Genomic DNA, 185,520 nt, shown 5'->3' with positions numbered 1-185,520 from the left:
AAATCTTGCCCTACAAGCTGCTTGATAACTTAATAAATTAATGTGTCTAATTTTTCGGGGTCACTTCAGTATACACTTCGCTTTCCGTGGGCGGCTGATGAGCCTCCTCACGCTGGGTGTTCGTCGTGTTGCAAGCATTTTCGGTGATGCTGCACTCCTCACAACTCGTAGCTTATTCGGTGGATGTTTTGCTCGTCGCTCCGGGGTCTCACCGATGCCTCATCTCCCACAGGAGTCTCCGTGTATACGGGCTGCTAGTAGGAATGAATATGCTTTTTTTATTTCCTCATCCCCATAAAGTATGAAGTTATAAAATATCACATTAGTGTATTTCCAGAACGGTAGTCTACCGCATTACGTCGCAGTTTACGGATATTCTGATATTAAAAAGCAACAGACTTCTAAGAAAAGCTATTAAAAAAGCAGTGCCCCAATCCAGCCAAATAGAAATAATGGAATATTATAGTGCAAAAACGTTGGTACACATGTATCCCAAATGTGGTGGTGCCTTCCATCTGCATTCAAGCCAGAAGTCGGTCCGAGCGTACTATCTGAAGCAGGGGAGCCTGCATCACCTAATGCACCAGCAGTCCCAATCAAGGTTGCAGTCGCAATTGGCGAAAATCCCGCTGCTAAACAAATTGGTACGTATAGTGCTGCAATAATTGGAATCGTTCCAAATGACGAGCCAATTCCCATTGTAATAACTAAACCGACAAGCAACAAAATAAATGCAATAAGAGCTTTATTACCTCCTAAAAACCCTGATGAAACTTCAACCAGCGCATCTACCGCACCTGTTTCAGTTAATATATTTCCATATCCCGCGGCAACCAGCATTACAAATGCAATTGTTCCCATCATTGTTATACCATCTGTTACGATTTTATCGCCTTGATTAAATGGCACAGCAACAAATAAGAACATTAGTACAATACCGGTTAATGCACCAATAATCAGGTTATCCGTAATTAATTGCACAGCTAAAGCTGCAACAATAGCGATTAGTGTTAGCAGATGTTTGCGATTGAATTTCACTTCCTTTTGTTCTTGTTCTTCCTTAATTGTTGATCCTTCTATTGCTGCAGGTGCAACATGATCTTTTCGATACGTAATAAAAATGGCAACCAGGAGTCCAGCAATCATGCCTAATCCGGGAAGCAGCATGGACAATGTTACCTGGTCGAGCGAAATACTTACACCGCTATTCTCCATGTTTTCTTGTATAATACCTTGGAAAATAAGCCCAAACCCTGCAGGTATCATTATATAGGGAGCTGTCAAACCAAATGTTAATGCTGAAGCAACTCCACGTCGATCAAGCTTCATTTCATCAAACAATTTAAGCAACGGTGGAATTAATATAGGAATAAATGCAATATGCACCGGTATCAAGTTTTGTGATAATGAAGCAACACCCGCAATCACTAATAGCATCATTGTTTTCTTTCCAGTTAGTTTTTTAATTAGGAAATTTACTAAAATCGAAGTAATTCCCGTGTAGCTTATTGCAACTGCAAATGCCCCCAATAAGATATAGCTTAACGCAGTATTCGCACCTCCTCCTACTCCGCCTACAAGCATTTCTATTGATTCACTTATTGATAAACCAGCCATCACGCCAGCGGTAATTGACGCCGCAATGATGGCGATTATAACATTCACACGTAATAAACTAAGAATTGTCATAACTAAAACAGATACAACTACAACCCATTCCATTCCAGTTTCCCCTCTCTAACATCTCTCTTTATAACTTTAACACTTTACCATGATAAAGTAATGAAGTGAAAAAATCAACCCTCTTTTCCCTTCTATTTGCTGGAAAATTTGTTAATAATAAAAGCCCTGCACATATACAGGACTTTTTAGCTTCTATTTAAGATTGTACGAGAATGAAATATGATCCTGAATCGGAATCCAGGCACCAATACCTTGCTTTGTGACATTTTTTATTTCGATAGACTTCTTGTTTCCCTTCAGTTTAATGTATACTTCGCCAAACGTTACCTGTCCTTTTTCGTTAAGGGCTGGTGCATAAGCTTTCAGCGAGCCAAATTTTTTCATTGGAACGGCATAGGAGTTATCCTTTTTTGTATTTTTACCGATGACTGTATTATAGGAAAGCGGAAGATCTGTTTTATCCTTTGCTTTTAACAGCATCATTTTCTTAATATCATCCGGATTTGTTATTTTATTAGTTAGTGCTCCTTTAACTTCCCTTTGTTCCTTTTGAATATAATTCATTTCCAGATTGCTGTTCCCGCCAATATTATTTAGTTCATTTGTATTTATAAGCTGATATTCCCAATTAACCGTTGTTTCCAATGATTTATAATTTATTGGCCAGCGACCCAAATACACCATGCCCCGATAACCAATAGCTAAAAAAGATGGGTCTATCGATGTTTCATTTAACATTTTGATTAAATCAGGATTTTCGATTGGAATATCTACCCCGTCAATTAATTCTTGTGTAGACTCACTGGATTCAACCACCTCCTGATCCTCGGTTGAATTTGGAAATGTATTTTCTTTTGAAATTGTTAAGACATGATTTGGGATGGAGAAATCATCCTTAGATTCTTCCTTTTTCTCATCTCCAAGAATATTTATCGGGGATATTAAAGCTAAGACAGTAACAATTAATGCAATAAGGTAGCATCTTTTTCGATTCATGTGTCCCATTCCTTTCAATTTTATCTTAGTTTTTTCGGACACATAAATATTATACCTAATTAATTTATCTGCTTAACTCCATATATTCAAGACTTTCTTCTATTTTAATACTGTCTTCAACCGACCGTATCATGGAGCAATTCTTTCTTGATAAAGCTAAATTTTTGTAAAGTCTGTCAGGATTCAAATGATACCCTTTGATTGTATAATGCAAAGAAATTCGTTCAATTCGGCTAGCTTCTTCCGGGTTTCTTTCAACTTCTGCTGAAATGATAAGATCTTCTATTTCCGTTCGTTGTTTTTCAAGGATTTTTCGAAAAACAGATCCACTGCACCCTGCGATTGACGCTGCCATTAGTTGATACGGGCGGAATCCATATTCTTCATTCCCAGAAATAGATAAAGTTCCGTAGTCCAAATCGATCCGCATACCATTTTCCTTAAGATAAAATTCCATTTACCATCACTCCTTTAGTTACTATTTAACCTTTTCTACTCTTATCATAACCTTATTTTAACCTTTACATTAATTCAAGAAGATTGACCTTTTTAGCGAAAACGATTAGATTGAATTTTGTGGAGTTTTTTAAGGAGGGATTCAATGGCATCGGTGAGAACCAGATTTTGGATATTAATTTCGCTTGTAACCATTTCCGGATTTTCTCAAGGAATGCTTCTTCCTTTACTTGCAATTATATTAGAGAATAACGGTATATCATCATCAATTAATGGGTTACATGCTACTGGACTTTACATAGGTGTTCTGATCGCTTCACCATTTATGGAAAAACCAATGCAGAAATTTGGATTTAAACCTATTATTGTTATAGGTGGGTTACTCGTGTTCATTTCTATGGCGTTGTTTCCATTTTGGGAAGCTTTATGGTTTTGGTTCATCCTAAGGGTCACAATCGGAATAGGTGATCATATGCTGCACTTTGGAACACAAACATGGATTACAACAACATCAGAAAAAGCATCCCGAGGGAGAAATATTGCATTATACGGTTTGTTTTTCGGAGTTGGTTTTACGCTTGGCCCTTTAATGACCCGGCTTTTATCTATTAATGAATCATTGCCGTTTTTACTATCTGCCTTGTTCAGTATGATTGTCTGGTCAGGGATGTTCTTTGTTAGAAATAAATGGCCGGAAGATGAAGTTAATACGCAAAGCTCAACAACTTCATTAGGAAGGTTTATTCAAACTGGGAAAATTGCTTGGGTAGCGTTACTGCCCCCGTTTGGGTATGGTTTTTTGGAAGCAACACTGCATGGAATTTTTCCAATTTACGGGTTACGGATTGGTCATGATGTCGATACTTTAGCATTAATTATTCCTTGCTTTGCCTTTGGGAGTATCTTATCACAGCTCCCGCTTGGAATTTTAAGTGACCGAATAGGACGCAGGAAAATTCTTTTATATGTTCTAACAGCCGGGGTCATTTGTTTTACAGTTGCAGCCTTCTTTGAAACATCCGTTATCGCACTATTTATCTTTTTTACGTTATCAGGGGTATTCGTTGGTTCGCTATTTTCACTGGGGATATCTTACATGACCGATTTACTGCCCGGCCACTTATTACCAGCTGGGAATTTAATGACAGGAATCTTCTTTAGTTTAGGCAGTATTACTGGGCCATACCTTGGCGGATTATTTATACAGTACTTTCCAGAAGTTTCATTTTTTTACGTTATTGTTGGAATGCTGCTGCTTGTTTTGGCTGCTATATTTATTAAGAAGGACAGTGGGGTTAGTCAAGAGATGGTATAAAGTTATATATGGACTAGACTTTAAGTATTTGTAACCTGTATCAGCCCCAATATGGATTTTGAAAGTGATTGTGACAAAGAATAAATGAACCTCATGAAATCAAATTGATTTCATGAGGTTTTGATTTTGTGATTACTAAATCAATTAGTTCCCAACTCTTAAAAGTCGATATGGGAGAGAAAGCGATACCGATCCATCAAAACAGTATATTTTATAAAAATCTGCTATAACGGCTTTCCAATCGATCCTGCATAAATGAGATAATCATACAAACTGGCCAATATATAAATGCTACTAAAATATACATCGTCATAGCATCGAATTCCCTGCCTGCAACAATTTGTGTTTTTTGAAAAAGCTCTGGAACAGTGATTACTGCAGCAAGTGATGTAGCTTTTACAATATCCATAAATACGTTTGTTAATGGTGGTATAGCTATTCTAGTAGCTTGCGGCAGAATAATTTTTCGCAGTGTTTTCCAGTAACTTAAGTTAAGCGCCTTTGCCGATTCCCATTGACCGGCATCAATACTGTTTAATGATGCACGGTTAATTTCAGCGATATATGCCGCACTGTTTAATCCAAAACCCAAAAATGCAGCTGTAAACGCGGAAAATTCTATACCAACAACAGGTAAACCAAAATACAGGATAAAAAGAAATACTAGAATAGGCGTTCCGCGCATAAACGAAATATAGATACGTGCTGGCCAACGAAAAACTATTCTTTTAGACCCTCTTGCCAAGGCAATAAATAACCCTAAAATTAGTCCAAGCAGCATTCCAGAAAAAGATACTGCTAATGTCATAGGAAGCCCGCCTTTTATTATATAAGGCAGGCTTTCTAGAGCTAATTCCACATCAAATAATCCACCGAAATCAAAACCATTGAAATCCATCATTATTCTTTAAAGCTCTAATCCTTCAATTTTTTGGATGTCACCTTCTGGTTTTTTAGAAGCATCTTCTTTATAAAACTTTTCCGCAAGCTTAGTTAATGTTCCATCTTCACGCATTTCCTTCAAAGCCTGATTTACTTTTTCAGTTAGTTTAGCGGCGCCTTTTGGTAAGACCGCTGCTTGTTCAGTAGGATGGAATTTTAACTCTGGATGAAGCATTATATCAAATTCCGGAAATGCTGCGACACCGAACTTCGATAGATAATAGTCGTTTACAATAACATCTGTCCTGCCGTTATGCACATCACGTAAATATGCTTCATTAGGTGCATTCCCATATGTAACAACTTCTGCACCAAAATGTTCGGCAATTTGGCTATAAATTGTTGTCGCTCCTCCTCCAGCTTTTTTCCCTTTTAAATCTTCCAGTTTGTGAATGCCTGAATAATCATCTTTTCTCACAACCATTGTGGAATAAGAATATTTGTAAGGTGTACTGAAATTAAATTCCTCTTTCCTTTTATCTGTTGCTTCAATATCGTTTGCCGCTATATCTATTCTCCCGCTTTTGATTGCCGGGAGCATACCATCTATCCCCATAATTTCAAACGAAATGTCTAAATCAAGACGTTTTGCGACTTCTCGCATTACTTCTACATCATACCCAGTTAGCTGTTCTTCACTTTCATCATCACCATCATAATAAGAGGCAGCTATTAATGTCCCAGATGTACCTACAACTAGTTCCCCAGCTTCCTGAATCTCTGCCCATTTTCCATCCTCTTTTTCGTTATTACTATCACTTGCTTCTTCATTCTCCTTACCCCCGCAAGCTCCTAATACCAAAAGTAATGAAAAAACGAAAAAAGCCAAACCTTTCCACTTCATATCGGTCACCCCTCTTTAGTTGTTATACTCCAAAATTCTACTTGATTGTAACAGGTTAAATCAGTTAATTCAATAAATTTGCAAACTGTTATTAATTGATAACATCACTGTTATACCTACGGGACACGGGGTCTGACCCCGTGTCCCGATCTGTCAAATTTATTCTTGACTTTGTTTAGCATAGTGGTAATATAATAACAAATACTAAATTATAATTATTATAATTTAACTAATTGCAATAACTAGTTATAAATGATTATTATTCTCAATTAAACAGGAGGTATTGAAAATGTCTACAAGCTCTAAAGCAATTTTATCACCTAAAACAGTTCAAAATAATAACCCCTCTTTATTAGCGGGGTGGTGTCAACATATCTCGGAGCATATCGAATTAATCGCTGCCCTTTTTAGCGGATTTCTGATTCTTGTTGCATGGTCATTGGAGGATTATATGTCACACCCGCTTTGGATAATTCTTCACTTAACTGCATTTGCCATTGGGGGCTATGCCAAAGCAAAAGAAGGTATTGAAGAAACAATTGCCAACAAGGAATTAAATGTAGAAATGCTTATGGTTTTTGCTGCAATTGGTTCAGCTATTATTGGATATTGGACGGAAGGGGCAATACTAATCTTCATTTTTGCTTTGTCAGGGGCACTGGAGACATATACATTAAATAAAAGTCATAGGGAAATCTCATCGCTAATGAACCTTCAGCCAGAAACTGCATTGAAAATTACGGATGGCCAAGAACAAATTATCCCTGTATCGAATCTAGTAATGAATGACATAATTTTAATCAAAGCCAGTGAACGGATACCTGCCGATGGAATTATTGTTAAAGGCAATTCCTCTATAAACGAAAGTGCGATTACCGGGGAGTCCATTCCTGTTAACAAACAAACCAACCATGAGGTATTCGCTGGTACTGTTGCACTTGATGGAACAATTATCGTTAAGGTCACAAAGCAAGCAAATGAAACCCTTTTTCAAAAAATAATAGCCTTAGTTCAATCGGCACAGGATGAAAAATCACCTTCCCAGTTATTCATCGAAAAATTTGAAGGAACATATGTGAAGGTTGTTTTGACTGCTGTTGTTATTATGATGTTTTTACCTTACTTATTATTTGGCTGGTCCCTATCTGAAAGTATTTATCGCGCTATGATATTGCTTGTTGTTGCTTCACCCTGTGCACTTGTCGCATCGATCATGCCTGCTACTCTTTCAGCAATATCCAACAGTGCAAAAAACGGAATTCTTTTTAAGGGTGGTGTTCACGTTGAGAATTTAAGTTATATTAAAGCAATTGCTTTAGATAAAACTGGTACACTTACCAATGGAAAACCTATCGTTACGGATGCTTTTTTTAAATCAGAACATAGAAAAACAGCAGTATTATCTACCATCAAAGCCATCGAGAGTGAATCCACACACCCACTGGCACGGGCAATCACAGCTTTTTGTAATGATTATCTGGATAACACATGCAAAACAGATATACAAAAGATGACTACGATTAGCGGAAATGGTGTAACAGCCTATGTAGATGAAGAAAGATGGGAAATTGGGAATGCAGCCTTGGTCGGAGAAACGGATGCAATACATTTTCACGATGGTATTGCTGCAAAATTAGCGGAGCAAGGTAAAACGATTGTCTTTGCTAAAAACGACTCGGGTATTACAGCGCTTTTTGCTTTAAAGGATACCATTAGAAAAGAGGCAAAAGATGCAATCAAGGATTTGAAGAAGAGCGGGATTCATCCAGTCATGCTAACGGGCGATAATCAAATAACCGCAAGTACAATTGCAAAAGAGGCGGGAATTGATCACTTCATTGCCGAATGCCTGCCGGAAGAGAAAGTTAATCATGTTAAAAGATTGAGACAACACTATCAAAATGTAGCAATGGTCGGTGATGGTATTAATGATGCACCAGCATTGGCGAGTGCAAATGTAGGAATAGCAATGGGAGAAGGAACGGATGTCGCATTAGAAACTGCAGATGTCGTTCTAATGAAAAACGATTTACCAAAAATTATGAACGCAATTCGCCTATCCAATCGTATGAATACAATCGTCAAACAAAACGTGACCTTTTCGTTATGTATCATATTCGCACTTATCGCATCGAACTTTTTCCAAGTACTGGACCTTCCATTAGGTGTTATTGGCCATGAAGGCAGTACCATTTTGGTTATTTTAAATGGATTAAGATTATTGAAATAATAAATTATCCCATAAGAATCCCTGGCCTTATGGGATATCTTCATTTTCCAGCCTCATTTTTCTAATAACCGCATTCATAACTCCACCGGCAATGATAATGATTCCCGAAATATAAAACCAGATCATTAAAATAATGACTGTTCCTAAACTCCCATACATTGCCGAGTAGTTACCGATCGTATTTACATAAAAAGAAAATGCGAGTGAAACCAATTGCCAGAGAACCGTTGCAAATAACGCACCCCATATAGCATTTTTAAAATAAATTCGTTTGTTAGGTGCCAATTTATAAAGAGCCGTCAAAACAATAAAAAACACGACAGATGAAATGACCCAGCGAAAAGTTCCCCACAGATTGATAAAGTTATCGGACAATCCGAAAAAGGAGAAAAAATACTCTCCAATCATTTTTCCAAAGATCGGAAGCAAGAACGCCATACTAATTACAAGAACCATTGCAATCGTTAATACAATCGCAATCAATCTGGCTATGACAAAAGAACGATCTTCATCAACATCATAAGCTCTGTTAAATGCCCGCATGATTGCTTTGATCCCATTGGAGGCTGACCATAATGTCCCAATAATACTAATAGATAACAATCCGCCGTTTTGATTATTTAAAAGCTGTGGAATGTTATTATTGATTAATTTCGTAATATCAGACGGAGCATACGTTTCAATAAAATCCATAAATCCCTCAAACGCCAATTGGTCAACTGGTAAATAACCGATCAATGTAACTAAGAACAGTAAGAAGGGAAATAGCGAAAGCAGGAAAAAGTAAGCTAGTTGTGCTGCCAATCCAAAGACATCATCTTCTTCAAAGCGCTTATATAATTCTTTAAAAAAACTGGCCACATTTTCCACCGTCAGCTTCCCCCCTTTATTTAACCATTACATGGATGATTCCAGTTTCTTCGGCTCGTTCTTTTTTGAAATTTTGTTCAAGGTTTCCTCAACTTGCTCCAGTGCGTTTATTGCATTGCTGGCACCGCTGTTAAAGCTTTCATTGAATTGATTGCAAGCCCTTTGAGCATTTCGCACTGCCTCAGACGGATGCTTCAAATAATAACCAGCCTGATGCTTTCCACTGCGCATTTTATATTTTGTATAGGTTCTTGTTTCCCTGTCACATAGTGCTGTTAACCCACCGATTACAGCCCCGCCTAATATTCCAATGCATAATTTATATTTTCCCATTTTATATCTCTCCTTTTTTATAAGTTTTCTTGTTGTCTAATAGACTTCAGCAATTCTTTGCATCCTTCTGATACAAGTTCATATGTGTACTCAAAATCACCAGTAAAGTAAGGATCAGGAACATTAACCTCTTGCGGATTTGCAACAAAATCCATAAGTTTAGCAATAATAGGTCCCTCATTAAACTCGTTCACATTTTTCAGGTCCTTTATATTTTGATCATCCATCGCAATAATATAATCAAAATCATCCCAATCATTTTTATGTACTTGTCTGGCCAGCATTCCTTCGTAGGAAATTTGCTTGTTATCCAATATTTCCCTAGTGCCCTCATGTGGTTGATCACCCGCATGCCAATGACCGATACCCGCGGAGTCTACAGCTATTTTTCCAGTAAGGTCCTGTTTCGTTACTAAATCACGGAAAATCGCTTCAGCCATTGGTGATCGGCAAATGTTTCCTAAACAAATAAATAAAATACGTACCATATGTATTTCACCTGCCATCTACCAGTTTATTTCATTATAACAAAACTGGAAAAATCGCTCATTTGTTTATCCAATTCTTTCCCTTCCCGATAAGCCCTTAAACTTTCTTGAAAAAAAGCTTGACTTTTAAATCAATATTCGAAATATTTATTATAGGTACAATACTAAAAATACAAGGAGGGGGAAGAAAATGAACGACATTATCAGCAGTATTAGCGACTTTGTTTGGGGTCCGCCAACGTTAATTTTAATTGTAGGGACAGGTTTATATTTAACCTTTCGTTTAGGGTTTCTGCAAATCCGTTCGTTGCCTTATGCATTAAGACTTGCATTCAGCCCAAAACGGCAGGATAAAAAATCAAAAGGTGACATAAGCCATTACCAAGCATTAACAACCGCCATGGCTGCCACTATTGGAACAGGTAATATAGTTGGGGTGGCAACTGCCGTCGTATTAGGTGGACCTGGTGCCGTGTTATGGATGTGGCTTTCCGCGTTGTTAGGAATGGCAACAAAATATGCGGAAGCAATTTTGGCTGTTAAATACCGTGTTGAAAACAGCAAGGGAGAAATGTCCGGTGGTCCCATGTACTACTTAGAACGAGGGCTCAAGGCGAAATGGCTGGGTGTCATCTTTGCTATTTTTGGTGCAGTTGCAGCCTTTGGTATTGGTAACATGGTACAATCCAATTCAGTATCAGATGCGTTAGAACGCTCATTTAGTATTCCGACATGGGTTACAGGTGTTATTCTAACTGTTTTAACTGGTCTTGTTATCCTAGGCGGAATTAAGAGTATCGGAAAAGTTACAGCATTCTTTGTTCCGATTATGGCATTATTCTATGTAATCGGCGGACTTATTATTATGGTTATGAATTTGGATATTTTACCACAGGCAATAGGGTTAATCTTCAGTGATGCCTTTACTGGCAGTGCGATTGGCGGGGGAATATTAGGTACTGTTATCCGTTACGGTGTAGCGCGAGGGGTATTCTCCAATGAAGCGGGACTGGGTTCTGCTCCAATTGCCGCAGCCGCTGCTAAAACAGATTATCCTGGACGTCAGGCACTTGTATCCATGACACAGGTTTTCATCGATACAATTATCGTATGTTCCATAACGGGGATTACAATTGTAATGGCTGATATGTACACGAGCGGGCTAGAAGGCGGCGACCTGACAGCAGCGTCATTTGCTTTATTCCTTGGTGATACAGGAGGGTATATCGTTACAATTGGAATTGTGTTATTTGCATTTTCAACACTTGTTGGCTGGTCATACTATGGTGAAAAATGTTTTGCCTATTTGTTCAACGATAAAGCGGTGCCATATTACCGTGTTGCATTTGTTTTAATTGTTATGTATGGTGCTATTGAGAAGCTTGGTATCGTATGGGGTATAGCAGATATTATGAATGCACTAATGGCCGTACCGAACTTAATCGGTATATTAGGTCTCTCAGGTGTGGTTGTATACGAAACGAAGAAATTCCTAAAAGTGGCCAAAGAAGAAAAAGAACAAGAAAAGGCAGCATCACGAGCATCATAATTTATCAGAAAGAGAGAGATCGGCTATTCCATATGTGGATGCCGATCTCTTTTTTCTATTGCTCTAACAAATATCCTGCCAAATATAGTGCATCACACGCTTCATCCAGCTGCTTCTCTGTGTCTGCCTCAATCGTATGTAAGTGTACCCCTTCCGTAAGTTCGGAAAGTAATGATGCCTGTGTTTTCTTCAATTCATTTAAAAAGGCATCAACATCACGTCGATTTTTCACCATTAATGAACCAGTAATATCTCCATAAATCGGGTGCTCAACCATTACATTTTGAACCGTAACCCCGTGATCAACAAGTGTATATAATTCATCAGCTGTTTCCTCTGCCAGATGACATACTGCAATAATTCTAGTAAACTTTGAGCTGTTATTGTTTTCTTTAAAATAAACATACCCTCTCGAAGTAGCAATGATCGGTTCACCTTTTGCTTTCAATAAAGAAACATCCTGCACAATAACTTGACGGCTAACATTCGTTCGCTCTGCCAGAATTTTGCCTGACAGCGGATCACTGCCTTCCATTAACCAGGACAATATTAACTGTCTTCTTTCTTCACCAAATACCTTATTTTCATCATCTTTCATTTAGCACACCCCCAGTTTTTCCATCTTCCGTCAGGTGGTTCTATACTCTGCTTTTTAGTATACCAAACAGATTTCCACACGGCATCCATACGGCACTTAATAATTAAAAAAATGTTGCTTTTTCTCTCACTATATGTAAATATATGTGTAAAGACATATGTAATTAACCGGTTCATAATATGTTCAATAATTCACATTAAGGAGAAGAAATCGAATGAAAGCAAAAGTCTTATGGGGCGTACTAATCTTTTTTTTAATTTTGTTAGCTTACATTCTTCCCTATACCATTTTATCAGGTATTCAGACCTGGTACGGCAGTTTCCTGTTATGGGGAATTATCGGAATACTCATAATCATAGCCAATTTCATGGTAACAAAGGACTGGGGGAAGTAAATTGAATACGAATATGGTAATTTGGGGAATCGCAATATATATTATTCTGGCATTATTTGTAGCATTTTTGTCAAGACGTGGTGATAGAACCGATATGTCAGGTTATTTTCTCGGCGGACGGAAAATGAACGGCATCCTCTCCGCATTAAGCTATAGCGCTACAACGTACAGTGCATTTATGATGGTTGGCCTTGCTGGATTGACATACCAAGGTGGAGTTGGTGCCCTTGGCTTTGAAATTGTCTACTTTACAGGGGTATCCCTTGTAGCATTATTTGGACCGCGATTTTGGCTGGCTGGGAAAAAGTTTGGGTATGTGACACCTTCAGAAATGGTTGGTGATCGCTATGAAAGTAAAGCCGCAGCTTCGGCAATCGTGATTGTCAGCTGTTTGTTTCTAATCCCATATAGTGCTGTTCAGCTTGCAGGTGTCGGGTATCTCCTGCAGGGAATCACAAACAATGCTATTCCATTTACAACAGGTGTAATTATTGCAACTGTCATGGCAATTCTATTTTCCTACACGGCAGGCATCCGCTCTGTTGTATGGACAGATTCACTGCAGGCTGTTTTTATGATCATTACATCAACGATTGTTGTATTGCTGGTTATCCATGGATTAGGCGGATTCGGTCAATTCTTTGATAAATTACAAGCTAATCATTCGGACTCACTGTCGGTACCAGGCAACGGATATTTTGATTTCTTAACATTTCTTGGAATGACATTGCCGTGGTTTTTCTTTAGTTTGTCCAACCCACAGGTGAGCCAGCGCATGTTTATGCCATCATCATTAAAAGGATTAAGGCAAATGCTGCTCGGCTTCCTCATTTTCGGATTCATATATACGTTTGTATCCGTCTTATGGGGATTTTCGGCACTGCAAATGTTTCCAGACCTAACTACGGCAGACTTGGCAACTCCGAAATTGTTATCGTCTGACTTAATCCCGCCAGTTCTCGGGGTTATTGTAATGATCGGGATTATGGCAGCAGCTATCTCAACAATTGATTCGATCATGCTAACATTATCATCTATGTTTGCTCGTGATGTATACGGTAATTTAAAAAGCCGGCCAGACGATGCCAAGCAATTAAAAGTAGGAAAAGTTGTCATTCCGATTATTGCGATATTGGCATTCGCGTTTGCAGAATTAGAACTCAATTTAATTGCCGTCTTGTCTGTGGCTGCATCTGCAGGATTAATTGTTGCCGTCCCAGCATTTTTCGGTACATTTTTTTGGAAACGTGGAACCGCACCCGGCGTTATTTCAAGTGTTTCTCTTGGTGCCATTCTCGTATTTGCTCTGGAATTTACCGGTACGAAGCCGCTTGGACTGGCGGCTGGTATTTGGGGACTTATTGTTTCAGCCGTACTTTTTGTTGGTGTAAGCGTAATGACAACTGCTCCCAATCAAAAGGCTACTATATTCATTAATATTTTAAAATCAGAAAGGAAAATAAAAGAAGACTGACTTAAAAAATCAGTCTTCTTTTTATATCAACGGTGCAATACATGTTTCATCATTATTTTTGGCAGCATTTACATAGCTTGCAACGTCATATGCTGATAACTCCTCTGCTTCAACATTTTGAAGGAAATTATGCATGTCACGCGGCTTTTTCTCCTCAGGAAATATCCAGGCATCTTCCTTATCCTTTGGCAAAATTATTGGCATCCTATGGTGGATATCCTGCATAAAATCGTTTGCCGCCTTTGTCAGAATGGTACACGTAAACAATACTTTATCGTTCTGCTGCCACTTATCCCATAATCCTGCAAAAGCAAACAATTTCCGGTCAGTAAGGTGTATTCGTTTCGGCTGCTTTTTCTTATCCGTTTTCCTCCACTCATAGAAGCTATCTGCCACAATCAAACATCGTTTCCTGGCCACCAGCTTTTTAAAACTGGCTTTTTCATGTGCTGTTTCACTTCTGGCATTAATCATTTTATAGCCTATTTTCTCATCTTCCGCCCATGAAGGTACAAGTCCCCATCGCAAATATCCAGCACGTTTTTCTTTGCCATCATGGATAACAGCCAAAACATTTTGTCCAGGTGCAATATTATAGCTTATTTGGTAGGAATCAATTGATTGCTGAATCCCAAAGGCTTGCGCTATTTCTTCCTCACTTGCTAGTAATGTATACCTTCCACACATGATATCATCCCCTAGAAAATACTTAAATCCCACTGCTTAGCAATATGCCTTAATAGCCTTATTCCTGCAATACTATTTCCTTTGTCATCTAATGCCGGGCCATAAACACCAATCCCGCATCCATTGATAAATGGCAATTCCTCCTCACGAACCCTTGGAGGTGCAATAGCAATTATGCCGCCAGAGACTCCGCTTTTAGCTGGAATACCAACATATGTAGCAAATTTTCCAGATGCATCATACATACCGCACGTCAGCATCAATGCTTTCGCGATCCTTGTTACTTGCCGTGGTATGATTTCTTCTTTTGAGTCAGGATCTTCACCATCATTTGCTATAATCATACCAATCCTGGCTAGGTCGTCAACTGTTACTTCAATTGAACATTGCTTAAAATAGGTTTCCAATGTGATGTTTAAATCGGATTCCAAAAAGCCAATCTCTAATAAATAGTAACCAATCGCCCTATTTCTCATGGATGAATCCCGTTCAGACTCATATACATCAACATTAAGTGCTGGTCTGTAGCCGAGTATATGCTCCAGCAAATGAAAAATTGGTTCCAATTTCTCATCAGAGGTTCTCCCCTCCAACATCGAAGTGACTGTAATGGCGCCAGCATTAACTAGTGGATTAAACGGTTTTTCAGGCTTTTTCATTTCTAAATGCATAATAGAATTAAATGCTTCTCCGGTTGGTTCGACATCAACACGGTCAAGCATATATCCTACACCACGCTCCATACAGGCAACAATAAAACTGATCACTTTCGAAATACTTTGTATGGTAAATGGAATGCCAACATCACCTGAACGAATTGCCATACCATTTTTCCCAAGAATTGAAATTCCTAAATGGTCCTTATTAGCCTCTTTTAAGATAGGAATATAGGAAGCAACCTCTCCATCACTGGTATGTTTTCGATAAAAGGCCACCCAATCATCAACATAATTTTGCAGCCATTCCTGCGTTTGTTCTGTATTCCAATTTGCTGCACCTTGAACCATTTTGATCACCTCACAACTTCCATATTTTTTTAAATTTAATTTCAGAATCTTCCCTCTTATCAACTTTCCTATGCTACCATAAGAATAGACCTACATCATTTGATTTCTTTTATGTAAAATTCCAGTAAAGGAGAATTATTATGCAGGACTATTTGTATTACAAAAATGCTTTAAAAGAAGTAAGCAAGCCTTGTGCTTTTCTAGATATGGACATTCTAAATCAAAACATAAATGATATCGCTGAATATAGCAACTATAAGAATATTCGCATCGCAAGCAAGTCCATTCGCAGTGTTGCAGTTCTTAAAAAAATTTTAGGCTCTTCACCTATTTTCCAGGGAATTATGTGCTACACAGCCGATGAAGCACTCTATTTATTGGATAATGATTTTGATGATCTGCTGATCGCGTATCCCGTATGGAACAGTTTCCACCTAACGGAAATTTGTAAACGAGTAAAGAATGATCACATTATTACGTTAATGATTGATTCGGTCGAACACATTGATCGCCTTGAAAAGATTGCAAAACAAGAGAAAGGAATGTTCTTAGTATGTATCGATATTGACCTATCTAGTGATTTTTTTGGTCTTCATTTTGGGGTTCACCGTTCCCCTATTAAAAGCACTGAACGTTTCATGGCAATTGTAAACCGGGTAATTGACTCCAGCTATCTTCATCTGGATGGCGTAATGGGGTATGAAGCACAAATCGCCGGTGTCACAGATAATGATCCTAACCAGCATGTGAAAAGCAGGATTGTTCAATTGTTGAAACGACTATCATCAAATACACTTATCCAGAGAAGACAGAATATCATACAGGCATTAAAAACAAAAGGAGTTTCCTTGCGTTTTATAAATGGCGGAGGTACGGGAAGCCTGCACCAAACAACTCACGAGGAGCACATTACAGAGGTTACAGTAGGGTCGGGATTCTACTCCCCGCGATTATTCGATTACTACCAAGCTTTCCACCGTGCCCCCGCTGCAGGATTCGCCCTTGAAATCACACGCATTCCAGTACCCAACATTTATACATGTTACGGGGGCGGCTATATTGCTTCCGGCGCTGCTGGGGAAGACAAACTGCCACAAGTATATTTGCCAAAAGGGGCAGCCCTTATAAACAACGAAGGAGCTGGAGAAGTACAAACACCTATCCATTATAAAGGGAATATCCAGCTCCAGCACGGTGATCCAATCATAATGCGGCACAGTAAATCTGGTGAATTGTGTGAGCATTTTAACTGCCTTCATCTGATTCAAGATGGAAAAATTATCGGAAAGTATTCTACATATAGGGGGGACAATCAATGTTTTCTATAAAAAATAACAAGTGGAAAAATTGGTCTGAAACGGTTATGAGCATTTCCGAAACATTTTACCAGCCTAAAACACTTCAAGAAGTAATATCCATCGTCAAAAAATGCGGGGAAAACAGGAAAACGTTGCGGGTTGTTGGCGCTGGTCACTCGTTTACCCCATTAGCGGCAACAAGTGAATGTCTCATATCGCTTAACCATCTTTCAGGAATTGCTTCCATTGATCATGAACACGGGCTGGTCGATGTTTGGGCAGGTACAACACTAAAAGAACTTGGCGAATTACTGCATGAACAGGGCTATGCTATGGAGAATCTTGGTGATATTAATGTCCAAACGCTTGCGGGTGCTATTAGTACAGGGACACATGGAACGGGAATTCAATTTGGAAGTATCTCTACACAGGTCACAGGGTTAACGATTGTCACATCTTTTGGAGAAGTTCTGGAAGTGTCTGAACAGTATAATGGTGATTACTTTCAAGCCTTGCGTGTCTCTTTAGGAATGCTTGGAATAATTGTGAAAATAAAGCTTCGGGTCATACCTTCTCACCAATTATTAAGTGAAAGCTCACGCATGTCATTGGATGTGTGCTTAAATCAACTTAATGAATTTAACCAGAAAAATCGTCATTTTGAATTTTTCTGGTTTCCACATACAAAAACCGTTCAAGTAAAACGGATGAATGGTATACACGATGAACGGCTTTCGGGGAAGAAGTCAAATACGTTCAATGAAGTCGTCGTTGAAAATGGTGTGTTTTGGATTTTATCGGAAATGTGCCGCCTGCAGCCAAAACTAAGTAAACTAATCAGCACCATCTCTGCTAAAGGAATACCCACTGCTAAACAATTTGGAGATAGTTATTCATTGTATGCCACACCACGACTGGTGAAATTTCGCGAGATGGAATATAGTGTGCCTGCCGAATCTATGGGGGTCGTGCTGAAAGACATTCAGTTTGCTTTAGAGAAGGATAACTTCCAAGTACACTTTCCAATCGAATGCCGCTATGTCAAACAAGATAATATATGGCTAAGCCCCGCTTACAATCGCGACGCAGCTTATATTGCTGTCCATATGTATAAAGGGATGGATTTCCAGAAATATTTTGATGCCATTGAAGATATATTTCATTATCATAATGGCCGCCCGCATTGGGGAAAAATGCACACAATGCAGGCGGAAGAATTAGAAAAAGTTTATCCCAAATTTAATGATTTTTTACAAGTACGCGCTGAACTAGATCCAAATGGAATGTTTTTAAATGATTACGTAAGAAGATTGTTTGGTATATGAAAAAAGAGACTAACCGAAGCTAGTCCCTTTAAAAGTCATGATTTATTTTCCAATGAATTGTTGTGTCCAGTAGTTTCCACTCTCAACATATCCTACACCAATATGAGTGAACTCAGGGTTTAGGATATTTGCACGGTGGCCTTCACTGTTCATCCATGCATTTACTACCTCTTCTGGTGAACGTTGACCTTTTGCAATGTTTTCACCAGCAGTACGGTAATCAATGCCAAATTGTTTCATCATATCAAATGGAGAACCGTAAGTTGGACTATTGTGAGCAAAATATCCATTTGCTTGCATGTCACGAGATTTTTCGCGTGCTACTTTACTTAATTCTTCATCAATTTGAAGTGGCTCTAAACCTTGTTTCTCTCTTTCTTGGTTTGTTAATTCAACAACTTGCTGTTCAAATTGATTTAATTGCTGCGATTGTTCTTGTGCTTGATTTTGTTGTTGCTGCTGTTCATTGGATTGCTGTTGTGCTGGTGCCTGTGTTTTTTCAGGCTGTGCCTGCTGTTCTTGATTTGATTGATCTTGTTTTTGTTGATTTTGTTTTTGTTGTTCTTGTTGTCCTTGATCCTGCTGCTGTCCGTTATTTTTTTCTGGCTGTTTTACTTCTGTTTGCTGCTTTTGACCTGCATTGTTCCAATTACAGTTAATTTGATAGTTTTTAAGATATTTATTTAGTAGATTATTTACATTTTCCTTTGAAAGATTTTGAAAATCTCCACCGTTTACAGAGTAAAGAACTTTATATAATTTATCCTGTGGTTGATCAGCTTTTTCTGCTGCATCCACAGTGGATAATGATCCTCCGAATAATAATGCTGTTGATAATGCAGTAACTACACTTATTTTTTTGAACATCTTGTTTGCACTCTCCTTTGGTTTTTTGTCGCTTGCAGAATCATCATAGCACGGGTTTTAATGTAATAAAGATGGCAGGATTTTCCGAACTAGTTAAATAGACTCGGAATGAAGTAGTTTATAAGCCAAATTCCTTATATTATAAAGAAAACCCAGTTTGCCTGATATAAACTGTAAAGGAAAATGTTCAATTTGATGGAAAAATTTACAGTAAACTTCCTATTGACACACTATTCATAGCCTCTGTTATATTACAAAATAAGCTTTATTGTAATGGTATTGTTACTTGCTTTTTGCTAGATTTATTGGTTTATTTTAATGAGGATAAAAAAATATCCTTATATATCAACATTTCCCGGGTCATTCTAATTCAATTGTACCAATATATGTAAAGTAGTTACCCACCCCCAAAAATTGTGTTATGGTATAGAAATGCTATATATAGAAGAAAACTGTCATCACTGGAGGAACTTATATGTTATCTAATGCAGAAATCGGTATCGACTTAGGTACTGCTAATATTCTTGTATACTCAAAAACTAAAGGAATTGTTTTAAACGAGCCATCCGTAGTGGCTATCGATATTAATTCAAAAAACGTTGTCGCAGTTGGAGCAGAAGCGAAAGAAATGGTAGGAAAAACCCCGCAAAACATTGTTCCAATTCGCCCCTTAAAGGACGGCGTTATCGCGGACTATGATGTTACCGCACAAATGTTAAAGGAATTTTTGAAAAAAGTAAGCAAAAAAATGGGACTATCCATGCGTAAGCCAACAGTTGTTGTATGTACCCCTTCAGGAAGTACAACAGTTGAGCGCCGTGCCATTCACAATGCTGTATCAAGCTATGGTGCTAAGCATGTCCACCTAATTGAGGAACCTGTTGCAGCCGCAATTGGTGCCGATCTGCCAGTTGATGAACCGATTGCTAATGTAATTGTCGATATTGGCGGTGGGACTTCCGAAGTAGGAATTATTTCGTTTGGCGGGGTTGTTTCCTGTAATTCTGTCCGCATCGGTGGCGACAAACTTGATGAAGAAATAATTCAGCATATTCGAAAACAGTATAATATATTAATAGGCGAACGTACCGCTGAAAATATTAAAATTGAAATCGGCTATGCCCACCCAGATCATAAGGAAGAAACAATGGAAGTGCGCGGACGAGATATGGTTACTGGTTTACCTAAAACAATCAACGTATCCTCTTCGGAAATTTACAATGCATTAAAAGAATCGCTGCAGCAAATTTTAGAAGCTATCCGGGCAACACTTGAGAACTGTCCACCAGAATTAAGTGGGGATATTGTTGATCGTGGTATTGTTTTAACTGGCGGAGGAGCTTTATTAAATGGTATGAAGGATTGGCTTGCCCAAGAAATAATTGTTCCCGTTCATATCGCACCAAATCCGCTTGAATCTGTCGCAATTGGCACAGGCCGGGCATTGAAGATGATTTCAAAACTGCAAAAAGCTGCTAAGTAGAGCTTGATTAAGCCGTGCATCCGGGAAGATGCACGGCTTTTTTGTTTGATTTTTGCTTTTGGGTTGATGTTTTTGCTTTTGGGTTGATGTTTTTGCTTTTGGGTTGATGTTTTTGCTTTTGGGTTGATGTTTTTGCTTTTGGGTTGATGTTTTTGCTTTTGGGTTGATGTTTTTGCTTTTGGGTTGATGTCAATCGGTCGTATACTCCCGATCGACATCCCTCTCCAAATATATCCTCCTTCCAACAATTTCTTTTACTATTTTAGTTGAAAATAGAGGGTTTCGCCGTCAAAATATTGAATTAATAGTGTAAGCATAGCGAGGTGATAGTGTGTATACTGTTATTTATCTATACAGGGTTAAGAAAATACATGTGCAACAGTTCATTGATATTAATGAAAAAGCCGGAGAAATCTATATGGCTCATGGTGCATTAGAAGATCATACGTATTGTGCCGATGATTTGAATGGAATGCATGGCTGTACTGGCCTGCTTGATGTGATAAATGTAGATGATGACGAGGAACTTTTTTTCGGTCAAACCGTATTTCGCAATAAATCACATTATGAAGAAGTAATGAACAATGTTAACCATGATGAGAAAATCAAGCACCTATTTCAGGTTATGACAAACTATGTTGATCTATCAAAAGTGATTTCCGCCACATTTACTACTTAAAATTGAATAAATCATTTACAAATTTTTCTGAATAAACTAGAATAGAAATAGAGAATCATGTTAGAAACGTCTCCGCGTTCCATGCACATGATCCGAATTAAAATCATTTTTAAATTACACTGCCTAATCTGTTTACAGTCCTATTCCAGTTCTGTTCCAGCAGATAAAGCGCCAGTTCATATTGAATCACAGCGCGACTGTGGTCATTTTGAACTGGCTTTTTTAATTTAAATAAAAGAAAGGAGCGATGGTATGCCTTTAACACTTGGAAATATTAAAGTTCTTGATTTGTCCCGAGTATTAGCCGGGCCATTTTGTACAATGATACTCGGGGATCTTGGTGCAGAAGTGATTAAAGTGGAAGCACCTGGCGGGAGTGATGAAACCCGCAAATGGGGTCCCCCCTTCCGAAATGGTGTGAGCGCCTATTATTTATGTGCCAACCGCAACAAAAAAAGTATTACTGTTGACCTAAAGTCAGAAGAAGGCATTCAGATAATTAAGGAGCTGGTAAATGAAAGCGATGTCATTATTCATAATTTTAAATCCGGTACAATGGAACGGTTTGGCTTAGATTACGAAACACTAGCCAAAATCAACCCTGAACTTGTCTACTGTTCCATTACTGGCTTTGGTGAAACAGGACCTTATAAGAACATGCCCGGCTATGATTTTATTATTCAGGCAATGAGTGGATTGATGAGTATTACTGGTGATAAAGATTCAGGTCCTCAAAAGCTTGGCGTTGCGATAACTGATATTTTAACAGGACTATATGCATGTATTGGAATTCAAGGGGCATTACTCGAACGAACACAATCAGGAAAAGGACAGAAATTAGATTTATCCCTTTATGATTCTGCCGTTAGTGCTTTAGTAAATATCGGCAGCAATTATCTGTTATCAGGGAAAATTCCTGCACCACTGGGAAATCATCATGCAAATATCGTTCCCTACCAAACATTTCAAACGATGGATGGTGAAATGGTAATCGCTGTAGGAAACGATAATCAGTTTAAATCGTTATGCAATGTGTTGAAGAAACCTGAAATTGCTAAGGATGAGCGCTTTTTATCGAACCCAAGCCGTGTGGAACATCGGGATGAATTAGTTCCAATGCTGCAGGAAGCATTGTTAACAAAGCCCGCTTCGTATTGGCAGTCGGCCTGTCAGCAAAATAATATACCGTGCGGGCCAATCCAAAATATTGAGGAAGTTGCAAACGACCCGCAATTACATGCACGAAACATGTTTATTGATTATGAACATCCAACAGCAGGACCAATAAAAATGATTGGCAGTCCACTAAAATTTTCACGGACACCTGTTGATATTCACCACCATCCACCAGATGCTGGTGAACATACAAAGGAAGTTTTAGCAAGGTTAGGATTTACAAATACAACGAATTAAATAAGGAGATGACGATTATGAACTTTGAATATTCAGAGGAACAAATAATGCTGCGAAATACGGTAAGGAGCTTTGTCGACAAGGAAATTATGCCTTATATTGCGGAATGGGATCGTGAAGGTATATTTGACACATCTATTATGAAAAAATTAGCGGATCTTGGATTGATGGGGGTTTGTATCCCTGAAGAGTATGGTGGAAGCGGGATGGATTATAATGCATTAGCAATTGTTTGTGAAGAACTAGAGCGTGGCGACACAGCTTTCAGAACCGCCGTTTCCGTTCATACTGGTTTAAATAGTATGTCCCTGTTGCAATGGGGTAACGAAGAACAGAAGCAAAAATATTTAGCACCGCAAGCAAAAGGGGAAAAAGTCGGTGCATTTGGCTTAACAGAGCCTGCTGCTGGATCTGATGTCGCATCACTGCAGACAACAGCTGTTAAAGAAGGTGACCATTACATTTTAAATGGGCAAAAAACATGGATCTCTTTATGCGATACAGCTGACCACTTTTTAGTTTTTGCTTATACCGACAGATCGAAAAAGCATCACGGTATTTCTGCTTTCATCGTAGAAAGAACATGGGAAGGTTTTTCTTCTAAAGCAACAAAAGGTAAATTAGGAATTCGTGCTGGTAATACAGGAGAGCTATTTTTCGATAATGTAAAAGTTCCAGAAGAAAATCTGCTGGGAGAAGAGGGTGAAGGATTTAAAATAGCTATGGCGTCGTTAGATAACGGACGTTTCACGGTAGCAGCCGGTGCATGCGGTCAAATAATGGCCTGCTTAGAAGCGAGTGTGAAATATTGCCATGAACGCGAGACATTTGGAAAGGAAATTGGTCGTCACCAGCTCGTTCAGCAAATGATTGCAAAAATGGAGGCGGGATTACAAATGAGCCGCCTGCTCGTTTATCGTGCAGGGGAACTGAAAAATCAAGGTAAGCGTAATACGCGTGAGACATCGCTTGCAAAATGGCAGGCATGTGACTTTGCCAACCAGGCTGCCGATGATGCCGTTCAGGTTCATGGTGCATATGGCTATTCTGATGAATATCCTGTTGAGCGTTATTTACGTAATTCAAAGGCACCTGTTATCTATGAAGGAACACGTGAAATCCATACCATTATGCAGGCTGAATATGTTTTAGGCTATCGTGTTGATAAACCGCTTAATAAAATGCTCCCTGCCTGGAACAAAGAATTAGTTTCTAAATAATTGGTTTAGTAATTCTTATTCCAGCAAAGATAAATAACAAAAAATACTATACTACTAAGGCTACGGAAATTAAAGGCAATAAACTACGATAATAGCTAAATAGTTACATTGCTTTTTAGTAACGTGCGACAACTTTTAAGGAGGAATAAATAATGATAGAAACACTGGTTAAAAGTATTTTTATCGATGGAAAATGGCAAACCGCTGAATCGGATCAAACGGAAACAGTTTATAATCCCGCTACAATGGATGCTATTGCAGATGTTTCCTATGGTGGAAAAGCTGAAACAAAAAAAGCTATAGATGCTGCACACAAAGCGTTTTCCAGTTGGAGTGACTTGACCGGGCGTGAGCGATCCAAAATTTTATATAAGGCTCATGAAATAATGTTGGAAGAAACTGATCGACTTGCAAAAATTCTAACAACTGAACAAGGAAAACCACTAAAAGAGGCAGCAGGTGAGATTAAAAGTGCCGCCAGTTTTTTATTATGGTATGCAGAAGAGGCAAGCAGAAGCTATGGAGAATGGCTTCCGTCTTCTATAAAATCAAAACGGATGCTAGTTATTCCGCAACCGGTGGGAGTAGTCGGAGCCATAACACCTTGGAATTTCCCAGCGTCTATGATTACCCGAAAAATCGCCCCAGCCCTAGCAGCAGGATGTACGGTAGTTTTAAAGCCTGCACCGGAAACACCATTATCTGCAATTGAGATTATAAAAATACTAGAACGTGCCGGATTGCCCAATGGTGTTGTGAATTTGGTAACAGGAGATGCTGAAGCGATTGGTACTACACTGCTGACAAGTAAAAATGTTCGTCTAATAACATTTACTGGTTCCACAAAGGTCGGAAAGTATTTAATGCGGGAAAGTGCAAATCATGTGAAAAAATTATCACTTGAGCTTGGCGGGCACGCGCCAATCATCGTTTTTGACGATGCAGACCTGGAAAAAGCTGCCGCAATGTCGTTAGCAAGCAAATTTAGAAACAATGGGCAAACGTGTATTTGTGCAAATAGATTATATGTCCATGAATCAGTTCAGGAAAAGTTCACCAAATTACTTATAGAAAAAGTAAGGGAACTAAAGGTAGGATATGGCCTTGATGCGGATACAGATCTTGGTCCTCTCATCAATCAACAAGCATCACAAAAGGTACAGACACACCTCGATGATGCTGTAGAAAAAGGTGCCCGAATTGTCTATGGCGGGAAACGCTTGAATGGTGATTTAAATGGCTACTTTTATCATCCTACCGTCCTATCCGAAATCACGGACGATATGCTTGTCATGAATGAGGAAACGTTTGGACCAGTCATTCCAATCCAGCCATTTTCCGATGAAGATTCCGTAATTAATAAGGCTAACGATACGGATTATGGATTGGCCGCATATATTTTCACCGAAAACACTAGCCGCGCAATACGTGTTTCTGAAAAATTAGAATATGGAATAGTTGGTGTAAATGATGTGTTCCCTGCTGTTGCAGAAGCACCATTTGGCGGGATCAAGCAGTCTGGTATCGGTAAAGAAGGCGGACATTACGGAATGCATGAATTTCTTGAAATGAAGTTTGTTTCTATGGGAATTTAATTCTAAAAAGTAATCCCCACCGGAAAATACGCATGGTGGGGATTCAATATTTTTTTGAACTTGTGTATTGTTCATATTGTTTAAACAAATCTTTCAAGGCAGATTCGATCGCGTTTCCAGCCTTACCTAAATAATGCTCTTTTACTTCCTGAACCGGTTTTTCAATACCTTCCTGAAGACTGTGGCCACGGAGTAATTGCTGGACATATTCCCGCCCATGAACGGTTGCTAATGTGCAGCTTGCTGTTACAATTACGCCATACTTTTTATCAATTTCTGCAGTAATGGTTAATGTGTCGTAAATACTCTTTGCTGCCATTCCTGATGGTAATCTGGCATGTCCTGCTATAAAAACCGTATTCATTCTGTAATCCCCCCAAGAATTGCTTAAAGTTTAGCACCACGATACCCCAGTTTTTCAGAGACTGCACGTGCTGTATTTTTTGTTTCATTCTTAATGAATGTAAGGTTGTCGTCCTCAAAATGACTCGATAACCCACTAACAGTTAAGGCTGCGATTACACGACCCTGATAATCATAGATTGGATAAGAGATTCCAGTAGTATCGGCATCCTGTTCTCCTATACTATAAGCATATCCCTCTTGGCGAATTTTCGCTAGTTCTTTCTTTAAAGCCTTTTTATCTATTGGTCTATGATTACCAAGAAAATATAGCTCTCCATCACCTATAATAGCTTCTTGCTTGTCCCTGGGCATAAAAGCAAGAAGCATTTTAGGACCTGATCCAATATATAGTGGCGAGCTTTTACCAATTCTTGTATATAACCGAAGTGCTCTGCTGCTTTCAACTTTTTCGATGTACGTGGCTTCATCCTGATTTACAATAACTAAGTGGATCACTTCATTAATCTCTTGAGCCAAATCTTCCATAAACGGCAAGGCAATTCCTCTTAGCTCCAGCTGGTCTGAAACGATCTGTCCCAATTCCAATAATTTCAAACCAAGGCGATAGCGGCTATCATGCTCATTTTCCTTTGTTTTGTTCAAAAAAGCGGCTGATTCCAGTGCAGATAATAGCCTATATGCTGTTGGTTTAGGCAGATTGGCTCTTTGGGAAATTTCTTTTAATGTTAATTCCGGATTATCCTCCGTAAATAAATCTAGTAATTTTAGTGCCTTCATAACACTCTGATTCATGGTCGTGATAACTCCTTAAACTTAGGGCTAGATTATTGTTATACATAAGACGTAAACTGCGACGTAAATTTTGCATTTTACGTTGCTCATTGACCCCACAGCCCGTATACACTACGCTTTCCGTGGGCGGCTGATGAGCCTCCTCACGCTGACGCGCTCCGGGGTCTCACCGATGCCTCATCTCCCACAGGAGTCTCCGTGTATACGGGCTGCTAGCAGGTATGAATATGCTTTTTTATTTCCTCATCCCTATAAACGTATGAAGTTATAAAATATCACATTAGTGTATTTCCGAAACGGTAGTCTAAGCATTTCATTACGTCGCATTTTACGGAAAATGCGAATTAAAATGCTCCTAATTATACGAAAAGTGCTGTCTTAAAAAAAGCCTCCCTCTGCCAAACAGAGGGATGGCTAATTATATATTCACATGCGTTTTCGCTAGATTATTAGATTCAACTATTTTAACACCGCGTTTTTCCATTTCCGTTATATAGGTGTCTCCTTGAACAATTTGCTCAGGTGGATAAACACCCCTTTTTGTAATTGTACCATTTCCGATCATTTGCGCAACTACTGAAATCGTGTTGGCCGTTGCACGTGCCATTGCAGTAACATTTGTTCCCCTATCCTTATACGTTGTCATTTCATATTCGTATGTCACAGGTTTCCCATCTTTTTTACCAGATACCAGAATTCTAAGCAGTACAGCATCATCTTTATCCTTTAAATCGACAATAGGATCGAGTACCTTTAGAAATACCTCGCGCGGGTTAATCATTTGTCCATTTAATTCAACTTCATAATCCATTCGAGTCAGATTTAAATCTACTAGAAGCTTAAACTTTTCTGCGTGTCCTGGATATCGAATTGTCTTATACTCTAACGTTTCTAAATCTGGATATGAAATCGATAAGGTTGACGTACCTCCGGATGTATGAAATGCTTCCAATGGCCCAAACCTTTCAAAATAAATCGGCTCCACCTCTGATAAAGAAGGAATTTCCTGTTTTATTCCATTTCTAACAATTAACGAAGGATCTGTGTAATGGTCAAAAACACCTTCCATAGAAAAAACATGGTTATATTCAAATGGTGGATCTGGTCTGACCGGAATACCACCAACATACAATTTAATTGATTCTAATTTATCCAGTTTACGAGCACCATGGCCAGACAAAATATTAATCATGCCAGGTGCAACACCTAAATCAGGAATCAACGTAACACCAGCATTTTTTGCCTCTTCCTGCAATGCCAATACTTTATCTGTCATATGACCAATATGTCCACCTAAATCAACCGAATTCACACCAACCTTAATTGCGGTTTTAGCAACAACTTCATTAAAGGAATAAAACAATGCATTGATAATAACGTCGAATTGCATCATATAGTTTGCTAATTCATCTTCATCACTTGCATTTACTTGATAGGCTCTTAGTTTGGGAGAATTCAATTGATCACAAACTAATTGAGCCCGATCTATATCAATATCTGCTAATCCGACAGATGCAACTCCTTCACTCGCAACTAAATCGCGTGCAGCTTCTTTCCCCATTAATCCTGAGCCTAAAACACCAATTTTCATTCAATCCACTCCTTGTATGAAATTCGTATTTGTTTAACTATGCGTGGACAAGCAGTATTGGGAGCGAAAGCAACAGATGAACGCTAAACCCTTGCATTCTTCGGCCATTTGCTTACGCGTCCACCCCCAACCGGTCGCCTCCGCTTTTCTCTGTCTAGCTACGGCTCCCAGGGGTTACCGTCGTAAGCAATGGGCACTTCGAACGCTAAACCCTTGCGTTCTTCGGCCCCTTGCTTACGCGTCCACCCCCAACCGGTCGCCTCCGCTTTTCTTCATTATTCTACGTCGATTTGTGCGCGTTGGAGTTTTCCGCTGTAGTCTACATAAACTGCTTTCCATTCGGTAAATACATCAAGTGCGGCTACTCCGGAATCACGATGGCCATTACCTGTCCCTTTTGTTCCACCAAATGGCAGGTGTATTTCCGCACCTGATGTTCCTGCATTTACATAAACAATCCCTGTATCAAGATCACGCTGTGCTTTAAATACCCGATTTACATCACCAGTGAAAATGGAACTTGATAATCCGTACGTCACACCATTGTTTACCTCAATTGCTTCTTCAAAGCTTTTTACTGGAATAAGCGATACAACTGGTCCGAATATTTCCTCTTGACCAATTCTCATGTCTTCTGTCACATCAGTAAATAATGTTGGGGCAAAATAATTACCTTCTGCATGTGCACCTTCATCCATTACATAACCGCCTGCAAGCATTTTCGCACCTTCATTTTTTCCAATTTCGATATAAGACTTAATTTTTTCAAGCCCGGATTTATTAATAATTGGACCAACTTTAATCGTTTCATCCAATCCATTACCAATAGTCAACCCTTCCATTGCCACAAGTAAACGCTCTTCCAGCCTTTCCTTAACAGCTTCATGCACGATCACGCGGCTGCATGCTGTACAGCGCTGTCCACTAGTCCCAAATGCACTCCATAGGATACCTTCTACAGCCAAATCCAGATCAGCATCGTCCATTACAATAACAGCATTTTTACCACCCATTTCAAGGGAAACCTTTTTCAGCTGCTGGCCACACTTACCAGCGATATTCCGTCCAGTATCATTTGAACCTGTAAACGAAATAACTCGAATATCATCATGTTCTACCATTGCGTCACCAACCGTCGATCCAGAACCAAATACAACATTGATAACACCTTTAGGCAGGCCAGCCTCTTCGAAAATCTTCGCCAGCTCATAAGCCATGATTGGAGTTTCTGTTGCCGGCTTCCACACAACAGCATTTCCTGCAACAATTGCCGGGAATGACTTCCATGTAGCAATGGCAATTGGGAAATTCCATGGTGTAATAATACCAACTACTCCAACTGGTGCCCGGACACTCATCGCAAATTTATCTTTTAACTCTGATGGCGTTGTTTGACCGAATAAACGACGGCCCTCCCCTGCCATGTAAAAGGCCATATCAATACCTTCCTGAACTTCTCCGCGAGCTTCCTCGATGACTTTACCGTTTTCCATAGTCAATAGCTGAGAAAGCTTTTCTTTCCGTTCCTTCAACAGGGTCCCTACACGGAATAACACTTCAGCTCGTTGAGGCGCTGGTACTAATGCCCACTCCTTTTGTGCCCTCTTTGCAGCAGCTACAGCTTCGTTTACACTTTCAGCACCTGATAACGGAACCTCAACAACTGTTTCACCAGTCGCCGGATTTATCACTGCAGTTGTTTTACCGCCAGATTCACCCCATACTCCGTTAATAAAATTTGTAAGTTGTTTTACCTCAAGTAATGTTTCAGCCATCTAAATTACCTCCTAAAAATTTTTCTATTTAAAAGTGTTATACGCTATTTTTTAGAACGATTACGAATTTGCCCAATTGTAGATGAAACAGAAATTTGTTCCTTTTCTGTAATAATCTCAATTACAGTTGGCTTTTGACTTTCCAGAGCGTGATCAAGAGCATTCTCAAATTCACTCACTGTTTTTACAGCAAATCCATCTGCACCTAGACTATTTGCAAACTTGGCGAACGAAACAGTTCCTAAATCCGTCGCCATAACTTTCCCAGGATAGTGTATCTCCTGGTGCATTCGGATGGTTCCATACATGTTATTATTAAATACAAGACTTATGACAGGAATGTTATTTCTAACTGCAGTTTCAAGTTCCTGTGCGGTCATCATAAAGCCACCATCACCGGATAGCGAAACGACCTGCTTATCGGGAAAAGCAAGCTTTGCTCCAAGTGCTGCTGGCATACCGTAACCCATTGCACCCGAAGTTGGCCCTACATAAGTATGTGATTCAGTAAAAGGGTAAAATGCATGCAGCCAACCAGCGAAATTCCCAGCGTCGTTAGTTAATAATGCATTCTTCGGTAATTTACGTTCGAGCATTGCAATAATATGCTTATTAATAGCATCGTCATCTGTAACAGTCAGCCGGCTAATGGATTCATATACACTTCGGCGCTCCTTTACCCAAGCATTCCAGGATGGGGTTACATTAATATCAATTAAACTTTTTAATGCTTGATTAAGGTCAGCAACGATTCCGATTTCCGGTGCATATACTTTTCCAATTGACGCATAATCAATGTCAATGTGAACGAGTCTTTTGGCTGAATCAATAATGCTATAGTCTTGCGTTGTTACTTCTGACAACCTAGTACCAAAAGCTAAAATAACATCAGCTTCCCCAACCGTTTGTAATACTTTTTTATTTAATCCAAGACCAAGATGGCCAACATATAATGGATGGTCATTCGGGAACACATCATGCCTGCGAAAAGCGGCTGCTACTGGAATTCGGTATTTTTCGGCAAAGGCTAAAAGTGCATCCTCCGCCTCTGCGCTTTTCACTCCGCCTCCAGCAATAATTAACGGATGCTGTACTTCCATTAATACAGATTCTATTCTTTTTATTTCATCGTTTGACGGAGCAGGAGCTGGTTTAATTGTGTGAGGGCCAAAGTACATATTCGCTTCAACCGGAAGTACATCCTCAGGAAGCGATACAACCACAGGGCCCGGTCTACCGGTTTGAGCAATTCGGAATGCCCGTTGGACAATCTCAGGCATTCGTTCAGGATCTTTTACTTCAACTGCCCATTTTGCAATGTGCTGGAAATACCGTTCTAAATCAACTTCCTGAAATCCCTCTCTCCCCCTAAATTTGCTATGTACCTGACCTAAAAATACGACCATTGGCGTTGAATCCTGATAGGCTGTATGAACGCCAATCGAAAGGTTTGCAGCACCTACTCCCCTAGTTGCCAAAACAACTCCAGGCTTTAGCGAGGATTTCGCATAACCTTCTGCCATGAATGCAGCCCCACCTTCATGTCTAGCTGAGATAACAGTAATGGAATCCTCATCGTAAAGAGCATCTAAAACCGGTAAATAACTTTCACCCGGCACGCAAAAAACATTAGTTATTCCTTCTATTTTCATGCATTCAACAATTGCATGTGCACCCGTTAATATTCTAGTTTCAGAAGATAGTTTCATTTCCACTAGTTCGTCACCTCCTTCAAATCCATCGCTTTTATTCTTTTGGCTACCTCATCCAAGCGATCACTTTTTACAGATAAGGAAATACGAATGAACCCTTCCCCTGATTTGCCAAATGCAGAACCTGGCGTAACAATGATTCCAGCCTCATCTAACATTTTGTTGGAAAATGACAATGAAGAAAATCCTTTAGGAACACGTGCCCAAAGGAAAATAGTACCTTTTGGCTTCTCCGAATAAATACCAGCCTCATTTAAGGCAGTGTGCAGTTTTTCCATGCGCTCCTCGTATACTTTATTATTTGCCACAACTGCGGAGAAATCGCTTCTTAATGCAGCAGCAGCGGCTTTTTGAATAGGAAGAAATTGACTAGTATCAATATTGCTTTTTAACGTAGACAGCGCCCGGATTATTTCTTTGTTGCCAACAATATAGCCAATACGCCACCCAGTCATGTTGAAACTTTTGGACAAAGAACCGAATTCCACCGCTACATCTTTTGCATTTGGTGCCTGCATAACACTTGGAGCTTTATAGCCATCAAATGTAACAAGATCGTATGCAGCATCATGGGCAAGAACAATATTATATTGTTCCGCCATTGTAATCGCTTCCAAAAAAGTATTAAGATGAACTGTTGCCGATGTTGGATTGCTCGGATAGTTTAAAAACATTAGTTTAGCCTTTTCTAATGCCTCATCCGATACTTCATTGTAAAGCGGTATATATCCATTTTCAGTATCAAGCGGAAGACGAACACTTTCCCCACCAGCCAAATGAACGCCGTTGCGATACACTGGGTATCCTGGATCAGGCACAAGTACTGAATCCCCCGGGTTAATAACTGCCTGAATAAGATTGGCGATACCTTCTTTAGAGCCTATTAAGGTGAGTACCTCTGTATTTGGATCTAGATCAACATTATAGTGACTTTTATAAAATTCAGCTACTGCCTCCCTGAATTCCAGACATCCACTATAGTTTGAGTAGCGATGGTTTGCAGACTTTTTCGCCTCCTCCGCTAACTTTTCAATTACAAAATTCGGTGCTGGAAGATCAGGTGCCCCAATTCCGAGATCGATTACATCTACACCGTTTGCTTCAAGTGCCTTTTTCTTTTTCTGAAACTCAGCAAATAAATATGGCGGCAAGCTCTTAATCTTATCAGAAGCGAAAGTCATCTCCACACCCCATTTCATTTAATGAAACGCTATTTCATATATGTAATACTAGTGTAAATTACTATTTATAAATTTGCAACTGTTTATAATTTACAGATAATAAATAGTGAAAAATGCTCATTTAGCGGGCAAACCATTAATCAATTTAACCTCCATCTTATTTTACTGATATCCCAAACATACAAATTATTCCATAATCACATCGTACAATGTAAGTGTATTACTATCTATTCCAAGTATTCTATATCTATTTCAGAAATCCTTTTTATACAGAAAAACAGTATCGAATTCTGGAATAAATACTATTCTTCAACACTTTGACACTATTGAATTAGAATTATATAGTTTAGATAAACAAAAATTGCGAGGTGTTATTTCTATGAATACAGAAAAAACCTATGCTGCTTATTTAGATCAGCAAGATGACTTAAAAAGCTTTCGGGATGAATTTTATATACCTAATAATACTATTTATTTTGATGGGAATTCACTAGGATTGCTATCAAAAAGAGCTGAACAATCAGTAGAATCAATACTAAATTCATGGAAACGATATGCTATTGATGGCTGGTCTGAAGGTGCACAGCCGTGGTACTACCTCTCAGAAAAATTAGGATCCATGTCTTGTGAACTTGTTGGCGCTGAACCTGAAGAGGTAGTTGTGACGGGTTCAACCACAACCAACCTGCATCAGCTAGTCGCGAGTTTCTATAACCCTGAGGGCAGAAAAACGAAAATACTTGCGGATGAATTAAATTTCCCCTCGGATATTTATGCCTTAAAAAGCCAGCTAAAATTAAAAGGCTATGATACTAGTCATTTAATTCAAGTAAAAAGTCAAGACGGTAACACATTAAACACACAGTCTATCATAGCAGCAATGACGGACGATGTTGCATTGATTGTATTGCCAAGTGTGCTTTACCGCAGTGGACAGATATTAGATATGAAAACATTAACATATGAAGCACATAAACGCGGAATAATAATCGGATTTGATTTATGCCACTCCATCGGTTCCATTCCCCATCATCTATCCGAATGGGGCGTTGATTTCGCCTTTTGGTGCAATTACAAACACCTAAATGGAGGACCGGGAAGTGTGGCAAGTCTATATGTAAATAAAAAACATTTCGGAAATGAACCAGGACTTGCTGGATGGTTCAGTTCAGATAAAGAAAAACAATTTGATATGGAACATACATTAACACCAGCACAAAATGCCGGTGCATACCAAATAGGCACACCCCATCTTTTAAGTTCTGCACCACTGCTTGGGACACTGGAATTATTTCAAGAAGCTGGTATCAAACGGGTTCGTGAAAAATCACTTCGCTTAACGAATTATCTTATGGAATTAATAGAAGCTGAACTTTCCGGGTATGGATTTACTATTGCTAATCCTAAAGATGATGCAGCACGAGGCGGACATGTTTTTCTCGAACATAAGGAAGCGGCTAGAATTTGCAAAGCACTTAAAACAGATGGTGTCATTCCGGATTTCCGTACACCGAATGGCATTCGTTTAGCACCTGTAGCCTTATACAATACGTTTCGGGAAGTATGGCAAACAGTAAAGATTTTAAAAACCATTATGGTTGAAGAACGTTATAATAAATTTGAAAATAAGCGTGGTGTTATTGCATAATGTCTGAAAATAAATGGATTGATATTACACAACCACTTACGAACGATATTGCCCATTGGCCGGGAGACACACCATTTTCATTTGAATTAGCCTGTACGAAAAAAGAAACCGGATCGGTTAACATCGGACAAATCACATCAAGCGTTCATATGGGGACTCACGTTGATGCGCCCTTCCATTTTGATGATAACGGTACGACAATAGATCAATTGGATGTGAATATATACATTGGGAAAGCAGCTGTTATCGATGTAAGTCATGTCACTAATATCACACCTAAGCTATTAGAAGGCTACAAATGGGAAGATGATGTCACACGTATCTTGCTGCGTACTTCCCTGCCGAATAATCCTAAGCGCTTCCCAAAAGAATTGCCAGTGTTAGATCCTGCAATCGCACCTTTCCTGCAACAAAAAGAAATTAAATTATTAGGTGTAGACATGCCTTCCGTTGATGCACCTGACAGCAATGAATTAGCTACCCATCATGCACTGCATGACAATGGTATATACATTTTGGAAAATATCATGTTGGACCATATATCTGCTGGCCATTATGAACTTATCGCTTTGCCGCTTGCCATTCAGGGTGCAGATGGCAGTCCTGTAAGAGCGGTGATTAGACGTATTGAAAAATAATAATCCATAAATCTGTACCTACCCGACTACGCTTTACCTAAAAGGAGACTTAAGATGACAGAATCAAATAAAACATTCCAATCAGAAAAAGGGATTCATACAAATTTTTTAGAGAAAATGACTTATGGCGATTATCTGCAGCTTGATACATTATTAACAAGTCAAAAACGTTTATCAGATCATCATGATGAAATGCTGTTCATCATTATCCATCAAGTCAGTGAACTTTGGCTGAAATTAATCATCCATGAAACAAAAGCAGCAGTGTCGGCAATAAAGCGTGATGACCTGCAAGCATCGTTTAAAATGCTTGCGCGTTTATCAAAAATTCAATCGCAAATTATTCAGGCGTGGGACGTTCTTTCAACGATGACACCGGCTGAGTACATGGAATTCCGTGATAAACTGGGCAATGCGTCAGGTTTTCAATCGTATCAATACCGCTTGGTTGAATTTGTTCTTGGCTATAAAACACCATTTATTCTAAAAATATATCAGAAGAATCCGGAGGTACATGCCGTTTTACAAGAGGCATATTATGCTCCTGGCTTATACGATGTTGCAATTCAAGCGCTTGCCCGTAAAGGATTTGATATTAACGAAGATGTGCTGAATCGTGATTTTTCAAAAACATATGAAATGGATACTTCTGTTGAACAAGCATGGTTAGAAGTATACCAGGATGTTCATACCCACTGGGAGCTGTATCAGTTAGCGGAAAAACTTGTCGATATCGAAGACTGGTTCCAGCAGTGGCGCTTCCGCCATATGAAAACGGTGGAACGAATTATTGGACACAAAACTGGAACCGGCGGGTCATCAGGTGTCGGTTATTTGAAAAAAGTTCTGGATCATTATTTCTTTCCTGAATTATGGGAGATACGGACAAAACTGTAGTATCCATCTAAAGTGCACACTATACGTAATTATTTGTACTTCTGTAGTTTCGGTAAAAGGCGGCGTATTTATGATGCATCTCTGGCCCCAAGCCTCTTGAATAAAATGGAATTTATTAACCCAACATTCAATAGTAAATAGTTTTTACCATCATATGGTCCGGGACAGTATACCTGTCCCGGACTTGCACTGTATAGCTTAATAGTGGTATTTTTATAAATAAACCATTCACAACAACTAGGGAGGCAATTATGCAGAAAAAAACAGATCAATGGTCATCTAAGCTTGGTTTTATTTTATCTTCTGCCGGGGCCGCAATCGGTCTTGGGGCAATATGGAAGTTTCCATATATGACTGGAATGAATGGTGGAGGAGCCTTTTTCCTATTATTTATTGGATTTACCATTATAATCGGTTTACCTTTATTAATTGCAGAATTTATTATCGGGAGAGGTGCACAAAAGGAGGCTGTCAGTGCCTATAAAGCCTTGGCACCCAAGAGCAGCTGGCCAATCGTCGGACAATTAGGGGTCTTTGGTGCGTTTGTTCTAATGTCGTTTTATAGTGTTGTAGGTGGATGGGTACTTATTTACAGTGCCATGTCTATTCCCGGTTTAATTATCAAGGATTCAGCTAATTATGAACAGTTATTCGCTACAATTACTGGTAACCCGGGAATTACAATTTTAGGACACGCTTTATTTATGATAATTAATATAGTTGTTATTTCATTTGGAATTAAAAACGGGATTGAAAAAGCAAGTAAATTATTAATGCCATTATTATTTGTATTTTTTATCATTTTGGTTATCCGCTCTGTTACGTTTGATGGAGCAATGGAGGGTTTAGCTTTCTTTCTGCAGCCTGACTTCTCAAAAGTCACAGGAGAAAGTGTGCTTTATGCACTTGGACAGTCATTCTTTTCACTTGCTGTTGGAATATCCGTAATGGTCACGTATAGTTCCTATTTGAAAAAAGATGTTAGCCTGCCAATGTCTGCAGGATCCGTTTCAATCATGAACATTTTTGTATCACTATTAGCTGGGTTAGCAATTTTCCCAATCGTCTTTTCATTTGGGCTTGAACCTGCGGAGGGACCGGGATTATTATTCATGGTGTTGCCGGAAGCATTTGCACAAATGCCATTCGGCGAACTATTTTTAAGTCTATTTCTGCTGCTGTTTTTATTTGCAGTTTTAACATCATCATTTAGCATGCTGGAAATTATCACTTCTGCATTCACTGTTAAAAAGGATCGTTCACGTACTAAAATAGCATGGATTGCAGGGATAATTGTTTTTATAGCAGGAATACCTGCCGCATTATCATCAAGCTCTTTAGCAAATTTCAAGCTATTTGGGCTTACCGTTTTTGACGCAAGTGATTTTCTTGTCAGTAATATTATTCTTCCAGTTGGGTGCTTATTGATTGCAATCTTTATTGGATTTAGAATGGATAAAACACTTGTAAAACAGGAATTTTCGAATGGCCACAGCCTATCTAACGGAACATATCAATTATGGTTTCAATTAATACGCTGGCTAGTGCCCATTACGATTATAATTGTATTCCTAGGATCATTAGGAATTATTTAATTAAAAAAGATGCTGGAACTTAGTCAAAGAAAAATCCGAACCATGAATTCTTCAATTAGAATTTGTATTAGTTCGGATTTTTCTTTTTGGATTTTCGTAATCCTTACTGCCAATTATCAGTAAGTGACGTTCAAAACCTCCTATCCTGCAATCGTTCGTCTTTTTAGCCAAACGTCTTCATTTATGCACCAGCACCTTTTTAATTCGCTTATAATACGTTAAATAAGGGTAAAGTAATAGTATTGATTAAAACGAGGAGTGGAAATGATGCCTAAAAAAATTCTTATTGTTGGCGGAGTTGGTGGTGGTTCAACAGTCGCCTCACAAATTCGCAGACTTGATCAGGATTCCAAAATTATTCTATTTGAAAAGGGGGAACATATAGCTTTTTCCAATTGCGGTATGCCTTATTTTATAGGTAAAACTGTTAAAGAAAGAGAAGATTTATTACGAGACGCGGATAGTTTTGCAAAAAAATATCAAGTGGAAGTACGAATTAATACCAAAGTAACTGATATTGACCGAACAACGAAACATGTTACATATGAAACCGGGGCAGAAACACATCAAGAATCCTATGACACCCTAATCCTATCTCCAGGTGCATCTGCATTTGTTCCCGAGATAAAAGGGCGAAACGAAAATAATTCCTTTACATTACGGACAATACCAGATATGGATAGAATAAATGCATTTATAAAAGATAAGAAACCACGTTCATGTGCAATTGTTGGCGGCGGATTCGTCGGATTGGAAATGGCGGAAAATGTTAAAAAACTGAATATGGATTGTGCAATTATTGATCGTTCGGAACATGTCATGAAATTAGTTGATAAAGATATGGCAGCAATTATTCAAGAGCATTTAGAAGCTAAAGGAGTCAATCTATTATTAAAGAATTCCCTTGATGCTTTTACAGATAATGGGGAAACACTGCAACTAAGTGACAACAAAAGTCTGCAGGCTGATATGACCATTCTTGCAATAGGCATTAAACCGAATACTAAGCTTGCAGATCAAGCCGGTCTTACAATTGGGAAAACCGGGGCAATAGTTGTAAATGAATACATGCAGACATCTGATCCTGACATTTATGCGCTGGGAGATGCAGCGGAAACGGCAGATTATTTAATTGATACACCAAGTAATGTAGCACTAGCATGGCCAGCTCATCGGCAAGCCTATATTATAGCAAATCATTTGGCGGATACAGCTGCACCATATGCAGGTACACTTGGCTCTTCTATTTTAAAGGTTTTTGATTTGACAGTAGCAATGACCGGGCATAATAGTGCTTCACTTACCGAAAAAGGTATTCCATTTCAAGAGGTGAGGCATGATGCGCTATCAAATGCAGGATACTTTCCTGGTGCTGAAAAAATTTCGATCAAATTATTATTTAAACCAGGAGATGGAAAAATCCTAGGTGCACAGATTATTGGAGAAAAAGGTGCAGACAAACGACTTGCGGTTATAGCTACAGCAATCAAAGGAAACTTAAGTGTGGCAGATTTAGCTGAATTAGAACTTGCCTACGCTCCACCTTATTCTTCACCGAAAGACCCACTGAATATAATTGGGTATAAAGCAGAATCGATGATAGAAAAACAGTCATAAAAGGCAAATGCCCCCAAACGGTTTAAATACCATTTGGGGGCTCTTTCTTTTTGTTTTATAAATCCTCTTCTGCACGATAGACAAGTGCATATTTAGATTCATCAAATAGTTCACTGGCATGAATGCGAACACCATGACCAAAGATTACCTCTTCATCAGTCATTGCTACAATCATTGACTTTATTCTGCTGACATTTTCAATATAGATATCTCCGACAGCCGGTTTCATTAGACTATCAGAGGCTAGATGTTTAGGCGATTCATCCTCAGTTAACTGCGCTTCTGACACCAAACTTTTATCATAGTAAGCAATATCCTGACTGTTCTCATTTTTACCTGGAACCATTACGACATATTCACTATGTTTAACCCCGTTGTCCCGAGTTGTTACTACATTTCCATCTTCTACACTGTCAACCTTCTCAATTTCATTAAGTGAATAATGGTCAAGAAAGTCCGGGGCAGGTTTAATAATTAAAATATAATCGCCAGGTTCAGGCCGTTTATCCTTATCAATCGTGTATCGTTTCCCATAAAAAATAAATGAATCCATGTGCTTTGGTCGATAAAGGGTAATATCACTTGCCTTTGTAAGTATTTGCTGCATGTCCTTAAGACGGTATAAATGGACAGACTTCTTAAACATCGGTTTTACTGAATAAACTTTATGAAGTTCGTTTTTGTAAAAAACAAATTGTCCTTTTCTAACTTGAAAAAGCTTCATAATATTGCCTCCTATACAAATCATTCAAACGTACCATATTACATATCTTTCCCTACTATTTTTCCTAATTATGCCTTAGTTTAAACATAAAAAACCGGGAATGCAATATGTACCTTCACATAGTTTACCCCAACTTTTACAAATTTGTCGCCTTTTTTAATTCTCCCGCAGCTATTTCGCTATTTTGAACCTTGCTAATAGCTGATATAACTGCAATCCCGTCTGCACCTGCCTGGATAATTTGTCGAGCATTTTTATTATTAATTCCTCCAATTGCTACGATGGGAATAGTTACTTTTTCTATAATCGTGCCTAATCCATGCATTCCAATTGGTGTCAAAGCATCTTCTTTTGTTTTTGTTTTAAAGATGGGGCCAACACCAATGTAATCTGCACCTTGCTTTTCAGCTAGGATTGCTTCTTCAACAGTAGAAACGGAAACACCTGCACATAAATGCTTTGGAATTCGCTTTTTAATATCCTTAATCGACTCATCTTTTTGTCCAATGTGAATACCATCGGCTTTAAAGGCAACAGCTAAATCAGTATCATCATTAACAATAAACGGAATATTATTTTCTCTGCAGACACTTCTTAATTGGATGCCTAAATCAAATTTCTCTGCACCTGTTTTGGCTGATATACCCTTTTCTCGAAATTGAAAAACTGTAATCCCGCCATTGATTGCATCCTGTAAAACATGGACAGGATTTGCAGCTGTATTATTGCTTCCCATAATAAAATATAATTGGAGGTCCTTTTTATCTATCATTGCTACCGACTCCTTTACAATTATATTCATGAAGTTTAGCTGATTGTTGAACTGCAGCTTCCGTTAGTCTGTATAATTCATCCATAAATATCGACAAGAAAGAACCTGGACCATTTGATTTTTCCGAAGCTAATTGCGCTGCCACACCATAACTGCTTACCGCTTGGATTGAAGCTTCATAATAGTCTTCTGTGACACTGCAGAATGCTCCAACAACAGCAGTTAACAAACAGCCTGTACCGGTGATGTTCGGAAGCATTGATGAACCATTATTACACAGGGTATAGTTACTGCCATCCGTTATGATGTCCGTTTTTCCGGTTGCTGTGACAATCGAATTATATTTTTTTGCAGCATATACAGCTATTTCAGGTTCTACCTTATCCATCAATGCATCTGCACCCTTCATACGTGCATCTGTTTCTCCTAAAAATGCTATTTCGCCAATATTTCCCCGAATTACTGTGATGTCCAATTCAGTCAAAATCTGCATAACGGCATCCGTCCGAAATTTTGTAGCACCGATAGCTACCGGGTCTAATATAACAGGAATTCCTTTTTCATTGGCCGCCATTCCTGCAATAAGCATTGCCTTTACTTGATCCTCTGTACACGTACCAATATTTAAAACTAAAGCATCTGCGTGTGATGCCATTTCTGCTGCCTCTTCTGGTGCGTTGGCCATTGCTGGGGATGCACCAAGCGCTAATAGCCCATTCGCTGAAAAATTCGCGACGACTATATTGGTAATGTTATGAATCAGTGGCTTTTGCTCTCTAATTTTTGCAAGATAATTCATCTGTAACATCTCCCCGTTCATATTCTGGCAGCCCTTGCAGTCGATGACCCCAGTGATTTGTGGGTCCGTTTCCCTTCCCAAGCTGCAAACTAAATTGAATTGCATCTGTAATAAATTTTTTAGCAATAGAAACAGATTCTTGTATAGAATGGCCTTTTGCAAGTTCAGCAGCAATCACTGCCGAGTAAGTGCACCCAGTGCCATGTGTATGTTTTGTTGCATATCGAATGGATGAAAATTCATGAAGAGAATTACCGTCATACAAAACATCGATTGGTACTTCACTAAAATGACCACCTTTTACAACGGCCGCTTTAGCACCTAGCTCTGTTACTATTTGTCTGGCAGCATTTTCTGAATCCTCAACTGAATTTATTTTTGTCTGCAGCAACACTTCAGCCTCCGGAATATTCGGTGTTACAATAGCAGCTAATCGAATCAGTTTATCGACAAGTGTTTGCTTAGCATTAGCATCCATTAAATGATCACCGCTTTTGGCTACCATAACTGGATCAATAACATACGGAATCGAATGGTTTTTAATAACCTTAGCTATCAGTTCCATCATTTCAGATGTAGCAATCATACCTGTTTTGATCACATCTGGAACAATATCTGACATTACGCAGTTCAATTGATCTGAAATAAACGGAATTGGCAAATGTTCTACACTTTTCACCCCCAACGTATTCTGGGCTACAACAGATGTTATAACGCTCATGCCAAATACTTCTCGTTCTTGAAATGTTTTTAAATCTGCTTGGATACCGGCACCCCCTGTTGGATCTGTTCCGGCAATCGAAAGTGCTGTTGGAATGGAATGTTTCATAGATGAAGAACTCCTCTCATTTTCATGAAAATCCAAAAGGAGCAGTGGTGAGTTTTTTTGTTTTTTAAAAGACAAAAAAACCACACCAGAAATTTGGAGTGGTTTATGTAGTCATGTAATGCTATAAAATACAACCGGTCTCCACTTTCCTACGCTAGTATGAGCTAGATCAGGTTCAAAGGGATCAAGGTATTCCTTATCTCAGCCAAAATGGCACCCCTAGTGGACTTTCATATTTAATTATACCTTTACTTAAACACGCATTGTTACGATTGTCAAATTAAGATGCTGATGCTATTCTTTTATTTTTCCAATACCCCAAGTATAAGATCGCAGCAGTAAGAGCTGCAATAATTGCATACATCACCAGACCATCACGAAGATTAAGGGCTTCAATAACGAACTCGTCCCCTGTGATCATCTCACCAGCAGTCCATGCGAGAATTCCTGCCCCAATGTAAGCAATCCAAGCATATTTATCAAGCGCACGAACAATTAATTTTGAACCAAAGATCATTATTGGTATACTTACCGCGACCCCAAGTGCAATCATACCGATATGTCCGTGTGCTGCACCTGCAACTGCCACCACATTGTCGAGACTCATGACTGCATCAGCCATAATAATTGTCAACACGGCCTTGCCAACAGTACCAGATGATTTAATATTCGTTTCTTCCTGGTCGTCAACGAGCACATGATACGCAATCCATAATAACAGCAGCCCGCCAATTAGATGGACGAATGGAATTTGTAATAAATATACAATTACAATAGCAAACAAGATACGCAGAATAACTGCTCCGCCAGTGCCTATAAAAATGGCTTTATTTTGCTGATGTTTTGGTAACCCTCTAGTGGCCATCGCTATCACAACAGCATTATCACCTGAAAGTACGATATCAATTGCTATGATTTTTAATAAAGCTATTAATGATTCTTGTGTGAATTCAAGTCCCAGCAATTCAGTTGCCACCCTTCTCTATGAAACGACTTTTATTATACTATTTTCGAATCAAAAGTAAAGAATATGCGTTTCAAAAGAGGTAGAGGCAAAGCTGGGATTAGAGGTATTTTTGTAGTGTTCTATGAAGCTAAACGGGGATATGGGATGAATCTTTAATGGGTTAATTCATCCCCATCACATTTTTGATTCGTTGTATATCTGTTTTGTTTTTCCAGGTTTCATCACGAAGAACTTCAAAATTAGCAAAAAAATCATCCATACGTCCTTTTATTGCTCCAAATTCATTTGCATTTGAAACTTTCATTCCGTCTATCTCCGCTTTTAAATACTCTTGGCCAGTAAGTATAGCTGATAAGACTTGACCATGATCTTTTAATTGGGAGTCATGATTATCTAATTTTTGCGTATGTTCCCCCAATATTTTCGAGTGTTCATTCAATATATTAGAGTGTTCATTCAATATTTTAGAGTGTTCATTTAATATTTTCGAGTGTTCATTCAGCATCTCAGAGTGCCCATTCAGTATTTCAGAGTGGTCGTCCTGCTTACTCATAATCTGCTCAAGCATACCGATTATTTTTTCTTCCATTTGCATAGCCATCACCTCCTTTTGAATACCATTAGTATAGCACAGAAACTTACGAACAAAATGTGACAAATTATCTGTTCACTCCGCTTTTTCGGTTACAGTTACCGTGCATTTTTATCCATATGAACAAAAGGCAATTCTGTATCCACTTCACCTAATATTCGCTTTGTCGTGATTTTTTCACCCTGTAACCACTTGGCAAAATCAAAAATGATCGGTTCACGGTTCCCCCCTAAGGCAAACCAGGCGTTAAGCTGCTTTGGAAAATAACCGGATGTATGTATCGTACCGGACCAATTTTGATATTGATTGGAAAAAACACCCCTGTCTTTATCATTTAACATACGGAAGGCTTGATACGCATCTGTTATGGTATCTTGCTGAGCCTGAATAGATTCCATCCGTTTATAGGAGTCATCTAAATGGTGACGGTTTTCATGCTTCAACAATTCAAAATGATTTGTACAAACGTTTGATCTACGTACTTCCACACTTCTTGGTGTTGCTTCTACCACAAACGTTTCTTCACAGGTATCCAGTACAATATAACTAAACGAGTGCCTGTGCGGGATTTCTTTTAGCATAGTAATTGCTTCACCAACTGTTGCACAGCTCTCCAAGACAATACGACCTATCATATTACAAATGAAACCATCCCCAGGCTTTTTCCGATGCATAAAGTTGTAGCCCAGTACAAGCCCCTTTTCATTCATGCCATCCATACGACCGGTAATGCGCTGTGAGGGACCGATAATTGCAAATCCTTGATCAGACGGCTGAAAAACCGTATAGCGTCCTTCGTATGTTTTAGGGTGATAATCATAATTGCGAATCATATAATCGGTTCCAGTGAAAATGGAACAGCCACTGCGTTTATACTCCAAACGATATCCGCCAAAATCCTGAAGCACATCCTCCATTGACCACTCCAATGCATCCCGCAAACCAATCAACTCATTCCAGATCCCCGGGGCATATGCTGTGATTGCATTCTTCACTTCATTTATGTCAATCGAGAAGCGTGGTCTTCTTATCCGCCATTGCTTCTTCCTGTTTTTAATTGTTAATGAATCTTTTAAAAGTTTCCCCTGTTTATATCCAAAATCATAATGTGTCCCTCTGAATTGAACGACATCACTATATATTTTCTTCAAACGTAACTTCCCCTTCCCTTTTCTTGCTGATTCAATTAATATTTTATAGCACTATTTACAAAAAAATGCGACGTTAACCTGAACAAGAATCCGCCAAGCTCAAGTGAACTCATAAAAACAAGATCATCCAAGATAATGAATATTAACAAGAACTTACCTTTTTAATTACAATCTTAATTGAAATTTCCACATAGTGAAACCATTTAGATTTATGGTACGTATTAAGAATGAACATTACAATTTAGGAGCTGAATTTATGACAGGAATTATATTAACAACAATCCTAGCGTTTATACTGTATTTTGTTTTAGCAGCAATAATTATTGTCAAAACGAAAAATAGCAAATCCACTTTAAAAACAGCCGTTGCTATTTTTATATTGCTATTTATTGCAGGTGGGGTTGCCAACTATATTTTACTAATCCCTATCACTATTCCAAATATGATAATTGCTAATCTGGTTATCGCTTTACTCGGTATTCTTATGTTATACGGAATTACTGCAATGAATTTGGAAAAAAAGAAAATGCCTGGTAACTATGAGGCAGCATTAGGATTAATTATTCTTTTAGGCATAATAGCAATCCCGGGAGTATTCATTTTAGGAATTACTACATTGGATAATACCTATGAATCTATTAATAAACAAGAGGTTGAAGAGGCAAAACCATTAAATAAGGACGATACGCCAATAACTGTTTCACCTGAATATGCACGTAACAAAGTACAGAAATCAATGAGTGTTGTACCGAATACACAATTTTACGATTTAGGTAAATTACAGGTGCAAAAAATTGATGGTAATATTGTTTTTGTAGCACCTGTTGAATTCACCGGTTTTTGGAAATATTTCCGCGGTAAAGAAACAGAAGGATATTTCACCATTTCCGCAACGGATGTTAATGCGCAGCCTGAATTCGTCGAAAGTAAAATGAAATATACAAATTCCAGTTATTTTAATCACAATATCGAACGGACCATTTACACAAAATATCCTAATTATATTCAAAGTGGTGAACCGCAAATTGAGGTTGACGAAAATGGCAAGCCTTGGTATGTACAAACGTTATATCAACCGATTGGATTAACAAACAAACCAGATATGGAAAGTATGCGTGTCGCTGTTGTCGACCCCGTAACAAGTGATACCAAATTAGTTGATATCGATGAAGCACCTGATTTTATTGATGGTTCATTAAGCTCTGAAATGGCAACCGACCAAAACGAATATTATGGTAAATATGTTCATGGATGGCTTAATTCTCTGTTTGGTAAAAAAGATGTAAAAATCCCAAATGAGTCGGGAACAGAAAGCAGTGTTACTCCAATATTTGATGAAAATGGTGATATGTACTACTTTACTGATATGGCTTCACCGAAGGAAAATATTGATTCCGCACTTGGCTATACGTTAATTAATGCCAGAACAGGTGAGCTGACCTACTATAATAGTAAAAAGAACACAGGAATTATGGACAGTAAAGGTGCAAAAGAGATCGTCAATAAAGAATTTCCAGAGAAGAAATGGGAAGGCTCCATGCCAATCCTATACAATATTGACGGCAATCCTACATGGGTTGTAAACGTTCTTGACCCAAATGGATTGTTTAAGAAATATGCTTACATTAAAGCTTCAGATGCTGACTTCGTTGTATTTGGAGATTCAGCAAGAGAAACCCTTGAAGCATATCGTTTACAGCTTGCACAGGATCCAAGCAATGTATCGGCTACTGGAGAATCTGAACTGGAAAAGGTAACTGGTGAAGTTAATCGTGCATTAGTCACGACACAAAAAAATGGGCAAGTCATTCAATTTTTGTTAAAAGGTGACAAAACTATTTATACTATTAACGCTGGAAAAGCGCCATTAGCCCTCTTCCTGCAGCCAGGTGACAAGGTAGAACTCGAAGCAAATATACGTGATAATGGAACAGGAATCGTTGAATCAATCTCTATCAGTGGTTTAACCGAATAAGCAAAATCGCCCTAAAAAGGATTATCCTTTATTAGGGCGATATTTATTTTCCAGCTTCTATCTCATCAACCAAAATCGAAAGCTCTGTCCATCGATCCATTTTTGCTTCTAATTGTTCTTCTACCTGTTGCTGCTTTGTAAACATCTCCTGAACTTTGCTAATATCACTTCCAGCATTGGCAATTTCCATCTGAATTTCTTCCAGCTTTGTTTCCAGTTTTGTTATCTCATCTTCTATCCCATTCCATTCCTTTTGCTCATTATAGGATAGCTTTTTCTTTTTAGCAGTCTTGTCTTTCTCTATTGCCGGGGCTTTTTTCGGCTGCCCCTGTACGACGCTGGTTTCTAAGTAATCACTATAATCCCCATTAAAATGCTCTATCGTTCCGTTGCCTGAGAAAACAAACATATGCTCAATAACCCGATCCAAAAAATAACGATCATGCGAAACAGTGATGACAACACCAGGGAATTGAGCTAGATAATCCTCAAGTACACTTAATGTCTGTGTATCTAAATCATTCGTAGGCTCATCTAGAAATAATACGTTCGGTTCAGTCATTAAAACCTTTAACAAATACAAGCGACGCTTCTCGCCACCGGAAAGTCTGCCAATATATGTCCATTGTTCTGCACGGGAAAATAAAAATCGTTCCAGCATTTGTTCTGCAGTTATTGTTTCTCCATCTTTTGTATAAATCACCTGAGCAACTTCTTTAATATAATCGATAATCCTCTTATCGTCATCCAGTTCTTCGTCATCTTGTGTGTAATAGCCGATTTTTACAGTTACACCAATTTCAATAGATCCATTATCAGGTGTATGGCGTTTTGCCATGATATTTAATAATGTTGTTTTGCCAGAGCCATTCGGACCGATTATGCCAATCCGATCACCTGGTACAACTAAATAACTAAAATCATTAATCAGCTTCTTGTTTCCATATGACTTTTCAACATGTTGAAGTTCAATTACCTTTTTACCTAATCTAGCAGATCCAACTTGAAATTCTACATTCTCTTTTCTAGTATCAAAGCTTTTCTCTTTCATTTCATGAACACGATCGATTCTTGCTTTCTGCTTTGTGGATCGCGCTTTTGCCCCACGCTTTAACCATGCAAGTTCACGCTTCAATGTATTGTGATGTTTTTGTTCAAGACTTTCTTCCAAAGCTTCCCGTTCTGCCTTTTTCTCAAGAAATAATTCATAATTACCTTCATACGCATAAAGATTTCCTTTATCTAATTCAAAAATACGATTGGTTACTCTGTTTAGAAAATACCGGTCATGTGTAACGAGCAGCAAGGCACCTTTATACGTCGCTAAAAATTTCTCCAGCCATTCAACCGTTTCATTATCGAGATGGTTTGTTGGCTCATCTAAAATTAGCAAATCGGCAGGCTGAATTAATGCCTTTGCAATAGCCACACGCTTTTTCTGACCGCCAGAGAGTTCCGTTACTTTCTTATCAAAATCCATTATGCCGAGCTTTGTAAGTACTGTTTTCGCAGCAGTGTTTGCTTCCCATGCCTCATATTGATCCATTTGCTGCTGCATGTTGATGACATGATTCTGAGCACCTTCATCGTTCGGATTGTGCTGAAGGTTCTGAAGTGCATTCTCATAGTCACGCATCACTTTCATAATCGTTGCCTCGCCATAATAAATCTGCTCAATAACAGTTAGATTTGCATCAAGTACCGGTTCCTGTGCCAGATATTCAATTTGATAGTCTTTTGCATGTTTAATCATCCCTTTTTCTGCCGAATCAATTCCAGCAATGGTTTTTAGAAAGCTGGATTTCCCGGTTCCATTAACACCAATCAAGCCAATACGATCGTGCTGTGCAATCGCACATGACACATTATTGAACAATACTTTTTCACCATATGATTTATATAAATTTTCTACTGTAAGCATCTGCTTTCCTTCCTTACTATAAAGCTAATTATGTATCTATTATAAGGGAATATGGTTTGGGGAGAAAGTAGATAACTCGTGCGATTAGCAATATCTCACGAGTTACCTACTTTGGGTTATTTCGCTTATTGATGATCTGCTTCACAAAAATCACAATTAAAAACAATAGCCACGATGTTACAACATAAAATATTATTTTACTAAGCTCATCCATTTTAGAAAAAAAGAATGCCATTCCAGTCCAAATAACCGCAATAGCCAGTATCTGATATAATAGAAACTTAATTTCAATCTCCTCCAGCTGCAAATAATCTAGTAATAGTTTATCTTATCCGCAGATTATTTGCCATAAAAAAAGCAAGAGTAATTAGCCTCCATCTCAATACTTTTAGTTGCTAAATCAAGAGAATTTTTTTTCGGGTAATGCAACAATGCAATAAAATATTAATTACCCACTTCCTTTCTTCTTATCCGTCCATACGTTTCACAAGATTAGCCATTTCAACTGCAGCAACGGCCGCTTCAGCTCCTTTATTGCCTGCTTTTGTACCAGCTCTTTCGATGGCTTGTTCAATTGTCTCTGTTGTTAATACTCCAAAGATTACTGGTTTTCCAGTTTGAAGTGAAACGCTTGAAACCCCTTTGGCCGCTTCATTGCAAACATAATCAAAATGCGGTGTTGATCCCCGAATAACGGTTCCGAGCGCAATAACTGCATCATAGTCTTTCATTGCCATCTTTTGAGCAAGCAGTGGTATTTCAAATGCTCCCGGCACCCAGGCAACATCGATATTGTCATCATGAACCCCATGTCTCTTTAATGTATCTGCTGCACCGTCTAATAATTTGCTTGTGATAAATTCATTAAATCGTGCGACAACAATTCCTACCTTTAGTTCCGTTCCTAATAAATTTCCTTCAAATGTATTTACCATCTGTTCCATCTCCTTTTAGATCTCTATTTAATGGTGAAAGTTTAATAAATGACCCATCTTGTCTAGTTTCGTATGCATGTATTTTTCATTTTCTTTTCGCGTATTTGTTTGGAGTGGTAAACGTGCTTTAATTTTTATCCCATACGGCTCTAATCCTGTCATCTTTGCAGGATTATTCGTCAATAAATCAATCTTCCTTACACCTAGATCCAGCAAAATTTGTGCACTTAGATCATATTCACGCAAATCAGGAGCAAACCCCAACTGTTCATTCGCCTCAACGGTATCAAACCCGTCATCCTGCAGCTTATATGCCCGCAGCTTATTAAGCAAACCAATCCCGCGCCCTTCCTGCCGCATATAAACTAGCACACCATTTCCAGCTTCATTGATTTTTGCAAGTGCTTCATGTAATTGCGGTCCACAATCGCAGCGATAAGAACCAAAGACATCACCCGTTAAACATTCCGAGTGGATGCGGGTTAATATTGGTTTATCTGAATCAATATTACCTTTAACCAATGCAATATGTTCCTTGTCATCAAGATCATTTGAATAACCAATAACCTTAAAGTTACCGAATTGTGTAGGTAAAACCGTTTCAACCTCGCGCTTTACATGCTGTTCATGTTTTTTACGGAAATCAATTAATTCCTCAATTGTAATCATTTTAAGGTGGAATTCATCGGCCATTTTCGTTAAATCTGGTACACGGGCCATTGTTCCATCTTCCTTAATGATTTCACAAATGACACCAGATGGAAATGCCCCGCTTAATTTAGCTAAATCAACGGATGCCTCCGTATGCCCCGGACGAGTTAGGACACCTCCCGCTTTTGCAACTAATGGAAATACGTGTCCAGGCTGTTTGAAATCTCCAGCCTTCGCATCAGGATGTAATAATGCCCGGATAGTTTTCGATCGTTCCTCTGCACTAATTCCCGTACGTGTTCCTATATGATCAACACTAACGGTAAAAGCTGTTCCAAATGGGTCAGTACTTTGACTTGTCATCATTGGAAGGCCAATTTTTTTGGCTAAATCTTCTTGAATTGTCGTACAAACCAATCCTTTACCATGTGTAATCATAAAATTTATTACATCCGGAGCTGCCATTTCTGATAAAGCAACAAGGTCACCTTCATTCTCTCTATTTTCATCATCCACTACGATGATTGGTTTTCCTTGCTTTAAATCTGCAACTGCTTCCTCGATTGTATGAAACATCTTCTCCACTTCCTTTACAAAAATTCCTTTTATCTATAAAAATGCTTGATTAATACCATCTTTATGATGGGTTAGCTGGTGATTCAATATATTTTGGACATGTTTTGCAAGCATGTCACATTCGATGTTGACAATTTCCCCCTTGCCCTTTTCACCTAAAATAGTTTCCGAAACAGTATGCGGAATAAGGGATATTGTGAAGATGTTCTCATTTACATCAAAAATAGTTAGGCTAATTCCATCAACCGCAATAGAACCTTTTTCTAATAAATACGGGCTTAGCTCCTCGTCAATCTTAACCTCATAATAAATTGCATTTTCCAGGCTTTCTTTTGATACAATTTCTCCAGTTCCATCAACATGCCCGGAAACAAAATGACCGCCAAATCTCCCATTTGCAGGCATTGACCGTTCTAAATTCACCATTGATTCAGTTTTTAGTGATGCGAGTGAGGTTGATTTAATCGTTTCTGGCATAACATCTACCTGGAAATCTGCTGGTGTGAAATTTGTTACGGTTAAACAGATACCATTTACAGAAATGCTGTCACCGACCTTCATATCTTCTATAACCTTTGAAGCACCAATCACCAGTTGAATCGCTTGATCAGATGCTTTTCGCAATTCCTTAATCGTGCCTTTTTCTTCAATTATTCCTGTAAACATCCTTATCATCCTTTCGCGGTACCGCTATAATCCTGATATCTTCATTTATCAGTTCAACCTGTTTTATATCTAACGCAAATGCTTCAGCTATAGATTGTAATCCATTACCAGCAAAAGCAGTTGGTGCCCTTTTGCCGCCAATTAATTTTGGTGCCATATATAAAATCAGTTGGTTTATATGGTTTCCCTCCAAAAATGATCCATTAATTTCAGCACCACCTTCAACAAATAAAGACATAACCCCTTTATTTCCTAAAAATTTCAGTAGTTTATTTATATTCACTTGCTCATCGTCCAGTTGAATCACATTTACTTGATTTTTTCCCTTAAATGAGTCCATTCGTTGCTCAGTTACATTTTTCCCAACAAAAATCCATGTATCCGCTTCTTGATCTTGAATAACTTTTGCTTCCAAGGGTGTTCTTAAATTAGTATCTACAATTATACGTAACGGATTCTTACCGCCATTAGGAAGTCGTGTTGTAAGACTTGGATTATCCGCAATTACCGTATTGACACCAACAAGAATGGCATCATGTTTATGGCGATATTCATGGACATCCATTCGCGCCTCTTCACCAGTAATCCATTTGCTCTCACCATTTACTGTGGCTGTCTTTCCATCAAGGCTTACTGCTGATTTTATCGTTACATAAGGGGTTTTCGTTTTTGTATAATGAAAAAATACTTCATTTACTTGTTCTGCCTCAGATTGCAGAATACCTAATTCCACTTCAATTCCAGCATTTCGAAGCTTCTCAATTCCCTGTCCAGAAACTTTTTCATTTGGATCCGTGACAGCAATAACGGTACGCTTAATCCCCATTTCAATAATTAAATCTGCACACGGAGGCGTTTTCCCAAAATGACTGCATGGTTCAAGCGTTACGTAAATCGTTGCATCTTTTGCCTTTTCCCCAGCCATTTGTAAAGCGTGGACCTCAGCATGGGCTTCACCCGCTCTTAAATGGGCACCGAAGCCAATAATTTCCCCATTCTTAACGACAACAGCACCAACAGGCGGATTAGGACTTGTTTGACCAGAGACCTTATTTGCCAGGTTTAAGGCAAATCGCATGTAATATTCATCATTCAACTAAGATTCCTCCCTTTTATGAATAAAAAAACCTCTGAATTAGCTTCAGAGGTATAAGGACAGAAATTTTAATCAGCAAGCATATATACATAAATAAAGCCTATTGTAAAAAACGATAGCCAAATAACCATTTGTTTATCATTTTACAAACATGCCTGCTGCCAAAAATTCCTTCTCCCATCCAGACTGTAACTGTCGGCTCTGGAGTTGCACCAGATCCACCGTTTGGCATGAAAACCGCACGGGTCACGGACTAAGAGGCTCACACCTCATCACCGCCGATTGGGAATTTCACCCGACCCCGAAGGAAATTATTATATGAAATTGTATATTATTTATAACTTAAATAAAGGGATATCGCAACAATTAAGGCTTGAATGATTTTGTATAAATTCATCAAAAAAATAAGCAGCAAAGGCGGCTGCTTATTTTTTTGATTGAGCTATCTCTACAAAAAGACAACCTGTTCGGGTTATAACCATCTATAATTTAAATTATACAGCTACTTAAAAACATCTGTATTAAATTCCCATGAAAATCCTTTAAAATACCCTATCCAATCAGTCCCTGTAAGTTGACCGCTTATGATAAAGGTGCCAATAAACAAGAACATAAATAAACCTATATACATATAACACTCTAGTGATTCTTTCCAGTATGATTTATTATTTTGTTTCATTTACCATTCCCTCTTTCAACGTATTATTTTCCACGATAAATAAACCTTCTAATTGCTATAGAAAGCGAATTGAATCATGTTTATACTAATACGAATTAAGAGAGGTAATTCGATTGATATTTCTTTACATCTAAAAATCCCGCAGATTCTGTTGTATTTCGAACAAAACTAAACTGATACGGAATAGATGCAGTTAGGCAAACAACCTTTTTAACAGGGGGAATTATTGGATCAGATTTATGTTCGTCATGATTCGGCAGGTTTAAAGGGCTAGTTATATGGGCAGCATCTACATCTGAAATAAACCCTGCAGATTTAACTGTGGGTTGATCAACCTGGCTGACATTTATCTGAGAAACTATTTGAAATGGCTGACTTAGAATCACTATACTAAATGCTAGAAATAGCACTAGATTGCATAATTTCTTCTTATCCAACTTTCCCCCTCCTTCCTTAAGGTAAAGCGAGTAGACCGCTCCCTGCTATTTTATCATTATTATAAAATTCTTTATACAGTATATTTCCGAAACTAAAAGGATAGCAGCATTAAATGTCGAATCTATTAAAGGATGAATCAGTAAAAAGGAGTATCTCGCATGGTTATTAACAATGAAAGAGAAATCACCCACCCTGTTTTGCTTTGTGATGATCAAGGCCAGCTGAATAAGGAAAGTATTGGTTGGGCCAAGAAACCATTCGTCACATCTAATCTGTCAGGTCAATTCATGAGAAAGAAAAAATGGAATTATTGGTGTGTTTTTGGTCAAGATGCTATGTTTTCCGCGACAATTAGCAATTTGGATTATGCTGTGGTTTGTTTTGTCTATTATTTAGAATATCGTACGAAGACCTTTTATGAAAAAACGTTTATGATCCCATTTGGCTTGAAATGTGCTATGCCAAGTGATGTTGAGGGCAGTGTTGAGGTAATACATAAAGATATGGGAATATTTTTTATCTGGAATAAAAATCATGTATCACTAAAAGTCGATTGTACTGATTTTGGCGGGGAATCTTTACGGGCCGAAATAAACATACATTACCCTGAAAAACTGGATACGTTAAACGAATGAAAAAACATTTCAATTCACCGCAAAACACCACTGTCTGCCTGCTGAGGGCAGTTTCAGTGTTGGTGACAAAACCTTTACATTTAACCCAGAGAGGGATTTTGCTGTGCTGGATTATGGTCGTGGGATTTGGCCGCGTCATAGTAAATGGAATTGGGGAATGGCATCTGGCAAACAAGGTGATGATATAATCGGTTTAAATTTTGGCGGACAATGGACAGATAATACTGGTTCAACTGAAAATGCAGTAATTTTAAATGGAATCATCACGAAAATCGGTGAGGATGTTGAATTTATTTATGACAGTAATGACTACATGAAACCATGGAGAATTGAAAGCAAGATTACTGATCAAGTATCTCTCACCTTCCACCCATATTTTGAACGAACCGCAATATCCAATGCACTTATCGTAAAATCGAATGTACACCAGATGGTCGGGCATTATGATGGAAAAATAAAACTTGCAAACGGCAACGTTCTTCATGTTGACGGACTGCACGGGTGCATAGAAGATCACAAGGCAAAATGGTGAATAACAACTAGTACATTATTACCCGGCAAAATCTACTGTTTTTCGACAGTTCTTTTGCAATTATGAAGCTGGAATTAATTTTTCCAATACATTCAGACCAGATATTTACACATGCTTTACGTTGACTCTTCAAATTAAAATGTGACCAATTATTTCACAACTAATCTACTATTTTGAAAACTATTATTTTCAATTACCATATTAGTTGAAAGACAAACTACATTTTCAAGGAGGAGAATCATGAAGAAAAAAGTATGGATTTTCGTAACTATTTGTGTACTGGCTGTGGGTAGCTTAATTGGGACGAATGGAACGAACCTAAGTGCGGACAGCGGTAAAGCAAAAGGAAAGTCCCCTAATCATGGCAAGGTTAAAAATGTAATTGTGCTTATTGGGGATGGAATGGGTCCAGCTTATACTTCGGCATATCGTTATATGAAAGATGATCCCCGAACACCGCAAAAGGAAAAGACGATTTTTGACGAACATTTTGCAGGGATGGCAACAACACATCCTGATGATCCAGAAGAAAACGTTACAGATTCAGCGGCAGCGGCAACATCAATGGCAGCCGGAATAAAAACATACAATGGAGCTATCTCTGTTGATAATGACAGAAAGCCAGTTGGGACTGTACTAGAAGCCGCTAAGGAAAACGGCATGGCAACTGGTCTAGTTGCAACATCGCAAATCAATCATGCAACACCGGCGGCTTTTGGAGCGCACGATGTTTCACGGAATAATTACAATGATATCGCCGATGATTATTTTGACGATTTGATAAAGGGCAAACACAAGGTTGATATAATGCTTGGCGGCGGCACCAGCTATTTTGACCGCAATGATCGGAATCTCATCGATGAGTTTAAACAAGATGGCTACAATTATGTGACCTCAACAGAAGAAATGCTGGCAAATGAGAGTGATAAGCTACTAGGTTTATTTGCACCAGTTGGGCTTCCAAAAGCAATCGACCGTAACGAGACTACTCCAACACTTAAGGAAATGACAACTACAGCATTGGAACAGCTGAGTGAAGACAAAGATGGGTTTTTCCTCATGGTTGAAGGCAGCCAAATTGACTGGGCAGGACATGCCAATGATTCTGTTGGTGCAATGAGTGAAATGGAAGACTTTGCAAAAGCATTTGAAGCGGTTATTGAATTTGCTAAAAAAGACAAACACACACAAGTGGTTTTAACAGCAGATCATTCAACAGGCGGATTTTCAATCGGCCGTGATGGTGAATATAATATGAATCCAGAAGTAATCAAAGCTGCAAAGCGTACTCCAGAATTTATGGCGCAAGAAATCATGGATGGGGCCTCAGTTGAGGATGTATTGTCAGATTATGTAGAATTTGATTTTACAGAAGAGGAGCTTACTGCTGTTAAAGAAGCCTATGCCACCAATGATTTTGACACTTTATACAGTGCGATTTCTAAGGTATTTAACGATCGGGCGGGTATTGGATTTACGACCGGCGGGCATACAGGCGTTGATGTTCCTGTTTATGCATATGGTCCAAAAAGTGACGTATTCTCCGGTCTAATTGATAACACAGATATCGCTAATGAAGTATTTGAATTTTTGAAGTAGTTATTGATTGGTGCCATATTTACATTATGGCACCAATCTTTTCTGTCTTTTGCTATACTAAATAAAAAATCAGTCAATTAAAAGGAGTATACATATATGGGGCTTCCAAAAGGAACAAACAATTGCATTACCGACATTCAAGGTGTAAAAGTCGGGCATGTTACCTTGTATGAGAAACTGAATGAAGAGGACACGATATGTACTGGTGTGACAGCTATTCTCCCTCATGAAGGAAATCTTTTCAACGAAAAAACCCGTGCAGGAAGTTGTGTCATAAATGGATATGGAAAAACTGCTGGTCTTGTGCAGGTTGAGGAGCTCGGTTTAATCGAATCGCCAATTATGCTGACTAACACGTTTAGCGTTGGTCCTGTCATTCAAGGGACACTGGACTATATGCTAGAAGAGAATAAAGAGATTGGTGATTCAACTAGCACTATTAATATTGTAGCAGGTGAGTGCAATGATAGTTATTTGAACTCGATCCGCCATCAAGCTGTAAAACGTGAGCATGCCGTTCAGTCGATCAAAAACGCCAAAAATGAACCTGTTGAAGAAGGTGCGGTCGGTGCTGGAAAAGGTATGGTCTGCTTCGGGTATAAAGGCGGTATTGGTACGGCATCACGGGTTGTTTCTGTTAACAACGAAAACTTTACGGTTGGCTGTCTTGTATTAAGCAATTTCGGAAAACGGGGAGATGCCCTTTTTGCGAATTGGGAGGATAAGGCGCTAGACACACCGGATGGTTCCATCATGATGATTATTGCCACAGATGCCCCGCTTTATGATCGACAGCTAAAGCGACTTGCAAAAAGATGTGCTGCTGGACTAGGACGGACAGGCAGCCATATTGATAACGGAAGCGGAGATATTGCGATTGCATTTTCAACAGCAAATCGCTGTACCCATTTCACTGATACAGCCATGGAATCTGTGACATATATTCGTGATGATCATCCAGTTATGAATCAGCTTTTCCAGGCAGTTATTGAATCAACTGAAGAAGCGATTATTAACTCGCTGAAAAAAGCTGACTCAACGGAAGGTCGGAAAGGTCGCGTTGTGGAGAAGGCTCCATTACCAGATGCGGAATAATTTAAAAGGATGAGTAACTTATAAGTTATTCATCCTCAATATTTATTTTAAGGCTATCCTCATGGCTTTAATCGGGTAAGTATCTGGTAAACTAAGCATGACAAAATCATTGTTAAACCGATTTAATTTGCTTATATGTTCCTCTATTCCAGATAGTCCTTCATATTCTACAACGTGCTTTGTCACCCTAATCATTTCATTAATTTGGGAAATCACCCTTCGATCACTTATTGGAGCATATTCAACAGACTCACATTCTTCCAGATAGGTTTCTATAACATTCTTATCAAATCCATCTGCCAAAAAATTATCTTGTATCCCCTTTTTCACCAGCAAATCGAATTGACTGAATTCCTTTTTTCTTAGGCTGCCACCTATAATAAAGTTGTACCTTGTTCATTATTCATAACGAGGCAATATTTTTTCCGTTTATACAAAAATACATGCGCATGCCATGAATATAAGCGATCGTTTTCTATCAATTGTTCTTTTGAAATCCTTATGTTCATTTGATCAGATAACTCTTTTTAGCTGGAGGAGTAACATTCTACACACCTTTCCACTCATATTTTAAGCTTAACTATTAACTGGTGTTTCAGAGTCCACATAATTTTGCTTCGTTAAATAATTATCAACTTTCTTAAAAACTAAAAAGTAACCAATCGCAACCAGTCCACTAAATACCCATCCACTTATTTGCATATATATAAGTACACTACTATAACCATCAACACCATACGATTGGATTAGCCATGCTTTTAATAGGTTTTGAAATAAACCCCTTATAACAAATAATAAGGTTAATACTTGGAACCATATAAATAGCCCTTTAGATGAATATAATGCTTGACTGCCTTTTCGTGGATATCCTTGCAAATATGCCCAATCTACTGCAAAATAAAGTGCTAATGGTTTTTTAAACACGACAGATAATAGGTATATGGCTGCATAACAGAACCCCAAATAAACTTGATTCCAAAGCATACTTTCTGCAGAAGAAGAGAGTAAATTAACCGTTGTACTGATAAATAAGGATCCCAGTATAAACATTCCCGCTATATTAAATTGACGCTCAATTATAAATCGGTAGATGGTGTAAATAAAACCAGGTACAGTGGATAATAACAAAGCAGCATAATCACCGAATGGCTCTCTACCATGTGTCCAAATAAGATATGGGATGGCTGCGTAGCATATTAAATCAAGAATTACAATGTTTTTCTTCATATATTTTCACCTGTTTGGGGTTTTTAAATAAATACTCGCAAGCCTTTTCAATAAAATTTACGACATTTTTATCAAATTGATAGAAACCTTCTAATCTATTTTCATTTAACCTATTTCGTTATAATAACGTAAAGTACATACAGTTACATTACTCATTTCCGCTAACTTTCCTATCGGATACATAAAAACCCCCCGTATCAATATTAATAACATTATACAGGGTTACGTAACGGAAGATGCAACACTTTTTATGGATTATTTCGACTTCGTTAAAAACGACTTCGGTACAGGCGCTTCAAAACGGAGCAGTTTTCCCGTTACGGGGTGCGTAAACAGCAGCACCTTTGCGTGAAGACCAAGTCGCCCAATTGCATTTCCTGTTGAACCATATTTCTTATCACCAACGACTGAATGACCTAGATCCTGCATATGGACACGAATTTGATTTTTACGCCCTGTTTCGAGCTGGACTTCCAATAAAGAGAAGCTTTTATTAGATTGCACCACTTTATAATGTGTAATTGCATGCAAACCATCATGTTTAGTTGAGCTTGAGTACATCATGTGTGTACTGCTTTCTTTCAACCATGATGATATGTAGCCCTTAGGCTTCTTAACTTCCCCTTCTACAAGCGCCACATAGGTACGTTCTTTCACATTTTCTTTCCAAGCATTTTGCAGCGTGCGCTTAACTTTTTCACTTTTAGCAAACATCATAACTCCCGATGTATCCTTATCCAGTCGATGAACGACAAAAATTCGATTTTCTGAACTTTCCCTCTGAACATGCTCCATTAGCTGGTGATGTGCTGTACGCCTCTTCTCTTTTTGTGTTGCGATGGAAAGTAAGCCAGCTTCTTTATTAATAACAATAATATCTTCATCCTCGTACAAAATGGTCATGCCAATCAACTGGCTTTCCTTTATTGCGGCTTTATTTTTTAAAACTGTAACTGTTTGTCCCGGCTGTAAGGCATAGTTATGTTTTGTTTCAATATGATCATCAATTGTCACTTGGCCGCGCGTAAGAATAGACTTTACCGAATTACGGCTGCGGTTGGACATAACCTGTAATAAAAAGGGCAGTAATTCAATACTTTCTTCAACATTATATGTAAGTGTATTATTTCGACCCTTGTGTTTGTATTTCATTGCTGTACTCCTCAGTCTTTAGTCTTCGTCTTTCACATCAATGTCTTCTGGAATTGGCTCACTAAGATATTCCTCGATCATTTTTCTATATTTCTCTATCTGATCAAAATGTGTTGTAAATTGCTCTTTATTTATTAGATATTGTTTACCATCATATACAGATCGGATACGATTTTGCAAAACGAATGCTCTAATTTTAGATTCATCAATCGATAAATATTCTGCAGTCTCTTTAATTGTAAGGTACAATGTATGGTTGATCCTTTCTCTTGGGGCATTTAGTACATTATAAAGGAAATACGCAATAATGAATAGGAAGGACTTTTAATATATAACTGGTTTTGAACAACTTTCCAAGAACTGTTGAATTTCCTCAATGGTTATTCCTAATTCCTTTGCTTCTTTAATTAACTCGACCCACTCCGTATCTAGCTCCTTTTTTGTTTCAATCATGTTCACATTCTCCCCCAAATTGTATTCTAATTTTATTGTAATGGCGTAAATATCAATGTAAACAGGTAAAGGTAAATATGTGACTTTTTTAATGACCTTCAGGCTAATAATATGACTATTCGACAAATTAAGAATGCAAGTGGTAACATATGCCAATTTATGCTAAAATGTACCTATATTACTGGAAAATTTTAAAAATTTGAGGGGATAATATGAAGAATAATTCTGCACGAACGATTTCCGTAATTTTATACATTTCATTATTCGTTGCTTTTTTGTTTCTCTATAAAAATAACCCGGATAGCCAGGGTGTTATAGCTGCATTTACTGCCAGTTTTATCCTCTTACAGATTATTAGATACTCCATCCTGCCAATTGCATCTATACCAATGAAATCAACTGCGGCAGCGATAATATTAAGCATTCAATTCTTGCTTGCTTTCGCTATCCAAATTATAGATGGGTCGTTTGTTCCGCAAATTAATTTTTTCATATTGCTTGCCGAAGCAGCTTTTTATTATCGCTTGGCTATAAGTGTTCCGTTTACATTTTTGTGCTATGCAGCATTTGCGTTAGGTGTATACATTAATCTTGATTTTCCACCATTTGATGTGGTTAGTTTTGTCATCCCGCGAATGCTTGAATATTGGTTAATTTTCGGATTTAGTTATATGGCCAGGCGCTCACAACAGCAAAGCCAGGAATTAGAAATGGCTTATCAGCACCTGCAAATCATTAACACGGAATTGGAAGAAAAGACATTGATTGAAGAACGTGTACGGCTTTCCCGGGAGATTCATGATACGGTTGGTCATACACTCACTACTACTTTAGTAGGACTCGAGTCTAGTAAACAACTGCATGCAAACGGTCAAATAGATAAAGCTTTAGATAAATTAGATATTGTTCAGGAACAGGTAAAAAGGAGTTTACGTGACATTCGAAAATCATCTAGGACCCTACATGACAACCCCTTATTTATCAATTTTAAAAATCGTTTAGAAGACTTACTTAAAAGTACATCACAGCAATCCGACATAACAATCACAAAAAACATTTCCGACATACAAAAGCTCAGACCCGATCAAGAGCTTGCGATTTATCGTTCGTTACAAGAAGGTTTAACAAATGGCATAAAGCATGGAAAAGCAACTCAATTTCATTTTTCCTTAAAAGAACTGGATGGCAGGATTCTCTTTAAATTAAGTGATGATGGAACTACAGCTGCGAAAGAAATGGAATACGGGTTTGGGCTAACCGCTATGAATGAACGTATAACTGCAATTGGCGGCAGGATGGAAATATGGACAGAGCCCGAAAATGGATGTTCCTTATCTATTTCAATTCCAATAGCAAATAAAGGTTTTCAATCGATGGAGGTCCCTAGCTAATGGATGCAATTCGTATAGCTATTGCAGATGATCATCCAATAATTCGTGATGGTTTTGAAACAATTCTCATGCTTCAGGATGATTTTAATGTTATTGGAACGGCTAGCAACGGTAAAGAGGCAATTCAGCTAGCACGCCTGGATCCCGATGTAATATTGATGGATGTTCAGATGCCAGTCCTAAGTGGAGTAGAAGCTACCAGAATAATAAAGGATAAACACCCCGGCATTTATATTCTTATGCTGACTTCACACACAAACGGCCATGATGTTATGGAGGCAATTTCCAATGGAGCAAGCGGCTTTTTATTAAAAGATTGGGAAACGGAAAAAATTATCACCTCAATTAAAGATGCATTAACAGGCAAGATGCAAATCCCTCAGACAGCCGCTTCATCTATAAAAGAACTATTACATAGCTGGCATAATGAAAACCTTCATGATAAAGCATGGAATAAGTTTGGATTATCAGAAAGAGAAATGGAAATCGCAAACTTGCTTGTACAAGGTTTCAGAAATGCTGAAATTGCCAGGAAGCTGTTTTTATCAATCGGAACAGTAAAGAACTATACTTCATCTTTATATAAAAAACTTGAAGTCAGGACAAGGAGAGAGGCAATTATTCGATTAAAAAATGAAAACTAGGCTTGCTCGGTACCCAAGTGGTGATCCGGTTTCCCTAGAACGGGAATCATCAGCAATATAGTCATTATGATCGCTATTTATTAACAAGCATCCAATCTTGGTATCAGTTAGTTTAGCATTTTGGCTTTTCGGCATTAAATCAGTGAAATTTAGAGATAGTGAGGGCGCAAATACATCACGAATTAATTCTTTGCTTTTCACTTGTATCATTTTTCTTATATTGATTGCTGCTGTATTGTTTATCCGATTCCGGTATTGGATTGGACTTTTTCTTCTTTCGATATTTGTCAGCTAACGTTTCTACCTTTGTAAATGCCCATTGCAATGCGATTCCCTGAACAACAATTCCTAAAATAGAAATACCAGTTAAAGTCCAGATTGCTGCCTGGTTCCCAATTATATAAATTTCGTGTCCAAAAAACAGTAAATAGCCAAATACAACGAACAATGCATCATAATAAGTTTGTATAGAGCTTTCTACATTCCAAATAAATAGGGATTCAGCAAACAATATTACAAGAATTATAGATCCGATTAGACTCATGGATTGAAAGGATAGTTTTTCAATATAGGGTGAAATATAATATTTCGTAATCGTCTTTATTCGGAATAAGTATATGATGCGTACGATTCTGGCAATCTGGAAAAATTGATCAAATGGGATAATGGCAATCACAAGAAATGGATTTTGCTTGATAAAGTTCCACTTTTCCTTAGATACGGTTAATCGGACGACAAAGTCTATAAAAAACACTGCCCACACAATCCAATTTATTGTTGAGTTGTATGTGTTTTCACTCCAAAGCGTAACGATTGTAAGCATGACAAGCAGTATCATAATACTCTCGTATGTCGTTTTCATTATTTGTTGCATACTACCCCTCTTTTAAATCTCTCTTATTTCTATTATATAAAAATCGCAGTTAAGTGTTTATCGATCAAAATCCTGTCGTTAACCTGGCTTAATTAACAGGCGTTTCAGAAAGCGGAGTGTACACGGGATGCGGGTACGGATAGACACAAAATTTCAAACTCAGCAAAATACTTACGTTACAGTTTTGCCATTTGTATTAAAAGCAACAGCATTTTGGAACTGCCATATAAAATAAAATCAGGTTCCCTAAAAAGGGAAATCCTGATTTATTTCATGTGGCTATTTTGCAAGAACATCATGATATGCTGGAGTATTCTCCATCTTCTTTTTAGCATAAGAACATTCGGGAATTATCTTTTTCCCCTCATCCCTTGCATAATTAACTGCCTTTTCAACAAGCTTTCCAGCAACCCCTTCTCCGCGAAGGTCCTCCGAAACAAATGTATGCTCAATAATTATTTTATCATTGTCGGATGGAACAAAGGTTATCTCTGCTAACGGATCTTTTTCATTTTCTCCAACGAAGAATTTATTTTCACCTTTTCTAATGGTAACCATTATACTCCTCCTTGTATATTAACTATGAAACATAGGCAATGTAACAATAATCATCATAAGAAATAAGATTGTCAAATAATTTAATGAGAACACAAAATTTATGCGTGCCCATTTCCGATCATTTTTCATAAAAAATCCACTAGCCCCAACCACTATCCAAACAATATTTAAAATAGTGGCTACCACAACAAAAGCTGTCCCTAATGACATAAGATAAAAAGGCAGCGGCAATAAACATACAATATATACTAACGTTTGCCTTTTGGTAAGCTCAAAGCCATGGACGACTGGAAGCATTGGAACTCCTGCTGCTTTATATTCATCATACCGTTTTATTGCAATGGAAAATGTATGAGGAATTTGCCAAATAAACAGGATAATAAACAGCATAATCGGAACAACATGGAAAGCTGAATCTATTGCAGCCCATCCAATTAAAGGTGTAACTGCACCGGAAACACTTCCAATTATTGTATTAAGTGTATACTTTCGCTTTGACCAGAATGTATACAAAACAACATACGTAAACCATCCAACAAATGCATATATACTTGCTTCAACTGATGTGAATAGCAGCAAAACAAAACCAAGTATACTCGCTGAAATCCCTACCCATAATATAACGTTCATGGAAATGTTCCCGGTAACAGTTGGTCGTCTTTTGGTTCGCTGCATGACGGTATCAAGATCGACCTCATACCAATTGTTTAGTATCAATGCACCTGCCATTATCAATGTACTTCCAGCAATTGTCAGTACGAAAACATCCCAATACGCAGCAAATGCCGAATCAGTAAAGTAAAGCGCCAGCCAGAATCCTGTAAAAACAGGAAGGACATTAGCAATTAATACGATTCCTTTTAAAAGTTCCTTTAGATCTATGAAAATGGATGTAGTTTGCTTCTCTCCTATATCCGTAATCGATGGATTTTCTTTCATTACATATCTTCCCCTTCAAAGCTGTACAAAAAAACATGCATATTAAAATTATACTCCTTCCCATTGTAATGGTTTTGGTGAAAATAATTAAGCAATATGGTTACATAATCAATTGATTTTCCAGCTTATCTTTTATCTAAAACAAGACAAACTAATAGGAAGGAGGTTTTGATATGACAAAGAAAAGCAAAAGTAAACACAAAAGTAAAGAAGAAATAAACGCATTACGTTCAGGTACAAAAGGTGGTAAGAAGCTGCATGGTCCAAACCGCCCTTCTTCATGAGGATAGTTTGGAGATAAAGCTACACGGTTCCTAAAAGGTCCTTGTAGCTTTTTTCTCCACCATTCAATAAATCATTTCCCAGTAAGTATATTGCATTATCTTCAATCTCTGCTTTAAAATTAATGTATACCCACAAAGGAGGCGAAGGTTAAGTGCAAAATCTTACATTTGAATCAGCATGGTCCAAGACTATTTCCAATAAAGATCGCAAACAAATTGAACGGGCTTTTTCGGATGCAGTGTTCGATACAGTTAATAGCATTTATCTGTCACCATTATGGCAGGCAATAAACCACAAAAATCACTTATTGATTACAGTTCTTATCCACAATACAACTCAGCAGGATCTTTCTTTTCATAATACAAAAATGCGGTATATAGAGGGCAATCAAATAGTTGCAGAACATTCCTTTACAATCCCTTCACTGGTTATTGAGCCACAGACCAGTATGCCATGGACATTTATTTTCCCAGTTGACAGTATGCGGATTCGTGCAGCACTGAAGAATGGGAAATTAGAAATAGTTGATTCGGAATAATTTCCAAAGTTAAAAACGGCATGGGCAGACATCCCACCCATGCGCCATTTTATTTTGTTACTGAAATTTCCCCGTTATTGGTTTCCAATTTAATTACGTATTCTCCATTACCAAAAACGGCATTACCACTATACTTATCAAAAATATTAATGTCACCATTATCAACATGTACATTAAATGTTGCATTTGTTGGCTCACGGTCGGTTTGAATAGTAATTCTGCCATTATCACATTCCAGTTCAATTGGACGATCTAAATTTTTAGTTACCAGGGATATTTCTCCATTATCCGTTTCCCCTTCAATTTCCCCTTCAACATTTCTAAGCGATAGTTTTCCATTATCTGAAGCAACATTAACATAATGAGCCATAATGTCTTCCAATTCAATATGCCCGTTATTCGTTTCAGCGTGAATCTCTTTAATGTTTAACTGCTCTGCGTGTGCACTTCCATTATCGATGTCCACCTGCAATGTTTCATACATTTTCTCGGGTAAATATACTTTTAATGTTAGGGATGTGCCAATAAAATCAAAGAAATGAAACATGTTATGATCATTGACTTCAATAGCCAATGTGTTTCCTTTCACATCTGCAGATAAATAATTTTCCTTATCCGATGAACTCTTACCTATTAGCTCTACTTTTGTTGTTGAATCCTTTGTTGAAATAATTTCTACCTGTTCATTATCTGCATCAATTTCAACATTTGCAATGTCATTATTATTTATTATTTTTTTCTCATCGACTGTAACGGGGTTATTTATAGAATTAAATGTAATGATACTTCCGATTAAACCAACCAATATAAGCATGAGTGCAATGGTAAAAAGTTTTTTTCTATTCATCATTTTTTAACCCACCTTTCACAAGTGATACATTATATTTCAAATACCGCAGAAACTGTGCCATTAATACCTTTGTGCCGTAATACATGCCAACAGTTATAAAAATCCCCGCTCCACATAGCGCCATGGAGAAAAATAATTCAAACCATTCGAATCCACCTGGGTATATTACGATATCAATTAATAACAATAGCGGGGAGACTATAAATGCAATCCCAGATGCCCAGCCGGCAAACACCACTGCAGCTAACCCAATAAATGGTCCAAGCACAATAATTAAGTTGAAAAACCCTAAGCCTATAACAGCCCAAACTGCCCGAATGATGTTACCTGTCGTAGCCGTTGTTTCTACTTTTTCCAAATGATAGGTGGCAAGTAATTCTTTCGCAATCTGATTTGGCGAACCCAATGAATCAGCAATTTGTTCCTCACTTTTACCTTCCACAGAACCATTCGCAAAATGCTCCTCAAAGTCCTGCAAAATATCCTCACGCTCTTCAGAAGAAAGCCCTTTTAGGGATGAATTCAGCTGGTTTAAGAATTGAAATTTAGTCACTGTTAACACCTTCCTTTATTAATTGATTGACACCTTGCGAAAACACCTTCCACTCTTGCATTAGTTCGTGAAGGTATTCTCTGCCTTTTTCTGTCAGCTTGTAGTACTTGCGCGATGGACCCTCTGTCGATTCCCGCAGATATGTTGTGAAGTATTCTTCTTTTTTTAATCGTCTTAATAGCGGGTACACAGAACCTTCTGATATCTCAATTTGGTCAGATATTTTTTGAACTAGTTCATAACCATAACGATCTTGCTTATCCAGTAAGACGAGGACACAAAGCTTTAAAACACCTTTTTTAAATTGAACGTCCATTGTAGATCACTCCATATTCAATTTTGCTCTAACAGTTATTGACTGGTACTATTCATTATATAGTACCGGTCAATAAAATATACCATGCAGTATTATTCAATGCAAGGTACTAAACTAAAATTACTTCAAAAAGTATCTTTAGGAAATAATTATTATTTTTTTAATGAGCAAAAAAAGGGACTTCATCCTAATTTGGATCAAGCCCATCAGTTAATCTCTTTTTCATTTACAGCATTTTAGTCCTCAAGCTTCCAAGCTGGGTTCCAAGCCACTTCCCATAAATGGCCATTTGGATCCTGAAAGTGACCGGAATACCCGCCCCAAAAAGTATCGTGTGCTGGGTCCGTGATCGTAGCACCAGCCTTTTTCGCTTGTGCCATTACCAGGTCAGCTTCCTTTTTGCTGCCTACATTATGGCCAATCGTAAATTCAGTCGGACTTGCTGGGGATAGCTCTACCTTTGTTTCATATGCGAGATCCTCTCGCTTCCAAATAGCAAGCTTTAACCCTGCCTGTAAATCAAAGAAGGCAACAGCTCCATGTTCAAATTCCTTGCCAACAATGCCTTCTGTCGGCAGTCCCAGTCCGTCCCGGTAAAATTCCAATGATTTCTCCAAATCATCTACCCCTAATGTAATTACAGTGATTCGTGGTTTCATAAATTAACGATACCTCCTCCTCTAATCTGTTACTATTATCTCGAATGTATTCACCATTGTATTGTAAAAAACGGACATGTTCATTAGTTCAAAAAATTTGATTAGGCGTTAACCCATAGTAGCGTTTGAAATTGTTAATAAAGTGAGACTGATCATAATACCCATTCCGCAGCGCAATATCAGTAATATGTGACTGTTTATCATGAAAAGTCTCCTGCAATACACCCTGAAATCGTATAATGCTTAATAGTTCCTTTGGGTTGATGCCTAACTCCTTTTGGAATGTTCTTCTTATCGTTCTTTCACTATAGCAGAGCTTTTCTGTTAAGACCTGAATCGAAATCATTCCTTTGGTAGCATACATATACTGCATGCTTGTTTGCAGTAATCTTTCCATTTTTAATTCATGCAAGGATAGAATCTTTACTAATTGATCTTCAATTCTTTTAATCTTTTCTGAAATTCCATTGGCAGTAATCAATTTTTCCATCATGAACACTGCTTCATTTCCCCATATATCCTCAAGAAACACATGATATTCTGTAAAATTGGAAACCGGATATCCTAAAACGTATTGCACTGTATCCGAAAAAAAGCGTATACCTAATAAGGTTTGACTTTCGGAAAGATTCAAAGCTTCGAATCTGGTCATCAACCCAGCTACAAATGCTCCTTTTGAAAGAGAAGGTGATCTCAAATCAAAGATAATATCCACGCATCCATCGGGAATGATTCGATGCAATATATCTGTATCGGATGCCTGATAGTCCACAGTCCAATAGCAAGCAACGTAAGGTTCTAAATTCTTACTCGGCGGATATTCCTTATAGTTATAATTGTCCACTAAAGAATTGCCTTGTAATGCAGGAGGCTGTATAGGACGATAGGGTTGCATAAAAATTCCCCAATTCATATTATTTTATTTTCTCTTTAAACGCATTCCTTTTAAAATGGTTATCGTATCCGTGCTGAGAAACTTTTCGTACGCTTCACTCTTTACATCATAAATTGCAATTTTACCTTCATCATCATAATGTAAACCCCATCCATATTTTTTAACCAAGGGAGATGCTCTAAAACATGCTTTAGGTTTTACAAAAAATTGCTCACGGAGTTCATCTAATTGATCCGAATCGATTTGATTCTTTATCAGGTAGGTTTTAAATTGTACATCCTTTTGTGTATATTTATATGGATTCTGCTTAAGTATGTCATATTCAATAGAAGCAATCGTAGGTTTATTATTTCTTGGTGCAGGTACAATGGCGGCAGTAACGTTTGAATCCTCTGAAATTTTAATAAACGTGTTCGTGTAACTCATATAATGCCTCCCTTATTTAATTACATCCTTACTTCATTCCGTACTTTTATTTATCGCTTCGTGCATTGATACTTTCTTTAATAATCGCTTATTAAGTAAAAGCGTAACATAATAAGCAGCAAGTATTACAAAAAAACTAATCGCAATATTTACCCAATCAATTTTAACTGGAATGGTTATGTTCATTTCGGCTGTTATTGAGTTCAGAAATGCTGAAATAGATACTAATGTAATTGGAATAGCAATAAAAAATCCCAGAATAACAAACCACACATTATATCCGATCATAAGCTTCTGAATAGTACGTTCATTATACCCTATCACTTTCATCAGCGAAATTTTATATGAATTCTCCTCAATTAGTAATGAGATTAATATATAAATAATAATAACGGCTATAATTGCTGCAACCAAAGCTATCGCGATGATGCCATAATTTAATGGCTGAATGATTTGCTCGAATCCCGTAACCATGTTATCTGTAAGTGATTTTGATGCCAATTTCTCTTTTGGTATGGCAAGCTCTTTATCTGAATACAGTGCCATATAGCTGTCTTTAGGATAATCGTTTAGCTGGTTTAATTGTTCCAATGGCATATAAATCATATCCCCAAGATAGGAGTTTGCTATATGGTCAATCCTAATGGGAAACGTTTTATTGGATAGTTGACTCGTAACTTCAATTTTATCTCCTTCTGCAATATCCAGTTTGTCCGCAAGTGATTTATTTATAATAACCGAATCGAATTTTAGACGATTGCCATCCATGTCCTTTAACTGAATCGCTGAATTATCTGGTTCTAATCCTGTTAAAACAAGGGACTGATCACCTTCCTTCGTTTCTATCGCGGAAGGAATGCTTGATGCAGGCTGACCGGACTGTGGCGGTTCTGTCTGCAGCTGGTTGAAGGTATATTCATACTTATAATGATAAACCTCAGTAAAATTATCATGAACCAAATATGTCATCGAGTCCTTCGTGATAAAGCCCATCAATAATAAAAGTGTCGCAAACATAACACCTATTGATAAAAAACCAATCCTCGGCAGATTACGAAAAATATCCCGCAAAATGAACTTTTTCGCAAATTTCAAATTGCGTAATTTAAAAATACGTTCAACTTTATTAACCTTGGTTTTTATTCGTCCCCCTTTCATTAATATCACTGGAGGTATTCTCAGCACACGTCGTACTAGAATATATGTTAAGGGAACAAAGAAAACAAGCGGTAACAATAAACTGATCAACAAATAGCCCGCATGTGGGTTTGTTGTTAAAACCGGCAGATTATAGTAGGCAGAAAATACCGAGATTAATGGATGCATTAACAACCAGCCCAATAACGTACCCACGATACTTCCAGACAGAGCCAGCAATGCAGCATAGGTAAGATAATGCCGAACGATTTCACTTTTTTTATAACCGATTGCATACAAAGTGCCAATTTGGACGTATTCCTTCTTCATTAACCGCCACAGCAAAATTAATATAATGACTAACGTAATCAGCAATATTCCAATTGGTAACGATTCACCCATTTTTTTAACGGCTGCTATATCCCCTTGAATAAATGTAATCCGATTATTATCTTGTTTACCGATCCACTGCAGCACATGATTATTCTCGTTTAGCAAATGCTTAAATGTTTCCTTATTATCCTGATTAAACCGAACACTATAATAGCTGTGTGTATTCGGCATATTCTTCAATACATCTCCCTGAACGATTGCAACCCCAAATGCACTCGGATTTTTTAAAAAACCCGATGTTATCCTTAATGGGTAAATATAATCAGGAATCGCCATTGTTCCTTTTACGACAAATTGTTCTCCCGATAAATCCAGTTGATCACCAATTGAAATGTCATGTGCTTTTGCAAATCCCTGATCAATTAAAATATCCTGATCAGATTGCAGCTTTCGACCTTCTATTACGGAATACGTATCAATAGAATGTGTCTCATTCAACAATCTAACAATCGTATCTTCCTTCATGGGTACATCAACGGACAATCTTCTTTCTAATTGAAGATCAAACTGTTCTTCCAGTTTATCCGTTTTCTTCAGAGGGTCTTGAACAACGAAGTTCGCATCCTCAACATGATTTGTTTGATAAAACGTATCTAAGTTATCAACTAAATTAGTCCCAGCAGCAGTAAACGAATAAAATAGTGCTGAACTGATAACAATTAGGACCCATGCAGCCAGGTATTGTGCCTTCTTCTCCTTAATAGTGCGAAACAGCTTTTTCCATAAAGTCACTACCATTCAATCCCTTCTGGTTCAATTGGCTGCTTGTTAATGGTATTCGATTCTATTTTTCCATCCTTAAGTGCAATTACTCGGTCTGCCATCGCACTTATTGCCTCATTATGCGTAATGATAAGAACTGTCGTATTATATTTATCATTAATCTGTTGAATCAGCTTTAATATTTCCTTTGATATTTTTGAATCTAGTGCACCTGTTGGTTCATCACATAAAAGCAATTCCGGCTTTCTTACGATTGCACGAGCAATTGAAACACGCTGCTGCTGTCCCCCACTTAATTCACGCGGAAAACGGTTAGCCATTCCTGTTAAACCAACAGCATCTATCAATTCATCGATTGTTAATGGTGACTTGCTTATATTTGCTGCTAGCTCAATATTTTCATAGACCGTCAGATTTGGAATAAGATTATACATTTGAAAAACAAAGCCAACCTTCTCCCGTCTATAATGAACTAATTGATTGTCGTTTAAAGAGACAATATCTTCACTATCAACATGTATTGTTCCGGAATCAACCCGGTCTATCCCGCCAATCGCATTAATTAGCGTCGACTTTCCTGAACCAGATGGACCAAGAATAACCACAATTTCTCCTCTGTTAATATCCAATTTTATGTCTGTTAACGCTTGAAACGAAGATAATCCACTCTGATACGTTTTATTAACCCCTTCTATTCCAAGTAGTTTACCCATTCATTTCCCTCCGTTAATCTTTTAATTTACCAGCAAATATAAATTCGATTTGCTGCTTTAACCTGTGTAAAAATTGATCTCTTGTTATAGAATCGTCATAAATGTAACTAAACATTTGCATCATTGCCGCGGCATATACTGTATTTGCTGCTTCTTCGGTATTTATTGGAGTAAGAAAACAATCGGCATTTTCTTCGATTATTTGTCTCACCCAAAGCATTGCTTCTTCATCCAGACCGAATAGACCACGACGCAGATGTATGCTCTCTTCTGCTTCCTCTGTCATTGCATGCATAATTTCCCTCCAAAAAGACTTTGAATAAAGGTCAAAAAATGCTGTAAACTCGGTCATTAATTGTGTAATCGATTCAACCGGATTTCCATTATAATCGGCAATTAATGATTGATTGTCATTTTCTAATTGTGCTACTTCTTCTGCAAAGATGGTGAGCAGTAATGCCCCCTTAGACGGGAAATAATTGTAGATTGTTCCTGTTCCAACTTTAGCGTCCTTTGCAATCATTGCCATAGACGTATTTTGAAACCCTTTATCCGTAAATATTTTTTTAGCTGATTGAATGATATTCAGTTGATTCTGTTTCTTCTTCTCTTCACGTAATCCTGACATGGTTTTATCTCCTTAAAAGTGAATGAGTTCATTTATGAATATATTCATATTTTAAATTATATAAAGTTTCTTGTCAAATGCATGCAATACCTCAAAGTAGGAACCGTGATATAAAATTTCCGGTTCTACGCATTAAAAAAGACAGGATCTGAATAATAATTTGATCCTGTCTTTTCCTTAATATTTTAAAAGATTGCTATGCTGCCTTTTTTGCATCGCCGCTTTTCTCTTATTCATCATGGTGAATATCAGCTTCAACAAAGGAGGCACCGCAAAATAAATAAAGAAGGTACGAAACAGCTGATATCCTGACACTATCGATAAGTCTGCATGAATTTCATGAGCAATAATCCCCATTTGATCCATTCCACCGGGGGCCATACTCAACAGTGCTGTAGCATTTGATATAGGATGAAATTGATTAAGAATCAGGCTTAATACAATTGCCCCTATCACCAGCAATACGCCACTTGCAATTGCAAGGCTGAATGTTCTTATTTTCCTGGATATTTGGTCTGTTCTTAGCATTAAACCTACATGTGTACCAATCATTAACTGTGCCATATCAATTATAATGAATGGAAGATGTGGTCCTTCTAAACCACCTAATTGAAGTATTGTCGTTCCAATAATAGGCCCCAGTAAATAAGCAGTAGGAAATTTAATTTTAGTACCGACAAGTGCAAATAAAATACACACGAGCGCAAAAATAATAATTTCCGGGAATAAATTTGCAAATTCAGGAGATGTGGATGTTGAATTTACAACGTTTACTGAACCATTAGCATCCCCTTCCCCAAACAATGGAATCGTAACAAGCAGCGGCATAACAATAATAATGATCATTAGGCGGATAACCTGTGTAACCGTCACAACAGCTAAATTAATCCCCTTTGTTTCCTCTGCAAGCATGATCACTTGCGTCAATCCACCAGGAATACTACCTAAAAGCGATGTACTGTAATCATTCCCGGATAGCTTTGATACAACATAGGCAATACCAGAGCATAATAGTAATAACAATAACGTCATTAGCAGCATGGAAGGTAATTGAAATGCCATTTCTTGCAATGCGTTTGACGTCATCGATAGCCCTATCGTATATCCAACAAGAATCATACCTGCATTTCTAAAGGATGCTGGCCATACATAATCAAGTTTCATCGCATTTGTTCCAATTAATACAGCTATCATCGGCCCAAGCAGCCAAGGAACCGGGATATGAATCAGTGTAAATAGAACACCTCCGATAATGGCAGCAACAAGTGTTGGGATAATTTGTTTAACGTTATTAAATTTACGTTGCTTCATATTTTATTCCAGCTTTCATTCCAGTGGTTCTTTACTGATCGTGCAGTTCGCTATCTTTCTAGCTTAAGTTCTAATTTTCCACTTACATTTCATAAACAATTGACTCCCTTTTAATTCCGCAGTAAGGCTTCCATCCATTTTTTGCATCAAACCCTTTGCAATGGATAAGCCCAATCCTGTACCTTTTCCTTTCCTTACTTGATCTGCTTTATAAAAACGATCAAACAAATGAATAAGATCTTCCTCCGTTAACAATGGAGCAGGATTACTAACGGTAAACACGACAAATGATGAAGTATTTTCAAGGGTTATGGTTATATTACCAGTTGAATGCCTTATAGCGTTAGTAACTAAATTTTCTACAACACGTTTCACTGCCGAAGTATCCGCCAAAATCCACGCGGAATTTTCTGGCATACTGATGGACGGCACTATATTTTTTTTATTTAATTCCTCATAAAAGCCTACTAAGACTTCTGGAACCAATTCATTTAATTTTACCTGTTCTACCCTTAATGGAAAATCCTCCGAATCAATAATGGACAACTCAAAAAAGTCCTCAAGCAAGACTTTTAATCGAAGTGCACCATTTTTAACTATCGCAGTATATTCTGTTCGTTTTTCTGGAGTTATGTCATCCAGTTCTAAAAATTGTATATATCCTAAAATGGATGTCATCGGTGTACGGATATCATGTGAAATGCTTGAGATTGCCTGTTTTAATTCGTTTTCAGTCCTCCTTTTTTGTGCAATTGACAGTTTGATTTCATTAATTTGGTTATTAATTTCCTTAGTAAGTCTCTCGAAATCCCTGTCATAAAAATCAAGTGTAATTTTCCTTTTGGTATTATCCAGGTGTGCATTCTCTAATTGTTCAGTGACACTGCGTATTTCCTTTCTTAAGAAAAGAAGACGTGTGAGAAAAAATAGTGCAATCAATATTGAAATTATTGTTATATACATCATTTTTCTCACTCCATCCATTTATTTTATTTCCTTTTTTTGTAATACAAAGCTACCCCATAAACCAAAAACTGCAAAGGTAACAACCGGGACGATTATCATTTTAAACATTTCACTATTGTTAAATGTACTTGCATTTATAATTTCCCAGACTAAATTAAAAATAAAATAGTTTGGTACAAATTCAAATACTGGTATTAAATCAGCAAATTGAAACATTATACTTTCAGAAACCTGAAAAAAAAGGAGCATTAAAGCAATTGCTTTTCCGCTATCAGTCAATAGAGTCGCAAGCAAAGCCATCATAGATGCATATGCAGCTGCATAAAGTACGATCAATCCAATCGTTTTTAAAAAATAGTCCAGCTCGGGCATATTTTGAAAATCGAAATATAAAGCAAAAGTGCCTGTTAAGACGACTGGAACAATTAACGAAATGATTATCGCTCCAATTGAAAATACAACTAATTTCGCAAAGTAAATTCGTATTCTGCTGTTCCCGGAAGATACAATACTTTTCATCGTTCCAAATGAATATTCTTTAGAGATAAAGAAACCGGCTAATATACAAGGGACAAGCTTTATAACATAATTGTTTGCACTAAGCAGCTTTGACTGATAAAAGTCACTCAATTTAAACAACTCGGTCCCCTCGTCAAACACGATTAATAAGGGGTATATAATACTCGCGACAACCAATAGCAATGTCAACAACCAAAACGAACGATCCTTTCTTAGCTTATACAATTCCGCTTTAATGATATTACCCATGTTGAACACCACCAATAAGATTCATAAAATAAGATTCCAAATCCTGTCCCATTGGCATAAATTGTTCAATAACCAGTCCGTTATTGACAAGAATTGAGGATATCCTACCGGGCTCATCAACAAATTTGAATAACTTAATAACACCATCTGGCATAACTACAAAATCATTCGTTTTAAGGATTGTTTCCATAATGGAGGCTGCCTTTTCCGGATTGTTCACTTTAATTTGCAAAAATTGCTGGCACTTCGCTATAAGCTCATCCATCGTTAATTGCTCCAACAAGTTCCCTCTATGAATAATACCATAATGGGTCGCGAGCAAATGCAATTCACTTAGGATATGGCTGGAAATTAAAATCGTAATGCCAAATTCCTTATTCAGTCTCTTCAAAAGCTCCCTCACTTCGACAACTCCCATCGGATCCAGACCATTGGTGGGTTCATCGAGAATTAAAAATTCAGGGTCTCCAAGTAATGCAATTGCAATCCCAAGCCTTTGTTTCATACCCAAGGAAAAATTCTTTGCCTTCTTTTTTCCTGTATCGTTAAGGCCGACTAATGCAAGGGTCTTTTCCGCACAATCTTCCCCTGGTATTCCTTTTAATAGCCGATGCGCTTCTATATTTTCAGCAGCCGTCATATGCGGATACAGCGCTGGACCTTCAATCATCGTTCCTATCCGTTTCCGTGCATGAATAAGTTCCTGTCCATTGCTTTCCCCAAATAATTCAATTGATCCGGTAGTTGGCCTGGCAAGACCAGAGATAATTCGAATTAAAGTAGATTTCCCGGCACCGTTTTGTCCAATAAAACCATAAATGGATCCTTTTTCAATAGAAAGGTTTACTTTACTTAGTGCATGCTGTTTTTTAAATTTCTTAGATAAACGGTCTGTTTTAAGAATATATTCACTCATCTATTTCCCTCCCTAATGTGATGCTTAAAGTATAGAAAGAAAATCTTAATCAATACTTAAGGAGAAAATTAAGAAAACCTTAAGATTTAAGTCGGTAACCCATCCCCCAAATCGTCTCAATATATTCTTCATCCGGATTAGCTGCTGCCAGCTTGCTTCGAATATTGCTCATATGTACATTAATCGTATTATCATCCCCGTAAAACGCTTCATTCCAAACACTTTCAAACAAATTTTTCTTTGTAAAAACCTTTTTGGGTGACGACATTAAGAGAACTAATATCTCATATTCACGCGCTGTAAAAATAAGCTCTTTACCTTGTACAGATACAATTTTAGCATCTGGATCAACTTCAATATCTTTATGTTTAAGTTGTTCTTCGATTTTTGATGATAGATTAATACGTTGATATCTTCTTAAATGGGATTCAATTCTTGCGGAAACCTCTTCTATATCAAATGGCTTTGTAATATAATCGTCCGCACCTGTTCGTAACATGTCTATTTTGGTTTGTTGATCTAATTTTGCTGAAATAATAATGACTGGGATATTACTTTGATCAGCAATTTTTGCAAGAATTTCATCACCAGACATGCCAGGAAGCATAAGATCAAGAAGCACCATATCCCATTCCTTGCTTTCCAAATAAAGCATTGCCTCCGTACCGGAAAAAGCTGGCTGTGGGAAATAACCGTTTTTTCTTATAATATTGCATAGTAATTGGTTAATATCGTCATCATCTTCAACTACTAAAATTTTTATTTGTTCATTCATATCTATTTCACCTCTGATGTTCCAGAATGATCTACTTCTAAATAATCATAAACGTTTTATTTTCTTTAAACAATCTATGTCAGTAGACTAACTTCCAAACTTAAGGTTCTCTTAATAATTATCTTTAGAATTTTTAAAGGACTTATATCTAAACTTAATCTATCAAAAAAGGGGGTCAATAATTGTATGAAAGTCATTAGAATTCACGATAAATGGAAGAAAAGCTTGATAATAGTAATCTCTATTATCATATTTATATGGTCTTTACTATGTTTTAATATTGAAAGTACTGGGGCACATACAAACAAAACGATTTGGGAAATCGATCGATTCATACAATCCAAAATGGAAAAGAACAACATTCCAGGTGCAGCAGTAGCGATTACCCATAATAATAAAGTTATTTTTACAAAGGGATACGGAAAGACAGGAGACAACACCTCCGTTACAGCAAAAACACCATTTGCGATTGCTTCATTAAGCAAATCCTTTACAGCACTGGCTGTTATGCAGCTAGTTGAAGCTGGAAAAGTGAAGTTAGATACTCCTGTTGAGGATTATATTCCTTCCTTTAAACTCACCGACACAAAAGGCGCCAAAATAACTGTACGGCAGTTATTGAATCATACAAGCGGATTAACAGATAAGGTATACCCGGATATGACGCTAAATCCACAGCCAAATTCATTAGAAGCTGTTATAAAAAGATTAGAAAATGTATCTCTCGCAGTCGAACCAGGTAAGGAGTATCATTACAATAACCCGAATTACCAAATACTAGCGCGTCTGGTAGAGGCAGTTAGTAATGAGGAATTCTCTACCTATTTGGAAAATCATATCTTTCAGCCATTAGAAATGGAACAAACATTTAATGTGTCCACTACCATGGAACTTAATCAAAATCCCGAATTCCCTTCTGGTCACTATTTTCTGTTCGGAATACCTGTAGCCGTTGATGAGCCCAATTGGTTTATCAGTGGTCCTGCAGGTATTGTTTCTAACGTCAATGATATGGCAAAATGGTTAATTTCACAATTAAATGGTGGAAAATATCGTAATGAGCAGATTTTAAGTAGTGAAAGTATAAAATCAATGCAAACCGCTTCAAGTCCGACAATTTCTTATGGAATGGGCTGGAATATAGGTAAGACAGAGGATGGAAAAAAACAAGTACAGCATAGCGGGATATTATGGACCTACAAAGCTGAAGAGGTTTTGTTACCTGAACAGGGCTATGGAATCGTAATGCTGTTCAACAGTGGCTTAAATGCCTTTGTTGACTACTCCTCCTTTACAAGTGGCATATCTAAGCTACTATCGAATCAGACTCCAAATGAGCCATTTTATAATAGTCAGATGATTGAAATGTTCATGGTTGTATTAATTATAATCACCATTATCATAGGTATTCGAAAACTAAAATATATAAAAAAATGGGAAGGAAAATATAAAAAACGTCCAAAATGGCGATCCATTATCTATCTGATATTTTCGCTTTTACCGTTATATATATTGGTTTTCTTACCACAGCTGCTGACATTTATTGGAGGTGGGCGAGTACTCAATATAAAGGGAATTTTTCTAATGATGCCCAGTATTATTATTTGGCTAGGAATAACCTCTATACTAAGCCTGGCAATTGTCATAAGATGCGTTATCCGGATTCCAAAATTAAAAAATAGTTCACAAATAAGTAATTTAAAAGATAAACTCTTTTAACAACTGCAGTGTCTTTAATAGTTTTCCAAGCGGATCTGCCGATTGAGCTTTTCTATCGGCAGATTTATTTATTTTATCCAAGTGTATCTGCCGATTAAACGTTTCTATCGGTAAATTACTTTATTTTTCACAAGCGAATCTGCTGATTGAACGTTCCTATCGGCAGATTACCTTTATTTTATCCAAGTATATCTGCCGATTAAGCTTTTCCATCGGTTTTCCAAGCGAATCTGCCAATAAAGCTTTTCTCACGGCAGATGTCCCTGCCTTTTTAGCGACTACGGAAATGACACCCATAGTCCATACCTAATTGCTTAATAATCACGATTCACAAAATAATTCAATATATGTTTTAGAAAAGTGGTATTGTGTGGCATCTTCTGCAATGCTTCAATAGCAAGACAATAATGCTCCCACATCGCTTTTCTAGCACCACCTGGACCAAGGATGGAAACAAATGTAGAATTGTTATTTTCAGCATCCTTATTGGTCGATTTTCCAAGTAGGTTCCAATCTCCCTCAACATCAAGCAGGTCATCCTTTATCTGAAATGCAATGCCGGTGTGATAGGCATAATTTTTCAAAGCAGCAATTTCAGACTTATTTGCTTCGGCAAGTATTGCAGGCATTACAAGGGATGCTTCGAACGCTATACCAGTTTTATAAAAAGACATCATATTTAATTGTTCCAAAGTCAATTGTTTCCCTTTTGAATCCAGATCCATCGCCTGCCCCTTACACATATCGGCCGTCATTTGTGATGAATATTGAATTAGGTTTAGAACAGTTTTTGAATCGAACTTATCAAGTAATGCTTGTTCGTTGGTTGCCTTCTGAGTCAGAAAGAGACCAGTTAATTCTGCGATTGCAGTGTTATAAACTTGATGCAATGTAGGATGCCCCCTGCGGATAGACGCATTATCCTGGGATGGAAGGTCATCAAAGATTAAGGATGCTGTGTGCATGTATTCTAATGACCTTAGCAGCGGAGTGATTGCTGATTTGTCTAATCCATATTCGTTAACGGCCATAAGCCAAGTCATTATTGGTCTCAACCGTTTCCCATCACCTTCTAGGCTATAATTTGCAGCATCAATGATTGGTTCCTTTATTAATGGTTTCTTTTGATCCTTAGGTATAATTAAAATGGTATTAATTTCGTTACGTACAGCTTCAATAGTTTCTGAAAAGTATTCCCGTTCCTTCCGTTCATTTTTCAGAATGGTAAGTATATGGTCGCGAAGCAGCTTATCAAAAAAATCCACGTCATCAGCTTTTCGTACCAGCTGTTGAATGACTTTATTGAACTTCGGATTTCCGGAGAAAAAGAGTTCCATAACCTCCTTGTATTTTTCATTCCCCATTCGTTCTTTAAATCGTTTCAAACCATTTATCACACGGTCTAAAATAACCTCACAGGTTTTGGGATCTGAGTTATATACGTTATGGATCAAATTGGAGATAACCGTCCAGTATAATTCAAAAGGATTTATAAGATCCGGGCGTATGTCATGGTATTCCAAATAATACGTATAGGGTGTTACCGCACCATCCTTCATGTCTTCAAACATATCCGTAAAATCATCGGCCAGCTGGTTATAAATACCATAATAGAATGTCCGGCTGTCAATTTCCTCATCCTCAGGGGCGCGGATTACTGAACGGACAATCAATCGTGATGATGCTGATTTTAAAATGATTGGTATATAAAGCTCTTCATTGGTGTAGCCCGCATTTGACAAGTCTTTTAAACGGTCAACTTCCTGCGAATTAAAAAATACATAAGCATGCTCGAAAAAGTTTTTACTTGTCTCTGGTTGCTGATGAGCCTTCAAATACTCAAATGCATCTCGAAGTTCCGAATGAATATAACGAATGAGTTCCTTTGTTTTTCCGTGCCACTCACCCATTTCCGGCACCGATCCTGTAATAAGGGTGGTGCGTATCAAATCTGAGTATTGCTTTTTTTCCTTAGTGGATAGGACATTTGAATCCAGAAGATCGTCAATGAAGGGATATGTCAGACCATAGCAATAACCTAGCCTGATAGCTTTATCAAGTCTCGAGGCTCGTTCGTCAGGAGATATCTTATCCCCCATTTCCTCAGTCTCCTGCATTACCACCCCGGCAATAATCTTAATCAGTTTTCGCTGGGCTTGGTCAGCATCCATCTCCTTTGGGATATTAGTGGATACGGTCTTAAGTTTGTTCATCACCCAAATCATGGCAGATTCAACGCCTTCCTTCTGGGCAAACCGGTACAAACCTGCCATACTGAATAGTTCCGGTTTATCACTTTTATCTTTAATCAGATAATCCTTCAAACTGTCAACTATACTCCTAATCCTAGTCTGCGTGTCAGTTGAATTCAAGTCTCTTCCCAAATCCCGCATGAAAATGTAGGAAATACTCCGATCCAAATAACTATCCAGTTTCCCTGTATAATACAGCCATTGAATATAGTTATGATACCCTTCTTGAATATTAGATTTTCCCTTGCGGCGCGATAAATAGGATAAAAATGAATGATGGTGTATATGGTTGTGTTTCCATGATTTTATATCTTTAGTCAGCAAAGGTGCATATGTTTTTTTCATAACTTGCTCATGAAGCGATTTAAAATATTGGGCAGCCTTTTTTTCGGCTTGACGATAGATGCTATTGGCACTATTTATTAATTCCTCATTCATACTAATACCTCTACTTAATCCAATTTAATAATCCAAACATTTTTCTAAAAAACAAAGTAATTTATATATAATCTAAAGGTAACATTTTTATAACTCTAAAGCTCTCAATTAATCTAAAAGAATCTGTTTCTCTTCGTAAAATATCTTCTACAACCTGAACAGAACAAAAAATTCGCATAAAAAAGACCCGGATATCGGGAAGGTTTATTTTCACAGAATTCGAGTCAGAATTGAAATTGTTAATGTTTAGATAAAACGGGAATAAATTCCAATAGAGTTTCCTTAGTTAGGTACCTTCCGCCAGTATTGACGTGTTTCTTCGTCAAGAACAACGTATCCTAACTTTTCAAGTTCGTTTCGAAGGTCTTTTATATCTTTGCCTTCTTCCTTCTGCAATGCAATTTCTCTTGCCTTAAACACAGCGTTGGCTGCTTGCGATATATCCGGTGTATCTGGAACCCAGCGTCTGTATTCATTTTTAAACGGATCCCCCTCTTTTGACCATGGATAACCATGCTTCTCAAAAGCCATTGCAACCGGGTCAGTTTTATCATCATATTTATCGCGAAACAGTTCATAACCGGATTTCCCAAGAATCACAAGCTGTTTACCATCAAAAAACAACGTCTCAATGTCCTTTAAAGGAATTATCTGCTTATACCCATCCTTTTTCAGCTGTACCTCATGATCGGTAATCGTAATAATAAGCAATTCTTTAATTGCTATAAAGGCAAGCACAAATCCTGCAATTAAACCAAGTACCGCCAAGATGATTGGCAGCCAAAACCCATTTAAGGAATTGATAATTTTAATCGGCCCCTCAAAAGGAATCCAAGGCAATGTTAAAGCCCATGCAGCGATAGATGGGATGAAATATCCTAGAACAAGCCCAACTCCACCAAATACCCCGTAAAGTAAAAATCCAGTTAATCTGGAATATCCTAATACCGTTTCTTCATGATTATATGCCAACCGTGTCACCTTCTTTTTAAATTAAACTTTAATTGCTTTTTCAACAATATCTATTAGTTCATCGCTGTATGTTTCCAGCTCTACCTTACTAGTAATATTGGAGTTCATCATATATTCACCAATTGCACCTTGAATTACATTTGCCATGACCTCAACATGAAACGTTCCAAATATCCCTTTTTCCTGACCATCCCTAAGTATTTGCTGAAGCTCATACATAATTTGATCTTCATCATCATCACCTAATTTATAATAAGGAATGTTGTCGGGTGTTCTGGCATTAAAGATAATTTCTATTAGTGCAGTATTGCGGGCATGATGTGTACCTTGATATGCTAAGCTGGCCATTATAAATGTATCCAATTTTCTTTCAGGTGCTTCTTCCTGCCGTACTTTACCTAAAATATAGGAAGTGAAGCGTTCCAAAAGTTTCATTAGCAACTGATTCATCAAATCGTTTTTATCTGAGAAGTGATATGAAATCAATGCAGTACTAATCCCTGCCCTTTTGGCAATCTGAGAAAGACTTGCCTTTACATAACCGATTTCATCAAGCGTTTGTATTGCTGCCTCAATGATTTGTTCACGTCTTGCCTCAGCAATGAACGAATGTTTCTCTTTTCTACTCTTTTCGTTAGGGGTCTTAGCCTTTCCCTCACTTTCATTCATAGAAAAACTCCTTTACTTTTTTGATTAAATGATTAATTTTTTATTTGAATGGTCAATCAAATTTTATTGCAAAAAAATAATGGTGTCAACATAATTTTTAATCATAATCAATTTGCTTTTTAATATAATTTGCATCCTCTTTACCGATATTATAATACTCTGCCTGATGTTGTGAATTGCTTAGGGCTATCTATGAAAATATGAACATCCGGATTGTCAAAATCTACTTTTAGATTGTAATTTTGTTTTTTATTCAAATAGATCATCATAAAATTATCAATAACTTCTTGGTTTTCTGAATCAGTTATCACTTTTGCAAAGTCAATTTGCCCCTTATGATTATCAAATCCTACACGAATCTCCCTGGAGTGATTGTTAGTAACTGCTTTTCCTACTATATAACCACTCGTGAATACACCGAGAATTAATGCAATTACAATAAGTTTTTTTAGTTTCTTCAACGAATACCCTCCTTTTAACCAATTTTCCAATGAATACAAATTATCTTTTTGACTTTGCAATTTTGTTTTTATCTATTAGAGTTAATAATCAGAATCCCATTATTTATTTTAACACATTACCATGTATATGGATGTGAACCATTTTTACCTGTAATTGCAATGTTTACTGCCTAGCAGGAATTGGAAGGATCCTCCACTTATTCCAGTTGTGATACCCTCTATTCAATTGCTTTTGCTGCATGTTTTGGAAATATACCCATTTGTGTAATCCACAGTTCAGCAGGTAGTTATCCAATCCATTTTTTTGATTAAGGTAAACGAAAAAATCCCTCATAGTAATACTTTTTCTCCCGGTATATATAAGGAAATATGCCCTAACGTATGCCAAGGTGTGCAGGACTTTCAATGTTTTTCCGTATGCTTCCCCCCACTATCCAATGGTGTATAAACCTTTTGTGTATATTTCGTTATGGCTGCATCATAATTTGGATACTTATATTCCAGGGCCTTTGCCACAGCTTTAGCGTATTTTCTAAATAACTCATAACAAGTAAATAAAGACTGCCACACGGCTGAATAACTACTTCCAGAATAGCTTGTAAGCAATGTTTCCCAATCTTGTTTTGGGAGGTAACGGTCAATAAATTTGCAGTTTTTTCCCACACTGAAATTAAAGCCGTTCTCTAAACCGATTTGCCAGGACATCATTCTTAGCAGATTTGGCCTTACAATCTCATTCAAATGATCAATAGCAAATAGGATCTCCCTTCTCGCTAATCCCTTTACTACATATGTTGAAACCCACCAAAATTCATTGCAGCAATCATCAAATTCTCTTGCAGTTGGTTTTTTAGTCCAATATTTTTGATCATTTGGAGTTACTTCCTCTTTAACAAGTTGATCCTTATCCAGCAAGACTTTAACTAAACCGTCACTATTAATAAAGTAATCCTCTACTTCTTTAATCGGAATAAGTGTCAAATCTATCCGATTGCCATCCTCAAATAGCATGAGATAAGAAAACCAATCCCCTAACTCTGGCGGAAAAAGTTCCATATCTTCTGGTTTTTGCATCATTAAACGATCACCAAAAATATCTAGCCATTGATCGTTTTTTTTGAATGAATCCATATCTGTTACAAAATAAGAAATATCATAATCCTGGAATGAATCACGGGGAATGTTTTTATTCGTTCGTGATCCTTCCAGCGTTACAAGACGAATTCTAGTATCATTTCTCGCAAAATCCATTAGCATACTCATCATTTGATGCTCACTTCTCATTGTGAATTTCCCCCAGTTATTAGTCTCACATTTATGGCCACCAATTACTAATTATGCTAACTATTTCCAATTCTATTCTGACTTCTATTTTTGCATCAGCATTTAATAATCATATCCAATACAGATTATCATTAATGAATATCTTTTTTCTTGAAGTTACCACCTTTAACTTCAGCAACATCATACACTGCAACAAAAGCATGTTTATCAATTTCATAAATGATTTCTTTCATTTTGCTGTCTTCTAAACGGTTAATAATACACGTAATTTCTTTGAATTGTTCATTTGTATAACCGCCTTCAACTTGATTATATGTTGCACTGCGCCCTAAACGATCACGTATGGTTTCTACCATTAACTCAGGTTCGCTTGTAATAATTTTAAACGTTTTAGAACCACTTAACCCTTCCTCAACAGTGTGAATAACCTTAGAAGCAATAAAATAGGCAATTCCCGATAAGAATGCACCTTCAAGACCAAACACTGTTGAAACAACAATAAATACAAACAAGTTTAAGAATAAAATAAGGTCACTTGTTCCAAAGGGCAATTTTCGAGATAGCAATACCGCTAACATATCAATGCCATCTAATGCACCGCCATTTCGCAATGCTACCCCCATACCGAAACCAATAACAATACCACCAACGACAGTAACTAGCAATGTATCTCCCTGAATGATCGTTGGTATATGGTGCATAATGCTTGTCCCATATGCCAATGAAATTATACCGATAACGGAATATATGGCAAAACTTTTACCTATTTGTTTGTATCCCAAAAATATGAACGGGATATTCAATACTGCAATCAGAACTCCCAGAGGTATCCCAAATAACTGCGAACCAACGATACTTAGACCCGTTACACCGCCGTCCGACACGTTGTTAGGAATTAGTATTGCCTCCAATCCATAAGCTGTTATAAAAGCTCCAATAATAACTGCTAGAGCCCGTAATACCTTTTTAATTCTTACTGTGCTTTTTTGCCTTGTGTTTGTGCTCATTTGTTTTCCTCTTTCCAAACTATGTTCTATTATTTCTTTTGTATTTTTCATTCCTATATTTAATTATTTCTTGCATTGTTCCGGTAGTGTTTTGCATAATGGTTTTCACTCTTTGTATAAAGCATAATGGTTTATCAGCGAATCATACAGTGAAAAGCTAAATTAATATATGTATGTAATTCCATTATATATTTATTGAAATGAAAGAAAAAGACTGAACCATTATTGGATCCAGCCCGAATATAAATCGCTTATTTTGCTAAGGAATTTCCGAGTTCTTCAATGAAAAACCAGGAAACAACTATTGGATGGAGATGCAGTGACAGGTTTAATGTCCCAAATCACTTTTACCTTGAATGGCTCACTTCGCCTGTTCCCCTGTACCAGCCATATTCTCTCGGCCAAAGTTATGGAGCAATGCCCGCACTTCATCTGTTGACTCAGTCGCCATCAATTGATTTCTTAATTCACTCGCACCTCGAAACCCACGGACATATATCTTAAAAAAGCGACGAAGAGGTTTGAATGGACGTGGCTCAAATTCTTTTGAATAGTTATCATGGAGATCAAGCTGCAACCTTAAGAGATCAAGCAATACCTTACTGCTATGGTCTTTCGGTTGTTTTTCAAAGGCAAATGGATTTTTAAAAATACCACGTCCAATCATTACTCCGTCAACACCGTATTGATGAACGAGCTCCATGCCTGTTTGATAGTCAGGGATATCTCCATTGATCGTCAAAAGAGTGTCTGGTGCTACCTGATCTCGAAGCTTCTTAATCTCCGGAATCAGTTCCCAATGAGCATCCACATTGCTCATTTCCTTTCTTGTACGCAAATGAATGGAAAGATTAACGATGTCCTGCTTCAATAAGTGTGTAAGCCAGTCATGCCATTCGTCCACATCCGTGTAACCAAGCCTTGTCTTCACACTAACAGGCAATCCCCCTGCTTTTGCCGCCTGTATGATATCCGCTGCAACGTCTGGACGACGGATAAGACCAGATCCCTTCCCCTTTGGTGCCACATTTTGAACAGGACAGCCCATATTAATATCTACGCCACTAAATCCAAGTTTCGCCATACCAATACTCATTTGCCGAAAATACTCAGGCTTATCTCCCCAAATATGGGCAACAATTGGTTGCTCATCTTCTGTAAAAGTCAAACGTCCGCGCACACTTTGGATTCCCTCAGGATGGCAATAGCTTTCTGTGTTTGTAAACTCTGTAAAAAACACATCAGGTCTGGCTGCTTCACTTACTACATGGCGGAAAACAACATCCGTCACGTCTTCCATTGGTGCAAGTATAAAAAACGGTCGTGGTAAATCACGCCAAAAATTATCTTTCATATCAAATTCAAACCCTCTCATTATGGGACACTAGGACAGACCTTTTCCCCAAAAATAAAAAGCATAGATGTGCATGCTCATTTACACCCATACTAAGCTTAAGGTATTTCCCCTAAACTATTATATTTTATCATTATATACATTAATAGTAACAAATAAAAAGTGCAAGTAGAATAGGGTAAATGAGGTAATGAGGAAGGCAGTTATAGTGGCCTGGTTTATACTACATATTAGTGAAAAAACGCATTTTCAGAAAAGATTGTTACATGCTATGATCATATTTATTCCCGCAAATGAAATAGGAACACTTAGTTCCGATTATTACCGGCTATGCGGAAGTCCATCACGGCTTTAACGCTGGAACTGGATGTGGCCCACCATGTTGCTAGCTAAATAGAGCCAAATTTTATACTTTATAAACCAATAAAAATAGGGTTTCCTACATAGATACATAGGGCAAAATAGCCGCATGCAAATTCAATGTATGGAAACCCTTTGTGCATGGCCATATTCTATCTATTTATCCTAGACATCAATGCCACGCACTCAACATGCCCCGTCTGCGGAAACATATCAACAGGTTGCACTTCCTTCGCCTCATACCCTCTATCTTCCAAAATCCGCAAATCTCTTGCCAATGTGCTTGGGTTGCATGAAACATATACAATCCGCTTCGGTCCCATATCAGACATAGCATGTAATAACGCTTCATCACAGCCTTTGCGTGGCGGGTCGACAACAATAACATCAGGATTCAAGCCCTGTGCTTTCCACCAGGGCATTACTTTTTCAGCTTCTCCCACGTAAAATTCTGCATTTATAATTCCGTTCAGCTTTGCGTTTTTCTTAGCATCATTTATTGCTTCCGGAACAATTTCCACGCCATAAACCTTTTTAGCCTGCTGTGCTAAAAACAATGAAATGGTTCCAATCCCGCAATAGGCATCAATTACAACATCTTCCCCGCCAATTTGTGCGTATTCAAGCGCCTTATCGTATAGCACCTTCGTTTGCTCCGGGTTTACTTGATAAAATGACTTTGCCGAGATCGCAAAGGACAGATCCCCGATTTTGTCGTAAATGTATTCCTCACCCCATAAAATCTTTGTCCTTTTGCCTAATATGACATTTGTACGTTTATCATTTATACTCTGCACGATTGACTTTATATTTGGGAATGCCCCTGTGAGTTCTTTTATCAAAACTTCTTTATTAGGAAGTTTTTCCGTTCGTGTTACAAGTACAACCATTATTTCGTTTGTAGCGTCACCCGTACGAACCATGATATGCCTTAAGACACCGCTATGTTTCTCCTCATTATAAGCCTTTATCCCAAGTTTGCCGGCAATGCTTCTAACCTCCTTAACCACCTCATTAATTGTTTCATTGTGTGTTGTACATGTTTCCGTATTTTCAATGATCCGGTGGCTGCGTTTTTGGTAGAAGCCCGTTATTAGTTCACCATTTTTTTCACCGACAGGAATTTGCACCTTATTACGATAGTGCAACGGATCCGTCATACCAATGATTGGATGAACCGGTACATGTTCGAGATGCGCAATTTTTTTCATTGCATTTTTCACTTGATTTTGTTTCATCTCAAGCTGCAGCCTATAGCTCATGTGCTGCAGACCGCATCCATTACAATTCATATGACATACGGGGTCAATTCGTTCGGGACTCACCTTAATTAATTCAAGCACTTTACCGAATCCAAAGTTTTTATTTACTTTTATCACTTTCACCATAGCTTCTTCACCGGGCAGGGCATTAGGCACGAATAATGGATAGCCATTAATTTTACCGACGCCATTTCCTTCATGGGTCAGATCTTCAAAGTTAAGGGTAATTGTTTCATTCTTTTTCACGGGAGCTGTTTGTTTTGCCATTTTAATCTTCCTTTACGTTCGTGTATGTTGTGGTTATCATCTTATCATATCTCGTCTATTTCAACTAAAATACTCCTTTAAAACCCACAAGGAGTTAAAAAGGAGTATTAATTTTTTCTCATACTGGTTTTAACGTTTTCTCATCAAAAAAGACATTTCTTAATGAGAATTCTTTCGGGGCAGAAAAAATCCGCTTAATCCGAGCAACACTCTCTTTCGGTGCGCCGGGGACATAGGGCTCTTCTAATTTTAATGATGCCGAATAAATCCAATCATACAGTTTCGCCCTTGGCTGCCTATTGCCAACGTATTCAATTATGGCTGCAACCTTTGTTAATTTATCTAGTTCTTCATCAGTTAACTTATTAATTTCATTTTCATCCAAAAAAAGTTCATCAAAATATTTCTCATATTGGGAAGAATAAAGATCAATAAGCAAATTTGTTAGCGCAAAATTAAAGTCTTCTGCTTTTATTATATTGAAAACTCTTTCCAATTTTTGTTCAGATCCTTTCCAACATAATTTATAACCATCTTTTGTCGATCTCGCAAATACTTTCTTCCTACATATTTTTCAAAAATATTCAATACCTGTTCCAATGAGTCAATGCTTAAATAATTCACTAGAAATGCAGCATCATTAAAGTCCCTGTATGGTTCAGGTCTTGCAGATAATATTTTCATTGCTAGCATCTGTTCAGCACTAGGAGCAAATACTCTTAAGTTTTTAAATGAACAGATTTCTTTTAAACTTTCTTCTTTAATATACCTCATTGGTTCTCTAATGTCCTGATTTATCCAATCACTATTTAAACCGTACATTTCTGCAATGTCTGTCAATATATTCTCAACTAAAGTGGAGGTATCAAACAGTGCGTCGACATCCTTTGTTGCTGGACGGGCATCAAAACAAGCCATCATAACTGTACCACCATAAATATTTAATGAGAGCTCTAATTTATTTTCTTCAAGTTTTTCATCTAATATTTCCAAAACCTCGATGAGTAATTCTTTCGTTATTTTTTCCAAAACCCTCTTTCACATCCTTTATTACGGTAGTGAACAGCGGCTACAAAATGTGCTATTACTTATGAATGAATATTCTACTCCTATTATACCAAAATCAGTATCTTTTTACTATTGAGTTATCAACCCATTTCTAAACATCCCACTAATACATTTTAATTTCAGATAAACATACAGTGAAAATTAATATAGTTAGGAATTACTAGACATTAATGCTGAATGAAAAATCCCCCAACAAAATAGCGCATTCACACTAATCTTGCCGGGGGAAATTACTATTCAGCTTCATCATTTTTCTCAACAAACTCATCTGGAACAAATATCTCCACATGCTGTTTCAAATTCTTAAACTCACCAGGCAGGAGCCCGCCGAATTCGCCGTCGATATTTAATTGCATTTTTTCCGATGTCTCCACTTTTATATGCTTCGCTTTCGTGTAAATAACATTTTTATGGTCAAGGTGTGCGCCTCTTAGTGCTAACGTTGCAATCCGAATAAATTCAGCAAGGTTTGTTTTCTTCAAAATAATGACATCAAAATAGCCGTCGTCAAGCTTAGCTGTTGGTGCGAGTTTTTCAAATCCGCCGATTGAATTTGTATTTGAGATTAGGAATAACATGATGTCATCTTCCAGCACTTCATCGTCATATTCAATCCTGACGCTGGTTGGCTTTAACGAAGGAAGCATTTCAATTCCCTTCATATAATAAGCTAATTGGCCGAGCATTGTTTTTAGCTTGCTGGGTACTTCGTATGTCAGCTCGGTCAGCTTCCCACCGCCAGCAATATTTATAAAATAATGGTCGTTCACTTTTCCAATATCTAAAGGCATCGATTGATCGTTTAAAATAATATCTACAGCATTACTGATATTGCGAGGAATAAATAATGCACGTGCAAAATCATTCGTCGTTCCTACAGGGATAATTCCTAGCCTTGGCCTGAAGTCCTTTTCCGCTATTCCATTAATTACCTCGTTTATTGTACCATCGCCGCCTGCTGCAACAACTAAGTCGTATCCTCTTTCCACAGCCGTTTTGGCCGCTTCTATAGCATCACCTTCACAGGTAGTCGCATGTGTTGATGTTTCATATCCAGCTATCTCAAACCGCTCCAGTACGGCTGGCAATTCCTTTTTAAAAGCCTCACGTCCAGATGTAGGGTTATAAATGATTCTGGCTCTCTTCATTATGTTCCCTCCTATTGCAATGTCAGTAGGGTATAGTACCGTCACTTGTTAGCTAATTTATACATACAAATCTTATCATAGACCTTTTTACCATTTTTGAAAAGCCTAATAGACAATATTTTTGTCCGCTATCAGATCTGCTCTGTCCATAAATTGTCTTCCCATGGTTGGCAATTAGAAGGCAGGATTAAGGGACACATTTGATTTAGCCGATTTACGCATCGTAGTATTTATCCAATATTTTACATCCCTTACCTCAAAAAAACTGCCACTATATTCCTATAGCAGCAGTCTTTTTAAACACAGGTTTAGCGCTTATCCATTTCTTCCTTCAATATCTTGTTAACCATTGGCGGATTAGCTTGGCCTTTTGTCTGTTTCATTGTTTGTCCTACTAAAAAGCCAAGTGCCCGATCTTTACCATTTTTGTAATCGATAATTGATTGTTCATTATCATCCAATATTTTTGTGATAATATCCCGAAGCTGTCCTTCATCAGAAATTTGAACAAGTCCTTTTTCTTTTACTATTTTCTCAGGATCTCCGCCTTTTTCAACCAACTCAGCAAAGACCTTTTTCGCGATTTTTGATGAAATGGTTCCATCTTCAATCAGCTTAATCATTTTACCAAGTGATTCTGGCGTAAGTGCCAGGTCATGTAATTCTTTTTGGTGCTTGTTCATGTATCCGGATACCTCACCCATTAACCAGTTGGACGCTTGCTTTGTTTCAGCGCCATTTTCAGTCGTCGCTTCAAAAAAGTCTGCCATTTCCTTTGAACTAGTTAAGTTCTGAGCATCGTATTCCGATAACCCAAGCTCTTCGATAAAACGCTTTTTACGTGCATCTGGAAGCTCCGGAATTTGGCTGCGAATACGTTCTTTCCATTCCTCATCAATATACAATGGTACAAGATCAGGTTCAGGGAAATACCGGTAATCATCTGATCCTTCCTTGACACGCATTAAAATGGTTTCTTTTGTCTTCTCATCATATCGGCGGGTCTCCTGAAGAATTTCACCACCAGTTAAGAGAACTTTCTCCTGGCGTGTTTCTTCAAATTCAAGTCCCTTTTGTACGTATGCAAACGAGTTAAGGTTTTTTAGCTCTGTCTTTGTTCCAAATTCCTCTTGGCCTCTTGGACGAAGTGAAATGTTTGCATCACAGCGAAGTGATCCTTCTTCCATTTTACAATCAGATACGCCTGTATATTGAATAATATTTTTTAATTTTTCAAGGTATGCATATGCTTCTTCAGGAGACCGCATATCTGGCTCGGAGACGATTTCAATCAATGGTGTTCCTTGCCGGTTAAAGTCTACCAGAGAATACCCATCATCCCCGTGTGTTAATTTTCCTGCATCTTCTTCTATATGCAAACGGGTAATACCGATTCGTTTCTTTTTACCATTCACTTCAATTTCAATCCAGCCATTTTCACCGATTGGTTTATCAAACTGTGAAATTTGATATGCTTTTGGATTGTCTGGGTAAAAATAGTTCTTACGGTCAAATTTTGTGTCTGTCGCGATTTCACAGTTCAACGCCATTGCAGCCTTCATTGCGAAATTTACCGCTTCTTCGTTTAATACTGGTAATACACCTGGATACCCTAAATCAATTGGGTTTACATTAGAATTCGGCTCCGCACCAAATGCATTTGGGCTTGGGCTGAATATTTTGGAATCTGTTTTTAATTCAACGTGTACTTCAAGTCCAATAATTGTTTCAAAATTCATTAGTTAGCACCTCCAAGCTGAGGTCGTTTCGCATGATGATCTGTTGCTTGTTCGAATGCATGTGCAGTCCGATAAACGGTACGCTCATCAAAATATTTTCCAATGATTTGCAAGCCAAATGGAAGTCCATTTTCCGATAAACCACAAGGTACAGAAATTGCTGGTACTCCAGCTAAGTTAACTGGAATCGTTAATATGTCGTTTGCATACATCGTTAATGGATCCTCCACCTTTTCACCGATTTTAAACGCAGGTGTTGGTGTTGTTGGTCCAATAATAACATCGTATTCTTCAAATATTTTATCAAAGTCATTTTTAATTAATGTACGGACCTTTTGGGCTTTTTTATAAAAAGCATCATAATAACCTGACGACAATGCATAGGTTCCAAGCATGATGCGTCGTTTAACCTCTTCCCCAAAGCCTTCACTTCGGGACATCTTGAACATATCCAGCATATTTTCCGCATTTTCCGAGCGAACGCCATAGCGTACACCATCAAAACGGGCAAGGTTGGCGGATGCTTCTGAGGATGCAAGTAAGTAATACGTTGCAACCGCATATTTCGAATGCGGCAAAGAAACCTCTTCCCATTCAGCACCTAATGATTCATAGACCTTAAGTGCATCCATCACTGACTTTTTGACATCTGGTGAAACACCCTCAGCAAGATATTCTTTCGGTACAGCGATTTTCAGCCCTTTTACATCACCAGTTAATGCTTCGGTATAGGCTGGAACATCAACATTTGCACTTGTGGAATCCATCTTGTCATGTCCTGAAATAACTTCAAGTACGCGTGCATTATCTTCAACATTTCTAGTTATTGGTCCAATTTGATCTAACGATGATGCAAATGCCACTAAACCAAAACGGGATACTCTTCCATATGTAGGTTTTAAACCAACTACACCACAGAATGCTGCCGGCTGACGGATTGATCCGCCAGTGTCAGATCCTAATGAAAATAGTACTTCACCTGCCGCAACTGCAGCCGCAGATCCGCCACTGGAACCGCCGGGAACATATTCCGTATTCCAAGGATTTCGTGTAGGTGTGAAGCTCGAGTTTTCATTAGATGAACCCATTGCGAATTCATCCATGTTCAATTTTCCGATTGTTACAGCCTTTGCATCGTTAAGTTTTTCCACAACGGTTGCATTGTATAACGGATCATCAAAGTTTCTTAAAAATTGACTGCCACAGGTTGTTCTTAATGCTTTTGTCACGATGTTATCCTTGATTCCGCTTGGGATACCAAAAAGAGGATGCTCGTTTTCAGCAACGGTTGACCCATCCAGCTCTTTTGCAGTGCTAATAGCCTTCTCTTTATCTAACGTTAAAAATGCCTGTACCTGATCGTCAACCTCCTCAATCCGTTGATAGGACGTGTTAACCAAATCAGTAACAGTTATTTCTTTATTATGCAGCTTCTGTTCTAATTCTTTTATACTGTAGTCAAATAATGACATTTCTTGACCTCCTTATTCCAAAATCGATGGCACACGGAAATAGTCACCTTTTTTATCTGGGGCGTTTTTCAGTGCATCTTCTTGTGTAATCCATTCTTTAGGCTCGTCCTTACGCAGAACGTTTTTCAAATCCAATACGTGTGTAGTTGGCTCAACACCATCAGTATCTAATTCATTCAGCTGTTCAGCATATTTAATAATCGAACTTAATTGATTCGTAAATTTTTCTGCTTCCTCATCTGTGATCGCAAGTCTTGCCAAATTTGCGACATGCTTCACTTGATCCTTTGAAATATCTGCCATATTTACACCTCCATATACATATAGAAAAACTCTCACAATACTATTGATAATAGCAGAATTAGTAGTATGTAGGCAACTAATGGAGGATACAGGGCACAAAAATATCCACACCCCACAAAGCTATTATAGCCAAAAATGGGAGTGTGGATATCTTGATCGTTGCTATTCTTTTAATTTTGCTACTGTCTCATCAAATTCTGCTTCAATTTCCGCTGATGGTTTTTCCATCAAGCTAACAATAATAGTAACAATTAAGTTAAATAAGAATCCTGGTACAATCTCATATAAATCAAAGATTCCACCTGAAAGGAAATCACCCCAGATGATTACAGTGACAGCACCGACAATGATACCTGCTAATGCACCATTACGAGTAATTCTTTTCCAGAATAGCGATAATAGGATAATCGGTCCAAATGCTGCACCAAACCCTGCCCATGCATAGCCAACTAATTCAAGTACAGAGCTTTCTGGATTAAATGCAATAACGGTAGCGATTAATGCAATAGCAATAGTGGCAATTCGTCCTACCCAAATCAATTCTTTATCGGAAGCTTTTTTACGGAAAATAGCCTTGTAAAAGTCTTCCGCTACGGCTGAAGAAGATACAAGCAATTGAGAGTCAATGGTACTCATAATCGCCGAAAGTATTGCCGCTAATAGCACCCCGGCAACGATTGGGTGAAATAAAATTTGCGAAAATGCGATAAAGATTTTTTCAGGGTCAGCGAGCATTTGCAGCCCATCTTCTGTAACAACATCAATACCAAATTTACCAAGTACGGAAACATCCTGTGTGCTGATAAATGCAAGACCCACGAACCCAGTAAATATTGCACCATATAGACCTAAAATCATCCATGTTGTTCCGATAAATTTAGCTTTCGGAACATCCTTCGGTGAACGCAATGCCATAAACCGGACAATAATATGTGGCTGACCAAAATATCCTAATCCCCACGCAACAGATGAAATAATTGCTAATATACCGACACCTTCAACCATATTTAGGTGGCTTGGATTGATTTGACCAACAGCATCTACTGCAGCACCCCAGCCACCCAATTCATTAAGGGCAACGATTGGAACAACAATTAGTGCCAGGAACATCAATAATCCTTGGAAAAAGTCCGTCCATGCCACTGCCAGGAATCCACCCAATAGTGTATAGGACACTACGACAATTGTACCGATCCAAAGTGCAGATTGATAAGATAGTCCAAAAGATGCCTCGAAAAGCTTTGCACCTGCGACCATTCCCGATGATGTATAAAACGTGAAAAATAATAAGATTACTAAAGCAGAAATCACTCGTAGAATGTGAGATTTATCTTTGAAGCGGTTTTCTAAGAAGTCTGGAACTGTAACAGAATCGTTGGAAACCTCTGTATAGACACGTAAACGTTTCGCAACAAATTGCCAGTTCAAATAAGCACCTACTGAAAGTCCAATTGCCATCCATGCCTCAGATAAACCAGTTGCATATATAGCGCCAGGAAGACCAAGCAATAACCATCCACTCATATCCGACGCACCTGCACTTAATGCGGCAACTCCTGGACCAAGTGTACGTCCACCCAATACATAATCGGATAAATCATTTGTCCTAAAATACATAATTAGACCGATAACAAGCATACCAACTAAATAAACAATAAATGTAATCAGTGTTTCTATTTCCATGGTTTAATTACTCCTTTCCGTAAATAATGAAATAATGGACAAAATAATCAATAATGGCATGGGTACAAATATCCAAAACCATGTAATACCTGAAATTGTATATTCCATTTTCCACACCCCTTTCTGAATAATTTATAAATACTAAATAGTACCTATATAATAGCATATACATAATATTTACACATCATGTATCTTTTTACAATAGCACCTGTCTAGTTTCGAATTTATGGTATTAACCCTGTCATAATAGGGCTTAGGTCATATTAGAATAGTTTTGAATTTTTGCTTTCTTTAAGTAAGCGGATACATATTTCTTAAGTCATAATATCTTTTTTGACAAAAAAAGGCCTGAAACAGTTTCCACACCATTTCAGGCAAATCATATAGTAATAGGGTAAAAAAATGATTGACTAGAATTCTTCTAGCTTAGAAGAAAGAGCCGGTGTTGCCAATTGAAAAAATGCTAGGCTCTAAGTCCATTGCTGTATCTGCTGGCTGATTGTCCTGTGAGAACAAAAATCCAGCAACAAGAAGAGTGCCCAGCGCTACTGAAGCAATCAATTTCTTCATAATTCTCCCCTCCTTTAAAGGTTGACTAATTCCTCGTAAGTAAGATTTGCAAGCTTATAATACTTGACGGAATCCTTGTACTTACTTACTTTCTCGTAGTGTTTACCAAGCATGTTTGCATAAACAACCAGATTTGCGTAGTCTTTATGCTTGCGTAAATATGGAATAAACTCGTCAATAACGAGTGATTCAAATTTTTCTTTTTCTTGCTTAATTGCATAATCATAAGTATTGATAACATACCGGTATAGCCTGTATGTTTCACTTACATCTCCTTCTAAAAGCTCCATTCCTTTTTCAATCATTTCCTTAGTCTGATCTATATTATAAATATTATAATACTCCTTTATTAGTGATGTAACCGCAGTCAATCTTGCATTTAAGTCTACTTCCGGATCATCTACAACCTCGGTGTAATAATGAATTGCTTCTTTGATATCACCTTTAGTAGAGTGTAAATATCCTAAATTTTGATTCGTTAATTGAATAACCTGTTTATTTTTACTTAAATTCCCCAGATGCTTTGCCAAATTATGATTTTTTATGGACTTATCATACATTTTGATTCGACGATATGATATACCTAACAAAATGTGGCATTGTGCACATCTTATAAAGTTATATTGAATCCGAAAAATGTCTAAAGCCCTATCTGCATAATCAATCGATTCAAGTGTATTACGTAATTTACTATGTGTTACAGCAATCGTGTAATGCAAATCAGCTATTTCTTCCTCTGCCAGATCAAGCTGATTAAGCTTATCTTCCGCTAACTTGTACATTCTCATTGCCTGATTAAACTCTCCATCAGTTGAATTATAATTACCCTTAAATTTATACCAGTAAAACTGGTGTAAACTATCAAAAGTGCTGGATATTTCAGCAAGACTATTAATTTGTTTTAACGCTTCTTCCTTTTCACCTAAAATCAAGAAGTATCTAATCTTATGTATCTCATACATTACAAGACTTTCTGAATGTGTTGTTTCCATTAATTCTTCAAGTTCTTTGTAATTCTTTTTAATTTCTTCTTTATTATTAACCTCAAATAATTGACCAAACCATTGCTGGCATTTCTCTTTAATGGTTATATCCTTTTCATTATCCAGCTGGATCCCGAGGCGGGTGCACAGCAAGCTGATAACATCAGGGCTTGCTTCCGTTTTTTGGTTTTCAATTTTTGACAAATAGGCAAAAGAAACTATTCCTTCAGCCAGCTCTGCTTGGGTCATTTCTTGTTTAATACGGTGTAATTTGATATAAGGTCCGATCTCCATCTATATACCCACCTCACAAGCTATTGTTAAAATTGAATCCTAAACTTTCTATATTTATATAATAGCATGAATTTCCAAAAATTCATATTGGGAAAGTTGAGGGTAAATAAGACGAGTTATCCCACTAAAAACTTGCCTACTTTCCTGGAATGAGGAAAATTAGACAAAAAAAGACCTCTTTCAACTGAAAAAGGTCTTTATTGATAAAATATATCTATTTTCTTAAAGCATTTCTGATGTTGTTTTACCTTGCATGTGGTGGATTAGGTAATCTGGACCACCAGCTTTTGAGTCAGTTCCAGACATGTTGAATCCGCCAAACGGCTGATAGCCAACAATAGCTGCTGTACAGCCACGGTTGAAGTAAAGGTTACCAACATGGAAGTCTTCACGTGCCTTTTCTAAATGTGTACGGTTGTTTGTGATAACTGCACCAGTCAAACCGTATTCTGTGTTGTTAGCAATTTCAATTGCATGATCAAAGTCCTTAGCTTTTGTTAAGCCAACAACAGGTCCAAAGATCTCTTCTTGCATAATACGTGCTTCAGGGTCAAGATCTGCAAAGACAGTTGGATTTACAAACCAGCCTTTACTGTCATCCCCTTCTCCACCTACAAGAAGCTGTCCTTCTTTTTTACCAATTTCAACATAGCTCATAATTTTGTCATATGCACCTTGGTCAATAACAGGTCCCATGAAATGTTCATTTGTTGTTGGATCTCCTGCAGACAATTCTTTTGTCAATGCTGCTACACGATCTTTCACCTGATCATAGACAGCTTCATGAATAACCGCACGTGAACATGCAGAACATTTTTGACCTGAGAAACCGAATGCTGACTGAACGATTGATTGTGCTGCCAGCTCCAGGTCTGCTTCTTTATCAACAACGATGGTATCTTTACCACCCATTTCAATGATTGTACGTTTTAACCATTTTTGTCCTTTGTGCACAACTGCTGCACGTTCAAAAATGCGTGTACCTACATCACGAGATCCAGTAAAGCTTACGAAGCGAGTACGCGGGTGATCTACTAAGTAGTCGCCAACCTCGCTGCCGGGACCAGGTATGAAGTTAATGACACCTTTAGGCATACCTGCTTCTTCTAATACTTCCATTAATTTATAGGCAATCACTGGTGTAGCACTTGCAGGTTTTAGAAGTACAGTATTACCTGATACCATAGCTGCAACTGTTGTACCAGCCATAATTGCAAATAGGAAGTTCCATGGGGAAATAACAACACCAACGCCCAATGGAATATAATTAAATTGATTATGTTCAATAGGTCTGCTGTTTACCTTTGCACCATCTTTTAATTCAAGCATTTGGCGTCCATAATATTCCATGAAATCAATTGCTTCCGCTGTATCAGCGTCGGCCTCTTTCCATGGTTTTCCGCCTTCTTTAACCAAATGGGCTGTAAACTCATGCTTGCGGCGGCGAACGATTGCTGCAGCACGGAATAAAATGTCTGCACGGAATTTCGGATCAGACTTTCTCCAAGTTTCAAATGTTTCATCAGCTACCTTCATAGCTTTTTCAGCAAGATCCTTATTTGCTTTTGAAACATAACCGATAACTTCTTTTTTATTTGCAGGGTTAACAGAAACAATTTTATCTTCTGTGGTAATACGTTCCCCACCGATAATTAATGGATATTCTCCACCAAGATCTGCTTCTACCTTTTTAATAGCCTCTTGCATTAGTTTTCTGTTCTCTTCTACTGTAAAATCTGTAAAAGGCTCATGTTTATATGGTACTACTGCCATGAAAAAACCCTCCTATATTATCTATTATTACTCCAGCAATGATTCCGTTTTCAATATTACTCAGGATGGAGCATGCCCATCCATCATTTTAACCGAATTAAAATTTCAGTTCAATTAATTCAAATTAATTAATGCAAAATATGCACAGTTGGATCGTCAACACCAGCATTACGGTATATTAAGCTTTCCAATTTATCGTTTGACTTTATTTTAATTTCCAAGTCGTAATAATCGGGAAACATTTCTTTTACCAAGCCATAGGCATACTGTGTAAAGCCAATCACTTCCCCCTTGCCATAAAATTCTATTGGTACTGTTAGGGTAAGCTTTTTCAACTCTTCTTTAATATAGAATCCCTCTCCAATTACGCCAACATAATTTGGAAAATACTCCTGAATTTCCTTACCAAAGTTGTCTACAAGCTGGGAGTCGTCATAATACTTTTCCTCCCCCTCGTCCGACGGAAAGAGAATATATTCTTCGCCAATCGCATTCCACTCGTCAATTTCCGTTACGCCGCCCTTTACAGCGGTTTTAGCGACATAGTTTCCTGGTACAGGTGACCCTTGATCTTCTTCACGGTACAGCGCGATCATGATTGGAACATTTTTTAATTCTTCAATCTGACGAACACGTTTTAAAATAGTCTGAGCAACCTTTTTGCCTTGCTTTAACATTTTATCTTTTGAAATGTCCTCATAATAGTATGGGCCGCCAATTTCTGTTTGAAAACGATAGACCGACTTTAATGCTATACCAATAGATACCCCCACCAGTTCAGCTGATTTATCCTCATTTTTCTTTAGGAAGTTTTGCTCCAGAATATGGGATAAATAACGTGGATTTTCACGTTGATTTTCTATTTCCTTTTCTTTTTTTGCATCCTTGTCAAGTCCTTCTAAATCAAGATCATCCAATTTAGGATTTAACCCTTGCTGTAAATCTTTTCTTATTTTTTCCTTGTCCTCTTCATCAACATTATGGCCATCATCTTCAAGTCTTTTTACTTTCTCTTTTACCATTTCCTCTAGTTCTTCTTTATTTGGCATCCTCCCTAACCAATCGTATACCATATCCTCCGTCAAATATTGCCCTTCTTCAAAATAATATTTTTCCGGATCGAAAATAGCCTTAGAATGCCGCCTAAGCCCTTCTTCCATCTCATCAATATCTACACGGTTACCCATTTGATTCGTAATAACGCCTCTAGCTGCACTAGGACGGTACGGTAAAATCATTTTGTAATTTTCTTCAGACAATCGATAGCTGGGAACGATAGACCTTTCCTGATTAGCTTTTTCGTCGTTTTTCTGGACAACTTCATCTTCATTCATGTTTGGTGCACAACCCGTCATTAAAAGAAGTGTGCAAACTAGCAGTACATATATTTTTTTCACGTTTCCACTCCTTAACTACCTAGAACTTCCTTTAACTGCTGTTCATCCCAAATGGTAACTCCAAGTTTTTGTGCTTTCTCGTATTTCGAACCTGCATCCTCCCCAGCAATGACAAAGTCTGTTTTCTTGCTGACACTGCCGGTTACAGAGCCACCCATACTCTCTATTTTTTCTTTTGCTTCCTGTCTTGTAAAGCCCTCCATTTTACCTGTTAACACAATTGTTTTACCTGTAAAAATAGTTTCTTCCGTTTGTTCTGACTGCTTCTTCCCTTTATATTCCATGTTCACACCTAGGTCTTTCAGCTCTAAAAGCAAATCCTTAACCTCTTGTTCTGAAAAATATTGTGCAATAGAATCAGCCATTTTTTCACCGATTTCATTTATTTCAATTAAGTCATCGAATGTTGCGGATTGCAGGTTTTCCATTGTTTCAAAATGTTCTGCTAATGTTTTCGCAGCTTTTGAACCAACAAAGCGAATACCTAAGCCAAATAACAGTCTTTCTAATGAATTTTCTTTGGATGCATCGATCGCCTTTAACAGGTTGTCAACCGATTTCTCACCCATCCGTTCCAAACTAAGCAGTTCCTCCCGATTTAAACGATATAGATCAGCTATTGTATGGATCAGTTCTTCCTGGAAAAGCTGGATAATGACCTTTTCACCTAAACCGTCAATATTCATTGCATTACGTGATACAAAATGAATAAGCCCTTCTTTTAATTGTGCGGGACAATTTGGATTAATGCAGCGCAATGCCACTTCCTCTTCTAGACGAACTAATTCACTCTCACACGCGGGACAATTCTCAGGCATGTGAAATTCTTCTAAGTTATCTGTCCGTTTGTCTACCATGACCCGAACAACCTCTGGAATGATATCTCCGGCCTTTTTTATTACTACAGTGTCGCCAATTCGTATATCTTTCGCACGAATTAAGTCTTCATTATGTAATGAAGCACGTTTAACAGTAGTTCCTGCAACTTTTACAGGTTCCAGAATTGCTGTAGGTGTTACAACGCCAGTGCGTCCAACACTTAGTTCGACATCTGTCAGTTTCGTTACTACTTCTTCTGCCGGAAATTTATATGCAATTGCCCAGCGTGGGTTTTTTGCTGTAAATCCTAATTCCTCCTGCTGTTCAAGGCTGTCAACCTTGATAACAATTCCGTCGATTTCATAGCTTAAATTAGGACGCTCTGTTGCCCAATATTCTACGTATTCGATAACTTCCTCGATACTTGAGCATTTTTTCCACTCTGGGTTTGTTTTAAATCCAAGCTCTTTTAAATATTTAAGGCGCTCACTATGTGATTGCAAATTTCCAGCTTCCCATTCACCGACTCCATATAAGAAGATGTCCAAGTTGCGTTTCGCGGCTATTTTTGGATCAAGCTGCCGCAGTGATCCGGCAGCAGCATTTCTTGGATTGGCAAATGGTTCTTCACCATTTTCATCACGATTTTTATTAAGAGCGAGAAACGATTTATGTGGCATGAAAGCTTCCCCGCGTACCTCAATTGTTTCCTTTTCTTTAATGGACAAAGGGATACTGCGTATAGTTCTTAAGTTACTCGTGATATCTTCACCTGTTGTACCATCACCGCGTGTTGCACCGCGTACAAACCTGCCATTCTCGTACGTTAAGGAAATGGCTAATCCATCAATTTTTAATTCACAAACATAGGATAATGGTTTATCGGTGCCCTGACTCGCCCGCCGTGCAAAATCACGCAGGTCCTGCTCGTTAAAAGCATTTCCCAGGCTAAGCATTGGAACATTGTGCTGCACCTTTTGAAATGCATCCAAAGGTTCTGCCCCTACCCGCTGCGTTGGTGAGTCTGCTGTAATAAGCTCTGGAAACTCTTCTTCTAGCTTGCGAAGCTCCTGCAATTTTTGATCATACTCGGAATCAGGGACGCTTGGGTTATCCAGCACATAGTACTCATGACCATATTGAATTAATAATTCACGCAACGTTTGAATCTGTTCCTGTGCTTGTTGTATATCCATCCAAGCACCCCCTATTCTTTCGTAATTGGAGCAAATTTTGCCAGTAATCGTTTAATCCCGGTTGGTGCTGGAAATGCAATATCAAGCTCCATTGCTTCCCCTTCACCCTGTACCTTGACGACAGTGCCGACACCCCATTTTTTATGGTTTGCTTTGTCACCAGGCATCCACGTTTTGCTTTCCGCTCCTGTTGTCGTTTGCATCCGCTCTGCTTTTCGTTTTATTGGTGCAGGCATTTCTTTATAAGCTGGTGCAATCGATCTGCCAAACATTGACTGACGTGCCTGCTCAATTCCATCAATCAGCTCTTCTGGTATTTCATTAATAAACCGGCTGATTGGATTCATGTTTGTACGGCCAAACAATGTACGCATTTTGGCATGGGTCAAATACAGTTCTTTTTCAGCACGGGTAATCCCTACATAGGCTAGCCTGCGTTCTTCCTCCATTTCATCATTATCAAATAATGAACGGCTATGCGGAAAGACATTTTCCTCCATTCCAATTAAAAAGACGACCGGAAATTCCAGGCCTTTTGCAGCGTGTAATGTCATCAAAGTGATCTTTTCCTCATTATTTGGATCATCCTCATCAACACGATCAATATCAGCGATTAACGCTAAATCTGTTAAGAATGCAACGAGAGTCTTATCCTCGCTCGTTTTTTCAAAATCCTTTGTAACGGTCATAAACTCTTCCAGGTTTTCCAATCTGCTTTGTGACTCGATTGTATTCTCGGCTTTTAGCATTTTTTCATATCCGGTACGTTCCAAAACGGCTTCAACCATATCCGTTGCAGTTAAAAACTCCTGCTGCTGCGTCAATGTCCGAATAAGTGCTGCAAATTCTGCTAATGCGTTTGCCGCCTTTTTCGATACACCAGTGAAATCAACTTCTTTTACAGCATCGTAAAATGAAAGACCATGTTCCGTTGCATATGCACGCAGGCGATCGATTGACGTTTTTCCAATACCTCTTTTCGGTACATTAACAACACGTTCAAAGCTAATATCATCATCAGGATTGGTGATTAAACGTAAATAGGAAGTCAAATCCTTGATCTCTTTACGCTCATAGAACTTTTGACCGCCAACCATTTGATAAGCAATTGTTGACTTCATCAAAGTAGCCTCAATAGCTCGCGACTGGGCATTTGTTCGATACAAGATCGCAATTTCATTTGGAGAAAATCCGCTTTCACGCGTTAATTCTTGGATTTTATCTGTAACAAATAAAGCTTCTTCCTGCTCGGTTGCCCCTTGGTAATAATGAATGTTTTTCCCGTCTTCATTATCGGTCCACAGATTCTTTGGCTTGCGGCCAGGGTTGTTTTGAATTACTTTGTTTGCCGCTTGTAATATCGCTTTCGTTGAACGATAATTTTGCTCCAGGAACACCGCACGCGCTGACGGATAATCCTTCTCGAATGATAGGATATTCTGTATGTCCGCCCCGCGCCAGCGGTAAATCGACTGATCGGAATCACCAACAACACATAGGTTTTGAAAACGATTTGCCAATTGTTTTACTAAATAGTATTGCGCATGGTTCGTATCCTGATACTCATCGACATGAATATATTGGAACCTGCGCTGGTAATATTCCAGCACTTCAGGAACCCGTTTAAACAAATGAATCGTCTGCATAATTAAATCGTCAAAATCGAGTGATTGGTTTTTCTTGAGCATTTTATGATATGCCACGTAAATCTTAGCAACCTGTTTTTCATAAAAATTCCCTACATTGCTGCTGTATTCCTCAGGGGTAATCAATTCGTTTTTGGCCGAACTGATTTGACTTAGCATTGCCCTTGGATCAAATTTCTTCGGATCAATGTTAAGATTCTTTATGATTTGTTTAATGACGGAAAGCTGATCACTGCTGTCTAATATCGTAAAGTTCCGATTGTATCCGATTCGATCGATATCACGGCGCAATATCCGTACACACATCGAATGGAACGTAGAGACCCAAATTTGTTCACTATCCACCCCTACCAATTTACGGACACGTTCCTTCATTTCACGTGCCGCTTTATTTGTAAACGTAATGGCCAAAACATTCCTAGGCGCGACTTCCTTTTCACTTAGAAGATATGCAATACGATGTGTAAGCACACGTGTTTTGCCGCTGCCTGCACCTGCCATAATTAATAACGGTCCATCTGTATGTTTAACAGCCTGCTGCTGCTCCTTATTTAACCCTTTTAGTAAGTCATCCATTGTCCGACTCACAAGTGACACCACCTTTACATATTCCGCGTATTAAATTTACACATTTTCCACCGCTTTAACTGTTTTCAAAGCTTTTTTGAAATCTGTATAAATACTGTTCCCAACTATTATCGCATCTGCATGCTCTTTCATTTCGGCTGCCTGAAAATTATTTTCAATCCCCCCGCCATAGAAGAGCAGTGTATTATTCAGTTGTGCCTTTACCTGCCGAACCAGTTTAGGATCGCCATATGTGCCGCTGTATTCCATGTAAAAAATCGGCAAATGAAAAACATTTTCTGCCATATATGCATATGCAGTGACATCTTCCATATCAGGCATATAACAGCTCGTATGTTTGAATGCTTTTGCTTCTTCATTCAAAATACAATACCCCTCAACGAAAGTTTCGTCCCAGTCCATAATATCTTTATATTGTTTAATGGCCTGATGCTGTATATCCATCATCCATTTTTTCTCTGTACTGTTCATCACCATTGGAATATAGTAATAATCAAATCCCGGGGTAATTGCTTCCATATTTGAAATTTCCAAAATACATGGAACCGTATGCCGGCGAATTCTTGATAGCAAATCCAATACCCCGTCCAATGTAACATCATCAGTTCCCCCAACAATAATGGCATCCGTACCAGATTCACAGAGCCTGTCTAATTGCTCATCGGAGATTTCTTTTGCAGGATCTAATTTAAATAAATGCTTCCATTCGTTCATCTCTTTATACAACAGTCTAATCCTCCATCGTCATATTCCATTAATCCATTATACCAAAAATCGCCCTTGGAATTTAGGATAAAGTCGAATGTTTTTTGGAATGTGATTGAAAAAGGCCTTTTCGTGAATTTTGCTGCTTTTTAAACTGTAAATTACTTCGCGGTTATCTTTTTGTGAATTTGAGGATTGCGTGGAAACGAAACAAAAAAATTCATAATAAATAAACCGGTGCAAGAAATGCACCAGTTTATTGGAGGTAGACTTTTTCGAAAAAAGATCTGAATAAATACTAAAATTTCATACTTTACATCACTGGCTGCGATTTTTGTTATACCGGCTAAAAGCGATTAACAGTTTTTTGCCTTTGACAAAAATACTGTTGTACCAGCCTCAATCATGATTTAATTCAATACTGCACGATCGCTTTCAAATTGTTTACCGCGGATTCGCTGGAACTCATGCAATAGATCTTCAATTGTCAATTTTTGTTTTTCTTCTCCAGAAACATCCAAAATAATCTGCCCTTTGTCCATCATGATTAATCTAGTCCCCAAATCCAACGCCTGCTGCATGTTGTGTGTGACCATAAGTGTTGTTAATCCCGATTTACGTACGACATCATCGGTTAGGTTGGTAATTAAGGCTGCACGGGATGGATCTAATGCGGCAGTATGTTCATCCAGTAATAAAATATTTGGTTCGGTAAAGGTGGTCATTAATAAGGATAGCGCCTGTCTTTCCCCTCCTGAGAGGAAACCAACTTTAGCTGTTAATCGGTCCTCCAACCCTAAATTCAAGGTCGATAAATGTTCCTTAAACATTTCCTTTCGTTTTTTCGTTACGCCCGATCGTAATCTGCGTTTTTTCGTACGTGAAAACGCCATCGCTAAATTTTCCTCGATTGTCATCGACGGTGCGGTTCCAGCCATCGGATCCTGGAACACACGCCCAATAAAACGGGAGCGTTTATATTCCGGCATATGAACGACCTGTTTGCCATCAATGATGACATCACCTAAGTCTGGAATCAAGTTACCTGAAACGACATTCATCAAAGTGGATTTACCGGCACCATTGCTTCCAATTACCGTTACAAATTCTCCCTGTTCCAAGTCCAAATTAATGTCAGCCAATGCCTTTTTTTCATCAGGGGTACCTTCATTAAACGTGATCGAAATATTTTTTAATTTAAGCACTGTTTTGATTCCCCCTTATTTGACGATCTAGTTGTTGACGCTTCAGTATCCGTCGCCTTTTTTCTTTTCGAACCTGCAGCATTTTTGGTGTAACCAATGCGACAATAACAATAAGTGCTGTAATCAGCTTCATATCACCAGTATCCAGGAACTCAACTTCTAGTGCCAGTGTTACGATAATCCGATAAATAATTGCCCCGCCTATTACAGCCAGCGTTGCCCTGCCTATTGTCTTCGTGCTAAACAAGGCTTCACCGATTATCACGGATGCAAGACCAATTACAATCATTCCAATCCCCATGTTTACATCTGCAAATCCTCCATTTTGAGCAATTAATCCACCTGAAAGTGCAACAAGACCATTCGACAATCCAACTCCGACAATCGTTAGGGTGTCCGTATTAGCGGATAGGCTCCGAATCATTTTTTTATTATCGCCAATCGCACGGAGCGCAAGACCAACCTCTGTCTTTAAATAGTAATCTGTTACTAATTTAATTACCAAGGTTACAACAATCATTAAGCAGACAATTGACCAGGTTGCAGGTAATTGTTCCGCACCAAAAAATGATAAAATCCCATTAAAAAACGAATCTATTCCTGTTTTAGCCCATACCGATTCCAGCTGCGTAAAAACAGTTGGTTCATTTAACAATGACGATGTAGGCTGCCCCATTATCCGCAAATTAATGGAATATAAGGCAGTCATCATCAGAATACCTGATAATAATGCATTAATTTTCCCCTTTGTATGCAATAATCCAGTTACACATCCCGCAATAAAACCGGCAATCGCTGCAAATAATGTTGCAATAATGGGCGGTATTCCATTCATAATTGAAATTGCAGCTACAGACGCTCCGGTAACAAAGCTTCCATCTACTGTTAAATCAGGAAAATCGAGAACACGAAAGGTTAGATAAACTCCTAAAGCCATTAGAGCATAGATTACACCTGATTCCACAGCACCAAACATTGATATCATCGCATTCTTCCTTTCGTGAAATTCTTAGGAAATTATTGAGCCAGTATCACGACTGGCTCTATAATTAGTTAGCCATTTATTCGGTTTCTACAAACTTAGCCGTTTCATCCCATTCCGCATTCCATTCTACCCCTTGTTCCTCCGCTCCTTGCTTATTAATAAACAATTGGATTTCAGGCGGATATTCAACAGGAATTTCACTTGGCTTTTTCTCCCCGGTTAGGATTGACGCTGCCATCTCCCCAGAACGGTAACCAATCGTATAATAATCAATTCCAAATGTAGCAAATCCGCCTTTTGCCAATGAATTCGGTTCTCCGACAATTAATGGGATATCTTGTTCATTTGCAACACCGACAACACTTTCCAATGCCGAAACAACTGTATTATCTGTAATGATGTACAGAACATCTGCATCACCAACAAGTGTTGTGGTTGCCTGTTTCACCTCAGCAGAATTAGCTACTGTACGTTCAATGATGCTTAGAGTTGTTCCCTCAGCTGCTTTCTTTACAGCTTCAACCTGTGTAACAGAATTTTGCTCGCCAGCATTATAAACCATCCCTACTTTTGCATCCGGGAAATTAGCATCGATAAATTCTACAGTCTTTTTAATCGCATCTGGATGGAGATCAACAACACCTGTAATGTTTTCACCTGGTTCATCCATGGATTTTACTAAACCAGCGTCTACTGCATCAGTTACAGATGTAAAGACAATCGGAATTTCACTTGTTGCCTGCAGAGCACCTAACGCACTAGGGGTCGAATTAGCAAAAATCAAATCAACATTATCTGCAACAAAACCATCTGAAATAGGTTTTACATTGTTTTGATCGTTTTGTGCACTTTGCAAATCATATTCCACATTCAGCCCAGCATCATCCAATGCAGCTTGAAACCCTTCGTAGGCAGCATCGAGTGATGGATGTTCCACAATTTGTGTTGCCCCTATTTTATATGTCTTTTCACCTTCTGATCCGGAATCTCCGTCACTTCCACCATCCGAACTTGAAGCATTATTCCCACAAGCTGCCAGCACAATAACCCCAATAATTGCTAGTAACAGTAACAACTTTTTCATTCACGCTTCCCCCATCCACTTTTTAAAATTATCAAAATATTTAAACGTGATTATACCATACTATTTAAGGATTCGCGATAGCTATTTCATTACTTAAATAAAAAATGCCGCACCCTCACAGGGGAGCGACATTTTTATTTATTTTCTTCATCCATATTCATGATCCGATCTAATACCATTTGATAGCCGTCACTGCCAAAGTTAATACATCTTCTGACACGTGAAATGGTTGCTGTGGATGCTTTTGTTTCCTTTTCAATCGCGTTATAAGTATGCCCTTCTGTAAGCATTTTTGCCACCTGCAGCCGTTGGGCAATGGAATGTATTTCTGACATTGTTGCAATATCGTCAAAAAAACGATAGCATTCCTCACGATCTTTAAGTGATAGAATCGCGTCAAACAATTGGTCTAACTGCTCCCCGCGTAATTTATCAATTTGCACGCTAGTAAAACCTCCTGCCCTAGTTTGATACGTTTACTGCATTGTCAATACCTGGATTATCCGGAATAATATTTATCCACGTTTTCCCAGGAACAAAGCCCACTGGTTTACCATCCTTAACTGGTATAATTCGCCCGTCCTTGTTTTCCCATTGGACTTGCTGAACTTTTCCTTTTTGAATTAAATATGCATTGCCGCCAGATTCTATATCGACTGCGCGGCGTCCGGCATCATCGATTACTTCATGGTCTGTCTCCACGATAAACACATTGTCTACCTGTATTGGCTTCTCCGTTTCCCGTTCAACCGTTTTTTCCCGATCATTGTACCTTGTATATTTTCCGCTATCCGTATCATAGTCAAATTCAACAATTTCCATTACCGTATTATTCGAGTAGACGATTTCCACATGCTGGGCAGGTTCTCCTGTCACGTTCTGTGCTTCATCCTCTGATAGGAATGGCAACGGCTCATATTCTGCAGTTATATTATATCCTTTTGACTTTGCTACATCATATACAGCATCAAATTGCAAATAAGAATTATGTGGAGCTTTCCTGAAAGATGCCCGTTTAAATAGATGTCCGTCATTATCGTAAAGTGAGCCGTTTAAATGCTCAATTCCACGTTCTCTAATCATGTCATTTACAAAATTCGCCGCACCGTGGTAAATGTACAAAGCGTTATAGCCATTCGCCAATTCAAAATAATATTCCCTTGCACTGCGAACCGGACCAACGACATCTGGTTTTTCACTTTGAAACAATGCCAGAAATCGCGTTATTCTTCCCTCAGCTAATATTTCAAAAACTACATCCGCTTTGGACAAACCTGTTTGCGGTCTCGCTTTCGAATGATTATTTACCATTACCCCAACGATACGATTGTCTGTATCTTCATTTGTACCAATTCCCGTTAATGGGTAGACATTTTTCGTTTCCTCCGTGATGTCTGGATTATTTGTCTTTTCTTCTACAGTACTGTCTTTCGATTCATTATTCCGTGCTTGTTCCTCATCCTTAGAACATCCAGCAAGAAGCACAAAGACAACGAACATTACGTAAAAAAAACGTCTTCTCATTTCTCCCAACACCTTTGTATAATTTCTTTTTATTATTATACGCTAACGCATGGTAGCTGGGAAGAGCACTTTTCGTTTCTTTATATCGACAATACCCTGCTGTGTTATGCGAATAAACGGTAAATGAGTCGATGATAAAAATAATATAGTATATACTGGATCCCCGAAATTATATCCAAAATCCTTGAGAAGTTTCTTTAAATCTTTACCGTGTTTTATGAGCTGTTCCATCGTTCCATCGAACATTATACCACCAAGTCTAAGTGGCAATTCAAATATAACTTCTCCTTGGTGAACTAAAACAATTCCACCTCCAAGCTCCTTTAGCCGTCTGGATGCAAGCAGCATGTCATGTTTGCTTTTCCCAATAAAGACGATATCTCCCGTTGTTGAATAGGAACTCGCAATAGCTCCCAAACGATTCGTGAACCCGCGCAGTGTCGTATTAACACGCCATTTCCCTTCACGGTCAATTAATAGAAGAAACGCGTCGCTATTATTTTCAGGCAATATTTCAAGCGTAACATCTGTTTTGATTGGATATGGTTTGATAATTACATCGTTGATCATATCAAGTCCAATCGGTAATGAAAATTGCAGGTCTGTTGTTTGTAAATCCCAATCCAGCATAAGCGGTCCTATGTCGTGCTTCTTCCAATTGATGTGCGACCCTTTGCTTTTCTGCTCGCCGTCCCGTTTAATCCATTTACCACTTGCCAAAACACTGATCGGATGCGGATTCTCTTTACTTTCCAAAATATTAATATGTGCAATTCTGCCAGGTGCAATGCTTCCTAATTGCTCTGCCATGTCAAAATGCTTTGCAACATTGTATGTCGCCATGCGATATGCCTCTTCAAGCGGGACACCCTTATTTATTGCGATTTCCAGACATACATTCATTAAACCATTCTCATAAAATGCCGGTGTTGATCCATCCGTTGTCATGGTTACATTTTCAAACGTTGTAATCCCTTCTGCCAAAATCTCGTCTATTAGTTTAGGCAGATCAGGTCGGATTGATGAATGTCTGAGCCCAACCTGATAGCCAAGCTTCATTCGTTTAATTGCTTCTGCACCAGTCATTGACTCATGATCGGCTGTAACACCAAGCAGTTTCATTTTCGTCAGCGTTGATTCGGAGGCGCCGGGAAGATGGCCCTCTACTGGTTTCCCTCTGCGCTTCGATTCCTGCATCCAATATAGCAATCTATCATCACCCGCAAGGAGACTTGGCCACGAGGTAAGCTCCCCGCCCTGAACAACTGAATGATGGGAAAGCCAGCTAAGAACTTCTTCACTGTTGAACAACGATTCCTCATCCTGCAATGCTGTTTGTGAATCAAACCGTGCCCACCAATACATAGATATTGGCAAATTATTAAACTCTTCCAATAAAGAAAACGCTTTCTTTTTGTCCAACAAAAAATGCCACATTAAACTATCATTAATTAACGTCGTTGTTCCGAATTTAGCCGCATGGTTCGCAAGCTCTTCCGGATTGTATAATTGGAATGGATGTGCATGCGGTTCAATATAGCCCGGTACAATAAATTGATTTTCACAATCTATTATTTCCGCCGATTTACTGTTCTTTGGAAGCTTATCCCCAACATAAACAATTCGGTCATTCAAGATCCAAATATTTGCATGCAGCCATTGTTTTGTAAATGTATTCAAATAGATGCCATTTTTTAAAATAAGTGTAGGTGCTACCTTGCCATCAATAACAGCAACGTGTTCACGTAATTCGCGATTTCGCCAGTAATAACCATTTTCGTGCATAAAACAACTCTCCAATGTATTATTTTCTCTATCGTACCATATCCGGCACTTTAATACTGTAAAGTTACTGTTAATTGTGGTGAATATTTTGTGACAAAAGATGATGTTTTTTGTGGATCGGATTGATGTTCTTGTTCTCGAGGGTGATGTTTCCTCACTCCGGTTGATGTTCCCACTCTCGGGTTGATGTTCCCGCTCTCGGGTTGATGTTCCCGCTCTCCGGTTGATGTTTCCGCTCTCCGGTTGATGTTCCCGCTCTCGGGTTGATGTTTTCGCTCTCCGGTTGATGTTCCCGCTCTCCGGTTGATGTTTCCGCTCTCCGGTTGATGTTCCCGCCCTCGGGTTGATGTTCCCGCTCTCCGGTTGATGTTCTCGCTCTCGGGTTGATGTTTCCGCTCTCCGGTTGATGTTCCGACTCCCGGGTTGATGTTTCCGCTCTCCGGTTGATGTTCCCGCTCTCCGGTTGATGTTTCCGCTCTCCGGTTGATGTTTCCGCTCTCCGGTTGATGTTCCCGCTCTCGGGTTGATGTTCCCGCTCTCGGGTTGATGTTCTCTCACTCCGGTTGATGTTCCCGCCCTCCGGTTGATGTTCCCGCCCTCGGGTTGATGTTTCCGCTCTCCGGTTGATGTTCCCGCTCTCGGGTTGATGTTCCCGCTCTCGGGTTGATGTTTCCGCTCTCCGGTTGATGTTCCCGCTCTCGGGTTGATGTTCCCGCTCTCGGGTTGATGTTTCCGCTCTCCGGTTGATGTTCCCGCTCTCCGGTTGATGTTCTCTCACTCCGGTTGATGTTCCCGCCCTCCTGCCGATGCCTTAATTCTTTCCCAACACAACGGAAAAGACACCCAAACGGATGCCTCAATTCTCTTTCCCTATATCCTTCCTATAAAAAAATTCGTCCAACTCCCCTGCTGATGCCAGTGCTTGATATACATGATCGGTTGCCCTTCCTAGCGTGGTACTTTTTGAGCCAACCAGCAATACTCTGCCACCATCAGATTGAAAGCAGCTGCCTGCTTGTTTTGTTCCTGCATGTACAATAAAAGACTCTGCTCCAATTTCAAATTGGGGAAGCACAACGCTTTTTTGATATGCTCCCGGATACCCTTTTGATGCCAATACAACACCCGTGCAGCAACTATTTTCCCATTCAAGTCCGGGGTCATTGCCATTCATCACATCGATCAAAACTTGAATAAGATCATTTTTCAACAATGGCAGTACAACCTGTGTTTCCGGATCACCAAAGCGTGTGTTAAATTCAATTACTTTCGGACCATCCGCAGTCATCATCAATCCAGCATATAAAACACCGGTAAATGGGCGTCCCTCTGCGATTAAACCAGCAGCTGTTTTTTGCAGAATTTCCCGATACGTATAGATCAACGTCTCATTTGAAATATCCGGGACCGGCGCATATGCACCCATTCCACCAGTATTTGGTCCTTGATCATTGTCATATGCACGTTTGTGATCTCTTGCTGGGATCATTGGATAAACGTTCCCCTCATGTACAAACGCCATCAGTGAAAATTCCTTCCCTAATAAACATTCTTCAATAACGATCGTTGCACCAGCATCAGCAAATGTTTTAGCAAAAAGCATTTCATCAACCGCTTGAAGTGCCTGCACTTCTGTCTCAGCAACAACAACACCTTTCCCTGCTGCCAATCCATCCGCCTTAATTACGATTGGTGCACCTTTTTCCAAAATATAATTCTTAGCATCGTCTGCATTTGTAAATGTAGCATACTCCGCAGTAGGGATATCATATGTTTTCATAAATTCCTTGGCAAAGCTCTTGCTTCCTTCCAATAGTGCCGCTTCCTTTGTTGGGGCAAAAATGGCAAGACCCTCTTCCTGAAATCGATTCGCAATACCTTCGTTTAAAGGATTCTCGGGACCAACAATGGTAAGGTCAATCGATTCCGACTTAGCGAAATCTACTAGACCGGCAATATCCATTTCATCAATTGCAACGCATGCAGCATGCTCCTCCATACCGCCATTACCGGGCGCTGCATATATTTGACTGACTCGACCGCTGTTTGCCAATTGCATCACAATACTGTGTTCACGTCCGCCGCGGCCAACAACTAAAATGTTCATCTGAAAGCCCCCTATTGTATTAATGTTTAAAATGGCGCATTCCGGTGTAAACCATTGCAATTCCGTGCTTATCACACACATCAACAGAGTCCTGATCCCGTTTTGACCCCCCAGGCTGGATAATCGCCGTAATTCCAGCCTCCACGGCGGCTTGCACCGTATCAGGCATTGGGAAAAATGCATCTGACGCGAGCACTGCTCCATTAGCTTTTTCTCCCGCTTGTTCAATCGCAATGTTTGCAGCACCAATTCGGTTCATCTGTCCTGCGCCTACACCAATTGTTTGATTGTCTCTGGCTAAAACAATGGCATTCGATTTAACATGCTTAACAGCTTTCCACGCAAATAATAAATTCGTAAGCTCATCCTTCGTTGGTTTGCGTTTTGTTGCAAACGAGATATCAGCTTCAGTAACTTTGCCTGTATCATAATCCTGCACTAATAGACCGCCCATTACAGCTGTAACCTTTTGTCTGTAATCCACAACATCATTGTCCATTTTCAGCTCCAGCAAACGAATATTTTTCTTTTTCGTTAACACTGATAATGCTTTATCGGAAAAGCTTGGCGCAATGACGATTTCCAAAAATATTTCACTTAATTGCTGTGCTGTTTCCGAATCCACTTCTCTATTTAAGGCTACGATTCCACCGAAAATGGAAACAGGATCCGCATCATATGCACGTTTGAATGCATTGTAAATCGTTTCTCCAATACCGATGCCACATGGATTCATGTGCTTAACCGCAATAGCAGCCGGTTCGTCAAAGTCGGCAATAATCTCAAGTGCTGCATTTGCATCCTGAATGTTATTATAGGAAAGCTCTTTGCCGTGAAGCTGTTCAGCTGCCGCAAGTGTTCCGGCTGCTTCGTTCGGTTTTTTATAGAATGCTGCTGTTTGATGCGGGTTTTCACCATAACGCAGCGTTTGAACTTTTTCATACGTAGATGTGAGAACTTCCGGGTAGGCTTCATCAGTAAAATAGGCAGCAATCATCGCATCGTAGTTTGCTGTATGTCGGAATACTTTTGCGGCTAACTGTTTACATTTTGCTGCATCTAACGTATCTTTCTGGACAGAATCCAACACGTCTTCATAATCGCCTGGATCGACAACAACTGCCACATTTGTATAATTTTTCGCAGCCGCTCGAAGCATTGTTGGTCCGCCAATATCAATGTTCTCAACAATTTCCTCTTCTGTAACACCCTCTTTGGCAAGTGTTTGTTTGAACGGATATAGGTTTACAACAACCATATCAATTGGAGAAATAGCATGATCGTTAAGCTGTTTTTGATGATCGGCAATTTCTCTTTTCGCCAACAATCCCGCATGAATAAACGGGTGCAAGGTCTTAACTCTGCCGTTTAGGATTTCCGGAAAACCCGTAACATTTTCAACGGCTACAGCATCGATTCCAGCATCTGACAATACCTTTAACGTGCCGCCTGTTGAAATAATTTCATAGCCATTTTCGATAAGACCCTTTGCAAAGGTTTCGATGTTTGCTTTGTCCGATACGCTGATTAACGCTCTCTTCTTCATGAAAAAACCCCTCGCTCTTGTTTGATAAGTTGGTTAATAACGCGTGGATACAATTGATGTTCAACACGCTGAATCCGTTTTTGTAAGGTGTCCTTTGTATCATCGGGAAAAACATGTACAGATTTCTGTTCAATGATTGGTCCAGTATCAATCCCGGCATCTACATAATGAACTGTTACCCCAGTTGTTTTTACCCCCGCTTCAAAGGCCTGACCAATTGCATCCTTACCTGGAAATGCAGGCAGCATGGAAGGATGAAGATTGACGATCTTGTTTTCGTACACATGAAGTAAATCAGGACCAATAATTCGCATGTAACCCGCCAAAAATATCCACTTCACATTCATGATCTGTAACCTCTTAACCACTTCCTGCTCGTAATCCTTCTTAGCAGCATAGTTTTTTGGATTAAAAACAAAGGTTGGAATATCATAATCTTCTGCAATGTTAATTACGGTTGCTCCAGGTTTATCACAAACGAGTAAAGCGATGTCACAAGCTAATTTATTCTCTATTTCCTGTTCAATGATTGCTTGAAAATTACTGCCCGTTCCCGATGCGAAAACAGCCGCCTTCACCTTATTCATGATTGAAATCGCACTCCTTCTCCATCCGTCACAACACCGATACGTATTGCCTCTTCACCATTTTCGCGCAGCACTTTTAGCGTATGCTCTGACTCATTCGGATCCACAACAACTGCCATGCCAATGCCCATATTAAAGACACCGTGCATTTCATCATCTGACATGCCGCCTAACTCCTGCAATAATGAAAAGATTGCTGGTCTGTCATAGCTTTCCGGATTAATCGATACGCCAAGCCCCCGAGGCAGCATTCTTGGAAGATTTTCGTAAAACCCTCCACCAGTAATATGGGAAATTCCTTTTATATCAACACGTTTCATTAATGCTCGAATAGCTTTTGCATATAGTTTCGTCGGCTCTAACAACACTTCACCAAGTGATTTATCAAATCCATCATATTGCTTCGTCAAATCAAGGTTGTCGATCAGCTTTCTAACTAAAGAATAACCATTGGAATGCACACCGCTTGACGGCAATCCTATAATACTATCGCCAGGCTTGATCATTTCGCCTGTTACAAGCTTCGATTTTTCCGCAATGCCAACTGCAAATCCGGCAAGATCGTATTCATTTCCCTGATACATCCCGGGCATTTCAGCAGTTTCGCCACCGATTAATGCTGCATCCGCTTGAACACACCCTTCCGATACCCCTGATACAATCTGCTCGATCATTTCCGGTTTGTTCTTTCCACAGGCAATGTAATCGAGGAAAAACAGTGGCTGCGCTCCTTGAGCAACAATATCGTTCACACACATGGCAACTAAATCAATACCAACTGAATCATGTTTATCCAACTGAAAGGCAAGCTTTAGCTTCGTCCCGACACCATCTGTTCCGGAAACCAGAACCGGTTCCTTGTAGCTAAACCCGCTCAAGTCAAACAACCCGGCAAATGCGCCAATGCCACCAAGAACTTCTTTGCGGTTTGTTCTTGCAATATGCTTTTTCATTAATTCAACAGCCTGATAGCCCTTTTCTACATCGACGCCAGCTTGCTTATAACTAGAAGACATTTTGGCACACTCCTTTTTCTAGCATTTCGTATATTCAATCGTTTTTTGGCCTTTCTCAATGACTGGGTATTCTCCTGTAAAGCAGGCAGTGCAAATTCCTTGATGTGGCAGGTCTTCTCGTACAATTGCACGCTTTAGCCCTTCCTCTGATAAATAGGCAAGACTATCGGCACCAATCAATTTCGCCATCCCATAAAGAGAATAGTTTGCCGCAATAAGTTCCTCTTTTGTGGACATGTCTATGCCGTAATAGCAAGGATTAGTAATCGGCGGTGATGCAATGCGAACGTGTACTTCAAGAGCTCCTGCATCTTTCAGCATTCGGACAATTCGCTTACTTGTCGTCCCTCGTACAATTGAATCATCAATCATAATGACGCGTTTCCCTTCTACAATTCCCCGTACAGGAGACAGCTTCATCTTTACCCCTTGCTCACGTAAATCCTGTGATGGCTGAATGAACGTTCTGCCAACGTAGCGATTTTTAATTAACCCTAATTCATATGGCAGCCCGCTTTGCTCTGCATAACCGATTGCTGCAGAAATACTGGAGTCAGGAACACCTGTGACAACATCTGCTTCTACTGGTGATTCCTTCGCTAGCTCGATTCCCATCTTCTTTCTTGAAGCGTGAACATTCACTCTATTCACGTTACTATCAGGCCTTGAGAAATAAACATATTCCATCGCGCACATGGTACGCGGCTCCGCATCAGCGAACTTCTTAGAGGAAATTCCATTATTATCAATCACCACAAGCTCACCAGGGATTACTTCACGTTCAAACGATGCACCAACAAGATCAAAAGCACATGTTTCCGATGCAACAACATATGCCCCGCCAAGTCTGCCGATCGATATCGGTCGTAAGCCTCTAGGATCTGTTGCTATATATAATTTGTTTTCTTTCATAATAAGAAATGCATATGCCCCAACCAAGCTCCGTAATGCTTCCATAAGGGCAGTTTCATAATCACTTGTGCTATTTCGTTTGATCAAATGGGCAAGAACCTCTGTATCAGATGTCGTTTGAAAAATACTGCCATCCCGCTCTAATTCACCACGCAGCTTATAAGCGTTCATAATATTACCGTTATGGGCTAATGCAACACTTCCTGTTTGTGAACGGAATAGCAATGGCTGAATGTTATCAATGCCACCGTCGCCTTGTGTCGCATAACGAACATGCCCAATCGCCGCATTGCCTTGGAGATCCTGGAAGTCAGCATTCTTAAAAACATCATTAACAAGTCCTAAATCTTTATGAATCTTTAACCTTTCGCCATCGCTCGTTACTACACCAGCACCATCCTGCCCTCTGTGCTGCAGTGCATGCAAACCGTAATACGTAATCTCAGCCGCTTTCTCATGACCCCAAATTCCAAAAACGCCGCATTCTTCGTTTAAGCCTTTGATTTCAGCAAGCATGAAATAGCTCCTTTCCAACGTTTGCATAATGTATGAACATTTTCCTCGATAACTTTTTCACCGTTTCCGATTACCGTATAGGTATGATCACCAGTTACTACACCTATTTGTTTGGCATCCTCAACCTGTGCAGCAAACCGTTCCTCGTCTTCTGGTTTGACCGTTACTAGAAAACGTGACTGTGTTTCACTGAAAAGTTTAACAGTCATATCACCATCTAGATAAGCACTCACACCTAAGCCCGCTTCACTGAAAACACTCTCCGCTAAAGCTACTGCAAGTCCGCCTTCTGCCAGGTCATGCGCAGATTGAACGATACCTTGGTGAATTGCATCCAGAAGCTGGGTTTGCCGCTTAGCTTCCACCTGTAAATCTATGAAAGGTGCTTTTCCGGAATAAATTTGATCCGGATCAGCTAATACATTTTGCAATTCACTTCCGCCAAACTCTGCCTTTGTTTCGCCAATTAAGAATACAAGGTCACCCTCATGCTGAAAATAACTTGGTGTAAGATGATCTAATGTCTCCAGTAAACCAACCATACCAACAACTGGGGTTGGAAAAATCGCTTTCCCTCTCGATTCGTTATATAACGATACATTCCCGCTAATTACTGGTGTTCCCAAAGTCCGGCAGGCATCACTCATGCCAGCAACACTTTTTTCCATTTGCCAAAAAATTTCCGGCTTTGTCGGATTTCCGAAATTTAGTCCATCCGTTAGCCCCAATGGATTAGCCCCCGAGCAAACAATATTACGTGCCGCTTCTGCAACAGCGATTTTTCCGCCGGTTTCCGGGTCCAGATAAATGTAGCGCGAATTACAGTCCGTAGTGATCGCAAGCGCCTTATCAGTACCCTTAATTCGGACAATCGCCGCATCTGAACCGGGTGTTACAACTGTGTTTGTTTGCACCATTGAATCGTACTGATCGTAAACCCATTCCTTGCTTGCAATGGTTGGCTGCTCCAATAGCTTCCCAAGCATTTCTGTATAATCTGTGACTAAAGGTATTTGGGTTTCCATTTGCTGAAACGTATTGAAATACTCCGCTTCCTTTGATGGCATTTGATAAACTGGTGCTTCCTCCGCTAACGCATCAACTGGGATGTCTGCAACAATTTCACCGTGCTGTTTAAGACGAAATGTTTTTTCCTCTATTACCTCACCGACTGCTACAGCCTGTAGTCCATACTTTTCAAAAACATCGATGATTTCCTGTTCGCGTCCTTTTTTGACAACGAGCAGCATGCGTTCCTGGGATTCGGACAGCATTAATTCGTATGCACTCATGTTTAATTCACGCTGCGGCACCAAGTCAAGATCCATCTCCATACCTGTTCCTGCTTTACTTGCCATCTCACTTGCTGATGAAGTAAGCCCAGCCGCTCCCATGTCCTGCATACCGACTAAAGCATCAGAATGAATCACTTCAAGGCTCGCTTCAATCAATAATTTTTCCATGAACGGATCACCTACCTGAACAGCTGGACGATCTTTGTTGGCATCCTCTGCAAGATCATCCGAGGCAAATGTCGCCCCATGAATACCATCCCTACCCGTTGGTGCACCTGCATAAAGAACCGTATTGCCAATACCTGCAGCAATCCCTTTTTGAATCTCATCATGATGGATTAACCCAACACACATCGCATTCACAAGCGGGTTCCCTTCGTAGCTATCATCAAATTGAACCTCACCGCCAACGGTTGGCACGCCGACACAGTTCCCGTACCCTGCGATTCCGTGTACAACTTCTTTAAACAAATATTTCACACGTTCAGATGTTAAGTTTCCAAAACGAAGCGAGTTCATTAACGCAATGGGACGAGCCCCCATCGAAAACACATCACGAATAATGCCTCCTACACCTGTTGCCGCACCTTGATATGGCTCAACTGCTGACGGGTGGTTATGGCTTTCAATTTTAAAAACGACTGCCTGATTATCACCAATGTCGATAATTCCGGCGCCCTCTCCTGGCCCTTGCAGAACATGGGGCGCTTTTGTCGGGAATTTTTTCAACAACGGTTTTGACGTTTTGTAGCTGCAATGCTCCGACCACATAACGGAAAAAATTCCTGTCTCCGTAAAATTTGGGCGGCGATTCAAAATGGACTTTACCATTTCAAATTCGTTGTCGCTAAGTCCCATTTCTTTGTACAATTTTTCCGTTTCAATCTGTGCTGGACTAATATCAAACGTTTGCAACATGAGATTCCCTCCAATTCCTGACGATCGACTGAAAGACTTTTAAACCATCATCACTGCCAATGATCGCTTCAACTGCCCGTTCAGGGTGTGGCATTAGACCTAATACGTTGCCCTGTTTATTAATAATTCCAGCAATGTCTGATGTCGATCCATTGGGATTGTTTTCATACGTAAAGACAATTTGATGATGCTGCTTTAATTCGTTAAGGGTTTCCTCATCACAGTAGTAATTCCCTTCACCATGTGCTATTGGAAAACGCACAACCTCATTTTCTGCATACGATTGAGTGAAAATAGTAGTGTTGTTTGCCACACGCAATGCTTCCTGATGGCACATAAATGCAAGGTTTTTATTTCGCAGCATTGCACCAGGCAAGAGACCTGCCTCCAGCAAAATCTGAAACCCGTTGCAAACACCTAATACCGGCTTCCCTTTTGCTGCATGCTCCTTGATTTGTTTCATGACATCTGATGTCGCTGCGACTGATCCTGAACGTAGATAGTCCCCATAGGAAAATCCACCAGGCAAAAGAATTGCATCATAGTTTTCAAGATTACTATTTTCGTACCAAACGAGCTCCGCTTCCTCACCTAATACATCCTTCACCGCATGATACATATCTCGGTCGCAATTTGATCCTGGGAAAACAATCACCGCGAATTTCACGAGCGAACAGCCTCCTCCACCTCAAAGCGATAATCCTCAATTACTGGATTGGCCAGTAATTTATCACACATTTCTTTAACGCGTTCATCAACATTTTCGTGGTCTTCAACATGCAGCTCAATGTATTTGCCTACACGAGCATCTTCCACTTCCTGAAACCCTAATGAGTGAAGGGACGTTTGAATCGCTTTACCCTGTGGATCCAGTACTCCTTGCTTTAACGTAATAAACACGGTTACCTTTTTCATGAAATGTCCTCCAGTCGTTGTAAAATGACATTGTATACTTCCAGTAAATCTCCTGTCCCTTGACGAAATACGTCTTTGTCCATTTTTTCCTCTGTATTCAAATCCCACAATCTGCACGTGTCTGGCGAGATCTCATCCGATAAAACAATTGATCCGCATGCTAATCGCCCAAACTCCAGCTTGAAATCTACTAACCTAAGATTTATAGATTGGAAAAGATCTGTCAGCACACCATTGATTTTCAAAGCTTCTTCTTTGATTTCCCGTAATTCCTGCTCTGTTACACTACTTAAAAATAATGCATGCTGATCATTAATTAACGGATCGTTTAAATCATCATCTTTATAAAAAAGCTCAACAATCGGTGGGGCAAATAGTGTCTTTTCTTCAATTCCCAATCGCTGCGTAATACTTCCCGTTGCCAGATTACGAACAACTACCTCGAGCGGAACGATTTCCGTCTGCCGAACGATCTGCTCCGTTTCATTCAATCTCTCAATGAAATGGGTTTCGATTCCCTGTTTATGAAGGAACGTAAAAATTCGCGAAGAAATCTCATTGTTCAATCTGCCTTTCCCCTCAAAGCTTGCCTTCCTCTTGCCATTAAACGCTGTAGCATCGTTTTTATAGGATAATACAAGCTGATCTGTCGTTCCTTCTCTGCGGTAAACCTTCTTTGCTTTCCCTTCATACAAAAGTTCTGCCTTCACCTTATTCACCTCGTTTTAGTCCGATTCGGTCAAAAATCCGGTCCACATTTTTCAAATGGTACGTATAATCGAAGCAATCCTCTATTTCTTCCCGTGATAATTTGTCTGTAATTTGTTCATTCTGTTCCACCAGCTGTTTAAAATGGGTTTCTGTTTCCCACGCTTCCATTGCTTTCGGCTGAACTAAATCATATGCTTCCTCACGAGTCATTCCCTTGTCAATTAACGCTAACAATACGCGTTGTGAGAAAATGACGCCGTGTGTTTTATCAATATTTCGTTTCATGTTCTCCGGAAATACGGTAAGGTTTTTCACAATGTTTGCGAAACGATTTAACATGTAATTCAATGCAATAGTTGTATCCGGCAAAATCACGCGCTCTGCCGATGAATGGGAAATATCACGTTCATGCCACAGGGAAACATTTTCATATGCCGTAACCATATGCCCGCGAACCACTCGGGCCATTCCAGTCATATTTTCCGAGCCGATTGGATTGCGTTTGTGCGGCATTGCCGAGGAACCCTTTTGACCTTTTGCAAAAAACTCCTCAACCTCACGTGTTTCCGTTTTCTGCAACCCGCGGATTTCCGTTGCGAATTTTTCAATCGACGTTGCAAGCAGTGCTAATGCCGATATGTAATTGGCATGACGGTCACGCTGCAATGTCTGCGTAGAAACTGGTGCAGGAGACAGCCCTAATTTTCCACATACATATTCTTCAACAAATGGGTCAATATTGGCGTACGTCCCTACAGCACCTGAAAGCTTGCCAAATTCAACCGTTTTTGCTGCTAATTCAAAACGCTCAAGGTTACGCTTCATTTCCTCATACCATAATGCAAGCTTCAGCCCAAACGTTGTCGGCTCTGCATGTACACCGTGAGTTCTTCCCATCATCACGGTATGCTGATGTGCGATAGCCTTCTCTTTTAAAATTTGAATAAAGTTCGTCACGTCTTTACGAATAATTTCGTTTGCTTGCTTTAATAGATAAGAGAGTGCTGTGTCGACTACATCTGTAGACGTTAAGCCGTAATGTACCCACTTGCGCTCTTCACCTAATGTTTCGGAAACTGCACGAGTAAATGCCACGACATCATGTCTTGTTTCCTGCTCGATTTCATAAATGCGGTTTATATCAAACGACGCATCTTTACGAATCTTTTCAGCATCTTCTTTTGGAATAACACCAAGCTCACTCCACGCCTCACATGCTAGAATTTCAACCTCCAGCCATGCTTTAAATTTATTTTCCTCCGTCCAGATAGTACCCATTTCTTCTCTTGTATAACGATCAATCATTATTTTGCCTCCTCATATGCGCTGACTAGTTTGCTGACTTCTTCCTTTGTTTCTGATGTAAATGTTACATGTCCCATTTTTCGTTTTTGCTTGGCCTCATCTTTACCGTACAAATGGACGGAAGCATTTTTCAGTATTGGCATCCTATTTAAGGCATGCTCCATATCTTCTCCAAGAATATTAACCATCGTTGCTGGCTGGAGAAGTTTAATTGGTGTTAACGGCAATCCGCAAATCGCCCGAATATGCTGGCCAAATTGTGAAATGTTGCATGCCTCAATTGTGTAATGACCAGAATTATGCGGTCTTGGCGCCATTTCGTTTAGGTATATTGCTTCACCTTTTACGAACATCTCAATTGCAAACGTTCCAACAATTTGCATTTTCTCCGCTAAAATGGCTGCAGCCTGTATCGCCTTCGCTTCAACCTGCTTGCTAATTAATGCCGGTACTGCTGTTTCGTACAAAATATGGTCCTTGTGTGTATTCTCTGCAATTGGGAAAAATTCTAACCCGCCCGTTAAGGAACGTGTGAAAACAACCGAAATTTCTTTATCAAATGGAACCCACTGTTCAATGATGCAATGTCTATTTTTTTCAGCAAATGCAATTGCCGCTGCTTCATCGTTCTTTGAGGCTAACTTAATTTGTCCTTTGCCATCATACCCGCCGCGGCACGTTTTGATTACCGCAGGATAGGCAGTATTTTGTAAAACCCTTCTGCACTCCTCGCCACTCTTGACAATTGAAAACGCTGGAACTGGCAGCCCCGCCTCATTCATTAACTGCTTTTCTTTTTCACGGTTTTGTGTAACCTCCAATGCAAAAGCGCCCTGTGGCAATTTACCTTGTTCTTCTATATATTCAGCTGCATGAAGATCTACATTTTCAAACTCATACGTAACCACATCGCTAATTGCTGTTAATTTTTCAATTGCTTGCATATCATCGTAGGCTGCAACGATTTGTTCATCTGCAACCTGTGCTGTTGGACAATTAGGTGTTGGATCAAGTACGGCAATTTTATAACCCATATGCCTTGCAGCAATTGCCATCATACGTCCCAGCTGGCCTCCGCCAATGATGCCGATTGTTTTTGGTGGTAAAATGATGTTATTTTTCGGCAAGATCATCCCTCATTTCTGCAACTTTTGCTTGCATGTTTTCCCGATATGTTTTCAATTTCACTGCTGTACTTTCATCAAAAGCTCCAATTATTTGCGCCGCAAGGATTCCAGCATTCGTTGCACCAGCTTTACCGATTGCTACTGTTGCAGTCGGCACTCCACCAGGCATTTGCACAATTGATAATAAAGAATCCAACCCATTCAATGCTTTACTTTGAACTGGGACGCCAATGACAGGAAGCGTTGTTTGCGATGCCACCATCCCAGGAAGATGTGCCGCACCCCCAGCACCGGCAATAATCACTTTCAGGCCACGACCTCGTGCTGATTTCGCATAGGTGAACATTTCGTCTGGTGTACGATGAGCGGAAATCACTTCTTTTTCATACGTAATTTCGAGCTCATCCAACATGTCGCATGCATGCTTCATTGTTTCCCAATCAGATATACTCCCCATTATTACGCCAACTTGTGGTGTCATCAAATCCCTCTTTCTATTTGCGTTATCTTGTTTTTGCTGTTGAAATTCCGCTTTTTATCTTTGAAATTCAACATCCAGCCACAAATTTTACAACTAAAAAAGTCTATTCGAATCCTCCTAGCATGAGAGAAGACGAATAGACTTTATCTTGACATAGCAAAACGTATCATTGCTTGCGCACAACGATTCACCCTCCCTCATAGTCCAGCATTTATGGTGCTGGGTAGAAACTTCGAGCCATATTCTCGGGATATATGAGGAACCGTATTTATTTGTGTCTTAAGCATACCAACAGCTTTACGGAATGTCAATAAAATATCGAACATTAACAAATTATTTATATTTAATGTTCGGTTTTTGATCAATAGCTAATTGGAATTTATCCAATTCATTTAATGAAAACAGCAATTACTCGGGGTTCTCATTATTTATTTCAGTAAACTGTGCAGCACCTGGCTTACTGTCCACAGCCGTGTTTTTCTTCCCCAATTTCCCCCTGCGCACCTGCTTCACCCAGAAACCACCATTAATTTGTTTCGGCTCATAGGAGATAATAAATGCCTTTGGATCGATTGTTTTGATTGTTTCATACAGCTTCAGCTCATATTTTCTTGGTGTCAAAATTTGCATTGCCAGTCTGTCCCCTTCCATTCCATAGGCAAACCAGCTCGTCACGCCATACCCTTTTTCCCGTAATTTTCGCGTAAACTCAATATCTGGATTGGACGAAATAACATTTACCGTTATGTAACCGAGAGCAAGTTTTTCTTCAATCTTCGTACCAACAACAACACCGATTCCAAATCCGACTGCATAAGCAATTATATTTTGAATTTCATTTAAATTATCAAGCACTAAACCTAATCCCAGGATATATACAACAACTTCAAACATGCTAACAAACGCCGCCAGGTACCTGCGACCTTTTAAGGTTAATATCATACGAATTGTTGAAAATGAGACATAAACAATATTAATTGCGAGAATGATGATAACCATTACATATGCATTACTAAGCAAAGCAAACCCTCCAAGATTGTTATTAGTATAAGAATACCCCAATTTTCCCTAAAGTTAAATACTATGACATTCACCCAAAAATAATGTCATGCATATACTTAGTACTAATTCAAAATTGTTATGTAAGAGGTGATTTCCGTGGACCCTTTTAAACAGATGGGTGATTGGAAAAAAAATATGGACCACTTTTTCGGTGAGAACTTTTGGAATGAATTTGAAGGCATTATAAAACCTACTATTCCACAAATCAACGTCTACCAAACTGAAAATGAAATTACTTGCATCTTAAATATCCCCGGATTAACGGATTTAAACAAAATAGATATATTCGTCGATTACGCTTCACTTGAAATTACTGGTGTCATTGATATACAGCACCAGGGTGGAACGGTTGTAAAAGAGGAAATTCTCCAGGGGGCCTTTGAACGCAGAATTAACCTACCTTTTCCAGTTCGCTCAGATAAGATAAAAGCAAGCTATAAGAATGGAATCGTGCATATACAATTATATCGTTTGATCTCAGATTCCAGCAGCAAACATAGGGTACCGGTACGTTTGTTGGAAGATAAATAAATTAAGTAAGGGGCTGGATTCTGATTGGGTCCAGCCCCTTCTCCTATCTCATTTTCCCTGGTAATGCATGTATGGACTCAATTAATGTATTGAGCTTGCCTTCGATTCGGTGTAACAGATAAAAAGTCACAACGATCGGAAAGCCAACTTCTGTCACAAAAGACATCCATGCTTCCATGATCTCTACCTCCATTTCAATTGAATAAAAAACCAGTGGCGAGACAATTGCCAAGCCGCTGGTCCGTTGGTTCATAATTAAGCTAGTTCAACTTCAACAACATTTCGTTCTACAATGCGGGCACTTTTCACTGATACAAGATCACCGCCTGAAGATGTAAACGCATTTTGATTGATGATCTCATCCATTGCAGCTTTTACCGCAGCTGGATCAACCGGTTCAACCGGTTTTTCCAATGAGTATGTCACAGTTTTGCCATCTTGATTTAAAAATTTAATCTCAAGCTTTTTCATCATCCCAAACCTCCCTTCGTTCGTTTATTTTGAAAAATTAACCTTGAATTTCGAAGCTGTCATCACGTTCGATGCTGTAAAGCGGACGCTCCTGTAACCCCGCAACTGCTTGTGCAATTGCATATAATTGGTCTGCTGTTGCGTCGGTTTTTACATTGTTAAAGCTTTTAAACTTGAAGATTTGTTTTCCTGATTCAGGATCAATCCCTTCATCAAGCACTAACTGTAATGTAGATTTGTATTTTTCTGCTACTGCCATGTTCTCTCCCCCTCCTTTCACCAATACAATCGAAAGGGCATTGGGGCTAGGGGGCATTAATTTTGAGATTTTGTGGAGAAGTTCCAGGCTGTTGTGCTGAAGTTTGGGCTCTCCTGCCGATGTTTTCGCTCTCCTGCCGATGTCAAATTTTTCATAAAAAAAGAGCTCTCTGCAAAGCAGAAAACTCCCTATTCTAAATCCTTATTCGGCCCATATACCCGCTTCTCAATCGAGGACTTTTTACCAGCTATCCGTTTATGCAGTGTCCGTTTCCAATTTTCCGCTAACATCCCACAAGCAGCCAGTTCCTCAGCAAGCTTTAAATCATTCTTTTTAACGTGCATGACTTCATTACATTTCGCAATTGTCCATTGTGAATACGGACGTTCTAATAGCGTTAATTCCAATCCGCCTTGGACATACCCCACTTTCATCACACGAAAATACCAGCCTGTTCTTCCTGACTTTTGAATTCTTAGTGCAAAATCCATTACACGAAAGCGGCGTGCTGGTTTCCAGCATGGCTGCCTGGGCTGCGATACCTGAATAACCGCCTCACCAAATTGGTATGTATCACCAATACAGACTGAATGCTCATCCATATGTTCAACAGCTAAGTTTTCACCCATTGCACCGATGCCTATTGATTCTAATTCAAGGTCATTTCTCCAAAATTCATAATGCTCTGTAGGATATGTAAAAATCGCTTTTTCCGGCCCACCGTGATTTTTCTTATCTGCTACCTCATCACCGGTTAATCCTGCCTTCTCTAACCATGTTTTATCGGCAACACAATCTTTAAACATTCCGCTTTCCCACTGCCTCTCCATTCGATTAGTTGCATTCATTTTCCCAACTCGCTTTACCTTGCCAGTTAGCAGCTTTGAAATGTATGGTGCATCCACCGTGCTTCCCCCTTTTAAAATATGCTACACTAAGTTTACTTGAAATCCAGCAGTATTGTAAGAGGAATCACCAATGGAGGTGTTAACGTGGATAATACATTAAAGAAAGCAACATTTGCCGGGGGATGTTTTTGGTGCATGGTAAAGCCATTTGATCAATGGGAAGGAATTCACAGTGTTGTCTCAGGTTATACTGGTGGCAGAACGAAAAATCCAACATATGAGGATGTAAAGACAGGGACAACCGGTCATTATGAAGCAGTTGAAATAACATATGACCCCACAGTTTTTTCCTATCGGGATATTCTCAAAATCTACTGGCAGCAAATCGATCCAACAGATGATGGCGGACAATTCCATGACAGGGGCGATTCATATCGAACTGCTATCTTTTATCATGACCCTCAGCAAAAAGAATTGGCTGAGGCGACGAAACAAGAGCTCGAGCAAAGTGGTAAGTTTCAAAAACCAATCGTCACAAAAATTTTACCTGCAGTTACTTTTTATCCTGCCGAAGACTACCATCAGGATTTTTACAGAAAAAATGAAACAGAATACAAAGAGGACCGTGCCAAGTCTGGCAGGGACGAGTTTATTGAAGAGGTCTGGAAAAAGTAACATGTCAAACGAAATTTAAATTTTACTGGAAGTGATTACGCCCATAGAAATGTATCACTTCTGTCATGGTTTTAACCAGTAATTCCTTATAAAAAAGCCTAATTCCTCCTTTGTTATTGTGGGAATTAGGCTTAATTTTCCACTAACGTTCCATTTAGATAAGTACCCCTTCTTCAGGTTTGTCATTCTTAATCCCTTTTTCAACAAACAAATTATCATTAAGTTAAAGATACCCTTCCCGGTTTCCATATTTATAGGTAATGATGAATGTTCATGTATTTTTTTAACAAACTAGTTGGTTGAGGAAGACTGAACATTTTTTCAACCAAATTTCCGCAATAAGGTAGCTTTCCCTCCCCCTCTTGTTTGTTCAACTCAGTCCAGTATAATAGTATAATATGACTTTTATCGTCTTTCATAGAATAGGAGAATGTGCTTTGCCAAATAATGAATCCTTGACACCGTTAAAAATGCTTTTGTTTTGTTTTCACGCGACAAATACCATTATTATTAGTTTTTTGCCATTATATTTAAAGCATAAAGGTTTAAATGGTACTGAAATTGGATGGGTGCTGGCCGTCGGACCATTAGCATCTATTTTTGCGCAGCCTTTTTGGGGCTATATGAGTGATAAATATAAAACAGTTAAGCGTATGCTTTTAATCTGTATTGTTGGTCTTCTTATTAGCAGTGTGCTTTTCTTTCAAATGAATGGTTTAATTGCAATCATCCTAATGGGGGCAGTTTTTTACTTCTTCACATCGCCAATCGGTGCACTTGGCGACAGTTTGGCACAACGCCGGGCTGATGACCTCAACGTTTCATTTGGCGGGATTCGGATGTGGGGATCAATTGGTTTTGCCACATCTTCCCTCATAGTCGGTGAGGTACTTTCCAAAATTGGTGTTCAATATATGATTTGGCCATATTTATTATTTGGAACGATTGCATTGCTGGTTGCATTCCGTTTAACTGATGTAAAAGTAGAATCAGATCCAGTCCAGCTAAAAGATATCAGTAAAATACTTACAAATAGGCCGTACATCATCTTTTTAGCAATAATCATGTTTTTGACTATTACACATCGGGCAAACGACAGTTTTATAGGATTATACATTGCACAGCTAGGCGGAAGCGAAGGCTTAATTGGATTGGCTTGGTTTGTCGGAGTAATTAGTGAAGCAGCAGTGTTTGCATTTGCGGGCTTTTGGTTCAGAAAATTCCACACACTAATCTTCATTATGATAGCTGGTGCCTTGTATAGTTTACGCTGGTTCATTTATTCAGCTGTTGATGATCCTGTCTATATCATTGCACTTCAAGTATTGCATGGTTTAACATTTGGCATTTTCTATTTATCCGCATTTCAATATATCACTAGATTAATTCCCAAACTATTGCAATCAACCGGACACCTCGTGTTTTTTGCCGTGTTCTTTGGTGTTTCAGGAATTATTGGATCCCTTACTGGCGGTGCACTGATTGATTCTTATGGAGGAACTACACTCTATTTATTAATGGGATTCTGTGCGTTAATAGGGACCATCGGGATGATTATTTATCACGTTCTTCCATATGGCAAGGAAGTTCCGGCACAAAGAAATGAGCAAATGTAATGGAGCCTGGGATAAAAGTGTTTTAACCAAAATAAAATCCAAACATAGTTGGTGCATACATACCGCTACGGAAATACACTACGCTTTCCGCGGGCGCTGCCTTAGCCTACTTCAAGCTATCGCTCTACGTAGTCTCACCCTAGGCTTTTCATCCCGAAGGAGTCTCCGTGTATTTCCTTCTGTAGTATGGTGAAATGTTCAGCTTTGGGTTAAACAATTTAGTTATGTGCCAGCCTCCTTTTTACTTCGGGAAACAATTCATACTTCCACCATACGGTATCCTAATCAACCTCAATCATCTTCAGTTTTTCAAAATTCATATAATACAACTTACTATGCCTTCCACGTATGAACGTTTTAAGAAGCCGGAAATTCATGCTTTCAATTAGTTCGTCCTATTTCCAGTTCCATTTTGTCTTTTAGTTTTTTCAACAAGGGATTATAATTATTTCTAATTTTTTCATAGATTAATCTTGCTTCCTCTTCATATAGACATTCTTAATTTTTAATAATGGAAACAAAAAATAACAAATAAGGCTGATAACCCATAATCGGGTATCAGCCTTTTCTACTTCTAACTCAAGAAAATAAAATACAGAATAAATATTACAAACAGCAAATACATGATGCCGTTAATTTCTTTTCCGCGCCCCTTCATCATCATGGTTATCGGATAAAAAATAAATCCCATGGCAATTCCGGTTGCAATACTATACGTTAATGGCATTGCAACGATTGTTAAAAACGCTGGAACGGCAATTTCAAACTTATCCCATTCGATATTTTTTAGCGAGGATGACATTAAAACCCCTACAATAATCAGCGCTGGTGCAGTAACCTCTGCAGTTACGACACTTAACAACGGGGAGAAAAATAGTGCTAATAGAAATAGTCCTGCTGCTACAACGGCTGTAAACCCTGATCGTCCACCAGCCCCAACACCAGCAGTTGACTCAACATAGGAAGTAGTTGTAGATGTACCGACAATTGACCCTACGACTGTGGCAGCGGAATCCGCGAACAATGCTTTACCCGCACGAGGCAATTTGTTGTCTTTCATTAAACCAGCCTGTGTTGCAACAGCCACTAATGTTCCTGCAGTATCAAAAAAGTCTACAAATAAAAATGTTAAGATAACAACAAGCATTTGAATGTTAAAAATATCGCCAAAGTGAGCAAAAGCCTGTCCAAATGTTGGCGCTAAACTTGGCACTTCTCCAACGATGCCGTCAATACCAGATGGTGGTGTAATCAATCCGGTAATGATTCCGACAATAGCTGTCAAAACCATTCCGTAAAAAATTCCACCCTTAACATTCAGGCTAAGTAAGATAACAGAAACGATAATGCCAAAAATGGCAAGTAATACTGTAGGCGATGTAAGATTACCCAATGCCACCAATGTAGCATCATTTCCAACAATAATTCCAGCACTTTGGAATCCGATGAATGCGATAAACAGCCCAATACCTGCACCTACAGCCATTTTGAGATTGGCTGGAATTGCATTAATAATTTTTTCACGCAGCCCTGATAGTGTTAAGACAATAAAAATAAGTCCAGAAGCCAGTACACCCGATAATGCGGTTTCCCATGGGATTCCGTAGCCAAGCACAACCGTATAGGCAAAAAATGCGTTTAATCCCATACCCGGTGCAAGTACAACAGGATATTTTGCGATAACACCCATGAACAATGATCCAACTGCTGCCGCGATTGCAGTGGCAGCAAAAACAGCATCAGCATCCATCCTGGTTACACCCTCAGGCAGCTCCTCAATTCCAGCCAGCGATAGTGTCGATGGATTGACAAATAAAATGTATGCCATTGCAAGGAATGTTGTCAGTCCCGCAATAAATTCTGTACGATAATTTGTCCCTAACTCTTCAAAACGGAAAAACTTTTTCACGTTATTCTCCTCCTTTTCGAAAAACCAAATAAAAAACACCCTCGATTAAAACCAAGAGTGTACCTTTTAACTATTCAGGAAAAAGTAATCCAATAAACAATGCAATACTTCATACTCACATAAAGCGATTACTTTACCCGCGTAGTCAGACTATTTACGGCAGTCTGGTAGAAACTCTTGGGCCATATTCCCCAAATTATACGCAAAACCTATTCAATTATCATTGCAAATTCTATTTTACTATTCAACATGCGAAACGTCAATAAAAATACGAACATTCATTACATATTTATAATAAATGTTCGTATTTGAATTAGCTATTCCCACTCAATCGTAGCAGGTGGCTTACTTGTCACATCATACACAACACGATTAATATGCTCAACTTCATTCACAATCCGAGTCGAAATCTTCTCCAAAACATCCCATGGAATACGGGCCCAATCAGATGTCATACCATCAATGGATGTAACAGCGCGAATCCCAATTGTGTAATCATATGTCCGCGCATCCCCCATTACACCAACACTGCGAATGTCCGGAAGCACGGTGAAGTATTGCCAAATATCCCGGTCTAGCCCAGCCAGTGCAATCTCTTCCCTTAAAATAGCGTCGGATTCCCTAACAATTTCAAGTTTTTCTTCTGTTACTTCACCCAAAACACGAATTGCTAGTCCTGGTCCTGGGAACGGCTGGCGCCAAACAATGTTTTCCGGTATACCGAGCTGAATACCAAGTTCACGAACCTCATCCTTAAATAGTGTGTTCAATGGCTCGATTAACTCAAACTGCATATCCTCTGGCAATCCGCCAACATTGTGATGGGACTTAATGGTTTGTGCTGTTTCTGTACCACTTTCAATAATATCTGTATAAAGTGTCCCCTGCGCAAGAAAATCAATATCCTTCAGTTTTGCAGATTCATCGTCAAACACATAAATGAATTCATTTCCAATAATTTTCCGCTTCTTCTCTGGATCAGCCACACCTGCTAGCTTGGATAGGAAACGATCTTTTGTATCAATCTTAATAATGTTCATGTGGAAACCATCCGCAAAAGTTTCCATTACATCGTCCGCTTCATTTTTACGAAGCAGCCCATGATCAACGAAAATACATGTCAGCTGATCTCCAATCGCTTTATGAATAAGTGCTGCAACAACAGATGAGTCAACCCCGCCGCTTAATGCACATAAAACATTACGATCCCCTACTTTTTCCTGGATCTTTTCAACTTCCATCTCAATAAAGTTCTCAATTGTCCATTCCCCATCACAGTTACATACGTCATAAACGAACTGATTTAAAAGATGATTCCCATATTCGGAATGACGAACCTCTGGATGAAATTGGACACCATATAATTTCTTACTTGGATTACTCATAGCTGCAATTGGAGTTGATGGACTGGTTGCATCAACTTGAAAAGAAGCTGGTTCCTCCATAACCTTGTCACCATGGCTCATCCATACGGTTTGATTCTTCGGTGTATCCTTGAAAAGTATTGGATCATGACTAAGGTCAATTAGTGCTTTTCCATATTCGCGGTTTTTCGCCTTTTCAACCTTTCCGTTAAAATGCAAGGTCATGAGCTGCATACCATAGCAAATACCTAAAATAGGAATGTCCAAATCGAAAATCGCTTCATCACAGCGAAAGCTATTTTCATCATAAACACTGTGCGGGCCACCAGACAAAATAATGCCTTTCGGGTTCATCCGCTTGATCGCTTCAGCAGTCAGTTTATGTGAATGGAGTTCACTGTATACTCCTAACTCTCTTATTCTTCTGGTGATTAACTGATTGTATTGACTTCCAAAGTCTAATACCAGGATCATTTCGTTGTTAGTATCCATCTTTTCTCTCCTCCATATAAAAAACCTGAATTTCTTATCCAAAATGTAATTTAGTTAAGGAACAATCCCCATCTAAATACAAAAAGGCAGAAATCCAGGTTCATGATTGTAAACCATACAGATATTCCGCCTTCATAGTCAGAGCATTTACGGTGCCCCGGTAGAAACTTTCGAACCATATTTTCGAGGATATACGAACGGCGTATATATTATTCAAATTTAATTACATTAATCAATGCGGTAACAGCTTACTTACTAATATACTTTATCATTCTACTAACACACGCAAGCTTGGTCAAGCCATTATTCGTTTGATTAAATTTTTCCATAATTGCGTGAGTTTTTTTGTTTCCGTTTCGTTTATTTCATTATTATACAGCATCCGTTCGTAATAATCGGTTAATTGCCCCATTTCATCAGAGCTGTACCTTGAATCAATACGCTTAGCATATTCGCGCAAGGTTTGATTCGAACTTCTGGGCAAACCGCTATATGATAACAATTTCAGCAAATAATGGTAAGCTTCCTGGTATGTCTTTGCATCATGTTTGCTTCTGAATTTTACAGAGAGCATCATTGCCCTTAATTGATATCTCTTACGATACAGCAGAAATGCTAGGATCATAATAATTCCAATGCCGATAGCGACATAGCCCCAATTGATGTCTAATTTCATTGTCGTGTTGTTTTCAGCAGCAGGCGCAGTATCCTTCTCTTCTTCCTGTTTCAATTCCTTTTCCGGCTTTTCCTGTTCTGGCGCCTGTAATGTGTCATCCTGTTCTTCTAAATTTTCCAGGTTAATTTCAAAATCAGTTAAGTTGGAAAAGCCTTGCGTTGGTTCAAATGGTACCCACCCAATCCCAGGAAAATATGCTTCCACCCAGGAATGGGCATTCGCATTTGTTACTTCGTATACGTCATATGATTCATCTGTACCGCCGATATTGTCTGCTATTTTTTCACCACTTGTAAACCCTTTAACCCACCTTGCTGGAATATCAAGGGTCCGCAGCATCACGACCATTGAGGTAGAATAATTATCACAGTAACCTGCTTTTGATTCGAATAAAAATTGATCGACATAATCCTGATTTTCTTTTGGAATTGGAACATCGCTTGTTTGATATTGAAAACCATTTTGCCCGAAGTAATTTTCGATAGCCCGCACCCTGTCATATCGATTATTATCAGATGATGTAATTTCCTTTGCCAATTCGCCGATTCGAGCTGGCAGATTTTCCGGCAGCTGGGTATATTGATCATTTATCGCTGTCGGATCCTCTAGACTCGCCTTGCGTAATTCATCAATAGCAAACGATGGCATATCATACGTAATGCTGTATTCGGCAAGACTTCGATCAACATTATTTACGCGTGTACGAATTTCACCTGAATTTTGATCAAGTAAAAATGCCGTAGCTTCCCCTGCTTCCACCTGACTGATTCCATATGGATATACAAGTTTCTCAATCATTGTATTGCCTTGAAACTCAACTACGGTATCGTGTTTCTCTGTTTTAACGTTATCTGAAAATGTATCAAGTGCTATATACCCATTAACCTGCGTTTCATAATTTGGTTCCGCAGATCTTTCCCAGCCTTTGCCGGTATAAACATCCTTAGTCTCTATTCGCCAATAGTGCTCATCCTTAACAGCCGCTTGAAAGACAGGTGTGTAATCCTGAACAAATGAGCCACCAAGCCTGGAATCATCTTCCCCATAACCAACCCGGCGAACAGAAGAACCACCTTCTCCTCCACCAGCCTGTTCAGCAGCACTTTTTAAAAAAGGTACTGGATCCGGCCACTGTGGATCATATTTCGGTGCAGCATAGCCTATAAGCGTGGAAAAGAATACAACCGCAATTAAGGGAAAAATCCATATCCAGGAATTCTTTGTCCAAGCAAATCGGATAGACTCTCTATCTACCTCTTTAAACAAATTAGCCATACCTAACGACACAAACGAGATAATAAAGGTTCTCACAATAGCACCGTCAGCATCGTATACAGTAAATGTGTCCAGCACAGTTAAATAAATGATAGTAAATAAAATAAACACAAAAATACGTTTCATAATGACGAACCAATAGTGTAACAGATAACTCATTAGCCATATCAGGATCAAAAATAAGATACTTCGGAATAGAGGTGTTAACTCATACCATTGCTGATGAAATAACATATTTATATTAAAAGATATTTCCATGAAAATATACGAAAACCATAGTTTGCTGAGAAAAGCATAGGTTGTCATGAATAGGCTATTAATAATAAAAACGAGGGCAAATCCTTTTAATAGAAAAGAAAACCACCATTTTATCTGCAGCATCGATACCAAAAAACAAAACACGGCAAATAGAATAAAGACGTTCAAATCACTCGTATCAGTTACTTGCTGTATGGGGTATAGCCATTCCAAAAATAGAAAAAAACCGCATATATAAAGTACTGAGGTGTATAGAAAAGGAATTCTGTTGTCTTTGGCGAAATTCATCGTACATTCACCTCAATCGTATTTTGAACCAACTGCTGTTCCGAAAGTATATTGACAATAACACCATCCATTTGAAGCTGTTGGATAATTGTGTGCTCTTGTTGTGAAATTAACGCTTTGGCTTGTATAAATAGGACGATAACGCTTTTAGAACGTTGTTTCATCTGTTGCAGCGATTCCTTAATCGCCCCATCCATATTGGTGGTAATCATCATAATAATGTTACCACTCGAAAGCTTCCTGACTTCTTCTTTTAGTTTTAAAGCAAAAGGGCGGTTACCCCCTGGCTGAACCCTTGTTAAATGCTGTCTCATCCGTTCTTTCTTCGTGGGATCATGATGCAATGGATAATAAACTGTCTCTTCCCCGACAGATAATAGCCCTACCTGTGATGCTTGTTTTTGAATAGCCTCCATTAATGAAATGGTCACTTCAATTGCTGCTTCAAAGGCTAATGGATTAATCCCAACGTAATAGCAGCAGTCTAAAATAAGTATTGTATCCGTACTCTTTTCCTGCTCGAACTCTTTCGTCATTACGTTGTTCTTTTTCGCAGTTTGTTTCCAGTCTATCCAGGAAAATTTATCACCAGGCATGTATTCACGAATCCCTGTTGCTACATTGGTATTTTTTAAATTTAAGGTATAGGAGGAGACGGAGCCTTGTTCAAAGCTGCTAACCCGTTCTGATATATGAAGTTTGCTTTCATTAGGGTATGCAACAAGCTGATCGGCCACATGAAAAACATGTTCCTTCTTAATAAATCCGAATACATCCCCTGTTTTAATGCGAACTGCCTGCAGTTGATGTTCCCCGCGGGGCACCTGCTCAATTCGATATGGAAGCTCCATCTCTTTACGGAACCCGGGAAACACAACCTTCTTTATCATTCTATTAACCTGTAATTTATCAGGTTGATCCAAGTGATAGTATTTTTCTTTCCGGTTATCAACCTTTTTCAAAGTATCTGGAAAAACTTCCTCACAAATACAGTAATACAGCGGAAAAGGCACTTCCCTTGTCACCCTTACAACTACGGTTATACTGTCACCTGCACGGATAACATGGCGGGATAGATTTCGCGTAACCTCCCACTTTTTGATTGGATAGAGAAGCAGACCTAAATGATAAAGAAAGATCGGCAAATAGCTAAAAAATAAAAACCAGCTTACAAAACCGCCCTGAAACATTGCAAATGAAAACAGCAGCAGCAATAGAAAAACGATAAAGACGAGCTTGCCGATAAATCGCATCGTTCCATTCATTAATGAAATTCCTTTCGAATCGGGATATGCGTATTCTTAATAACCGAATGAATAACCTGTTCACTTGATAACCCATCATATTTGGCTTCAGAGGTTAAAATGATTCGGTGTGAAAGAACGAATGGTGCTAAATATTTCACATCATCCGGTATTACATAATCACGGGCATGAATATACGCATAAGCTTTTGCTGCCTTCATTAACGCAATGGAACCCCTTGGACTCACTCCAAGATAAATAGCTGAATGTCTGCGTGTCCCTGTTGCTAGATTCACAATGTAATGCTGAACATTTTTATCAATGTAAACATTTTTCACTTCTGCCTGAATGCCGATCAATTCATCCTTATTGATCACAGCTTCTATTTGTTCAATCGGGTGGTCCTTTGCAGTTCGTTCCAATATCCCTAATTCCTGTTCCCATGATGGATAACCCATTTTTAATTTTAGAAGAAACCGGTCAAGCTGTGCCTCTGGAAGCGGATATGTTCCCTCGTATTCAATTGGATTTTGTGTTGCCATAACAAAGAACGGCTGCTTCAGTGGAATTGTTTTACCATCGACCGTTACATTTTTTTCCTCCATGGCTTCCAATAGGGCAGATTGTGTTTTTGGGGAGGTACGATTAATTTCATCGGCCAGTACGATATTTCCGAGAATCGGCCCTCCGCGAAACTCAAATTCTAGTTCTTTTGGATTATAGATTGAGATTCCGGTAACGTCTGACGGCAGTAAATCAGGGGTGAATTGTATTCTTCTAAAATCACAGTCTAATGATTTAGCCAATGTCCGGACCAGCATCGTTTTTCCAACGCCCGGCACATCCTCCAACAGGACATGCCCCTGTGCTAACAATGCCACTAAACTAAGGGCTGCAACATCCTCCTTGCCTATCATTACTTTATTTATATTCGTTAATACCTTTTCAATACTTTCATTATATATAATTGTCTCCTGCATCATCCGAAATCCCCTTCCTGATTCGCAAATATCTACTATTAACTATACTAAAAATGTACTAGTAAGTAAAAGCACAATTATAGGTAGTTTTCGATTATTTAAACTATTTTAAAATCTAGTATTTGTAAATTTTTTAGATTTTATACCCTGGAAATGGAAAAGGAGAAGCCGGAATTCCGACCTCTCCAAACAAAAAAACACTTAAGTCTCATCCACACCTTTCTCCTTCTCCTTCCATGGTGGATCACCAAAACCATGGAATTTTCGATTTACTTTATAAATGATTAAGGGTATTAAAAATGCCAAAACTGTGCAAATAAGAACTAATATGTCATCTAATCCCCCTAAATACTTTGTCCACATTTACCGTTCACTCCAGTGTTTTTTTGTTTGATCTGATGAACCTGTTGCGCGCACCTCAGCATTAACTGCGACATGAAACGTACTTTTTGCGAAGTAGCTTTCACCATGGTCCCATTCATTTTTAATCTGCTGCCATAAATCATAATGCCTTTCCTTTATCATGTCTCCGATCCCAAATATATCTGCATTCAATTCCGTTTGTGCCTTTTTAATGGTATGATTGATTATTTTTTCCAATTCATCTTTGACTTGTTTTTCTACCTCGTCTAAAGTTTTTTTCTTAATAATATTTTCTGTTCCAAAGGTTTCGGCAATTGATCCTTCAACTTTTACTTTTACGGATATATGAATATTGTTTTTATCCTTTGTATCTATAGATAAGTTACTTTTAACATCTTCTAATTCATAGGTAAGAATATTATCATCTAACTCGATGTTTATTGCTCCTTCCTTTGCATTGCCAGTGAGCAGATTTAAACCTTTTGTTTCTTCCCCATCAAGCATTCCTACCATTTTGTTATCATATCCATGAAAAACCGCAGCGCCCTCATATTGTATCCCTTCCCCAGATGTAGTTATTTTAGGGATAACGTAGCTGTTTTGATTCAAAAGGTAGGCATGAACCTGTCCTACTCTTACAGGTTCCAATGCGGATGCCGTTTTGAAGCTATTTTCCATAACGGACTCAATATACAAGGCAGGGAGTTTCTCGTTAGTTGGTTTTACATCTAGAACATTTTTTGCATCTTCGTCGGCTACTATTACTTTAATACTACGGCGCATCGATGGATTGCGGAGGAAAATATCCATTATTTTAGCAAACAAATTTTTCGTTTCCGCAATTTCCTTTGAGACAATGATAATTTTCAGGTGTTCCCAGTAAGGTGACCGACTTGTCAGCTGGGCCATTTCCCTGCTAATCGCAAACATACTTTCTCCGGTTGCCGATATATTTGTAAATGCATCGCTGTCTCCTCCCCCTTGCGTTGGTGCACCTAATGTAGAAGGGATTACAAATTGATTGGTTAATCGTAATTCATATTCACCATTTTCTTTTTTTCCCATCATATCGACAGCCGATCCAATGATAAATCCCCGTTCCTCAATATCCACTTGATCCCAGCAGCCCGTTAAAAAAAGAAAAGAACAGGAGACGATAAAACAAACTTTTCGACTAATCACCTTGTTTCACTCTCCTTAATTTACCAACCACACCTAATAATACGGTAACTGTAAAGGTAAGAATTATAGCTGAATAACCTACTATATTCCCAAGTACTCCTATACCTTCTATATCTTTAGGATACATCGCAACTACATATACAAGTGGCGATAAAATAAGGATTAACCTCATTTTATCCTTACTTTTAAAAATGGAACTTAACGCAAGAATAGCAATATCCAATGCCATTACAGTTGTATTAAAAATAGCCATTATCCAAATCACAAAAAAAACCGACTCAACCCGTTCAAAGAAGCCACCCGGTATATCTATTTCTTTGGCTAGCTCAATTGTTGGATAAAGTAAATTGGAAGTAACAGAATGACCGAACACACCTAAACAGGTAATATAAAGCAAAATGTAGACCACGATTGGTATACCCATTCCTATCACAGCAAATCTCGGTGTTTTTTCAGGCTTTTCTGCTAGCGAAATATAAAATAAGATAATCCCGAATCCTACATACGATGTGATACCGGTACTAAACGATTTCACGTAATCACTAAGGCTCGTTTCAAAAACTGGCAGCAAATTACCTAATCTGAACCAGCCCAAATTGAAAACAAATACTGCCAATGCCACCAAAATAATAATGGGCAAAAACATCATATTTAACCGGAAGATTCCAGCTCTAGAGCCCGCAACGGCGTAGACAACAACCAGCAAAAAGATTAAGGAGATCACCTCAACCGGGGTACGGTCAAATAAATACTGCTTAGCTATGTTTGATATTTCACGAACCTCATAGGCAGCAATCATTATTGATACGATGGTATAAAGAAACGTAAATACAATTGCCACAGGTTTCGTCAAAATCAGGGAAGTATAGGATAGAAATGATTGATTAGGGAAACTTGATGCAATTTTAGCGATTATCCATGTTAGCAAAACAAAAAATACACCGATTACTAAAAGCGAAATCCAGCCATCAGAACCAGTTGTTGCTCCTGCAATACTTCTTGGTAACGATAGAATCCCCACTCCAATTACCATGGAAGGAATTGCAATCATTATTTCCCTATGACTTATTTTTTCGTCCCCGTATTCAAACCATTTCATGAGCCTTGCCTCCCTTTATTCCCGGATTCAGGATCATCTGTTTTCAGATATTGCGGACGCCTTGTTAATGCCTGGATAGGTGCACGAAAAACAAGGTCTTTCCAATCAGAAATAAAGCTAGGTGCAAACGGTACAGAATAAGGTACGCCAATACTTTTTAAATTTACAATATGGATGTTGACCATAATGTACGAGAGAATAATCCCATATAATCCAAATGCAGCAGCCGCAATCATGAACCCAAATCGAATCATTCGGAAGGAAATTGCAACACTGTATGCTGGTAATGAAAAGGAAGCAATTGCAGTAAGAGCTACAACAATTACCATGATTGGGCTAACAATACCAGCCTGAACCGCCGCATCACCAATAACTAGCCCGCCAACGATACCAATCGTTTGTCCAATTGTTTTCGGAAGTCTCGCCCCGGCTTCACGCAGCAATTCCATCGTCACTCCCATTAGTAATGCCTCAACAAATGCCGGAAATGGCACCCCTTCCCTTGTGGCAGCAATTGAAAATGCAAGCTTGGATGGAATCATTCCTGAATGAAAAGAAATGAGTGCGATATAGAGTGCTGGTGCAAATATCGAAATAAATGCTGCAAGATATCTTAGAGACCTCAATAAGGTACCGATCGTCCAACGCTCATAATAATCTTCCGGTGATTGGAGGGCGTCACCTATATTAAATGGCGCAACTAGTACGAAGGGTGTTCCATCTAATATAATTGCTACCTTTCCCTCTAACAATGAAATAGCTACTCTGTCAGGTCTTTCCGTGTTCATTATTTGTGGAAACGGAGAAATAAAACTATCTTCAATCCATTGTTCAATAAAACCGGATTCCGGGGCATCATCCATATCAATTGTCTTAAGCCTTCGATTAATTTCCTTTACCAGATCCGGATGAACAACACCTTCAATATATGTTACAACTAAGTTTTTTTTGGAACGGCGTCCTATCTGGTGTGTTTTGAAACGCAGATTTGGGTCCCGAATATGGCGTCTAATGAGCACCATATTGGTTCGTAAATTTTCAACAAATCCCTCTCGTGGACCACGAATAGTAGGTTCTGACATTGGCTCCTCAATGGAACGGCTTTCCCAGCCCTTCGTATCCATAATAAGCACAGTGTCGATACCTTCTAAATAAAAAATGGTATTTCCGTAAAGCAAACTGTTCGTTGCATCGTCCAACGTTTTGCTTTTTTTAATATCGCTTACAGAAATAAGCTCCTGATAAATAACATCTAACAGCTTTTTGTTATCATTAGGTAAATCCTTTCTTTCATTTACCCTTTGCAGGCGCATTAGTATTTTATTATCAACTGTATCTTGATCCACCAAACCGTCGATTATTACCAATGCACCTCTATGGTTCGTGTGGCGAATCGTAAATTCCCGGATAACAAGGTCATTTGGTTCTTCCAGCATTTTTTTAAGATTGTCTAAATTTTTATCCAAATTATTAACAATCTCAACGGAAAAATCCTCGTCTCCATTCTGTTTCTTATCCTTTGTATCTTTTTTATTTCGTTTAAACAACGACCCTAGTGACATATAATCCCCCTCGCTCTGAAATAAGGCTTTACCTTTTGTTTCCCATCTTTGTATTATTTTATACAAACCTGCTGAAGCTGGATTCATTGGTGAATAAGTCTGCTGAAATTCGAGAAACTAAGATAAACAAACGTATATCAAGGAGGAGCAAAATTCAAAAATGGACTTAAACATTCAACTTACATCTGCAGAACATGCGCAAATATGGGGGGCATATCAGAATGCCAGTTTAACATCAGCTGTTCTAAAATATTTCGATAAAAAGACGGAAGACGGGGAGATAAAACCTGTCATACAGGATGCCCTAGCTTTGGAATTATCCCATTTAAGTAAACTCAAACAAATATTTGAAAAGGAAAACTTCCCAATTCCGATTGGTTTTACGGACAATGATATCAATGCAGATGCACCAAGACTGTATACTGACAATTTCATGCTGCATTATGCTATTCAAATGGGCCAGTTAGGAATGGTGGCTTTCTCGACAGCTATTCCTATGGTTACTAGGGAAGACATATATATTTTTTATTCAGAAGGACTTAGACAATATAATGAGATTCATCAAAAAGCATTACTGATTGCATTAACAAAAGGGCTATTTGTTAAGCCACCCGCCATCCCATTACTGAAAGAGATAGACTTTGTCAAAAAACAAAGCTTTCTAACAGGATGGTTTGGGGAACGAAGACCTTTAACGGGCATGGAAATTACAAACCTGTACTCAAATATGCAGCGTAATAATTTAGGAATTGCAACTTTGACAGGATTCAGCCAAGTAGCAAAATCCAAGGAAGTAAAAGATTATTTAGTCCGTGGAATTGAAATAGCAAAAAAACATGTAAACGTATTTAGTTCTGTATTGAGTGAAGGTGATATTCCTACACCATCGGGATCAGACTCAATGGTAACACAAGCCAATGAGGTGTCACCTTTCTCCGACAAATTAATAATGAGCCATGTAACTGCAATGATTACCCTTGGAATTGCTTTTTACGGAATGAGCATAACAACAAATATTAGAAGAGATTTAGTAACAACGTACACACGACTAAGTGCGGAAATAGCCTTATATTCAGAGGATGGTGCCAATATAATGATAGACAATGAATGGTTGGAGGAACCACCACGTATGGTGGATCGTGAAGAATTATCAAAACCCCAATAATGAGGAAGTGAACATAATGGAAAACAATGACCAAAAAACTGAACTGACAGCTGCGGAGATTTCCAGTCTTTGGACATCCTATCAAAATGACACAATGCTAATTTGCGGTTTACAGCATTTTCTAAAGAATGTTGATAATGAGGAAGTAAAATCGATATTGGAACAAATGCTATCTATTTCAGAGCAGCACAAAAAGAAATTAACCCAAATTTTTAACAATGATAACTATCCTGTTCCACAAGGTTTTTTAGAAAAGGATGTTAATTTGGACGCACCACGGCTTTTTTCAGACAGGATTTATGTTGAATTATTACTTCAAATGGGTGGATTTCATATGGCCATATATGGATTAGCGTTATCACAGGTTGAACGCGACGACATTATCCACTTTTATTCCGATGCATTAAACGAGTCACATGAGATAAATAAGAAGGTAAAGGAAATAGCCAAAAATAATAGGCTGTATGTGCGTTATCCGCAAATTCCCAAAGCAAAGCAAATTGAGTTTGTCACAGATGACAGTTTCCTAACTGGATGGTTCGGTGATCGCAGACCGCTGCTTGGTGTTGAAATTACGGCACTAGTATTGAATGCAAGACGTAATGCACTGGGTCAAGCACTTATTACTGGTTTTTCACAGGTGGCAGGTTCAAAAGAGGTAAGAAAGTATTTTGAGAAAGGCAGGGATATATCGGCAAAACAGTTAGACATTTTTACCTCTTTATTACGTGATGATTATATTTCTGAAGGGGCACGCATATTAACATCGGAGGTAACAGACTCAACAGCTTCTCCATTCTCAGATAAGCTAATGATGTTTCTAATTACTACACTTATTGCTTCTGGTATGGGGCAATACGGTACGTCCATGTCCATTAGCCCAAGACATGATTTAGGCGTACAATATGCCCGATTAATTGCGGAAATTGCCAAGTATTCCAACAAGGGGGCAAACATCATGATCGAAAATGGCTGGATGGAACAGCCCCCTATAGCAGCAGATAGAAAAAAACTGGCGAAATAGGGTGGATTAATGATAAATAAACAGGAAAAAAACAAAGATCCATTAGAATTGCTGCTATGGAGTATTGCATTTCCGGGGTTTGGGCAATTATTAAATTCGAAATATGTTAAAGGTATTATTCTAATTATTGCGGAGTTTGTTGTAAACGTCTTTGCTAACTTTAACCAAATAATCGTTTTGAGCTTTCACGGTGAAATCACAGGGGCAATCGAACAAACAAATTATCAATGGCTTATGTTTTATCCATGTTTGTACTTTTTTTCTATCTGGGATGCTTACAAGGATGCTGGTGGCGGAGAAAAGCCTTACGCTTACATGCCTTTTGTTTTTTCCGCATATTTCGTAACATTGGGGTTAATCTTTTCACCTAAGCTTACTATATTCGGACATTTAATCGGTCCAATGTGGCTGCCCATACTATCTTTACCGATTGGAATATTCGTCGGGGCAATTATCCGAAGAATTTTGCTGAAGTTTGGTGATGAGAAGTCCCGTGCAATTGAATAAACGATACAATCAACTTCAAACGTAAAGACTCGCTGTTAAATCTGAATCTTTACGTTTGTTTTTATTTTAAAATTCCTATTCCAGACGATCAATATTCATGCAAATTAGTGTTTACTACATATTAAAATGCATCGTGCACATAATAAAAAGCAGTAATACGAAAATTGGATGCTGATAGCCAAATCCGCCTTTAGATTCTACCAATACTATATATGTCCATCTTTCTTTTAACAATTGTCGGATAGATGTTTAATCGTTCAATTTTTCACTGGATTTTATTGAACGATCACGCACACAATAGGACTTAAAAATATGTGTACTACGATGACCTAACTACATCAAGAAGGTGAATAAATATGTTATCTACATTAATGCAGCCTGAAACCCTTAGCATCATTATCGGGGTATTTTTTGGAATGACCTCTAGAATTATGATGCTCAGAACTGACTATCGGCAATACCCAACATATCCTCACGGTAAGATAATTCAAGTTTCCCTTGGTTTTATTGCTGCGGGTTTAGGGGCGCTTGTAGTCCCCGCCCTTCTCAATAAAGAATATACAGCTGTAACATTTCTTGCCTTGGCTGCTCAGCAATTTCGCGATGTACGTAAAATGGAACGGGAAACACTTACCAATATTGATGAAATGGAACTTGTGCCAAGGGGTACGGCATATATTGAGGGAATTGCAATGGTATTCGAAGGCAGAAATTATTTGGTTATCTTTAGTGCTCTTGTTGCATCAGGATTTACAATGCTTTTTGCTTGGTATTGGGGGATTTTAGCAGGTATTGTTTCGTTATTTATTTCAAGGTGGTTTAAATCTGGAAAAGCTCTTAAAGAAATTGCGGATGTACGCCTTATGGATGTTAGGGTAGATGGTCCGGATTTATATGTTGGTTCCACCTATATCATGAATGTCGGGCTTCCAAAGGACATCAAAATAATTGAAGAAAATGGTATGGGAGTATTATTAACTCCAAAGGATAAAAGTGCAAAGGTAACACTATCCGACCTCGGTCAAAGGCAAGCAATATTGCACAATTTGTCCGTTATTTTAGGGGTTTATCGTGATTCATCGGAACCAGCCCTTGTTCCGATGGCCAAGCTAGATTTAGATAGTGGAGAATTGGCGCTTTTCCTTTTACCACGTGAAAAGGACCCAAATCAGGTTATAAACATTGTAAAAGGGGCACCAACTTTAGAAAACGCTATACGCCTTCCAACAAATTCATAGAGCGGGAGTGATTTAAGGATGTCAAGAATTGTTGCTATTGTTTCATTGAATCCATCATTAGTCACAGGCGGGGTAGCAATATTCATCGCGAAAAATGAAGAAGAACAAAAACAAATAGCCTTTTCCTTAGAAAAGATTATGGATGCTACCGCACATGATTTGAAAAATGGAACTTTCATCCTAGTTGATCATAACACTAAAATAACATAATTAGGGAGTTGAATAGAATGAATAAACAAACAGTCGGACAACAGTTTCAGGAACAGCAGACTATAAAGCAGCAAACACCGAATCAGGTCCAGCAAGTCCCACAGTCACAGCAATCGTCCCAATTAAAAGAACTATTGAAAAACGTGGATAAAACCATCCAGCAAGCGCAGCAATCCATTAGACAAGTTCAAACGGGACAGGATGATTTATTTCAGACTGCAGATCAGCGACTTCAATTTGCGTTACAGCAGCTGCAAAACCTAAAAACGCTGGAAACACAAATGATAACAGGTCTTCCTGAAAGTGCTAAACAGCAATTAGAACAGGCTTACCATGAAATTAACCAAGCTGGGCAAACCCTAACATTTGCACAGCAATCACTGAATAAAAATTAACCAAAAGTTGCTGATTCTCGGGTTGATGTTCGTGCCCTCGGGTTGATGTTCTGGCTCTGGGGTTGATGCTCCGGCTCTGGGGTTGATCTTCCTGCTCTCGGGTTGATGTTCTCGCTCTCGGGTTGATGTTCTCGCTCTCGGGTTGATGTTCTGGCTCTCGGGTTGATGTTCCGGCTCTAGGGTTGATGTTCCGGCTCTGGGGTTGATGCTTCGGCTCTGGGGTTGATGTTCTGGCTATCGGGTTGATACTTCGGCTCTGGGGTTGATGTTCTGGCTATCGGGTTGATGTTCTCGCTCTCGGGTTGATGTTCGTGCCCTCGGGTTGATGTTCGCTCTCTCGGGTTGATGTTCCCGCCCTCGGGTTGATGTTCTGGCTATCGGGTTGATGTTCTCGCTCTCGGGTTGATGTTCGTGCCCTCGGGTTGATGTTCGCTCTCTCGGGTTGATGTTCTGGCTCTGGGGTTGATGCTCTGGCTCTGGGGTTGATGCTCTGGCTCCCGGGTTGATGTTCTCGCTCTCGGGTTGATGCTCTGGCTCTCGGGTTGATGTTCTGGCTCTGGGGTTGATGCTCTGGCTCCCGGGTTGATGTTCTCGCTCTCGGGTTGATGCTCTGGCTCTCGGGTTGATGTTCTCGCTCTCGGGTTGATGTTCTGGCTCTCGGGTTGATGCTCCGGCTCTCGGGTTGATGCTCTGGCTCCCGGGTTGATGTTCTCGCTCTCGGGTTGATGCTCTGGCTCTCGGGTTGATGTTCTCGCTCTCGGGTTGATGTTCTGGCTCTCGGGGTGATGTTCTGGCTATCGGGTTGATACTTCGGCTCTGGGGTTGATGTTCTGGCTATCGGGTTGATGTTCGTGCCCTCGGGTTGATGTTCGCTCTCTCGGGTTGATGTTCCCGCCCTCGGGTTGATGTTCTGGCTCTCGGGTTGATGTTCTCGCTCTCGGGTTGATGTTCTGGCTCTGGGGTTGATGCTCTGGCTCTCGGGTTGATGTTCCCGCCCTCGGGTCGATGCTCTGGCTCTCGGGTTGATGCTACGGCTCTCGGGTTGATGTTCTGGCTCTCGGGTTGATGTTCCTGCTCTCGGGTTGATGTTCTCGCTCTCGGGTTGATGTTCTGGCTCTCGGGTTGATGTTCTGGCTCTCGGGTTGATCTTCCGGCTCTGGGGTTGATGTTCTGGCTCTCGGGTTGATGTTCTGGCTCTGGGGTTGATCCCCGCCCACGGAAAGCGGGGCTGCGGGGTAAAAGAGTATCATAAAATGCAAAATTTACATAGTTCTATTGTCGCATTTTACATTACGTATTAAGTTCCTACCGTTGAAAAAGTAACGTTCTACGCATTCCATCCTATAATCGTTCTTCTTTTAAACAACTTTTTAGTTATCTCCTAGTCCCGTATTTTCCCCAACTATATGTTGTAGCGTATAATAGTTTTCCAGTGTATCTACATCGAAAAAAAGGTTACTGTCGGAAAACGCCAAAAATCTGGCATTTCCTTTCCATTTATCATTTCTGACTATTTTTCTGGCACCAGCATCACCGTGGAGGTTAAACAATTCATCATACATTTGATGTGTGAATAAAATTGGTGGATGCGGTATCCCATTATAGATCGAAGCTACAAAAGAAACATTTTGTTTCTTTTGTATTTTTTTATATTCATTTAAGATGGCATCAATCATATCTGCCGAAACTAACGGCTGATCGGCTAACATGATAAGCACTGCATTTGCGCCAATCTTTTTCGCATGGTGTAATCCACATTTTAAGGAAGCTGCTTGTCCCTCTGCGTTTTCAGGGCAAAAAGCATGAACGATACGGCTTTTAAAATGACTTAAGGTAAGCCATGCAGGTGAATCTTCCTTTTGTGTAACCACTACAATTTTATCAAGGTCTGTTTTTAATGCTGTTTTCAATGCCATACTTCCTAATGAATCTTTTCCGACTTTCTGGGTTAATTTATTCTCCCCAAATCTTTTACTGTTACCCGCTGCTAGATAAATACCTGCTATTCGCACGGAACAACCCCTCTTTTAACGAAAGCTGATGCTGCGACTGTATCAGCTCAGCAATAATACTAATAGCAATTTCTTCGGGACCATCTGCTTTTATTGGAAGACCCACAGGGGAGTGCAGGTGCTCTGGAATCTCCTTGCCATCTAATAATCTAGAGGTACGCCTGCGCGGTCCTAATATACCTAAGTAGCCAATTTGCTTACAGGCTAAGAAATGTTTAAGTAATTCCTTATCTTTTTGAAAATCATGTGTCATCATAACTACGGAATCACTAGGAACAAAGTTTATGCCCCCCAATGCGCCACCGATGGACACACCTTTTAGAAGCGTAGCACCTGGGAAATACATTTCATTGCAATAAGCACTGCGCCAGTCCCAAACACTCACCGAAAAGCCCGTTTGTATTGCCATTGCAGCAAATGGTCTAACATCTGGACCCGCACCAAAGATAAATAATCGGGGCTTTGGCTGGAAATGTTGAATGAAGACATGTTGACCGATATCATCCATATAGTGAATACGCGATTTATTTCCTTTAAATGCGGCATGAATGATAGAATCAGTGATAATATGCTGATTCCCAAAAGTATGATATTCATCCGCCATAAAACCATGCTTTTGTACGGAATAATCTTTTTCCAATATCCTTATCGAAACAACCGGAATACCCTTCATTAGGTGTCTCTTCACAATACTTAGATTTTCTTTCAGCACTGAATCTACTTTTTCCAGTAATACGTGGACCTTCCCATTACAACCAGCTCCACGCCCCCATGAAAGATCATCCTCAGAACTTAAATCATACGAAATTGTCCTGGAGCTTAGTAAGTTATCTCCTAACAATTCAGCTGCTTGAATTGCTAAATCCGTTTCTAGACAGCCGGCACTTATGATCCCTATTTGCTGTTCATTTTCTGTAAACAGCATGGATGCTCCTTCTTTTCGATAAGCAGATCCTTCGACATGTATAACCGTCGCCAGCACACATCTTTCATTAATGGATTCCATTTTTTCCATGATTTCATGTATACTACTCATTTATTTTTCTCGCAATCAATGTATTTTTAACCGCCTCTTTAATTTCCTGATACCCTGTACACCTGCAAATATTGGACTCTAACCATTCATTTATCATAGCATCATCGGCATCTGGGTACGTTTGAATTAGTGCATAGATATTGAGTATGTAACCCGGTGTACAGTAACCGCACTGAATAGCCCAGTTGCCGATAAATGCCTGCTGTATTGTTGAATCTGTTAATCCCTCTATCGTTGTTATCTTGTGCCCGACTGCCTCTACTGAAAGAATATGACAGGAATTAATGGGAATTCCATCTACTAAAACAGTGCAGCTTCCACAATCACCGTTGTTGCATCCAGGTTTTGCCCCAACAAGCCCAAACTGCTCCCGAAGAGTATACAACAATGTATCTGAATTCCGTACATAGGCTTCCTTTACCTGATCATTGATGGCTAACGAAATTAACTGGCCAGCTTGCATATTTTGTATCATCAAGACACCCCTTCAAAATTATCCAGTAATTGCTGCAGTGCTTGTTTCAGTACAAACTCTCTGTATTCACTAGAGGCCTGTGCATCATGTAATATGGGGGCTGGAAGCAGGTCAATCGCAGCTTGAATTCTTTTTCCTGGAGAATTTGTTACGTCATTTAATGCTTCCTCAATTTGGTTTAGACGAAATGGATAGGCGCAAACACCGCTAAATGCAACACGAATTTGATCATCCACCAGAATGGATGCTATGGATACAATCGGATAATTAACTTTTGATTGTTTCGTTGTTTTATGATTGATATGTCTGTATTGGGCAAATTTATTATTCGTAACAAGCTGAACGATAAATTCACCCTCGTTAAGCTTGATCCCATTTCCACTTATGACTACCTGTCTTGTTCCTTCCCTGCCAGCAATTACAGCCTCACTTTCGGTAAGCAAAAAGGGAAGAAGTGCCTCCCTGTAAATAATATCGCCTGTAAGGTTCCCGCCAATTGTTATCTTGTTTCGTGCAGTCCGGAATGCAATGGACCGTGCCACATTAGTTAGTAATGGAAATACAGCAGAATCTGCTATTTGTGTTAGGGAAACTGTTGCTCCAATGGTAATTGTTTCTGTGTCCTTTTTTAATACATTACATTCGGGGATATTCTTCAGATCAATTACAGCATTTGGAGAAATTTCATTCATTCTCGCACGGCTAATGATTTCAGTCCCGCCGCCATAAAAAATAGTTTGCTTCTGATTCCCGGTTAAATCCTGGTAAAGCTGCACGGCTTTTATAATTGTGGAAGGTCTATAATATTCAAAATCAATAGGAATCATTGTACATCCCCTTTTCCTTCTACAAGCTTCCAAATTAATTCCGGAGTTAGCGGTAATTGATTTAAATCTGCCGCACACGCAGCCGATAGACTATTTGCTAATGCACCAGCCATCCCAATCACGCCATATTCTCCCATGCCCCTTGCTCCATATGGTCCATCAACCAATGGTGTTTCAACAAAATCCACTAAATACTCCGGGGTTTCGCTGGCTCGAAGGATATCGTACGTACGTAATTGAGGATTCAATACAATCCCTTTGTCATCAAAAGTAAAAGATTCCCGGGTAGCCCAGCTTAATCCTAAATACATTCCACCACGCATTTGTCCAATTGCCGCTTGGGGATTTATTACTTTTCCCGCATCAAGAACTGTTGCCGCTTTTACTATTTTATATGTGTAATCTTTTGGATTATACTCTACTTCAACCGCTTGAGCTCCAACACCCCATTGTGGACCAGGCTTTCCAAAACCAGTTTCCGGATCCAAAGGTGTCAAATGCCTTACATTATAAGACCCATTTCCAACAACTAATCCTCCTACAGTATTCCCGTTCGGATATTTATACCCTACAGCAACGTCCGTAATTTTTACGCCGTATTCTGGACTATCTTTTAAAAATATTCGTCCCTTAGCAATATCAAGATCTTCAGGTGAAGATTTTAAAACGGTAGAACCAACATTTTTCAATTGCTTGATTGCGTCCTCAGCTGCTGCCAGCACAGCTCGTCCAGCTATCATCGTTGTACTGCTGGCAACTGTCTTCCATTGATGCGGATCATACTGTGTATTAACCTCCAGGGTAACGTGAATATCTTTCGTATCCATTTTTAACTTTTCGGCTAAAATTTGCCCCAGCACTGTTTTTGTTCCTTGTCCAAGTTCTACCGCTGCGCAATTTAAATTAATACTGCCATCTGTATTAAATGTTAAAACAGCTCCGGCAGTCGCATTTGGAGGCGTACTTGATGTTTTCCAAAAGCAGCTAATTCCTTTGGTTCGTATTTTTCCATCCCTAGTTGTTTGGACATTTTTATTGGGGTTCCATCCGATTAAATTCCTGATTTTAGTTAAACATGATGAAACATCACCAATGTTACTTGCATTTAAATTAACCTGGGTTGGGGTTGTATCCCCTGGTCCGATCGCGTTAAGCAGACGTAGTTCGAATGGGTCCACCTGTAGTCTTGCAGCTAATTTATCCATTGCTTTCTCCACCGCAAATGTTAATTCCGGATGCCCAAATCCGCGAAAGGAAGTAGCATAAGGGTGGTTCGTGTAGACACAGTAGGAATCACAATGAACATTTTCTATCGCATATGGTCCCGTACAATCACTTGCTGCTGCCTTACTAATTCCAGCCCCAGTATCTGAATAAGCACCACTATCAAATAAAAATTTAATTTCTGCCGCTTTCAACTTCCCATCTTTTGTTGCACCTAGCTTGACGCTTGCATCGAGCCCTATATGGACAGGAGACATAATCAAATCTTCTTCTCTACTATTTTCGATTTTCACCATCTTACCGCCCACAGCCCGAGATGCCAAATAGGCAATGAATTCTAATTGGACAGTACCTTTCCCCCCAAAAGCACCTCCTACCAATGGGGTTTGAACAGATATCATTCCCGCATCGATATGAAAGAATTCACTAAGCAATTTCCTGACATAAAATGGCCCCTGTGTGGATGAGTAAACCATCACTCGGCCATTTGACAGTATCTCAACCCTTGCACATCTTGTCTCAAGTGCAGCATGATCAGCTGGGGTGAATGATACCCTTGATTCAATCGTTATATCACTAGCTTCCCATCCGGTTTGCATATTTCCTTTTCTTATTTTTGTTAGATTAGCTATGTTTGTATTTGGCGTTGGATAAACCCCTTTAACCTGAACCTTATAATTACTTAAGTTTTCATGTATGAGCTGGGCATTACTTTTCATAGCCTCTGCAGGTGAGTTAACAACAGGCAGGTCCTCATATTCCACATCAATCAGCGTGGCTGCTTTTTTCGCTTGATGTATATTATCAGCAACGACAACCGCAATAGGTTCCCCGCAATACCTTACCTTATTAACTGCTAAGGGCGGACGATCTGCCAGCATGGGACCAACGGGAAATGGAAATGCATCCCCGGTTAAAATTGCCCGAACACCGGGAACTTCCCATGCTTTGGCGAGATTTATTGATTTAATTACCGCATGTGCGCGGGTGCTAGTATGTAATTTTGCGTGCAATACACCTGGAATCGTTACATCATTCGTATATTTAGTTCTTCCAAATGCTTTATCCGGCATGTCCACACGAGGAACACTTTTACCAATCACCGTGTAACTTTCTGTCTTCATGATAAGCCTCCGTTATTATAGTGAAATCACACTTTGAAGTAGTATTTACAAGCGGCTAAATAATTATGCATCCCTAAAAAGCCACTGGAGAAGAGGGCTACTGTAGTGAATTGAATTTTAGTTCCTGATGAAAATGTTGGAAGGACTTACGTATAAATTTAAAAAGAAGGGCGAATCCTAACGGAAAAAAGGAGGGTGACCTAATGGCCGAAGTAATGGATGATAGAAGAGATAACTCAGCTTTATGGATGGGATGGATTGGTATTGCAGCAGGTATTATCTCTTTTTTTACCATGCCTGTTTTGTTTGGTATCGTTGCAATTGTTCTTGGACTTATTACAGCCTTTAGTAAAGCGAATGCCCTTGGCTGGTGGGCTATAATTATTGGGGCGGCTGGAATAATTGTTCATTGGTTTGTTACAGGTAACATCTTTTGAATCTCCCCCCTTGGATTCCTTACCCAAGGGGGGAAATAAGTTAGTAATTACTTTTATTTGCTTTTGGCTAAGGTTCGTATATTTCCTTCCCTCACCCTTTAACTTTATTATAAGAAATTATCTCGAGTAACTTCGGACCGAATGAATTTTTATAATACTAGTTTTCCAATTAACGTGATAAAGGCAATTATTTAATGACAATCACAAGCCCCTAATTAAACAAGTGGTATTCTTAAGGTAGAAAACGCGTTTGCAACTTTCTCCGCAAACTCTAATGGAGGTTCAATTGACTGGAAATGGACGTATATAATGATTGGATCCGTAAATATCCAATGATTATGAATGGCCCCTACAACAATTCCCTGACCAGCAATTTCTTTAACAAAATTAGGTACCTCATCTTGCAGAAGGGCAATCTCGCCAATATTTAATGCGTTCCCTTCCTCATCCAATGATTCAAAAAGAACATTCGCCGAAAACACGGTGGTACTGGGTTTCCCCTTGAACTTTACGGGGATGTCGCGTTTAAATTTAACCGAACACACGCTATTATCCTCCACTTTACCTTTTCCGTTTAGAATTTTGCCGAATTTATCACAAATGCTTTGATCTACATTTCGATTTTTTACATTTTCCCCATTTTCGTCATATTCCGAGAGCGCCTTGCGAAATGGCCCACAGATATAATCCACGTCCCTCATTAATTCCATAATTACTGTTTCATTCTGTCTATCTATATCCATTACTTCCCTAAGTTTTGTTACTTTCTGTTCAAAAGCATTCCTTTCCGCGAAGTCCTCTAAATCCTTCACTGATGCCTCAACTTCGTCCAACCAATTTCCTGCGATCTCTAAATAGTCTTCCCACTCCGTATTCAACTGTTTGCACCTCCAACAAATTAACCGCACACTTCTATGTATGTCAGATGAGATTTGTCCTGTGCTTAAATATCAAATTTCAGAGCAGAATCCTGACAATGAAAATTATGCTTGATATGCCTCTTTATCCAATGAAAATACAACGCTGCTTGGCTTTTTCATTCTATACCCCCATATTTTTCATATATTAATAACAGAGCCTTAAAGGGATACATGAAGGAGGAGAAGCTATGGCGATAAAACCGCCTATTTTACAGCCGGGGGATACTATCGGGATTGTTACCTTAGGCAGTCCACTGGATGCCAGTGTTATTAACGCGGGAATTGAGCTGTTAAGAAATTTGGGATTTCAAGTGATAGTAGGAAGGTATGTCTATTCCCAAAATGGATTTCTTGCGGGCACAGATCAGGAACGGGCCTTTGACTTAATGAGCATGTTTGAAAACGACCAGGTAAAAATGATCCTTCCAACCAGAGGAGGAGTAGGAGTAGCCGGAATTCTTCCTTACCTTGACTTTTCTCTAATCGCAAGCCATCCGAAAATTGTATCCGGCTACAGCGACATAACAATATTATTAAATGTCCTGTATCAATATGCCAATTTAATTACTTTCCAAAGTTTAATGCTCGTAGACTTCGCATCGGAAGTTCCCATGTACAATGTGAATCAATTTTTTACCGCTACGTCTACAATAACTTCACCTAGACAAATACAAAATCCCCCGGATATCCCTCTTGTAAGCAGAATCCAGGGTAATGTTTCAGGTCCAATTGTCGGGGGTAATCTGACCTCTTTTGTAGATAACCTGGGAACCCCTTACGAAATCGATACAACAGGAAGCATACTTCTGATAGAAGAAACCCATGAACCGATCAATACCGTTTACAGATATCTGAACCATTTAAAGTTAGCTGGTAAGTTCAATGATTGCATTGGCATTATCATGGGAGAATGCACGAATTGTCCTGAGGCTTACGGTATGACTTACGATGATTTGATTTATACTTTTATGGTTCCGCTTGGCAAGCCGCTTATGACTAATCTTGCTACGGCACACGGAACATATAAAGCCGCGATTCCAATAGGAGCAATAGCTAATTTGAATACGATGAATAATACGTTAACGGTAATTGAACCAACCGTAAGCATGCAGGTTTAAAAACATTTGTTCACTGTCCCGCTGCATTTTCACCAAATTTGTTTAACCCAAGCATCATATAAGGGGGGCAACAATAAACAGTGCTGCCACAGTATTTTTTAGATGAATTTGCGTATACTACACGAATAAGTTCAGTATTTTATTGGAAGGTGGCACCAAGGTATATGGATACAATTTGGATTGAGTATGCATGGACATTATTAATCTTAATCGGGCTGGAAGGGATACTATCTGCTGATAACGCACTCGTAATCGCTGTGATTGCTAAGCATTTACCTGATGACCAAAAGAAGCGGGCAATCAATTATGGTATATTAGGGGCATTTATATTTCGGTTTGCTTCTATCTTTCTTATATCGTTTTTGGCAAATGTTTGGCAGGTCCAAGCAATCGGTGCGGTATACCTCATTTACATAGGTGCCAAACATATTTACAAAGAATATATTCGTTCCGATAAAGATCAAGAAAACAATGAAGATAAAAAAGCGGGTTTTTGGTCTACTGTAGCAAGAATTGGTGTGGCCGACATTGCCTTTGCAATTGATTCCGTTCTTGCTGCTGTTGCGCTTGCCGTCACATTACCCAAAACACCGCTCCCCCAATTTGGTGGTTTAGATGGCGGACAATTTGCGATAATTGTTGCTGGTACTGTGGCTGGTTTAATTTTGATTAAATTCGCGGCAGACTGGTTTGTGAAACTACTTGACAAACGTCCCGGTCTGGAAACAGTTGCTTTTTTAATCGTTGCATGGGTCGGTGTAAAACTTGCTGTGATCACACTATCCCATAAAAAAGTTGGGGTCCTACCTGAAGCATTCCCACATAGCACAGTTTGGACAATTATTTTCTGGGGAGTACTTATAGGCATTGCTGTCATTGGATGGTTTCTATCGGGGAAAAAACAATCGAAAAAGAGCTAAAAAGTGAGAAGCATAATCAGGAGTTATAAATCCTAACGAACTTCTCCTCTTGTTATTTTCTAAACGAAACGGCCGGATTACTTATTAATACAGAAGTACACTTTTATTTTGTATGGTCTTAAAAAATTAGATTTCAGTAATAACAACTCCAATCATTCCGTTAGAACGTATGCATTCCCTTAATTAAACTGAATTCTCCCTCAAACGCTGCTTCTTTTCAATAAGGTAAATAATGAATGCGGTTAGCAGGTAACAGGTTAACAGGAAACTTGCGGCAATATTTGTGGTAGGCGGTTTTATACCCCAAATGGAATTCCAGCAAAGCACGATTAAAAACAGGATAAAAAACAAAAATATTTTCGTAACCTTTTGGTGATGACGGACAGCCCTAAAGTAAATGATTACACCTGCGATCAATAGAATAATTTCCACAAGAAAGGTTCCAATGGCACTTTGGTACAACCCTATACCAGCTTTGTACGAATTAGCCCAAAGAGGTAAGTCATTAAGATGAACAATAAAGTCAAGTACCCAATGGGAAAATACTGCTATCGAATAAATCATTGCCATTTTCCACCTAATAGGACCTTTTGACTCAGAGAATACCACTGTACACGTGAACACGGCGATCGCCCAAAATAATGCGCCCAATACACTATGTGTAAAAGGCATATAATACAAGTTTAACGGACTTGCGGCTAAAGAATGCAAATCAATTTCCGCTTTTTCTAGACCTAAAAATACAAATATAGCCCATATAATATCAATAAATTGAACCGCCAAAAACAATTTCCATAAAGGAATGCTTACCTCAGCTTTTTTTAAAGCAAAACTAACAGAATAGTGACCGACAAACATTGATTATCCCCCAAACACGAACCTCAGATTCTATAACTATTTCAACATTCGTTGGACATTTTCCTTCTGCAGGTTAAATATATATGAGCTTTTATCTTTAATATTGGTACTAGGCGTCACATCTATTAAACGTTTAAAAACTTAACACATACTGGATATGGTACAGATATATCAGATTGTATTAAAGTTAATTTGCCTGTGGAAACATCTCTTGAAAATAATACAAGATTTCCAGATGCTTGGTTGGAAGCGATTAAAAATCTTCCAGTTGGATCAATCGTGAAATCCCGTGGCCAATCCCCCTCCGTAGAAACGGATTCAACAAATGTCAATTCCCCTGATTCCTGATCCACACTAAATACAGCCATACTATTATGCCCTCTGTTTGCTGCGTACACAAAACGGCCATCAGATGAGACATGAATTGCACTTCCTTGATTATTCTCGGTAAAGTCTTCTGGAATGGAAGTAATGGATTGAATTTCTATAAAGCTGCCATTATCACTGTTGTAGTTTAACGTAATCACTTCCGAACTAAGCTCTGTCATCAGATAAGCATATTTCCCATTTGGATGAAACTCCAGATGCCTGGGACCACTGCCCGGTTTAAAAGATAAACTGCTCACTTCATTTAAATCCCCACTATTAATCACATATGTAACTAATTTATCAATGCCTAAATCGATGACAGAAACAAACTTTTCATCAGGAGTAAACCCTGCATAATGGGGGTGTGGTTTTTCCTGTCTATCTTTATTGGGACCGGAACCAGTATGTTTAATAGCGGATGATGCAGCTGCAACCATTTGATTTTCTTTCATTATTTCGTATAATTCTACGGTACCTTTATGATAATTCGCCGTAACGATTTGACTATTTTCACTGTCAACACTTATATGACAGGGTGATGGTCCTTCTGCTATTTGACTGTTTAGATGTTTCAGCTTTCCTGTATCACGGTTTATAGAATAAGCTGCTACACCACCTGATTTACCTTCCTTTTTTACAGAATAAAGATAACTGTTGTCTCGACTAATGGTTAGATATGTGGGATTACCTAAATGGGCTGCTTCCTTTACATTTGTGATTTTGGGTATTTCTGTGTTAAATGTGAATGTGTAAATTCCGGTACTTTTTCCTTTTGTGTATGTTCCGATGTAACCGATTAGGGTATTGCTGGATTTGCTCATGTATGGGCTCCTTTCGGGATGAAATTGAAATTATTATTAATTTGATTCTATTCAACCAACAACTGCTTCACTAGGTGAAAGTTCACATATATATATACGTCTTTCTCAACTTCATCATACAATCCCATTCCAATTTCTACAACTTAATTATAAATTTTTACACAGGATTAACAAAAAGGTCTTCCGTTAGGTTATATAACGTAACGGAGGACCTTCCATATATTTAATAAACGCTGACATAATAAGGTCTTAACACATATATTACATGGTGCTGCCCGTGTTGCGGAATAAATTATCCCGCATTTTTCATCTGTTAGATGTCTTTTTTACAATAGTTGCATGGGTTTGTGTAATATTTTTGACCGAACTCTATTTATAAACTGCAGCGGAAGCAGAAATTTCCACACCTTGGATTAACTCAACCCAATCATTCAATATTAATAAACAATTTACCTTCTGCCTCTTCGCGCGTCTCATTACCAAAGTCGTCCCTCACTTTGACTTCAATAACAGCACCTTCTGCTAAAGCGTTGCTTGTTGCTGTCCAGTATCCAACATAGTGTCCTTCATATGTTTCCATCATCGGGAGCTCTGTGAAATTGTTCATTGTATTTGTTAATGGCATGCGGATAAAGTATGTTGCTCTTAACCCAGGCTCACTATCAAATTCAAATTTCACACTCTCACCTGCTTTTATATAAACATCCTTTGTTGGTATCAGGTTTTCAATTCCCGGTGCAGTGAAATCAACATCAATCGTTACTAATTCTTTTGTTGAGTTTCCTGCTAAGTCCGAAGCAACAACTTCTATATTGTTTTCACCTTCATCAAGCAGGATACGTTTGGAATAGTTTCCATCCGTAACTTCAGCTTCTTGGCCATTTACTTCCACATAGTCGAGATTGGTATCCGCGACAGTGCCTTCAACAGTTACTGTTTCGCGACTTATATTGTCCCCGTCTACAGGACTGTCAATAGTCAATTCCGGTTCTTCTGTATCTAGTGTTACTGTCACTGGTTCTGATTCAGCGGTAGGATTACCATCAAGTAATGTTACCGCAGTGAATTCATTTTCTCCTTCCGTTAGCTCTGTTGGTATAGAAAAGGTTTCATCTTCACCAATCTCTACAGTGGCTACTTCTTCCCCATTATTCAATAATTGCAAAGAAGTTTGGTCAGATGCTGTTCCCTTAACTGTAATTTCCGACTCATTCGTGATCAAGTCTTTAGCAGGAGAGGTAATCAACGGTTCTTCCACCTCATAGCTAACACGTGCACGAATCATAAAGTTACCATGTTGTACAGGAGCCTGTGACCATAAGCCATCTATAACTTGATAGCTGCGTTCTGCATTTGGCCCATTTTGATCTGACGCTAACCCCGGAACATTAGAATTGTCTCCTGTTTGAATGTACACCATATAGAAATCACCATCGACCTGGATCGAATGTCCAGTTAGATCTACAACTGTCCATTCATCCAAACTTCGATTTGCTTCAGCCTCAATTGGACCTGCCAGTTTTTCGCCCGGCATTCCATCAGGACCTGTAGCATCCCAAACTTCAACCGCGAACCCTGTCCCACCTGGAATCGGAAAAGTATCATGAAATTTAAATACACCATCTGTTACGATAGCGGACTCTTCCCCCTCCGGCAATGACATCTTCACTGCCCAACCATTTCCTGCTTCATTCCATATACGACCGTTCTCGAAAGTTCCATCATCATAGCCGATTTCTCCCCCTGGTATGGTATAAAGTGGTTCCAGCGTACTATCTGCAATCGTATCCTCCCCATCAAGATTAAACTCAACCTCTGTTCTATGGTAACCAGCTGCTACAACTCTTAATGTGTACGTTCCTTCATAAGCAGTTAACGTAAAGTTCCCTTCAGAATCGGTTGTAACAGGGTCGACATTCGCATCCTCCACAAGCATAACAGTAGCACCCTCAACAGGCTCACCTGTTGCTTCATTGGTAATCGTTCCATTTACAGTATATTGATCAATTTCTTCCAATATAAAATTAGCTTCTGTCGTACCATCAGAATTAATGGTCACAGACTGTTCTTCAGAATGGAATCCATATGCTTCTGCTACAGCGGTATAGTCACCTGCTGCGTGAGACATGGTATAGGTTCCATCTGCAGGATCTGTGTTCACGGATCTGCCGGATTCCAATACACTAACACTTGCAGCCAAAGGCAAAGTATTAGTTTCATTACTCCTATTTTTGGTTTTACTTTCTTTGGTTTGCGAATCAACCTTTCCCGGCACACTATTATTGTTCTTTACTTTCGTTTCCAGTTCTTTATTGTTATCCTTTGGCTGTTTTTCCTTCGTATTATTTGTTCCCAAAATGTCATCAACTTTAGTATTCTTCAATGAATTTTTATCATTTTTTGGCAGCAGGATTCCAAGTTGATTCGCATTGGAATTTGCTGTATCGCTCAATGCTACATCATCCAAATACCAGCCTGGTTTATCCATATTGCCTAGACTCACATATTCAAATTCAATATACACACGCTGGCCAGCATATTGGGATAAAGAGATTTCTCCATTAATCCAACCATTACTATCCCCGTCTCCACCGAATTCTCCTATTCTTGTCCAATTTTCCTGATCTGTGGAAATTCTTATATATCCAAGAGAAACTGCAATATCACCAACCATATAAAAACTATACCATTGTTTGAACTGGAGATAAGATTCCCCTTCCGGCAAGTCAATAGGGGGCATTCCCAGATTTGAAGCACTCATTAAAGAGGTACCTCCGTCTAGGTTTGTACCATACACATTTTCTCCGGAGTATGCATTGTCCGGTCCAAATGTTGGCTTACCCCACTCCCAATAATTATTCATTCCATAGGAGGTCCATCCAGCAGGTGTGGCTTCAAAGTCTTCAAAATAACCAACTGTAATACCTGGATGAACAGCTATTACATAGTCATCACTCGTCACTTCATTATTTCCAAAATCATTGATAACAAAGTGATAGTTGAATATATCCCCAGCTATATCCTCTCCTGGAATAGTGGCAGCATATTCACCTGATTTAGAATCACCAGCCACACGTAGCGCTTCAACAGATTTTCCATCCCCGTATATTACCTCGACAGAGTCAACCCTTACATTGTCAGAAACTTGAAGGCTTAAATCCAAATCCATCCCTTCATATATTTCTACTGGGGCATCATGTTCAAAATCAGGTGCTTCAGTATCTTCTCCTTCTTCTGTAACTTGGCCTGCCAAATTCCCAAGTCCTGTTACAAGGGAGGAAACGGCATCATATGCATTCACTAAACCATATCCATACCCCATATTTGGAGCTTCTGGATACTCAGTGTCTGTTAACGGCATTGCTGTATTCAGCATAATATCTTCCAATTCATCAACACTCAAACTGGAATCTGCTTGAATCAACAATGCAGCAACTGCTGATACAGCGGGCCCTGCCATTGATGTTCCATTCCAGCCACCTTCATAGCCGCCACCTGGTACAGATGAGCGGATATTTACACCTGGTGCCGATATATCTGGTTTAATATCCCCTTCATATGGAGATGGACCTTCTAATGAAAAGCTAGCTAAATTATCGTTTATATCGGTTGCTCCCGTTGCAAATGATTCCGGATAATTTGCAGGGGTAGCAATCGACCCGGGTCCACCTGGGTTCATAAATGTTGTATTACCAGCAGAGAACTCAGGAAAAATATCCGCCGCTCTCCATGCAATAACAACGTCACGATACCACTCATCAAGGCCAGGTCCACCACCCCATGAGTTGTTTACAACATCTGGAGCCTTTGTAGCATCTCCACCTGGTGCCATAATCCACTGTGCAGCATCTAATAAATCAGCATCTGTACCGCCATCTGCTGTAAATGCCTTAACCGCAATAAATTTAGCTCCGGGTGCAACACCAATTTGGTTTGATCCATCTGCTTCACTACCAACCATCGTTCCTGTTACATGTGTACCATGTCCCTGATCATCATATGGCTCTTCCCGCCCAGCAGTAGCATCAAACCAACTGTATGTGTGATCAGCTTCACCTGTTGCAGCATCGAAACCGCGGTATTTTTCCATTAATGCTGGGTGATCCCAATCAACCCCTGTATCTATACTTGCAACAACCGTACCTGTTCCATCAAATCCCATGTTCCAAACCGCAGGGGCACCAACACGCTCCACGTTCCATTCTACATTCGCAATTTCAGATTCAGGTGCTTTTGCATCTTTTGAAACCGTTGTATACAATTCACGAGTTTCATTTGGTAGGATTTTTTCAACTTCTGCAAATGCTGCAATTTTTTCTGCCACTTCTTTTGTTGCTGTTACTGCCATCCCATTGACAATATGATACGAGTTGAAACTATCCGCATTCCCTTTTTCAACTTCCTGTTTGACATACTTTTTCACATTTTGTTGTGAAGTTAAAGCAGTTGACTTTAACTCGGCAATAACTGCTGAACGTTGGATATGTTCCTGCCTCTGTGCTGATAAGTTGGCTTCATTTGCACTTTTCTTTGCTTCAAATGCAACTTTTTCAACTTCTGCTGTTTCCTTAAACTTCACGAGGAACGTAACTTTTTCATCATTTTTAAATTCAGTCAGTAAACGATCACTTACTTTTACCTCAGTTGTTTTGTTAGAATCGTTAAATGACTGATAAAGCTTATTGTTACTTAATTCTGCATGTGAAACTCCTGGTACAAGTAGAGAAAATGTCATCAAAAATGAAGCCGCAATACTAAATGCCCTTGCCTGATGCTTTTTCTTCGATCTCAAGGCAATTCCTCCCCACAAATTTTAAATTACTGACAAAACCTGTATACCAAAATGTACCCACAGGTTATTTTGCGACAGGCTTTGTCCTCTCACAAAGATATGGAATTATATACTCCCTTATCTACCAAAAAACACCCCTATCCTCCTTTTCTAAAATCGTGTCGATTCCGAAAAACTAGCGGTGTGTGAATAATCTTTGCAGTTAAATTGATTATAATAGATAGAAAAGTGATATATAGTCGAATCATGTCGATTATTACCTGAGTCTTACAAATTAATAGATTAGTAGTATTTTTTCACATTTACTCCATGGGTTTATAGTCCCGATGATAGAGCAAACTATGCAACTAAATCCATACTAATATAATAATTAAACTTGAATATTAAGTATTAATACATTTTTGCATATAAAAATGAGGCAGATCTACTATATTTAGTCATAATTTTACATTTATCATTCCAAAAAAAACAGGACTTTTTTAAGTACAGTCCATTGCCCTTTTTGGCCCATAATTATGTACTGTGGATAATAGTTCTGGAATAAAAGTCACAATAAAACAGCATTTTCACTCCCATCTTACTTACAAACCAACCCATATCTAGGGTTCAGATGGCTTATTATATCATTCCTCCCATAAGATGAGAGTGTATACTATCGTTTACGATGTGTGTTAATACGGCCATCATACTCTTTCTGTGTATGTGCCTTATCTAATGCTTCGTAATTAGCTCGCTAGGCGATTTTCTACTTTAATATCGATTGGTGGAAAACCATCAAGGGCAAGTGATCATCCATGTCAAATTTCAAATTTTCTTCTTCCCCCTATATATGGCTGCTCAATCATCCTTATTTCTTCATTATTCATATGAAAATATAATTCACGATTTTGATTTTCAGCTTGTAGTTTTTTACACACTTGCTGCAATTCCATTCTCAAAATCATCAATTACTCATATTTATTCAATAATTCTTTCATTATCTATTGTTTTGATAGCAATGCTTCAACTAGGACACATCGTTCAGAAAAATGCTGACGAACTTTTGGGGGTATTCATTTGCAGTATGTTTAGGGAGGAGATATTGAAGAAATTTGTAAAGGGCAAAACTTTACCCAGAGTACACTGTTACATTCCCTTCTTCTCGCGCTGTTGCAGAACAATTTAATAAAAAGTTCAGAATTTGTTTTTCATCCCAACCTGTAAAAGCTATGGTACAGATTTTTCCAACGGGTGTAATCAAGAGTATATTCAGAGAATATCGCAAGGCAAAATATAAATTATGTATTGCCACCTAACAAAGAATGATAAAAAAAGAGACTTCTCAAAAGTTACCTAATTAATGAGAAGCCTCTTTTTATTTCATTTTGTTAGTAAAGTGCTACAGAATCCTTATATATCAAAGGGTTGAGCGGCTTATTACATCATGCCGCCCATTCCACCCATGCCGCCCATGTCAGGCATTGCAGGAGCACCAGCATTTTCTTCAGGCTTATCAGCAACTACAGCTTCAGTAGTCAAGAACATAGCCGCTACAGATGCTGCGTTTTGTAATGCAGAACGAGTAACCTTAGTTGGGTCAACGATACCTGCATCAATCATGTTTACCCAGTCGCCAGAAGCTGCATTGTAACCAACGCCTACTTCTTCGCCTTTTAAGCGTTCTACAATGATTGATCCTTCAAGACCTGCATTGTGTGCGATTTGACGAACTGGTTCTTCAAGTGCACGAAGTACGATGCTTGCACCAGTTGCTTCATCACCAGAAAGTGCTAATCCGCCTACTTTCGTGTAAACATTAACAAGTGCAGTACCACCGCCTGCTACGATACCTTCTTCAACAGCAGCACGTGTTGAGTTCAATGCATCTTCAATGCGTAGTTTGCGTTCTTTTAATTCAGTTTCAGTTGCAGCACCAACTTTGATTACTGCTACACCGCCTGATAATTTTGCAAGACGTTCTTGTAATTTTTCTTTATCGAATTCAGAAGTTGTTTCTTCTGCTTGTGCACGGATTTGTGCTACACGCTGAGAAATTGCTTCTGGATTTCCAGAACCTTCAACAACTGTTGTATTTTCTTTTGTTACAACAACTTTAGATGCGCGGCCTAGTTGTTCAATTGTTGTGCCTTTAAGGTCTAGGCCAAGGTCTTCCGTAATTACGTCAGCACCAGTTAGTACTGCGATATCTTCAAGCATTGCTTTACGACGGTCACCGAATCCTGGAGCTTTGACAGCTACAGCATTAAATGTTCCGCGAAGTTTGTTTAACACTAATGTTGCTAGTGCCTCTCCTTCGATATCTTCAGCAATTAAAAGAAGTGGTTTACCTTGTTGTACAACTTGTTCAAGCACAGGAAGTACCTCTTGGATATTTCCGATTTTCTTATCAGTAATTAAAATGTAAGGATCGTCTAATACGGCTTCCATTTTGTCTTGATCTGTAACCATGTATGGAGAAGAGTATCCACGATCGAATTGCATCCCTTCAACAACTTCTAATTCCGTGTTGAAACCTTTTGACTCTTCGATTGTGATTACACCGTCATTGCCAACGCGTTCCATTGCTTCAGAAATTAGGCTGCCAACTTCATTGTCGCCTGAAGAAACTGCTGCAACTTGTGCGATAGATTCTTTGCTTTCGATTGGTTGTGAAATTGCTTTAAGCTCTGTAACCGCTGCTTCAACCGCTTTTTCAATACCACGGCGAACACCAACTGGATTTGCACCAGATGTAACGTTTTTCAAGCCTTCACGAATCATTGCTTGCGCTAGAACTGTTGCAGTAGTTGTACCGTCACCAGCAACATCATTTGTTTTAGATGCTACTTCGGATACAAGCTGTGCACCCATGTTTTCGAAGTGATCTTCTAATTCAATTTCTTTTGCGATTGTAACACCATCATTTGTAATTAACGGTGAACCGTATTTTTTATCTAAAACAACATTACGGCCTTTTGGTCCTAATGTTACCTTAACTGCATCTGCTAATGTATCCACACCGCGAAGCATAGCGCGGCGAGCGTCTTCACTAAATTTAATTTCTTTAGCCATTTTTAAATGCCCTCCTTAAAAATCTATTGATATGATATTTATGTTTTAGCCAATAACTGCTAAAATGTCATTTTCACGAAGAATTAAGTATTCTGTGCCTTCATATTTCACTTCTGTACCAGCGAATTTAGAGAAAATAACACGGTTACCTTCTGCGACTTCAAGGGCAACTTTTTCTCCATTGTCTGTTACGCGGCCAGAACCAACTGCAACAACCTTACCTTCTTGTGGTTTTTCCTTTGCAGAGTCTGGAAGTACAATACCGCTTGCAGTTTTCTCCTCTTGTTCAACAAGCTCGATTACAACACGATCTCCTAGTGGTTTAATCATGTAGACAACCTCCTTAATTCATTTATATAATGTATTTTTTGAGTTATTAGCACTCGTTCATGGTGAGTGCTAATTCCACTTTATATAATAAATAATACAGGTCAAAAATGCAAGTAATCTAATTTATTTTTTTCTGATTTTTTATCATGTACACACCCCCACAAACCATACTATTATTACCAGGCATGAAAATATGCTAAAATGTCTAATAGAGTTTTTCAATTTCACAAATAGACAAGCCACTCTATACATAGACTATTGTAATAATGAATTCTAGAAGGAGTCGTTTAATTTTGACGAAACGATATTGGTATGTCATTTTAACCTATATCATCATGCAATTTTCCGGAATTGTGTTTGCACCTCTGCTATATGTGCTGTTGCCTGTTACAGAAAACCAGGCAGTTGTTTATTGGACTATATTCAGCTTTATAGCTGGACTGGTAGTAGTGTTACTGTTGATGAGACCTGACATGAGAAAACGAAATGAACGGGATGCTTCTGACGTGGGCAGTGCTGTTCTATGGGCCATAGGCGGGGTATTTATGGCATACTTCTCCCAAGCCATTGCATCATTTATTGAAACAGAGCTATTCGGTATATCCATTGGATCGCAAAATACGCAAATGATTATGGATATTTCGCGTGCATTTCCTTTATTTATCATTATCCCAGCATTAGTAGCACCAATCCTGGAAGAAATTATTTTTCGAAAAATTATCTTCGGCGGACTATATAGGAAAACGAACTTTTTTATAGCTGCATTACTTTCTGCGTTGATTTTCGCAATTATCCATGGCGAACCGGAGCATATACTTATCTATGGTTCAATGGGATTTGTGTTTGCTTTTCTATATGTAAAAACAAAACGCATTATTGTTCCTATCATTGTTCACATGGCTATGAATAGTATTTCTGTCATTGTTCAGCTTTCCCTTAGTCCAGAGGATATTGAACGCATGCAGAAACAATTGGAGCAGCTGCAAATGATTTTTATTGGGGGCTAATACATTTATGAGAACAACGCCAAAAACAATGGCCATCATATACTTTGCAATGGGGATATTATTTATATTCATTGCGGTACGAACGACTAATGGATCTGTATGGAATTTCTCAACCATCGTACTTGCAGTAATCGCAACGCTGGATTTCGGTGTTGCCATCCGTTTACTGTCAATCCATTACCGTTTAAAAAATAAAAACAAAAAGGAGTAGCACCGTGCTGCTCCTTTTTTATATTGTAAAATAGATAAAAATAATTCCGAAACCTAATGTTCCAACTGCTGAACTGTAGGCAATGGATGAATGTTTAACTGCCAGCAAAAATAGTTCCTTTACCGCTATCATAAAGATGATGGCTATTGCAAGATTCACGATACAGGCAAGTAACCATGGAACGATTATTCCAACATATTGCCCAAAAGCTGCTCCCATAGCAATTGGTACTGTCATTAACACCGTAAATAACACCCAGGTCAGAAACCCAAAACCCGCCAAAAATAGTGGTGTGAATATGATAATTCCCTCGGGTACGTTATGCAATATAAGCGTTGCCAGTAAAGTTCCCCCGATATCTGTACCCATTGTTGAACCAAGTGCCAGTCCCACTGGAAAGTTGTGTAATGCAATACTTACCGTTAACAGTAAACCGGCACGAACGAAGATATCCTTTTGCTTACTGCCAGTAATAATTGTAATCTTATCTAAACAATAATGTATAAAATAAAACAATGCTATTCCCGCTGCCAAACCGCATACTAGAATAAACCATCCACCCATCTCAATACTTTCAGGAAGCATTTCCAAAAATAGCAATCCCATAATCAGCCCCGTTGACAGCGAATATATAAACGTAAAATTGTGCTTGATTTTTTTCAAAATCCAAGCAAGTCCCCCACCGGCTCCGATTCCAATTCCTGAAGCAGCCGTTCCAACTATCCATGCTTCATCCATTCCAATCGCTCCCTGCAAAATGCTTGTACTTATTTATATGTTCTAATTGGTTAGATATACAAATACTAAATTGTAAAAAAATTTGACAGCATTACTTTAGTTTCATAATATGAACATATACTGATATATGCATATTATTAACAGCCAAATTAATGATTAGATGAATGTTAACGAAAAAGCGAGGGAAATATAATGGAAAATGATAACTATAATGATTTGGATGAAGAAACGTTATTTGTAGTATCACAAACATTCAAAGCACTTGGCGATCCAACACGGATTCGAATTCTGCATCTGCTGTTTCAAAAAGAATACTCTGTAAATGGCATTGCAGAAGCGTTGCATTTAAGACAATCAACCGTTTCCCATCAATTACGCTTTTTAAAAAATCTGCGCTTGGTAAAATATCGCCGAGAAGGCACGACACTTTATTATGCTCATGATGACGAACATGTCATGAATATGCTGAAACAAACAATCGATCACGCCTGTCACTAGGTAGAATCTCTTTATGAAGTTGTTGTTTTCCATATTAGACATACACTGTGTCGTAAATATTGCATTTTATGTTGTGCAACCCCTATATATGGGACGCTAGCAAGGAAATATATGCTTTTTTAATTTTAACCACAACAACAGTGAAGGAAATACACAGAAAGCATAATGAATTTCCGAAACGATAGCCTTAGAATTGCGATATTAAATCAAAGCATACACCAATATCGTTATATGAACATATATAAATATAATTACAATCTAGAGGGAGGTACTGCAGATGGGGCACGATCATGGCCATGACCACACACATGGTGCAAATAAGAAGGCATTAATGATCAGTTTTTTTATTACCACCGGTTATATGATTGTTGAAGCAATCGGTGGGTTTTTAACGAACAGTCTCGCCTTAATTTCAGATGCAGGTCACATGCTTAGCGACTCAATCTCACTAGGAGTCGGTGTACTTGCATTTATAATGGGCGAGAAAGTTGCAAACTATAGTAAAACGTATGGCTATAAACGGTTTGAAATATTAGCAGCTCTTTTCAATGGGGTCACACTTTCGTTAATCGCACTATATATCTTTTACGAAGCCTATCATCGCTTTTTAAATCCACCAGAGGTTGCTTCAACTGGAATGCTGGTAATTGCAATCATTGGACTGACTGTAAATCTGGTAGTCGCATGGATTTTAATGCGCGGGGATACAGAGGAGAATTTAAATTTACGAGCTGCCTTTCTCCACGTTCTTGGCGATTTATTAGGTTCCGTTGGTGCAATAGTCGCTGCTGTATTAATCATGTTTTTCAATTGGGGCTGGGCCGACCCGCTAGCAAGTGTCATTGTGGCAGTACTTGTATTGATAAGCGGTATTCGCGTTGCCAAAGACGCGGTTCATGTACTGATGGAAGGAACACCAAGAAATGTTGATCTGGATGATATTATTAACACGATGGAAAGTTTCCCGGGAGTTCTCGGAATACACGATTTGCACGTTTGGAGTATCACAAGCGGACAAAATGCACTTTCCTGTCACGCTGTCGTTGATGGAACCATCTCAGTCGGTGAAAGTCAAAAACTGTTACGATCCATTGAACATGAACTGCAGCATAAGGGCATTGGCCATGTAACGATTCAAATGGAGAATGACGAACATCCTCATGGTGATTCACTCATGTGTCAGCAGGAACACGAGGAGCACAACCACTAAACCAACAATCATGCCTCCTATAATACAGAGCAGGAGGTATGTTTTTATGTTCCGTTCGTTTTTGTCACATATCGTTCACACCAAATTCATTGTATCATTCCTATTATCCATATAAACTATGGATAGAAAAGTAATCATTAAACATAAGGTAGGTATGCATAATGAAACGAACGTTTATAGCATCGATTTGTCTTATTTTCGTTATAATTCTATCAGCATGCGGCAGTGAAAAAACAATTCCAGACAAACTTGACTGGAAGGTTCAGGACTTTGAAGCGACGAATCAGGATGGGGAAACTGTCTCACTGTCTGACCTTAAGGGGAAAGTATGGATCGCTGACTTTATTTTCACAAGCTGTACAAGTGTTTGTCCGCCTATGACAGCAAATATGGTAAAGCTGCAGGATAAACTGAAAGAGGCAGATGTTCCGGTTGAAATTGTTTCTTTTAGTGTTGACCCTGAACGTGACACTCCAGATGTCCGCAAAAAGTACATCACAGAACGTGGAGGAGATTTATCGAATTGGTCATTTTTTGGAGATTACGCCTTCGATTATGTAAAAGAGATTTCCGAATCATCCTTTAAATCCATGGCTGCTAAGCCTCCGGAAGGCAATGATCAATTTTCACATGGTACAAGCTTTTTTCTAGTAAATCAGGAAGGAACAATAGTAAAAAAATATAGCGGCGTTCAAGAGGTTCCATACGATACAATCGTTGAACACGCAAAGATACTTGCAGAAAAGGAATAATAATAGTTTATCCCCTGTCCATCATGGTCAGGGGATTCTTGTATTAATTTTAAAAAACGAGAAAACCTAAGTTATATGTTTGCTTAGGAGGTAATAAAATGGGTAAAGATCGCCAGGAAAAAAAGCTCAGAAAGTCAGGTAAAGTAGCTTCAGATCGTGATGAGTCACTTCATTATGGCGGATCCACAGACTTAGAAGGACCGGAAGAAGCACGCAAACGAAATCAGAAATGAGGGTTTGAAAAGAGGTTTTCCGCTAATAGAAAACCTCTTTTCATGTAGATCTATCCTATTATAAATGCCTATTCTTCCGTATCTAACGGATAGTGTTTCAAAAAATATACTAATGATTGCAGTTCAACTGCTAAATCGATATGGTGAACCCGAACACTGTCAGGTACCGTTATACGCGCTGGAGTAAAATTAAGAATTCCTGAGATGCCTACGTCTACAAGTCTATTGGTAATACCATCTGCAGCAGCCGCAGGTACAGTTAAAATTGCCACCTGAACCCCATTAATTTTCTTCTCTAAATCATCTATATGGTAGATTGGCACTCCACCGATGTCTTTCCCTACTTTATCCGGATTCGCATCAAACGCCATCATGATTTTTGTATTGTTGTTTTTCATAAAATTATAATGTAAGAATGCTGTACCAAGATTACCTGTCCCAATTAGGGCAACTTCCGTCAATTCGTCCTGATCAAGAGTCTTTCGGAAAAATCCAAGCAGATATTCGACATTGTACCCGTAACCCTTTTTCCCCAACGCACCAAAGTAGCTGAAGTCACGGCGAATCGTCGCGGAATCAACTTTAACGGCTTCACTCAGTTCCTTTGACGATACTCTTAATTTGCCTTGATGATGCAGGTTGTTTAAGAAACGGTAATATAATGGCAGTCGTTTCGCGGTGGCTTGTGGTATTTTATTTTGCTCCAAATGTTACTCCTCCTTGCCTTGCAAACGGTAATCGCCGGATTTACCACCCTTTTTTTCGAGTAAATAGGTCTCACCGATTACCATCCCTTTATCAATTGCTTTACACATATCATATATCGTTAAAGCGGTTGCAGATGCGGCGGTCAGCGCCTCCATTTCAACACCCGTACTACCTTTAGTCTTTACAAATACATCAATTTGTAAAACATACGCTTTTTCTGTAGCCTTCCACTCAAATGAAACGTCAATTCCTTTTAATTGTAACGGATGACACATCGGAATCCAGTCCGACGTTCTTTTTGCAGCCATAATTCCTGCAACTTGTGCAACTGCAAGTACATCGCCCTTCGCAATTTTATTACCTGTTATCTTTTTATAGATTTCCTCCGTCACATGAACACTGGACCTGGCAATGGCCGTACGCTCTGATTCATTCTTTCCGCTTATATCAACCATACGTGCTCTTCCCTGTTCATTAAAGTGCGTGAAATCCGCCATATACTCATCCCCAATTAAGCTTTCGGTATTGTACACTTTATTGTAGCAGAAAAAAAATAATAAGTCGTGATTATTTTCACAATTGTATTGATTGCTGAATTCATAGTACGATAAACTTATATAGATGAGGTGAACCTAATGATTATAATGCAATTAAATGGAATTTCCAAATCCTTTGGTGCGGAAAAAATTCTTTCTAATATAAAGCTTGAAATAAAAGAAAAGGATCGTATTGCGATTGTTGGAAGAAATGGCGCTGGTAAATCTACTTTACTCAAAATCATGGCAGGAGAGCTGTCGTATGATGAAGGTGATATGCACAAACCGAAAGATCTTACTGTAGGTTATTTGTCTCAGCATACTGGGCTTGAATCTGAACAAACAATTTGGGATGAAATGCTCGATGTGTTCCAGACTCTGATTGATCAGGAAAAAGATTTGCGTGCGTTGGAGAAAGAAATGGAACGTGCTGCATCCCTTTCAGATGCTAATTATGAACAGCTTTTACACGATTACGATAAGAAACAGCATGCATTTGAAGCAGGCGGCGGTTATCGCTACGAAGCAGATATTAAAGCAGTATTAACAGGGCTTAACTTTCAGCATTTTGATTATCAGACACCAATTAATGAATTAAGCGGCGGGCAAAAGACGCGCCTTTCGATGGGAAAATTATTATTGATGAAACCGGAATTACTCATTTTGGATGAGCCTACAAACCATTTAGATATTGAAACACTTTCATGGCTTGAGAATTATTTAGTTAATTACCCAGGTGCAGTTACAATCGTTTCCCATGACAGGTATTTTTTAGATAAAACAGTTACCACTGTTTACGAAATTTCCTACCATCGAACGAAAAAATATCATGGTACCTACAGTAAATTCCTTGAAAAAAAAGCCTTAAATTATGAACAGGAAATGAAGGAATTCGAAAAACAGCAGACAGAAATTAAAAAGATGGAAGCGTTTATTCAGAAAAATATTGTTCGTGCATCCACAACAAAACGTGCCCAGAGCAGGCGCAAACAATTAGAAAAGATGGACAAACTCGATAAACCATTAGGTGATGAGTCATCTGCCTCGTTCTCGTTTCAGATCGACCGGCGCAGCGGGAATGATGTGTTAAAAATAGATGACCTGGCATTCCGCTATGATGATGAAAGCAATGAATTATTTACGAATGTAACTTTTCCTATTAACCGTGGCGAAAGAATTGCACTTGTAGGACCTAACGGGGTTGGCAAAACAACATTACTGAAAACAATTTTGGGCCAACTAAAACCGTCAAATGGAACACTGCAGCTCGGTACAAATGTCCAGGTTGGATATTATGATCAAGAACAAACCAATTTAACAGCTTCTAAAACGGTTTTACAGGAATTATGGGATGAACACCCTTTAATTAATGAGAAAGACATCAGAACCGTTTTAGGAAACTTTTTATTTTCCGGTGACGATGTTTTAAAATTGGTCCATTCCCTTAGTGGTGGTGAAAAAGCGCGATTATCTTTAGCAAAATTAATGATGCAAAAAGCGAATCTGCTTGTTTTGGATGAGCCGACAAACCATTTGGACATTGATAGCAAGGAAGTATTAGAGGCAGCACTAATGGATTTTCCAGGTACCATTATTTTCGTTTCACACGATCGTTATTTTATCAATAAAATTACAGATCAGGTTGTTGAAATGCAGCGTGATGGTGTAACTGTCTATTTAGGCGATTATGATTACTACATGGAGAAAAAGCGGGAAGAGGCAGAACGTAAGGAGCTACGGCAAACGGAAGAGAACGTCAAAAAAGCGGATAAGCAGAAGAAACTAAGTTACAAGGAAGAAAAAGTGCTTAAGAGTGAACAACGTAAAAAAGAACGCCAAATTACTGGTCTCGAGGCAAAAATTGAAAAACTAGAAGAGACGTTAGCTCATCTTGAAAGTAAAATGACCGAACCAGAAATTTATCAGGATCATGAAAAGGCCCTTGAACTAACAAAACAGACGAGTGAAATAAAACAGGAAATTGAGCAGTATATGGAAGAATGGACAGCACTGCAAGAGGAATAAATAGTGGAGGATGTCCCTATCTAAGGGACATCCTCTTATTTAAATAAATAATCACTTTGTATCGTATGTTCTACTGCTACGCGATAGACCAGCCCAAATCCAATCATTGTAGATAATACAGAGCTGCCGCCGTAGCTGATTAACAATAATGGAATTCCTGTTATCGGCATGATTCCTATAGTCATCCCCATATTTTGAAAGGCATGGACAAGCAATAAACTTAAAAAGCCAAAACATAAATATGAGCCAAAACTATTATGACTGGAACTTTTTAAACCGAGCGTGACAAGTTTATACAGCATCATAAAATACAAAAAGATTACGATGGCACAACCAATGAATCCAAAGCTCTCTCCTATTACAGAGAATATAAAATCAGTATGTGCCTCGGGTGTCGGCACCTGGAGCTTATCCATACCCTTTCCCGCTAATTGTCCCGAACCTAATGCAAGCAACGACAAATCGAAATGATAAGTATCATTCGATGATTGTTGGGATGAATCAAACCACGTCATGATGCGATTGATTTGGTATGGTTCAATCCCAATAATATCCTGAGAAAGCTCGGGGAATTTTACAATCAATGTTAACATACCTGCAAGTAACAGGGAGATTCCTAAGATGAGTCCGGCAATAATCTTCCAGTCTATCCCTGAAAGAAGCACTAGCATCCCGGCGATAAATAAATAAACCATTGATGTACCGAAATCAGGCTGCTGCAAAATGAAAAAAACCGGAATAACGGTAACGAAAATTATCTTGATTAATAGTAAACTATCACTTTTCAATGTACTTATTTCGTATTTTGATTTATGCCGGCTTATTACGGCAGCTAAAAACAGGATTGTGGATATCTTTGTGAATTCCGCAGGCTGCATGGAAAACCCAGGCAGCGTGAACCAGCTTTTGGTACTATTGATCGTCCTTGCAATACTTTCCGGACTTATTAACAGCATGATTAACAGGAGAACACCGAAGCCGTATATGTACATGCTTGCCTTATACAATTGATCTAAATCAAAAAGCTGAAGAAAAGCTACAATTCCAATCCCTACGCAAAACCAAACCGCCTGCTTTATTACAAAGTTCTCTCCTCCGTATTGCTCCAGCTGCTGTGCATTATATATAGCTAGCAGGCTAACGATTATAAAAAATAGCAATAACATGATAAAATCCATTTGTAAATAATGCGATTGCCTTTTGGTCATTACAGCTTCACCAACTTCCCACATTCAATTTTAGATCAAACGTTTGATCAATCTAATTATCCACAGATATATCCACAGTAAATAATGCTTTTTTATTTATTTTTATTAAGTTATTCACATTATCCACATGAAAGTATATAGTTTTCCACAGAATTAATTCACAGGTTGATACTTATTCTACAAAGCTTTAGCAAGAAATATCCACAGCGTTGTGGATATTCCGCATTTACCCCAATACTAATGATGGATTAGCGTTCAAATCCCAGCCTGATCGCTTCCCTTGCTGATATGCAATAGTGCCCGCTCCTGCTATCATCGCTGCATTATCTGTGCATAGATTTAACGGAGGAATTAATAATGGAATTGCTATTTCTGAGAATTTCTTTTGCAATGCCGTACGTAATCCTTGATTAGCTGCAACACCACCAGCAACAATAACCTTCTTCACACCGTATTGCTTCGCTGCTTTGTATGTTTTCTCTGTCAATACTTCAACTACACTTGCTTGAAAACTTGCTGCAATATCTTCATTCTTCAATTCTTCCCCGCGTTGTTTCGCATTGTGGATAGTGTTGATAACGGATGACTTTAATCCACTGAAACTAAAATCAAAGCTTTCTTCCTCCAGCCATGCACGAGGAAATTTGATGCTCTCTTCACCTGTTCCCGCCAATCGATCAATGTGCGGACCACCGGGATATGGCAGGTTCAGCATCCGTGCAACCTTATCGTACGCTTCACCCGCTGCATCATCACGTGTTTCCCCTATTACCTCAAAATGCCCATGCTCTTTCATTAACACAAGTTCTGTATGACCTCCTGAAACAACTAATGCCAAGAGTGGAAATTCAAATTCTTGTTCAAATCGATTGGCATATATATGACCTGCAATATGATGAACACCTACAAGCGGTTTTTGTTTGGCAAATGCGAGTGCCTTTGCTGCATTAACGCCAATCAATAATGCTCCAACCAAACCAGGCCCCTCTGTAACAGCTACAGCATCAATAGCTTCCCATTCGATTGCAGCCTGCTCAAAAGCCTCTTCCAGTACAATTGTCATCTGTTCTACATGATGTCTCGAGGCAATTTCAGGCACGACCCCGCCAAAACGTTTATGACTTTCAATTTGTGAGGCAACAACATTAGATATAATTTCTGTTCCATTTTTTACAATGGCAACTGCTGTTTCATCACAGCTTGTTTCAATTCCTACAATATAATTATCATTTTTCATATAAGTTCACCCACATAACAATAGCATCTTCTTGATTATCTGTGTAATAATTTTTACGGATTCCTCCAGGGACAAGGCCGAATTTACGATACATTCTTTGCGCGACAATATTGGAGGTTCTTACTTCTAGGGACAGCCGGTTTGCCCCTAATTTTATTGCTTGTTCCATCGTATACAGAAAGAGTTTTTCACCAAACTTTTTCCCACGATAGGTTGGCATAACAGCTATATTGGTAATCTGTGCATCATCAATGACAACCCAAAGCCCTGCATAGCCAATAATCGTTTGATCCAATTCCATTACAAAATAATTAGCGAATTGGTTCTCGATTATTTCTTGATAAAAAATATCTTTTGTCCAGGGCGTATCAAACGAAGCCTTTTCTACTTCATATACGTTATCGATGTCCACAATTTCCATTTTCCGGATGACTAACTCAGCCATTTTTATTTTCCTTCTGCATTTTTAACCAGTTCGCCTCTGCCTCTGCTAAACGCAAATAATTAGGCGACAGATTATGGGTATTATCTGCCTCTCTATTCAGTCCTGCTAATGCTAAATGGGATGGTTTCGCTATATGGAATGGCTTTTCTGGAATAATTGCCAAATCACCCATCATCCTTAGAATGGTCTCTTTATACATATCGATGTCGGGGCTTAAAATTAGAACCTTTTCCTGTTTAGCAGCCAATTGTTCGAGCCATTCTTCCATTAGAATGTTTTGTTCATCCAGCTTGAGACTCATTTCACCGTTTTCCCATTTATATAATCCAGTAAAAATCAAACCACGTCTAGCATCAAAAAATGGGCAGATATAAGATGAAAATAGGCGACCCTGAAAGGCTAAAACTTCCAAACTTGAAACGCCTACTATTGGAATATTTAAAGCCCATGCAAGCGATTTAGCCGTCGCCATTCCAATACGGACACCTGTATATGAACCGGGCCCTTTGGCGACAACTATTTTATTGAGCTGCTCCGGTGCCATATTTGCTTCCTTCATTAAACGATCAACAGCAGGCATTAGCCTTACAGAATGATTTTTTTTCAAATTGGTAACGAACTCACCAATAATATTTTCATCGTCAAGCAGGGCTACCCCTAATACTTGATTCGATGTATCAATTGCAAGTATCTTCATACATGAAACTCCTTCTTTTTAACCAATTAACTCTTGTGTAATCTGTTCAAAATGGCTACTATAAGGAATGAACTCAAGCAGCCGTTTATGCTCATCAACATACGTTATATTAATGTTCAACCTGCTGTCGGGAAGATAGGGTTCAATAAAATGAGCCCATTCCACGACTGAAATACCGTCCCCATTAAAGTACTCATCAAAACCAATATCTTCATCTGAATCCTCCAAACGGTATACGTCCATATGGTAAAGCGGGAGTTCTCCGTGGTATTCTTTAACAATCGTAAATGTCGGGCTATTAACCGTACGTTTCACCCCAAGACCACTGGCAAGCCCTTTCGTAAATGTCGTTTTCCCAGCTCCTAGGTTCCCCTCTAAGGTGATGACATCACCGGGTTTTAATAATAGTGCCAGCTCTTGTGCAATATGTGTTGTTTCTTTTTCGGAATATGTTTCAATTTTATATTCACTCATAGCTTCACCTGCTTAAAATGCGTGTAACCCTTTTTATTTAAAGGCTTTCGACCGTTTTCTTCTTGTAAATAAACAAGTTCCTTACCTATGTCGACATAACCAATTTCTGTAACCATTGTTTGTGTCCGCTGTGCTGCCTGCTGAACTAATGGCCAATCCCTCTTCGGAACTGCACCTAACAATTCAAAGTCCTCACCGCCAAAAAGTGGCCAGTTACGCTGCTGATTTACAGTAAATTGGCTGAACGAATCACTAGTAGGAATTTGTTGATAATTTATCGTTATAGAGACACCGGATGCTTCCGCAATTTCTGCAGCTTCATTCGCTATACCATCACTGATATCGTTTAATGCCACCCGCTGTAAATCCTCTAATTCAAGCGCAAAAGCTACCCTTGGATCAGGCATTTGATGTCTCCTATAATAATAATTCTTATTTATAAATTGTCCCGGATTCATTAAGATATGATAGCCGGCGATTGAATCACCTAACGTTCCAGTTACAAAAACAATGTCCCCTTCAACAGCGGTACTCCGATAACGAGCTTTGCCACAAGCAGCATATCCAATAACCGTGATGGATATGGTCAATTCATTTCCAGATACCGTATCCCCACCTATCAAATCGATCTTATACTGCTTAGCAAGTGATTGCATGCCACGATAAATCTGACTCAGTTCATCCTCGGTCCAATGTGATGGAATGACAATCGATACAAGATAAAAAACAGGCGATGCCCCCATTGCTGCCATATCACTTATATTAGCTGCAAGTGCCCTATTCCCGATGTGGAACGGGTCCATCGTTTTACGGGAAAAATGGATCCCTTCCACAAATGTATCAACAGCTGTCACAATATCCTTTGAAGATTGTCTAAAAACAGCTGCATCATCACCAACCCCCTTTAAAAGGGTAGATTGTTTGTATGTAGATTGTTTTATCGAATTAATAAACGAAAACTCATCCATAGAAGTGGATCACCAACTTTTCATTTGACTATGTTCATGATAGCAAAAACAACCGTAAAAGGAAAAAGTTAATTGCTAATTGCTCCTTTCTTTTATAAGACTACCAGCTCTTTCGAAAATTTTAAGTGAAATTCTTGTGTGTTTTTGTCAAACATATTACGTATACTATCTACCGTAATTTGTAATTTTCTAAGTTTGACACACTAAATTTTTGTAGTATACTTGTTTTTACCAAGGTAAACATTTATGGATAAGGTGAATATGTTAATGTAAAAAATGTAACTAAAGGAAGTGCAATAATACCATGCTTGATTACTTTTTAGAGTTAAACATAGTCGTTCAAGTCACCATTGCTACACTCTTTACCTGGGGGATGACAGCACTTGGTGCAGCAGTCGTTTTTACAAGTAAGAATATGAATCAAAAGTTTCTTGACAGTATGCTGGGATTTGCTGGCGGTGTAATGATCGCAGCAAGCTTCTGGTCATTGTTGTCCCCAGCATTGGAAATGGCGGAGGGAGGTAATTTACCTGCCTGGATCCCTGCAGCAATTGGATTCTTACTCGGTGGCCTTTTTCTTTGGGGAATTGATAAAATACTTCCCCATTTACACCCTGGTGAAAATATGGATAGTGCAGAAGGAATTAATCCCACCAAGAAAAAGAGAAGTACTTTGCTAGTTTTAGCTATTACATTACACAACATTCCAGAAGGCCTTGCTGTCGGTGTAGCTTTTGGGGCTATTATGGCAGGGTACGACTCAGCATCGCTTGCTAGTGCAGTTGCTTTAACATTAGGTATCGGCATTCAAAACCTTCCTGAAGGTGTAGCAGTTTCTATGCCGCTGCGACGGGATGGAATGTCTAGAGGAAAAAGTTTTATGTATGGACAGTTTTCCGGAATGGTCGAACCAATATCAGCAATAATCGGTGTATTAGCTGTTTCCTATATACAGCCTCTACTGCCATATGCTCTTAGCTTTGCAGCTGGTGCAATGATTTTTGTTGTTGCAGAGGAGGTAATACCTGGGTCTCAGGAGGAAGGCAATAAAGATTTGGCCTCACTTGCGTTGATGATCGGATTTACCGTAATGATGGTGTTGGACGTTGCGTTAGGCTAAGGCTGATTATTCTCGTATTCGGGTTCGAGTTGATGTTTTTATTCTCGGGTTGATGTTTTTATTCTCGGGTTGATGTTTTTATTCTCGGGTTGATGTTTTTATTCTCGGGTTGATGTTTTTATTCTCGGGTTGATGTTTTTATTCTCGGGTTGATGTTTTTATTCTCGGGTTGATGTTGGTCGGGTCGTATACTCCCGACCAACATCATTTAATATCAAATTCAGTAGCATTTTTGGTAATCTGTTTGAATGATAATGTGTAAATTGAACCTGGTTGAAGTTTTGTTTAGCTAATACGTTTCCTATTAGGAGATGATGAATTTTAACTTATGTGATTGGATTGCGGACTAAATCATAATGAATGTGGTAATAATTCCATAAAAAAAACACATGTATCTATTACAGAATCATGTGTACCTTATTAAGTGGCGGTCCGGACGGGACTCGAACCCGCGACCTCCTGCGTGACAGGCAGGCATTCTAACCAGCTGAACTACCGGACCAAACTATAAAAATAATTTGGTTGCGGGGGCAGGATTTGAACCTACGACCTTTGGGTTATGAGCCCAACGAGCTACCAGACTGCTCCACCCCGCGATGTAAAAAATATAATGTTTATGCCTGGCGGCGTCCTACTCTTGCAGGGGCAAAGCCCCAACTACCATCGGCGCTGAAGAGCTTAACTGCTGTGTTCGGTATGGGAACAGGTGTGACCTCTT

Annotated in this window: 175 protein-coding genes, 2 tRNA genes, 1 rRNA gene, 1 pseudogene and 5 riboswitches; of the genes and pseudogenes, 47 read left to right on the top strand and 132 right to left on the bottom strand. The window is 38.9% G+C overall.

The annotated features are described in order from the left end of the window. Positions 1-414: 414 nt before the first annotated feature. From IEV74_RS09810 to IEV74_RS09800, 3 genes are all read right to left on the bottom strand, one after another. Positions 415-1,722, bottom strand: a complete 1,308-nt coding sequence (locus IEV74_RS09810; protein ID WP_188455200.1) for a Na+/H+ antiporter family protein — start codon at positions 1,720-1,722, stop codon at positions 415-417. Between the two features lie 153 nt (positions 1,723-1,875). Beyond that, positions 1,876-2,679, bottom strand: coding sequence for a YfkD famly protein (locus IEV74_RS09805; RefSeq protein ID WP_188455199.1), 804 nt, complete (start codon positions 2,677-2,679; stop codon positions 1,876-1,878). A 64-nt stretch (positions 2,680-2,743) separates the two neighbouring features. Further along, the gene (locus tag IEV74_RS09800; protein ID WP_188455198.1) at positions 2,744-3,136 is read right to left on the bottom strand and encodes an OsmC family protein; all 393 of its coding nucleotides are present in this window, start codon (positions 3,134-3,136) and stop codon (positions 2,744-2,746) included. A gap of 144 nt (positions 3,137-3,280) precedes the next feature. Here IEV74_RS09800 and IEV74_RS09795 point away from each other — a divergent pair, with 144 nt between their 5' ends. Beyond that, on the top strand, positions 3,281-4,450 hold the full coding sequence (locus tag IEV74_RS09795; protein WP_188455197.1) for an MFS transporter: 1,170 nt from the start codon (positions 3,281-3,283) through the stop codon (positions 4,448-4,450). 211 nt (positions 4,451-4,661) lie between these two features. On the opposite strand, the gene IEV74_RS09790 is transcribed toward IEV74_RS09795, so the two are convergent. Continuing rightward, the gene (locus IEV74_RS09790) at positions 4,662-5,348 is read right to left on the bottom strand and encodes an amino acid ABC transporter permease (RefSeq protein WP_188455196.1); all 687 of its coding nucleotides are present in this window, start codon (positions 5,346-5,348) and stop codon (positions 4,662-4,664) included. A 9-nt stretch (positions 5,349-5,357) separates the two neighbouring features. After that, complete coding sequence (locus IEV74_RS09785; RefSeq protein WP_188455195.1) at positions 5,358-6,236, bottom strand: transporter substrate-binding domain-containing protein; 879 nt, start codon at positions 6,234-6,236, stop codon at positions 5,358-5,360. A gap of 289 nt (positions 6,237-6,525) precedes the next feature. Between IEV74_RS09785 and IEV74_RS09780 the strand changes: the two genes are divergently transcribed. Next, positions 6,526-8,466 carry a heavy metal translocating P-type ATPase gene (locus IEV74_RS09780; RefSeq protein WP_188455194.1) on the top strand — a complete coding sequence of 647 codons (1,941 nt, stop codon included), beginning with the start codon at positions 6,526-6,528 and terminating at the stop codon, positions 8,464-8,466. A 27-nt stretch (positions 8,467-8,493) separates the two neighbouring features. On the opposite strand, the gene IEV74_RS09775 is transcribed toward IEV74_RS09780, so the two are convergent. Genes IEV74_RS09775 through IEV74_RS09765 form a run of 3 tightly spaced genes read right to left on the bottom strand, consistent with a single transcriptional unit; the run spans position 8,494 to position 10,157 of the window. After that, positions 8,494-9,336, bottom strand: a complete 843-nt coding sequence (locus IEV74_RS09775; protein ID WP_188455193.1) for a YihY/virulence factor BrkB family protein — start codon at positions 9,334-9,336, stop codon at positions 8,494-8,496. Between the two features lie 27 nt (positions 9,337-9,363). Next, on the bottom strand, positions 9,364-9,669 hold the full coding sequence (locus IEV74_RS09770) for a YtxH domain-containing protein (protein ID WP_188455192.1): 306 nt from the start codon (positions 9,667-9,669) through the stop codon (positions 9,364-9,366). A 17-nt stretch (positions 9,670-9,686) separates the two neighbouring features. After that, entirely contained in the window at positions 9,687-10,157 is a 471-nt protein-coding gene (locus IEV74_RS09765) for a low molecular weight protein-tyrosine-phosphatase (protein ID WP_188455191.1), read from the bottom strand. 190 nt (positions 10,158-10,347) lie between these two features. On the opposite strand from IEV74_RS09765, the gene IEV74_RS09760 reads away from it, so the two are divergent. Next, positions 10,348-11,706, top strand: coding sequence for an alanine/glycine:cation symporter family protein (locus tag IEV74_RS09760; protein ID WP_188455190.1), 1,359 nt, complete (start codon positions 10,348-10,350; stop codon positions 11,704-11,706). Between the two features lie 55 nt (positions 11,707-11,761). Here IEV74_RS09760 and IEV74_RS09755 read toward each other — a convergent pair whose 3' ends face one another. Further along, complete coding sequence (locus tag IEV74_RS09755) at positions 11,762-12,304, bottom strand: transcription repressor NadR (RefSeq protein ID WP_188455189.1); 543 nt, start codon at positions 12,302-12,304, stop codon at positions 11,762-11,764. 214 nt (positions 12,305-12,518) lie between these two features. Between IEV74_RS09755 and IEV74_RS09750 the strand changes: the two genes are divergently transcribed. Together IEV74_RS09750 and IEV74_RS09745 are read left to right on the top strand one after the other, a co-directional pair. Then, positions 12,519-12,698 (top strand): hypothetical protein, encoded by a 180-nt coding sequence (locus IEV74_RS09750; RefSeq protein ID WP_188455188.1) that lies wholly within the window; start codon positions 12,519-12,521, stop codon positions 12,696-12,698. A gap of 1 nt (position 12,699) precedes the next feature. Beyond that, positions 12,700-14,172 carry a sodium:solute symporter family protein gene (locus tag IEV74_RS09745; RefSeq protein ID WP_188455187.1) on the top strand — a complete coding sequence of 491 codons (1,473 nt, stop codon included), beginning with the start codon at positions 12,700-12,702 and terminating at the stop codon, positions 14,170-14,172. Positions 14,173-14,193: 21 nt separating this feature from the next. On the opposite strand, the gene IEV74_RS09740 is transcribed toward IEV74_RS09745, so the two are convergent. Next, a complete protein-coding gene (locus tag IEV74_RS09740) occupies positions 14,194-14,859 on the bottom strand; it encodes an SOS response-associated peptidase (protein ID WP_188455186.1) in 666 nt (221 codons plus the stop codon). Between the two features lie 11 nt (positions 14,860-14,870). After that, positions 14,871-15,866 carry a glutaminase gene (locus tag IEV74_RS09735; protein WP_188455185.1) on the bottom strand — a complete coding sequence of 332 codons (996 nt, stop codon included), beginning with the start codon at positions 15,864-15,866 and terminating at the stop codon, positions 14,871-14,873. A 140-nt stretch (positions 15,867-16,006) separates the two neighbouring features. Between IEV74_RS09735 and IEV74_RS09730 the strand changes: the two genes are divergently transcribed. Beyond that, on the top strand, positions 16,007-17,194 hold the full coding sequence (locus IEV74_RS09730; protein WP_188455184.1) for an amino acid deaminase/aldolase: 1,188 nt from the start codon (positions 16,007-16,009) through the stop codon (positions 17,192-17,194). After that, entirely contained in the window at positions 17,182-18,489 is a 1,308-nt protein-coding gene (locus tag IEV74_RS09725; protein ID WP_188455183.1) for a D-arabinono-1,4-lactone oxidase, read from the top strand. Before IEV74_RS09730 ends, IEV74_RS09725 begins: the two co-directional genes overlap by 13 nt. A gap of 42 nt (positions 18,490-18,531) precedes the next feature. Here IEV74_RS09725 and IEV74_RS09720 read toward each other — a convergent pair whose 3' ends face one another. Beyond that, positions 18,532-19,356 (bottom strand): CAP domain-containing protein, encoded by an 825-nt coding sequence (locus tag IEV74_RS09720; RefSeq protein WP_188455182.1) that lies wholly within the window; start codon positions 19,354-19,356, stop codon positions 18,532-18,534. Between the two features lie 475 nt (positions 19,357-19,831). Here IEV74_RS09720 and mreBH point away from each other — a divergent pair, with 475 nt between their 5' ends. Further along, entirely contained in the window at positions 19,832-20,839 is a 1,008-nt protein-coding gene (gene mreBH, locus IEV74_RS09715; RefSeq protein WP_188455181.1) for a rod-share determining protein MreBH, read from the top strand. A 7-nt stretch (positions 20,840-20,846) separates the two neighbouring features. Here mreBH and IEV74_RS09710 read toward each other — a convergent pair whose 3' ends face one another. Continuing rightward, positions 20,847-21,032: a hypothetical protein gene (locus IEV74_RS09710; RefSeq protein WP_188455180.1), complete on the bottom strand. Its 186-nt coding sequence runs from the start codon at positions 21,030-21,032 to the stop codon at positions 20,847-20,849. 138 nt (positions 21,033-21,170) lie between these two features. Here IEV74_RS09710 and IEV74_RS09705 point away from each other — a divergent pair, with 138 nt between their 5' ends. The 5 genes from IEV74_RS09705 to IEV74_RS09690 all read left to right on the top strand — a co-directional run bounded on the left by IEV74_RS09705 (position 21,171) and on the right by IEV74_RS09690 (position 25,746). Next, positions 21,171-21,518, top strand: a complete 348-nt coding sequence (locus tag IEV74_RS09705; RefSeq protein ID WP_188455179.1) for a DUF1428 family protein — start codon at positions 21,171-21,173, stop codon at positions 21,516-21,518. Positions 21,519-21,575: 57 nt separating this feature from the next. Then, a complete protein-coding gene (locus tag IEV74_RS19660; RefSeq protein WP_229683116.1) occupies positions 21,576-21,749 on the top strand; it encodes a hypothetical protein in 174 nt (57 codons plus the stop codon). A 21-nt stretch (positions 21,750-21,770) separates the two neighbouring features. After that, positions 21,771-22,931, top strand: a complete 1,161-nt coding sequence (locus IEV74_RS09700) for a CaiB/BaiF CoA transferase family protein (RefSeq protein WP_188455178.1) — start codon at positions 21,771-21,773, stop codon at positions 22,929-22,931. A 17-nt stretch (positions 22,932-22,948) separates the two neighbouring features. Further along, entirely contained in the window at positions 22,949-24,151 is a 1,203-nt protein-coding gene (locus tag IEV74_RS09695) for an acyl-CoA dehydrogenase family protein (protein ID WP_188455177.1), read from the top strand. 152 nt (positions 24,152-24,303) lie between these two features. Further along, positions 24,304-25,746, top strand: a complete 1,443-nt coding sequence (locus tag IEV74_RS09690; protein WP_188455176.1) for an NAD-dependent succinate-semialdehyde dehydrogenase — start codon at positions 24,304-24,306, stop codon at positions 25,744-25,746. Positions 25,747-25,789: 43 nt separating this feature from the next. On the opposite strand, the gene IEV74_RS09685 is transcribed toward IEV74_RS09690, so the two are convergent. From IEV74_RS09685 to IEV74_RS09660, 6 genes are all read right to left on the bottom strand, one after another. Further along, complete coding sequence (locus tag IEV74_RS09685) at positions 25,790-26,110, bottom strand: DUF3870 domain-containing protein (RefSeq protein WP_188455175.1); 321 nt, start codon at positions 26,108-26,110, stop codon at positions 25,790-25,792. A gap of 23 nt (positions 26,111-26,133) precedes the next feature. Then, a complete protein-coding gene (locus tag IEV74_RS09680; RefSeq protein WP_188455174.1) occupies positions 26,134-26,904 on the bottom strand; it encodes an IclR family transcriptional regulator in 771 nt (256 codons plus the stop codon). A gap of 418 nt (positions 26,905-27,322) precedes the next feature. Further along, entirely contained in the window at positions 27,323-28,495 is a 1,173-nt protein-coding gene (locus IEV74_RS09675) for a saccharopine dehydrogenase family protein (RefSeq protein ID WP_188455173.1), read from the bottom strand. A gap of 275 nt (positions 28,496-28,770) precedes the next feature. Continuing rightward, positions 28,771-30,270 (bottom strand): aldehyde dehydrogenase family protein, encoded by a 1,500-nt coding sequence (locus IEV74_RS09670; RefSeq protein ID WP_188455172.1) that lies wholly within the window; start codon positions 30,268-30,270, stop codon positions 28,771-28,773. A gap of 44 nt (positions 30,271-30,314) precedes the next feature. Next, complete coding sequence (locus IEV74_RS09665; protein WP_188455212.1) at positions 30,315-31,979, bottom strand: thiamine pyrophosphate-dependent enzyme; 1,665 nt, start codon at positions 31,977-31,979, stop codon at positions 30,315-30,317. Positions 31,980-31,984: 5 nt separating this feature from the next. Beyond that, complete coding sequence (locus tag IEV74_RS09660; protein WP_188455171.1) at positions 31,985-33,163, bottom strand: LL-diaminopimelate aminotransferase; 1,179 nt, start codon at positions 33,161-33,163, stop codon at positions 31,985-31,987. A gap of 379 nt (positions 33,164-33,542) precedes the next feature. Here IEV74_RS09660 and kynU point away from each other — a divergent pair, with 379 nt between their 5' ends. From kynU to IEV74_RS09635, 5 genes are all read left to right on the top strand, one after another. Next, positions 33,543-34,811: a kynureninase gene (gene kynU / locus IEV74_RS09655; RefSeq protein WP_188455170.1), complete on the top strand. Its 1,269-nt coding sequence runs from the start codon at positions 33,543-33,545 to the stop codon at positions 34,809-34,811. Beyond that, positions 34,811-35,449 carry an arylformamidase gene (gene kynB / locus IEV74_RS09650; RefSeq protein WP_188455169.1) on the top strand — a complete coding sequence of 213 codons (639 nt, stop codon included), beginning with the start codon at positions 34,811-34,813 and terminating at the stop codon, positions 35,447-35,449. Before kynU ends, kynB begins: the two co-directional genes overlap by 1 nt. A 54-nt stretch (positions 35,450-35,503) precedes the next feature. Continuing rightward, complete coding sequence (gene kynA, locus IEV74_RS09645) at positions 35,504-36,346, top strand: tryptophan 2,3-dioxygenase (RefSeq protein ID WP_188455168.1); 843 nt, start codon at positions 35,504-35,506, stop codon at positions 36,344-36,346. A 251-nt stretch (positions 36,347-36,597) separates the two neighbouring features. Beyond that, a complete protein-coding gene (locus tag IEV74_RS09640; RefSeq protein ID WP_188455167.1) occupies positions 36,598-37,941 on the top strand; it encodes a sodium-dependent transporter in 1,344 nt (447 codons plus the stop codon). A 267-nt stretch (positions 37,942-38,208) separates the two neighbouring features. Continuing rightward, the gene (locus IEV74_RS09635) at positions 38,209-39,558 is read left to right on the top strand and encodes a CoA-disulfide reductase (RefSeq protein WP_188455166.1); all 1,350 of its coding nucleotides are present in this window, start codon (positions 38,209-38,211) and stop codon (positions 39,556-39,558) included. A 55-nt stretch (positions 39,559-39,613) separates the two neighbouring features. Here IEV74_RS09635 and IEV74_RS09630 read toward each other — a convergent pair whose 3' ends face one another. The 7 genes from IEV74_RS09630 to IEV74_RS09600 all read right to left on the bottom strand — a co-directional run bounded on the left by IEV74_RS09630 (position 39,614) and on the right by IEV74_RS09600 (position 45,392). Further along, positions 39,614-40,282, bottom strand: a complete 669-nt coding sequence (locus IEV74_RS09630) for a hypothetical protein (protein ID WP_188455165.1) — start codon at positions 40,280-40,282, stop codon at positions 39,614-39,616. 136 nt (positions 40,283-40,418) lie between these two features. After that, positions 40,419-41,054, bottom strand: a complete 636-nt coding sequence (gene thiE / locus IEV74_RS09625; RefSeq protein ID WP_373284327.1) for a thiamine phosphate synthase — start codon at positions 41,052-41,054, stop codon at positions 40,419-40,421. Then, complete coding sequence (thiM, locus tag IEV74_RS09620; protein WP_188455163.1) at positions 41,044-41,853, bottom strand: hydroxyethylthiazole kinase; 810 nt, start codon at positions 41,851-41,853, stop codon at positions 41,044-41,046. Before thiM ends, thiE begins: the two co-directional genes overlap by 11 nt. Continuing rightward, complete coding sequence (gene thiD, locus IEV74_RS09615) at positions 41,831-42,682, bottom strand: bifunctional hydroxymethylpyrimidine kinase/phosphomethylpyrimidine kinase (RefSeq protein WP_188455162.1); 852 nt, start codon at positions 42,680-42,682, stop codon at positions 41,831-41,833. The genes thiM and thiD overlap by 23 nt, the downstream gene beginning before the upstream one ends. 129 nt (positions 42,683-42,811) lie before the next feature. Further along, positions 42,812-42,913, bottom strand: a riboswitch (TPP riboswitch). 49 nt (positions 42,914-42,962) lie between these two features. After that, entirely contained in the window at positions 42,963-43,646 is a 684-nt protein-coding gene (locus IEV74_RS09610; RefSeq protein ID WP_188455161.1) for a TerC family protein, read from the bottom strand. Between the two features lie 163 nt (positions 43,647-43,809). Beyond that, on the bottom strand, positions 43,810-44,244 hold the full coding sequence (locus IEV74_RS09605) for a hypothetical protein (protein ID WP_188455160.1): 435 nt from the start codon (positions 44,242-44,244) through the stop codon (positions 43,810-43,812). A gap of 95 nt (positions 44,245-44,339) precedes the next feature. Next, a complete protein-coding gene (locus IEV74_RS09600; RefSeq protein ID WP_188455159.1) occupies positions 44,340-45,392 on the bottom strand; it encodes a C45 family autoproteolytic acyltransferase/hydrolase in 1,053 nt (350 codons plus the stop codon). Positions 45,393-45,648: 256 nt separating this feature from the next. On the opposite strand from IEV74_RS09600, the gene IEV74_RS09595 reads away from it, so the two are divergent. Further along, positions 45,649-47,367 carry a YIP1 family protein gene (locus tag IEV74_RS09595; RefSeq protein WP_188455158.1) on the top strand — a complete coding sequence of 573 codons (1,719 nt, stop codon included), beginning with the start codon at positions 45,649-45,651 and terminating at the stop codon, positions 47,365-47,367. A 43-nt stretch (positions 47,368-47,410) separates the two neighbouring features. Here IEV74_RS09595 and IEV74_RS09590 read toward each other — a convergent pair whose 3' ends face one another. The 7 genes from IEV74_RS09590 to IEV74_RS09560 form a co-directional block, all read right to left on the bottom strand. Next, on the bottom strand, positions 47,411-49,288 hold the full coding sequence (locus tag IEV74_RS09590; RefSeq protein WP_188455157.1) for an ABC-F family ATP-binding cassette domain-containing protein: 1,878 nt from the start codon (positions 49,286-49,288) through the stop codon (positions 47,411-47,413). A 106-nt stretch (positions 49,289-49,394) separates the two neighbouring features. Then, positions 49,395-49,595 carry a hypothetical protein gene (locus tag IEV74_RS09585; protein ID WP_229683115.1) on the bottom strand — a complete coding sequence of 67 codons (201 nt, stop codon included), beginning with the start codon at positions 49,593-49,595 and terminating at the stop codon, positions 49,395-49,397. 160 nt (positions 49,596-49,755) lie between these two features. Further along, positions 49,756-50,223, bottom strand: coding sequence for a 6,7-dimethyl-8-ribityllumazine synthase (ribH, locus tag IEV74_RS09580; RefSeq protein ID WP_188455156.1), 468 nt, complete (start codon positions 50,221-50,223; stop codon positions 49,756-49,758). A 27-nt stretch (positions 50,224-50,250) separates the two neighbouring features. Then, positions 50,251-51,450, bottom strand: a complete 1,200-nt coding sequence (locus IEV74_RS09575; RefSeq protein ID WP_188455155.1) for a bifunctional 3,4-dihydroxy-2-butanone-4-phosphate synthase/GTP cyclohydrolase II — start codon at positions 51,448-51,450, stop codon at positions 50,251-50,253. Positions 51,451-51,483: 33 nt separating this feature from the next. After that, complete coding sequence (ribE, locus tag IEV74_RS09570; protein ID WP_188455154.1) at positions 51,484-52,116, bottom strand: riboflavin synthase; 633 nt, start codon at positions 52,114-52,116, stop codon at positions 51,484-51,486. Next, on the bottom strand, positions 52,097-53,212 hold the full coding sequence (gene ribD / locus IEV74_RS09565) for a bifunctional diaminohydroxyphosphoribosylaminopyrimidine deaminase/5-amino-6-(5-phosphoribosylamino)uracil reductase RibD (protein WP_188455153.1): 1,116 nt from the start codon (positions 53,210-53,212) through the stop codon (positions 52,097-52,099). The genes ribE and ribD overlap by 20 nt, the downstream gene beginning before the upstream one ends. Before the next feature lie 165 nt (positions 53,213-53,377). Next, positions 53,378-53,525, bottom strand: a riboswitch (FMN riboswitch). A gap of 461 nt (positions 53,526-53,986) precedes the next feature. Next, positions 53,987-54,328 carry a hypothetical protein gene (locus tag IEV74_RS09560; protein ID WP_188455152.1) on the bottom strand — a complete coding sequence of 114 codons (342 nt, stop codon included), beginning with the start codon at positions 54,326-54,328 and terminating at the stop codon, positions 53,987-53,989. Between the two features lie 159 nt (positions 54,329-54,487). Here IEV74_RS09560 and IEV74_RS19920 point away from each other — a divergent pair, with 159 nt between their 5' ends. From IEV74_RS19920 to IEV74_RS09545, 4 genes are all read left to right on the top strand, one after another. Continuing rightward, positions 54,488-54,964 carry a DUF2804 family protein gene (locus tag IEV74_RS19920; RefSeq protein WP_308418988.1) on the top strand — a complete coding sequence of 159 codons (477 nt, stop codon included), beginning with the start codon at positions 54,488-54,490 and terminating at the stop codon, positions 54,962-54,964. Between the two features lie 34 nt (positions 54,965-54,998). Next, entirely contained in the window at positions 54,999-55,496 is a 498-nt protein-coding gene (locus IEV74_RS19915; protein WP_308418989.1) for a DUF2804 domain-containing protein, read from the top strand. A 240-nt stretch (positions 55,497-55,736) separates the two neighbouring features. Further along, positions 55,737-57,095: an alkaline phosphatase gene (locus IEV74_RS09550; RefSeq protein WP_188455151.1), complete on the top strand. Its 1,359-nt coding sequence runs from the start codon at positions 55,737-55,739 to the stop codon at positions 57,093-57,095. 96 nt (positions 57,096-57,191) lie between these two features. Then, complete coding sequence (locus IEV74_RS09545) at positions 57,192-58,190, top strand: DmpA family aminopeptidase (protein WP_188455150.1); 999 nt, start codon at positions 57,192-57,194, stop codon at positions 58,188-58,190. Positions 58,191-58,232: 42 nt separating this feature from the next. Here the strand turns inward: IEV74_RS09545 and IEV74_RS19985 are convergent. The 5 genes and pseudogenes from IEV74_RS19985 to IEV74_RS09520 all read right to left on the bottom strand — a co-directional run bounded on the left by IEV74_RS19985 (position 58,233) and on the right by IEV74_RS09520 (position 61,022). Beyond that, positions 58,233-58,699, bottom strand: a pseudogene (locus IEV74_RS19985) (DUF6933 domain-containing protein). Positions 58,700-58,766: 67 nt separating this feature from the next. After that, the gene (locus tag IEV74_RS09535; protein WP_188455148.1) at positions 58,767-59,417 is read right to left on the bottom strand and encodes a VC0807 family protein; all 651 of its coding nucleotides are present in this window, start codon (positions 59,415-59,417) and stop codon (positions 58,767-58,769) included. Positions 59,418-59,672: 255 nt separating this feature from the next. Beyond that, on the bottom strand, positions 59,673-60,569 hold the full coding sequence (locus tag IEV74_RS09530) for an RluA family pseudouridine synthase (protein ID WP_188455147.1): 897 nt from the start codon (positions 60,567-60,569) through the stop codon (positions 59,673-59,675). An 18-nt stretch (positions 60,570-60,587) separates the two neighbouring features. Further along, entirely contained in the window at positions 60,588-60,818 is a 231-nt protein-coding gene (locus IEV74_RS09525) for an excisionase family DNA-binding protein (RefSeq protein ID WP_188455146.1), read from the bottom strand. Between the two features lie 75 nt (positions 60,819-60,893). Beyond that, positions 60,894-61,022, bottom strand: coding sequence for an anti-repressor SinI family protein (locus IEV74_RS09520; protein WP_188455145.1), 129 nt, complete (start codon positions 61,020-61,022; stop codon positions 60,894-60,896). 212 nt (positions 61,023-61,234) lie between these two features. Between IEV74_RS09520 and IEV74_RS09515 the strand changes: the two genes are divergently transcribed. Both IEV74_RS09515 and IEV74_RS09510 read left to right on the top strand, forming a co-directional pair. Next, positions 61,235-62,413 carry a sensor histidine kinase gene (locus tag IEV74_RS09515; RefSeq protein WP_188455144.1) on the top strand — a complete coding sequence of 393 codons (1,179 nt, stop codon included), beginning with the start codon at positions 61,235-61,237 and terminating at the stop codon, positions 62,411-62,413. Further along, positions 62,413-63,057: a response regulator gene (locus IEV74_RS09510; RefSeq protein ID WP_188455143.1), complete on the top strand. Its 645-nt coding sequence runs from the start codon at positions 62,413-62,415 to the stop codon at positions 63,055-63,057. The genes IEV74_RS09515 and IEV74_RS09510 overlap by 1 nt, the downstream gene beginning before the upstream one ends. A gap of 175 nt (positions 63,058-63,232) precedes the next feature. Here IEV74_RS09510 and IEV74_RS09505 read toward each other — a convergent pair whose 3' ends face one another. The 3 genes from IEV74_RS09505 to cyoE all read right to left on the bottom strand — a co-directional run bounded on the left by IEV74_RS09505 (position 63,233) and on the right by cyoE (position 65,428). Next, positions 63,233-63,931, bottom strand: coding sequence for a transporter (locus IEV74_RS09505; protein WP_229683114.1), 699 nt, complete (start codon positions 63,929-63,931; stop codon positions 63,233-63,235). Positions 63,932-64,210: 279 nt separating this feature from the next. After that, positions 64,211-64,489 (bottom strand): GNAT family N-acetyltransferase, encoded by a 279-nt coding sequence (locus IEV74_RS09500; RefSeq protein ID WP_188455142.1) that lies wholly within the window; start codon positions 64,487-64,489, stop codon positions 64,211-64,213. Between the two features lie 18 nt (positions 64,490-64,507). Continuing rightward, a complete protein-coding gene (cyoE, locus tag IEV74_RS09495; protein ID WP_188455141.1) occupies positions 64,508-65,428 on the bottom strand; it encodes a heme o synthase in 921 nt (306 codons plus the stop codon). 436 nt (positions 65,429-65,864) lie between these two features. On the opposite strand from cyoE, the gene IEV74_RS09490 reads away from it, so the two are divergent. Beyond that, a complete protein-coding gene (locus tag IEV74_RS09490; RefSeq protein ID WP_188455140.1) occupies positions 65,865-66,251 on the top strand; it encodes an SLAP domain-containing protein in 387 nt (128 codons plus the stop codon). Positions 66,252-66,300: 49 nt separating this feature from the next. Here the strand turns inward: IEV74_RS09490 and IEV74_RS09485 are convergent, their stop codons facing one another. The 14 genes from IEV74_RS09485 to IEV74_RS09420 all read right to left on the bottom strand — a co-directional run bounded on the left by IEV74_RS09485 (position 66,301) and on the right by IEV74_RS09420 (position 78,280). Beyond that, complete coding sequence (locus IEV74_RS09485; RefSeq protein WP_188455139.1) at positions 66,301-67,101, bottom strand: DUF4097 family beta strand repeat-containing protein; 801 nt, start codon at positions 67,099-67,101, stop codon at positions 66,301-66,303. Next, positions 67,091-67,654 carry an HAAS signaling domain-containing protein gene (locus IEV74_RS09480; protein WP_188455138.1) on the bottom strand — a complete coding sequence of 188 codons (564 nt, stop codon included), beginning with the start codon at positions 67,652-67,654 and terminating at the stop codon, positions 67,091-67,093. Before IEV74_RS09480 ends, IEV74_RS09485 begins: the two co-directional genes overlap by 11 nt. Then, positions 67,647-67,970, bottom strand: coding sequence for a PadR family transcriptional regulator (locus IEV74_RS09475; RefSeq protein WP_188455137.1), 324 nt, complete (start codon positions 67,968-67,970; stop codon positions 67,647-67,649). Before IEV74_RS09475 ends, IEV74_RS09480 begins: the two co-directional genes overlap by 8 nt. 236 nt (positions 67,971-68,206) lie before the next feature. Beyond that, on the bottom strand, positions 68,207-68,629 hold the full coding sequence (locus IEV74_RS09470) for a VOC family protein (RefSeq protein ID WP_188455136.1): 423 nt from the start codon (positions 68,627-68,629) through the stop codon (positions 68,207-68,209). An 88-nt stretch (positions 68,630-68,717) separates the two neighbouring features. After that, complete coding sequence (locus tag IEV74_RS09465; RefSeq protein ID WP_188455135.1) at positions 68,718-69,542, bottom strand: helix-turn-helix transcriptional regulator; 825 nt, start codon at positions 69,540-69,542, stop codon at positions 68,718-68,720. A gap of 6 nt (positions 69,543-69,548) precedes the next feature. Then, positions 69,549-69,950 (bottom strand): DUF6157 family protein, encoded by a 402-nt coding sequence (locus tag IEV74_RS09460; RefSeq protein ID WP_188455134.1) that lies wholly within the window; start codon positions 69,948-69,950, stop codon positions 69,549-69,551. A gap of 33 nt (positions 69,951-69,983) precedes the next feature. Beyond that, positions 69,984-72,218: an FtsX-like permease family protein gene (locus IEV74_RS09455; RefSeq protein ID WP_188455133.1), complete on the bottom strand. Its 2,235-nt coding sequence runs from the start codon at positions 72,216-72,218 to the stop codon at positions 69,984-69,986. Beyond that, positions 72,212-72,916: an ABC transporter ATP-binding protein gene (locus IEV74_RS09450; protein ID WP_188455132.1), complete on the bottom strand. Its 705-nt coding sequence runs from the start codon at positions 72,914-72,916 to the stop codon at positions 72,212-72,214. The genes IEV74_RS09455 and IEV74_RS09450 overlap by 7 nt, the downstream gene beginning before the upstream one ends. Positions 72,917-72,929: 13 nt before the next feature. After that, a complete protein-coding gene (locus IEV74_RS09445) occupies positions 72,930-73,544 on the bottom strand; it encodes a TetR/AcrR family transcriptional regulator (RefSeq protein ID WP_188455131.1) in 615 nt (204 codons plus the stop codon). A gap of 177 nt (positions 73,545-73,721) precedes the next feature. After that, positions 73,722-74,855, bottom strand: a complete 1,134-nt coding sequence (locus tag IEV74_RS09440; protein ID WP_188455130.1) for an AbrB family transcriptional regulator — start codon at positions 74,853-74,855, stop codon at positions 73,722-73,724. Positions 74,856-74,918: 63 nt separating this feature from the next. Beyond that, on the bottom strand, positions 74,919-75,821 hold the full coding sequence (locus tag IEV74_RS09435; RefSeq protein ID WP_188455129.1) for a sensor histidine kinase: 903 nt from the start codon (positions 75,819-75,821) through the stop codon (positions 74,919-74,921). 18 nt (positions 75,822-75,839) lie between these two features. Next, a complete protein-coding gene (locus IEV74_RS09430) occupies positions 75,840-76,589 on the bottom strand; it encodes an ABC transporter permease (RefSeq protein ID WP_188455128.1) in 750 nt (249 codons plus the stop codon). Then, entirely contained in the window at positions 76,582-77,505 is a 924-nt protein-coding gene (locus IEV74_RS09425) for an ABC transporter ATP-binding protein (RefSeq protein ID WP_188455127.1), read from the bottom strand. The genes IEV74_RS09430 and IEV74_RS09425 overlap by 8 nt, the downstream gene beginning before the upstream one ends. A 79-nt stretch (positions 77,506-77,584) precedes the next feature. Further along, complete coding sequence (locus IEV74_RS09420) at positions 77,585-78,280, bottom strand: response regulator transcription factor (protein WP_188455126.1); 696 nt, start codon at positions 78,278-78,280, stop codon at positions 77,585-77,587. 186 nt (positions 78,281-78,466) lie between these two features. On the opposite strand from IEV74_RS09420, the gene IEV74_RS09415 reads away from it, so the two are divergent. Next, positions 78,467-79,999, top strand: coding sequence for a serine hydrolase domain-containing protein (locus tag IEV74_RS09415; RefSeq protein WP_188455125.1), 1,533 nt, complete (start codon positions 78,467-78,469; stop codon positions 79,997-79,999). A 314-nt stretch (positions 80,000-80,313) separates the two neighbouring features. Here IEV74_RS09415 and IEV74_RS09410 read toward each other — a convergent pair whose 3' ends face one another. The 41 genes from IEV74_RS09410 to IEV74_RS09210 form a co-directional block, all read right to left on the bottom strand. Then, positions 80,314-82,689 carry a polyprenyl synthetase family protein gene (locus tag IEV74_RS09410; RefSeq protein ID WP_188455124.1) on the bottom strand — a complete coding sequence of 792 codons (2,376 nt, stop codon included), beginning with the start codon at positions 82,687-82,689 and terminating at the stop codon, positions 80,314-80,316. A gap of 282 nt (positions 82,690-82,971) precedes the next feature. After that, a complete protein-coding gene (locus IEV74_RS09405) occupies positions 82,972-83,661 on the bottom strand; it encodes a YqeB family protein (protein WP_373284325.1) in 690 nt (229 codons plus the stop codon). 21 nt (positions 83,662-83,682) lie between these two features. Then, positions 83,683-84,330, bottom strand: coding sequence for a TetR/AcrR family transcriptional regulator (locus IEV74_RS09400; protein ID WP_188455122.1), 648 nt, complete (start codon positions 84,328-84,330; stop codon positions 83,683-83,685). A 149-nt stretch (positions 84,331-84,479) separates the two neighbouring features. Then, positions 84,480-84,791, bottom strand: a complete 312-nt coding sequence (locus tag IEV74_RS09395) for a hypothetical protein (RefSeq protein ID WP_188455121.1) — start codon at positions 84,789-84,791, stop codon at positions 84,480-84,482. A gap of 402 nt (positions 84,792-85,193) precedes the next feature. Continuing rightward, positions 85,194-86,075 carry an aminoglycoside 6-adenylyltransferase gene (gene ant(6), locus IEV74_RS09390; protein WP_188455120.1) on the bottom strand — a complete coding sequence of 294 codons (882 nt, stop codon included), beginning with the start codon at positions 86,073-86,075 and terminating at the stop codon, positions 85,194-85,196. A 131-nt stretch (positions 86,076-86,206) separates the two neighbouring features. Then, positions 86,207-87,082 (bottom strand): YitT family protein, encoded by an 876-nt coding sequence (locus tag IEV74_RS09385; RefSeq protein ID WP_188455119.1) that lies wholly within the window; start codon positions 87,080-87,082, stop codon positions 86,207-86,209. 361 nt (positions 87,083-87,443) lie between these two features. Further along, positions 87,444-88,436, bottom strand: a complete 993-nt coding sequence (locus IEV74_RS09380; RefSeq protein ID WP_188455210.1) for a tRNA dihydrouridine synthase — start codon at positions 88,434-88,436, stop codon at positions 87,444-87,446. A 512-nt stretch (positions 88,437-88,948) separates the two neighbouring features. Beyond that, entirely contained in the window at positions 88,949-90,325 is a 1,377-nt protein-coding gene (rlmD, locus tag IEV74_RS09375) for a 23S rRNA (uracil(1939)-C(5))-methyltransferase RlmD (RefSeq protein WP_188455118.1), read from the bottom strand. A gap of 118 nt (positions 90,326-90,443) precedes the next feature. Then, positions 90,444-90,821, bottom strand: a complete 378-nt coding sequence (locus IEV74_RS09370; protein WP_188455117.1) for a hypothetical protein — start codon at positions 90,819-90,821, stop codon at positions 90,444-90,446. After that, complete coding sequence (locus IEV74_RS09365) at positions 90,800-91,354, bottom strand: DUF6036 family nucleotidyltransferase (RefSeq protein ID WP_188455116.1); 555 nt, start codon at positions 91,352-91,354, stop codon at positions 90,800-90,802. Before IEV74_RS09365 ends, IEV74_RS09370 begins: the two co-directional genes overlap by 22 nt. Positions 91,355-91,626: 272 nt before the next feature. Then, entirely contained in the window at positions 91,627-92,541 is a 915-nt protein-coding gene (locus tag IEV74_RS09360) for a diacylglycerol kinase (RefSeq protein ID WP_188455115.1), read from the bottom strand. A gap of 308 nt (positions 92,542-92,849) precedes the next feature. Further along, positions 92,850-94,280 carry an Asp-tRNA(Asn)/Glu-tRNA(Gln) amidotransferase subunit GatB gene (gene gatB, locus IEV74_RS09355; RefSeq protein WP_188455114.1) on the bottom strand — a complete coding sequence of 477 codons (1,431 nt, stop codon included), beginning with the start codon at positions 94,278-94,280 and terminating at the stop codon, positions 92,850-92,852. Further along, positions 94,280-95,752: an Asp-tRNA(Asn)/Glu-tRNA(Gln) amidotransferase subunit GatA gene (gene gatA, locus IEV74_RS09350; protein WP_188455113.1), complete on the bottom strand. Its 1,473-nt coding sequence runs from the start codon at positions 95,750-95,752 to the stop codon at positions 94,280-94,282. The genes gatB and gatA overlap by 1 nt, the downstream gene beginning before the upstream one ends. 12 nt (positions 95,753-95,764) lie before the next feature. Then, positions 95,765-96,055, bottom strand: coding sequence for an Asp-tRNA(Asn)/Glu-tRNA(Gln) amidotransferase subunit GatC (gene gatC / locus IEV74_RS09345; protein ID WP_188455112.1), 291 nt, complete (start codon positions 96,053-96,055; stop codon positions 95,765-95,767). 162 nt (positions 96,056-96,217) lie between these two features. After that, on the bottom strand, positions 96,218-97,738 hold the full coding sequence (gene putP / locus IEV74_RS09340) for a sodium/proline symporter PutP (RefSeq protein WP_188455111.1): 1,521 nt from the start codon (positions 97,736-97,738) through the stop codon (positions 96,218-96,220). A gap of 426 nt (positions 97,739-98,164) precedes the next feature. Then, complete coding sequence (locus tag IEV74_RS09335) at positions 98,165-98,308, bottom strand: hypothetical protein (RefSeq protein WP_188455110.1); 144 nt, start codon at positions 98,306-98,308, stop codon at positions 98,165-98,167. Between the two features lie 14 nt (positions 98,309-98,322). Then, the gene (locus tag IEV74_RS09330) at positions 98,323-99,585 is read right to left on the bottom strand and encodes a helix-turn-helix domain-containing protein (protein ID WP_188455109.1); all 1,263 of its coding nucleotides are present in this window, start codon (positions 99,583-99,585) and stop codon (positions 98,323-98,325) included. Positions 99,586-99,807: 222 nt separating this feature from the next. Next, on the bottom strand, positions 99,808-101,358 hold the full coding sequence (pruA, locus tag IEV74_RS09325) for an L-glutamate gamma-semialdehyde dehydrogenase (protein ID WP_188455108.1): 1,551 nt from the start codon (positions 101,356-101,358) through the stop codon (positions 99,808-99,810). A gap of 128 nt (positions 101,359-101,486) precedes the next feature. Next, the gene (locus IEV74_RS09320; RefSeq protein ID WP_229683113.1) at positions 101,487-102,755 is read right to left on the bottom strand and encodes a CamS family sex pheromone protein; all 1,269 of its coding nucleotides are present in this window, start codon (positions 102,753-102,755) and stop codon (positions 101,487-101,489) included. 11 nt (positions 102,756-102,766) lie between these two features. Then, complete coding sequence (gene ligA / locus IEV74_RS09315) at positions 102,767-104,770, bottom strand: NAD-dependent DNA ligase LigA (RefSeq protein WP_188455107.1); 2,004 nt, start codon at positions 104,768-104,770, stop codon at positions 102,767-102,769. A gap of 11 nt (positions 104,771-104,781) precedes the next feature. Further along, the gene (pcrA, locus tag IEV74_RS09310) at positions 104,782-106,992 is read right to left on the bottom strand and encodes a DNA helicase PcrA (protein WP_188455208.1); all 2,211 of its coding nucleotides are present in this window, start codon (positions 106,990-106,992) and stop codon (positions 104,782-104,784) included. A 48-nt stretch (positions 106,993-107,040) separates the two neighbouring features. After that, a complete protein-coding gene (gene pcrB, locus IEV74_RS09305) occupies positions 107,041-107,718 on the bottom strand; it encodes a heptaprenylglyceryl phosphate synthase (protein ID WP_188455207.1) in 678 nt (225 codons plus the stop codon). Positions 107,719-108,119: 401 nt separating this feature from the next. Continuing rightward, on the bottom strand, positions 108,120-108,914 hold the full coding sequence (locus IEV74_RS09300) for an ABC transporter ATP-binding protein (RefSeq protein ID WP_188455106.1): 795 nt from the start codon (positions 108,912-108,914) through the stop codon (positions 108,120-108,122). Then, complete coding sequence (locus IEV74_RS09295) at positions 108,907-109,899, bottom strand: ABC transporter permease (protein WP_188455105.1); 993 nt, start codon at positions 109,897-109,899, stop codon at positions 108,907-108,909. Before IEV74_RS09295 ends, IEV74_RS09300 begins: the two co-directional genes overlap by 8 nt. Positions 109,900-109,975: 76 nt before the next feature. Further along, a complete protein-coding gene (locus tag IEV74_RS09290) occupies positions 109,976-110,983 on the bottom strand; it encodes an ABC transporter substrate-binding protein (RefSeq protein ID WP_188455104.1) in 1,008 nt (335 codons plus the stop codon). A gap of 134 nt (positions 110,984-111,117) precedes the next feature. Next, positions 111,118-111,426: a YerC/YecD family TrpR-related protein gene (locus tag IEV74_RS09285; RefSeq protein WP_188455103.1), complete on the bottom strand. Its 309-nt coding sequence runs from the start codon at positions 111,424-111,426 to the stop codon at positions 111,118-111,120. Between the two features lie 19 nt (positions 111,427-111,445). Then, positions 111,446-112,507, bottom strand: coding sequence for a DUF3048 domain-containing protein (locus tag IEV74_RS09280; protein ID WP_188455102.1), 1,062 nt, complete (start codon positions 112,505-112,507; stop codon positions 111,446-111,448). Between the two features lie 42 nt (positions 112,508-112,549). Further along, positions 112,550-114,292 carry an adenine deaminase C-terminal domain-containing protein gene (locus IEV74_RS09275; RefSeq protein ID WP_188455101.1) on the bottom strand — a complete coding sequence of 581 codons (1,743 nt, stop codon included), beginning with the start codon at positions 114,290-114,292 and terminating at the stop codon, positions 112,550-112,552. An 856-nt stretch (positions 114,293-115,148) separates the two neighbouring features. Next, positions 115,149-116,399 (bottom strand): phosphoribosylamine--glycine ligase, encoded by a 1,251-nt coding sequence (purD, locus tag IEV74_RS09270; protein ID WP_188455100.1) that lies wholly within the window; start codon positions 116,397-116,399, stop codon positions 115,149-115,151. 19 nt (positions 116,400-116,418) lie between these two features. Beyond that, complete coding sequence (gene purH, locus IEV74_RS09265) at positions 116,419-117,945, bottom strand: bifunctional phosphoribosylaminoimidazolecarboxamide formyltransferase/IMP cyclohydrolase (RefSeq protein WP_188455099.1); 1,527 nt, start codon at positions 117,943-117,945, stop codon at positions 116,419-116,421. Continuing rightward, positions 117,942-118,532, bottom strand: coding sequence for a phosphoribosylglycinamide formyltransferase (gene purN, locus IEV74_RS09260; RefSeq protein ID WP_188455098.1), 591 nt, complete (start codon positions 118,530-118,532; stop codon positions 117,942-117,944). The genes purH and purN overlap by 4 nt, the downstream gene beginning before the upstream one ends. Continuing rightward, on the bottom strand, positions 118,529-119,548 hold the full coding sequence (gene purM, locus IEV74_RS09255; RefSeq protein ID WP_188455097.1) for a phosphoribosylformylglycinamidine cyclo-ligase: 1,020 nt from the start codon (positions 119,546-119,548) through the stop codon (positions 118,529-118,531). Before purM ends, purN begins: the two co-directional genes overlap by 4 nt. A gap of 18 nt (positions 119,549-119,566) precedes the next feature. Further along, positions 119,567-120,976, bottom strand: coding sequence for an amidophosphoribosyltransferase (purF, locus tag IEV74_RS09250; protein ID WP_188455096.1), 1,410 nt, complete (start codon positions 120,974-120,976; stop codon positions 119,567-119,569). Continuing rightward, on the bottom strand, positions 120,952-123,189 hold the full coding sequence (purL, locus tag IEV74_RS09245; RefSeq protein ID WP_188455095.1) for a phosphoribosylformylglycinamidine synthase subunit PurL: 2,238 nt from the start codon (positions 123,187-123,189) through the stop codon (positions 120,952-120,954). Before purL ends, purF begins: the two co-directional genes overlap by 25 nt. After that, the gene (purQ, locus tag IEV74_RS09240) at positions 123,173-123,856 is read right to left on the bottom strand and encodes a phosphoribosylformylglycinamidine synthase subunit PurQ (protein WP_188455094.1); all 684 of its coding nucleotides are present in this window, start codon (positions 123,854-123,856) and stop codon (positions 123,173-123,175) included. Before purQ ends, purL begins: the two co-directional genes overlap by 17 nt. Continuing rightward, on the bottom strand, positions 123,853-124,104 hold the full coding sequence (purS, locus tag IEV74_RS09235; protein ID WP_188455093.1) for a phosphoribosylformylglycinamidine synthase subunit PurS: 252 nt from the start codon (positions 124,102-124,104) through the stop codon (positions 123,853-123,855). The genes purQ and purS overlap by 4 nt, the downstream gene beginning before the upstream one ends. Next, positions 124,101-124,814, bottom strand: a complete 714-nt coding sequence (gene purC / locus IEV74_RS09230; RefSeq protein ID WP_188455092.1) for a phosphoribosylaminoimidazolesuccinocarboxamide synthase — start codon at positions 124,812-124,814, stop codon at positions 124,101-124,103. Before purC ends, purS begins: the two co-directional genes overlap by 4 nt. Position 124,815: 1 nt before the next feature. After that, the gene (gene purB / locus IEV74_RS09225; protein ID WP_188455091.1) at positions 124,816-126,120 is read right to left on the bottom strand and encodes an adenylosuccinate lyase; all 1,305 of its coding nucleotides are present in this window, start codon (positions 126,118-126,120) and stop codon (positions 124,816-124,818) included. Next, positions 126,120-127,247: a 5-(carboxyamino)imidazole ribonucleotide synthase gene (gene purK, locus IEV74_RS09220; protein WP_229683112.1), complete on the bottom strand. Its 1,128-nt coding sequence runs from the start codon at positions 127,245-127,247 to the stop codon at positions 126,120-126,122. The genes purB and purK overlap by 1 nt, the downstream gene beginning before the upstream one ends. Beyond that, positions 127,234-127,728, bottom strand: a complete 495-nt coding sequence (gene purE / locus IEV74_RS09215; RefSeq protein ID WP_188455089.1) for a 5-(carboxyamino)imidazole ribonucleotide mutase — start codon at positions 127,726-127,728, stop codon at positions 127,234-127,236. Before purE ends, purK begins: the two co-directional genes overlap by 14 nt. 180 nt (positions 127,729-127,908) lie before the next feature. Further along, positions 127,909-128,006: riboswitch (purine riboswitch) on the bottom strand. Positions 128,007-128,136: 130 nt separating this feature from the next. Then, a complete protein-coding gene (locus IEV74_RS09210; RefSeq protein ID WP_188455088.1) occupies positions 128,137-128,748 on the bottom strand; it encodes a DUF2179 domain-containing protein in 612 nt (203 codons plus the stop codon). A gap of 138 nt (positions 128,749-128,886) precedes the next feature. On the opposite strand from IEV74_RS09210, the gene IEV74_RS09205 reads away from it, so the two are divergent. Then, the gene (locus IEV74_RS09205; protein WP_188455087.1) at positions 128,887-129,321 is read left to right on the top strand and encodes an Hsp20/alpha crystallin family protein; all 435 of its coding nucleotides are present in this window, start codon (positions 128,887-128,889) and stop codon (positions 129,319-129,321) included. A 43-nt stretch (positions 129,322-129,364) separates the two neighbouring features. Here IEV74_RS09205 and IEV74_RS09200 read toward each other — a convergent pair whose 3' ends face one another. The 4 genes from IEV74_RS09200 to IEV74_RS09185 form a co-directional block, all read right to left on the bottom strand. Next, on the bottom strand, positions 129,365-129,499 hold the full coding sequence (locus IEV74_RS09200; RefSeq protein ID WP_188455206.1) for a YvrJ family protein: 135 nt from the start codon (positions 129,497-129,499) through the stop codon (positions 129,365-129,367). A gap of 77 nt (positions 129,500-129,576) precedes the next feature. After that, complete coding sequence (locus IEV74_RS09195) at positions 129,577-129,792, bottom strand: DUF2922 domain-containing protein (RefSeq protein ID WP_188455086.1); 216 nt, start codon at positions 129,790-129,792, stop codon at positions 129,577-129,579. Positions 129,793-129,829: 37 nt separating this feature from the next. Further along, positions 129,830-130,051, bottom strand: coding sequence for a DUF1659 domain-containing protein (locus IEV74_RS09190; RefSeq protein ID WP_188455085.1), 222 nt, complete (start codon positions 130,049-130,051; stop codon positions 129,830-129,832). Positions 130,052-130,239: 188 nt separating this feature from the next. Continuing rightward, positions 130,240-130,956: an MOSC domain-containing protein gene (locus tag IEV74_RS09185; RefSeq protein ID WP_229683111.1), complete on the bottom strand. Its 717-nt coding sequence runs from the start codon at positions 130,954-130,956 to the stop codon at positions 130,240-130,242. Positions 130,957-131,043: 87 nt separating this feature from the next. On the opposite strand from IEV74_RS09185, the gene msrA reads away from it, so the two are divergent. Both msrA and IEV74_RS09175 read left to right on the top strand, forming a co-directional pair. After that, positions 131,044-131,574, top strand: coding sequence for a peptide-methionine (S)-S-oxide reductase MsrA (gene msrA, locus IEV74_RS09180; protein WP_188455084.1), 531 nt, complete (start codon positions 131,044-131,046; stop codon positions 131,572-131,574). A gap of 437 nt (positions 131,575-132,011) precedes the next feature. Beyond that, entirely contained in the window at positions 132,012-133,190 is a 1,179-nt protein-coding gene (locus tag IEV74_RS09175) for an MFS transporter (RefSeq protein WP_188455083.1), read from the top strand. Positions 133,191-133,764: 574 nt separating this feature from the next. Here IEV74_RS09175 and IEV74_RS09170 read toward each other — a convergent pair. The 9 genes from IEV74_RS09170 to IEV74_RS09130 all read right to left on the bottom strand — a co-directional run bounded on the left by IEV74_RS09170 (position 133,765) and on the right by IEV74_RS09130 (position 145,882). Next, complete coding sequence (locus tag IEV74_RS09170) at positions 133,765-135,099, bottom strand: NCS2 family permease (protein WP_188455082.1); 1,335 nt, start codon at positions 135,097-135,099, stop codon at positions 133,765-133,767. A gap of 122 nt (positions 135,100-135,221) precedes the next feature. Then, positions 135,222-135,323, bottom strand: a riboswitch (purine riboswitch). Between the two features lie 93 nt (positions 135,324-135,416). Further along, complete coding sequence (guaA, locus tag IEV74_RS09165; RefSeq protein ID WP_188455081.1) at positions 135,417-136,955, bottom strand: glutamine-hydrolyzing GMP synthase; 1,539 nt, start codon at positions 136,953-136,955, stop codon at positions 135,417-135,419. A gap of 115 nt (positions 136,956-137,070) precedes the next feature. Further along, a riboswitch (purine riboswitch) is annotated at positions 137,071-137,172 on the bottom strand. Positions 137,173-137,250: 78 nt separating this feature from the next. Further along, positions 137,251-139,032, bottom strand: a complete 1,782-nt coding sequence (locus IEV74_RS09160) for a DUF4129 domain-containing transglutaminase family protein (RefSeq protein ID WP_373284320.1) — start codon at positions 139,030-139,032, stop codon at positions 137,251-137,253. A 416-nt stretch (positions 139,033-139,448) separates the two neighbouring features. Beyond that, positions 139,449-140,717: a DUF58 domain-containing protein gene (locus tag IEV74_RS09155; RefSeq protein WP_188455079.1), complete on the bottom strand. Its 1,269-nt coding sequence runs from the start codon at positions 140,715-140,717 to the stop codon at positions 139,449-139,451. Continuing rightward, positions 140,717-141,679, bottom strand: coding sequence for an AAA family ATPase (locus tag IEV74_RS09150; protein ID WP_188455078.1), 963 nt, complete (start codon positions 141,677-141,679; stop codon positions 140,717-140,719). The genes IEV74_RS09155 and IEV74_RS09150 overlap by 1 nt, the downstream gene beginning before the upstream one ends. Before the next feature lie 198 nt (positions 141,680-141,877). After that, a complete protein-coding gene (locus tag IEV74_RS09145; RefSeq protein ID WP_188455077.1) occupies positions 141,878-142,039 on the bottom strand; it encodes a hypothetical protein in 162 nt (53 codons plus the stop codon). Beyond that, on the bottom strand, positions 142,040-143,221 hold the full coding sequence (locus IEV74_RS09140) for a Ger(x)C family spore germination protein (RefSeq protein ID WP_188455076.1): 1,182 nt from the start codon (positions 143,219-143,221) through the stop codon (positions 142,040-142,042). It lies immediately after the preceding gene. After that, positions 143,214-144,320 (bottom strand): GerAB/ArcD/ProY family transporter, encoded by a 1,107-nt coding sequence (locus IEV74_RS09135; RefSeq protein WP_188455075.1) that lies wholly within the window; start codon positions 144,318-144,320, stop codon positions 143,214-143,216. Before IEV74_RS09135 ends, IEV74_RS09140 begins: the two co-directional genes overlap by 8 nt. After that, positions 144,317-145,882 carry a spore germination protein gene (locus tag IEV74_RS09130; RefSeq protein ID WP_188455074.1) on the bottom strand — a complete coding sequence of 522 codons (1,566 nt, stop codon included), beginning with the start codon at positions 145,880-145,882 and terminating at the stop codon, positions 144,317-144,319. Before IEV74_RS09130 ends, IEV74_RS09135 begins: the two co-directional genes overlap by 4 nt. A 160-nt stretch (positions 145,883-146,042) precedes the next feature. Between IEV74_RS09130 and IEV74_RS09125 the strand changes: the two genes are divergently transcribed. The 6 genes from IEV74_RS09125 (at position 146,043) to IEV74_RS09100 (ending at position 150,421) form a co-directional block, all read left to right on the top strand. Next, positions 146,043-147,047 carry a DUF3231 family protein gene (locus IEV74_RS09125; protein WP_188455073.1) on the top strand — a complete coding sequence of 335 codons (1,005 nt, stop codon included), beginning with the start codon at positions 146,043-146,045 and terminating at the stop codon, positions 147,045-147,047. After that, positions 147,022-148,071 carry a DUF3231 family protein gene (locus IEV74_RS09120; RefSeq protein ID WP_188455072.1) on the top strand — a complete coding sequence of 350 codons (1,050 nt, stop codon included), beginning with the start codon at positions 147,022-147,024 and terminating at the stop codon, positions 148,069-148,071. The genes IEV74_RS09125 and IEV74_RS09120 overlap by 26 nt, the downstream gene beginning before the upstream one ends. Positions 148,072-148,080: 9 nt before the next feature. Next, on the top strand, positions 148,081-148,578 hold the full coding sequence (locus tag IEV74_RS09115; protein ID WP_188455071.1) for a hypothetical protein: 498 nt from the start codon (positions 148,081-148,083) through the stop codon (positions 148,576-148,578). A gap of 356 nt (positions 148,579-148,934) precedes the next feature. Next, positions 148,935-149,816 carry a YIEGIA family protein gene (locus tag IEV74_RS09110; RefSeq protein WP_188455070.1) on the top strand — a complete coding sequence of 294 codons (882 nt, stop codon included), beginning with the start codon at positions 148,935-148,937 and terminating at the stop codon, positions 149,814-149,816. A gap of 18 nt (positions 149,817-149,834) precedes the next feature. Beyond that, on the top strand, positions 149,835-150,026 hold the full coding sequence (locus IEV74_RS09105) for a capping complex subunit for YIEGIA (RefSeq protein WP_188455069.1): 192 nt from the start codon (positions 149,835-149,837) through the stop codon (positions 150,024-150,026). A gap of 17 nt (positions 150,027-150,043) precedes the next feature. Beyond that, positions 150,044-150,421, top strand: a complete 378-nt coding sequence (locus IEV74_RS09100) for a hypothetical protein (protein WP_188455068.1) — start codon at positions 150,044-150,046, stop codon at positions 150,419-150,421. Between the two features lie 1,370 nt (positions 150,422-151,791). Here IEV74_RS09100 and IEV74_RS09095 read toward each other — a convergent pair. Genes IEV74_RS09095 through IEV74_RS09075 form a run of 5 tightly spaced genes read right to left on the bottom strand, consistent with a single transcriptional unit; the run spans position 151,792 to position 157,119 of the window. Further along, a complete protein-coding gene (locus IEV74_RS09095) occupies positions 151,792-152,433 on the bottom strand; it encodes an NTP transferase domain-containing protein (protein ID WP_188455067.1) in 642 nt (213 codons plus the stop codon). Further along, positions 152,399-153,469, bottom strand: a complete 1,071-nt coding sequence (locus tag IEV74_RS09090; RefSeq protein ID WP_188455066.1) for an XdhC family protein — start codon at positions 153,467-153,469, stop codon at positions 152,399-152,401. The genes IEV74_RS09095 and IEV74_RS09090 overlap by 35 nt, the downstream gene beginning before the upstream one ends. Continuing rightward, positions 153,462-153,932 carry a (2Fe-2S)-binding protein gene (locus IEV74_RS09085; protein ID WP_188455204.1) on the bottom strand — a complete coding sequence of 157 codons (471 nt, stop codon included), beginning with the start codon at positions 153,930-153,932 and terminating at the stop codon, positions 153,462-153,464. The genes IEV74_RS09090 and IEV74_RS09085 overlap by 8 nt, the downstream gene beginning before the upstream one ends. Positions 153,933-153,943: 11 nt before the next feature. Continuing rightward, positions 153,944-154,771 (bottom strand): FAD binding domain-containing protein, encoded by an 828-nt coding sequence (locus IEV74_RS09080; RefSeq protein ID WP_188455065.1) that lies wholly within the window; start codon positions 154,769-154,771, stop codon positions 153,944-153,946. Continuing rightward, positions 154,768-157,119 carry a xanthine dehydrogenase family protein molybdopterin-binding subunit gene (locus IEV74_RS09075; protein WP_188455064.1) on the bottom strand — a complete coding sequence of 784 codons (2,352 nt, stop codon included), beginning with the start codon at positions 157,117-157,119 and terminating at the stop codon, positions 154,768-154,770. The genes IEV74_RS09080 and IEV74_RS09075 overlap by 4 nt, the downstream gene beginning before the upstream one ends. A gap of 203 nt (positions 157,120-157,322) precedes the next feature. Between IEV74_RS09075 and IEV74_RS09070 the strand changes: the two genes are divergently transcribed. Then, complete coding sequence (locus IEV74_RS09070) at positions 157,323-157,556, top strand: hypothetical protein (RefSeq protein WP_229683110.1); 234 nt, start codon at positions 157,323-157,325, stop codon at positions 157,554-157,556. 215 nt (positions 157,557-157,771) lie between these two features. Here IEV74_RS09070 and IEV74_RS09065 read toward each other — a convergent pair whose 3' ends face one another. Continuing rightward, complete coding sequence (locus IEV74_RS09065; protein WP_188455202.1) at positions 157,772-158,257, bottom strand: DUF1259 domain-containing protein; 486 nt, start codon at positions 158,255-158,257, stop codon at positions 157,772-157,774. A gap of 407 nt (positions 158,258-158,664) precedes the next feature. Between IEV74_RS09065 and IEV74_RS09060 the strand changes: the two genes are divergently transcribed. Together IEV74_RS09060 and IEV74_RS09055 are read left to right on the top strand one after the other, a co-directional pair. Then, complete coding sequence (locus IEV74_RS09060) at positions 158,665-159,594, top strand: S66 peptidase family protein (RefSeq protein WP_188455063.1); 930 nt, start codon at positions 158,665-158,667, stop codon at positions 159,592-159,594. A 164-nt stretch (positions 159,595-159,758) separates the two neighbouring features. After that, positions 159,759-160,514: a TerC family protein gene (locus IEV74_RS09055; RefSeq protein ID WP_188455062.1), complete on the top strand. Its 756-nt coding sequence runs from the start codon at positions 159,759-159,761 to the stop codon at positions 160,512-160,514. A 183-nt stretch (positions 160,515-160,697) separates the two neighbouring features. Here the strand turns inward: IEV74_RS09055 and IEV74_RS09050 are convergent, their stop codons facing one another. From IEV74_RS09050 to groES, 5 genes are all read right to left on the bottom strand, one after another. Next, positions 160,698-161,372: a hypothetical protein gene (locus tag IEV74_RS09050; RefSeq protein WP_188455061.1), complete on the bottom strand. Its 675-nt coding sequence runs from the start codon at positions 161,370-161,372 to the stop codon at positions 160,698-160,700. A gap of 125 nt (positions 161,373-161,497) precedes the next feature. Continuing rightward, the gene (locus IEV74_RS09045; protein ID WP_188455060.1) at positions 161,498-162,562 is read right to left on the bottom strand and encodes a lactonase family protein; all 1,065 of its coding nucleotides are present in this window, start codon (positions 162,560-162,562) and stop codon (positions 161,498-161,500) included. 427 nt (positions 162,563-162,989) lie between these two features. Then, on the bottom strand, positions 162,990-167,354 hold the full coding sequence (locus tag IEV74_RS09040) for a S8 family peptidase (RefSeq protein WP_308418987.1): 4,365 nt from the start codon (positions 167,352-167,354) through the stop codon (positions 162,990-162,992). 1,416 nt (positions 167,355-168,770) lie between these two features. After that, entirely contained in the window at positions 168,771-170,405 is a 1,635-nt protein-coding gene (gene groL / locus IEV74_RS09035) for a chaperonin GroEL (RefSeq protein WP_188455059.1), read from the bottom strand. Positions 170,406-170,450: 45 nt separating this feature from the next. Continuing rightward, a complete protein-coding gene (gene groES, locus IEV74_RS09030) occupies positions 170,451-170,735 on the bottom strand; it encodes a co-chaperone GroES (protein ID WP_188455058.1) in 285 nt (94 codons plus the stop codon). A gap of 293 nt (positions 170,736-171,028) precedes the next feature. Here groES and IEV74_RS09025 point away from each other — a divergent pair, with 293 nt between their 5' ends. Together IEV74_RS09025 and IEV74_RS09020 are read left to right on the top strand one after the other, a co-directional pair. Next, on the top strand, positions 171,029-171,742 hold the full coding sequence (locus IEV74_RS09025; RefSeq protein WP_188455057.1) for a CPBP family intramembrane glutamic endopeptidase: 714 nt from the start codon (positions 171,029-171,031) through the stop codon (positions 171,740-171,742). A gap of 7 nt (positions 171,743-171,749) precedes the next feature. Continuing rightward, positions 171,750-171,953 carry a YdiK family protein gene (locus IEV74_RS09020; protein WP_188455056.1) on the top strand — a complete coding sequence of 68 codons (204 nt, stop codon included), beginning with the start codon at positions 171,750-171,752 and terminating at the stop codon, positions 171,951-171,953. An 18-nt stretch (positions 171,954-171,971) separates the two neighbouring features. Here the strand turns inward: IEV74_RS09020 and IEV74_RS09015 are convergent, their stop codons facing one another. Continuing rightward, positions 171,972-172,691 carry a ZIP family metal transporter gene (locus IEV74_RS09015; protein ID WP_188455055.1) on the bottom strand — a complete coding sequence of 240 codons (720 nt, stop codon included), beginning with the start codon at positions 172,689-172,691 and terminating at the stop codon, positions 171,972-171,974. Positions 172,692-172,883: 192 nt separating this feature from the next. Here IEV74_RS09015 and IEV74_RS09010 point away from each other — a divergent pair, with 192 nt between their 5' ends. The 4 genes from IEV74_RS09010 (at position 172,884) to IEV74_RS08995 (ending at position 175,384) form a co-directional block, all read left to right on the top strand. Beyond that, complete coding sequence (locus IEV74_RS09010; RefSeq protein WP_188455054.1) at positions 172,884-173,189, top strand: ArsR/SmtB family transcription factor; 306 nt, start codon at positions 172,884-172,886, stop codon at positions 173,187-173,189. A 277-nt stretch (positions 173,190-173,466) separates the two neighbouring features. Then, entirely contained in the window at positions 173,467-174,399 is a 933-nt protein-coding gene (locus IEV74_RS09005) for a cation diffusion facilitator family transporter (protein ID WP_188455053.1), read from the top strand. 161 nt (positions 174,400-174,560) lie between these two features. After that, positions 174,561-175,151, top strand: a complete 591-nt coding sequence (locus tag IEV74_RS09000; RefSeq protein ID WP_188455052.1) for an SCO family protein — start codon at positions 174,561-174,563, stop codon at positions 175,149-175,151. A gap of 98 nt (positions 175,152-175,249) precedes the next feature. After that, positions 175,250-175,384, top strand: a complete 135-nt coding sequence (locus IEV74_RS08995) for a YpzI family protein (protein ID WP_188455051.1) — start codon at positions 175,250-175,252, stop codon at positions 175,382-175,384. Between the two features lie 68 nt (positions 175,385-175,452). Here IEV74_RS08995 and IEV74_RS08990 read toward each other — a convergent pair whose 3' ends face one another. Together IEV74_RS08990 and moaC are read right to left on the bottom strand one after the other, a co-directional pair. Continuing rightward, the gene (locus IEV74_RS08990; protein ID WP_188455050.1) at positions 175,453-176,091 is read right to left on the bottom strand and encodes a redox-sensing transcriptional repressor Rex; all 639 of its coding nucleotides are present in this window, start codon (positions 176,089-176,091) and stop codon (positions 175,453-175,455) included. 3 nt (positions 176,092-176,094) lie between these two features. Continuing rightward, positions 176,095-176,589, bottom strand: coding sequence for a cyclic pyranopterin monophosphate synthase MoaC (gene moaC / locus IEV74_RS08985; protein ID WP_188455049.1), 495 nt, complete (start codon positions 176,587-176,589; stop codon positions 176,095-176,097). 138 nt (positions 176,590-176,727) lie between these two features. On the opposite strand from moaC, the gene IEV74_RS08980 reads away from it, so the two are divergent. Then, positions 176,728-178,653: an ABC-F family ATP-binding cassette domain-containing protein gene (locus IEV74_RS08980; protein WP_188455048.1), complete on the top strand. Its 1,926-nt coding sequence runs from the start codon at positions 176,728-176,730 to the stop codon at positions 178,651-178,653. 35 nt (positions 178,654-178,688) lie between these two features. Here the strand turns inward: IEV74_RS08980 and IEV74_RS08975 are convergent, their stop codons facing one another. The 6 genes from IEV74_RS08975 to thiL form a co-directional block, all read right to left on the bottom strand. After that, positions 178,689-179,861, bottom strand: a complete 1,173-nt coding sequence (locus tag IEV74_RS08975) for an FtsW/RodA/SpoVE family cell cycle protein (protein WP_188455047.1) — start codon at positions 179,859-179,861, stop codon at positions 178,689-178,691. A 226-nt stretch (positions 179,862-180,087) separates the two neighbouring features. Then, complete coding sequence (tsaD, locus tag IEV74_RS08970; protein WP_188455046.1) at positions 180,088-181,098, bottom strand: tRNA (adenosine(37)-N6)-threonylcarbamoyltransferase complex transferase subunit TsaD; 1,011 nt, start codon at positions 181,096-181,098, stop codon at positions 180,088-180,090. Then, positions 181,088-181,543: a ribosomal protein S18-alanine N-acetyltransferase gene (gene rimI / locus IEV74_RS08965; RefSeq protein ID WP_188455045.1), complete on the bottom strand. Its 456-nt coding sequence runs from the start codon at positions 181,541-181,543 to the stop codon at positions 181,088-181,090. The genes tsaD and rimI overlap by 11 nt, the downstream gene beginning before the upstream one ends. Continuing rightward, entirely contained in the window at positions 181,536-182,240 is a 705-nt protein-coding gene (gene tsaB / locus IEV74_RS08960) for a tRNA (adenosine(37)-N6)-threonylcarbamoyltransferase complex dimerization subunit type 1 TsaB (RefSeq protein ID WP_188455044.1), read from the bottom strand. The genes rimI and tsaB overlap by 8 nt, the downstream gene beginning before the upstream one ends. Positions 182,241-182,258: 18 nt before the next feature. Then, positions 182,259-182,714 (bottom strand): tRNA (adenosine(37)-N6)-threonylcarbamoyltransferase complex ATPase subunit type 1 TsaE, encoded by a 456-nt coding sequence (gene tsaE, locus IEV74_RS08955; protein ID WP_188455043.1) that lies wholly within the window; start codon positions 182,712-182,714, stop codon positions 182,259-182,261. After that, a complete protein-coding gene (gene thiL / locus IEV74_RS08950; RefSeq protein WP_188455042.1) occupies positions 182,711-183,682 on the bottom strand; it encodes a thiamine-phosphate kinase in 972 nt (323 codons plus the stop codon). Before thiL ends, tsaE begins: the two co-directional genes overlap by 4 nt. Before the next feature lie 304 nt (positions 183,683-183,986). Between thiL and IEV74_RS08945 the strand changes: the two genes are divergently transcribed. Beyond that, positions 183,987-184,802: a ZIP family metal transporter gene (locus tag IEV74_RS08945; RefSeq protein WP_188455041.1), complete on the top strand. Its 816-nt coding sequence runs from the start codon at positions 183,987-183,989 to the stop codon at positions 184,800-184,802. Between the two features lie 425 nt (positions 184,803-185,227). On the opposite strand, the gene IEV74_RS08940 is transcribed toward IEV74_RS08945, so the two are convergent. The 3 genes from IEV74_RS08940 to rrf all read right to left on the bottom strand — a co-directional run. After that, a tRNA-Asp gene (locus IEV74_RS08940) sits at positions 185,228-185,304 on the bottom strand. A gap of 17 nt (positions 185,305-185,321) precedes the next feature. Beyond that, positions 185,322-185,398, bottom strand: a tRNA-Met gene (locus IEV74_RS08935). A 22-nt stretch (positions 185,399-185,420) separates the two neighbouring features. Beyond that, positions 185,421-185,520, bottom strand: a 5S ribosomal RNA gene (gene rrf / locus IEV74_RS08930); the annotation flags it as partial.

It is taken from the genome of Virgibacillus oceani, from assembly GCF_014638995.1.
In the GTDB taxonomy this organism is placed as follows: Bacteria; Bacillota; Bacilli; order Bacillales; family Amphibacillaceae; genus Virgibacillus_E; species Virgibacillus_E oceani.
This window is presented reverse-complemented; position numbering and strand designations above follow the sequence as displayed.

Excerpts from the sequence above, each read along its gene's own strand:
- IEV74_RS09810 (WP_188455200.1), bottom strand. The coding sequence starts at position 1,722 with ATGGAATGGGTTGTAGTTGTATCTGTTTTAGTTATGACAATTCTTAGT.
- IEV74_RS09805 (WP_188455199.1), bottom strand. The coding sequence starts at position 2,679 with ATGAATCGAAAAAGATGCTACCTTATTGCATTAATTGTTACTGTCTTA.
- IEV74_RS09800 (WP_188455198.1), bottom strand. The coding sequence starts at position 3,136 with ATGGAATTTTATCTTAAGGAAAATGGTATGCGGATCGATTTGGACTAC.
- IEV74_RS09795 (WP_188455197.1), top strand. The coding sequence starts at position 3,281 with ATGGCATCGGTGAGAACCAGATTTTGGATATTAATTTCGCTTGTAACC.
- IEV74_RS09790 (WP_188455196.1), bottom strand. The coding sequence starts at position 5,348 with ATGGATTTCAATGGTTTTGATTTCGGTGGATTATTTGATGTGGAATTA.
- IEV74_RS09785 (WP_188455195.1), bottom strand. The coding sequence starts at position 6,236 with ATGAAGTGGAAAGGTTTGGCTTTTTTCGTTTTTTCATTACTTTTGGTA.
- IEV74_RS09780 (WP_188455194.1), top strand. The coding sequence starts at position 6,526 with ATGTCTACAAGCTCTAAAGCAATTTTATCACCTAAAACAGTTCAAAAT.
- IEV74_RS09770 (WP_188455192.1), bottom strand. The coding sequence starts at position 9,669 with ATGGGAAAATATAAATTATGCATTGGAATATTAGGCGGGGCTGTAATC.
- IEV74_RS09765 (WP_188455191.1), bottom strand. The coding sequence starts at position 10,157 with ATGGTACGTATTTTATTTATTTGTTTAGGAAACATTTGCCGATCACCA.
- IEV74_RS09760 (WP_188455190.1), top strand. The coding sequence starts at position 10,348 with ATGAACGACATTATCAGCAGTATTAGCGACTTTGTTTGGGGTCCGCCA.
- IEV74_RS09755 (WP_188455189.1), bottom strand. The coding sequence starts at position 12,304 with ATGAAAGATGATGAAAATAAGGTATTTGGTGAAGAAAGAAGACAGTTA.
- IEV74_RS09750 (WP_188455188.1), top strand. The coding sequence starts at position 12,519 with ATGAAAGCAAAAGTCTTATGGGGCGTACTAATCTTTTTTTTAATTTTG.
- IEV74_RS09740 (WP_188455186.1), bottom strand. The coding sequence starts at position 14,859 with ATGTGTGGAAGGTATACATTACTAGCAAGTGAGGAAGAAATAGCGCAA.
- IEV74_RS09735 (WP_188455185.1), bottom strand. The coding sequence starts at position 15,866 with ATGGTTCAAGGTGCAGCAAATTGGAATACAGAACAAACGCAGGAATGG.
- IEV74_RS09730 (WP_188455184.1), top strand. The coding sequence starts at position 16,007 with ATGCAGGACTATTTGTATTACAAAAATGCTTTAAAAGAAGTAAGCAAG.
- IEV74_RS09725 (WP_188455183.1), top strand. The coding sequence starts at position 17,182 with ATGTTTTCTATAAAAAATAACAAGTGGAAAAATTGGTCTGAAACGGTT.
- IEV74_RS09720 (WP_188455182.1), bottom strand. The coding sequence starts at position 19,356 with ATGTTCAAAAAAATAAGTGTAGTTACTGCATTATCAACAGCATTATTA.
- mreBH (WP_188455181.1), top strand. The coding sequence starts at position 19,832 with ATGTTATCTAATGCAGAAATCGGTATCGACTTAGGTACTGCTAATATT.
- IEV74_RS19660 (WP_229683116.1), top strand. The coding sequence starts at position 21,576 with ATGTTAGAAACGTCTCCGCGTTCCATGCACATGATCCGAATTAAAATC.
- IEV74_RS09700 (WP_188455178.1), top strand. The coding sequence starts at position 21,771 with ATGCCTTTAACACTTGGAAATATTAAAGTTCTTGATTTGTCCCGAGTA.
- IEV74_RS09695 (WP_188455177.1), top strand. The coding sequence starts at position 22,949 with ATGAACTTTGAATATTCAGAGGAACAAATAATGCTGCGAAATACGGTA.
- IEV74_RS09690 (WP_188455176.1), top strand. The coding sequence starts at position 24,304 with ATGATAGAAACACTGGTTAAAAGTATTTTTATCGATGGAAAATGGCAA.
- IEV74_RS09685 (WP_188455175.1), bottom strand. The coding sequence starts at position 26,110 with ATGAATACGGTTTTTATAGCAGGACATGCCAGATTACCATCAGGAATG.
- IEV74_RS09680 (WP_188455174.1), bottom strand. The coding sequence starts at position 26,904 with ATGAATCAGAGTGTTATGAAGGCACTAAAATTACTAGATTTATTTACG.
- IEV74_RS09675 (WP_188455173.1), bottom strand. The coding sequence starts at position 28,495 with ATGAAAATTGGTGTTTTAGGCTCAGGATTAATGGGGAAAGAAGCTGCA.
- IEV74_RS09670 (WP_188455172.1), bottom strand. The coding sequence starts at position 30,270 with ATGGCTGAAACATTACTTGAGGTAAAACAACTTACAAATTTTATTAAC.
- IEV74_RS09665 (WP_188455212.1), bottom strand. The coding sequence starts at position 31,979 with ATGAAACTATCTTCTGAAACTAGAATATTAACGGGTGCACATGCAATT.
- IEV74_RS09660 (WP_188455171.1), bottom strand. The coding sequence starts at position 33,163 with ATGACTTTCGCTTCTGATAAGATTAAGAGCTTGCCGCCATATTTATTT.
- kynU (WP_188455170.1), top strand. The coding sequence starts at position 33,543 with ATGAATACAGAAAAAACCTATGCTGCTTATTTAGATCAGCAAGATGAC.
- kynB (WP_188455169.1), top strand. The coding sequence starts at position 34,811 with ATGTCTGAAAATAAATGGATTGATATTACACAACCACTTACGAACGAT.
- kynA (WP_188455168.1), top strand. The coding sequence starts at position 35,504 with ATGACAGAATCAAATAAAACATTCCAATCAGAAAAAGGGATTCATACA.
- IEV74_RS09640 (WP_188455167.1), top strand. The coding sequence starts at position 36,598 with ATGCAGAAAAAAACAGATCAATGGTCATCTAAGCTTGGTTTTATTTTA.
- IEV74_RS09635 (WP_188455166.1), top strand. The coding sequence starts at position 38,209 with ATGCCTAAAAAAATTCTTATTGTTGGCGGAGTTGGTGGTGGTTCAACA.
- IEV74_RS09630 (WP_188455165.1), bottom strand. The coding sequence starts at position 40,282 with ATGAAGCTTTTTCAAGTTAGAAAAGGACAATTTGTTTTTTACAAAAAC.
- thiE (WP_373284327.1), bottom strand. The coding sequence starts at position 41,054 with ATGATAGATAAAAAGGACCTCCAATTATATTTTATTATGGGAAGCAAT.
- thiM (WP_188455163.1), bottom strand. The coding sequence starts at position 41,853 with ATGAATTATCTTGCAAAAATTAGAGAGCAAAAGCCACTGATTCATAAC.
- thiD (WP_188455162.1), bottom strand. The coding sequence starts at position 42,682 with ATGAAACATTCCATTCCAACAGCACTTTCGATTGCCGGAACAGATCCA.
- IEV74_RS09605 (WP_188455160.1), bottom strand. The coding sequence starts at position 44,244 with ATGCAAATGGAAGAAAAAATAATCGGTATGCTTGAGCAGATTATGAGT.
- IEV74_RS09595 (WP_188455158.1), top strand. The coding sequence starts at position 45,649 with ATGACAGGAATTATATTAACAACAATCCTAGCGTTTATACTGTATTTT.
- IEV74_RS09590 (WP_188455157.1), bottom strand. The coding sequence starts at position 49,288 with ATGCTTACAGTAGAAAATTTATATAAATCATATGGTGAAAAAGTATTG.
- ribH (WP_188455156.1), bottom strand. The coding sequence starts at position 50,223 with ATGGTAAATACATTTGAAGGAAATTTATTAGGAACGGAACTAAAGGTA.
- IEV74_RS09575 (WP_188455155.1), bottom strand. The coding sequence starts at position 51,450 with ATGTTTCATACAATCGAGGAAGCAGTTGCAGATTTAAAGCAAGGAAAA.
- ribE (WP_188455154.1), bottom strand. The coding sequence starts at position 52,116 with ATGTTTACAGGAATAATTGAAGAAAAAGGCACGATTAAGGAATTGCGA.
- IEV74_RS19920 (WP_308418988.1), top strand. The coding sequence starts at position 54,488 with ATGGTTATTAACAATGAAAGAGAAATCACCCACCCTGTTTTGCTTTGT.
- IEV74_RS09550 (WP_188455151.1), top strand. The coding sequence starts at position 55,737 with ATGAAGAAAAAAGTATGGATTTTCGTAACTATTTGTGTACTGGCTGTG.
- IEV74_RS09545 (WP_188455150.1), top strand. The coding sequence starts at position 57,192 with ATGGGGCTTCCAAAAGGAACAAACAATTGCATTACCGACATTCAAGGT.
- IEV74_RS09535 (WP_188455148.1), bottom strand. The coding sequence starts at position 59,417 with ATGAAGAAAAACATTGTAATTCTTGATTTAATATGCTACGCAGCCATC.
- IEV74_RS09530 (WP_188455147.1), bottom strand. The coding sequence starts at position 60,569 with ATGAAATACAAACACAAGGGTCGAAATAATACACTTACATATAATGTT.
- IEV74_RS09520 (WP_188455145.1), bottom strand. The coding sequence starts at position 61,022 with ATGATTGAAACAAAAAAGGAGCTAGATACGGAGTGGGTCGAGTTAATT.
- IEV74_RS09515 (WP_188455144.1), top strand. The coding sequence starts at position 61,235 with ATGAAGAATAATTCTGCACGAACGATTTCCGTAATTTTATACATTTCA.
- IEV74_RS09510 (WP_188455143.1), top strand. The coding sequence starts at position 62,413 with ATGGATGCAATTCGTATAGCTATTGCAGATGATCATCCAATAATTCGT.
- IEV74_RS09505 (WP_229683114.1), bottom strand. The coding sequence starts at position 63,931 with ATGCAACAAATAATGAAAACGACATACGAGAGTATTATGATACTGCTT.
- IEV74_RS09500 (WP_188455142.1), bottom strand. The coding sequence starts at position 64,489 with ATGGTTACCATTAGAAAAGGTGAAAATAAATTCTTCGTTGGAGAAAAT.
- cyoE (WP_188455141.1), bottom strand. The coding sequence starts at position 65,428 with ATGAAAGAAAATCCATCGATTACGGATATAGGAGAGAAGCAAACTACA.
- IEV74_RS09485 (WP_188455139.1), bottom strand. The coding sequence starts at position 67,101 with ATGATGAATAGAAAAAAACTTTTTACCATTGCACTCATGCTTATATTG.
- IEV74_RS09475 (WP_188455137.1), bottom strand. The coding sequence starts at position 67,970 with ATGGACGTTCAATTTAAAAAAGGTGTTTTAAAGCTTTGTGTCCTCGTC.
- IEV74_RS09470 (WP_188455136.1), bottom strand. The coding sequence starts at position 68,629 with ATGAAACCACGAATCACTGTAATTACATTAGGGGTAGATGATTTGGAG.
- IEV74_RS09465 (WP_188455135.1), bottom strand. The coding sequence starts at position 69,542 with ATGAATTGGGGAATTTTTATGCAACCCTATCGTCCTATACAGCCTCCT.
- IEV74_RS09460 (WP_188455134.1), bottom strand. The coding sequence starts at position 69,950 with ATGAGTTACACGAACACGTTTATTAAAATTTCAGAGGATTCAAACGTT.
- IEV74_RS09455 (WP_188455133.1), bottom strand. The coding sequence starts at position 72,218 with ATGGTAGTGACTTTATGGAAAAAGCTGTTTCGCACTATTAAGGAGAAG.
- IEV74_RS09450 (WP_188455132.1), bottom strand. The coding sequence starts at position 72,916 with ATGGGTAAACTACTTGGAATAGAAGGGGTTAATAAAACGTATCAGAGT.
- IEV74_RS09445 (WP_188455131.1), bottom strand. The coding sequence starts at position 73,544 with ATGTCAGGATTACGTGAAGAGAAGAAGAAACAGAATCAACTGAATATC.
- IEV74_RS09440 (WP_188455130.1), bottom strand. The coding sequence starts at position 74,855 with ATGAAGCAACGTAAATTTAATAACGTTAAACAAATTATCCCAACACTT.
- IEV74_RS09435 (WP_188455129.1), bottom strand. The coding sequence starts at position 75,821 with ATGATGTATATAACAATAATTTCAATATTGATTGCACTATTTTTTCTC.
- IEV74_RS09430 (WP_188455128.1), bottom strand. The coding sequence starts at position 76,589 with ATGGGTAATATCATTAAAGCGGAATTGTATAAGCTAAGAAAGGATCGT.
- IEV74_RS09425 (WP_188455127.1), bottom strand. The coding sequence starts at position 77,505 with ATGAGTGAATATATTCTTAAAACAGACCGTTTATCTAAGAAATTTAAA.
- IEV74_RS09420 (WP_188455126.1), bottom strand. The coding sequence starts at position 78,280 with ATGAATGAACAAATAAAAATTTTAGTAGTTGAAGATGATGACGATATT.
- IEV74_RS09415 (WP_188455125.1), top strand. The coding sequence starts at position 78,467 with ATGAAAGTCATTAGAATTCACGATAAATGGAAGAAAAGCTTGATAATA.
- IEV74_RS09410 (WP_188455124.1), bottom strand. The coding sequence starts at position 82,689 with ATGAATGAGGAATTAATAAATAGTGCCAATAGCATCTATCGTCAAGCC.
- IEV74_RS09400 (WP_188455122.1), bottom strand. The coding sequence starts at position 84,330 with ATGAATGAAAGTGAGGGAAAGGCTAAGACCCCTAACGAAAAGAGTAGA.
- IEV74_RS09385 (WP_188455119.1), bottom strand. The coding sequence starts at position 87,082 with ATGAGCACAAACACAAGGCAAAAAAGCACAGTAAGAATTAAAAAGGTA.
- IEV74_RS09380 (WP_188455210.1), bottom strand. The coding sequence starts at position 88,436 with ATGAAAGATAATTTTTGGCGTGATTTACCACGACCGTTTTTTATACTT.
- rlmD (WP_188455118.1), bottom strand. The coding sequence starts at position 90,325 with ATGGCAAAACAAACAGCTCCCGTGAAAAAGAATGAAACAATTACCCTT.
- IEV74_RS09360 (WP_188455115.1), bottom strand. The coding sequence starts at position 92,541 with ATGAAGAGAGCCAGAATCATTTATAACCCTACATCTGGACGTGAGGCT.
- gatB (WP_188455114.1), bottom strand. The coding sequence starts at position 94,280 with ATGAATTTTGAAACAATTATTGGACTTGAAGTACACGTTGAATTAAAA.
- gatA (WP_188455113.1), bottom strand. The coding sequence starts at position 95,752 with ATGTCATTATTTGACTACAGTATAAAAGAATTAGAACAGAAGCTGCAT.
- gatC (WP_188455112.1), bottom strand. The coding sequence starts at position 96,055 with ATGGCAGATATTTCAAAGGATCAAGTGAAGCATGTCGCAAATTTGGCA.
- putP (WP_188455111.1), bottom strand. The coding sequence starts at position 97,738 with ATGGAAATAGAAACACTGATTACATTTATTGTTTATTTAGTTGGTATG.
- IEV74_RS09335 (WP_188455110.1), bottom strand. The coding sequence starts at position 98,308 with ATGAAGAAATTGATTGCTTCAGTAGCGCTGGGCACTCTTCTTGTTGCT.
- IEV74_RS09330 (WP_188455109.1), bottom strand. The coding sequence starts at position 99,585 with ATGGAGATCGGACCTTATATCAAATTACACCGTATTAAACAAGAAATG.
- pruA (WP_188455108.1), bottom strand. The coding sequence starts at position 101,358 with ATGGCAGTAGTACCATATAAACATGAGCCTTTTACAGATTTTACAGTA.
- ligA (WP_188455107.1), bottom strand. The coding sequence starts at position 104,770 with ATGGATATACAACAAGCACAGGAACAGATTCAAACGTTGCGTGAATTA.
- pcrA (WP_188455208.1), bottom strand. The coding sequence starts at position 106,992 with ATGGATGACTTACTAAAAGGGTTAAATAAGGAGCAGCAGCAGGCTGTT.
- pcrB (WP_188455207.1), bottom strand. The coding sequence starts at position 107,718 with ATGAACGAATGGAAGCATTTATTTAAATTAGATCCTGCAAAAGAAATC.
- IEV74_RS09295 (WP_188455105.1), bottom strand. The coding sequence starts at position 109,899 with ATGATATCAATGTTTGGTGCTGTGGAATCAGGTGTAATCTATGCTCTA.
- IEV74_RS09290 (WP_188455104.1), bottom strand. The coding sequence starts at position 110,983 with ATGAAAAAGTTGTTACTGTTACTAGCAATTATTGGGGTTATTGTGCTG.
- IEV74_RS09280 (WP_188455102.1), bottom strand. The coding sequence starts at position 112,507 with ATGAGAAGACGTTTTTTTTACGTAATGTTCGTTGTCTTTGTGCTTCTT.
- IEV74_RS09275 (WP_188455101.1), bottom strand. The coding sequence starts at position 114,292 with ATGCACGAAAATGGTTATTACTGGCGAAATCGCGAATTACGTGAACAC.
- purD (WP_188455100.1), bottom strand. The coding sequence starts at position 116,399 with ATGAACATTTTAGTTGTTGGCCGCGGCGGACGTGAACACAGTATTGTG.
- purH (WP_188455099.1), bottom strand. The coding sequence starts at position 117,945 with ATGAAGAAGAGAGCGTTAATCAGCGTATCGGACAAAGCAAACATCGAA.
- purN (WP_188455098.1), bottom strand. The coding sequence starts at position 118,532 with ATGAATAAGGTGAAGGCGGCTGTTTTCGCATCGGGAACGGGCAGTAAT.
- purM (WP_188455097.1), bottom strand. The coding sequence starts at position 119,548 with ATGTCTTCTAGTTATAAGCAAGCTGGCGTCGATGTAGAAAAGGGCTAT.
- purF (WP_188455096.1), bottom strand. The coding sequence starts at position 120,976 with ATGCTTGCTGAAATCAAAGGCTTAAACGAAGAATGCGGCGTTTTTGGA.
- purL (WP_188455095.1), bottom strand. The coding sequence starts at position 123,189 with ATGTTGCAAACGTTTGATATTAGTCCAGCACAGATTGAAACGGAAAAA.
- purS (WP_188455093.1), bottom strand. The coding sequence starts at position 124,104 with ATGAAAAAGGTAACCGTGTTTATTACGTTAAAGCAAGGAGTACTGGAT.
- purB (WP_188455091.1), bottom strand. The coding sequence starts at position 126,120 with ATGATTGATCGTTATACAAGAGAAGAAATGGGTACTATCTGGACGGAG.
- purE (WP_188455089.1), bottom strand. The coding sequence starts at position 127,728 with ATGACACCACAAGTTGGCGTAATAATGGGGAGTATATCTGATTGGGAA.
- IEV74_RS09200 (WP_188455206.1), bottom strand. The coding sequence starts at position 129,499 with ATGGAAGCATGGATGTCTTTTGTGACAGAAGTTGGCTTTCCGATCGTT.
- IEV74_RS09195 (WP_188455086.1), bottom strand. The coding sequence starts at position 129,792 with ATGAAAAAGCTTGAGATTAAATTTTTAAATCAAGATGGCAAAACTGTG.
- IEV74_RS09190 (WP_188455085.1), bottom strand. The coding sequence starts at position 130,051 with ATGGCAGTAGCAGAAAAATACAAATCTACATTACAGTTAGTGCTTGAT.
- guaA (WP_188455081.1), bottom strand. The coding sequence starts at position 136,955 with ATGGATACTAACAACGAAATGATCCTGGTATTAGACTTTGGAAGTCAA.
- IEV74_RS09160 (WP_373284320.1), bottom strand. The coding sequence starts at position 139,032 with ATGAAACGTATTTTTGTGTTTATTTTATTTACTATCATTTATTTAACT.
- IEV74_RS09155 (WP_188455079.1), bottom strand. The coding sequence starts at position 140,717 with ATGAATGGAACGATGCGATTTATCGGCAAGCTCGTCTTTATCGTTTTT.
- IEV74_RS09150 (WP_188455078.1), bottom strand. The coding sequence starts at position 141,679 with ATGATGCAGGAGACAATTATATATAATGAAAGTATTGAAAAGGTATTA.
- IEV74_RS09145 (WP_188455077.1), bottom strand. The coding sequence starts at position 142,039 with ATGTGGACAAAGTATTTAGGGGGATTAGATGACATATTAGTTCTTATT.
- IEV74_RS09135 (WP_188455075.1), bottom strand. The coding sequence starts at position 144,320 with ATGAAATGGTTTGAATACGGGGACGAAAAAATAAGTCATAGGGAAATA.
- IEV74_RS09130 (WP_188455074.1), bottom strand. The coding sequence starts at position 145,882 with ATGTCACTAGGGTCGTTGTTTAAACGAAATAAAAAAGATACAAAGGAT.
- IEV74_RS09125 (WP_188455073.1), top strand. The coding sequence starts at position 146,043 with ATGGACTTAAACATTCAACTTACATCTGCAGAACATGCGCAAATATGG.
- IEV74_RS09115 (WP_188455071.1), top strand. The coding sequence starts at position 148,081 with ATGATAAATAAACAGGAAAAAAACAAAGATCCATTAGAATTGCTGCTA.
- IEV74_RS09110 (WP_188455070.1), top strand. The coding sequence starts at position 148,935 with ATGTTATCTACATTAATGCAGCCTGAAACCCTTAGCATCATTATCGGG.
- IEV74_RS09105 (WP_188455069.1), top strand. The coding sequence starts at position 149,835 with ATGTCAAGAATTGTTGCTATTGTTTCATTGAATCCATCATTAGTCACA.
- IEV74_RS09100 (WP_188455068.1), top strand. The coding sequence starts at position 150,044 with ATGAATAAACAAACAGTCGGACAACAGTTTCAGGAACAGCAGACTATA.
- IEV74_RS09090 (WP_188455066.1), bottom strand. The coding sequence starts at position 153,469 with ATGAGTAGTATACATGAAATCATGGAAAAAATGGAATCCATTAATGAA.
- IEV74_RS09085 (WP_188455204.1), bottom strand. The coding sequence starts at position 153,932 with ATGCAAGCTGGCCAGTTAATTTCGTTAGCCATCAATGATCAGGTAAAG.
- IEV74_RS09080 (WP_188455065.1), bottom strand. The coding sequence starts at position 154,771 with ATGATTCCTATTGATTTTGAATATTATAGACCTTCCACAATTATAAAA.
- IEV74_RS09075 (WP_188455064.1), bottom strand. The coding sequence starts at position 157,119 with ATGAAGACAGAAAGTTACACGGTGATTGGTAAAAGTGTTCCTCGTGTG.
- IEV74_RS09070 (WP_229683110.1), top strand. The coding sequence starts at position 157,323 with ATGGCCGAAGTAATGGATGATAGAAGAGATAACTCAGCTTTATGGATG.
- IEV74_RS09065 (WP_188455202.1), bottom strand. The coding sequence starts at position 158,257 with ATGAGGGACGTGGATTATATCTGTGGGCCATTTCGCAAGGCGCTCTCG.
- IEV74_RS09060 (WP_188455063.1), top strand. The coding sequence starts at position 158,665 with ATGGCGATAAAACCGCCTATTTTACAGCCGGGGGATACTATCGGGATT.
- IEV74_RS09055 (WP_188455062.1), top strand. The coding sequence starts at position 159,759 with ATGGATACAATTTGGATTGAGTATGCATGGACATTATTAATCTTAATC.
- IEV74_RS09050 (WP_188455061.1), bottom strand. The coding sequence starts at position 161,372 with ATGTTTGTCGGTCACTATTCTGTTAGTTTTGCTTTAAAAAAAGCTGAG.
- IEV74_RS09045 (WP_188455060.1), bottom strand. The coding sequence starts at position 162,562 with ATGAGCAAATCCAGCAATACCCTAATCGGTTACATCGGAACATACACA.
- groL (WP_188455059.1), bottom strand. The coding sequence starts at position 170,405 with ATGGCTAAAGAAATTAAATTTAGTGAAGACGCTCGCCGCGCTATGCTT.
- groES (WP_188455058.1), bottom strand. The coding sequence starts at position 170,735 with ATGATTAAACCACTAGGAGATCGTGTTGTAATCGAGCTTGTTGAACAA.
- IEV74_RS09020 (WP_188455056.1), top strand. The coding sequence starts at position 171,750 with ATGAGAACAACGCCAAAAACAATGGCCATCATATACTTTGCAATGGGG.
- IEV74_RS09015 (WP_188455055.1), bottom strand. The coding sequence starts at position 172,691 with ATGGATGAAGCATGGATAGTTGGAACGGCTGCTTCAGGAATTGGAATC.
- IEV74_RS09010 (WP_188455054.1), top strand. The coding sequence starts at position 172,884 with ATGGAAAATGATAACTATAATGATTTGGATGAAGAAACGTTATTTGTA.
- IEV74_RS09005 (WP_188455053.1), top strand. The coding sequence starts at position 173,467 with ATGGGGCACGATCATGGCCATGACCACACACATGGTGCAAATAAGAAG.
- IEV74_RS09000 (WP_188455052.1), top strand. The coding sequence starts at position 174,561 with ATGAAACGAACGTTTATAGCATCGATTTGTCTTATTTTCGTTATAATT.
- IEV74_RS08995 (WP_188455051.1), top strand. The coding sequence starts at position 175,250 with ATGGGTAAAGATCGCCAGGAAAAAAAGCTCAGAAAGTCAGGTAAAGTA.
- moaC (WP_188455049.1), bottom strand. The coding sequence starts at position 176,589 with ATGGCGGATTTCACGCACTTTAATGAACAGGGAAGAGCACGTATGGTT.
- IEV74_RS08980 (WP_188455048.1), top strand. The coding sequence starts at position 176,728 with ATGATTATAATGCAATTAAATGGAATTTCCAAATCCTTTGGTGCGGAA.
- IEV74_RS08975 (WP_188455047.1), bottom strand. The coding sequence starts at position 179,861 with ATGACCAAAAGGCAATCGCATTATTTACAAATGGATTTTATCATGTTA.
- tsaD (WP_188455046.1), bottom strand. The coding sequence starts at position 181,098 with ATGAAAAATGATAATTATATTGTAGGAATTGAAACAAGCTGTGATGAA.
- rimI (WP_188455045.1), bottom strand. The coding sequence starts at position 181,543 with ATGGCTGAGTTAGTCATCCGGAAAATGGAAATTGTGGACATCGATAAC.
- tsaB (WP_188455044.1), bottom strand. The coding sequence starts at position 182,240 with ATGAAGATACTTGCAATTGATACATCGAATCAAGTATTAGGGGTAGCC.
- tsaE (WP_188455043.1), bottom strand. The coding sequence starts at position 182,714 with ATGAGTGAATATAAAATTGAAACATATTCCGAAAAAGAAACAACACAT.
- thiL (WP_188455042.1), bottom strand. The coding sequence starts at position 183,682 with ATGGATGAGTTTTCGTTTATTAATTCGATAAAACAATCTACATACAAA.
- IEV74_RS08945 (WP_188455041.1), top strand. The coding sequence starts at position 183,987 with ATGCTTGATTACTTTTTAGAGTTAAACATAGTCGTTCAAGTCACCATT.